Source organism: Arthrobacter globiformis NBRC 12137 (assembly GCF_000238915.1).
Classification (GTDB): Bacteria; Actinomycetota; Actinomycetes; order Actinomycetales; family Micrococcaceae; genus Arthrobacter; species Arthrobacter globiformis.
Map to the genome: position 1 here is coordinate 57,672 of NZ_BAEG01000037.1, position 201,206 is coordinate 258,877.

A 201,206-nucleotide genomic window follows, 5' to 3' on the forward strand; every position below is an offset into this window, starting at 1 on the left:
GTCCACGTGGGCGGCGTCGGCGCAGGCCACTACGCCAAGATGGTGCACAACGGCATCGAGTACGGCCTGATGCAGGCTTATGCGGAAGGCTACGAACTCCTCGCCGCCAAGGAAATCGTTACGGACCTCCCGGGAACCTTCCGGGCCTGGCAGAAGGGAACCGTCGTCCGGTCCTGGCTGCTGGACCTCATGGTGAAGGCCCTGGACGAGGATCCCGGACTGGCCTCGATCGACGACTACGTCGAGGACTCCGGTGAAGGCCGCTGGACCGTGGAAGAGGCCATCGCCAATGCCGTGCCGGCCCCCGCCATTACCGCAGCACTCTTTGCCCGTTTCGCCTCCCGCGAGGACAACTCGCCGGCGATGAAAATGGTGTCCGCGCTGCGCCACCAGTTCGGCGGACATGCCACCCGTCCGGCCAAGTAAGTCTGTGTCCGGGTTCCGGCCGTCTTCCGGACCGGCGGTTCCCAAGAATTCGAAGATCGCGTGTACCTAGAACACCTGTCCCTGACCGACTTCCGCAGTTACGCCCAGGTTGATCTCCGGTTTGACCCGGGCGTCACGGTTCTGGTCGGCTCCAACGGAATCGGCAAGACCAACCTGATGGAAGCCATCGGCTACCTGGCAACCCTCAGCTCACACCGGGTCAGTGCCGACGGCCCGTTGCTCCGCTTCGGAACCGACCGCGCCCTGATCCGGGCAAAGCTGGTCCGGGGCGAACAGTCCACCATCCTGGAGCTGGAGATCAACGGCGGCCGGGCAAACCGGGGCCGCATCAACCGCAGCAACCCCGTCCGGGCGCGCGATCTGCTGGGCATCTGCCACACGGTCCTGTTCGCTCCGGAGGACCTGGCGCTGGTCAAAGGCGATCCCTCGAACCGCCGCCGCTTCCTGGACGAGCTCCTGGTGAGCCTGGTTCCCCGGCACGCCGCCACCCGCAGCGACTATGACCGCGTGCTTAAACAGCGGAACGCACTGCTGAAGTCCGCACGGGCCGGAAAGTTCACCGCCGGCCACGAAGCCACCCTCGATGTCTGGGACCAGCACATGGCTCGCGCCGGAGCGGAGCTGCTCCATGCCAGGCTGGAACTCGTAGAGCGCCTGCGGCCGCACCTCAACAGTGCCTATGCCCAACTCACCGATGGCTCCAAGGCCGCGGATGCGGTCTACCGCTCAACTCTGCAGAACATGATGGACGACGACGGCGAGCCGGCCGGCGCTTCGACCGCACCGTCAGAGCCGGGACAGCAGGCGGAGGATCTCCGCCTGCTGTCCGTGGATGACCTTGCCGAACGCTACGTGCAGGCCTTCGCGGCGTCCCGCCGCAAGGAACTCGAACGCGGCATCTCGCTGGTGGGTCCGCACCGGGACGAGCTGGAACTGGTGCTGGGGCAGGCCCCGGCCAAGGGCTACGCCTCGCACGGTGAAACGTGGTCCATGTGCCTGTCCCTGCGGCTGGCGTCCTACTACGTCATGCTCGACGACGCCCGCACCGGAGGATCGGCGCCGATCCTCATCCTGGACGACGTTTTCGCCGAACTTGATGTCCAGCGGCGGCGTAAACTGGCCGCAATAGTTGCCGGCGCCGAGCAGGTGCTGGTGACCGCCGCCGTCGACGCCGATATTCCGGACGAGCTTGCGGGCCGGCGGGTGAAGGTAATCCCGGGAGGAATCGATGAACAGGGATAAGGACGGCGGCCTGCAGCCAGGCCGCGATCCCGATGAAATCGATGCCGCCCAGGCTGCGCTGAACAGGATGCGTGAAGCAGCGGCCGCCCGTGGAGAGGTCCGTCGCAAGGCGCCGCGGGCAGGCGCCAGCCAAAAACCGCGCACCGCAGCCCAGGGAACGCGGGGCTTCAGCCAGTTCCACTCCACCGGACGCGACCCCCTGGGACTGGGTAAAGTCGTGGGCCGGCTGGTCGCCGAGCGAGGCTGGACCTCCCCGGTGGCCGTCGGATCGGTCATGGCCGAGTGGCCGGCGCTCGTGGGCCCTGAAATCGCAGCCCACTGCACGCCGGAAAGCTTCACCGACACCACCCTTCATGTCCGGTGCGACTCCACGGCCTGGGCCACGCAGCTGCGGCTGCTCAGCATAAGCCTGCTCGAAAAGTTCCGCACCGAACTCGGTGACGGCGTGGTCACCAGCATCCAGGTGCTGGGCCCGTCAGCACCCAGCTGGCGCAAGGGCGGACGCACCGTCAACGGCCGCGGGCCCAGGGACACCTACGGATAGCGGCCACAACCAGGGACTGCCGGGAGTGAATCCGCCGGGTGCGGCTCCTTCCGATTCTGGCTTCCGGGAACAAAGCCCAAACGGCGTGCAGGGCGCTCAAACCGCCGTCGGCCGTATAGGAGTCCAAAAAGGGGACTGCTGGAGCCTTGCAGGCGGGGCCAATGGCCAGCGAGAGGCACATTGAGCCGCCTCAGCGCCCCGCCAATGCAGGGATCGACCGTGTTTCACGATAGAATTCCTCTAGATAACTGGGCGCCGGTGAAACGTTGACTGAGTCCGTTTTCCCGCGCTTTTTCCGTGCGGGGAAACGGTTCTGCGCGTCAACTCAGCAGCTGGCGCTGGCAGTGACGTGCCTTTTGGCGGACGCCCTTTTTCCCGGCGGACGGCGGAGGCCGGCCATCATCGAACATAGAGGAGTCGAAAGCGCCTGTGGCTAACGACAATGCAGATATCGAGGCAGTGGAGCCTATAACGGAGGATGCCCGGACGTCCGGCGCCCCGGCTGAGGCTGCCACACCGCGGGAGTACGGCGCCAGCGACATCACCGTTCTTGAAGGACTCGAGGCCGTACGGAAACGGCCCGGCATGTACATCGGCTCCACCGGTCTGCGCGGCCTGCACCACCTGGTGTACGAAGTGGTGGACAACTCCGTGGATGAGGCCCTCGCAGGCTACTGTACGCACATCGAAGTTGTTCTGCAGGCAGACGGTGGTGTCAAGGTATCCGACGACGGCCGCGGGATTCCGGTGGACATCCACCCCACCGAGGGCAAGCCCACGGTTGAGGTGGTCATGACCATCCTGCACGCCGGCGGCAAGTTCGGCGGCGGCGGCTACGCCGTGTCCGGTGGCCTCCACGGCGTGGGCATTTCCGTGGTCAACGCCCTCTCCACCCGCGTGAACACGGAAGTCCGCAGGCAGGGCCACGTCTGGCGCATGTCCTTTGCCGACGGGGGCAAGCCGCAGGGTGCCCTGGTCCAGGGCGAGGAAACGGCCGAGACCGGAACCACCCAGACCTTCTACCCGGATCCGAGCATCTTCGAATCCACCGAGTTCGACTTCGAGACGCTCCGCGCGCGTTTCCAGCAGATGGCCTTCCTCAACAAGGGGCTGAAAATCACCCTGACGGACGAGCGCCAAACGGCTGCCGGCACGGACGACGCCGGCGACCTGGACCTTGACGGCGTGCTCACCGAGGGCGAGGTCCTCGCCGAGCACCGCACCGTGGTGTACCAGTACAACGACGGCCTCCTCGACTACGTAAAGCACCTGAACTCCAGCAAGAAGGTGGATGTTGTCCACGAGGACGTCATCGCCTTCGAGACTGAGGACACCGAGCGGCATATCGCCGTCGAAATGGCGATGCAGTGGACCACGGCGTACTCCGAAAGCGTCCACACGTACGCCAACACGATCAACACCCACGAAGGCGGCACCCACGAAGAGGGGTTCCGCGCCGCGATGACGTCGCTCATCAACCGCTATGCGCGCGAGAAGGCCATCATCAAGGAAAAAGATGAGAACCTTACCGGTGACGACATCCGCGAGGGCCTGACGGCAGTCATCTCCGTGAAGCTGTCCGAACCGCAGTTCGAGGGCCAGACCAAAACCAAGCTGGGCAACTCCGAGGTCAAGGGCTTTGTGCAGCGCGTGGTCACCGACCAGCTCGGCGACTGGCTGGAGCGCAACCCCGGCCCCGCCAAGGACGTCATCCGCAAAGCCATTTCGGCGGCCCAGGCCCGCATGGCCGCGCGCAAGGCCCGCGACAACGCGCGCCGGAAGAGCCCGCTGGAGTCCTTCGGCATGCCTGGCAAGCTCTCGGACTGCTCCTCTAAGGATCCCTCCAAGTGCGAGGTCTACCTGGTGGAGGGTGACTCGGCAGGCGGCTCGGCCAAGCGCGGGCGCAACCCCGAAACGCAGGCCATCCTTCCGCTCCGCGGCAAGATCCTGAACGTGGAGCGTGCCCGCCTGGACAAGGCCCTGGGCAACAACGAGGTGCAGTCCATGATCACAGCATTCGGGACCGGCATTGGCGAGGACTTCGACCTCAGCAAGCTGCGCTACCACAAGATCGTGCTGATGGCCGATGCCGACGTCGACGGCCAGCACATCACCACGCTGCTGATGACGCTGCTGTTCCGCTACATGCGCCCCCTGATTGAGAACGGCTACGTCTACCTCGCGCAGCCGCCGCTGTACCGGATCAAGTGGTCCAACGCACCGCATGACTACGTCTTCAGCGACCGTGAGCGCGACGCCGTCCTGGTTTCCGGTCAGGCAGCAGGCCGCCGCATTCCGAAGGAAAACGGCATCCAGCGCTACAAGGGTCTGGGCGAGATGGACTACACAGAGCTCTGGGACACCACCATGGACCCGGACCGGCGCACCCTCCTGCAGGTGACCATGGAGGACGCAGCCGCCGCAGACCAGATTTTCGCCGTGCTGATGGGCGAGGACGTCGAGTCGCGCCGAAACTTCATCCAGCAGAACGCCAAGGACGTCAGGTTCCTAGATATCTAGCGGTTTCCGCACTTGATATTCCCGAACTGACATATACCTGAAACGGAAAATACAGACTATGAGTGACGAAACACCCGAGGTCCCGGCCGAGTCTCCGGACGGCACGGAGCCGGTGCTGGAGGGCGACGTGCTGGTCGACCGCGTGGAGCAGGTGGACCTGCAGACGGAGATGCAGCGCTCCTACCTCGACTATGCGATGGCCGTTATCGTCGGCCGTGCGCTGCCGGACGTACGGGACGGGCTGAAGCCCGTCCACCGCCGCGTGCTGTATGCGATGTTCGACGGCGGCTACCGCCCGGACCGCGCCTTCAACAAGTGTGCTCGTGTGGTCGGCGAGGTCATGGGCCAGTACCACCCGCACGGTGACACGGCCATCTACGATGCGCTGGTACGCCTGATCCAGGACTGGACCATGCGGTACCCGCTGGCGCTCGGCCAGGGCAACTTCGGCTCACCCGGCAACGACGGCGCTGCGGCTCCGCGGTACACGGAAACCAAGATGGCACCGCTGGCCATGGAAATGGTCCGGGACATCGACGAGGAGACCGTCGACTTCCAGGACAACTATGACGGCAAGAACCAGGAACCCACGATCCTCCCGGCGCGGTTCCCCAACCTGCTGGTCAACGGGTCCTCAGGCATCGCCGTCGGCATGGCCACCAACATCCCGCCGCACAACCTCCGCGAAGTGGCCGACGGCGTCCAGTGGTACCTGGCCAACCCGACCGCCAGCCGCGAGCAGCTCCTCGAAGAACTGCTCAAGCGCATCAAGGGACCCGATTTCCCCACCGGCGCCACCATCCTGGGCCACAAGGGCATCGAGGACGCCTACCGCACCGGCCGCGGTTCCATCACCATGCGCGCCGTGGTCAATGTCGAGGAGCTGCAGGGACGGACCTGCCTCGTCGTCACCGAGCTGCCCTACCAGGCGAACCCGGACAACCTGGCCATCAAGATCGCCGAACTGGTCAAGGACGGCAAGGTCCAGGGCATCGCCGACCTCCGCGACGAGACGTCCGGCCGCACCGGCCAGCGCCTCGTCATCGTCCTGAAGCGCGACGCCGTCGCCAAGGTGGTGCTGAACAACCTCTACAAGCACACCCAGCTGCAGGAGAACTTCGGCGCGAACATGCTGGCGATCGTGGACGGAGTGCCGCGCACTCTCAGCCTTGACGCCTTCATCCGGCACTGGGTCACCCACCAGCTGGATGTCATCGCCCGGCGCACCCGCTACCGCCTGCGGAAGGCCGAGGAAGAAGCGCACATCCTGCGTGCGCTTCTTAAAGCCCTGGACATGCTGGACGAGGTCATCGCCCTGATCCGGGCCTCGAGCACCACTGAGGCAGCCCGGGATGGCCTCATGCAGTTGCTGGACATCGACGAGATCCAGGCCCGCGCCATCCTCGACATGCAGCTGCGCCGGCTCGCTGCCCTGGAACGCCAGAAGATCCAGGACCGCCACGCCGAACTCGAAGCGATGATCGCCGAATACAACGCGATCCTGGCTTCGGAGGAACGCCAGCGCTCGATCATCAGCGAGGAACTCGCCGAGATCGTGGCCAAGCACGGGGACGACCGCCGCACCCAGATCCTGATGGGCTACGACGGCGACATGTCCATGGAAGACCTCATTCCCGAAGAGGAAGTGGTGGTCACCATCACCCGCGGCGGCTACGTCAAGCGGACGCGGAGTGACAACTACCGTTCGCAGCAGCGCGGCGGCAAGGGCATCAAGGGTGCCCAGCTGCGCGGCGATGACGTGGTGGAGCACTTCTTCGTCACCACCACCCACCACTGGCTGCTGTTCTTCACCAACTTCGGCCGCGTGTACCGGGCCAAGGCCTACGAACTTGCCGAGGGCGGGCGCGACACCAAGGGCCAGCATGTGGCCAACCTGCTGGCCTTCCAGCCGGACGAGCACATCGCCCAGGTGCTGGACCTGAAGGACTACCAACACGCGCCCTACTTGGTGCTGGCCACCAAGCGGGGCCTGGTCAAGAAGACCCGGCTGGAGGACTACGACACCAACCGGTCCGCCGGCGTCATCGCCATCAACCTCCGGGACGAGGACGAACTGGTCTCCGCGCAGCTGGTTTCCGAGACGGATGACCTCATGCTGGTGTCCCGCAAGGGCCAGTCGATCCGGTTCACGGCCACCGATGACGCGCTGCGCCCCATGGGCCGCGCCACGTCCGGCGTGACAGGCATGAAGTTCCGCGAGGACGACGAACTGCTCGCCATGAACGTGGTGGCCGAGGGCTCCTACGTGTTCGTCGTGACCGAAGGCGGCTACGCCAAGCGCACCGCCGTCGAGGAATACCGGCTGCAGGGCCGCGGCGGCCTGGGCATCAAGGTAGCCAAGCTCGCCGAGGAACGCGGGGATCTTGTGGGTGCCCTGGTGGTCCAGGAGGAAGACGAGGTCCTGGTGGTCATGGGCGGCGGCAAGGTGGTCCGGTCATCCGTGGCCGGCGTCCCTGCCAAGGGCCGGGACACCATGGGCGTCATCTTCGCGAAGCCGGACAAGAACGACCGCATCATCGAGGTTGCCCGCAATACCGAACGCGGCCTGGAAGAGGAAGTTGAAGCCAGCGCCGAGCGCGAGTCAGAGGCCGACCACACCGATGAACCCAGTGCGTCAGAAATCTTGGCTATCGCCGCTGATGACGTAACGTTGGCTGAAGATGCCGGACCAGACGAGGAATCCGCCGAGGAGGCTTCAGGACTGGCCGATGAAGCAGAAGGAACGTCCGGCGATGCTGAGGCGAACGAAGACAACACCGGAGGTAACGAGTGAGCAATTCCGACTCATTTCCCAAGCCGAGCAGTAATGGTCCCGGCGGGATGCGTCAGCCGGCATCCGCTCCCCGGGTGAATGCCCCGGTGCGTCCCCAGCAGAGCCCGGCCACGCCGTCGGGCGTTCCGGGACAGCGTCCTGCAGCTGCGGGACAGCGCCCGGCGCCCGCAGGGCAGCGCCCGCAGGGACAGAGGCCGGCCGCGCCGGCACAGCGCCCGGCAGTCCCCGGACAGCGGCCCCAGGCCGCACAGGGTGCGCCCGGACTGGTCAAGCCGGCTCCCAAGGCCAAGGTGCGCCGCGCCCGGCTCTTGGTCAGCAAGGTTGACCCCTGGTCCGTCCTGAAAATGGCGTTCCTGCTGTCCGTCGCGCTTGGCATCGTCACGGTGGTGGCCGCCATTGTGCTGTGGACCGTGCTGGACCTGACCGGCATCTTCGACCAGGTGGACAGCCTGCTGGGAACGCTCGCCGGTTCTGAGGGCGGCGGCTTCGAACTGAAGAAGGTCGCGTCGCTCGGCCAGGTGGCATCGTTCGCTACGATCATCGCCGTCGTGAATGTTGTGCTGCTGACGGCCCTGTCCATGCTGTCAGCCGTGCTGTACAACATTTCGGCAACCCTTGTTGGCGGCATCGGCGTGACCCTGACGGACGATTAAAACCCTGTCTTTCCGCGGAAAACCCCGCAGGAATGCCTCGATTTGAGATCGGGCCGGGATGTGCTGTAGAGTCTTGTCTCGGCCCGATGAGGCATCGGGGCGTATAGCTCAGGCGGTTAGAGCGCTTCGCTGATAACGAAGAGGTCCCAGGTTCAAGTCCTGGTACGCCCACGGAACCTGCACAGGTTCAAGTAGAGGTTTAGGCTGGATTCCACGGGAATCAAGCCGGAACGGGGTGCGTGTGAAGAAGTTGCTGGTTATTGCAGCTGCGGTCGCAGGCGTCCTCTTCTACAAGAAGAAGGTGCAGGAATCCGAAGCCCGGAAAACTGTCTGGAGCGAATCAACCGACAAGGTTGAATAGCCCGGTTCCCGGTACGGAGGCTGGTCAGCCAGGATCCGGAACTAGGGTATGATGGACGGGTTGCTTCTTATGGGGGCATGGCGCAATTGGTAGCGCACCTGCTTTGCAAGCAGGGGGTTCGGGGTTCGAGTCCCCGTGCCTCCACCATAAGAAAAGGTCCCGGTCGGAAACGGCCGGGACCTTTCGCGTTGCCGGAACATATCGCGTTGCCGGAACATAGTTCGGACCCTGGTTTCGACAGGCTCAACCAGCGGGGCACGGTCTGCACATTACTGTGGGAGCGTGAATCTCTTCCTTGCAGCCCTGGGCGTCCTGGGCGTGGCTTCGTCAGGACCGCTCATCGCCGCCACCCTCGGCGCCACCACTGTCACGGCCCTCGCCATCGCTTTCTGGCGCAATGCCATCGCGGCGGCCGTCATGGCCACCCCCACCCTGATCCGGGAGCCGCGCCTCTTCGGCCGCATCGGGCGCTATGAGTTCCGCTGGTCGCTCGTTGCGGCCGTAGCCCTGGCCCTGCACTTCGCCTGCTTCATCACGTCCCTGCAGCTGACCTCCGTGGCTGCCGCCACGGCACTCGTCTGCCTGCAGTCCGCCTGGATCGCCATCATCCAGCTGTTCCGCGGTGTGCGGCACCGCTGGCAGGTCCTGGTTGGCCTTGGCGTCTCCTTCGGCGGCGTAGTGGCCATCACAGGTTTCGACATGGGCACCTCCCCGGAAGCACTGCTGGGTGACGTCCTGGCCATGGCTGGCGGACTCCTTGCGGGAATCTACACTCTGGCCGGAGGCCGGGCCCGGCAGAGCATGACCACCGGGACCTACACGGCCCTCTGCTACAGCATGTGTGCTGTCCTGGTAGCGGTGCTGGCAGCCTTCACCAACCAGCCCCTGACCGGGTTCGACGCCGGTGGCTGGCTGGGAATTCTGGCCATCACCGTGTGCGCCCAGCTCGTGGGACATACGGCATTCAACCACCTGCTGGCCACGATGAGCCCGCTGCTGGTGTCCATGATCATCCTGCTTGAAATACCGGGTGCGGCCCTGCTGGCCGCCGTGTTCCTGAACGAGACACTGCCGGCAGGCACCTATGCCGGACTGTCGCTCATTCTCGTGGGCCTCGCCGTCGTGGTGGCCGGACAGCGGAACGGCAAGGGCAGGCGGGACAAACCGGCCGGGGAACGCCCGGTGGCGGAGCTGGGGGCTGACTGACGACGGCGGCCGCCAGCCGGGGTCACTGCCCGCCGCGGCGGACCGGCTGGCTGGTGTTGACGGTGTGGATGGCGCGCAGCAGCTTGGCTGGGAAATATACCGAGAAGAACACCACCATGGGTGCCTTAAGGGCCATCTTCTTCACGTTGTGGGCCTTGTAGGTACGGTCGAAGCGTGTCACGTAATACCGGTAGTCACGGGGTGAGTCCTCGAGCCGGCGGGCCGACATCCCGGAGACCATCTGCGGCCAGTACTGGACCTTGAGGTCGTGGTCCGCGAGATGCAGGGACAGGTCGATGTCCTCGTGCATCTCGTCCCTTTCGTCCCGGCAGGTTTCGCTGCGGATGGTCTCCCACGCAGAGCGGCGGAGGGCCATGTTGGAGCCGAACAGGAAGTGGTATTGGTGCTTGGCCAGCTTGAGCATCAGCTGGCGCATCTTGTCATCTGCCTTGAGGCCGAAGCGCCGCATCGGCATGTCGTAGTAGACCACGGGCCCGGTGGCCGCCGAAGTGGACAGGTCCTCGAAGGCCTTCTGCACCTGCTCCACCCAGTCAGGTTCAACCACGGAGTCGGCGTCGATCCGGCCAAGGATGTCCCCGGTGGCGTTGTCCAGGCCGAAATTGCGGGTAGGGATGAGGCCCTGTTCCCTGTCCTGGCGGAGCAGGATGATGGGGCTCTCCGGGTACTCCTGCTGCATCTGCGTCACAATTGACGCTGTGCGGTCCTTGGACATGTTGTCCACCACGATGATCTCGTGCGCCGGAACCGACTGGTACACCGCCGCGATCAGGCACTGCCGGATGACACTTTCCTCGTTGTAGGCCGGAATAACAATCGATACGCGCGGCTCAGTGTCAGTCAAGGCATCCTCGTCGGATCTATCGGGTGACATCACCTCAAACTTAGCATCGATGCTTTCCATCCCGGCGGCACCGTGCCTGTCAGGCGGAGAGGCGTCCTGATAATCGGGCAGAGACGGCAGGAGGGGCTCCGCCGAAGCGGAACCCCTCCTGTAACCAGCCCTGACGGGGCCTTACTTAAGCCTTCTTGTCGGCACCGTTCTCGATGTTGGACGCGATGTTCTTCACCGCGGTCTTTGCATCGGTGGAGACTTCGCCGGCATCGGTATCGGTGTCCTCGGCAACGTGCTTAGCCTTGTCAGAACCTTCGGCGTTGTCCTCTTCCAGAGAAGCCAGCTCTTCCAGGGAAGTCGACGTGGTTGCCGCCGGAACCGGAGCCGGCGTCGCGGCGGCCGATCCAACACCGGTGCCGGACGCTGCCGGCGTGGTTGCGGCCGGCGTCGACGGGGCGGGGGTCACGGGTGCGGGGGTCTTCCAGGGATCCTCGACCGGCTTTGATGCCTTCCACGCGGCAACGCCGGCGGCCACGGCCGCGGCGATCACACCGACAATGAGGAGCCCGCGCTTCTTTGGCTTCTGGGGCTCCACCACCAGCGCCTTGCCCGTCACTGCCCGGCTGGCCTCGTTGGCGGCTGACTTCAGGTGGCCGCCGGCCACATGAGCCTGTTCCTGGATGGTGTGGATGATGCCGACGTCGCCGAGTCTCTGGGCCACGGCGTCAACACGGGCCGGGGTGCTCTCGAGCGTCCTGTGGACAGCCTCGGAGGCGGTCCCGATCTGGTCCGAGAGCCGGGGCAGGTACTCAACCACTACGCGGTCGCGGGCCTGGGCAATGACGGGAGTTGCCTTGTCCAGGGCCTCGTGCAGCCGCGGCGGGGCGCCCTCCACGACGTCGTGGATTTTGGGGGCAAGCTGCGCCAGGCCGTCCTGGAGGCGCGGCGTGACCGTGGCGACGCCGTCGGCAAGGTTGTGTGCCGCCACCTTGAGCCCCTCCTGGATCTTGGGGGAAGCGGTATCAATGCCGTGCTGCAGGCGCGGAACTGCCCAGTCCACTGCTGCTTCCACGCGGTCTTTTGCGTTCTCGACTGCAGAACTGACCGACAACTCCAGTTCGCGGGCAATACGATCCGATTTCTTCACAACTACCTCCCGATTAATGTGACGGTTCTGTTGTTAGCCTACGTGTACGAACAGCCGGGCTGCTATCGTTCCGGCGGATTCACGGTGGATTTCACCGAGCGCGGAACTGTCTTTTCCGCTCGGGTTCGCGTTGACCCGCCGTGAAAGAATGACCCTATGACTGCCTCAGCAACTGCAAAAGCAACCATCCACACCAGCCTCGGCGACATCGTTGTGAACCTCTTCGGCAACCACGCGCCCAAGACTGTCAAGAACTTCATCGGACTGGCCACGGGCGAACAGGCCTGGACCCACCCGGAGACCGGCGAGGACAAGACCGGCACGCCGCTGTACAACGGCACCATCTTCCACCGCATCATCAAAGACTTCATGATCCAGGCCGGCGACCCGCTGGGCCGCGGCACCGGCGGACCGGGCTACCGCTTCGACGACGAGATCCACCCCGAGCTGAGCTTCAGCGCTCCGTACAAGCTGGCCATGGCCAACGCCGGCATCCAGATGGGCAAGGGAACCAACGGTTCACAGTTCTTCATCACCACCATCCCCACCGACTGGCTGCAGGGCAAGCACAGCATCTTCGGTGAGGTTGCCGACGACGAGTCCAAGAAGGTTGTGGACGCCATTGAAGGTGTCCGCACCGGAATGGGCGACCGCCCGGTTGAAGATGTGACCATCAACAGCATCGATATCGAGCAGCTCTAGCCGCATGAGCTACGGAACTCCGGCGGCGGAGCCGTCAGCGCAGGTACCGGTGTGCCTCCGGCACCCGGACCGGCCCTCGTATGTCAGCTGCCAGCGTTGTGGGCGGCCGGCATGCCCCGAGTGCCAGCGCGCGGCCGCCGTCGGGTTCCAGTGCGTTGACTGCGTCAACGAAGCAAGGCGTACGACGCCGACAGCACGGACCGTTTACGGCGGTGCCGTTGCGTCCGGCAAGCCTGTGGTGACGTACGCAATCATCGCCGCGTGCGCCCTGCTGTTTGTTTTGCAGTGGGTTCTTCCCGGAAACGCGGTGTTCCGGACCCTCGCCTACGCGTCGGTTTACGCCACGCCCGAGTACGGGGTGTTCCAGCCTTGGCGCATGCTCACCTCGGCTTTTCTGCACTCCCAGGGTTTCCTGCTCCACATCGTCCTGAACATGTACACGCTGTGGATTTTTGGCCAGGCGCTCGAACCGCTGCTGGGCCGGATCCGTTTCCTTGCCGTGTACCTGCTGTCCGCCATCGGCGGGTCGGTGGGCTACCTGCTGTTGACACCGATCCTGCCCGAGGGCGGCCCCGTGGGCCTGGTTGGTGCTTCCGGCGCTATTTTCGGGCTGTTCGGCGCCATGCTCGTGGTGCAGCGCCACCGTGGCGGGGAGACGAGGCAGCTCTGGGTGCTGATAGCAATCAACGGCGTGATCGGCTTCATGGTGCCGCAGATTGCCTGGCAGGCCCATCTGGGCGGTTTCATCACGGGCGCCCTGTGCGCGGCCGCCATTGCCTACGTCCCGCGCGGCCCGCGACGCACCACCCTGCAGGCCGGAGGGCTGGCGCTCGTTCTGGCCCTCCTGGCGGTTGCTTCCTGGTACCGGGTGCTCGCGGCTGCCTGACGCTGGTGTCCGGCAACTAGCCGGCGGTCCCCTCCCCCGTAGCCCCCGCTTTCCGAAGCGGGGGCATTTTTGTGCCCCCGCGGAGTTCCATCACGAGGTTGACGGGATCGCAGCCAGCCGTTGGGTTTTCCACAGCGGTTATCCACACTGTTAATAACTTACACAGCTGTAACTCACTGGCCGGACCCCGGGATACCGGGCCGCTGGGCCACTCGCGATCAATATGCACGCTTCCGTCCACACCTGTGGATAACTATCGGACCTGCCGCTGTGGTTAAGTGGACAACTTCACCCAAATTTCACCCCGATCGGGCGTTCTGGGCATAAACGGACACTTGAGGGAGCGTGCGGGGGTTTTGAGGGTGCCGTTTCAACAGGGTTATTCACACTGTTAATAACTCACAGAGGTGTCATTCCACCGTGCGGATGCCTCACAAGGCCTAGATCATGCCGTTCAGGCCGCCGATGCCCACAAGTTTTCCCCACCTGTGGATAAGTTGTGGGCAGTCGCCTGTTGCTAAGTGGATAACCCCCACCCTGTCCACAGCGTCCCCGTGTAGTCTCTGACTGACAGCCGCGAGGTGAGCCCGTCCGGACCCCCAAAGGAGCAATGACGTGAGTACCCACAGCCATATCTTCCTCGACAAGCACCACCCAGCAGCCTGGCGGGCGCTGAACGGGCTGGGGCTAAAGGCCAAGGAAGCGGTGATTGAGGCCGGCCTGGATGAGAAGCTCATCGAACTGCTCAACGTCCGGATATCGCAGATCAACGGCTGCGCCTATTGCCTCGACATGCACGTCACGGACGCGGTCAAGGGTGGTGAATCCACACAGCGACTGGCTGTCCTGCCAGCCTGGCGGGACACTGCGGTGTTCGAGGACCACGAGCGGGCCGCGCTGGCCCTGGCCGAGAGCATCACGGTTCTTCCCGAAGCCCGCACGCGGGATCTGGAAGACGCTTACGCGCGGGAGCACCTTACGGACGAGCAGTACTCGGCGGTGAGCTGGCTGGCCATCGCAATGAACGCCTTCAACCGCGTTTCCATCACCAGCCAGCATCCCGTCCGGGCTGAACACGGGTAGACATGGCTGAATGACAGGGGTTTTCCACAGTCATTTCCACAACTGTTAATAACTTCGAAAATGCAAGTTTCTGGCATCCGGGGGCGCCAACCGGGCATGCAGGGCCTTTTCCGCGGCCCGCAACCAGCAAAGTTATCAACACTGTGGATATCTTTACCAACACGTGTGGACCAGTGCGTGCGGGACGGCAGAGTGCCCGGCAGCTGTCAGGACCAGACGCCTGAGGTTCCCCGGCGGTGGCTGTCCACAAGATGAGTGTCCACCATGCCGATGGCTTCCATCAGCGCGAACATGGTGGTCGGCCCCACGAAGGCGAAGCCCTTCTTCCTGAGCGCCCTGGAAAGGGCGATGGACTCAGGGGACGTGGTGGGCACGTCGGCGTACGTGGCGGGGGCAGGGGTGGAGGTTGGCTGGAACTTCCAGACAAAGTCAACGAGCCCGCCCTCGTCCCGCAGCGCGATGGTGGCGTTGGCATTGGTGATGGCGGCCCGGATCTTGAGGCGGTTGCGCACGATGCCGGGGTCCTGAAGGAGGCGCTCGACGTCGGCCTCGGTAAAGGCGGCCACGGTTTCGGGATGGAAGTTGTCGAAGGCCGCACGGAACGCGGGGCGCTTGCGCAGGATCGTTGCCCACGACAGGCCCGCCTGGAACGCCTCGAGGCTGATCCGTTCGTAGAGGCCCTGCTCGTCCCTGACGGGCAGGCCCCACTCGGTGTCGTAATACTCGCGCAGAAGGGGATCCGAGGAAGCCCACAGCGGACGGGCCAGGCCATCCTCGCCGATGACGATGCCTTCTGCGGTCATGGGCGTCGGCTCAGGAGCGCCAGCGCGTGGTCATCAGGAAGCCGACGATCGCAATGCCAAACCCGGCCAGGATGTTCCACGACTCCCACGCCTGAACAGGCAGCTGGCCCTCACTGATGTAGAACGTGATAATCCAGAGCAGGCCGATGATCATCAGGCCGAACATGACGGGCTTGAACCAGACGGGGTTCGGCTTGTAGGCCTGAGTGGAAACGGGCTCGGCCGGGCGGGCAGGCTTCTTACGTGGCTTTGACTCGGGCACATGTCCTCCTTGGCGGCTGAATCAAGAGGAGGGACCGGGGCTTGATATCCTGCTGTGAGGGGATTGCCGGCGGTCTGCACGCTCTTGGTCAGGTCTGAAGTCTTACTAGCAGCCAATTCTAGCTGTAGTTCAGTCCGCGCCGGTGCCCCGCAACCGCCTTGAAGGAGATCGCGTGGTAGTGCAGGAGAAGGTGACGGCCACCGCCAAGCCGGCGACCGGCGTCGTAATCCTGCGGAAAGCCGTGCAGATCTTCGGCGAGCTGCTCATCACCGCCGGCATAGTGCTGCTCCTGTTTGTCGCGTGGCAGCTCTGGTGGACCAACGTGGAATCCGATGCCAAGCAAACCGCCGCGGTCAAGGACTTTGCCCGGGATCTGGGCGGACCCGTGACCCCCGGACCCACGCCCACTGCGACTGGCGGCACGGCCGCTGCCGTCCCGAAGGACTACGGAGCGCCTGTTGTTGGAGAGGCTCCCGGGCACGGCGGCACCATCGGGATCATCTACATCCCCCGGTTCGGCGAGAACTACACCCGGCCCATCGTCGAAGGCACCAGCGCGGATGTCCTGGACACCCTGGGCCTCGGCCACTACGGCAACACCGCCATGCCCGGGGCCGTGGGCAACTTCGCCGTGGCAGGCCACCGGCAGACGCACGGCGCGGTGCTGGACAATATCCACACGCTGGTCCCCGGGGACAAGATCTACGTCCAGACGCGGGACGGCTACTACGTCTACGTCTTCCGCAACAACCGCATCGTTCTGCCGACCGAAGCCGATGTCCTCCTGCCGGTGCCCAACCAGCCCGGAGTGCGCCCCACCGAAAGACTTCTCACCATGACCAGCTGCAATCCCCGCTTCGGCTCCGAGGAACGGATTATCGCGTACTCGGTGCTGGACCACTGGCAGCCGGCCTCGGCGGGGCCACCCGACGAGATCGCAGCCCAGGTGGCACGCGCACGAGGGGAAGGCTAGGCATGTACGGCTGGATATTCCGCCATCTCCCCGGTCCGCTCTGGCTGCGCGTCCTCACGTCACTGGTGCTGGTTGCCGGTGCCTTGTTCCTGATGGTCGAGTTCCTTTTCCCCTGGATGTCCCAGTTCACCCAATTCACCGACTCAACGATTGGTGCGCCAAAAAACCCATGAGCACAGCAAAGATTCTCGTCGTGGACAACTACGACAGCTTCGTCTACACCCTGGTGGGCTACCTTCAGGAGCTGGGCGCCGAGACAACAGTGGTCCGCAACGATGATGTGACCCTCGCCGAAGCGATCGAAATGGCGGAAACGCGCGACGGCGTACTCATCTCGCCCGGCCCGGGTTCGCCGTCCGAAGCGGGGGTCTGCATCGAGCTGATCCGCTGGTGCGGCGAGAAGACGAAGCCGATGTTCGGCGTCTGCCTTGGTCACCAGGCCCTGGCTGAGGCGTACGGCGGAACGGTGACCCACGCCCCGGAGCTCATGCACGGGAAGACCTCCCTGGTCCAGCATGACGGGACCAGCGTTTTTGCCGGTCTGCCCTCCCCCGTGACGGCCACGCGCTACCACTCTCTGGCCGCTGTCCGCGACACGATTCCGGAAATCCTCGAGGTCACGGCGGAAACCGCCAGCGGCGTCATCATGGGGCTGCAGCACCGCACCGCACCGCTGTGCGGCGTCCAGTTCCACCCCGAATCCGTACTGACCGAGGGCGGCTACCAGATGCTGGGCAACTGGCTCGAGTCGCTGGGCATGAAGGGTGCGGCCGAACGGGCAGCCAAGCTCAGCCCCCTCATCCAGCACTAGCCCGGGTCCGGCACTGGCCCGGACCGGCGGGCTCTATTTGCCCTTGGTGGCGCTCGGCGTCGGCGTCGGGGTTGGTGTGGGCTCCGGCGGGGGCGCCGGGGCCGTGGCCACCGTCACCGTGATGGCCTTGCCCTGTTCCACCAGCGAATTCAGCGGATCGCTCTGGCCGGTCACCTTGCCGGGCTGGACCTGGGAGTTCTCGATCTCACGGATGACGGCAACCAGGCCGAGTTCCTTGAGCGCCGCCTCGGCTTCGGCACGGGTCATGCCGCGAAGCTCCGGCATGGACAGCTTGCCCGTGGACACCAGGATCTCGACGGTGCTGCCCACCGCCACCTGCTGGCCTGGCGCCGGCTTGGTGGTGATGACCAGGCCCGCCGGAACAGTGGAACTGTTGGCCATGGTGGTAGACGGCGCGCCCACCAGGCCCGCTTGCCGCAGGATGTCGCGGGCTGCCGCCTCCGTCCGTCCCGGCAGCGTCTCCGGGATTTTGACGGCGCTGGGGCCCGAAGAGATGTTCAGGACCACTTCCGAGTTTGGTTCCAGCGAGGATCCCGCGGGCGGCGCGGTGCCAATGGCAGTGCCTTTGGCGATCGAATCGTGCTGGACCCGCTTGATCTGTGGACGCAGCTTGGCGTCGTAGAGCGTCTGCAGCGCCTCTGATTCGGACAGCTTCTCCACCGAGGGGATGGCGACGCGCGCCGGTTCGGCCGGCGGCTGGTTAAGGAAGTTGTAGAACCACAGGCCGCCGCCGGCCAGCACCAGGAGGGTAAAGATCACAAAGGTCGTGATCCAGGCCCGACGGCGGGACTTCTGAAGGCCCGACCGCTCCCGTTCGCGGGGAAGCCCCAGCGGAAGTTCATCGTGCTCGGCCGTCTCGTAGACCGCCGCGGCTTCGGCCGGCAGCACGGATTCATCATCGTCAGTGCCCCAACTGCGGCGCAGGCGGCCGGCGGGAGCGTCGTCGAGGAAGCTGGCCCCGGTCATGGAAAATGCTTCCGTGGGCGGCGTGCGGTGCGGCTCAGGAATGTCATTCGGGTCCGTCGGCGCTTCGCTGGGCGACAGCGCCGGAACAGCGATCCCGTTCTTTGCCGCCCGCAGCGCACGGCGGAAAGCCGCGGCGTCCTGGAAACGGTCCGCGCGGTTCTTCTGCAGCGCCTTTTCCAGCACGCTGTCCAGCGCCTCGGAGATGTCCGGATTGTAACTGCTAGGCGGTTCGGGCTTCTCGCGCACGTGCTGGTACGCCACGGATACGGGGCTTTCACCCACGAATGGCGGGCGGCCGGTCAGCGTTTCGTACAGCAGGCAGCCTGCCGAATACAGGTCGCTGCGGGCATCCACGGCCTCGCCGCGCGCCTGCTCCGGCGAAAGGTACTGGGCGGTGCCCACCACGGCCTGGGTCTGGGTCATCGTCGCGGAGGAATCGGCAACCGCGCGGGCGATGCCGAAGTCCATGACCTTGACCATGTCCGAGTTCTCGCAGTACATCACGTTCGCCGGCTTGATGTCCCGGTGCACGATTCCGGCCTTGTGGCTGTATTCCAGTGCAGACAGGACACCCAGCGTGTACTCCACCGCCTGGTCAATGGTGATGTCACTGGCCCTGATCAGGTCCCGGAGGGTCTTGCCGGCCACGAACTCCATGACGATGTAGGGAACACGGACCTGGTCGTGCGCGTCGCCTGGCACAGCGTGCTCGCCCGTGTCGTAAATGGCTACGATCGAGGGATGGTTCAGGGCTGCGACAGCCTGCGCCTCGCGCTTGAACCTGGCCTGCAGTTGGGGGTCCCGGGCCAGGTCGGGGCGGAGCAGCTTGATCGCGACCGTCCGGCCCAGGCGGGTATCCAGCCCACGGTGCACGTCGGCCATGCCGCCGCGGCCGATGACTTCGCCAAGTTCGTAGCGTCCGCTGAGGACGCGCTGACTTGTCACCGGGATGTTGTCTTCCCGGTGTGACGGAGTTCGTGGCGTGGTCACGGCTTATGGTCCGGTCGGTGAGCCGCTTGGCGTTGGCGTGGCTGACGGCGTGTCCGATGGTGTGGGGATCAGCGCCTGGGACAGGTGATAGGTCACCACCGACCCGGCGGCGACCTCCTGGCCGCTTTCGGGCTCGGAGCGGACAAACGTTCCGGCGTCCTGACCGGGTTCGCCGGCCTCGTCGGCGCCCTTTTGCCAGCGCAGACCGGCCTTCTCGATTGCTGACTGGACTTCGGCCTCGCTGCTGCCTGTGCTGATGTCCGGGACTCTGATCTGTTTCGGTCCCTTGGAATAGGTGACCGTGATGGTGCGACCCGCCTGCACCGGGCCTGTCGGATTCAGGTCCGTAACCGTGCCGGGAGTGGCAGGGTCGAACACTTCCTTGCCGTCCACCTGGAGGCCAAGCGCGATCAGCTCGGCGCGGACCTCGCTGTACTGCCTGCCGAGGTATGCGTCCGGAATCAGGTTGATGGCCGCGGCCGTGGTGGGAGTCGGTGTGGGGGTCGGCGTCGGCGTCTCCGAGGTCTGGGTCGGTGAGGGCGTGGAACTGGTGCTTACGCTGCGGCTCGGTGTGCTCGAGGTGGTGGCCGCAGGGCCCTGGCCCGGGAACAGGAAGCCCGCCTGGCTCAGCAGGATGCCAACGACGGCGAACAGTACCAGCAGGACCAGGGCGATCAGCGGCCACGTCCACGGGCTGCGTTTCCGCCGCTCGGGCTCATCCTCGGGTTCGTCGTCGTACTGTTCCGGTTCCTGGTCCCAACTGCGCTCGGCCGCCAAGGCGTCGGCACGCGACAGCGTGCTCCCCGCCCGTGTGGGGGCGGCATCCGGGTCTCCGGCGGCTGCAGCCGCCGCTCCGCCGGCAGCAGCACCCGCGGCCGCCGCGCCCAGCACAGGCAGGGCGGAGGTTGCCGACGTCGAGCTCTTCTCCGAACCGATCACGCCGGTGGGTGCCGTGGCGATATTCACCGGGGCCGTCATGGCGCCCGTGCCGCCTTCGTACAGGAGCATGCCCGGGACAGCGGCGTGGGCTGCTGAGATGTCACCGTTACGGATCGCCTCTGCGGCCTCGGACAGCTTGATGGCGTTGGCGGGGCGGTTCTTCGGGTCCTTGGCCAGCATGGACATCAGGAGCGCACGGACCGGCTTGGGCAGCGTCTCCGGCAGGGGCGGCGGCGCGTCGTTGACCTGGGCCAGGGCGATGGCGATCTGGGATTCGCCGGAGAACGGCCGGTGCCCGGTGAGGCACTCGTAGCCGATCACGCCGAGCGAGTAGATGTCCGAGGCGCCTGTGGCGGTCTGGCCGGTGGCCTGTTCGGGGGCGAGGTACTGGGCGGTACCCATGACCTGGCCGGTCTGGGTCAGCGGCACCTGGTCCGCCAGGCGCGCGATGCCGAAGTCGGTGACCTTGACCCGCCCGTCCGGCATGATCAGAAGGTTTCCGGGCTTGATGTCACGGTGCACCAGGCCCTGGGCGTGGGCCACGGACAGGGCCCGCGCCGTTTGCGCCATGATGGACAGCGTGCGGTCCGGTGAGAGGACCTGCTCGTGCTCGATGATGCTGCTCAGCGGTTGGCCGGGGACCAGCTCCATGACCAGGTAGGCGGAGCCCTCCTCCTCGCCGTAATCGAAGACGTTGGCGATGCCCACGTGGTTGAGGAGGGCGGTGTGGCGGGCTTCGGCGCGGAACCGCTGGAGGAAGCCGGGGTCGCCCGTGTACTCCTCTTTGAGTACCTTGATGGCCACGATCCGGCCCAGGATTTGGTCCTTGGCCTTCCAGACTTCACCCATGCCGCCGATCGCAATACGCGTGGTCAACTGGAATCTGCCGCCGAGGGTGATTCCCGATGTAGGCCTCACTTATTCAACACCGCCTCAAAAATCTTCTTTGCGTTCGGACTGGTTAGCTGTGCTCCGGTGGTGATGTCCACGCCCTGCATGACAACGGTGACGGACACTTGCGGATCGTTGGCCGGGGCGAACCCCGTAAACCAGGAGTTGTTCAGGCCGTCCCCGAGCTCGGCGGTGCCGGTCTTGCCGGCGACCTGGACACCGGGTACGGCGGCGCCGGAGCCGATGCCCTCGCTGACCACACTGGTCATCCAGTCGGTGATCTGTCCGGCGATCTCCGGCGTCGTCGAGGTCCGCAAAGCCACCGGCTTCGGTTCCTCGATGACCCTCAGGTCCGGGGAACGGACTGCCTTGATGAGGTTCGGAGCCATCTGCACTCCGCCGTTGGCAATGGCCGAGGTCATCAGTGCGATCTGGAGCGGCGTCGCACGGACGTCGCGCTGGCCGATGGCGGACTGCGCCAGTCCGGCCGCGTCGAGATCCGACGGGAAAACGCTCTTGGCGTAGTCCAGCTTGAGCTGGTCGCCGAGCTCCTGGCCGAAGCCGAACTTGCTGGCCTGCTGGGCTATCGCATTTTCCCCGAGGTCGCGGGCAATACTGGCGAAGGGCGTGTTGCAGGACTGCTGCAACGCGAACGCGAAGCTGGCCGTGGTCCGGGTGTAGCAGTTGCCGCCGGCGTAGTTGGGCAGCTGGTACTGGATGCCCGGGAAGCTCATCTGCGCCGGGTTGGGCAGCACGCTGTCGGCGTTGTACTTGCCGGAGTTCAGGGCTGCTGCCGTGTCCACCAGCTTGAACACCGAGCCTGGCGCCAGCAGGGCGCCCGTGGGGCCGCTGACCGAGGGATTCAGGTTGACGCCCGGGATCTTGATGGCCTCGTTGTAGGCAGCCTGTTCCTTGGCGATGTCCTGGGTAGCGATGGAGTTGGGATCATAGGACGGCTTGCTGACCATGGCCAGGATGTTGCCCGTCTTGGGATCGGTCACCACGATTGACCCCCGCTGGCCGTCCGGGATGAGGTCGTACGCCAGTTTCTGGATCGTGGGGTCAATGGTCAGCTCGACGGACGCGCCCTTGGGCTGGTTGCCCAGGAAGAGCTGCCCGATCCGGTCGAAGAACAGCTGGTCCGAACTTCCGGCCAGCTGGGCATCCATGGCGCCTTCGAGGCCGGTGACCCCATAGCTCCGGGAGAAGTATCCGGTCAGTCCGGCATACAGCTCGGGCTGGTTGTACTTGCGCTGGAACTTGCAGGATTCATTGCCCGGCACGGACTCGGCGATGGCAGCGCCGCCCACGAGGATCGCACCGCGGTCATTGCAGTAGTTCTGCAGGATGGCCCGCCTGTTCCACGCGTTGGCCTTGAGCTCGTCCGCGCCCACCACCTGGACGTAGCTGATCGCACCGAAAATCAGGGCGAACATGGCGACCGCGGCGATCCATGAATGTCGAATGGCCTGGTTCACAGGTGTTTCACCGCCTCGGTGGGAGCGTCTGGGAGGGTCTGGGTGGCGTTCCGGTCCTGCCGGCCTCCTGCGGGGGCCGCCGGCTTCTGGGCCTCCGGCGTCCGGCCGGGCTGCATCGGTGACGTGTCCACCGGGCCGCGGGCCGTGTGGGAGATCATCAGCAGCAGGCCCACGATGATCCAGTTGGCCAGCAGGGAGGAGCCACCCGCGGCCAGGAACGGCGTGGTGAGGCCGGTCAGCGGGATCAGCCGAGTGACGCCGCCGATCACCACGAAGCACTGCAGCGCCACCGCGAAGGACAGGCCGCAGGCCAGGAGTTTGCCGAAGGCGTCGCGGGTGCCGAGGGCCGCGCGGAAACCGCGGGTGAAGAGCAGCAGGTACATCATCACGATGGCGAAGAGGCCGATCAGGCCCAGCTCCTCGCCGAAGGAGGCGATGATCATGTCGCTGTTGGCGAACGGGACCAGGTTGGGCCGGCCCTGTCCGAGGCCGGTGCCCACGAGTCCGCCGCTGGCCATGCCGAACAGGCCTTCCACGATCTGGCCGCTGCCGCCGGGTGACCGCCCGAAGACTTCCTCCGTGAAGGCATTGAGCCAGCTGTCGACGCGCAGCGCAACGTGCGAGAAGACCTTGGACGCCACGAAGCCGCCGCCGAGGATCAGGGTGAGGCCGATGACCACCCAGCTGATGCGGCTGGTGGCCACGTAGATCATCACGATGAACAGGCCGAAGAACAGCACGGACGAGCCGAGGTCGCGCTGGAAGATGAGCACGCCGATGCTCACGAGCCAGGCGGTGATCATCGGTCCCATGTCCTTGAAGCGCGGGAACTGCATAGGCCCGATCTTGCGTCCGGCCAGCATGATCAGGTCACGGTTCGAGGACAGATACCCGGCAAAGAATATGGCGAGGGTGATCTTGGCGACCTCGCCAGGCTGGAACGTCATTGGACCGAGCCGGATCCAGACCCGGGCGCCGAGGATTTCGCCGGCGGAGATGCCGGGGACCAGCGGGAGGATCAGGAGCAGGGCGCTGACGGCCAGGGAAATGTACGTGAAGCGGCGCAGCACGCGGTGGTCCTTGAGGAACCAGATCACGGCGATGGCCACGGCCATGGCAATGACCGTCCAGCGAAGCTGGTTGTTGCCGGTGTCGTCGCCCGGGGCGTCGAGGCGGTGGATCATCGCCAAGCCCAGGCCGTTGAGGGCAACCACCAGCGGAAGTATTACCGGATCGGCATATTTGGCGCGGAGCCGGAGAACCACGTGGAACACGAGGGATGCCACGGCGAGCAGGCTGGACTGGAACCAGAAGTCGGTGTCCAGTGACGTCTGTTCGTCGATGCTGGTCAGTGCGTTGGCGCCGATGCTGACCGACAGGGCGAGCACGAGCAACAGCAGTTCCACGTTGCGCCGGGGTTTGGGCATGGTGTCGGCGTGGCTCATTGGCCCCCCTCACAGGTTGCGGTTGGGGTGGGTACGGCCGAGGCTCCGGCTGTTGCGGTCGGTGATGCCGTCGGTTTGGTGGTTGAGGTCGCCTTGGGGGACGCCGTGGCCGTTGGCTTCGGGGTGGCAGAGGCCTTGGCCGTGGCTGTCGCCTTTGTTGTGGCCGAAGCCGTTGCTGTCGGCGACGGAGTCAGGCACTCATCCGAAGGCGCCGTGCTTCCCGTGCGCTCGAGGTTCTTCACGATCCGCTGGGCGTCATAGAGATCCCGCGCGGGGACCGTCTGGCGGACCCGCTGCTGCGAGAACTGGGGCAGCGAGTCCATCTTGATGTCGGTGACCGCTTCCAGGGTGGACAGCTGGATGGGCCCGAGGCGCTGGGATACCCCGTTGAAGATGGCCACCCGCTGGTCGAACTCGCCGATGTAGTAGCGCGTCTGGGTCCAGGCGTAACCGAGCCAGAGACCGACGGCGAGGACCAGGAGTGCCGCACCCGCGATTCCCAGGGTGAGCCAGCGGCGTGGACGCCCCGCCGTCGTGAATTCCTCAGCTTCCTCGCGGGCCTGGTCCGACTTGTGGGTCAGGACCGTGGCCGCGCGGCGCGCGACGGTGCGGCCGGCAATGGTGGGGATGGAACCGGTTTCGGCCGCAGCAACGGCTGCGCCGACGAGGATGTGCGGCCGGGAGGAAAGCTCCTCGCGCAGCACCTCCGCGGAAAGATGTTCGCCCAGATGGGGATCGGTGCTGGTCGCCGGCTCGTTGTCCGGCTTGCCGGCACCCTCTCCTGCCGCCTCGGTCCCGGCTGTCCGGTCGGGCGGGGAGCCGGCGGACGCGGGTGCCGCGGCCGGCGGGGTGGGAGGAGGCGCGGAGCCGGGCACCGAATCTGCCGGTCCCGAAGCTGCTGGCGGGGCGCCAGGCACAGCACCCGGGGCCCCGGCGGCGGGCTCGCCGGCAGGAGCGCCGGAAGCGACAGCCGGGGCCGCAGCCTTCGTTCCGGTGATTGCTTCCGGTTGTCCGGCGTCAGGGACGATGTCGACGGCGGCGGTACTGACGTCGTCGGGCGTTTCCTCCACGATTTCCGCCATGACAACGGTGACGTTGTCCGGCGCGCCTGCCTCCAGGGTGAGGTCAACGAGTGTTTCGACGCATTCGCGGAGATCCGGCGTTTCCCGCACGGTGCGCTCCACGACGTGGCCGGCCACGTAGTTCAGACCGTCGGAGCAGAGCAGCCAGCGTTCCCCGGGCTGCACCTCGATCGTGGCGAGGTCCAGCTCGGGGCTGGCATCGACGTCACCGAGGACGCGCATCAGGACGTTCTTGTGCGGATGGGTTTCCGCTTCTTCGGGGCGCAGCCGTCCCTCGTCGATGAGGCGCTGAACGAACGTGTGGTCAATGCTGATCTGTTCGAACTCGCCGTCGCGCAGGCGGTAGGCGCGGGAATCGCCGATGTGGGCGAAATGCAGCTTGCCCCCGGCCAGCAGCAGGGCGGTCACGGTGGTGCCCATGCCCGCCAGCTTGGGATTGATGTGGACGAGCTCCGAGAGCAGCGAGTTTGCGGTCTGGATTTCGTCGGCCAGGACGGTGCCGGCATCGTCGTCGTAGTCGTCGGTGTCCAGGTGGATCATGTCCAGGACAGTGGCGGCGGAAGCAACATCGCCGCCGGCATGGCCACCCATGCCGTCCGCCACGACGGCCAGGTGCCGGCCCACGTAGGCGGAGTCGTCGTTCTTCGCACGGATGCGGCCAACGTCGGAGCGCGCCGCATAGCGCAGGATGAGGGGCCGGGGCGAGGCTGGAACCTCGCCCGCGGGCATGTCCGGAGCGGCCATGGCTACGGCCTCAATTCAATGACCGTCTTGCCGATTCTCACGGGTACACCAAGGTCCACGGGCAGGGCCCTGGTGAGCTGCTGGTCGGCCAGATAGGTGCCGTTAGTGGAGCCGAGGTCCTCGATGAACCAGCGGCTGCCCTGTGGAAAGAGCCGGGCGTGCCTGCCGGAAGCGTAGTCATCTTCGAGTACCAGCGTGGCCTCCTGTGCGCGCCCCAGCAGGATGGGACTGGCAGCCAGGGGGACAGTGCGGCCTTTGAGCGGGCCTTCGGTGACCACCAGTTGGCGGGCCTGCTGCTTGGCCGGCGCGGGAGCCGGTTCGGCGAGTTCGGGATTCTTCCGCACCTGCCGTGCCGTGGGGGCTCCCGTGGCGGCCTTGCGGCCGATCATGAGGTCACGCCGCATGGCCGAGACGATGCTGAAGATGAGGACCCAGAGTAGAAGCAGGAAACCGAAGCGCAGGGCCGTGATGGTCAGTTCGCTCATGGGCGGCCGCCATTGTTGGCGGGCAGGAGGCGGAAAATGATTTTGGTCCGTCCCATCGTGATGGTGGAGCCGTCGGTGAGCTCCATGCTGCCGGCCACTTTGTGTCCGTTGACGTAGCTGCCGTTGGTGGATCCCAGGTCGACGGCGGTGGTGGTTCCGCCGTGGGTCTGGATTTCCAGATGCCGGCGGGAGACTCCGGTGTCGTCCACCAGGATGTCAGCCTCTGATGAACGGCCCAGGACGACTGAGGGCGCATTGAGTGAATACCGTTGTCCGTCGATGTCCAGGACAGGCTGCAGCCGGACTGGCTGGCGGCTTGGCGCTGCCGGCACGTTTGCCCGCGGGGCGGCCGGCGCCTGATCGGAGGACTTTTCGGTCTTTGAGGTGATCTCAAAGTCGCCGGCCCGGTGGGATTCGTCCCGGCGGAATGAAATGCGGACAGGTCCCTGGAGGATGTACCCCTGGCTGCGGACGTGGTTGATCACGACGTCGCAGAGTTCCTCGGCAAGCGGCGTTCCCCATTCCTGGGCGCGCTGGAAATCCTCGTCGCTCAGGAGAACATCGAAGACGTTGGGCACCAGGGTGCGGCCGGCCGCGATGGTGATGGCCTTGTGGTCCACTTCGCGGCGGAGGCGGCTCGCGATTTCCACGGGCTCAACCTGGGCTTTGGAGCCGGTGGAGAAGACGCCGCGGACGGCCTTTTCAATGCCGCGCTCGACCTTGTCCAGCAAACCCATGGTCTTCTCCTTTCCTTGCTGCTGAGGGACAGCACGTCCCGTGGAAGTCATTCTGGCAACGCAGTCACAACAAAACACCGTGCCCGCCGGAAGCGGGCCCCTATGTATCCGATACTACTTGCCACGTCTGCGAAAGACCTTAATCCACAACGCGCCGGGAACCCGATTCGTTCACGTTCCGCTGGCTATTGTGGGCGCAGTCACAAGCTGGGATCGCCCCTCGGCCGCGGCCTCGGGGATCCTGTCATCCGTGTCGGCGCCGGGGAAAACCGTGCCGCTATGTGGCCGCGATGCGCCGATTAGGAATTTGCGGCGAGTGTCCGTTATGCTTGATCTCGCTGCTTTTACAAGGTCGCAAACCGGATTCCGGTGGGGCCAAGTGGGAGAAGTTGCGCGCGAGTGGCGGAACGGCAGACGCGCTGGCTTCAGGTGCCAGTGTCCGAAAGGGCGTGGGGGTTCAAATCCCCCCTCGCGCACGCATGTGGTGAGTCGAGACATCCTTTACGGATGAGTCGGGTCATCGTTGACACCCCGGTCTTCGGACCGGGGTGTTTTTCTTTGCCCGGATGTTCGGGACTGGTAGTCCCGGGTGGGGTCGATGGTGAGTTCGCGGATGATCTCTCCGGTGGTTGTGTCGCTGATGGTGACGTCGGCGTCGTGGATGAGCATCAGGACGTGTTTGCTGGCGTGGGCCCGGCCGATCCCGATGTGGTGGAGCCGGCCGGCGTGGCGGAGGGTGAGTTTCCCGAACTGGTCGACACGGTCGATGCGCCGGCGCCAGTGGTCTCCCTGTTTGGCGCCTGCGGGTGCTGCCTTGGGGGTTGCGGTGTAGGCGGTGGCCGGTGTGCGGCGGCCCAGGGCCCGGTGCGGGCGTTCGTGGTTGTAGATGTGCCGGAACTTTTCCAGCTGTTCGTTGAGGTCATCGAGCGTGTGGGCGGGCGGCTGCCCGGTCAGCCATTTCTTCAGGGTTTGGTGGAACCGCTCTATCTTGCCCTGGGTCTGGGGGTGGTTCGGGGAGCCGTTTTTCTGGGTGATGCCCAGGGCGTGGAGTTGGTGTTCGAAGGCGTTCCGTCCGCCTCGGCCACCGGCCAGGCGGGTGGTGTAGACCATGCCGTTGTCGGTCAGGGTCGAGGCCGGGAGCCCGTATTCGGCGGCCGCTGTGAGGAACGTGGTCACCACGGCGGTGACGGTTACGGGCCGGTAGGCGGTGCAGGCGAGCAGGTAGCGGGAGTGGTCATCGAGGAAGTTCAGGATCTCGATGTCGGTTCCGTCGGCCAGGGACCAGTGGGTGAAGTCGGACTGCCAGGTCTCGTTGGGCTGGTGGGCCTCGAAGCGGTGCAGGGAGGCTTTGGGCCGTTTCTTCGGTTCGCGGGTGATCATGCCTGAGGTGTGCAGGATGCGGCGGATCGTGGAGGTCGAGGGCGGCTGCAGTCCTTCTCGTTCCAGGTGCCAGGCGATGGTGACCGGGCCGGCGTCCAGGCCGGCGTCGGTGAGGCTGGCGCGCAGGGCCAGGATCCGGGCAGTAATGTCGGCGCCGGTGCTGCGGGGATTGCTGTTCGGCCGCCGTGAGCGGGCTTCGACCGCGTCCAGACCGCCGGTGCGGTACCGGGTGAGCAGCTCGTGGACCCACTGCCTGCTCACCCCGTATCTGCGGGCTGCTTCGGCCTTGCTCAGGCCTTGGACGGTGACGGCGAGAACGATGACTTTCTGCTTCGACATGAGTCATCCAAGCAACCCCGAAGTGTCACCTATGTCCCGACTCACCGGTCATGCGACACCTGTCAACAATGTCCCGACTCATGTGTCAACTATGTCGTGAAACTAGACACCCCCTCGCGCACGCATCAGAACCCCGGGAAATCAATGATTTCCCGGGGTTCTTTCTTGTTTCAGCGGCTGTCGCCCGGGTTATTGCACAAAATCCTGCTCTCCGATGGGGAGATCTGGGTTTGCAGGGCACTTACCGACTTGTCAGCCTCCACCGCGACGTCGACCGGCTTCAATGCACTCATGATTTTCTGCCCCTTCAATTCGAGTGGATCCCCGTTCCCTGTGCCGGCTGACCCGCGGGTTTCGCTGGCCTGTCCCGGAAGCCCGGCAAACGGCAGAGACTTTCAGCAACGCCGCGGGGCGGGTGCCGGAATTTCGGCACCCGCCCCGCTCCGTCCGATTAATCCCGTCCCAATACGGCGGGACGATCAGATCACTGTCGATGGCTTACTTCGCCGTTGACGGCTCCAACCGTGTTGTGCCCGCGGCCGGTGACTGCTCCGCGACGTCGGGGGCCGGCTTCCGTTCCTTGAGGAAGTACACGAGGATGGCTGCCACCGTGGATGCCGCAGCCAGTGCGAACAGGCCGGGCACCACGCTTCCGGTCTGCTCCTTGATGATGCCAAAACCGAAGGGTGCCACAAAGCCGCCGAGGTTGCCCAGGGAGTTGATGATGGCGATGGCGGGAGCGAGGACCAGCGGGTGCAGGGCCGACTGCGGGATGGTCCAGAACAGCGGTGATGCGCTCTTGAAGCCCATGGCCGCAACGGCCAGGAACGCCAGGGCAAGGACCGGGGTGGCGACAGCCGCGGCGAGGGTGCCGACGGCGGCCACGAGGAGTGCTGCGACCAGCAGCGGGCGCTTGGACTTAGCCTTGTCCTGCCATTTGGCCGCGAAGTACATGGCGAAGACGGCGCACACCCAGGGGATGGAGGAAAGGAAGCCGACGCTCAGGTCCGTGGTGCCGGGGATCTGCTTGACGATGGTCGGCAGCCAGAACGTGTTCGCGTAGATGGAGAGCTGCACCGAGAAGTAGATGCCGCACAGCAGGAGAATCTGTGGGTTCAGGAGCATCTTCCAGCGGTTGGCCTTGCCGCCGTCGGCCTTGGTGTGCTGGGCGTCCTCCTGGTCGATTGTTGCGGTGAGAGCCGCCTTCTCGCCGGCTGTGAGCCACTTGGCGTCCTGGATCTTTGCGTCGAGGAAGAAGAACACGGTGATGCCGACGGCAACGGAGAGCGCGCCTTCGAAGCCGAACAGCCACTGCCAGCCGCGCAGGCCCAGGACGTCGTGCAGGCTCAGGAGCAGGCCGGCGATGGGGCCGGACAGGGCGGCTGCCACCGATGATCCGGCGATGAAGACAGCGGTCGCCTTGCCGCGCTGCCCGGCGGGCACCCAGCGGGCGAAGTAGAAGATGACGGCGGGGAAGAAACCGGCTTCGGCGGCACCCAGCAGGAACCGCAGAACGTAGAACATCATCTCGTTCTGAACGAACGCCATGAGGAAGGACACGATGCCCCAGCTGACCATGATCCGGGTCAGCCAGATCTTGGCGCCGTACTTTTCCATCATGACGTTGCTCGGAAGCTCGAAAATGGCGTAGGCGATGAAGAACAGCCCGGCGCCGAAGCCGTAAGCCGCGGCGCCGATGCCGACGTCAGCCTGCAGGTGGTCCTGGGCGTAACCAATGTTGGACCGGTTCAGCTGGTTGCACACGAGCATGACCAGCATGATGGGCAGCACGCGCCGGAAAAACTTCTTCGTGGCCGAAGCCAGATCCGTGACAGCGGTGTCTACAGACTGCATGGGGGGAATCCTCTTTGATAGAGCAGCAAGATCGCGCTGTGGGGACTACGGGGCAGGCCGTTGTGGTCCTCGCCACAGCACGTATTAACTGTAAGCAGTCGGATTCATGCCCGTCCAACACGCATATTGCATGGCGTGATACCCGCAGGGAACTATTGAGCAGCTCATGCCTGCGCCGCTGTCAGGACGGAACCGGTGGTGACATAGGAGCGCAGGTTGGCGAGGGTCAGTTCGGCCATGGCGGCCCTCGTTTCGTGGGTCCCGCTTCCGAGGTGGGGCAAAAGGACCACGTTGTCGAGGCTGAGGAGGTCCTCCGGGACCTTCGGCTCCTCCACGAAAACGTCCAGTCCTGCGCCAGCCAGGCGCCCGGCCAGCAGGGCAGCCACGAGGGCTTCCTCATCCACTACGGAGCCCCTGGCGATGTTGACCAGGTAGCCATTGGGTCCCAGCGCATTGATGACCTCGGCGCCTACCAGTCCGGCCGAGCCTGGCCCGCCGGCGGCCGCCACGATCAGCACGTCGCAGCCGGCGGCGAGTTCGACGGGGGAGGCGGCATACCAGTACCCGACGTCGGCCACCGGATTGCGGCTGTGGTAGCTGACGTCGCAGTCGAAGCCTTCCAGCCGGCGCGCGATGACCCGTCCGATCCGGCCGAGGCCAAGGATGCCCACCTTCTTGCCGCTGGCCTTGGTGGCCAGCGGGAAGTTGCCCTTGCTGAGCCAGTCTCCCCGCCGGACGTAGCGGTCCGCCACGCTGGTTTTGCGCAGCACGTCCAGGTAAAGGGCGATAGCGGTATCCGCCACACACTCATTGAGGACGTCGGGCGTGTTGCTGACGGTGATGCCGCGCCCGGCAGCCTGGGCAACATCCGTGGTGTCGTAGCCGACGCCGAAGTTGATGACCGCGCGCAGGTTGGGCAAGGCGCGCATGAGCTCGGTACCCACGCCGAACCGCCCCGACGTCACGGCGACCGCAAAGGACGGGCCATGCGTCCGCAGGAACTCCTCCTGCTCGAGGGCGCCATCAGGGAGCCGCACGGCGCCATAGTCCTTTCGAATGGATTCTTGGACGGTTGGCATGAGTGGTCCGACCTGCAGGACGGCGATGTTCTCCATAGCTGCACCCTAGGGATTCCGATCCATACGGGTCCAACATGTAAATGGCATTGATCGATGCCCGGACTGTATCGGTATCCCTCCTCCCGCGGAACGGCGCGGTTTTCCGGGGGACGTGGCGGCCGTCACAGGGGCCCGGTGCCCGCCTGGCCGTCCCTGCGGCCCCGGCGGCGCCCCGCAATATCCTTGTGGACCCCCTGGACCTCAATTAGCTTGAGTCCAGCGCGGCCCCAAGCACCTGATCCTGATGCCTTGTTCCACTCGTGCAGGACCAGACGCTGCCGCAATCACCCGATCCGGAGGAAATACAATGACGTCTTCTTCAAAGCTCCCCTTTCCCGCCGCCGTGCTGAAGTGGCCGGCCCTGGCATCGGTCGCGGTGCTGGGTCTGAGCGGCTGCTCGGTGGCCAATTCCGACGCCGCAGCCCTCTCCTCGAACACAGTCCGCGTTGTCCTGGGACAGGAACCGCCCACCCTGGAAGCCTGTGAGTCGAACCTGACCTCCACCGGGGTTGTGGTCCGCTCGAACGTCACCGAGCCGCTGATTGAACGGAACCCCAAGACCGGCGAACTCGAACCGAAGCTCGCCACAGAATGGAAGGCCACCAGCGATACGGAATGGACGCTGAAGCTGCGTGAAGGCGTGAAGTTCCAGGACGGCACGCCCTTCAACGCCGAAGCGGCCGCCTTCACCATCGACAGGGCGGTCAACTCCAAGCTCGGCTGCAACGTGGAGGGCTACGTCTTTGGCGACGCGGACCTCAAAGTCAAGGCCGTGGATGCCAGCACCCTGACCGTCACGACTCCCGAACCCGATCCCATCCTTCCGCTGCGCCTTTCATTCCTTGAGGTGGTTCCGACGTCGACCAGCACCACGGCGAAGGTCCGTGAGCCGATCGGCACCGGCCCCTACAAGATCGAGCAGTGGGACTCCGGGCAGAAGATCACGCTCTCCACCTGGGACGGCTACTGGGGGGACAAGCCCGCCTACGCCAAGGCCGAGTACCAGTGGCGTTCCGAAAGCTCGGTTCGGGCGGCCATGGTCACCAGCGGTGAGGCCGACGTCGCCATGGGCTTGAGCCCGGACGACAACATCGGCGACCTCGGCGTTGACTACCCCAACAACGAAACAGTCGCCCTGCGTCTGGACGCCAACGCCGCGCCGCTCAATGACATCCGCGTCCGCCAGGCCGTCAATTACGCCATCGACAAGGAGGGAATCGTCAACTCCCTCTACCAGGGCAAGCACAAGGTGGCTGCACAACTGGTTCCCGAGGGCGTCGTGGGCCACAACTCCGCACTGACGGGCTGGCCGTTCGACCTCGACAAGGCCAAGTCCCTCGTTGCCGAAGCAAAGGCCGACGGCGTGGACACATCCAAGCAGATCTCGCTGGTGGTCCGCAGCGCCCAGTTCCCCAAAATCACCGAGCTGGGGCAGGTCCTCCAGGAGCAGCTCGGCCAGGCCGGCCTGAACGTCAAGCTCAAGATGCTCGAAACCAGCCAGCACCTGACCTACCAGGTCCGTCCGTTCCCGAAGGACGAGGGTGCCGTGGCCCTGATGACCCAGCACGGCAACCAGGCCGGTGATGCAGCCTTCACCGTGGACCAGTACATGCTGTCCACTGGGGCGCAGAGCTACTTCGGCACCCCGGAGTTTGACGCCATGATCAAGAAGGCCGATGCCGCGTCCGGCGACGAGCGGAAGAAGGACTTTGAGGAGATCTTCGCGTACCAGAACGACAAGGTTGTGCAGTTCGCCCACATCTCGCACCAGACCGGCATCATCGGCAAGGCCAAGTCCGTGAACTACACGCCCAACTCGTCCAGCGGCGATGAGCTGCGTGTCGCGGAAATGACCCCGGCAAGCTAGCCCGGACTTCCGGGAGAGAAGGACAGCCATGCTGATCTACTTGAGGAAGCGGATTGTCTCCAGCGCACTGCCGCTGGTGGTGGTGATCGTCGGGGTGTTCGCCCTGGCCAGGATGACGGGAAATCCGGCCAGCCTGTACCTGCCCCTGAACGCCACGCAGCAGATGCGCGACGATTTCACGGCACGCAACGGCCTGGACCAGCCGTTGCTGGTGCAGATGGCCGACTACTTCGGCGGAGTATTCCGGCTCGATTTCGGACAGTCCCTGCGCACCGGGCAGGATGCGGCCGCCATGGCGCTGCGTGCTTTCCCTGCCACCCTGCAGCTCGCGGCCACCACCATGGTGCTGGCCGTGCTGCTGGCACTCGTGGTGGGGTGCTGGGCCGCGCTGAAGCCGAACGGCATTGCGGACCGGATCTCAAGTTTCGTCTCCATGGCTGCGGCTTCAATCCCGGATTTCTGGCTGGCAATCGTGGGCATCTGGGTATTCGCCATCACCCTGGGCTGGCTGCCGACATCAGGTGTGTCGGGGGCCAGCGCCTGGGTGCTGCCCATCGCCACCCTGCTGCTGCGGCCGTTCGGGGTGCTGGTCCAGATTGTCCGCGGTTCCATGGTGTCGGCGCTGTCGGAACCCTACATCAAGCTGGCCCGCAGCCGCGGTGCCGGCGAGCTACGGGTGGTCACGCACCACGCGCTGCGCAACGCCGCGGCCCCGGCCCTGACAGTGGCCGGTGACCTGACCGTGGGACTGGTCAATGGCGCCGTAGTGGTGGAGACCATCTTCGGCTGGCCGGGAATTGGCAAGCTCATGATCGATTCGATCCTGCAGCGCGACTTTGCGGTCCTGCAGGCAGCCGTCCTGCTGACCGCTGTCGCAATCTTCGCACTGAACATCCTCATCGACATGGGGTACGCGCTGCTGGACGCGCGCGTCCGTCCCGTCACGGTAAAGGCCTAGGAGTAACCATGCAGAGTTCACTCACAGAGCCGCCGGCAGCAGAGCAGCTGCCGGCGGACTCCCGCCAGCCCCGGGAGCACACCAAGGAAAGCAAACAGGACGGCAAGCTGGGCCTGTTCCGACTCCTGCTCAAGGACCGTTTCGCCACTGCGTCGGCGCTGATCCTGGTCGTCGTCGGCCTGACGGCCCTCATCGGTCCCGCCCTGATGGGGGACCTGGCCACAAAACAGAACCTGCTGTTCGCCAACAAGGCACCGTTCACTGTGGCGCACGGCTGGGAGTACTTCCTGGGCAGTGATTCGCTGGGCCGGAGCATGCTGGCCCGGCTGGTGGTGGCCAGCCGGACCACCCTGTCCGTCGCCGTGCCCGCCGTCGCGGTTGCCCTGGTCATCGGTTCGTTGTGGGGCGTCTGGGCCGGTTACCACCGCGGCTGGCGGGAGAACGTGTCCATGCGCATCGCCGACGTGATCATGAGCTTCCCGTCCCTGCTGCTCGCCGTCGTCGTCCTTTACGTCTTCAGCCCCTCCGCCGCGAATATCGTCCTGATCCTTGCCCTGACCCGCATTCCGATCTACCTGCGCACCGCCCGGGCCGAGTCGGCGGAGCTGCAAAGCCGGACGTTCGTGGATGCTGCCCGCACGTTCGGGGCCAAGCCCAGCGCGATCATCGTCCGGCACGTCATCCCCGTGGTGCTTCCGACCCTGCTCACGCTGGCCACCCTCGAGTTCTGCTATGTGATGCTCGCCGAGTCTTCGCTGAGCTTCCTGGGCATCGGCATCCAGCCGCCGGACGTCAGCTGGGGCCTCATGGTTTCCCAAGGCCGGCAGTACCTGCAGACCGCGTGGTGGCTGTCTATTTTCCCCGGCGTCGCCATCGTCGTCACCACCATCGCCGCCAACGTACTCGCCGCGTGGCTGCGGATCGCCACCGACCCGGCCCAGCGCTGGCGGCTGGCACTTCCGCGCAAGCGCCTGATCGCCCGCATTCCAGTGAAGGAGACCCAGCCGTGAAAACAGCTGCCGAACAGGCTCCCGTGAAACGCTCCCGTGCCGCAGAAGCACCTGCCGCCAGCAGCGAGGCAAAAGCCCACGACGTCGTCCTGCAGGTCCGCGACCTCGCGGTGGACATCCGGACCCACCGCGGCACCGTGCGCGCGGTGAACAGTGTGGGATTCGAGGCCCGTGCCGGGGAAACCCTGGCGCTGCTCGGCGAATCCGGCTGCGGAAAGTCCATGACCGCGAAGGCACTGGCCGGGATCATGGATCCGGTCTGCGACCTGGCCGACGGCCAGATCGTCCTGAACGGGACCGACCTCGCAGCGCTCAGCGCCAAGGAGCGGCTCAAGTTCGCCGGTCCGGGCCTGGGCATTGTCTTCCAGGATGCCCTGACCGCGCTTAACCCGGTATATACAGTAGGGACCCAGCTCGGCGAGGCGTTCCGCATCCACCGCGGCCTGAACGCCAGGCAGGCGCGGGCTGAAGCGATAGACCTGATGAAGCGCGTGGGCATTCCCGAGCCGGAGTCGCGGGTCAACTCCTACCCGCACCAGTTCTCCGGCGGCATGCGCCAGCGGATCCTCATCGCGATGGCCGTGGCCCTTAATCCGCGCCTGCTCATTGCTGATGAACCCACCACCGCCCTGGATGTCACCGTCCAGGCCCAGATCATGCAGCTGCTGCGGACCCTCCGCGAAGAGGGCCAGATGGCCGTCATCCTCATCACCCACGACCTCGCAGTCGTCGCGGAGGAAGCGGACTCCGTGGCCGTGATGTACGCCGGGAACGTCGTGGAAAGCGGACCGGTGTCGGAGGTCTTCGCGGACCCCCGGCATCCCTATACGAAGGGGCTGCTGGAGTCGGTGCCCGTCCATCTGGAGCGCGGCGCCCAGCTGAAGTCCATTCCGGGCAGCCCGCCCGAGCTCCACGACATCCCTGCCGGCTGCGTCTACCAGTCGCGATGCCCGCTGGTGCAGGACATCTGCCGGGCAGAGCGGCCCGCCCTCCGGCCGGTCACCAGCCCGGTCAACGACGCCGACGCCGGCACCGCCACTGCGAATGTCCCTTCCGGCGGCCCGTCGCGGCCCGCCCGCACCGCCGCCTGCCACTTCAGCGAGGAGATCACCAATGCCTGAGCCGCTTCTGGCCATTGACGGCCTGACCAAGACGTTCCACGTGGCCAAGAGCGCCAGCGGCAACACCCGGCTCAAGGCCCTGGACGGCATCAGCCTGACAGTCGGCCGCGGGGAAACCCTTGGCCTGGTCGGTGAGTCAGGCTGCGGCAAGTCAACCCTGGCGCGGACCCTGATGATGCTGGAAACGCCGGATAAAGGGACCGTGACGTTCGAGGGGACCAACCCGTTCGGGCTCCGCGGAAAGGAACTACTCAACTGGCGACGGCGGGTGCAGATGGTGTTCCAGGACCCGTTCGCCTCCCTGAATGCCCGCATGAACGCCGGCGACATCATTGCCGAACCGTGGGCCACGCATCGCAGCCTGTACCCGACGTCCAAGGAACGCGAGGCCCGGGTCCGCGAACTGCTCCACATGGTGGGTCTGCGCCCTTCCGATGCCCGCAAGTCGCCGCAGGAGTTCTCCGGGGGACAGCGCCAGCGCATCGGGATCGCCCGCGCGTTGGCGCTGAACCCGGACGTCATCATCCTCGACGAGCCCGTGTCCGCGCTGGACCTGTCCGTCCAGGCCCAGGTCCTGAACCTGCTCAACGAGCTGCAGAAGGAACTCGGAGTTTCGTACATTTTCATCTCGCACGATCTGACGGTGGTCCGGCACGTGGCGGACCGGGTGGCCGTGATGTACCTCGGGCGCATCATCGAAACGGGTGCCACCGACGAGGTCTTTGACCATCCCAGGCACCCGTACACGGCGGCCCTGATGTCGGCGTCCCCGAAGCTGGATGTCAGCGGAACGCAGCGGGACAGGATCGTCCTTCGCGGTGAGCTGCCGTCGCCGCTGGATCCGCCGTCGGGCTGCCGCTTCCGGACGAGGTGCTGGAAGGCGCAGGACATCTGTGCCGAAGTGTCACCGGAACCGCAGGTGCTGGCGGCCCCCGACGGCACGCGTCACCTCGCGGAGTGTCATTTCCCGCTCGATTCCATCAAAGGACTCACCGGCGTAACCGCCGCCGTCGCTTCTGCAAGCTGACCGGGCTGGTGCTGGCGGGCCGGGGCTGGGCGCCCCGGCCCGTCCGGGCCAACCTGACTGACGCGACGTGCCCGAAGGCCCTGGCGATCGGCGCGTCAGCGCAAGGAAGTGTCCTGCTTATTGTGCAGCTCGTTTTGACTGCTATTTAGCCGGAACGGGACGCGCCACCAGGTTCACCAGGTCCTCGCCGCGGGCGAGCCGGCCGATATTGGCGGCAATGTCGGCCGCCCTGCGTTCAAACGTGATGCGCGCATGGCCGGAATGGTGCGGTGTGAGCACCGTGTTTTCCAGTTCCGCGAAGGGCAGCTCCGCCGGCGGGACCACGCCGTCCGCCGGCAGCCCCCACCACACGTCCAGGCCAGCTCCGGCGATGCACCGGTCTATCAGCGCCGCATACAGCGCCGCCTGGTCAACCACAGGGCCGCGGGCCACGTTGATGAGGAAAGCCGACGGTTTCATGGCGGACAGTTCAGCCGCCCCGATCATCCCCTTGGTCCCGGCATCCAGCGGCACCGTGACCACGACGACGTCGGACGCGGCCAGCAGCTCATGGAGCTCTCCGTTCCCGCCCACCCAGTCGAGCCCGACGCCGTCGGGAAGAGGGGCTGACGGGTTCCGCCGGACAGCCCGGACCTTCATTCCCAGCGATCCGGCAACACGGGCCACCTCGGCACCGATGGACCCGAGGCCCACCAGCCCCAGCGTCAGGTCAGCAAGGACGGGCTGAAAGGGCACGCCGGCGTCGGTGGCGATGGTCCGCCACTCTCCCCGGCGGAGTGCGCGTTCGGCAGCGGCAACATTGCGCGACAGCATCAGCGTGACCATGAGGACATGCTCGGCAATAGGCCGTGCGTGGTGGAAGGTGTTGGCCACCAGCGCCTGCGGCGCCAGCTGCGGGAACGAGATCTTGTCGTAGCCGGCGCCAGTGACGTGGACCAGGCGCACCGCGGAGGCCGTCTCGGCCTCCGCGGGGCTGAGGGAGGAACAGACGACGACGTCGGCCCCCGCCAGCGCGGCTATCCGGCGGTCCGCGGTCCAAGCCGCCGCCATGTCCCAGTGGTGAGTGCCGCCGTCGGCCTTTAACTGGTCAGCGAACCGGCTGATGATGGGGTCGGTGACCACGATCTTCAGGGATTCCAGTCCGTCCGGCTGGCCGGGCCCGGCCTTCACCACCGGGGGCTCTGAAGCTCGTAGGAGGGGTGGAGCCGCTTCATGTAGCCGGTGTCATCCCGGCTCCTGAGTCCGCAGTCCAGGTACTGGCGGTGCAGGCGTTCCAGGGCGTCACGGTCGATTTCCACTCCGAGCCCGGGACCGGTGGGGACCTGCACGGCGCCGCCCGTGAATGTGAACACGCCGTCGGCGATGACATCTTCGGACGGGTCCTTCCACGGCCAGTGCGTGTCGCAGGCGTAGTCGAGCTTGGGGGTGGCCGCCGCGAGGTGGACCATGGCGGCAAGGCTGATGCCCAAATGGGAATTGGAGTGCATGGACAGTCCCAGACCGAACGTCTCGGTGATGCCGGCCAGGAACTGGCTCCGGCGCAGGCCGCCCCAGAAGTGGTGGTCGGACAGGATGACGTCCACGGCTCCGGCCGCCACGGCGGGGGCAACATCGGCGAAGCTGACCACGCACATGTTGGTCGCCAGCGGCATGCCCACCTCGCGGCGGACGGCGGCCATGCCGTCAATGCCGGGAGTGGGGTCCTCAAGGTATTCCAGGACGCCGTGCAGTTCCTTGCCCACGCGGATGGAGGTTTCCACGGTCCAGGCGCCGTTGGGGTCAATGCGGAGCGGCAGGTCCGGGAATTCAGCCCGGAGTGCATGCATGGCCGCGATCTCCTCCTCGGGCGGGAAAACGCCGGCCTTCAGCTTCAGCGCGCTGAAGCCGTAGGCGTCCACCATGGTCCGGGCCTGCCTGACAATGCCCTCGGGGTCCAGGGCGGCGCCCCAGCTGTCCTCGGCCTGGCCCGGGTGGCCTGCCCACTTGTAGAACAGGTAGCCGCTGAACTGCACCGACCCGCGGACGGCGCCGCCGAGGAGGTCGCTGACGGGCCTGCCCAGCAGCTTGCCCTGGATGTCCAGGGCGGCGACGTCGAACGGGGACAGCACCCGGTCCGCGGTGCTCGAACCCGTGACCATGCCGCTCATGCCGTGGCCGCCCTGGCTGGTGTCCTGCTCCAGTGCCTGGGCGATTCGGCTGCGCAGCGCGTTGATGTTGAACACGTCCGTCCCGGGCAGCGCAGCGGCTGCCAGCTGGAGCCGTGCGAGGTGGCCGGCGTCGCCGTACGTTTCACCGAAGCCCGAGACGCCGGCGTCCGTGTGGACCTCGACGATGGCCCGCAGGGCGAACGGTTCATGGACGCCCACGGTGTTGAGGAGGGGCGGGTCCTTGAAGGCCACCGGCGTTATGGAGACGCCAGTGATCCGGGCCTGGTTGAGGTGCTGGGCGGGGTCGTATGCCTGGTTCACTGCGCTGTGCTCCTTGGATTGCCTGTGCTGTTTGGCCCTTTAGGGGTTGATAAAAGCTGCTTTGTTCACGACCATAAGGTGAGCTATCAATTCAAGTCCAAGCCAATTTATGCACTCGACAATTCAGTAAGGGTATGGATGTTTTCGCTGCCTCAGTTAGAAGCGTTTGTGGCCGTTGCTGAAGAACTGCATTTCGGTGCTGCGGCGGAGCGGCTCAACATGACCCAGCCACCGCTGAGCCGCCAGATCCAGATGCTCGAAAAGAAACTGGGCGCCCAGCTTTTCGGCCGGACCAGCCGGAAGGTGGAGCTCACCGCAGCCGGTGCCACGCTGCTGCCGCGGGCACGGCAGATCCTGGACATGTGCATCAAGACGGATCTGGACGTCCGGCGGGTCTCGTCCGGGCAGGCAGGCACCATCACCGTCGGGTACACGGCGATAGCGGGTCACAGTGCGCTGCCGCTGATGCTGCGCCGCGCAGCGGAGAATATGCCGCGGGTGTCCTTCGTGCTCCGGGAGCTGGTCTCCACGGACCAGATGGACGGGCTGGTGAAGGGGAACGTGGACATCGGCCTGCTGCGACCCATCGTGGCCCGGCCGGGGGTGGTGTCCCGGCCGCTGATGCAGGACCGCCTGGTGGTGGCGCTGCCCGAAGGCAGTTCGCTGCTGGGCACGATGGCACCGCGCAACGGCGAGCCGCTGCCGCTTGGATTTTTGGACAGGCTTCCGCTGCTCATGTACTCCACCAAGGAGGCCCGCTACTTCCACGACCTGGTGCTGCGTTTGTTCGCCAGCGCCGGCGCACATGCCAACATCACCCAGTACGCCAGCCAGGTACCGGCGCTGTTGGCGTTCGTCCAGGCAGGGCTGGGAGTGACTCTGGTTCCCGCCTCTGCCATGGCGTTCGCCCCGGCGGGCGTGGAATTCCACGAGATCGACGGGCGGAACGGCGTGCAGGAGCTGAACCGGGTGGAACTGGAGCTTGCGTGGAACGAGGAGACGGCCAACCCTGCTGTTTTGCGGCTTCTGGAGCTGATCAAGCCGCCTGCAGGTGACGGAATCGAGTCGCCTGGCGGGGCGTGATTCGAGGCTCCTATTCGCGACCGGCCCGGAGCCTGCGCCGCGAGTTGGCCAGGTGGTTGCGCATCGCCGCGGACGCTGCGGCTCCGTCACCGTCCGCGATGGCGGCAAAAATGGACCCGTGTTCGTGGACCACCTGTTCGAAGTGGTCCCGGGCGTAATGCTCGACGCCGGTCATCAGCCGGGTGCGCGGCATGGCGATCATCGTCTGGCCCAGCGAGGAGAGGCAGTCCGTGTAGAAGGGGTTTCCCGAGGCAGCGGCAATGGCTTTGTGGAACTCAAAATCCGCCTTCATCGCGTGCGCAGGGTGCTCGCCGCTGTCCGTGAATTCCGCCAGTGCCTGCCGCATGGCGTTCAGCTGCCGCTCCGTCCGGTTTCCGGCGGCAAGCGCTGCCGCTTCGGTTTCGACGCCGATCCGGAATTCCAGCAGATGCAGGCGGTCCTCGGCGGTGACCACAGCCCTGGTGGGCTGGCCCCACGTCGGACTTCCCGGGGGAGGGGTCAGCGCAAAGCTGCCCCTCCCGCGTTCGGTTTCCACGAGTCCTTCGGCCTGGAGCCGGGTGAGCGCGGACCGGACGACCGTCCGGCTGACGCCGAACTCGCCAATGAGGGTGTTTTCGCTCGGAAGCTTTTCGCCGGGCTGGATGACGCCGTCGACAATGCGGGTGCGAAGATCGGCGGCGAGGTCCGCGGTCAGGTTCCGGCTCATGGATTCAAGGTTACGCGCCGAATTCCGCCGTCTCGGTGGTCCACGCGCGGGCCTGGTCGCTGAGGCTGACGCCGAGGCCCGGGCGGTCCGGAACGATCATGCGGCCGTCCTTGGTTTCGAGGCGTTCGTTGAACAGCGGGTCCAGCCAGTCGAAGTGCTCCACCCACGGTTCGCGCGGGTAGGCGGCGGCCAGGTGCAGGTGGATTTCCATCGCGAAGTGCGGGGCCAGGCCCAGGCCGCGTTCGTCGGCGAGGGCTGCCAGGCGGAGGAACTGGGTGATGCCGCCGACGCGCGGGGCGTCCGGCTGGATGATGTCGCAGCCGTTGGCGGCGATGAGGCCCTTGTGCTCGGCTACGGAGGCGAGCATTTCGCCGGTGGCGATTGGGGTGTCCAAGACCTGCGCGAGGTGGGCGTGGCCCTCGAAGTCGTAGGCGTCCAGCGGCTCTTCGATCCAGATGAGGTTGAATTCTTCGAGCTGGCGGCCCATGCGCAGTGCGGTGGCGCGGTCCCACTGCTGGTTGGCGTCCACCATGAGCGGCACATCCCAGCCGATGTGTTCGCGGATGCCGGCCACGCGGCGCAGGTCCTCCTTGGTGTCCGGGAGTCCGACCTTGATTTTGATGCCGCCGATGCCCTCTTCGACGGACTGCGTGGCGCGGGCCTTCACCTCGTCGAGGGTGGCGTTGAGGAAGCCGCCGGAGGTGTTGTAGGTCTGGACGGAGTCGCGGTAAGAGCCCAGGAGCTTGGCCAGGGGGAGCCCGGCGCGCTTGGCCTTGAGGTCGTACAGGGCGATGTCGATGGCGGCAAGGGCCTGGGTGGCGACGCCGGAGCGTCCCACGGAGGCACCGGCCCAGAGCAGCTTGGTGTAGAGCTTGCCGATGTCGTTGGGGTCCTCGCCGATGATGCCTTCGGCAACTTCCTTGGCGTGCGCGTACTGCGCGGGGCCGCCGGCGCGCTTGGAGTAGCTGAAGCCGAGGCCGGTGTGGCCCTGTTCGGTGGTGATCTCGGCGAAGAGGAAGACAACTTCCGTCATGGGCTTCTGGCGGCCGGTGAACACCTTGGCATCGCTGATCGGCACAGCCAGCGGAAGGCGGGCGGTTGACAGTTTGACGTGCCGGATGAGGTCGACGGTACTCATGGTTCTCCTTGGGGATCAGGGGCAACATCGCCCGCTCACCTAGGATACAAGTTAGCTACTTGTAGTACAAGCGGCTCCGCGGTCCGCCTTCTCTAGGGTCAGCTTTGGCTCTTAGACCTCGACCAACTTGTGGCAGGGAATTGGAATTCGGACCCTATCCTGACGCCTTTTGGGCTTTGTTCTGACGTCAGGTTGGGGTGTGCCCCAACCCGACGAATAGAAACTTCAGATGGTCACATCCGCCGGCAGCGTCATCCACCTCCTTCCCCCGCTGGTCTAGAACAAGACCTCCTCCAAGACGGCCTTCACCTTCCAGCGGGTTCCGGATGCCCGGCTTGGGGCGCTGGATGAAGGATCGAGACTGTCGCCCAATGCCCGATTTCAGTTGGATATTGTCCGTGGAGCGGTATCGTAATCCTAAAAATTTTCGAAAAATGGACTAGCGGGTTGTGTATTTTTCGGTTTATGGTGTGACTTGACACACACGACTGGACGACGATGCGTTCAGTAAGCAATGTCGCCAGCTTGGGGTCTGACTCCGGCAGGCGACCTGGATCAAATGTGAGACCCCATGACCACCACACCCACACTGAAGAAGGCATTCACTTTCCAAAGTGCCTTCATGTTCTCTTTCGTCTTCGTATCGCCGATTGTGGCGCTGTACGGAGTATTCGCGCTTGTGCTCGGCGCTGCCGGCCCATCAGGCTGGTGGTCTTTCCTGATTGTGTTCGCCGGTCAGATCATCGTCGCGTTCGTGTTCGCAGAGTTGGCCTCCCGCTGGCCCATCGAAGGGTCCTTGTACCAGTGGGCTCGCCGTCTCGTGGGTAACCACTATGGCTGGTTTACCGGCTGGATCTACATGTGGACACTGGCCATTGCCTGCGCCGGTGGTTCGTTTATTACTTCACAATTCCTGCCTCTGGTCCTAGGTCTCGAGCCTTTCGACCTGTTCACACAGATATTGGTCGCGCTGGGCACTTTGGCGGTAATCATGGTGCTCAACCTGATCGGTCCAAAGGCAATCAAAGCGGTCGTCTTCCTGGCCATTATGGCGGAGGTCGTCGGAAGTGTTGCCTTAGCAATTACGCTCTTTCTGTTCTTCCAGGAGCAGCCCTTCAGTGTCCTCCTCCAAGGCGCCGACGTCACCGTGCCGGGGGTAACTTTCGCAGGCATCGCTGCCGCCGCGGCATTCGTCGGCTGGGGCTTCGTTGGCTTCGAAAGCGCTGGTGACATCGCCGAAGAGGTAGAGGATCCGCGCCGCAATGTACCGAAGGCGATCATTGCCGCGATTCTGAGCGTTGGCACCGTTGTGGTCGTCTCAGCCCTCGCCCTCATTATCGCGATCCCGGACCTCGGGCGCGTGCTCAGTGGCGAGGAGATCGACCCGGCCGCCTATATCGTGGGGTCGGCACTCGGGGAACAAGCGGTCGTGCTGCTGTTCCTGCTGATTATCGTCGGCTTCGTCGCCTGCATGCTTGCCACCCAGATGGCTTCTTCTCGGGTCATGTGGGCTTTCGCCCGAGATAACGCCTTTCCAGCGTCCAGGTGGATCAAGCGCCTGTCACCACGCACGTCGAACCCTAATAGCGCCATCGTAGTCACTGCCATCCTGACCATGCTCATCCTCGTGGCCGCAACCACCGGACCCGTGTATGCGACCCTTGTGAGCTTCTCGACCGCGGGCTTCTTCATCTCCTTCGCCCTGCCAGTCGTGGCGCACGCTCTGACGCGGCACAAGAGTTCATGGACTCCGGGGCCATTCTCACTGGGGAAGGCCGGCAAGGTGCTCGTGCCGTTGGCCGCTGTTTGGGTAGTTTTGGAGCTGATCAACATTGCGTGGCCGCGCACGCCGGAACTGGATTGGTGGCAGAACTACTCGGTCGTCATAGGGCTGGCTGGCGTGCTCTCACTCGGCCTCATCGTCTGGTTCCCTAGGCGCTCGACGATTGCGAATCTGCCGATCATTGAGCCGGGAAGCGAAGACGATCACGCGGCCGAAACGGCTGAGAGTGCAGCAACTAGTAACATCTTCTGATCCTTGCCCGTCCCTGCACCAGACGGCGCCATACATGCTTCGTCGCTGCGGGAAAGTAGAGAGTGGAAGCCAAGCCCTGCCGAATAGCGTGGGTTCGATATCCCAGACCCGCTGGCTCGGCGAGCACTACAGAGATGCCCCGTGGCACCAGTCTCTAAAAAGTGAGTGAAAAACTAACTTTCACGCGGAGTTGCCATGATATGCTCATACTGTAATACGGTATGAGCATATCAACCTGTAGTTTTGCAGTGCGCAGACGATAGGCACGTTCAATTCGGTCAACTTGCTCACCAGTGAAAAGACCACCCTTCATTCCGGCTCACACCATCAGGGCCCGGATACAGCCGGCGGCGCCAATAGTGACACTGACGCGGCACTCGGCGCTTTCCATGGCAGAAACCACCCCAGTCCGGGGACCCGGCGCCAAATCCCGAAAACTCAAATGGGACCTTTCCGATCCCACTATCAGCGGCGCCTAATTTCGCCCTTTCCATTCCCACTCTTAGGAAGGTCAATGATGACCCCCCTGAAACGCAACGCGCTCATACTCATGACGCTCGCTTCTCTGGCCCTGCCGCTGGCTGGCTGTGCAGGAACTGCCCCGGAACAAACTGAATCTGGCCCCCAGGGACTGATTCAGCCGGGCTTCCTAACTACCTGCACCTACCCCGAGTACCACCCCATGGAGTACTTCGAAGGAGGAACCGGCGGCGAGATCGTCGGCTTCGACGTCGATCTTGCGCGAGCCGTTGGTGACAGCTGGGGAGTTCAAACCAAAGTTGTGAACACCGCCTTTGATGGACTCATTCCGGGGCTGGATGCGCAAAGATGTGATTTGGTCATCTCCGGTCTGTCCGTCAGCGACGCACGCCGGGAAGTAGCGGATGCTGTGCCGTATATGCTGACTGGCTACGATTTCGGCGTTCAAAGCGGAGAAAAGAGCCTGGAAAATCCCGAGGACTACTCGGGCCGCACGGTGGCGGTGCTGGCCGGAAGCAGGATGGTAGCGAAGCTTAAAACCGTCAACGAGCAGCTAGCTTCCGAAGGTAAGCCACTCATCAAGATCGACGAATACCCTGGAACCCCTCTTGCAGCGGGAGCTGTAATCTCGGGCAAGGCGGACGCAGTCATCGACACGGACATAGCCATCGCGTCACTGGTAAGTAAGAGCAATGGCACCTTGGAGGCGGTTACCAGCGCCTTTAAGCCCGATGAGGTCTTCGGCGCATACCTCCGCAAAGACGGGACTCTAACTGGCGCCTTCAAGGACGCACTCAAGGAACTGCAGGAGAAGGGCACCCTCGCAGCTCTCGCGGATCGGTACGGACTTGATCCCAACAAGATCGACCTTTCAAGCAACCTGTCAAGCAAGCAGTAATGACAGGTTGTGATGACATGATGACCGTGTCCGCACGAGAAGGGCAATACCTCTCATGAACTTCGACTTTTCCATCTTTTGGAATGCTCTTACGTCGCTAAATTATGTCAATGGCGCGGTCCTTGCGATTCTTCTGGCGGTTCTCGCCATGGCGCTTGGCATCGTGCTCGGTTTTCTTATCGCCTTGGCTCGTATCTCTGGAAAACGCTGGCTGGTAACACTGTCCAGTGTCTACGTCGGCGTCTTTCGCGGCCTGCCCACTCTGCTAATTCTGCTACTAGCATGGAATGCTGCGCCGCAGCTGATTCCGGCCCTCCGCTCGGATGCCTACAGCCCGTTCGTCGCTGCACTAATCTCACTCACCCTAGTTCAAGCGGCCTACATGGCAGAAATTATCCGCTCTGCTCTGCTCAGCGTGGACGCGGGTCAGCCTCTGGCTGCGAGAGCGCTAGGGCTCACACCTGTCCAAACCATGATTCGCGTGGTGATCCCGCAAGCAATTCGCATAGCGATCCCTCCGACCGGCAGCGAACTAATCAACACTATTAAATACACGAGCCTGGCGAGCGTGATCTCGCTGCGTGAGTTGCTGACCACAGCCCAAAGTGGTGTATCCACAACGTTCCGCTACGCGGAGTTTTACGCTGCCGCTGCCATCTACTACCTCGCTATCGTGACTATCGTGACGGTCGTACAGGCGCAGCTGGAGCGAAAACTCCTATGGACGTCGAAGGATGTGCCGTCAGCGCCGCGGCCCGAACCTGGGACCGTTACCCTCGACTTGAAAGGAACGAAGGCGTGATCCCCTCGACAATCGAGCCACTGCTCAGCGTTTCAGATCTAGCTAAGAGCTATGGTGCGAACGAAATTCTCAAGGGGGTTAACTTCTCGATCAAGGCAGGCGAGGTGAAGGCCATCCTCGGTGCCTCCGGGTCTGGAAAGAGCACTATGCTCCGCCTGATCGCTCTACTCGAACGCGCCGACCGTGGGGAGATCGTATTAGCTGGCCGCCGCCTCGGAGTCGACGATCGTAGGGGAAAGGAAACAGCCGCATCAGAGCGGCAGCTTGCCTATCAACGTCGCGATGTGGGCATGGTCTTCCAGCAATTCAATCTCTTTCCACATATGGACGCGCTGCACAACGTCGCCCTCGCACTGACCGTCGTGCAGAACGTGCGGAGACGCGAGGCGCTGGAAGCCGCCGCAGAGATGCTCAACCGAGTTGGTCTGGGGAACCGGAGCCATAAATATCCTCGTGAACTTTCGGGTGGACAACAACAGCGAGTAGCCATTGCACGCGCCCTGGTGCTGAACCCGTCGGTGTTGCTGTTTGACGAACCAACTTCAGCGCTAGATGTGGAGCTGGTCGGCGAGGTACTCAAAGTGATGGAAAGTCTCGCAGCAGAGGGAATGACAATGATCGTCGTTACTCACGAGATCGGTTTCGCCAAGCGGGTGGCGGACGAAGTTTTGATGTTCGACCGCGGCAGCATCATCGAACAGGCCGATCCCGAGACCTTCTTTGGCTCCCCCGCTCACGAGCGGACCCGGAGCTTCCTCAGCCACGTCCGATAAAACTGTTTCTGTGCAGGTCAGCGGCGTCTCCGCAGTGATGGAAGGCTTGAGCGAGGGCTTTCCAGCCGATTTTGCGGAGGCGGCCGTTGAGGCCGGCGGCGGCGTTGTCGAGGTCCTCGCGGGTGACGGTGGTCAGCTCCATTCCTTTGGGGAAGTACTGGCGCAGGAGCCCGTTGGTGTTCTAGTTTGTGCCGCGTTGCCAGGGCGAGTGAGGGTCGCAAAGTACACGTCTGCTCCCGAGGCGATTTTGACCCGGTCATGGATGCCGACCATCTCCGCGCCTTGGTTCCAAGTCAGGGACCGTCGCAGTGGTCGGGCAGCGCGGGTAGGGTTTCCTGGATGGCGGCCAGCACCTGCTCGCTTGTCTGGCCGTTGGGCAGGTGCAGGAGCATCACGAAGCGGCTGGTACGTTCCACGAGCGTTCCGATCGCCCCGGTTCCAGGGGTGCCAATCACCAGGTCGCCCTCCTTACGTTTCTGTTGTGGGTGATTCCGGGGCTGTCGGAGTGTTTCGATCACCCTCGGGTGGCGGGTATGGCACAAGTCTCCTAGCCGCTTGGACGGCTCACTGGGAATGGCCGCCCGCTGCCCGCCGATGATTCGACCGCTGATCGAGACTTATGACATTGATCGTTGGGTACGGACGTGCCGGCGCAGTTATGGACAGGGCCAACCGAAAATTGGAGCTGATCAAGGGGGACCGAATATGCCGCTATTCTGGGCAGGAACCGACTCGGGCAAGAGCTCATCATTGCGTCCTGACCGATCAGTCCGGGACGGTACTGCTCTCGAAACGAGTCAAGAACGACGAAACGCACTCCCCGACCTCATAGCCACGATGGCGGAGATCGCGCCCGGTGGCGAGGTCTGTTGGGCGACGGACCTGAACGCCGGCGGCGCCGCACTGTTAGTAGCGCCGCACTGATAATAGAGCTGTTGGCCGCGCACGGCCAGAAGCTGCTTTATATCGCCGGACGGATCGTGCATCACGCCGCAGCGACCTACCGCGGCGATGGCAAGACCGACGCGAAAGTCGCCAGGATCATCGCCGACCAGGCGCGGATGCGCACTGATCCTTCTCGGTCGCTGCCAGACCCCCGAAAGTATCCGGCGGACAGGTCTAACCCGGCTCAGCAGCTGGCTGAAGAAACACGGCCGCCGGAAAGTGCCAAAATGGCCGAGAAGGCCCTAATAGCCCCAAACTCCCAGCACACAGTCCTGCCAACGCAGACCACAGGCTCATTGATGCCCAGATCACCGCCCTGTTTCGGCCGCACGAAAGCGCCGATGTTCTGCACACCATGCCTGGGTTCGGCCCCGTCCTCGCGGCAACTTTCCTCGCTAACATCGGTGGCAACCTGGACGCATTCGGCTCAGTCGACCGGCTCGCCAGCGTCGCGGGCTTGGCGCCAGTCCTACGCGACTCCGGACGAATCAGCGGGAATCTGCATCGACCACGCCCGTTTCAACCGCAGACTCCTGCGAACCTGTTACCTCGTCGCAGCACTCTCCAGCCTGAAGAACAGCCCGGCCTCAAGAACCTTTTACGATCGGAAGCGCGGAGAAGGGAAGTCACATAAGCAGGCACTCATAGCCTGCCCGGCGCCGCATCAACGTCCTCTGGGCCATGCTCCGAGACCACACCATCTACCAGGAACCAATGCCAGCGATCAGCGTTCAAACTGCTTAACGGAAGCATTGAGATTCCCAATTTCCGGGAACGGCCCGGTCATCGGCCTCCGCCGGGCGTTCGCTGATCAGCAGCTCCTTGGGCACCCGGGGCTTCCGCATCCCGGCCCACCGGTTTGGCTGGCCCACCGCACGGCCGCGGAGAGCTCGGCCCTCAGCCCTCCGCGTCCCTGGGTATAAACGCATTGATAGACGGACCGCGCTGGAAGCGGAACTGGCCGAGCACCTCGGGCTCGAGCATGGCCAGACACCGATCGCGGCCAACATGCGCAACGGCACCAGGCCGAAGACCGTGCTGACCGAGATCGGGCCTCGAGATTGGCGTGCCCGGGATCGGGACGGCTCATTCGGGCCATGATCGTGCCCAAGCGGAAACGTCGGCTGGACGGGATCGACCAGGTCGTGCTCTCGTTCTCTGCCCGGGGGCTGACCACTGGGGAAATCGCCGCGCATTTCGAGGAGGTCTACGGGGCCAAGGTCTCCAAAGACACCATCAGCCGCATCACGGAAAAAGTTGCCGGGGAACTGGCCGAATGGTCTGCCCGCCCCGGGGATCCGGTCTATCCGGTGCTGTTCGTTGACGCGGTCGTGGTCAAGGTCCCGTGACGGGCATGTGCGCAACACCCCGTTCTATGTCGTAATGGGCGTCATCGTGAACGGGGAGCGGGAGATCCTGGGCAAGAAAGCAGCGGGACCTAATCCTATTGGGGTTTGAGGACAACGCCTTCGCGTATGTCGAAGGCTTTGCGCTGGTACCAGCGCTCCGAGATGACCCAAATGACGCTGTGGTCTTCGGTGATGGTGTCCACGGTGGCCGGATAAGTCTCGCCGGTCGGCTCATGGACGACGACTTTCTGCGCTGGCTGGAGCGTGTGCCAACCTTGAACGGTCTGGGCTTCGGGCGGTGTGGGTGGCTTCATCAGTAGTGCCGCTAGGGGGCTTCGTTTGGGGCGGTAGGGGTGACGTAGGTTGAGACGGACCGGGACTCCAGTTCAGGAATGATATGGACCGCACCTATGGTGAGGAAGTGCTGGGTTTGTTTGTGGAGGTCGAAGTCGTGGGCGGTGTGGTAGCTCTCAAGGATGATGATCTTCCTGTCGTCTTCTACTCCGTGGAAGTATTCGTATGAGATGTTCCCGGGTTCTTCGCGCGTGTGGGCCGCCATTTTTTCCAGGTATTTGAGTATCTCTTCGGTGGTACCTGGTTTCGTTCGGTAGCGGGCTACGACGTTGAAGGTGCAGCTCATGGTGTCTCCTTGGTGGTTGTTGGTGCGTCGCCGATGGCTATTCCCGCTCCTGCGGGGAGTTCGGTGCAGGTGCTGAAGCGTGTGAGGACGTCTGCGTCGTGCCGCGAAAGGATGGTCACATCGCGGTTACGTATCTCCTCGCGGATAAACGCGAAGGCGTCGTACATGGCTGGCAGGTCGCTGGCAGCGGTGAAGGGCATGATGCGGTCCTGCTCTTCGTAGAAATGAACCGCGTCGGAGGCCAGTAGCACTTCGCCCTCGGAGGTGGGGACGTAGGGATTGCCTGCCCGGGCGCGTGCCCACCTACTTCCACCAGGCGCAGATTGGGCAGGGGGCTGTTTCACCCGAGAACAGCTTGAGCCTGCCCTCGGGTGAAACAGCGCAACTGGTCGATCTCGGTTCTCCCGGAGTAGAAGGAAAACTGCCAATGCCGGGTGGTAGCTGAGGTCAGAACCTGTATTCGGTCTCCGACATGTGGATCCTCGCATTGGGGAACAGGTTGAAGTTGCCGATTTGGTCGTAGTGGCCGTGCGTGACAATGACGTCGGCGACTGCGGCCGGATCAATGCCGAACTGGGCCAGTACTTCTGCGGTGCAGCTGTAGGGTTCGGGCACGTTTGCGGGCGTCATCTTCGCTGAAACCGGTGTCGACGACGGCTGTCCCGTCGGGACCTTGCAGGACCCAGAAGAAGTAGTCCACGGTGGCTGGTCCGTCATCTTCGCCGTATAGGCGGCAATTGAGGTGCGTTAGGCGGGCCGGGTGCCCACCCGCACGGCGACCACCCGGTACCCGCTGCCTTGTTTAGCTGGCGCCATTGCCGCCCTCGTGGACCTCCACGGTAGGTTCGATCCCGTCGGCGCCGACCACCTCGCGCCATGCGTCGAAGCCGGCCTGGAAGGCCACCACACCCGCTTCGGGGAGGGCGATCTCAATCGCTTCGAGGATTTCGGTCGGCGTGACGCCCAGATCCAGGGCCACCCGGATATGGCTTTGGATGTGGCCTTTGGAGGCGCGCATGACGGTCAGGCTGACGATGAAGATCAGTTCCTTGGTCTTGCGGTCCAGGGTGCGCTGGTCCAGGTAGGCGGCCGACACGACGTGGTTCGCGGCTTGCAGCACGGGAAAATCGTGCTTGGCCATGACCTTGTGATATTCGAGGACGTAGCCGCGTTTGCGGGCCATGTCGTCGATGTAGTCCTGGGCCTCGGCGGCGGTTTGGCTGTTAAGGTCAATGGTCATTGGGATGTCCTTCCGGGATTGTAAGGCGTTCGTTGATGCGTAGCGATGTGCCGTTGAGCGTTTCGTAGTAGCGGGCAAATTCGGTGTGGTCGGGGGCGGGGCTTTCTAGCAGCTCCCGGGCCTTTCGGCAGTTTGTTGTGCCGTGAGGACGACGGGTGCTTTGGTGTCGCAGACGAACAGTTCCCGTCCGGGGGAGTGGTTGATGGCCATGGGGCGGCCCATGTTGCCCAGTCCCACGAACAAGGAGGCGTGGGTGTCCGGCATCACCATGTTGAGGTTCCGCCGTCGATAGTGAGCACGGAGCCGGTCGCGAAGCTGGACTCCTTTGCGGCGAGCCATACAATGGCTTCGGCGATCTCTTCGGGCCGGCCCATGCGGTGCATGGGGGAGCGGCTGTTCAGTTCGTCGAGGAGCCTTTGCGGGTCCGGGGATTCGCTGATCATCTTGTCGAAGTACGGCGAGTTGATGGTTCCGGGGGCCACGGCGTTGACGCGAATGCCCTGGTCGACGTGATCAAGGGCCATCGCCCTGGTCAAGGCTGACACTCCGCCCTTTGAGGCCACATAGGCTGCGCGGCTGCGGATCCCGACGGCGGCTGTGTACGAGGAGGTGTTGACGATTCTGCCGTCACCGGTCTTGGCGAGTTCTGGGATCACGTACTTGCAACACAGATATACGCCTTTGAGGTTGACCGACATTAGACGGTCCCAGTCGTCTTCATCAATCTCGAGCACACTGCCGGGAATACCGAATCCGGCGTTGTTGCAGAGAACGTCGATGCCCCCAAAGTTGTCGACGACGCTTTGTACCATCGCACGGACGCTTGCGGAGTCGCTGACGTCGACGGTTACGGCCAAGGCCTTCGCGCCCGCCTCGTCGGCTACTTCCCGGGCGGCGGTTTCGTTCTTGTCGGCGATGGCGACGTTCGCGCCGAGTTCAGCAAATCGAAGAGCGGTGGCCCTGCCGATACCGCTTCCGGCGCCGGTAACGATGACGGTCTGGTCAGTGAAGTTCACGAAGCGCTTCCTTTGAATTCGACGATCTGACGGGTGACTTTGGCTTCAAGCACGAGGCTTAGGGGAGAGAGCTCGATCCGCACGTCCGGGCGGGGCAATCCTACGGTCACAGTTTGGCCTGCCTCTGGCTCGCGAGAGATCCGAGTTGCAAACCCCCGCCGCTTCCCTCCGGACGAGCAGTTCGCCGGGGCCGGGGCATCCAGAGTCAGTTCGGCCACGTTGATCGAGGTGGTGTCGTCCCACGGCCTCGGCGCTCCCCCCGTCTCCAGACCCGCTCCTTTGAACTTCATCGTCCTACTCCAGTCCCCGCCAGCCTGGCGGATCGATTCAAGGTTGTTTATAGCCAGTGCTAATCCAGTATTACAGTAATACCAGCAAGGATGTCTAGTCCCACATTCGACCTTTTCGCGTATGATGGTGAAACCCGCACGAAGGAAGACCCATGACAATCGACGCCGTCCGCAGAACCGCAGCCCCACTCCGAACGGAAGTGGTTAACGCCCTCCGCCGCGCCATAGTTGCCCAGGAGTTCGTGGCCGGGGAACGCCTTGTTGAAACCGTCCTTTGCGAGAAGTATTCGGTTAGCAGGACGGTTGTCCGTGAGGCGCTAAGGCAGCTCGAATCCGAGGGCCTGGTGTCGATGGTTGCCAACCGTGGCCCCGAAGTCGCTACCCTGAGTATTCACGATGCGGAAAGCCTCTACGAGGTCCGTCGGGCCCTCGAGTCACTGGCCGGAAGCTTGTTCGCCGAACGCGCGAACGATGAGCAGTGCACCGAACTAGTTGCACGGCTCGGCGAAGTCAAAGCCGCGGTGGCGTCAGGCGATCCCGAAAAACGCCTTGAGGCAAAAGACAGATACTACGACGTCCTCCTGGATGGTACAGGAAACGCCGAAATCGCCCGGATGCTCAGGAGTGTCAACGCGCGGACCCAGATGCTTCGGACGCTTTCACTGTCGGTTCGTGGCAGGGAGGCCCACACCATCGCGGAGATCACCCGCATCACCGCTGCCGCGGCCGTAAACCGGGACCCTGAAGAGGCGCGCGTCGCATGCGAAGACCATGTCAGGAACGCAGCCGAAGCGGCGTTGGCGGAGATGCGCCGACTCCAGGCGGGGTAACTGGTACCTATTGCCGAGCCCGGCCGGCCACCCTTGTGTGGCCGGCCGGGCTTTCTTCTTAAGCCGGGTTGACGTGGGCCAAGGCGGCCCTTACGCTCATAACATCGTAATACGGTCTTATAGAAGCCCAGCCAATATTTATTTGCGGCCGTCCTAGGCTTCAGTGCCATTGCCACCACAAGAAGACCACTCACGGCGCACGCATCGACGAACTGACCATCTGAACCAGCTCGCTGGTGGCGCAAGGACAACCCACGGACCTCCACCGAGGCCCTTGCGCCGCCAGAAACTGAAACCGTTCCCGGACACAGAAAGTTGTTCATGACTCCAACACACACCACACCAACGGCCATTTCCGAAGAGTGGTTTACCGCCTTAGCCGAGGCTGTGCACAGCGACCGTGAGACCCAGGTCATCGGCAGGTACAGCGATTTCTGGATCGGCGCCGTCTCGCCCGGGAACTGGCAGGTTGCCCTTAGCTTCCGAATCTCAGAACTTGTCCCTGCGCCCTGGGAAGACCTGCCCCGGGAGCACATCCTCATCTCCGCCACGCAAGCCGGCTGGGAGCAGATCTTCGATCCCCAACCCAAACCCCTCCACCACGACCTGCTCGCACTGGCCAAAAACAGCCCCGACGTCACCGTGAGCGGATCCGACGTCGAACTTGTCCGCAACCTGAGGGTCATCGCACGACTAATCGACCTCGGAAAGGCACTCCATGCCCAGCACTGAGACCCCTGCATCCAGCATCGAAAACGTCGTCGGCCGCTACATCAACCTCCGATCCTCCGGACGCGACCAGCGGATCTATTTTGAAGAGGCCGGCAGCGGACCTGTCATTCTCTGCCTCCACACGGCCGGCGCCGACTCCCGACAGTTCAGGCACCTGCTCAACGATCCGGACATCACCAGCCGCTTCCGCGTGGTAGCGTTCGACCTTCCCTGGCACGGCCGGTCACTTCCCCCGGAAGGCTGGTGGGAAGAGGAATACCTGCTCACGACCGACGCGTACGTGGCGATTGTCCGCGATTTCGCTGCGGCCCTGAATTTGAAGCAACCGGTTGTGATCGGCTGCTCCATGGCCGGCTCACTCGTTCTGGAATTGGCCCGCCGCCACGCTGACGACACCGGTGCCGTCATCGGCCTCTCCGGAGCGCTGAAGGTCAACGGACGGTTCCAGGACTGGTCGCTGCGCCCCGACGTCAACGCCCAGCAGTCAGTGCCCACCTGGACCTCCAGCCTCATGGCACCACAGAGCCCCGAGGTCTCCCGCCGCGAAGTGTGGTGGATCTACAGCCAAGGTGGCCCCGGCATCTACCGCGGCGACACCTACTTCTACTCCCAGGACCTCGACCTCCGGGGGAGAGGACAGGAAATCGACACCGAAGCGTGCCCCGTCTACCTCCTGACCGGCGAGTACGACCACGCTTGCACACCAGCAGACACCGCGGACGCCATCGCCGAGATCCCGGGAGCCAAAGGCGGTCCCATGAAGGACATCGGACACTTCCCCATGGCCGAAAACTACCCACTGTTCAAAACCTACCTGCTGCCCATCCTCGACGAACTCCACCCCGCCGAGGGCTCCCAGGACCTCAACCGACCTGCCCTCGAAGGAACCCACCATGTCTGAGACGTCCACCACCGGCCCTTCGCATTTAGGCATGGTTCGTTTGTTTGATCCGGTAGGGGCGGTGGCCGCCGGCGGCGAGTAGGCATCGGAGTCTGTAGTTGGTGAAGTTGCGGAAGCCGCGAGCGATTCTGCGGGTGGTTTCGATAACTTCGTCGATGGCTTCGGTGGGGCCGTTGGAGGCGTCGAAGGTGTCGACATGGGCCAGGATCGCGGTCTTCCATTGCTTGAGGGTTGCAGCCCAGGCGCGAGATCTCGGGGATCGGGCAGGCCGGGATTGAGGCGATCACCTCGTGGATGAGTTCTCTGCCTCTGGCAGGGGTGGCCTGGTAGATGTGGCGGAGTTTCTGGTGCCACTGCCAGGCCAGGGAGACTTCGTGGTGCGGTCGCCGAGGGTGAGCTTGGCGTCGAGCCGGGCGGCTTGTTTGTCGGTGAGGTGTTCGGCAAACGATCTGCAAGGTCCGGCGGGTGCCGAAGAGCGGATCGCCCTTGCGACCGCGGTGCTCGAGGGTGTCTTGCTGGACGCGGCGGCGGACCTCATCGACCATGGCTGATCCGAGTTTTACTACATGGAACGCGTCCAGGACGGTGATGGCTTCGGGGAGTTCATCGCGGATCGCTTTCGCGTAGCCGCGGAACGGATCCAAGCCGCCGTCTTGATGCCGGCAGTGAATTCCTCGCCGCGGTCTTTGAGCCAGTCGGCGTATGCCGTCCCGGACGGACCCGGAACAAGGTCCAGCAACCTGGCGTGCACCACACCGTGGGCGTCGCGGGTGTGGTCCACGATCCCGGTGACCATGTCGGATCCTGGCGGGCCGGTGTGGGACCAGACATGCTCGTCGACGCCGAGCGCGTCCACTCCTGTCAGCCGGCCAGCCGTTGCGATGCGCCGGGCGGCCTCTGCCTTGATAGTGTGCCAGGAGACGACGAGCTGGTGCACCAGGGCGGAGCCCGAGGTGTCGAACCGCTGCAGGCTGTCGGTCGCCCCGCCGCGGCCCTGGCAGTGAGTTTTGCCCGGTGCCCGGCCAACTCGTGCTCTTCGGTGAATGTGGTTCTCGGGCAGCCAGGGTCCGGGCAGCGCCAGACCCGCGTGGCCCACAGCAGCCGCACCGGACGGCCGAAACACGGGGTGTCGTGAAGCCGGACCTGCCGGCGGCCGTGCCCGACCGCGACGACGCCGCAGTCCGGGCAGCCGCTCAAGGTTTCGGCTGTCTCGACGTGCAGAACCAGGCCCGTCCCGGCCGCCGTGACAGAGCAGACGTGGATACCGTCGACACCAAGATCACCGGAAGAGGAACCAGCGCCCAGCCAAGTGATCCAACAGGGCACACCGCGCTGACCAAAACGGACAACAACCACCGAACGCCCTGTCCGCGAGAACCGCAACCATCACAGACCCTCATGAAAAATCGGGGCTAGGGAACGCAGACGAGCGTTTCCCGTGCGGAAGCCGGGAAGGCTTGCTCGAACGCTTCATCGGTCGGACTCGATACCCCTGCCAGCCAAGCCATGATCGTGAGGATCATGACGGGGCGATCGGGGTGCTTTTGGGCCGGCTGATTGTCATCGGGGTTATGGAAAGCGCGGTTCAGCATGTGGTCTCCTTTTTCTCGCCAGGGACTGCAGGCCTTGGTTTTTCCGTGAGGAGACTTCTGCGCTGGCTTCTGCTGTTCCCTGTCGCGACGGCGCTGATGTACGACGTCGATGTTCTTAATCTGGCTCACCTCACGTCGTGCCGGAGTGTTGCGGATAGCCGCGTCTGCCTGAAGTCAGCAGCGCGGCTATCCGGTGTCATGGCTTCAGCAACGTCAGGAGGTCGCTACCGACTCAGCGGAGTTGGTGTCTTCCTCGCCGGCGATTTGATGGTGCTCGTGCAGGTCTCTGTTGACGGCGCGGATCCGGTCGCGGACGGAGAGCCAAACCACCAAGCCGACCAGGGCGATTCCGGCAAGTCCGATGGGCACCGACCAGGACACATACCACGGCACCTCTTCTCCAGGGCTTCTGGGCCAGGCGAGGTTGATGACTTCGAAGACAATCCAGGCGGCTGCAGCGGCAACGACAGGCAGTGTGAAGACGCCCAGCGAAAACGGTCCTGCGTGCCATTTTTTGCTGACGATCCGTGCGAACAGGGCCACAACCACGAGTCCCATGGTTACGAAGAAGCCACCTGCTGCCGCGGCAACCAGGGTGGCGTACACCTGCTCCGAGAATGCGAGGAGCGTGATGACAATGGCGAGCACACCGACGACAATGATGGCCCGGTTGGGCGTGCGGTGCTTTTGGGAGAGCTTGGCCATGAAACGTGATGCCGGGAGGACGCCGTCCCGCGAGAAAGACCAGATGACGCGCGAGATGCTGGTCTGGGCCGTCAGCATTGATGCTGCGAAACCGATGATGACGAGGCCAAAGAACGGTTGTGCGATGCCGGGGCCGAGGGATTCGGTGATGTTGTTTGCGGCAGGGTCAACAATGGCGCCCGTAATGACGGCGCCGAAATCGGGCGTTGAGAGTACCAAAGCCAGCGACGAGTACAGGACAACGATTCCAATGGTGGCAAGCGCTCCGACAATAGCCTTGGGGAGGTTCTTTTCGGGCCGGTCGATTTCTTCGGCCATGCTGCAGACGGTTTCGAAGCCAGCGAATCCAAAGCCTACGAATCCCATGGCCAGGATGAAACCGCCCCACAGGTAGTCTCCGTCAGCTGCGCCGCCTGAGGTGAAGAGGATGCTAAGGGGCTGCTCCCGGTGCCAGATCAACAGCACGGTTGCCAGAACGATCGAGCCGACGACTTCAGCTGCGAGACTCAGGCGGGTGAGGATTTTCAGGACGACGGGCCCGATCAAGTTCAGGGCGGTTGTCGCGACGAGAATTACGAGAGCGACGGCAATGTGCTCTATCAGGCTGAAGTCAGGAATCCCCAGGAGCGGGGGAATGAAGCTTGCAATGGCGTACGCGTTGCTGGCTATGACGATGATGATCGTCCAGATGTAGGCCCAGCCCGCAGCCCAGCCGTAGCTTTCGCCTACCAGGCGGCGGGCCCACTGGTAGCTGCCGCCCTGGAATGGCCAGCGTGACACCAGGACGCCCAGGCTGAGGGCTATCAGGAGTTGAAGTACCAGCACTACTGCAAACGCCCACCAGCCTGCAGGCCCTGCGGCCTGCATGACGAGCCCGAATACGGCGTACAGGGCAACGATGGGGGAGATGAAGACGAAAGCAATGGTGAACGCATCGCGCATGCGGAACTGGCGCTTCAGCGTCATGCTTCCGCTCGAAGATTGGTGAGACATGGGGGGCCTTTCAGACTTGCTCTGCCGGGGCCACTGCCGCCAGCAGTCATCGTTGACTGCGTCCGGGGCGGGGTGACCGGGGAAGCGCAGAGGATCTTGCTTCAGCAACCGTACTCGCATATGACAGCAATCACAAGGTATTTTTTCAAAACTAGCAGAAACTGTTGGAGTTTTGATCATTTGCCCGGCTTAGAACGTGTGAATAGCCCTCGGCGTTCGCTCAGCGAAGCCTGGCGGCGGGAGGTTCGGGGCCTTTCGTAACGCTCCTTGAGAGCGTCCAGGTGCATCCATTCCTCCATGCGGCCGGACGTCGCCGTGGGACAGGATCTCGTCCAGGAGTCCGGCGAGTTGCGAAATGGACTCGGTGGAGACCGGTCGCAATGGCTTAAAAACCGGCCAATCGTCCGTGAAAGAAGCTCAACCGAGGACCTCTGCCTCAATTCGTCCGGGCTGCTCGGCCGCCTCCGCTGAAGTTGGGGCCAATTCCGCAGGCGACCTTGCGCGTCCTCCGGCTTGACTACACCCGTTTGGCGTACGCCGAGGTCCTTCCCGATGAGAAATGCCCTACTGCGCCGGGTTCCTCACCAGAGCCGCAGCAACCATGGCAACCCAGGGCGCACCCGTGAAGCGGGCCATGACTGACAATGCTTTTCGCCTACCGGCTCTCCCTCGTCTTCCAGGACGCCCTGGCCGGGTTGGGGGCTAAACACATCCTGATCAAACCCCGCCACCCTTGGCAGAACGGCAAAGCAGAACGCTTCAACCGCACCCTCCAGGAAGGCTGGGCGTACCGCCAGCCTTTTACCTCGAACCAAGCTGCAACCATGGCAAAACTTCTACAACAAACCACCGGCCCCACGGCAGCCTCGGAGGCAAACCATCCTTCAGCAGGTGCAACCAACTTACTGGCTGATTACTGCTAGGTCAGGCCGGACCAGGTGTACGGCAGCTTATGGATGTGGAGGTAGCCGTAGGTGCGGGTCGCGGTGACGGACTTGATGGCACGCAGGCGTGTGCCTACGAAGTCTGCAAAGTCGGCCTTGTCCCTGCACGTGACTTCCAGCATGAGGTCGTGGCGTCCGCTGGTGGTGATGATCATTCCGACCTCGGGCAGGTCGCTGATTTCCCGGGCTGCAGCGCGGATGTCACCGGCGACACTGATGCCGATGCCGGCCTGGACCTGGCCCTGGGACAGCAGGCGGTTGACCATGGTGTTGATGTGCAGCACCCCTGTTTCAAGCAGCCGGAGCACTCTTCTGCGGGCGCTGGGGTAAGTCAGGCCGGAAACCGCGGCGAGGTCGGTGTACGAGGCCCTGCCGTCCTCCCTGAGGGCCTGGATGATGGCCATGTCGGCGTGGTCAAGGGTCAGGGGGTCCTGCTGCGAAAGTCCGTTCTGCCGGCGGCTGCCGCCCAGCCCGCCGGACGTGTCGTAGCCATATTTCTCGAACGAGAGGTACAGGAACGTATGGCAGCCCTGCACGCCGGGGACCGCCCGGATGTCATCGAGGACCTGCAGGAGCTCGTCGTCATCCCTGCACACGACCTCTACCAGGACGTCGAAGTCCCCGGCTGTGGAGACCACAAAGTCGGTGGCCGGGAAAGTGGCCAGGTGCTCAGCCACTTCCCGGGCGGATTTGCTGACATTGATAGCGACACCGGCGAAAGTTCTGAAACCCAGAACTTCAGGGGACACGCTGCCAACGACTTTGATGACCCCGCCGCGTTCGAGTCGGTCGATGCGGTGCCGGATTGCCTCCCCTGAGAGGCTTACTTCGTTCCCCATGTCAGAGAAGGTTGCCCGGCCATCCTCGCGCAGCAGGTCGATAAGTGCGAGGTCGACAGGGTCGAGCGCTATGGTGGGCTGATCTGCCGCGACCGGTGTTGCTTCCGTCGTCACGCTGGTCTCCTCGTTTTGTCTGCCAGTGAGGCACTTGAAAATATATCAAGTTAAAAGGGGCTGGCGCAGAACATTTTTCTCATGTTCTGCGCCAGCCCCGACAAGGTGCCGAGCTTTTCCCGTTAACTGGCAGACAGATGAATCACTGAGGTCTTGGAGTGGGTGTAGTGCTCCACTGCCTGGGGACCGAGTTCCCGGCCGAAGCCGGAGGCCTTCATCCCGCCGAAGGGAAGGGTTGGATGAAACACCCCGTAGGTGTTGGCCCACACCGTTCCGGCCTCCAGCTTGCGAGTGAGACGGTGCACCCGGGAGACGTCCTTGGTCCAGAGCCCGGCGGCAAGACCGTACTCTGTGGAGTTCGCCTTTGTGATCGCGTCCTGTTCGTCCGAGAACGTGTCCACGGCCAGGACAGGGCCGAACACTTCATGGCTTGCCAGCGGGTGCCCGGTGGGAATGCCCGTAACGATGGTCGGAGCCAGGAAATAACCCGCTTGGGGGATCGCCGTGCTGCAGGTTTGAACGGTAGCTCCGGCTTCCTCCGCTTCCTGGAGGAAAGCCTTGATTTTTGTCAGCTGCCCTTCGGAGATCACGGGTCCGATGTCGGTGCCGGGGTTCATCGAGTGTCCAAGGGCGAGGTTGCCGGTGCGTTCAGTAAGGGCCGAGATGAACGCATCTTTGATGCTCTCCTGTACCAGCACCCGGCTTCCGGCGATGCAGATCTGCCCGGCGTTGGTCCAGATCCCGGCCGCCACGCCCTCGACCGCTGCTTCAAGGTCGGCATCGGCGAAAATGAGCTGTGCGCTCTTGCCGCCAAGTTCCACCGTGGCCGGGGTGAGTGTTTCCGCGGCTGCGCGGAGCACGGCCTTGCCCGTGGCGGTGGAACCGGTGAAGGCGATTTTGTCTACGTCCCGGGAACTGGTCAGCGCTTCCCCGGCGGTCCTGCCACCGGTGACCACGTTGAAAACACCTGCCGGGACGCCGGCTTCGTGGGCCAGGTGAGCCAGCAGCACGCTGGAGGCAGAGGCCAGTTCTGAGGGCTTGGCCACCACGGTGTTGCCGAAGGCCAGAGCCGGTGCCACCTTGTAGGTGAGGATCGGCAATGGATAGTTCCAGGGTGTGATGGCCACGCAGACGCCCAAAGGTTCACGGGTGGTGGTGGCGAAGTATTCACGGGGCGCGGGAACCACCGTGCCGGATGCTTTGGTGCACCAGCCTGCGAAGTAACGGAGCACTGCCGCCGCCTCGGCAATGTCCAGGCGGGCTTCTGCAAGGGGCTTTCCGGTGTCGCGCGCCTCGACTTCGCTGAGGATTTCCGAGTCCCGATCGACCAGGTCGGCGAGGCGGAAGAGGATCCGTTCGCGTTCCTCCGGGTCCTTCTCGGACCAGCGGCCGTCGCTGTAGGCTTCCTTGGCCGCTTGTACGGCGTCTTCGACATCCGCGGCGCTCGAGTCGGCCAGCGATCCGATCACCGCTCCGTTGCCGGGATCGATGATGTCGAGGTAAGCACCGCCTCCAGGGGCCTGGACGTGGCCGTTAATGAAGCTGTGGACCGGGTAGTCAAACACTGCCTGCCCGGTCGCGGAGGCTGAGGCCTTGGCGATGTTCGTGATGCTCATTATGCTGCTCCTGTCACGTTTGCTGCTGCCGTGGAGACGGCTTCGATGAGGACGTCCAGGCCTTCCTGGAAGAGGTCATGCCCGATCACAAGGGGGGGCAGGAGGCGGATCACGTTCCCGTAGGTGCCGGTGACGAGAACCAGAACGCCTTGTTCGTGGCACAGGCGTGCGGCCGCCCGGGCGATTTCAGGTGCGGGGGTCTTGGTGCCGGGTTCGACGAGTTCGATGGCGATCATTGCGCCACGGCCGCGGATGTCACCGATGGGGGAGCCGGGAAGTTCCTGGGCGGCCTTGAAACGGCTGATCGCGGTTTCGCCGATCTTCCGCGCTGCCTCGAGCAGGCCGTTCTCTTGGACTTCTTCAATGGCAGCCAGTGCGGCGGCGCAGGCGGCCGGGTTGCCTCCGTAGGTTCCGCCGAGGCCTCCGGGCTGCACGGCGTCCATCAGTTCGGCACGGCCGGTGACTGCCGACAGGGGAAGCCCTCCGCCGATGCCTTTGCCGATGGCCATCACATCAGGGACGATCTCTTCGTGTTCGGAGGCGAACCAGGCACCGGTGCGGCCCGACCCGCTCTGCACCTCATCGGCAATGAGCAGGATGCCGTTGGCGCGGGTGAAGGCCTGGAGCGCGGTGAGGTATCCGGGGGCGGGGACGATGAATCCGCCTTCGCCCTGGATGGGTTCAACGACGATGCCGGCCACTTCCGATGCGCCGATCTGGGCTTCGATGGTGCTGATGACACGGGCGGCGGCTTCTTCTCCGGTCAGGCCGTCCCGGTAGGGGTATGAGGCCGGGACGCGGTAGATTTCGCTGGCAAGCGGACCGAAGCCTGCCTTGAAGGGCGCTGCCTTGGCGGTCATCGCCAGCGTCAGGTTGGTCCGGCCGTGGTAGGCGTGTTCGAGGACGACGATGGCCTGCCGGCCGGTGGCTTTCCTGGCGACCTTGACCGCGTTTTCCACGGCTTCGGAGCCGGAGTTGAACAGGGCGGTCCGCTTGGGGTGGTCCCCAGGGGTGAGGGTATTCAGTTTCTCGCAGACCTCCACGTAGCCCTCGTACGGAGTGATGAAGAAGGCGGTGTGGGTGAAGGCGCTGATTTGCTGCGTCACCGCGTCGACGACCTTGGGGTTGGCGTTGCCCACGGTGGAGACCCCGACCCCGGAGGCGAGGTCGATCAGCTGGTTGCCGTCCGCGTCGACGATGATGCCTCCGCCGGCTGCCTTGACGTAGATGGGCAGGACCGAAGGGACCGCCGAGGTGACGGCCTCACTTCGGCGGGCGTGCAGGGTGCGGGACTTGGGTCCGGGAATCTCGGTGCGGACGATGCGCTGCTGGGTCATGGCGGGGCCGCCGGTGTTGGTTGTCACTGTGTTACTCCTGGAGATGTCTGTCACCACTGGACGGCGATGTATTTGGTTTCGAGGAATTCGTGGATGCCATGGTGGCCGCCTTCACGGCCGATGCCGCTTTGCTTGACCCCGCCAAAAGGTGCCGCGGGGTCGGAGAAGATGCCGGTGTTCACACCCACCATGCCGGCGTGGACACGCTCGGCGACGCGCAGCGCCCGGGCGAGGTCTGCGCTGAAAATGTAGGAGCCGAGGCCCATGTCGGTTGCGTTGGCCATGGCCACAACGTGGTCCTCATCGGTGAACCCGACGATGGGTGCGACCGGTCCGAACAGTTCGTGGTTCAGGATGTCTGCGTCCGGGGCCACATCGGTCAGCACGGTGGGGGCGAAGTAGTAGCCCGGACCGGCCGGAACGTCGGTTCCTGTGGCGCGCTTCGCCCCGGCCTGAAGGGCCGCATCGACGGCCTCCTGGAGGCCTTCGAGGGCGGCCTTGCTGGCCAGCGGGCCGACTTCGGTGCCGTCTTCGCTGCCCGGGCCCACACGGAGGGCTTCCATGGCCTGGACGAACTTGCCGGTGAATTCAGCCCGGATGTTGTCGTGGACGTAGAACCGGTTCGCTGCGGTGCAGGCCTCGGCGTTGTGGCGCATTTTGGCGGTCATGGCCGCTTCGACGGCTTTGTCCACGTCGGCGTCCTCGAACACGATGAACGGCGCGTTTCCACCCAACTCCATTCCGGTGTTCAGGATCCGGCCGCTGGCCTGGGACAGCAGCTGCCGGCCCACCTGTGTTGAACCGGTGAAGGACAGCATCTGCACGGGGCTGGAATCAATCAGGGCTGCGATGACTTCCCGGTCGCGGCGGGTCGGCACAATATTGACCGCTCCGCTGGGGACGCCGGCCTGGGTGAGCAGTTCCGCGATCCGCAGGGCGGTGAGCGGGGTCTGGTTGGACGGCTTGACCACGACGGTGCAACCGGCAGCGAGGGCGGGAGCGACCTTGCGGGTGATCATCGCGGCGGGAAGGTTCCACGGCGTGATGGCAAGGACGACGCCGACGGGCTGGGATATTTCCATGATCCTGCGGTTGCCGGTCGGGGACTCACGGAGGGAGCCTGGCAGCCGGACCGCCTCTTCACTGAACCACCGGAAGAACTCCGCTGCGTAATCGGCTTCAGCCAGGGCATCAACACGTGCCTTGCCGTTTTCGGCGACGATCAGGTCTGCGATTTCATCACGGTGTGCGGTCAGAAGCTCGAACGCTGCCCGGAGGACTTCTGCCCGTTCACGGGGTGTCCGGGTGCCCCAGGGTGCGAGGGCCTTCTGGGCCGCCTCGGCGGCTTCCAGTCCGTCGGCTACGGATGCGTTGGCGACGTCGACGATCGTCTTGCCGGTTGAAGGATCCTCGACCGGGAAGACGACGCCGTCGGACGCCGGACGGAAACTGCCGTCGATGAAGAGCCCGCTGGGGCCGGTGAAAGACTCAGTCATGGTGTGTTCCTCATTGCGCTGGTAGGTCTGCTGTTGCCGAAGTTGGGATGCTTAGGCGGGCTGGTGGTCTGAGGCCAGGTGGGGGGCCTTGTCCTGGATGGCAAGGAATGCCTCGGCGCCAAAATCGGCCACCAGGTCGGTGCCGTTGATCCAGTGCGATTCAGGTGTGGTCAGGAACCACGCGACGTTGGCGATTTCGGCCGGCGTGCCGGGGCGGCCGGACCGCTGGACGATGGGGTCCAGTTCCTCGGCGCCCATGGATTCGTAGAAGGAATCCAGCAGCGGGGTCTGGATGGGTCCGGGGCTGACCGAATTTATGCGGAAGCGGCCGAAGTACTTCTGCGCCGCCAGGATGGTCCAGGCAACGACGGCTTCCTTGGCCCGGTTGTAGGCGAGGTATCCGTCCGATTCGGACAGCTTCAGGGCTGCCAGGGCGGCATCGGCGTCGGGGGCCTGTATCAGGGAGGCCACGTCGTCCAGGTGATCCCGCCAGTACCAGCCGGAGGTCGAAGCGACGTTCACGACCGCACCCCCGGTGGTGATTTTGGGTGCTGCTTTTTCGGTCAGTTCCCGGATACCGAGGAAGTTGACGGACAATACTGTCCGGGCACCTGCGGTGCCGGCGACGCCGGCGACGTTGCACAGGATATCGATGTTGTCCGGCAGCGCGGTCACCGCGGCGGCAATGGACCCGGAGTCGGCCAGATCCACGGGGACCGTCTGGACGTCGAGGGGGGAGGGGTTGCGGTCCAGGACAATGACGGTGTCGTTGTTGTCCAAAAACTTTTGTGCCGTCGCGAGTCCGATGCCGGAGGAGCCGCCGGTGATTACTACGGTGCGTGCTGTCATGGGATTCTCCTGGGAGTTATGCCTGAGGGCGGTTGTTCAGTAGACGTGGATGTGTTGCTGGACGCGCCGGCCCAGTTCGCGGTTGCCGCGGATGGCCAGCAGGGTGGCCGTTTCGGTTGCCCCGACCCGGCCGGTACCCCAAAGGATGAAGGCATCGGCGTCGGAAATGATCGTGGCGGCTGCCGCCTCGTGCTTGTCGGTGGGCTCGGCCGTGACGGCTCCGCTAGGCGACTTGCGCAGGATCCAGGTGCCGCCGCCGTCGCCGCTAAGGAAGATGCGTACCGGTGCGGTCAGCTGTTCCGCCAGGGTCGGAGGGGACATCTGCGGCAGCCCCGCCAGCAGCCATGCGATGGATGGTTCGATGAATTCCTTGATGGGTGGCAGTTGGGGGAGGTCCAGTGGCCCGCGTGGTTCGACCAGGTCGTGCCGGAGATGGCAGTAGTGGTCGAACACCAGGGAGTCAGCCACCAGGTGGGCAGGATACTTTCCGGCGTTGTCGAAGTCGACGAGGAAGTCCCGTGTTGCCGGCGTCTGCATCTGGCGCAGGTTCGACAGCGCAACTGGCAACAGGCTCCGGTAGGTTTCAACGGTTTGTGCAGGTGTCTCGCTGCGGAAGTGCTCCACCTGCCTGTCGTTGGTTGCCTCGATGTCGCCGCTGACCGGGGACGGCAAGGAGCCAGGGTCCACGGTCTCGCGGAGGGTGGCGGTCAGGTGGATGAGCACGTCATGGACGGTCCATCCTTGGCAGGCGCTGGCGCGGTCCCAGTCGCTGTCCTGAAGCCGTGCGGCGAGATCCAGGACGAAGTCCCCCAGCCGTTCCAGCGCGTGGACCGCTTGAAGGCTCATGTCAGGGCGCCTCTCACCAGGGGCCGCAGCAGTTCTTCGTTGTGTTGGCCGAGATCAGGCACGGGGCCGGGACGTGCGGATTTGCCGTCGAAGACCAGCGGGGAGCGCGGGAGCAGCAGCGGTGCGCCGTCGTGGTGGGCGGCCCTGTGGTCTTGAAGGGGGGTGAAGAGGTTCCGGTGTGCCAGCTGGGGGCAGTTGCGGACGTCCTCGATGGTCTGGACAGCCCCTGCCGGCTGCCCGGTCTCGCGCAGCCGTGCTGTTGCTTCCTCGCGGGTGAGGTTCCCGGCGGCGGCCCATGCTTCCAGGGCGGGCACGATGAGGGTCTTCATGTTCTTGGCCCGTTTGAGCACGGTGTCCAGTTCCGGATCGTTGGCGAGCTCGGGTCGTTCCATGGCTGTGCAGCAGCGGATCCACATGTCGTCGGTGGGGATGACGATGGAGATCCAGCCGCCGTCAGCGGCGCGGAAGGCTCCGACGGGGCTGAATTCGTCGGCTCCACGGGTAGGTACGGCCCCGGTGAATTCGTGCAGGGTCAGGGGACGTTCGAGCAGGGCAGCTCCGACGTCGTACATGGCGGTGTCGACATGGCAGCCCTGCCCGGTGGTGGCGCGTCCGGTGAGTCCGGCGAGGATGCCCAGCGCACCCCAGATGCCGGCGAGCAGGTCCATGGTCGACATGGGTGCCAGTCCGGGAGGGGCGTCGGCGGAGGGGCCGATGAGACTGGACAGGCCGCTCATGGCCTGGATGACCGAGTCGAAAGCGGGCCACTTGGCGTACGGGCCGCCGGAGGCGCCGAAACCTGTGATCTCGCAGATCACCAGCCGCGGGTATTGTGCACGGAGTTCAGCGGTGCCGAAGCCCTGCCGGGCGAGGGCGCCGGGCCGCAGATTGGATACCAGGACGTCGGCCGTCTTGAGGAGCACGGAGAACTGCTCCTTGTCTTCAGGGTTCTCCAGATTCAGCGTGATCGACTTCTTGCTCCGGTTGTAGGAAGCGAAGCCGCCGCTGATGTAGTCATCGTCGGTGCCTTTGCGGGGCTCGTAGCTGCGGCGCGGATCCCCGGTGCCGGGGCGCTCGATCTTGATGACCTCGGCGCCGGCGTCGGCAAGGATGGAGGTGCAGTAGGGTCCTGCGATGTACTGCTCCAGGGACAGGACGCGGATGCCTTCGAGGAGGCGGGGGGTTTCGGTCATGGCTTTCCTTCAGACTTGGTTTCGGCGGCGGTCCACACAACGGGGACCCAGGAGAGCACGTCAACGGGCTCGGCGCCGGGCCGGTGGGCCGTGGCGGTGATGCGGTAAGCGGCGATGCTTCCGTCTTTGTGGGGCAGGCTGTCCTCAAGGACGGTGGTGAAGCTGAGCAGGTCTTCTTCGAAGACAGGTGCCAGGTGGTCGCAGGAGTGCCAGCCAAGGACGGTGGCGATCGAGGGGTCGATCCGGCTCAGGGCTGCCTGGGCGAGTCCCACGGTGTGGCCGCCGTATACCAGCCGTCGGCCCTGCTGGCCCCGGCCGGTATCCCGGTGCGCGGCGGCAAGGTTCTGGGTGATGCGGACCAGCGACTGGGCTTCGGTCACGGGTTCCCGCAAGGGGTCCTGCACCTCGGTCCCGGCCGGAGGAAGGACTGTTGTGGGGAGTCCGGCCAGGTTCCAGTCGGCGGGGGCGAGCTGAATGTACTCGCCCAGATCCAGGGTCTGTTCTGCGGCGCCCGTCTCGCCTGCTTCGGTCAGGGCCAGCCGGTGCCGGACAGGTATCAGGGCCAGGCGTTCGAAGTCGGCAATGATGTTGCCTGCTTCATCGCGTGTGGTCATCGAGAGCAGAACCTTCGCCCGGTCACCGGCGGCGTTCGGGCGGGCCAGTCTGGCTGCCTTGGGCGTGACCGTGGTCTCCAGGGTGGTTCCGACCGGCACCTGGCGTAGGATCCGGACGTGGCGGTAGAAGAGATTGGCGATGACGCGCCGGGTGGCGACGGTTGACTGACCGATGGCGACCTGGAGCACCAGGGCGGGGTTGGCCAGCACACCTGCCCCCGTGACCTGGTGCGACAGTGGCGCGCTGAGGGGCACGCGCAGCGCATCCCCGGTGATTGCCTGATACTGCGCGGCCAGGCCGTCGGTGAGCGTGATGGCCGGTGCCGCTGGCAGCGGGACGCCGAGAATGAGTTCCTCGGCGAACGGTTCGTGGATGCTCATAAGGCTGCTCCTGCCATGCGGACGGCGGCCCGGGCGCGTTCAATGACGGGGGCATCGATCATCTGGCCACGGAACCTGAAGGCGCCGTCGTGGTTCTGTCCGTTAATTTCTTCAAGGAGGTCCTGGGCCCAGTTCACGTACTCCGGTGCGGGGGCGAAGGTTTCGTTGACAGTGCTGATCTGGGACGGGTGAATGCACAGCTTTCCTGCGAACCCCAGGTCTGCTTCCCGCCTGGCCTGGGCGGAGAGTGCTGTCGGGTCGCTGAAGTCGGCGTTTGGTCCGGCGATGGCCCATTTTCCTGCAGCTGCTGCTGCGTTGATGATCCTGGACTTGGCCCACCCGGTGTCGCTCATGCGCGAGGCACCGACGGCGGCCATCGTGGCGAGGAAGTCATACTCGCCAAACATCAGACCTGCCACGCGCGGCAAGCGGGCGATCTCGGCGGCCTGCTCCAAGCCTTCTGCCGTTTCGATCATTGCGATGAGCGGGAAATCCTGGATCCTCTGCGCGGCGAGGGCTGCCGATGCCAGTGTCGCCATCGGCAGGACCAGGGGGACGTCGTGGCCGGGCCACTGCCCTACGGCGGAGGCGTCGGCGTCGAAATGCTCGGCGAAGCTGGCATTGACGCGCACCCAGACGTGCGGCCGGGCGGTGGCCGCGGATGTGATGTGAGCATGCGTCAGTTCCCGCGCTGCGGGTTTGTCCACGGGTGCGACGCCGTCCTCCCAGTCGACCATCACGGCATCGGCGCCGGAGTTGATCGATTTGTCCAGGAAGCGTTGGGATGACCCGGGCACGGACAGGACACTGCGGGCGAAAGTCATGTGCTTGTTCCTTTTCTTCTGGGTGGTTACCGGGTGCGGAAGGATGAAAGGTCCACGGCGGGGGCGATCGCCGAGAGGATCTCGTAGCCGACATGGGCGGCTGCGATGCCGGTGATGTCGGCGTGGTCGTAGGCAGGGGACACCTCGACGATGTCCCCGCCCACGATGTTGAGCGATTTCATGGACCGCAGCATGGTTAGCAGCTCCCTGCTGGTGAGTCCGCCTGATTCGGGGGTTCCCGTTCCCGGTGCGAACGCGGGGTCGAGGACGTCAATGTCGACGCTGACGTATACGGGCCGGTCGCCCACCCTGGCCTTGAGCTTTTCGATGGCCCCGGTGAGGCCTGTCAGTTCGATTTCTTCGCAGCGGACGGTGGCGAAGCCAAGGGCGCGGTCATCGTCCATGTCGCCGGGGGCGTACAGGCCGCCGCGCGTGCCGATGTGCATGCACGCCTCCTGGTCCAGCAGGCCTTCTTCCGATGCCCTGCGGAATGGTGTGCCGTGGAGTATCGGGGTGTTGAAGTAGGTGTCCCAGGTGTCCAGATGCGCGTCGAAGTGGACGACGGCGATGGGCCCGTGGACGGCGTGCAGGGCACGGAGCGTCGGGAGTGCGATGCTGTGGTCCCCGCCAAGGACCAGCAGCCGCCGGGATCGTTCCAGGACTCCCCTCATCGCCCATTCAATAGAGGTGATGGCCTCATCGATGTTGTAGGGGTTAACGCCCACATCGCCCAGATCAGCGATCTGCTGGCTCTGGAAGGGCCAGGCATCGGCCTCGGGATTGAACGGGCGAAGGAGCTTGGACGCGTTCCTGATGTGGGCCGGCCCGAACCGGGTTCCTGGCCTGTAACTGACCCCCGAATCGTACGGAACACCAACGATGGCCACGTCGAGGTCTGAGACCTCATCAGGAGCAGGCAGTGCCGCGAACGTCGCAGGGGCTGCATACCGCGGCAGGCGGGTGAAATCGGGCTGGCCGGTCACGGTGCCGGTGGTGATGCGCGGCACAACTAGGGGGGATTCGCTCATGCGGGATGCTCCGTTGCAGGGGATGGTTCTCAAACTCTTGTTATCGAATAGTAGGCAGATTCATTGGATATTTGTCAATAGTGACTTACATAGCTTGAGTTTTGATCAATCTATTGCAGTGTAGGCAGGTTTTTTGGCCTGCTGGCCGTTTCTCGTATTGGCGCGGGACTCAAGAAATGACCTGAGTCGGTGGGCTGCGTCCTCGATTTCTGTCAGCGAGGGCAGGATGGCGAACCGGAAGTAGTGGGTGCCGAACCAGTTGAAGGCGCTTCCGTGCGTGACCAGCAGCTTCTGGTCCTGGAGGAGTTCGTACGCGAAGTCCTCGTCGCTGGCAAAGGAGTACATCTGCGGATCGATCCGCACAAAGAGATAAAGGGCACCGCTGGCCCGGACGCACTCGAGTCCTGGAATGCCGTTCAGGAGTTGATGGGCCAAGTCCCGCTGAAGCCTCAGCCGTCCCTTTGGGCCGACCAGGTCGTCGATGCTCTGATATCCGCCCAGCGCCGTCTGAATCGCGTGCTGGGCCGGGACGTTCGCGCACAGGCGCAGTGAAGCAAGGAGTTCCAGCCCTTCGCGGTAGGACGAGCTGGCCGAACGCGGACCGGTGATCACCAACCAGCCGGCACGGTAGCCGGGCATGCGGTAGGCCTTTGAGAGTCCACTGAAGGTGATGCAGCAAAGATCGGGAGCGACGGCGGCAACATGAAAATGCCTACCCTCAAACAGGACTTTCTCGTAGATCTCGTCCGCGAAGATCACCAGGTCGTGCTTGCGGGCCAGATCTGCGATGCCCTTCAGGGTCTCTTCCGGGTACACCGCGCCCGTGGGGTTGTTCGGGTTGATGATGACGATCGCGCGTGTCCTGGGGGTGATTTTCCGCTCGATGTCTTCCAGACTTGGCAGCCAGTTATCGTCAGGGTCGCAGAGGTAATGCCGGGCGATGCCGTCGGCCAGGCCAACGGCGGCAGTCCACACGGGGAAGTCCGGAGTCGGGACGAGCACTTCGTCACCGTCTTCCAGCAAGGCCTGCAGGGCCATCGGAATAAGTTCACTGACGCCGTTGCCGATGAAAACGTCCTCCACCTGCACGTCCAGCAGCCCGCTGCTCTGATAGTGCTGCGCGATGGCTGTTCGGGCGGAGAACAGGCCTTTGGAGTCGCTGTAGCCCTGGGCGCGTCCAAGATTGTGGATGATGTCGTGAACGATGGGCTCAGGGACCGGGAACGCGAAAGGTGCAGGGTCGCCGAGGTTCATGTTCAGGATGCGGTGACCCAGAGCCTCCAGTTCTTTGGCCGCGCGCGGTACTCTGCCCCGCAGCTCGTAGCGGATCCCTGCAAGTTTGCTCGATTGAAGGACCTGTTTCACCCTTTCACGCCGCCTTCCTGCAGCTGCAGGGGCGCAATCCAGAGCTCGTCGCCCTCATCCTTGCTGATCAGCTGCCGGGGCTCCGGCCCTGGCTGGGCAATCCATGCGACGGACCCCCCGCCGCACACGACTTCGAGGATCCCGACCCGCACAACCCGTCCGGCCCGGGCAACAAACACCTCTCCACCCACGGCCGTGGACCACTCATCAACACGGACGAGTCGGGCCAGGAATGCGCCAGGCGGGGAAGGCGTCGTTGAAGGCATCTCGAGTACAACAGGGGACATGGAACAAAACCTCTCAATTCATGATTGTTGATCAAGAGTACCGCGCATTTCCTGAAAAATATACGTTCTTTTAGTATTTCACCTGATTTTCTTGCATGAGATTACCCGGGGTGGCTGGCAAGCCGCATGCTGCTGAGAACTTCCGCGAACCACGTGACGGCGGCTTCTCCTACGGGCTCCCAGGTGGACGCGTCGTGGCGTCCGAACTCGCCCACCCGGTGTGCGCCCAGTTCTTCGAGCTCGGCGCCGAGCTTGAGGGACCCGTGGCCGAAGGTTTCCGTGTAGAACGAGTCGCCGAGCCCAAAGATGGCGAATTTAACTCCGGTCAGGTCCGGCCGTGTTTCGCTGAGGGCGGTGTAGAACGGCAATGCCGTGTTGGGAAGTTCACCTTCTCCGTAGGTTGAGCAGATGAACACGAACAACGCCTCATCGGAAATTTTTTCCACGGTGACTTCCGCGAGATCTCGGACTTCCACGTCGTGGCCGTCGGCCAGGGAGAGGGCCAGGTCTTCTGCTGCCAGTTCACCGTTGCCGGACTCAGTGCCGAAGAGTATCGAAATTTTCACAGCTTGCTCCTTTGCTTAGGCGGCTCATCGGTCGCCGGGTTTGTCTATTTCTGAACCGTTTCGCGGGCTGTGGCGACCATCCATGCGTGGTCTGGCAGCTTCTTGCGGCTTCGGTTTCCGGGGGCGGCGGCGCGCTCAGCGGCGTCCACCCGAAGCCAGCCCGCATAATCAGTCGCGCGGTCGTGGACTGCATCCGGCAATCCCGCGTACCCGGGCTTTGCGGGCAAGGCTGCAGCGGCCAGGTATTCGAGTATTTCGGCCGCGACGGCCTTCGCGCAGTGGCGGTTTTCGGGGATGGTTCCCCGTGCGCCGCGTTTTGCCCAGCCCGTCCGGTAAAGCCCTTCGGCCAGGTAGCCGGTCTCCTGGCTGGCGCCGCGGTCTCCAATGAGGGGATCGGAGGGGTCGCAGTCAAAGCCCACCGCAGTGATTACCGATTGGGCCGGAATGGTTTGAAGCTGGCCGTCCGGGCGGCGTACTTCTACGCCTACGGCGTGGTCCATGCCGATGATCCGGGTTGTGGTGGCGTTGAAATGCAGCCGTACGCGAACCCGCGGCGTCCCGCCCGGTGTGGATGGAAGGAGGGCGGCGAGGGCGGCAGGATGTGCTTCTACCGATGTGGTTCCGTCCGCTGTGGAGTGGTCCAAGCTTGTGAATTGCACGCCAGGCGTCTTGCCCAGCTCGGCCACCATCGCGGGGTCAAAGGGGGCAGCTTCCGGTGAGGATCGGCATATCAGGTCGATGTGTGTGACAGGCGCCGCGGCGTACTCTTCAAGGGCCACGTCGTTGACGTCGCTGCCGGCGAATTCCCCGGGTGTCTTGATCAGGAACCTGACGACGTCCAGTGAAACGTTCCCGCCGCCAATGATGGCCACCGTCCTGCCAAGCGGCGGAAGCGTGGGCTTTTCCAGCGGGTGGGAGTTTGCGGTTCTGGTCAACTGACCGGCGCCGAAGACGCCCAAAAGGTTTTCTCCCGGTACCCCGACGCGTCGGTCGCGGGCCAGGCCTGTGGCGAGGACGACCACGTGGTGTGTGGCCCGCAGATCATCCAGGGTCACCACCGATCCAACGTCGATGTTTCCCGCGAAGCGCACGTTGTCCCGTTCAAAGAGGCGGGCGAATTGTGCCTGGATTGACTTGGTTCCTTGATGGTCCGGCGCGACGCCGTAGCGGACCAGGCCAAAGGGCGAGGCCAGCCGTTCAAAAATCGTGATTTCTGCGTCCGGAAGACTCCGCCGCAGTGTCTGCGCCAGATAACAGCCAGCGGGGCCGCTTCCAACGATTGCGAGGGTTGGGTTGGGCTGCATTAGGGGGTCGCCTCCTGGGGCTTCCGGTATTTGATCGTCGCCGGGGCCAGCAACCAGCCCGGCGGGTATTTGCCAAAGAACATCTCCGAACCGGCGGCGGTGAGCCGGAATCCAATGGGAGCGAGCCCGGGCGTGTGGTCCTCGATCCGGGCGGTGGCCAGCTCCAGGCGGGCACCCTGGAATACGCCATCACCCTCCACCGAGAGGCAGGCCTCACTGCCGTTGATTGTGATGCGCGGTCCCGCTATGCGCAGGGCCAGCACTCCCAGATACGCCTTGTACTCAACAGAGCCGGAAAAACACAGAGTGCCCGGCAGTGCATCTTCATTCGCGCTGAACGGAAAAAGGTACTGGCCGTCGGGATCGGCGCCGGCGCCCTCATTGAGAACGACTTCGCCGTCGCCTGCGAGGTGGCGGACGTAGTGGTCGAACCGGTCGTCTATGCGCCATCGCAAGGCTTCAATCATTGATTGAGCGAACTCCACTTTCATAGAAATACCGTATACCAAATACGGAACTCGGACAAGGCTTGAGTGTGTTCAGGAGTGGGCGGGGGACTTGAGGGCTTGCCGCAGGAGTGCACCTTCGGCTCCGCCGTCGACCACCACGTCCGTCCCGGAGATCCAGGAGGCTGCCGGCGAAATCAGAAAGGCGATTGCTGCAGCCACTTCCTCGGGCCTTCCGTGCCGGCCGGTGAATTCCTTGAGGGGATCCAGCTGGGCCGAGCCCATGCTCGCGTAGAACTCTCCCAGAAGGGGCGTCTCCACCGGCCCCGGACTTACCGACACCGTCCGTATGCCTGGGCCGAAGTGGTGGGAAACCGTCGCGCTCCACACGATTGCCGCAGCTTTGGAAACGTTGTAGGCCTCATACGCCTCGCGCCCCGCAGGGAGGAAGGGGGCGAGGGCGCGGCTTGCTTCCTCCACGGACCCCGAGCGAAGGAGGGCCTTGACGGCATCCAGCCTGGACCGCCATTCATAGCCTGCCGTTGACGCCACTGTCGCAACGCAGGCCTCCGGCCGAAGCCGGGGGGCCGCGGCTTCCGTGAACTGGCGGAGTCCGATGAAATTCACCGCCAAGGCCATTTCCGTCCCGCTTGCCCCCGAGACTCCGGCGGCGTTAACGAGGGCATCCATTTCAAATGGCAAACGCGCAACGGCGTCACGGATGGAGGCCGGCGAGGTGAGATCCATGCGCACAAAGGGCATGTCAACTGTTGGGGGATTGCGATCAAGAACGATGACCGTCGCTCCCTCGTCAAGCAATTGGTTAACAACGGCTGCGCCTATTCCCGAGGAGCCCCCGGTTATGGCGACGGTAGTGGAGTTCGCGGACATGGCGGACCTTTCTTGTAGCGAAGGTGCACGCTAATGCACCATGCGAGTATTAGGTATACGTAAATCCGGAAGACGGAAATGGCGGTAGGCTTCGTCTTGGAGGTAAGTCATGAAAAAAATCGAACTGGCCCGTGCCACGCTGGCGGACGCAGCTTATGCCCAGATTGCCGAGGGCGTTCTGACCGGGGATCTGGGGCCCGGTACGCGTTTGTTAATGGATGACTTGGCGGAGCGCCTTGGTATTAGCCGAACCCCGGTGCGGGAGGCGCTGCTGCGGCTGGAGATGGAACGAGTGATCGAACCACATGGCCGTCGCGGGTATGTGGTCCGTGAGCTCTCGGATGCTGAGCTGGACAAGCAGTACGCGGCGCGGACGGCCATCGAACCGTTTGCCCTGGCCGAAGTGGCTCGGGTTGGTGGGGAAGTCGCCCGGTATGTCCGCACTACGTTCGAAGACCTCTCCGTGGCTCCGCAGACGACGGCCATGGAAGTCTTTCTGGTCAACAAGGCGATCCATCGCGCCACGGTGGAAGCCTTGGAGAACGAGTACCTGCTGAGCATGTTCGACATGATCTGGCAGACGGGCATGGCTGCCAAGGTCTGGGGTGACATCCTCGAAAGCGGCGAGTCGCTCAATTTTGCCGAGAGCCACCGGAGCATCGTCGAAGCGGCGGAGTCGGGGGACCCGGAGTTGGCCTTCCGGGTTGCGAACGAGCACATCAGGGCCGGCCGGAGTCTGCACGCCGTTCATTTGCCAGCCTGACGGGCGATATCAAATTCCGGTTGCGGTCATGGCCGGGCGGCCACGCGTCGCGTGGGCCAGCCCGGCCATTTTTCCGGCAGGACCGTCGGTTCACACCGACAGATCGATCATCACTGCCTTTGAGCGGGTGTAAGACATCACGCTTTCGCGTCCCAGTTCCCGGCTGTTGCCTGATTTGCTGTAGCCGCCAAAGCTCTGGGCTGGGTCGAGACGCCCACTGGTGTTCACCCAAACCGTTCCGGCGTGGATCCGCCGGCTGAGCCGGAGTGCCCTGGATACGTCACGTGTCCATACCGCTGCCGAAAGATCATAGGCCGAGTCGTTGGCCATTCGCACAGCGTCTTCCTCGGACCTGAAGGGCAGGATGGAAAGTACCGGACCAAAAACTTCCTCGCGGGCGATGCGCATATCGTTGGTGACGTCGGCAAAGATGGTTGGTTCCACGAAGTAGCCGGCCCGTTCCGGCGTTCCCCCACCAGTGGTCAGTCTGGCGCCCTCCTGGCGGGCCGCCTCGATGTATTCCTTCACGGATGAATACTGACGGTCCGAAACGACGGGTCCGATATCGGTCGCTGGATCCAACGGATCACCGATCCGCAGCGCAGCGGTCTTCTGACCTATCAGCGTGACGACTTCGTCGTAGACATCCTCATGGACGAACATCCGTGTGGGCGCAACACAGACCTGCCCGGCGTTCTCCCACATTGCGTCCGCCGACCCTTTCACCGCAGCCTCAATGTCAGCATCCGGAAACACGATATTGGCGGTCTTGCCACCGAGCTCGACGCTGACTTTCTTCATGTGCCGGCTGCCGGCCTCCATGATTCCACGGCCCACCGGCGTCGAGCCTGTGAACGATATTTTGGCGACGTCTGGATGATCTACCAATGCCTGTCCCACTGACCTCCCGGGACCTGTGACGATGTTGAGGACGCCGGGGGGCAGGCCAACTGCGCGGGCAAGATCGGCCAGGTAGAGGGTGGAATAGCTGCTTACTTCCGCCGGTTTGACGACGATGGCATTGCCAGCGGCCAGTGCGGGCCCGATTTTGTGGGACGCCATGACAAGGGGGAAGTTCCAGGGAGTGATGGCTCCGCAGACACCCAGGGGTTCGAGTTGCGTAAGGCCGAGGTAGGGCTGTCGGACCGGATTTATGGATCCCTCGAGCTTGGTGGGCCACCCGCCGTAGTACCGGAAGACCGTGGCCACGGCCAGCACGTCGTCACGGGACTGGGAGATTGGTTTGCCCATGTCGAGCGTTTCCAGTTCTGCCAGCTGGTCGACATGGTCCTCGACGGCCTCGGCGAGGTCGAACAGGTACTTGGCCCTGGTGGCTGCGCTTGCGCTACCCCAGCCGGCGGAGTTTAGGGCAGCCGATGCGGCGGTGACGGCAGCGTCTACGTCCTTGCCGGAACCTGACGCTATTGTTCCCAGCACTGATTCCGTCGTGGGATCGATGGATTGGAATGTCTCGCCCTGATCGGCTTCACGGTCGGAACCGGACCCGATCCGCAGGCCTTGAGGTGTTTCAAGAAACTTCTGGGTGGCAGGTGAAATTTGACGCAGTGCCTGCGCCGGCGCTGTGGATGACATTTCTTGTTTCCTTGACGTTTGGGGTTGGATTCTCAGGCGTATGTCAGGCTGACGGGCAGTTCCTTGATCCCGTGTGTCAGGTTGGAGCGAAGCCGTCGAACGGGGCCATCGATCTCGATGGACTTCACACGCTTGGCAAGTTCGCGGAATACGATCTGCAGTTCAAGGCGGGCAAGGCTGTTGCCGAGGCAGATGTGCGGGCCACCGCCACCGAACGCGATGTGGGGGTTCGGTTTCCGGGCTATATCGAAGGTATACGGACGGTCGAAGACCGTTTCGTCACGGTTCGCCGAGACGTACCACATCAGCACCTTGTCCCCGGCCCTGATCTTCGTTCCGGCAATATCTGTGTCCACGAGGGCAGTTCTGCGGAAATGATGGATGGGGGTCGCCCAGCGCAGGACTTCCTCGACAGCGCTAGGCAGCAGGGAAGGGTCATCCCTGAGCAGGTTGAACTGCTCCGGGTGTTCGGCGAATGCGAGCAGGCCGTGGGACAGGGCCATCCGAGTCGTCTCATTGCCCGCGACGACCAGGAGCGAAAAGAAGTTATCCAGTTCGCGGGTACTGAGCTTCCGGTCGCCGAGAGTTCCTGTCATGAGCAGTGAAAAGACATCGTGACCCAGGTTATCTTTTCGGCGTTCCCGCAGGTCATCAGCATATTTCCACAGGTCCCGGCCGGCGGGGCTGGAAAATGGATAGGCGCTGTATTCCGCCGCGTTTTCCGGTGAATCGGCTGTGCGGGGGGCATGGTCCGGGTCGCTGCCCGCGATCATTTCATCGCCGAGCCCCATCAGGTATGTCCGATCCCCGGCAGGGACCCCGAGCAACTCGCCCAGTACGGCGATGGGGATGGTGGAGGCGACTTCGGCCACATAGTCGAAATTCGTTCGTTCGAATGCGCGGTCCAGCAGGATCATTACCGTGGTTTCGACGAACCCGAGCCAGTCCTTGTGCACGCTGCCGGGGGTGAAGCGTGGCGCCAGCAGGCGGCGCATCTGGGTATGAAGCGGCGGATCTGTGTCAATCAAAGTTTTCCGGGCGAGCAAGTCCTCCGGCGCTATGTCCTCACGGGTTGTGCCGCCGGCTTCCGATGAAAATTCCCTGAAGTTTCGTGTGACGGCCAGGACGTCCGCGTAGCGCGTTACTGACCAGTACCCGGGTCCCCCGCCCTCTTCCACCCAACGCACGGGGTCATCCCGGCGGGCTGCATCGAAGTATTCGTACGGAACGGCTTCTTCGAAGACAAGGTCGGATAGTGCATCGTGTGTGTAACCCATGGCCTGTTCCTAAATCACGCCGACGAAGCGGGCACGTTCGAAGTCGCTGACATGTCCTGCCAGCTGCCGGTATTCCCACCGGGCAGTGTCGACGAAGGTGTCGGTCAACAGCGGCGGGAAGGCCCGGTGGGCAAATTCGGAAGCCTGCAGCAACTCCGCTGCTTCGACCGCGCTTTGGGGCAGGAGTTCTGCCTGCGTGTCCGTGTAGGAGTTCCCCTCACATTTGGCCGGCGGCTCAATCCCTTTGGCGATCCCTTCCCGTCCGGCAGCGAGCTGGGCTGCCAGGACGAGATACGGGTTGGCAGAGGCAGCAGCGTCCCTCTGCTCAATTCGACAGGAATCGGCGGTGATCACCCGGATGGCGACGGTACGGTTGTCATCGCCCCAGGTTGCACGCGTCGGGCAGAATGAGCCTTCCTGGCGCCGTTTGAAATCGTTCAGGGACGGGGAGCCGAAGAGCGTGAGGTCACGAATGTGCTTCTGCAGTCCGCCGAGGTAGTGCCTGCCCAGGTCGCTGAGCTCGCGGGTCGTCCCGCCGGCGAAGGCATTGACTCCGTCGTTCCACAGGGACTGATGCACGTGCATTCCGCTTCCGGCCAGATGCCCAAACGGCTTTCCCATGAACGTGGCAACCACTCCATGTTTGAGGGCGATCTCCTTTACTGCGTTCTTGAGCAGAACCCCGTCCTCCGCGGCTTTCAGGGCGTCGTCATAGCGGACGTTGACCTCGAACTGGCCGGGCGCATACTCATAGTTCCAGGCCTCCACGGCTATGCCGTACTCCTCGACGAGAACCTGAATGTCCTCAAGGACAGGCCCGTATCCCTCAGGGTCCGCGATGCCATAACAGTTGACTTCGGTGCCCCGCGGCTGCGCCGTTTCGGGATCCAAAAGGTAGAACTCCATTTCGATCGCGGCTTTTACCTGGTAACCCAGGTCTGCGAAGGAGTGCACGACGCTAGCCAGCGCGTTGCGGGCACAAAGGGGGTGGGGGACTCCGTCCATGGTGTAGATATCGCATCCGACCTGAACCACGCCCGGCTTCCAAGGCACCTTGCGCAGGCTCTCTTCCCGGGGGATAAGTTTCATGTCGGGAAAGCCTTCGGCCATGCCTCCAGCCGGGGATTCGTCCCTTAGTTCACACCGGACTCCCCATATGAGTGCTGCGGAAGATGCTGCAACTCCCGTCTCCGCCACCTTTTCCCACTGGCTGGCAGGGATCCTTTTCCCGCGGAGAACGCCGAAGGCGTCCGCGAAAACGAGCTCAACGGTGTGCGTGCCGTCGGGAAGTTGTATTTTCGCCATTGGTAAATCCAATCCTTGTTGGTTGGTCCTCGTTGACCCGGCGTCGAGCTGCCCAAAAATGCTTGACCGCTTCACACCGTACGGATACCGTATACCGTATGTTATCGACGGAACATCCAGTGAGCAAGCCCACAATTGCATTCTCCACCTGGAAGCGAAAGGTAAGTATTGCCCCCTACGGAACCTTCGATCTGGAGAGTGTCGGCGCAGAATATGTTGCTGCTATCCAGGCCGAAGGTGCGAATACCATCCTTCTTCCGCATTCGGATCCCGATGACGCCTCGAGCCTGCTGCGCCTGGCAGACGGACTTGTTTTGGTGGGGGGGAGGACGTGGATCCTGCCGCCTACGGGGAACGGAACGAGGGGCTGAGCCGGAGGACGGACCCGGAGGCAGACGCCTTCGAGCTTGCGTTGGCTACTGCAGCCCGCTCTCTTGAAATTCCCACACTGGCGATTTGCCGGGGCATGCAAATCGTCAATGTCGCCCTGGGTGGCACGCTGCGTCAGGACATCCCGGCGACCGGGGTCGCACACCAGGACGCGGACCCCGGCGCCGCCGGACTGCCCGTGACTTATCACCGCGTGTCCATTCCCGACCCGTCGTGCCTGCTCTCCGGGCTTTATGGGCCCGAAGCCACTGTCAATTCAATCCATCATCAATCCCTGGCGCGGGTGGCAGAGGAGCTCACCGTTGTGGCCATGGCCGAGGACGGCGTTGTAGAGGGCGTGGAGTCCTCTGGCGGGGAATGGCCGTTGATCGGGGTGCAGTGGCATCCAGAGAAGGCTACGGACGGCGCCCCCCTCTTTCGCTGGCTCGTCGATAGCGCCACGCTTTTCCGGAAGCAGAACGCCGCCCTTCTGGAATCCTCCGCCCCATAGTCTGGCCACCAACTTCCCGGTGAGCCCTAACTGGGCGGCTGTCCGGCCGCCCATTCCCCAACACAGAATCAAGAAGGGTATGACCATGGTCGTTCACACCCCTGAACCGGCAGCTACCAAGCCGGAGTCACCGGATCGGCTTCGCGCAGGATCTGTTGGCGCTGCGGGAATCACGTTCTTCGTCGTAGCTGCCGCCGCCCCATTAACCTGCGTCATCGCAATCACCCCGCTGATCATCGGATTCGGCGCAGGCATCAGTGCCCCGCTGATCTACCTCCTCATCGGAGCGATCCTGCTCCTTTTCGCTGTGGGCTACGTCGCGATGTCCCGTCGCCTGCCAAATCCCGGCGCTCTCTACGCATACATAGCGAACGGTCTCGGGAGGACGGCGGGAGTCGGGGCTGCATTTGTGTCCATCCTTGCCTACATAGCCTCGTTGGTAACCCTGGCAGCCTTCTTTGGCTACGCGCTAAGCGGGCTGCTGGAGACGCTCACGGGAATCTCAATACCTTGGTACGGATGCTGCCTTCTGGCCATTGGTGCAGCGATGGCCCTTGGTCATCGGGAAATTTCCGTGGGCGCGAAGGTCCTGGGCGTCCTGCTCGTTGCTGAAGTCGCGGTGCTGCTGGTCCTTGCCGTGGTCGTGCTCGTGCAAGGCGGTGCGCGCGGTATCGACCTCGCTCCTTTCAATCCGCAGGGACTCGTCGTCGCAGGGGTCGGCGTCGGACTGGCTTTCGCCTACTCGTCGTATATAGGTTTTGAACAGACCGCGATCTACGCCGAAGAAGCAAAAGGACCCCACTCAGTTAAGAGGGCAACTTTTGCTGCCATCATCCTGACGTCGGTTTTCTATGCCGGAATCACGTGGGTCATCATTCTTGCCTTCGGGTCCGACGCCGTCGTGGAGGCCGCGGCCGGCTCTCCCGGAACGCTGGTCTTTGATTCCGCGAGCCACTATTTGGGGGCAGCGGCCTTAAGCGTCATGGAGGTTCTGGTGGTCACCAGCTCACTCGCCACCGTTCTGTCCTTCCACAACGCAACATCCCGCTACCTGTACGCCCTGGGTCGCGAACAGGTCCTGCCCTCCTGGCTTGGACGGGCCCACCACCGAACGCAGTCCCCATATCGGGCGAGCGTCCTGGTTGGGATCGTGTCAGCTGGGGCACTGGGCGTCTTCGCGCTCGGCGGCGTCGATCCTTACCTCGGGGTGTTCACGTGGGGCGCCGCTGGATCCGCTGTAGGGTTTATTTCTCTGCAGGCGGCCTGCTCACTTGCAGTGGTGGGCTATTTCAAGCGCCACAAACAACTCGAAAACGCCTGGACAGCGCTAGTGAGCCCTCTGCTGGCGTTCATCGGACTGGCTGGCATCCTCTCGCTCATTCTCATCAACTTCCCGCTGTTGCTGGGAGTTGATGTTGGAATGGTCGCTGTCCTCGTGCCATTGTCATTCGCGGTAGCCGCCGTACTTGGGGTCATTTATGGGGTAAGGCTCAAGCGTGCGCAGCCGGCGGTATGGGCGTCAGTTGGCGGAGGGGCTCAATCCAACGATTAGAACACCTCCCATTCCTCCACCCAGCCGCAGGGCCACAGCTCGGACATACCGGTGCTGTGGCCCTGCGGCGCGCGAACACCCAACGAGCACGAGCCGTGATCGCTAGACTTTGAGATTTCTTGATTTTTTTTCATTGCTGACCTGTGATTCATGGGTTATTGTTGAATAAGTCACCCGATTACGGGGTTTCCCTCCAAAAGGACTGAAGAGCAATGAACCTTCCCCAAAACCAGGAACACAAAGTCAGGGTCGCAGCCAAGACGGCGCTCGCAACGGGCGTCGTGGAACTGGAACTTGCTTCCGAGGACGGCAGCGATCTCCCTGTCTGGGAGCCAGGGGCACACGTGGACCTGATCCTGCCTTCGGGCACCGTCCGCCAGTACTCCTTGTGCGGGGACCCGGGCTACTTGTCGGCGTACAAAGTGGCGGTGCTCTTGGATGAAAAGGGCCGAGGCGGATCCCGCGAGGTCCACGAAGGCCTGGAAACCGGCACCGTCGTCACCATCCGTGGTCCCCGGAACCATTTCCCCCTCGGGGAGCACGAGTCGTACCTTTTCATTGCCGGCGGCATCGGAATTACCCCCATGCTTGCCATGGCCCGGAAAGTCGCGGCTGAGGGACGTAATTGGCGCCTGATCTATGGCGGACGAAGCCTGGACACCATGGCTTATCTGCCGGAGATCAAAGCCCTGAAAGGTGGGAAGGTCGAGCTGGTTCCAGCTGATACCAAGGGCATCCCTGACATCAAAGGCGCAATAGAGAACGCCACCGGCGCGCACGTTTACACCTGCGGGCCCGAACCCATGCTGCGCGTAGTGGAAGAAAACACCAAGGCCCTTCTCGGCGCGGACTTTTTCCACTTCGAACGCTTCGGCGCCGACCCTAACGCGGTCCCCGAAGACACCGACGGTGACACGGCCTTCGAAGTCGAACTGGCCACCACTGGCAAGACACTAACTGTGGCCGCCGACCAAAAACTGATTGACGTCGTACGCAAGGTCGTTCCCAGCGTCCCCTTCTCCTGCGAGCAAGGCTACTGCGGATCCTGCGAAACCGGGGTCCTCGCCGGGATCCCCCTCCACCGGGACCAGCTCCTCACCGAAGACGAGCGCGCGTGTAACGACACCATGATGATCTGTGTCGGCCGTTCCAGGTCACCCAAGCTCGTTCTCGACATCTAGCCACGAAAGACCAAGAACACCATGACAACGCCCCAGACCCCAGGCTTCACCCTCGCAGACCCCGACCTGTGGCTCAACGGACCGGCCCAACGCGAATTGAACTACCTGCGCGAACACCAGCCCCTCTCCTGGCACACCGAACCCTCCACAGACTGGTTCCCGGAAGGAGGCCGCGGATTCTGGTCCCTCGTCCGCCACGAGGACATCTCCGCAGCCAGCAAAGACCAGGACACCTTCTCCTCAGGGCAAGGCACCGAACTGATCGACATGCCAGCCGAAATGGTCCGCACTTACGGCGGCATGCTCAACATGACCGGCGAGGAACACGCCCGCCACCGGGCCATCGTCAGCCGCATCTTCACTCCGCGCACCCTTGGCCAGCTCGCTCCCCAAATCCAAGAACACGCCCGTAAATCCATCGCCCGCGTGAAGGAACTGGACACCTTCGATTTCATGGACGACCTCGTGGCGGACTTCCCGGCGCAGATCGTCTGCGATCTGATGGGCGTCCCGACAGAGGACAGGCCCGAGCTCATCCGGCTCACGGGCATCGCACTGGCCGGAAACGGCACCGCCGAGTCCTACAAGACCATGACCCAGATCGTTGACTACGCCCGAGGACTGGCAGCGAAAGCCGCAGCGGGCGACGTGACATCCGATCAGGCAAGCCTGCTGCGCAAACTGGTGGAAGCAGAAGTCAATGGCCAACGACTCACCAATGAAGAAGTCGGAATCTTCCTGGCACTGCTCCTCACCGCAGGCATCGAAACCACAGCCACAAGCATCGGCCAAGGCTTCTACGCAATGTCCCTGTACCCGGAACAACGCGAACAATGGGCCGCTGATTTCGACTCCATTGCACCCAAAGCCATCGAGGAAATCGTCCGCTGGGTCACCCCCGTCATGCATTTCCGCCGTACAGCAACCCGGGACGTCGAGATGCACGGACAGACAATCCGCAAAGGTGACAAGGTCCTTCTTTGGTACACCTCCGGCAACCAGGACGCCACCGTGTTCAAGGACGCCGAGAAGCTCGATTTCTTCCGGGAATCCGAGTACCCCCACGTCGCCTTCGGCGGCGGCGGTCCGCATTTCTGCCTGGGAGCCCAACTCGCCCGCCTCGAGATGAGCATCTTCTTCAAAGAACTGTTTCAAGCCCTCCCCAAAGCGCAGGTGACCGGGGACCCGGTTCGCCTGCACTCCAACTTCGTCAACGGACTGGCCCACCTGCCCTGCACCACCGGCCGCGCATAACCCCGACGCCATCAAAGGAGATGGACATGAAAAGCCTCAAAACCCTCAACTCCAGAGGACGCTCCAACAACCGCCCCGTAGCAACGGGCGTGCACTGCCCGCACTCAGGGTGGTGGAGCCCGGAACCAGCGCCGGGAAGCCGGCCCTCCTACATCGGGCAGGGATCCATCATGCCCGCAGTTGACGGCCATACAGTACTGTGGCGACTGATCAAAGCTGATCCAGCAGGAGCCTACGCACGTGACTTTTCGTTAATGTCCGTCCCGCGCCACGACTTGCCCCACATTGCTGCCGGAGCGTTCTGGCCCGACTGCCTGGACTGATACTCCGATGGTAAAGCACCGGCAGCAACCAGCCCCTGCCGCCACCCCCCAAGCAGCTCTCAGTTCACTCTTCTTCGATCCATTGGCCAGCAGCAGCACGCATCAGCAAACTCTAAGTCCGCCAAAGACAAAAAGCTGGAAGGCAAGGCAACCGCCGCGTCCACAACGTAAGGCCCTCCCAGAAACCCGCAGACAGCGCCTCGGGCTTGTTATGGAAGACCTCACCATGCTGGCCCGGCACTCGAATCCCTAGAGAGACCTCCGCAACGCCCACTCGCTGTGGAGGCCACCCTTTGGGGGACCGCCGCTCCCTGCTCATTCATCAGCCCACCGCCGGTCGTGATGCCCCGGCAAGATTCGGATTTTAGTCATACAGGATGATCTACCATTGAATTTTAGTCGATAACACGCCTTATCGCGTGGAAAACATGGAATATGCCGGGGCAGTAAGCGACGCTGCCTGGGCACCGTCAAACGGGATGCGCCTGCGTCCGGAAGGGACATGTGTGAGGAGTAGCGTGCTGTGGCGCTGGCTAATCGGTTATGGGACCTTTGGGGTCCCGCAGGCCGGCGCGCCGATTGCCTTCTCTCTCCTGGCGCTGTCCTTGACCGGAAGCGCTGAAGTCGGGGCTGGCCTGGTGTTCGTCATGACACTTGCCCAAATCCTTGGTGCCGTTCCCGTATCCCGACTGGGGAGCCGCTACAACGCAGTCACCTATCTCCGAATCTTGGTCGCCATCCGTACTGTGGCACTAGCTGGTGTGGCGGTTCTAGGAGCCTCCGGAGCTTCCTTCGCCGCCCTACTCGCTGCCGTGGCGGCGGCGGGCCTGGTCAATGGTGCCGCTTATGGCTTTCAGCGCTCCCTCCTGAATCACCTCGTGGAACCACGGCTGCTCAGTAGGGCTCTAGGGGTAGCGGCAACCTTGAACGAGGTTGCCTTCGCAGTTTCGCCTGTAATCGTGTCCCTCCTCGGAGCGGTTTCACCCGTAGGGGCCGTGGCCGCGATGGCGGTGCTCGGTGCCGGCCCACTTGTTCTGATCCCTTCAATACCCGCCGCGCATACCAGGACCGACCCCCACGTCCGGAAGGCTCACTTCCCGAAAGAGATCTATCACTGGCTGTTCTGCGCGGCCGCGCTTGGCGCCGTCGTCTCGGCAGTCGAAGTCGGGGCGGTGGCTCTGGCCATTTCCTTCAACCTCGGCCCTGCTTGGGCGTTTGCGTTTGCGCTTGCGCTGTGCGTCGGGTCCGTCGCAGGCGGCCTGTGGGTGAGCATCCGCAACCACCCACCCCAGCCACGCTCGCTGTGCGCATTTCTAGGAATTCTCACATTGGCGTGCGCCGTGATCGCCCTTGCCCCGAATATCGTCCTCACCCTAATCGCGGCAGCGTTCATCGGATTCTTTCTGCCGGCACTGAACACATCTTTCTCACTCGACCTAGATCATTTATCTCCCTCCCAGCGCCGAGCTGAAGTCTTCGCTCTGCTCAGGACGGCGAACGCGGTCGGGCTTGTAGCGATCAGTGGTGTTCTTGCGCTGGCTGGCCTCGCAGCCGCGTTCGTGAGCGCCTTGGTTCTTGCAGCAATCGCGTGCATCGGAACACTCGCGGTGCTGCGCGGACGCCGAAGGCGCCAGCTCGCGGAGCGGCCTGCAAGGCTCGAGGCCCCTTCAGAGGGCACGGCCGGTCAACCGTCATCGACGCCAGGATGATCGCAGGTGACCGGAGCATCACGGAAGCGATTCAACTGGCATGCCCGGGTATTCACGGGGCGGGAGTAACAAAGGCACATCTTTGGTTTGCCGGTGTGCAGTCAATCATCTGGGTCCTGTCAACGGCCATTAGGAATTGCCCATAGATGGCCAGCATTTCTTCCCCCTGGTCCATCTCCCGGGACGGCGTGCTACCCCGCCTCCCGGTTCACGGCGCTCCTCTCCGCCAAGCACGGCACACCCCGCCGTGCCGACCATCGTCGTTGGCCTGCCTGCCGTCGTCATTACCCTCCTGGCATTCTCCGAACAGGTGTACGCCACACTCATCGCCGCGGCTGCCGAAGGCTTCTTCGTCACCATGGGCTTCTGCGTCGTCGCACTGCTCGTGCGGATACTCAGCAAGAAGTGGCACCCAGGCCCGTTCACCCTCCCAGTCGTAGCAGGCGCTGCGCGGTGGATCATCTTCGAAGTCATGAACCTGGCGTGGCCGCGCGGCGCAGAGGAATTGCCCTGGACCGTCGGCTGGGCAGTGCCGATCGGCCTCGCCGGTATTGCACTTGCCGGCTTCCTGGTCCGACTCCCTGTCCGGGCGGATCAAAACGTCAACCAGGATCTGCACGCGCCCCATGAAATTGCCGAGGAAGAAGACGAAGCACAAACTACAAAGCCCGTCTTCACCTCATAACACCTGCGCCCAGGGCGGCGAGACAGAACTTTGCGTCTGTCGCGCGGCCCTTCCGCGTGCCTGTCGACCTGCAGAAACGACCTCATCACAATCAGGAGCAGTCCTGCCTATATGGATACTCCGTTCGCAGAATCCAGGAGACGGAGATGAGGAGACTGCATAAATCACAAACCAGCGACGGTATTAGGTGCCAAACCGTATCGCTTCGACTGGAGCAATCGGAACCCACGCGCATGCGCTGCAATGAGCGGCAAAATCTATGATTGGAAGCCAAAATGGCTAAAAGACCCCGTGCTCGCGATGCCGTCCTCGACGCTTTCGAAAGGCTTCTCATTGACGTTGGGGAGCGGGCGGCGACGCTGGATGCGGTTGCGAAGAGTTCGGGACTGTCCAAAGGAGGCCTCCTGTACCACTTCCCGAGCAAGGAGGCCCTAATCGCAGCCAGCTTGGAACGGCTGGATCACTTGGCGGCGTCGGACCTGGCCCAAATGGCGGCAGCGCCGGAAGGTGCCGCGTCATACTTCATCAAGGCTTCCCTCTGGTCAAACTCACCAATGGACCACTCCTTCCTGGCCGCTACCCGACTTTCCGCGGTTGGCCACCAAGAAGCGCGCCACCGATTATCAGCCATGCAAAAGCAATGGCTGATAGTCATCGGCGAAGACGTGGGTACAGCCATGGCCAAAGCCGTTCTGTGCATGGGTGACGGCTTGTATTACAACGCCATGTGGAGGAGCGGACCATCCGGAAAGGCCGAGCACAGACCAACGGAGCTGAACGCGCTGCTGGCGGTCGTCGGCCGCCTCAAATCGCGCGAGCACGGCCAGGAGGGGCACCCACCGCCGAGGCAGGATCAACGGGCGGAGGCTCCATGCTGATTCCAGACAGCCCGACCCGACCACCTGGCGAATAAATCTGACGAATGGATACTTCCCCTCGGGCGACGGCGGACCCCGCGACCAGTAGCGCCGGCGGAACGGGGAACGCGGGCTTTCCCTGCCAGGGAAAGCCCTAGAGATCCCCACCCGTTACCAGCGTCCTGATGGCCCATCAGGATTGGGCAGCAGTGAGGTCCTCCCTGCTCCGCGCGAAGAGCACAATCGCATGTAGCTCTTCGCTCCTGGTGCTCTTGAACCGTGGCCCCTGCAGCCTTGACGTCAGGGTTTCAAAGCCCCAGCTCCTGGCCGGCAGCAGCACACGTTCAGAGAAGAGCTATCCGTGCTTCCAGGCGATGGCTGCCCCTGCGGTCTACCCCCGTCGTGCTTGAGCAGAACGCAAACGAACCCAGAATCTCCAGGGAAGGCGGACGCGCACTCTGGTCATTTTACCGGTAGGTTAAGCAACTTTGAAGAAAAAACAGGGATTAACCTTTTTTGCTGGTTATAAAGCTGGTAGGCTTTTCGCAGCTTGTGGTGGCCATCACATTGCATGTCCGAATCATCAACAGCAAGTTTCAGGATCAGAGGATCAAACGACATGGAAATTACCGAGGCAGAAGTCGTCGACGCGGCAGCAAAAATGGTTGAAGCGTTTTCCAACAGCAGGACCGATGACTACTTCGCATGCTTTGCCGAAGATGCGACGTTCCTGTTCCATCCCGAAGACCGGCGTCTGGAATCGCGCTCCGCATACCGTGCCTTGTGGGAAACATGGATTGAAGGCGGCTGGAAGGTCACCGACTGCAAGAGCACCAACCGAAGGATTCAGCTCCACGGGCCCATTGCCCTGCTCACCCACGACGTCGAAACCCATACCGAAGAAAACGGCACCCGGGAAACCAGCTTTGAACGTGAGACCATCGTTTTCGCTAAGAACCCGGACGGCTCGGTCTCCTGCCTGCACGAACACCTCTCTGTGGATCCCTCATTGGCAAAGTGAACCAGCCAATGCCGACCCCCGCAGGCGCAAGCCCCCGCATCCTCAAAGTAGAACAGCACGGCGTCGAGCCCATTCCCGCCACTGAGCGCACAGCGACGGCCTTCGACCTGTTTCGTCTGATCTTCGGCGGCGCCAACACCTTCGTCACCGTCATCTTGGGATCCGTTCCCATCCTTTTCGGTCTCTCATTCATCGACGCCCTTTGGGTAACCATCACAGGAGTCATGCTCGGCGCCTTGGTCGTCGCGCCCATGGCACTCTTTGGACCCGTCACCGGCAGCAACAATGCCGTCTCGTCCTCCGGCCACTTCGGAGCCCATGGCCGCATCATCGGCTCCTGCCTGGCGCTGCTGGTCGCAGTAGCCTTCTACTCGATTTCCGTGTGGACATCCGGCGACGTCATCCTCGGGGCAGCCCATCAGTTCTTCGCTGTGCCGAGTAACCCGTGGACCCTCGGTGCCGCTTACGGCATTCTGGCTGTCCTTATGCTCGTCGTCTGTATCTACGGCTTCCGCTTCATGCTCTGGGTCAACAAGGTAGCCATCGTCGGCGCGACCATCATGTTTCTCGCCGGGATCCTTGCCTTCGCCGACAAGTTCGACTTCGGCTATGCCGGCGCCTTCGGTATCAATGGTCTGATGTCAACAGATCCGGCCTTCTGGGCAGCCGCCATCGGGGCCGGCCTCGTGGTCATGTCCAACCCAGTATCCTTTGCAACCTTCCTGGGCGACTGGACTCGCTACATACCGAAGGAAACGCCCCGCAAGAAGCTCATGAGCGCAGTCGTCCTCGCTAACATAGCCACCCTGCTTCCTTTCATTTTCGGTTTGGCTACGACCAGCATCATCGCTTCAGCCGCGCCTTCCTTCTTCGAAGCCGGGGACTACGTGGGCGGACTTCTGTCAGTTTCCCCCCTCTGGTACTGCGTCCCCATCAGCATCCTCGCTGTCATTGGCGGGATGTCCACGGGAACGGGACTTCTGTACGGCACGGGTCTGGACTTCGCCAGCATTGTTCCCCGCCTGTCCCGCGTGCAGTCGACCATCCTCATCGGCGCCGCATCGCTGGCCTTCATCCTCTTCGGAAAATTTGTCCTGAACGTGGTGCAGAGCATTTCCACCTTCGCCATCCTGATCGTCACCTGCACCGCGCCCTGGATGGTCATCATGATCGTCGGCTTCGTGAAGCGGAAAGGCTGGTACGACCAGGACGACCTTCAGGTCTTCAACCGGCGCGTCAAGGGCGGAATCTACTGGTTCAACGACGGCTGGAACTGGCGGGCAGTGGCCGTATGGGCCCTCGCCTCAGCAACCGGACTCGTGTTCGTCAACGTACCGGGACAATTCGTCGGCTGGCTGAGCCCGCTTGTGGCAGGGGTGGATATCAGCATTCCCGTCGCTGCCGGGCTGGCAGCGGTCCTTTATATGGCGGTGCTGGCCCGGTTCCCTGAGCCATCCTTTGTTTACGGCGCCGGCATCCCGCTGCCCGCCGCGGACCCGGTTCCGGCCCCGGCTTCGGTTCCCTCATCCCTACAGGCCCCGGGGACGCCCCCCGATTTCACGACTTCCAACACCCGTATTAAACAGAAAGCAGCACAATGACTCAGCACGGAATCCAGGCCATGAAGACGCTGCGCGAGGAGATTTTTAACCTCGAGCACGTTCTCACAGCAGAGGACTGGGCGCGTCCCAGTGCATGCCCGGGATGGAGCGTTCAGGACATCGTGATCCACCTGAACTGCACTTTGCGGGAGGTAGTGAATCCCGAGTCCTTGCCCTCCCCGGTGAGTGGAGACATCGAAGCGTCCAACGACGTTGGGGTCGCGGCCTTCCGTGGTCAGTCACCTGAACAGACATTGGCCGAGTACCGGGAAATGATCGACAGCGCGATCGAGGAACTTACGAAGCTTCAGGTTCCGCCGGCAAGCGAGTCAGAAGTGGACATGGACAACGCCGGCGTGTACCCGGCCCATATCCTCGTCGATTCGCTGGTTTTCGATCACTACTGCCATCTTAGGCATGACATTTTCGCCCCGCACGGCCCCATCGACGCGCCCACAGTGAAGCCGGAAGAGGACATCGTAAGGTCCTCCCTGGACTGGTTGATGGCCGGCCTTCCCCAGATGTCGCCTGAAACTCTTCGTACCGCAGTTACTGCCCCGGTGCGCCTGCGCCTTACAGGGGTTGGCGGTAGTGACTGGCTGATCTTCCCCGGAGCGGAGAAACCCTCTGTAGCGCTGGATGACCGAAGCGTGGAACCGGCAGCGGTGATCATCAGCGACGCGGACGACTTCATCCGCTGGGGAACCAAGCGGGCCTCGGCTGAGCGACGTGACCAGATGGTCCGCGTTGAGGGAGACCTGAACCTCGCCCGTCGTGTCCTGGATGCGATCCACGTTTTCTAGGCTCAAACCCGTTTGACGCTGCCCGGATCTGGAGGTCGGATCCGGGCAGCCTTGTTTTCACAGACCTGGGATCGCTCCCTTCTGAAAAAGAGATTCCTATCGCGGATCTGCTTCCGTTTCCTCTGCGGCTACCGCGATCCCCAGGAAAATGGAAGCTTCTGGATGTCTAGGTACAAATACGTTTCGCTGGAAACGATGCCGTCAATGGAGCTCAAGGTGGTGTCAACGAAGTCGAGCAGCGCCTGTTTGTCTTCGCAAGTCACCTCGATGATCAGATCGTGCGATCCAGCCGTGAACAGTACCATGCCCACTTCCGGGACCTGCTGCAAAGCATCGGCTACGTGCCGGGGGCTGCCAGTTGTTCGAAGACCGACACTTGCCTGGACGTAGCGGTGGGGCGCAGCGCTACCCAGCAGTGTGTTGATGTGCAAAACTCCAGATTCCATCAGTTGCAACACCTTGCGTCTGGTGCTGGAATAGGGCACACCCGCCTTTTTTGCAAGGGTTGCATAAGGTGCACGGCCATCCTCACGAAGGGCGTCAATAATCGCGTAGTCCACTTCGTCCAGCTCGACCGGCTCCAAAGGCTGCGGGCTGCCAGTCGTTTGCGGCTGAAAGACGCTTTGCCGGTACGCATACTTCGCGACAGCCAGGTGCATGAAGCTTTCGCAACGGACAACGCCTGGAATGCCCCGGATCTCATCCAAAACATCTAGAAGTTCCGGGTCGCTGCGGCAATCGATTTCCGCCAGAAGATCAAACCTTCCGCCGGTGCATACAACGAAACTCGAAGCTGACACCTCCGCCAGCCTTTGCGCAACGGCACGCGCGGCAATACTGACGTTCACCCCCACCAGGGCCGAGCTGCTGTAGCCCAACAGCTGAGGTGCTACGCTCGCGACCACGCGCACAACACCGGTCTTCTCCAGGCGGGTAACACGGGTCCGGGTACTCTCGCCGGATAATCCGACTGCTTCACTAAGCTCCTGAAAGGTAGCCCTCCCATTAACCTGAAGGAGCCGGACAAGTTCACGGTCGGTCGCATCCATGCTCACAACAGGTCCCTCCTTCCAGGGAACGGAAGCTGCCGCGCTTCGCGAAGCGGTGGATCGCGTCATGGAGGGTCCTCAAATAACTAAAATCAGGGCCACGTCATCGATCCCGGCCGCCGACAGATATGATCCAGCGTATCGGACGGGAAGGGCCCAGCCTGGAGGTGACATCAAGATTAGGTGCAGCACCGCTTGCGAACGGCGGACGAGGATTGGGGACCCACGGGTTCCGCAGGACGGGCCGGCAAAATTAGAGCCCTGAACCGTCCGGCAACCGTGGCGGCATCAATCGTGGGGTCTAGAATTGCCGTCCCCAGTTCAAGGCACTCCCGGAGCTCTTGGTCTTCTAGTGCCGTGATCAGAAGTTCTTCTTTCGCGGAGAAATGAAAAGCGCAACGTCCCCGTCAGCTGCCTGCCCCGGCGCCGCTGCGACGTTGTCCAATCCATGCCCCTGAGCGGCAATCTCTACGAGGAGAAACCCGCTCAAGCCGCTTGACGAAAAACATAGGGACACCGTCTTTTGCGGAACGCTTCATGCACTTTTCGGCCAGCCGCCATGGCCTGGCTCGATTTAGCATTATTCATAGAAAACGCTGAAGCCTTGAATTTCAGTCGGGAGCGCCAGCTTATGCGTGAAAATAAACATAGAAGCAGTCAAGGCGGTAAACGACGCTGCCTAGGCGCCGTCAAACGGGATGCACCTGCGCCCGGAAGGTACATGTGTGAGGAGTAGCGTGCTGTGGCGCTGGCTAATCGGTTATGGGACCTTTGGGGTCCCGCAGGCCGGCGCGCCGATTGCCTTCTCTCTCCTGGCGCTGTCCTTGACCGGAAGCGCTGAAGTCGGAGCTGGCCTGGGGTTCGTCATGACACTTGCTCAAATCCTTGGTGCCGTTCCCGTATCCCGTCTGGGGATCCGCTACAACGCAGTCACCTATCTCCGAATCATGTCCGTCCGTGGGGTGGGCGGCCGGCACCTGCCCGGCCCACCTCGGTGACTTGATCAGAAGATTGTCCGCCCCGCCCAGGGCGTGGCTCCCATGTGGCGTAGCCTCATCGCACAACCAGAACCGCCACATATTGACGAGGCAACGAGATCTCCTTCCTTCGCGGAGGGTACTTACGAGTCAACGCGGGGCCTAGCTTAGGCTCGGAAGCAAGCGTAGCGTCGTCCTCGGAAGCGACCGTGGCAGGCAGCCTGGAGTGAGGGCGCCGCACTGTTTGTAGTTTCTCAAGGGAGCGATGATGGCTGGGTGGAATGCTGACACGGCAGCCGGCCCGTTGGGAGCCGGTACGGTCACTCTGGTCGAGGGGTCCTCGTTCTGCATTTCATTGCCCAATGGAGACATCAGCGCCGATCATCCGCACGGTCTTTTCGTGCAGGATGCCCGTATCCTTTCGGGCTGGAGCCTCACCATCAATGGGCAGCCGCTGGAGCCGCTGGCGGCGCAGACGACCGAGCCGTATCGGGCGCTGTTTGTCGGTCGGGTTCCCCGGGCTGACGGGTATGCTGACAGTCCCCTGATCGTGGAGCGACTGCGTGAATTAGGAGCCGGCATCCAGGAGCAAGTCGCTGTCCGCAACTACTCCGTGCTACCCGCCGAATGCGAAGTCGCTCTGCGGGTGGGGGCGGATTTCGCGGACCTTTTCGAGGTGAAGGAGGCGCGGATCCAACGGCGCTGGGCCGAGATTCGCCAAGTCGAACGCGATGCGCTCACCATCCGGGCACACTGGCGGGACCTCCGGAAGGGCATGGTTGTCCAGGCCCTCGGTGCGGACATTTCGGCAGACAGCCTAATTTACCGGGTGACCGTCCCGCCGCAGGGCTATTGGAGCACGGTCTTGACCGTGCTCCCCAGCTTCGCTGAAGACGGTTCCGGGGCGGCATTTTTCCATGCTGATGGGGACGGATTGTCGCCCCGGGACCGGCGCCGACGGGAATGGGTGGCGAGAATACCGGTGCTGCAGATTGGCAATCGGTCAATCGAGCGGACCCTGCGCCGCAGTTACGATGACCTGGGCGCCTTGCGGATTGAGGATCCTGAACATCCGCAACGCGTCGTAGTCGCCGCGGGCGCGCCCTGGTTTATGACCCTGTTCGGCCGGGACTCTTTGTGGGCATCGCAAATGGCGCTGCCGGTAGACCCGTCCCTGGCGCTGGGTACGCTGCAGACGCTGGCTGACCGCCAAGGGACGGTAGTGGACCCGACCAGTGAGGAGGAACCAGGCAAGATCCTCCACGAGGTCCGGCTTGACGTTTCCAGCGGGCTATCCTTGGGAGGCAAGTCAACCTATTACGGGAGCGTCGACGCAACGCCGCTGTTCGTCGACATCCTCGGATCAGTTAGTCGATGGGGATTCGCCAGGGACACCATCACTGCATTGCTGCCCCATGCCGATCGTGCTCTCGATTGGATCCGGGACTATGGGGACAAGGATGGCGACGGCTTCGTCGAGTACGAGCGGCTAAACCCCAACGGGCTGATCAACCAGGGCTGGAAAGACTCCTGGGACGGCATTAATTTCGCAGACGGAACCCTGGCTCAACCACCGATCGCCCTCTGCGAGGTCCAGGGCTATGTCTACGGTGCGTATACAGCCCGCGCATGGATGGCTTATGACGCCGGTGATACGGCCCTCGGGGACGAACTCTCTGACCGGGCGGCGCTTTTGAAAAAACGGTTCAACGAGGAATTCTGGATCCCTGAACTGGGCTACTACGCCATCGCTCTCGACGGCAAGAAACGACAGGTTGACGCCTGTGCCTCCAATATGGGGCATTGCCTTGTATACGGTCTCATCGACGAGGACAAGGCGTCCCTGGTGGCCGAACGGCTGTTGTCGGATCAAATGTTCAGCGGCTGGGGCGTGCGCACTCTGGCCACTAACATGGGCGCCTATAATCCCGCGAGCTACCACAACGGCTCCGTCTGGCCGCACGACAACGCAATCATCGTGGAGGGCCTGCTGCGCTATGGCTTCGTGTCCCACGCGCAGCGAATATGTACAGGCATTCTGGAGGCCGCCGAGCATTCCGACGGCCGCCTCCCTGAGTTATTCTGCGGCTTCAGCCGGGAGCAGTTTCCCGCGCCCGTCCCCTACCCGACGGCCTGCTCGCCGCAGGCATGGGCGGCTACCACGCCCATCCAGCTGGTGACCAGCCTCATGCGGTACGACACCCACGTTTCCCGTGGCGGAGTATGGATGAACCCGGTTCTTCCCGAAGCGTTCGGGGACCTGCACATCACGAACGCTCCCTTAGGCGGTGGTCGCATCACCATCGACATTGCCGATTCCATACCATCAGTCCAGGGACTGCCAGAAGGTATCACCTTCCATCGGGGGTACCGTCCATGGATGACAGAACTGATTGAGCAAGCCGACCTCCGCCGAACACAAGCGCCAGGGCAAGGGCAATAGCCTCACTTGCCTCACGCTTTCTACAGACGGTGGGATCGACTGGCAGCGAGACCGGTTGAAGTGAAATACGCTGCGGTCCTCAGCATAGATGTGCGTGCGGTCCTGGATGGGTTGACTGGTTTGGGGAGCCTGGAGGTATTCATAAGCGACTTACCCACTAAGGAGACCATTGCCGCCTTGCTGCGGCACGCGGACCGGGCGATCGAGTGGATCGAAAAATACGGGGACAAGGATGGGGAGGGCTTCGTCGAGTATGAACGTCTAAACGAACAGGGACTCATCAACCAGGGCTGGAAGGACTCCTGGGACGGGATCAACCTCGCCGACGGACATATCGCGGAACCGCCCATCGCCCTAAACAGTCCCTGTCCGCTGCAGTCGCGAACCGGCTTGGTGAACTCGGGGTAGGAGGTGAAAACGTCTTCATCGGTATGTCGAAAACACACCGGTCGACTGGCCATTCGGTTTTGGCCGTGCTCAAACTGGAGAATTGGACGTCCCAAAGAAATAAAAGATCGGCGACGGTCGGTAACCGACTCCAACCCGTTGAGGCAGACTTGCGTAATCTCGTTATCGACGCTTCAGAACCCGCGAGCACGAGGGAGCGCAGCTTGCTACGCGGTTGCGGGAAAAGCGTCTTCCTCTTCCTACCTTTCGTTTCGTTACGGCTTATGGGTGTTGTACCCATCACATGTATTTGCTTCCGGGGAGTCGTGCCCCGCACTCTAGCCTCACCCTATTTTGCAGCGCTTGTCAGAGCGTGCCCAACGAAGGACACCATTTATGACTGACGTTCTCTGGTTTTCGGACCTTGGCCTGACCGACCTTGACCAGGTTGGCGGCAAAAATGCTTCCCTTGGGGAAATGATTCATAGCCTCGCCTCCGCAGGAGTGAAAGTTCCGGACGGTTTCGCGACCACGGCCGATGCCTATCGGCGGTTCCTCAGCGAATCAGGCCTGGATGCCCGGGTCGAAAATATCCTGGATGGCCTCGATAGCGGCGATGTGGCCGCTTTGGCCACGGTCGGCCAGCAGATCCGGGATCTGATCCGTGACACTGCGTTCCCGGCCGGTTTCGAGGAAGAGATCCGTGCCGCCTACTCCCGTCTCACGGAAGAACACGGCAGGGATGTGTCGTGGGCCGTGCGTTCGAGCGCCACGGCAGAGGACTTGCCGGACGCTTCCTTCGCCGGGCAGCAGGAGACGTTCCTGAACATCCGGGGCATCGACAACATCCTCCTGGCGATCAAGGACGTCTTCGCCTCGCTCTACAACGACCGGGCCATCGCCTACCGCGTACACCATGGATTCACACATTCCGAGGTCGCGCTTTCGGCTGGTGTTCAGCGCATGGTCCGCTCCGACGTCGGCGCGTCCGGTGTCATGTTCACCATGGATACCGAGACCGGATTCAATGACGCCGTCTTCATCACCTCCTCCTATGGGCTTGGCGAAGCAGTGGTGCAAGGGGCTGTGAACCCGGACGAGTTCTACGTACACAAACCCGCGCTGGCCGCAGGCCGACCTGCAGTCCTGAAACGGGGGCTGGGGGAGAAGGCCGTGCAAATGGTCTACACCGACTCCCGTGAGGTCGGCAGGACCGTGGACTTCGTCCCTGTCCCGCAGGATCTGAGGAGCCGTTTCAGCCTGACCGATGCGGAGGTTGAGCAGCTCGCCCGGCACGCCCTGGCGATCGAAGCACACTACGGCCGTCCCATGGATATTGAATGGGGCAAGGACGGCGTGGACGGGGAACTGTACATTCTGCAGGCCCGCCCCGAAACGGTCGAGTCCCGCAAAGCCACCGGCAGCGTTTCCCGTTACACCCTGACAGAGCGTTCCACGGTGCTGGTGGAGGGCCGGGCCATTGGCCAGCGCATCGGTGCCGGCCAGGTGCGGGTGCTGTCCTCGATTGACCAGATGGCCTCCTTCCAGGAAGGCGACGTCCTGGTGGCGAACATGACCGACCCCGACTGGGAACCGATCATGAAGAAGGCCGCCGCGATCGTGACCGACCGTGGCGGACGCACCTGCCACGCTGCGATCATCGCCCGGGAACTCGGCATCCCCGCCGTCGTCGGGACAGGTTACGCTTCCCAGATCCTCAAGGACGGGACCCCGGTCACAGTGTCCTGTGCCGAAGGTGAGGCTGGGCTCGTGTATGAGGGGTTGTTGGACTACACGCTGCAGGAAACCAGCCTGGAGACCATGCCCGAAGCGCCGGTGAAGATCATGATGAACGTCGGCACCCCGGAACAGGCGTTCAGCTTCGCCCGGCTCCCGCACCACGGCGTCGGCCTGGCACGCCTGGAATTCATCATCAACCGACAGATCGGCATCCACCCCAACGCCCTGCTGGCGGTCGCCGGTGAGATTGAGCGCCCCGCGGCGCTCGATGACTACACCGTCCGGCAGATCCGGGAAAAAACTGCAGCCTACGACGGTCCCCGGGACTACTACATCCGGCGCCTGGCCGAGGGCATCTCGACCATCGCCGCGGCCTTCGCACCGGAACCGGTGATCATCCGGCTCTCGGACTTCAAGTCCAACGAGTACGCCAACCTCCTGGGCGGCCCGGCCTTCGAACCGGAAGAGGAGAACCCGATGATCGGCTACCGGGGCGCCTCCCGCTACCTCTCCTCATCCTTCCGGCAGGCCTTTGAGCTGGAATGTGAAGCCCTGAAGTACGTGCGAAACGAGATGGGCCTGACCAACATCAAGCTCATGGTCCCGTTCGTGCGCACCCTCGACGAGGCCAAGGGCGTCACCGAACTGCTCGCCGCGAACGGGCTACGCCGCGGCGAAAACGGGCTGGAAATCGTGATGATGTGCGAACTGCCCGCCAACGCCCTCCTGGCCGATGAGTTCCTGGAGTACTTCGACGGGTTCTCCATCGGTTCCAACGACCTGACCCAGCTCACCCTCGGACTGGACCGCGACTCCGCCCTGGTCGCCGACGGGTTCGATGAACGCAACCCCGCCGTGACCAAGCTGCTGGAGATGGCCATCACCGCATGCCGGGCCAAGGGCCGGTACGTCGGCATCTGCGGCCAAGGACCCAGCGACCACCCCGACTTCGCCGAATGGCTCCTGGAACAGGGCATCAGCTCCATCTCGCTAAACCCTGACGCCGTAACCGAGACCTGGCTGCGGCTCGCACGCACGGGCAGCCGCATGACCGTCTAAATGGCCAACCAGCCCACTGTGGGGGCGGGCGGCACTCCCACCCCCACAGTGTTTTTCCTCTCCGACAGCACCGGCATCACCGCTGAAACCCTCGGCAACACCCTGCTCACGCAGTTCCCCGCCCAACGGCTGGAGCGGCGGACCATCCCGTTCATCACCACCGTCGAGCAGGCACGCGACGTCGTGGCCACCATCGACCGGGTGGCTGCGTCCGGGCCCCGTCCGCTCGTTTTTTCAACGACCGTCAGCCCGGACGTCCGTGCTGTCCTGGCCCAAAGCGCCGGGCACTTCTTCGACCTGTTCGGCGCCCACGTGAGCCAGCTCGAACAAGCACTCGGTTCCTCCGCCAACGGCCTGCCCGGTCAGGCGCATGGCGTGGGTGACGCTGTGCGGTACCAGTCCCGCATGGCGGCGGTCGAATACGCCATTGAGCACGATGACGGCCAATCCCTCCGCGCCTTGGAACGGGCCGAACTGATCCTCATCGCCCCGTCCCGCTGCGGCAAAACACCGACAACAATGTACCTGGCCCTCCAGCACGGCATCCTGGCCGCCAACTTCCCCCTCGTGGAGGAAGACTTCGACACCATGGCCCTACCCAAACCCCTACGGCCGTTTGCGGAAAAATGCTTCGGCCTCACTTCCCAGCCCATCAGGCTCAGCCAGATCCGCCAGGAACGCCGCCCCAACAGCAATTACGCATCACTCGCCCAATGCACCTACGAACTCCGAAACGCCGAGGACATGTACCGGGCCAACAACATCCCCTACGTCAACTCCGCAACCATGTCAGTCGAAGAAATCTCCGCCACCGTTCTCCAGCGCATGCAACTTCACCACTGAAAACCTCACGCCTCAAAGCTCAACGCACGATTTGATTCGTGATTCTCCCGGCGAACGTCAACCGGGACAACCGGGCATGCACGGGTATTCACAACGCGGGCGTTGCTCACCGCTGCTTGGCGCGGCGCGTCGCCCGAACTATACAGCGAAACCCAGCAATCGTAATGCAACAAGATCCAGGACGGCCATGATTCAAACGACTCACACCATCCGCGTTACCCCCGCAGACGCCAGCAAGGTGGACGATCTACTGAATTCTGCAGTCGGAGAACTCATTCCTCGCGCAATCGCACTGAACCACGGCATCAGAGTGACTCGGATGGGGACTGGAGATTACACTGCCGAAACCGCTGCCGATGTTCCATGCGGCTACACCGTTTACGAGCACCGGTAGGACGACAGGCAAAGACTGCCGATTTCACAAGGATGATCTCTCACCTGTTTCTATCCGAACACGTTGACCACGCAGACCGAGAGGTTAGAAACGCAGTTCTGGCAGCTACTTCTACCCCCGTGCTTTTGAACGCCGATAATTGTGATTCCGTAAAGCTGCTCCGTGGGCTTTGACTACCTTTATGGTTCGGTCGGTGGTGAGGCCCGTCTGACTAGGTGCTCCATGGAGGTCTGCCATCGAAGGATTTCGCGTGGTCGCTGGTTGAGTTCGGTGGCGACAACACTGAGGTGTTCGCGCTATGAACGCCGAGGTCTGTTCCTTTAGGAAAGTACTGGCGGAGCATGCCATTGGTGTTCTCGTTTGATCCGCGTTGCCACGGGCTTGCGGGGTCGCAGAAGTACACGAAGGTCCCACGCGTGACTTCGCGGTACACCAGCCCTGCATCCTCCTGCACGTTAAGGGCGCGCCGCGCTCTCATGCGGCCAATGCCGAATTCCAGGCAAAGCTCACGTTCCGGCGGCAGCGGGGACTGAGGCATGAGATCACCGGAACTGATGTAGATTCGCCAACACCCAAGACCGCCCGGCTTCGGTGTTGAGTCCGGTCTTAACCAGTCCAAAAGGCCGCTTTGGATGCGTCGGATCAGAACGGGACCTGACCGAAGAACAGCGCTTTTTGACAACAAGCGCTCGGCGCCAGGCCGCCTGGACACATGTCGGGGAAGCTGTGATCGATTCCCCGATCGTCCGCGCTCCGTGGTGCGGTATAGCCGGTAAGATGTACCGCATCAATGCCAGCGGCGACTCCCCAGGACCGTCACAGCGGCGGTGATGGCGATGCCGAGGCCGATCGGGACGCTGAGATGGATCTGGAGCAGGAGTACTCCGATGGCGGCCCCGGCGAACATAGCGAGGACAGCGCCCAGCCGTCGGTTGAGTAACCGCGGCCGTTGCTTGCCCACAAGTGACTCTCCGGCGAGGGAAGTCATGGTGGAAGTAATGACCACTGTGGTCATGTCTCGTACGCCCAAATGCCGCGCAATCAGGGCCTGGGAGCCCATGTGCATGGCGATAACGGCGGCAACAATGACACCAATGGACTGCCGGCCGACGTTTTCCACGATGAGAGAGATGGCGGCGGTTCCCGTCAACGCGATACAACCCGCTGTGAGAAGGAGCGTGACCCTGCGGTTCCAGCCTTTCGGGCTCGACTGGAGCGTAAATCCGGCGACCGCCGCGCCGAGGAGAAAGGCGCCAAGTGCTACCAGTGGGCCCAAAGTTGGCAGGTTCGCCGCCCCAGCCAACGCCATCGCAAGAATCACCACGTTGCCGGTCATGTTTCCGGTGAAGACGTGATCAAGTCCAAGGTAGCCGACCGTGTCAACCACACCCGTAACGAGCGTGAGGGCCGTCATGAGCATCAGTCGAAACTTTTCCGGAGACGCATTTTCTTGCGGGGTAGAGGCGGTTTTGGTACCTGAGCTGGCTACGGCAGATGTCATGGTTTAAGGGATCTTTCATCGTGAGGAGTGGTCTCTATGACCACCCCTCGGACATGCTTGTGGGTGGTTTAGATGGACTGGCACGCAACTACGGCGATGCCGTCGCTCCGGGGATCTGCGCCGGCGGCTAGGGCGCCATCGTAGCGTCGACGTGCACTCATGGAATGGCCGACAAGGGTGTCATCGTCAATCAGGCCCTCGGCAAGGATGTAGTCGTTGGCCTCTGTGCGTCCATGCCGCCAACCACGAAGCGCGGACGGCGGGAGTTATGCTTCCGCCGTCGTGAGCCGTTCGGCTTCTTGCCTCGCATTGTTGGGGCGGCGCTCAGACTTCAATCTTGGAATGCTCGCCCAGTCGGTGCCATGAACGGTTGTGGTAGACCAGAGCGTCGCCGGGTTCGCCCGCTTGGACGTCACGCATCACGCGGGACTCCAGGGCGTGAACGGCGATGATTGTGGAGGTCCCCACCTCCATGCGATCGATGACGGCGCAGCGCACCCAGGCGCGGACATCGTCATACACCGCTTCGCCGGTTGCAAGGGGCGACCAAAGGTGCGTCTGGTCAAAGCGGTCGGCCCCGGGGGTCGCTCCAAACTTCGCCAAGTCGACGTCGTGCGCGTCCAGCAGGTGCACGACGACGGTTTGGGCGCGGGAAAGCACCTCGGACGCAGAAGACAGTGCCGAGACCGAGAAAATCAGCAAGGGAGGTTCCGCACTCACTGACACGACCGACGATACCGTCAGTGCCACCGGTCCTTCGCCGGCATTCGCCGTGATGACGGCGACACCTCCCGGGTGGCCACGGAACAGTGCTTTGAATTCGTCGGCCGAGAGGGAGGACGGGAAGCTTTTCTTCGGAGCCTCGAGCCAGGTGTCTGCGGGGTAGGCGTGAAACATCGTTATGACACCCTGGGGCCGGAGCGGGCGAGTTCCTCGCGAATGATGCTCGTCCCTGCACTAAGAGCACTCAGCTTGGCCAGTGCGACATCCCGGGGGAACGGTGCCATGCCGCAGTTGGAGCTGGGGATGAGCTTGTCCGCATCGACGAACTGCAGGGCCTTGCGGAGGGTGTTGGCGACGTCCTCCGGGGTCTCGATGGTCTCGCTTGCGACGTCGATTGCCCCAAGCATGACTTTCTTGCCGCGGAGGAGCTCGATGAGGTCCATGGGCACATGGGAGTTCTGGCATTCCAGCGAGATGATGTCGATGCTGGAGCTCTGCAGCAGCGGGAACGATTCCTCGTACTGCCGCCACTGTGAGCCGAGCGTCGCCTTCCAGTCAGTATTCGCCTTGATCCCGTAGCCGTAGCAGATATGCACGGCGGTCTCCGCATGCAGTCCTTCTGCCGCTCTCTCAAGCGCAGCCACGCCCCAGTCCTTGACCTCATCGAGGAAGACATTGAACGCGGGCTCGTCGAACTGGATGATGTCCACGCCGGCGGCCTCCAGTTCTTTGGCCTCCTGGTTCAGGATCGTGGCGAACTCCCAGGCCAGCTTCTCGCGGCTCTTGTAGTGGTCATCGAAGAGCGTGTCCACCATCGTCATTGGACCGGGAAGAGTCCATTTGATCGGTCGGTCGGTGGCTGCGCGGAGGAACTTTGCGTCTTCGACGAACACGGGCCGCTCGCGGCGCACCGCTCCGACGACGGTCGGCACGCTGGCGTCGTAGCGATCGCGGATGCGCACGGTCTTGCGCTGTTCAAAGTCGACCCCGCTGAGATGCTCGATGAAGGTCGTGACGAAGTGTTGGCGGGTTTGCTCGCCGTCGCTGACGATGTCGATGCCGCGTCGGCTCTGCTCGTGGATGGCGATGCGCAGCGCATCCTGCTTGCCCTCGAGCAGGGCGTCTCCCTCCAGCTTCCACGGGGACCAGAGAGTCTCCGGCTGTGCGAGCCACGATGGTTTCGGCAGGCTTCCGACAACGGTGGTGGGCAAAAGTGTGTTCATGATTGACGATTCTCCGTGGGTCAGTTGACGAGAGCGGGGTAGTTGGTGGTCCACTGGTCCAATAGATCCTTGTGGGGCGTGATGAAGTGTTCCTCCGTGTACTTCGCCTGCGTGATCGCGAGCTGACTGCGCTCGACGCGGTCGTAAGCGATCTGGGTCCGCGAGTAATCCTGCTCGCCCAGGCTCGGCTGGTAGACGGCGGCGGCGGCGGAGTTCGCGTTGTAGACCTCCGGGCGGTAGATCTTTTGGAACGTCTCCATGGTGCTGATCGTGCCGATGAGCTGCAGGTTGGTGTAGTCGTTGAGCAGGTCGCCGCGGAAATAGAAGGCGAGGGGAGCCACGCTGCCGCGCGGCATGAAGTAGCGGACCTGCAGCCCCATTTTCGCGAAGTACGCGTCCGTCAGGGAGTAATCGTCCTGCTGGTACTCGACGCCCAGGACCGGGTGACGGTTCCCGGTTTGCCGGTATGTCTTGCTCGTGGAGACGCTGATGCAGACCACCGGCGGTTGCGGAAAGTGTTCCTGGCCTACCGGGGAATCGAGGAAGTGCTGGAACAGCTTGCCGTGAAGATCGCCGAAGTCCTCGGGAACGGTGGGCTTGCCGGAGTCTCCTGCCGCCGCCGGCAGTACGACGCTGAAGTCGAAGTCACGGACGTAGGAGGAGAAGTTGTTCCCGACGATTCCTTGGTGGCGGACCCCGTTCAGCAGATCGACGATCTGGATGTCGAGAACCTCGAACAGGGGGAACTGCTGATCCGCGCCTTCCGCAGTGAACTCAATCTGCGCGGAGACGATATTAAGCTCGAGCGTGTAGCGGTCCCGGTCCGGGTTGTCCCAGTCTGCGAGATCGTTAAAGCGGCGGCGGATCATGGTCAAGGCGTTGCGCAGGTTCTCCTGGCGGTGCTCGCCCCGTGCGAGGTTGGCGAAGTTCGTCGTGATCCGGGAGCCTTCGGACGGGGAGTAGTCCTCGTCGAAGCGGGTGGTGGTGATGCTGAACGTAAAGTCGTCTGCCATGTGCTGCCAATCCGTTGTCGATGGGCCGGAGACGGCCTTCCAAAAGGGGTTGAGTCCATCGTGCAACCTTTCGGCGGGTATCGGGTAACTAGGCGCTACTATGCAGTCATATAGACTTTTCCTATGGCCCAGATTTCGAGCGGACTGACCCTGCAGCAGCTCCGCTACTTCATAGAAGTTGCAGCCGAGGGATCGATCTCCGCGGCTGCCGATCTTCTCTACGTGGCGCAGCCGACAATGTCCGCAGCGATGAAAGACCTTGAGGCGCGGGTGGGCCGTGCGCTCCTGGTTCGCTCCGCCCGCGGGGTCACCCTCACCGCCGACGGGGCAGAGTTCCTCGGCTACGCGAGGCAGGTGGTCGAGCAGTTCGCCCTCCTCGAGCAGCGCTACCTTGGCAGGCCACCGACGCGACGTCTGCTCGGGGTGTCAACGCAGCACTACTCGTTCGCGGTGGACGCCTTCGTCCGGATGGTCAAGGCCAGTGAGGTGGCCGAATACGAGTTCTCACTCCGTGAGTCCCGCACCTGGGACATCATCGAGGACGTCAGGACGCTCCGCAGCGAGATAGGCATCCTCTACCGGAACGATTTCAACCGGAAAGTCATCGACAAGCTGCTCCGGGAATCCGGACTCGCGTTCACTCCGCTTTTCCTCGCCGATCCGCACATTTTCATTTCCCGGAACAACCCGCTCGCCTCAAAAGAGCGTGCGACTCTCGCCGATCTCGCCGGCTTGCCGCGGCTAACCTTCGATCAAGGTGCGAACAACTCTTTTTACTTCGCCGAGGAGATTCTCTCCACCATGTCCAGTAAGCAGGAGATCCGGGTCTCTGACCGTGCGACGATCTTCAACCTCATGATCGGGCTCCACGGCTACACGATCTCGACGGGCATCATCAGCGGGCAGCTCGACCCGGAGATCGTCGCCATCCCGCTCGACGTTGACGAACGCATCGAGATCGGCTGGATCGGTCACGCCGCGATTCCGCTTACCCACCAAGCGCAGCGCTACCTCGGGGAATTGCGGGCCGTCGTCGCTGAGTTCGGCCTAGCGCTACTCGACTGACTGCAGTTGAGCGGGCGGGTCTTTACCCTTTCGGTGATTGGACGTGTTTGTTGCAGCCGAGCGGGTTGCTGGTGCCGTATATGCCCGTCGCCGTCGTTGGCATGCCCGGGGCAGACGCCAGCGAGGAAACCGGCCTGTTCCAGGTAGTGGCGATCCAGCCAGGGACATCCAGGCCGGGTTTGTAAGGCCGCGGTGTGCCGTCCTGGCCGCCACCTGTGGAGGCCATTGAGCCGCAAACCGATGTTGGCGACGTACCGGCTCGCGGGCGGGATAAGGTTAAGAGGCTCACCGCATTTGGGGGTGTAGCCAGGGCCTGACTCCGCCGGCTTCGAGTAGTGACGGGCCATGTAGTTGGCAAGCTTCTGGAAGCCGAGGGCAGAGCCGCGGAGGAGTTCGAGCCTGGGCGCTCGAAGCCAGCATAAGAATGGCCGCAGCCATTGTTCCCAAACGTTTGGCCGAAGAAGCTCAGGAACACGCCATTGAGAGGCCATGACCTTGCGGATGGCCCAAACCTGGCAGAGTTCGGTCCCGGATTTGCAGCATGGCTTAGCTAATCCCAGGGTTGCCCAGTGTGCCGCGAATCCGCAGCGCTCCGGGTATCCGGCTGAGTGTATCCGTTGGTTCGTGGCCGTTGATGAGGTCGAGCAGAATTTCTGCTGCTTTGGCGCCCATTTGGGCGAGTGGTGGGGCGAACGTGGTGATGCCGGGTCCCCAGATTTCGAACCAGTCCGGGTCGCCGTAGCCGGCGAGGGAGAGGTCGTCGGGGACTCGGATTCCTGCTTCGCGTGTGGTTTTGAGTACGCCCATGACGAGTCGGCTGCTGAGTGGCAGGAGGGCTTGGGGCGGGTCGGGCAGAAGGGTTTGCATGGCGCTGGCGCCGCCTTCTGCGGAGAAGTCGGAGAAGACGATGCGGAGGCGTTTACCGGTGGCCGCGTTTTCGCTGAAGCCGGCCTGTTCTGTGGCGGCTTTGAATCCTGCGAGCCGGTCCCGGCTGGTGCTGTAGGTGTCCGGGCCGACGATGGCGGCGATGTCCGTGTATCCGGCGGCGATAACCAGTTCAGTGAGTTCTTTCACGCCGGCGTAGTCGTCGCTCACGACGGCGGGGACGTTCCTCCCGCTGTAGCGGTTGAGTTCGACGACCGGGACCGGGGATGTGGCCGCGGTGCTTGGTCCGGAGGGTACGTGGACGATGCCGTCGACGCGGCGTGCCGCCATCTCCTGCAGGGCTTCCTGATCGCGTCCGGGGTGGTTGCCGGTGGTTGCGACGAAGAGGTGGTGGCCGGCTGCGCGGAGTACTTCCTGGAGGACTTCGGCGCTGGCGGTGTAGAACTCGTTGGTCATGTCGGGAACGATGAGCCCGACGCTTCGGGTGCGGCGTTCCCGCAGTGCCCGGGCCGTGGCGTCGGCGGTGTAGCCGAGTTCCCGTGCCGCTTCCAGGACGCGGGCCCGGGCGTCACCGCCCACGGGTCCTTTCCCGCTGAGGGCGCGGGATGCTGTGCCGTACCCGACCCCGGCGGCACGGGCGACGTCCGTGAGTTTGACCATGGGGTCCATCCTATTGGCGGGGTCGGGTACGGGCAGGCTAGGGCAGGGAAAGGCCGATGGCGCTGCCGATGCCGATGACGGTGAGGAGGATCAGTGGAATGGTGACGAGGTCGGCCACGACGCCGGTCTTGATCATGCGCAGCATCGGCACGTAGCCGGAGCCGTAGACGATGGCGTTCGGGGGAGTGGAGACGGGGAGCATGGCGCCGGCGTTCCCGCCGAAGATCGCTGCCATCGCGGGAATCAGCGGATCGACGCCGATCGCCAGGGCAATGGGGATGATAATCGGGACCACGATCCCGACGCTGGCAGTGTTGCTGGTGGTTTCCGAGATCACCATGCCGAGGATCACTGCGACGAGGCAGAGCAGCAGGACGCTGTTGACGCCAGTGACATCGGCGACGGCGGTGCCGATGGTTTCGGCGAGGCCGGTGGCTTTCATCATCGCCCCGACCGTGAGCCCGACGCCGACGAGGATGACGGTGCCCCAGTCAATCTTGGCCGCTTCGCTCCATTCGAGCGTGGGTGTCTTCTTTTCGGTAGGAATCAGGAACAGCAGCCCGGCCAGCAGGACCACGACCGATCCCTCGTTCAGGTGCGAGGCGATCACGTCCAGGACGGGGTTGGTTATGTTGAAGGTCGTGACGACGGCGGGGAAGGTCCACAGCGCGACGGTCAGAGCGAAGACGAGCGCCACGATCTTTTCCCCGCGCGTCATGGGGCCAAGCTCGGCATACTGCCGCCGGAACGACGCCGTCCCGTTGGGGATGTGATGGGTTTCCGGCTTGTTCATGAGCACCAGGGCGATGAACATGAGCGTGCCGAGGCCCAGGACGTAGGGTCCGGAGATGGAGACCCAGTCGAACAGGGGGATCTGGTACCCGGTCATCTGCTCCACGGTGCCGCGGCCAATGACGTTGGCGATTCCGGTGACCGGGGTGAGGACGGAGCCGACGCCCGAACCGTAGGCGATGGCCAGCATTAGCATGCAGGAGAAGCGGGTCTGGTAGCTTTTGCGGCCGCTGGCGGGGTCGTGGATAAGGTCGCCAACGGTACGGACGACGCCGATGCCAATGGGCAGCAGCATGGCTGCGGTTGCGGAGGCGGAGACCAGCATGGCGAGCAGGGTCGCCACGATCATGAAGGCAAATGCGGTCAGGTGGGTACTGTCACCGACCCTAGGCAGGGACAGGACGCGGAGCGCGAACCTGCGGTCCAGGCCGTGCACTGTCATGGCCCGGGCGAGGATGAAGGCGCCGATGACCAGGAACACGGTGGGGGACCCGAAAGCGGAGTACACCTCCGAAGGTGAGCCGACGCCGAGGATCACCAGCAGCGCTATGCCGATCAGGGCGGTGGCGGGAATGGGAATGGTCTCGGTGATCCAGAACAGGACGATGAAACTCAGGACCCCGAGCATCGCGCGCTGCTCCCACGGCAGGTCCTGGGGCAGGAAGAGGGCGAGGGCCATCAGCGGCAGTGCGGCGAAGAGCCCGGCGCGTGCGCGGAGGTAATCGAAGCGGCTGGCCTCTCCGACGTCGTTGTGGGTAGTGACTTCTGTTGCGCTCATGCGGGGACTCCTTCGGCTCCGCTGGGGGCTGGTGCCAGTTCATTGATAGGAGGGCAGGCAGCCTGGAGAGGGGTACGTGAGTGCCAGATGCTGACTGCAGTCTTGCAGATGGATTCCGCCTCGCCCAGGTAGTAGGCAGCCTGCACGAGCGATTCGGGCAGCAGGTCCGCCATGCCCTGCTCGGCAGCGACGGCGCGCAGGGCATCGGCGAGCACGGTGCCCGTTTCGCGGGCACGGGTGGATGCGGCGTACAGGAGGTCGTGGGCTTCTTCGCGTCCCACCTTGTCCGCGAGCTGGATCATCTGGGCTTCGGCCAGGACGAGCCCGCCGTCCAGTTCCATGTTCCGGTGCATCCGTTCGGCATCGACGCGCATACCGTCAACGATGACCAAGGTCTCCCGCAGGGCGCTGCCGGCCAGGGAGGCGAGCTGCGGGATGACCTGCCACTCGATCTGCCATTCACCGGCGCTGCGTTCGTGGCCTGCCTCCTGGATCCGGGCGAGCGACGAGGCCAGTGCCCCCGCCGTGCCGGACAGCCCGATGATCAGTTCCGAGGAGATTGGATTGACCTTCTGGGGCATCGTCGATGACGCGCCCCGGTGCGGGGAATACGGCTCGAAGACTTCACCGATTTCTGTGCGGGACAGGTCCACGATGTTGCGGGCAAACTTCGCGCAGGACGCAGTAATGGTCACGCACAACCAGCCGAATTCGGCCAGGCTGTCGCGTTCAACATGCCACGGAACGTCGGTGCCCTCAAGGCCAAGAAGCTCTGCGACCCGGGCGCGCAGGACTGCTGACTGGGACCCGTAGGCGGCTGAGGTACCGCCGGCGCCGAACATGGAAATGCCAGCGATGCGGGGGAGTGCCTGGGCAATGCGCTCCCGCTGCCGCGTGAACTGGCTCAGCATGGTCGCCAGCGTGGCGCCGAAGGTTGTTGGTACAGCCTGCTGGGCATGGGTGCGGCCTGCCATGATGGTGTCGCTGTGGGCCAGGACCTGCTCGGCAAGGCGGTCGCCCAGCCGCTCGAGGTCCTCATCCAGGAACTTCAGGGACCGCTGCAACTGAAGGGCGAGGCCGGTGTCCATGATGTCCTGCGTGGTTGCCCCGTAGTGCACCCGGCCGTTGGCACCTTCCGGAAGCGCTGCCGCGATCTCACGGACCACCCCCAGGATCGGGTACCCCACATTCCGCGCCGAGGACCAGAGCCGGTCCAGGTCAATGTTTGCCGGGACCGCAGCCTTGGCGATCGCCTGGGCATCCTCACGGGAAATGATGCCCAGTTCCGCCTGAGCCAGAGCAAGCGCCCGTTCCGCCGCCAGCCAAGACTCGACAGCCTCAGTCGGAGAGAACAGCTCTGCCTGTCGGTCATCACCGACAAGATGCATGAGGAGGGAGAAAGGAGTGGAGGTCAACGTTGGCCTGCCTTCGGTTGAGTCGTCGCATTGGTGGATTCGAATCCACTCAGAAGCGGCTTCAAGTAGCTGGGTAAAAAGTGGATTCGAATCCATTTCAACAGACGACACCAATGTTGTCAAGGTCACATTTCGAGCCATGGTCGAGTCCGCGCCTCTATCGCCCCTGCCACCAGTCGGCGGGATGCCACATTGCCGCGCAACGGCGTGGCGCTACTTCGGAGCGCGACGCCCTGAAAAGTTGCTAGCATTCGCAGGCCGGAAAAGCATGTAATCGTCGAGATCAGCATGCCCCGGGAACCGCCGACTAAGCTTTTGGTGAGGGCTTCTCTCGCCTAACGACGACCCGGGCGAAACGCCGAAACTTGCGATTCTGTCGACCTTGCTAGGCACGGACAGACTCTCAGCGAAAAGTGAAACAATGGCGATGCTGCTTGCAGGCGGGAGTGTCTAACGAGAGGGCGTGCTGCGAGCAACGATGAACGGCGGGGCCGCGGACTGACCCCGGATCGGCCAGCGCGCTGGGACGACCTTTTCCCGGCTGGTCCGTAACCGCGGGCCAGGACGGATTTCGGAACGCCGCCTGCGGCCCTTTGCTTCAACTCGGCTGCCCGTTCCGGCGTGAGAGTCTTCTTCCGCACTTTGTAGGCGCCGAGCTGCTTGGCCAGGGCGATGCCTTCGCGCTGTCGCTCCCTGATGAGGGCCCGTTCGAATTCAGCGAATGCCCCTGACCGAGAGCATTAGGTTCGCCATAGGGGAGTCCTCGGCAGTAAAGAGCAGGTGCTCCTTGACGAACTACACCCGCACGCCCTTGCGGGTGAGACGTTGAACCAGGGCGCGCAGGTCATCGAGGTTCCGCGCGAGCCGGTCCATGCCGTGCACCACGACCGTATCGTCGTCGCGGGCGAACCGTAGCAATTCGGTCAGTTGCGGTCTGTCGGTGTCCCTGCCGGACGCCTTGTCCGTGAAGCCCCGATCCAGAACCAGCCCGTCGAGCTGGCGCTGCCCCTTCTGGTCCAGCGTACTCACCCGCACATATCCAATCCGCTGACCAGCCACCGCTGCCGCCAACCCTCTTACATGTGAAGTTGAGTTTTAGGGCCTTCCTAGACGAACGTCAAGAGGCACAAGGTCTGGGGCGTCAGGTTGGGGTGCAGTTCCAGCTGACGTGCGACAAGTTCCGGCGGCCCATAGGTGAAGGTTCTTGCGGTCAGCGGGGCAGGAGCAGGCGGATCTGGGTCCTGATGTCCTGCACAAGGTCCTCGATGCGAAGAGCGGGATTCGCACTCGCTGCCATGCTGAGGAACATGACGGCTGAGACGATGCGTGCGGTTGTTGCTGCATCATCGGGACTGAGAAGTTCATCGCGGCCCAGGACGGCAGCGATGGCTCCCTCGGTCTGCGCGACGATGGAAAGGGCTTCGCTGTGGTGTTGCTCCGTCGGGTCCCCGAAGACCATCTCCCGCAGGTAGGTGCGCCCATTCTCGACCTGGACTCGGTTGCACTCCACGATCGGCCGCACGATGGCCATCAGCGCTTCGAGTGCATCCGGGATAGTTTCAGCATTGGCCCGGCCCCGCTCGAGCGCTTCGGCGTAGTGCGCGTTCTGCACGAGCAGGAGGAGTTCTCCCTTGGTCCTTGCGTAAAGGAATAGGGTTCCGGTGCCGATGTCGGCCTTATCAGCGATTTGCTGGGTTGTGACCTCCTCGATTCCGTGTTCCGCGAACAGCTCACTGGCGGCGGCAGTGATGCGCTCAAGCTTCTGCTGCTTGTTCCGCTCGCGTCGTCCGAGCGGCTGAGATGCGACGGGCATGGAGGTTCCTTTGAACGTAACCTGACTGGACTCAGTTATGAGTGTAACGACCACGGAGTGCCGGGGACGAGTTGCTTTGTGACGAACCTGCGGAAGGGAGTGCGGGCCTTTTTAGTGGTCCATACGGTTTTGGCGCGAGGGGTCGGTGCGCATCTGCAGCAGGATGGAGGAAGTGGGTGTTTTTCGCATCCGGTTGCGAGGGTGACGTGAGGCGCCCATTGTGCCTCGTGGTCTCGAGCGGTGATGCTCAGTTGGCGAGGAATTCGACGGCGGTGGGGGCGAATGTGGCGTGGTATTGGAAGATGGCGCCGTGGCCGGAGTCTGGGTAGATGATCAGTTCGGATCCCTTGATGCGTCGGTGCAGATCTTCGGAGAGGACGGATGGCACCATGCGGTCGTTGTCGCCGTTGGCGATGAGGGTGGGGTGTGTGAGCGTGGACAGGTTTGACGGGGCGGAGCGGCCGAACGCCTGGATTGCCTTCAGCTGAGTTTGGAATGCACGTGTGCGAATCGGCTGGTCGCGGTTGACGGTGCGTTCCTGGAGGCGTTTGATGAACGCTTTCGCGGCTGGCTTGCCGGTGGTGTTGCGGTTGAAGAACAGGAATTCCTTGGGATCGGACCCTGTCAGGGTTGCCCGGAGGATGTCCCGGTAGGTGGTTCCGACCACCTTGTCCATATCCTTTCCTCCCCTCGGGCCGGTCCCGGTGAGCACGAGCTTGCGGACAAGGTCGGGATGCTTGAGGGTCAGGTCCTGGGCGATCATGCCGCCCAGGGAGAAGGAGAAGACGTCGATCCTGTCGATCCCGAGGGCCTTGATGAAGGTGTAGGCGTCGTCGGCCATTGCCTCGATGGTGTCGGGAACCTGTCCGGTGGAAGCGCCGACCCCCGGCTGGTCGAAGGTGATGACGTGGCGGCTCTTCGCCATGGGGTCGATGATGCCGGGATCCCAGTTATCCAATGTGGCGGCGAGGTGCACGAAGAACATGACGGGGATGCCGCCCTTGGGCCCCAACTCGCGGTATGCGTAGGTGACACCTTCGACGGTGATAGTGCTGGTGGGTGCCTTCGCGTAGGAGGTGACGACGGAATGGAGCGGCGTGCCGGTGTTGTCCATGACGGTTAGTTCTCCTGGGTAGTCTGCGAGGTGGAAAGGCTGGGAGCGGGTTACTCGGTGAGGCTGAGCACTGCTTTGCCGCGGATGCCGCCCGCGGCAACGGACTCCAGCGCCTCTGGGGTCTGGTCGAAGCTGAAGACCCTGCCCACGACTGGGTGCAGCACACCGTCGTCGACCAGAGCGCTGATCTGGCGCAGCTGGTCCCCGCTGGCGCGCATGAAGAGGAACTCATAGCTGACGCCGAGCTTCCTGGCCTGCCGCCGAATCTTGCTGCTGAGGGCGGAGATCGCCAGGCGCAGCACAGGACTCAGGCCGGCTTTGCGAGCGAAGACCGGATCCGGCGGGCCGGAGATCCCGATAGCCTTGCCCCCGGGCTTTAGAACGCGCAGTGACTTCTCGAGGTTCTCCCCGCCGAGGCTGTCGAGCACCAGGTCGTAGCCGCTGAGGAGTAACTCAAAGTCCTGGGTTCGATAGTCGATCACGATGTCCGCCCCGAGGTCGCGCACCAAGCCGGCATTGGCGCTGCTCGCCGTGGTCGCAACAGTCGCGCCGAGGTGCTTAGCGAGCTGGATGGCAATTGAGCCGACTCCGCCGGCGCCGGCGTGAATGAGAACCTTGTGCCCGGGTCGGACGTGGCCCTGCTCGACGAGGGCCTGCCATGCCGTCAGCGCCACCAGCGGCAGCGAGCCCGCCTCCTCCATGCTGGCCGATGCGGGCTTCAGCGCAAGGTCTTCCTCCGCGACGGCGATGCGCTCGGCGAAAGTGCCGATGCGGTCCTTGTCGGGGCGGCCGTAGACCTCATCGCCGGGCTTGAACCCATGCACCTTTGCCCCGACCTGCAGGACGGTGCCGGCAACGTCGTTGCCGAGGATCAGCTGCAGTTTGTAGGGGAGGATCTGCTTGAACTCGCCCAGCCGGATCTTCTCGTCCAGCTGGTTCAGGCCCGCTGCCTGCACCTGCACGAGGACATCGCGGTCCCCGACGATCGGCTCGGGGACGTCCGCCTCGCGCAGCGGCTCCCTGTACTTGGTGACTACGAACGCTCGCATGCCGTGATGCTCCTTCTGGGGGTGGTGGTTGGTGGGTGCCGCCATGGGTGCAGCGAGATGCCGGGGCACCATCCTGCCGCGCCGGGCACGTGTGTCAGTACGGGCAGCGCTTAGACTGGCGGGCCCAATGATGATCATAATCAATTATGACTGAACTCAGATATTTGTCAAAAGGGAGCCTGATTGCTGGGGTAGGGAGAGCCGCGGACCGCTCGTACTGCGTATGAGACGGAATGTTCGTGGTCCTTCGTTGTTCACAGTCGCCCATGCCGGTTTGAATGATCCGGGCTTGGGAAGCGCCGTGGGCAGGTGAGTGGTTTCTTGTGACCATGGCGCCAAGCGTTTCTAAGCGGTCTTGGCGGCCGGCTGGGGGTGCAGAGCCTCGATGGGGGCGCTGAGTCCGGCCTTGAGCTGCGCAGATGTCTCGTCGGCCAGGACCTCGTACTCGCCGGCTTCGACGGCATCCAGCACTGTGCGTACGAGATCGGCCGGGTCCATCTTGGGATTGGTGGCATTCTCAGCCATCGCCGTGTCGACGTACCCCACGTGGACGCCCACCACATGGACGCCTTCGGGGGCGACTTCCAGGCGCAGTGAGTTGGTCGCCGACCAGAGGGCGGCCTTGGTGGCGCTGTAAATGCCGCCGACGCCTTTCACGTTCGAAGTGTCAGAGCATCACAAACAGCTGCCGGGGCGATCGTCCAAGCCGCCCTCTCCCTTAAGGATCAGACAGCACCGTCCCACTTCTCCCTACTGAGCTTGTCATCCGGCGGTCTTGCGGCTGCTGACGTTATACGCGGGGATCACGTTCCCGCCGGGAAGGCACCTCACCCAAATTTGACCTGGCGCAGTTACGCGGAGGTCGGGCCGTGCCCCGCCTGGTGACCTGCCCGCGAAGACCCGGCTAAGCACTTGGGCCCTCGAACTGGCGTTTCCCGTTCTCTTCCCACGTACTCACCCGCACGTACCCGATCCGCCGTCCACCACCGGCACCCCCAACCCTCATCCTGTCAGGTTGCCCTCTAAGCCCGTCCAAGAGAAGGTCAAGATCATCGGCCACACCCGTCAGCCTGGGGTGTAGCCCAAATCAACTTCCCGCCCTTGCGCCCTAGTTTTTGGTCAGCACTGCGATTGCGCGGCGTCCCAGGCTGCCCACGACGTGTCTCTGCATGATTTCCCGGGCACGAACCGCGTCACCGCTTATAACTGCCTCGGCAATCTGGGTGTGTTCTTCCTGGACGCGGATCCGGTCTTTTTCTGAGTCCTTTTGGCCCTGAAGCCCTATCTGCCTGTAGCGGTCTGCCTTGTCCCAGAGTCCCTCGAGGATGCCGATAAGGAGAGGGTTGTGGGAGGCCGTGTAGATTGCCCGGTGGAATTCCCGGTGGGCTGTCATGGCCGCGAGGTCGGCGGCGTCCTGCAAGGGTGTCAGTTGCTTGAGTGCCTGCTCGATGTCGGCGATGTCTTCCGGTGTCCGGCTTTCCGCGGCGAGACCGGCTGCCAGCGGGTCCAGATTTTCGCGGATCACGTAGAGATCCTTGGCTTCCTCTGGGGTGAGGGAAGCTACCCGGGCGTCGCTGTGCGATTTGAGCTCCACCATACCCTCGGCTGCCAAGCGGCGCAGTGCCTCACGCAACGGGGTGGTGCTGACGCCGATTTCCTGCGCCAGCTTCGACTGGCTCAGCACTGAACCCTGCTCGATGTCCCCGCTCAAGATGCGCCGTCGCAACTCCTCGTACGCGTATGCGTTCTTGGTGAGTATGGGGGAAGCCTGTGCCACCGGTTGCTCCTTCATGCTGGGGGTCGTCCCCGTTTTTGGTACCAAAATCCCTGCGATGTTACGGGCTATAACGCTGAGCCTAATTCTGTCACCTCGCCATGTCGGCTCTGCTCGGGAATTTCGCGCATTTTGCCCTCCTCTCTTGCAAGCTATAGGTTATAGGCTACAGTGGGTGAGGCGGATCACATGAATGCTCTTGCCCGTCCCCCATTCCGTTGCATTGCTCAAAGGAGAGACAACCATGACGGTGTCCACCCCCCGTTCCAGTTCCCAGCCCAAACTTCGGATGTTCGCCAGGTACGCCACCGTCGGCGTTGCCTCAGCCCTCGCACTTACTCTCGCCGCCTGCGGAGGCTCAGCGCCTGCAGGTAGCCCCGCTCCCGAAAATTCGATTGCAGCCGGGCAGTACCCCAAGTACTACCCGGCCGACTACAAAGAGCTCGTGGCAGCGGCAGAGAAGGAAGGCGGCGAGCTCACGATCTACTCGAACACCGACCAGGAAAACTGGGCGCCGGTGTTCCGGGACTTCAAGAAGAAGTACCCCTTCATCAAGGACATTTCTGCGAACAACCTTGGCTCCGATGAAGTGTTCCAGCGCGTGCTGAGCGAAAACGCCACGGGCAGCTCGCCGGCGGACATCCTGGTCACCAACGCGGCCGGTGCCTGGGCAGATTTCGCCGCCAGGGGCGATGTCCTGACCCAGTACTCCTCGCCGGAGCTGACCAAGGTTCCGGAGTTCGCGAACCTGCTTCCCGGCGTCACGGCGATGTCAGCTGACGCCATGACCATCACCTACAACACTGCCCTGATGACTGAGGCCCCTACAGGCCTGGCATCACTGGCGGATCAGGTTAAGGCAAACCCCTCACAGTTCCAGGACAAGATTGGGATCCGCGACATAAAGAGCGCCTTCGGATTCACGATCTTCCATGCCCTGACCAAGGACAAGCCCGCAGCGTGGGACTCTCTGGCGACCATCCTTCCCCTTTCACGCCCCGAGAGCTCCTCTGCCACTGAAAAGGTCCTGGCCGGCGAGTATGCCGCCAGTGCCCTGGTCAGCGCCGCCCCTGCCTTCCCTGTGGTGAAGGATTCCGGCGGCCTGTTCAAGATCGCCCTGCCCGATGACGGCACCGTGGTTTTGCCCCGCGGCCTCGGCATTGCGGCGAAGGCTCCGCATGCTGCCACGGCGAAGCTCTTCATGGACTTTACACTGTCGGCCGAAGGCCAGCAGGCGGTTCAGGAAGGCGGGCTGTCGTCCTTCCGCGAAGGCGTCAAGCCGGTTGAGTTCACCTACACGTACGCCGACATCGTCAAGGAGGTCGGGGAGGAGGACATCATCTCCGTTCCCTACGAGAAGGTCTCCGAGGCAGAAACGGCTGCCTTTACCGAGCGCTGGAACAGCCTCAAAAAGTAAGCACCCCCGACTGACCACGCAAGGACCGGAAGACATCTCATGACAACAATCCCCGAAACCAAGCCGCCGGCCCAGGCGGTCGCGCCACGGCCGGAATATCCGGCTCCGAAGTATCGCAGGATCCTTGGTGCTGACCGCAGCCAACTGCTTTTCTGGGCAACCATTATCATCCTGGCCCTCCTGGTCCTTGCCCCCGTGGTCCCCACCCTGTACCAGTCGGTGATGGACCGCCCTCTGTACGAGGAGGGCGGTCTGTTCACCGCAGAGAACTACGCACGGCTCTTCACCGAAGCCGACTTCGGCTCGGTGGCGTGGAATACGATCCTGTTCGCCGTCATGACAACGGTCATGACGCTGCTGATCGCCGTCCCGATGGCCATCGTGGTCATCCGGACGAACATTCCGGGCCGGAAGTTCTTCGGCGCGGCCATGCAGTGGCCGTTCTTCATCTCCTCCCTGATCCTGGGCTTCGGCTGGATCACCATGTACGGCCCGGCCGGCTTCGCCAGCGTAGAGGTCCGCCGCGTCCTGGGCTTCCTGCCCTGGGACCTGTACACCCTTCCGGGCATGGCACTGACCGAGGCGGTTGCCCTGGCCCCCATCGCCTACCTCTTTTGCGCCAATGCCCTGCGGAACTCTGATGCCTCCCTTGAAGGTGCCGCCCAGACCGTGGGCGCGGGACCGTTCCGGATCCTGTGGTCGGTCATCATCCCGATGCTCCGCCCTCCGATTGTTTACAGCTCGGTGCTGGTTTTCAGCATGTCCATCGAAACCCTCTCCATCCCGTTGCTGTACGGCCAGCCCGTGGACATCACTGTGTTCGCAACCTTCCTGTACAAAAACGGGCTGCAGTCCATCGATCCCGACTACGGGATCCTGGGTGCCGCGTCGACCATCATCCTGCTGGTCACCGTCCTGCTGGTCGCCATCCAGGCCAAAATGCTCAAGGACGCCAAGCGCTTCGTCTCGGTCCGCGGCAAGGCAACCCGCCCCGCCTGCTGGACCTGGGCTGGATCAAATGGCTGGCCGTCGCGTTCATCACCATCTACGTTGTCATCGGCGCGCTGGTGCCGATCCTGGGCCTGGTGATGCGGTCCTTCACCAGGATCTTCACCCCCCTGCAGAACCCGTTCCTGTCCATGACCATGGGCAACTACCAGCGCATCTTTGAATTCCCGGCTTACGTCGGCTCGATCCGCAACAGCCTCATCGTCGCCGGTGTCGGCGCCATCCTGGTCAGCGTCCTGGCCGTGGTCGCCGTCGTCGTCTCCAAGCGGTCCACGTTCCGCTACCGCAAGGTCATCGAATACCTGGCCCTGGCCCCGCAGGCCATGCCAGGCCTGATCATCGGCATCGGCCTGTTCTGGGCCTTCGCGTTCATGCCGTTCAACACCGGCACCCTGCTCCAGGGCACCCTCTGGGCCATCATCATCGGCTTCGGGCTCCGTGCCTTGCCCAGCGCCTTCGGCTCCATCTCCCCGGCGGTTATGCAGATCGGCGAGGAACTGGACAACGCCGCCCGCGTCAACGGCGCAGACTGGCTGAAGATGTTCCTCCGCATCCTGGTCAAACTCCTCACTCCCGCCTTCGTCGCCGCGATGGTCCTCACCTTTGTCGTGATGATGAAGGAATACTCCCCGGCGATCTTCCTCGGCTCGGCCGATACCGCCGTCATCGGCACCACCATGCTCGAGCTCTGGGTCCAGGGCAACACCGGATCGGTGGCCGCCCTGGCCACTATCCAGATCGTTATCACCGCAGTCTTCGTCGGCGTCGCCGGCCTGCTTATGAAAGGTAAGAAAGATGCCTGATGTCGCCGTCAAGAACCTCCGCAAAGACTTCGGAGGAGTCACCGTCCTCCACGAGGTCAGCTTTACCATCAGGGACGGGGAGTTCTTCACCCTCCTGGGCCCCTCGGGCTGCGGAAAATCCACGACTCTGTCCTGCCTCGCCGGCTTGGAGCAGCCCACCTCAGGCTCCATCGCCGTCGGAGATACCGTCCTGGTCGATGACTCCTCCAACAAGTTTGTTCCGCCGGAAGAGCGCAACCTCGGAATGGTGTTCCAGTCCTACGCCCTCTGGCCTCACATGACCCTGGCGGAGAACCTGGCGATGCCGCTGAACATCCGCAAGGTCTCCAAGGCTGAGCAGAAAACCCTGATCCACGACGCGCTGGAGAAGGTGGGACTGGCCCACCTTGCACACCGCTACCCGCACCAGCTCTCCGGCGGACAGCAGCAGCGCGTCGCCCTCGCCCGCGCCCTGGTCTACTCGCCCAAGGTCCTGCTCCTGGACGAACCGCTCTCCAACCTGGACGCCAAGCTCCGCGAACAGGCCCGGATCTGGCTCAAGCGCCTCCAGTCCGAGCTCGGCATCACCACCGTCTACGTCACCCACGACCAGGAAGAAGCCCTGGCCATGAGCGACCGCATCGCCGTCATGTCCAACGGACACATGCTCCAGGTCGCCCCGCCCCACGAAATCTACGAACGCCCCGCCACCGCGGAAGTCGCCGCCTTCATCGGCCGCTCCAACTTCATCGACGGCACCGTTCTCGCCGCCCACGGCGGCGCAGCAACCGTCCGCCTCGAAGAAAGCGGAGAAACCATCAACGTCGCCGTCAGCGAGCAGGCAACCACCGGGGACCTCGTCACCGTGGCCTTCCGGCCCGAGAAGGTCTTCCTGACCAACAGAGGCGCCGAGCTGCCCGCCGCCGCCATCGTCCTCAACGCCGACATCATCACCACCTCCTATGTCGGGTCCCGCTACGAATACGACCTCAAATACGGCAGCAAAACCCTCCTGGTCGACAGCACCACGGGCGGGTTGACCGGAGCGGTCCGCCTGGTGGTCCCGGCTGAGGCCGTGCGCCTCTATCCCCGCGCGAACGTGGTATCCAAGGATGTCGCCGAACTGATGGCTGTCACCCACTAGTCAGCCCCAGGAATCCGGCGGGGAAGCCAGCCCTGAGCAACTTCCCCGCCGGGCGCCGAAAAACTTCCACGGCAATACCCCTCCAGCAGCGGGTTATAGCCCATACCTAACACAGGCCCAATCCTGTTCGAGAAAGTGTCCTCATGAGCATCGCCACCGCCGCCGGTTCCCACCCCTCCGTAACCCGCCTCGAAGTCAACGGCGAGGTGCTCCGCGCGGTGGACATCGAAGGCGCTTTCGGCCCGGACTATCCCCGCCTCCCCATCGTCCTTCGGCTCCTGGCGGAGAACGTCCAGCGGAACATGACAGGCCATGAGCGTGACCAGGCCATGGACGCCCTGCGCGGCTGGCTTGACTCCGGGACGAGCACCGCCGAAATCGAGTTCCTTCCGACCAGGGTGCTGATGCACGACACCACCAGCACGCCCGCCCTGGTGGACATCGCCGCCATGCGTGACACCCTGGCCGAGTGCGGTGAGGACCCCATGGCATTGAACCCGCTGCTGCGCGTGGACGTTTCCATTGACCATTCACTTGCGGTGGAGGAATACGGGCGCCCCGACGCGGCCGCCCGGAACATCAAGCACGAGATCCGGCGGAACCGTGAACGCTACCAGTTCCTGAAATGGGCGTCGAAGGCGATGAACGACGTTCACATCAACCCGCCGGGCACCGGCATCATGCACACCATCAACCTCGAACAGCTCGCCACCGTCGTCACCACCATCGAAAAGGACGGGGACCGGTGGGCTGTCCCGGACATGATGGTGGGCACCGACAGCCACACTCCGATGATTAACGGTCTCGGTGTTCTCGGCTGGGGCGTCGGCGGCCTGGAAGCCCAGACCGTCATGTTTGGCATGCCCGCCACTCTCCGGATCCCCGAAGTCGTGGGGGTCAGGCTCACCGGGGAGCTGCGCACCGGTACCCTCGCCACCGATCTGGCACTGACCATCACCCACCGGCTGCGCGAAGTCGGCGTCACCGGTGAGTTTGTTGAGTTCTTCGGCCCCGGCGTCTCAACGCTGACGGTGGGGGAGCGGGCTGTCGTGGCGAACATGGCACCCGAATACGGTGCCACTACCGGGTACTTCCCGATCGACGCAATGGCCCTGGACTACCTTGCCGGCACCGGCCGCACCCCGGAACAAACCCGCCTCGTCGAGGCTTACGCCAGGCAGGCAGGGATCTGGTTCGATTCCGAAGCAAGTCCCGCCTACACCAAAGTCATCGACATCGACCTGTCCACCATCGCCATGCACGCCGCCGGGCCCCGCCGCCCCCAGGACCTCCTGCCCTTCGGCGGCATCCGAAACGCCCTGGAACAGGAGACCGGACCGAAGCGCCGCGGTACCGGGCCGCTACCGGAGTTCCCCGTGGCCCTGGCCGCGATCACCAGCTGCACCAACACCTCCGACCCGCGTCTGCTGATCGCTGCCGGACTGCTGGCCCGGAACGCCAGAAAGCGGGGCATGAAAGTCCCCGAATGGGTTAAGACCTCCCTCGCTCCCGGTTCTCCCGCGGCCGCCAGTTACCTCAAGCGCGCCGACCTGACCGAGGACCTTGCCTCCGTGGGTTTCGACATTGTCGGTTTCGGCTGCACAACCTGCATCGGCAACCCAGGACCCCTGACACCGGTGGTTGCCAAGGCCCAGGACGACGGCGGGAGCGAGCCGGTGGCCATCCTGTCCGGAAACCGCAACTTCCCGGGACGGGTGCACCCCGACGTCGAACTCAGCTTCATCATGTCACCGCCACTTGTCGTCGCCTTCGCCCTGGCCGGTGACGCCAAACGCGACCTCAGCGCCGAACCCCTCCAATATTTGGAGGACGGCACCCCCGTCTACCTCACAGACCTGTGGCCGGCGCGCGAAGAGATCGACGCGCTGGTACTGAAAGCCAACGACCCCGCAGATTTCCGCCGCGACTTCGCCATCGCCAGCCGGGACCCGCAGTGGCGCCGCGTGGAAGCCCCGGACGGCGCACAGTACCCCTGGGATCCGGCATCAACAATCCTCCGCAGGCCTCCCTTCGCGGCAATGACCGAAGGAAGCCTCCTGGGCCAATATGCCGCCCATCCGCTGCTGGTCCTCGGCGATGACATCACCACCGACCACATCTCCCCGGCCAGCGCCATCCCGCCTACCAGCAATGTGGCGGACTTCCTCGTGGCCAGGGGAGAGGACCGTGCCGACCTGAACGTCTTTGCGTCCCGCCGCGGCAACTGGGAAGTCATGGTCCGCGGCGCCTTCCACGCCAAATCGGTCACAAACCTCCTCCACCCTGAAGCCCCTGTCGCCCAGACGATCCACACCCCTTCGGGCGAAACGATGCCCATCTGGGACGCCGCCCAGCGATACCGCGAAGAAGGCGAATCCGTCGTCATGGTAGCGGGGGAGCGCTATGGCATGGGTTCCTCCCGCGACTGGGCGGCCAAAGCCCAGCGACTGCTCGGCGCCCGGGCAGTCATCGCCGCCAGCTTCGAACGGATTCACCGTTCCAACCTCATCGGGATGGGAATCCTCCCGCTCGTCATGCCAGCCGATATGAGGGAAAAGCTCCTGAGCCTTGCACCCGGCGACCGGATCAGGCTCGACGCCCGCGAAGAGCTTATCCATCCCCGAGCCGACATCGCAGCGGCCATTGTCCGCAGCGACGGAACAGAAGAGCCCTTCACAACCACAGCTGCCGTGGAAACCGGGCTGGAATGCGAACTCCTCGCCGTGGGCGGGGTCATTCCCATGATCCTCCGCCGGACCCTGAACCACACGTGCAGCTGATGGCGGCACCTGCGCCCATCAGAACAAGGAGCAATCATGCGAATCCATCACCGTCAAGCATGGTCTTCAGGCACAAGCGCGCAGGCCAGAGACCAAAATCCTCAACACCCGGAAGCCCCACCAACAGCAAGGACAATTATGAGTGCGTTCGAGAAAATTGATGTCGTGGGTTCTGTGGTGGAGCTCGACGGCGACGAAATGACCCACGTCCTGTGGCAGTTCATCAAGGACCGCCTCATCACTCCCTACTTGAACATCAAGCTGGAGAGTTTTGACCTCTCCCTGGAGAACCGGGACGCGACCGATGACCAGGTGACCTTGAATGCCGCGCATGCCATCCGTGAACACAAGGTAGGCGTCAAGTGCGCCACCATCACACCCGATGAGGCACGGGTGCAGGAGTTCAAGCTCAAGAAGATGTGGCCCTCGCCCAACGGAACAGTCCGCAATGTCCTGGGCGGAGTCCTGTTCCGCGAACCGATCATCATCTCCAACATCCCCCGGCTGGTTCCCGGCTGGAACAAACCCATCATCATTGGCCGGCACGCCTTTGGCGACCAATACCGCGCCACCAACTTCAAAGTCCCCGGGCCGGGGACGCTCACCTTGACCTTTACACCCTCCGATGGCAGGGAGGAGATCAGGCAGGAAGTGGCCACCTATCCGGAGGGAGGCGGCGTGGCAATGGGCATGTACAACTTCAACGATTCCATCCGCGACTTCGCCCGCGCATCCTTCTCCTACGGGCTGCAGCGAAACTACCCCGTCTACCTGTCCACGAAGAACACCATCCTCAAGGCCTACGACGGGCAGTTCAAAGACCTGTTCCAGGAGGTGTTCGACGCCGAGTTCAAAGACAAGTTCGACGCCGCCGGGCTGGGTTACGAACACCGGCTGATCGATGACATGGTTGCCTCAGCCATGAAATGGCAAGGCGGCTACGTTTGGGCCTGCAAAAACTACGACGGCGATGTCCAGTCAGACATCGTCGCCCAGGGGTTCGGCTCGCTCGGACTAATGACATCCGTGCTCATGACCCCGGATGGCAGCACCGTTGTGGCGGAGGCCGCCCACGGCACCATCACGCGCCACTACAGCCAACACCAGCAGGGCAAGCCCACCTCCACGAACCCCATCGCCTGCATCTTTGCCTGGACCGGGGCCCTGCGGCACCGCGGCAAGCTCGACCAGACACCGGACGTGATCCGCTTCGCCGAAACCCTTGAAGAGGTAGTAATCGAGACGGTCGAATCCGGAAAGATGACCAAAGACCTGGCACTTCTCATCGGGCCCGAACAGCCCTGGCTCACAACAGAGGAGTTCCTTGCAGCCGTTGATGCCCGCCTTGCAGCCTCGCACCTGCCGGTCACCGCTTAGATTGCGACCGGGCAGACACGAAAAGGAGGAGAAGGAAGCCCCGTGACTGAATCCAAGCAGTACCAGCTGGCCGTCCTGAACGGCGATGGCATCGGCCCGGAGATCGTGCCCGCATCCGTGAAGATCCTCGACGCGGCCATGGCCGCAGCGGGTGCCCCCGCGATCGCCTGGACCGAACTGCCTTTGGGCCGGAGTGCGATCGACACCCACGGCACCGCCGTCCCCGCCGAAACCCTCGAAGCGCTGAACAATGTCGACGGCTGGCTCCTGGGCCCGCACGATTCCGCCTCCTACCCGGAACCGCACAAGTCCGCGCTGAACCCCTCAGGCACGATCCGCAAGCACTTCGGCCTGTTCGCCAACATCCGCCCCTCCAAGGCGTTCCCCGGCGGGAACGCCATCGTCGAAGGCACCGACCTGGTCATCGTGCGCGAAAACACCGAAGGCTTCTACGCTGACCGGAACACCTTCGCCGGGACCGGCGAATTCATGCCCACTCCGGACGTGGCCATCATGCACGGCATCATCACCCGCGCCGCGACCGAACGCATCGCCCATTCGGCGTTCCAGCTGGCCCGGTCCCGGTCCAAGCAGCTGACCATCGTGCACAAGGCCAACGTGCTGAAGATGACCACCGGCCTGTTCCGCGATGTCTGCAAAGAGGTCGCCGCCCAGTACCCGGACGTGTCCGTGAACGACTTCCACATCGACGCGATGACCGTGCACCTGGTCCGCCGCGCGAACAAGTTCGACGTGATCGTCACCGAGAACATGTTCGGGGACATCCTCTCGGACCTCGCCGGTGAAGTCGCCGGATCCCTGGGCATCGCCCCGTCGATCAACTCCTCGGACACCCACGCCATGGCCCAGGCCTCGCACGGCTCGGCCCCGGACATCGCCGGAAAGAACATCGCCAACCCCATCGCGATGATCCTCTCCTCCGCGATGCTGCTGCGCTGGCTCGGCGCGAAGTTCGGCGACGAGAAGGTCCTTGCGGCTGCCGAGCTCGTCGAAAAGGCCATCGAGGCCACGGTCTTGGACGGCACCGCGACCAAGGACATGGGCGGAACTTCTGGCACCAGCGAATTCGCCGACGCCGTCGCCGCCCACATCACCATCCGGGGCGTTTGACCCTGCCTTCCTAAACATCTCCACTGCGGCCCGGGCGCCGGCTTGCGAGTTCTGATCCAGGAGCTTGATGTTCGCCCTCCAGGAAGCCGCACTGCCCATAGCAGGCGATGAGCCGATGGCGGAGGCGGCCGGTCCCATCATGGAACGCCTCGCGACCGGCGAATACCCCCACCTGGTCGAGATCGCCACCCAAGTCGTCATGCAGCCCGGCTACGACTACGCCAACGAATTCGCCTACGGGCTGGAATTGATCCTCGACGCGTTGGAGCCGGCACCGGCTGGCTAGCTGCTGTTACTCCGACCCGCCGCGCGGAAGACCAACTGACCTACCCCACAGCCCACGCCACAACCACCAGCGTTCCCACGCACAGGATGGTGGTGCAGAGGATCACGTCTCGGGCCACGCTCATGCCCCGGCCGTAGGGGGAGGCGAAGAGGAAGACGTTCTGGGCGGTAGGGAGGGCCGCCATGATCACGCTGGCCAGCAGGTGCTGCCCCTCCAGTCCGAAGACAAACCGGCCCAGCAGCCACACAATGAGTGGCATGCCGGCGATCTTCAGGAACGTTGCCACCAGGGTCTCGGTCCGGCCGTCGTCTTTCTGCAGCGGTGCGCGGCCGGCCAGCGACAGACCAAAGGCGAGAAGCACCATGGGGACGGCCCCGCCGGCCAGCATGTCGATGGGCTTCTGCAGCAGGTCCGGAGCGTTCCAGCCGGTCACGGCCACGGCTACGCCGAGCGCGGAGGCGATGATCATCGGGTTGGACAGCGGCTGGAGCAGCACTTTCTTCCACGAAATCCGGGCACCGGCGAAAATCCCCAGCAGCGTGAGGTAGAACGGCGCCATGACCAGGAGCTGCACCAGGAGCACCGGCGCCACGTGCTGGGCGGTGCCGACGGCGTACAGCGAGACCGGAATGCCGATGTTGTTGGCGTTGGCGTAGCTGCTGGCCATCGCGCCGACCGCGGTCTCCGCAGCAGGCCGCCGGAAGAACAGGAAGCTCAGCAGCCAATAAAGAAGCCCCACCGCCGCTGCCGAAAGCAGCGCCAGCGGGGCATCGGTTCCGAGTGCCGCCCGGATATCCGAGCCGGCCACCACGGTATACAGCAGGGCGGGGTTGGTGACGTAGAAGGCTGTGCGGGTCAGCGCACCCTGCACCTCGGGCCCCAGAATGCGGAACCTGGCAGCGAGGTAACCGACGGCGATGACTGCCGAAACGATGAGAATTCCGGAGACAACGCCGCCCACTCTTGACCCTTCTATTCATGCGTATTCCGCACGGCCGGCCCCCGTCGCGCGAGGTTGCGCCAGGAGTCCCGGCCGTGCGGAAGATCTGTAACTCCAGTACTACCGGACCAGGCAGGGCCGCTTCGGATCGAAGGACCAGCCGTCGATGTAGTACTGCATGCCGATGCTGTCGTCACGGGCATCCAGCCCGTGCTCCAGGTACAGCCGGTGCGCCTTGTCCAAGGCGTCACGGTCCAGCTCAATACCGAGACCGGGCGCAGCAGGAACCTCGATGGCGCCGCCCTTGATCTGCAGCGGGTTCTTGGTGAGGCCCTGCCCGTCCTGCCAGATCCAGTGCGTGTCCAGCGCGGTGATCTCGCCGGGGGCTGCTGCGCCGGTGTGCGTGAACATGGCCAGCGAGATGTCGAAGTGGTTGTTCGAGTGCGAGCCCCAGGTCAGGCCGAACTCGTTGCACAGCTGCGCCACCCGGACCGAGCCGTGCATGGTCCAGAAGTGCGGGTCCGCCAGCGGAATATCGACGGCGTTGCTGCGGATGGCGTGCGCCATTTCGCGCCAGTCCGTGGCGATCATGTTGGTGGCCGTCTTCAGGCCGGTGGCCCGGCGGAACTCGGCCATGACCTCGCGTCCGGAGAAGCGGCCTTCCGCGCCACAGGGGTCCTCGGCGTAAGCCACAACGCCCTGCATCCGCTTGCCGAGGCGGATGGCCTCCTCGAGCAGCCAGCCGCCGTTCGGGTCCAGCGTGACGCGGGCGTCCGGGAAGCGCCTGGCCAGCGCAGTGACCACGTCCACCTCGTCGTCGCCGGACAGCACGCCGCCCTTGAGCTTGAAGTCGCTGAAGCCGTAGCGCTCCTGCGCCGCTTCGGCCAGCGCCACCACGGCCTCGGGGGTCATGGCCTCCTGGCGGCGCAGCTCTTCCCAGCGGTCCGACGGCGCGTCCTCCACGAGGTACGGCAGTTCCGTCCGCTTGTGGTCACCGATGAAGAACAGGTATCCGAGCATGGGCACGGACGTGCGCTGCTGCCCGTCGCCCAGCAGCTCGGCCACCGGGACGCCCAGGAACTGGCCGTGCAGGTCCAGCAGTGCGGATTCGACGGCGGTGACAGCGTGGACGGTGGTGCGCAGGTCGAAGGTCTGCAGGCCGCGGCCGCCGGCGTCGCGGTCGGCGAACTCAGCGGCGATCTCGCGCAACAGGGAGCGGTAGCGGGCCACCGGCTTGCCGGCGATCAGCGCGCCTGCTTCCTCGATGGTGGTTCGGATCTTCTCGCCGCCCGGGACCTCGCCGAGGCCGGTCCTGCCCTCGGAGTCGGTCACGATGACCACGTTCCGGGTGAAGAACGGCCCGTGGGCGCCGCTGAGGTTCATCAGCATGCTGTCGTAGCCCGCAACCGGGACCACTTCCACGTGGGCAATTGTCGGCTGGGCGGTCATGCGTTGACCTCCTCTTTCTCTGCGGCGATGACGGTGCCGTCGATCCGGCGGTTGAGGTGCCAGGGGTTGGTGTCCTTCAGCGGTGCGGGCAGGAGTTCCTGGGGCAGGTTCTGGTAGGCGACGGGCCGGAGGAACCGGTTGATGGCCAGCGTACCCACGGAGGTGGTGCGGGTGTCGGAGGTGGCGGGGAACGGGCCGCCGTGGACCATGGCGTGGCCGACTTCGACGCCGGTGGGCCAGCCGTTGACGATGATGCGTCCCACCTTCTGCTCCAGGGCGGGGATCAGTTGTGCCGCCGTCGGGTAGTCCTCTTCGGTGAGCTGCAGGGAAGCGGTGAGCTGCCCCTCGATCCGGTTCGTGGCCTCGATGAGTTCCTCGGCGGAGGAATAGCGGATCACCAGGGACGCCGCGCCGAAGATTTCCGCGTGCAGCACCTCGTTGCTGATGAAGTTGCTGATGTCCGTGCCGTAGATGGCCGGCGCCGGGGCGTTCTCGGTGGGGCCCGGGGTTCCGGTGCCGACGATGGTCACGTTCCCGGCGGCGCCGAGCGCCTCGGTCCCGGAGTTCCAGGAGCCGGCGATGCCCGCGGTGAGCATGGTCTGTCCGGCGCAGGCGGAAACAGCGCGGCCGACGGCGGCAGCCAGTTTGTCGCCTGCCTCACCGGCGGGGGCGAACAGCAGGCCGGGGGAGGTGCAGAGCTGGCCGGAGCTGCCGGTGACGGCGGTGATGTACTGCTGTGCCAGGGCGTCAATCTGTTCGGCGGAGCCGTTCAGGGCGCCGGGGAAGACGAACACCGGGTTCAGGGAGGACATCTCGGCGTACACGGGGATGGGTTCCGGGCGTGCGGCGGCGGTGCGCATCAGGGCGATGCCGGCGCTCTGGGAGCCGGTGAAGCCGACGGCCTTGATGGCAGGGTCGGCGACGAGGGCCTGGCCGATGCTGCTGCCGGGGCCGTAGATCAGGGAGAAGACGCCCGGGTGCAGGCCGAAGCCAGCAACTGCCTTGGCGATGGCCTGGCCCACCAGCTCGCTGGTGCCAGGGTGGGCGTTGTGGGCCTTGAAAACGACGGGGCAGCCGGCGGCGAGGGCCGAGGCGGTGTCGCCGCCCGCCGTCGAGAAGGCCAGCGGGAAGTTGCTGGCACCAAAGACGGCGACAGGACCCAGCGGGATCTGGCGCTGGCGGATGTCGGCGCGCGGCAGGGGCGTCCGCTCCGGCAGTGCCGGATCGATGCGCACGCCACGGAAGTCGCCCTGGCGGACGACGTTGGCGAAGAGCCGCAGCTGCCCGGTGGTGCGGGCCCGTTCGCCCTGCAGGCGGGCGGCCGGCAGGCCGGTCTCCTGGCCGGCGCGGACGATCAGTTCGTCGCCGATGGCTTCGATGTTGTCCGCGATGGCGTCCAGGAATGCTGCGTGGGTTTCGGGGTCCAGCGTGCCGAAGGATGCGAAGGCCTCCTTCGCAGCGGCGGTGGCGGCCTTGAGCTGCTCCTCGGTGAGCAGCGTGTAGGCCGGTTCGAGCTGTTCGTTGGTGGCCGGGTTGAAGGCGAAGGTGGTCTTGCCTTCGCCGGCGACGGTTTGTCCGGCGATCAGGGAGTGTCCGGTGAGGGTCACGGTGGTTCCTCCTGGGTATAGGTGGTTTGGCTAAGCGGCCGGCAACTAGGAGACCTTGGCGATGAGCGCCTTGAGGTCGGCCAGGTCCTGCGGTGCCAGGTTCTGCAGCGGGGGGCGGACGCCGCCGGCGGAGCGGCCGATCGCGTCGAGGCCACCCTTGACGATGGAGACAGCGTAGCCCTTCACGCGGTCACGGATGTCCAGGTACGGAATGACGAAGTCGTTGAGCTTCTGGTTCACGGCCACGCGGTCGTTGTTGCGGACGTCCTGGTAGAAGTCGAGCGCGAACTGCGGAACGAAGTTGTACATGGCGCTGGAGTAGGTGCTCATGCCCAGCTGCAGGAGCGGCAGGGCGAAGGTCTCTGCCGTGGGGAGGCCGCCGAGGTAGAAGAGTCGGTCGCCGAGTTTGGCGTAGACGCGGGCATCGTGCTCGAGGTCGCCCACGCCGTCCTTGAAGCCGATCAGGTTCTCGTGCCGGTCGGCCAGGGTGGCCACCGTGGTGTCCTTGTAGATGGCGTTGGCGCGGTTGTAGATGATGACACCCAGCGACGTGGCGCTGCAGATGGCGCTGACGTGCTCGATCAGGCCGCCCTGGTCGGCTTCGGTCAGGTACGGCGGAAGGAGCAGGATGCCCTCGGCACCGGCGGCCTCGGCGGCCTTGGCGTTTTCGACGGCCTGGGCGGTGGAGCCGCCGGCGGAGGCCAGGACGGGAACGGTGCTGCCGACTTCCTCGACGGCGGCGCGGACCACGCGGGCCGACTCGGCCGGGGTGAGGGAGAAGCCCTCACCCGTGCCGCCGGCGGCGAAGAGCCCGGCAACGGGGTAGCTGGCCTGCCACGCCAGGTGCTTGCGGTAGTTCTCCTCGTCGAACTGCAGCTCTGCATCGAAGGAGGTCACGGGGAAGGAGAGCAGGCCTTCCTTGAGGATGCTTGCGAGTTCCTGGGGTGAGTACTTTGCCACGGAATGTCCTTGGAGTTGGCGCCGCGGGCGGCGGGGGCTGGGGTGGTGTGGTTCCTTTTCAGACTAGGGAGGCCCGTCCATGCCTGTCCAAGTGCATTTTTGTATCCATTGATACCCTCGGTGCATTGAGTCCGCACAGCCAAAGGCATTCAGTTTGCCGCGAACTCCAGGTCGCGCAACAGGCGTGCCAGCGCAGGGTTTTTGGCATCCCGGTTCCAGATGGCGTGCAGTTCCACCGGTTCTTCTTCCCTGCTGGCCAGCGGCAGGAATGAAACGCCGCGGATCCCCAGCGCGGTGGCCGAATGCGGTACGAAGGCCACACCGCGCTTGGCAGCCACGAGCGAGACCATGGTGAGGATCTGGCTCACGGTGTGCACCACGTTCTCGTGCCGGACCGCGTGCAGGCGGACCACGAGGTCGTAGAAGTACCTGGCCTGCGTGGGGGAGTGCATGATGAGCGGCTCGTCCTTGAGGTCCTCGTTCTCGATGTCCCGTTTGAGGCCGGTGAGGGGATGCGATGCGGGAACGGCCAGCACCATTGACTCGCGGTAGAGCAGGTGGGAGTCGAATACCTCCGTATCAAAAGGCGGCCGGGCCAGGCCGAGGTCCAGTTCGCCGGTGAGCAGGCCTTGGATCTGCTCGCCGGTGACCAACTCCTGGAGGTCGATGTCCACATCGGGCACGATCGCGCCAATCTCCTCCAGCAGGGGTCCGAGGATGCTGAAGCCGCTCGCGGCGGTGAAGCCGATGCGGAGATGGCCCTGCCGGCCGGAGGCGATGCGCCGTGCGGTCACAGGGGCCCTGTTGGCCAGCGCCATAAGCCGGCGGGCCTCGTCAAGGAAAGCGCGTCCTGCTGCGGTCAGCTCGACCCGGCGGTTGTCCCGCTCGAGGAGTTCAGCCCCCACAGACTTCTCCAGTTTCTGGATCTGGCGGCTGAGTGGAGGCTGGGTCATGTTGAGCCGTTCGGCGGCCCGGCCAAAGTGGAGTTCCTCGGCCACGGCGATGAACCCGGTCAGCTGGTCCAAAGTAAACATGATGCTCTCCCGGTATTACTTGATGCATATTTGGGCTTAGACAGGCATCATAGCGCGTCCCTACACTCGATCTAGCGAGCCGGGCAGTGACCCGGTTCACACCATCTACGGGCTGAGGCAGCCCGCAGTGCTAACGAGGAGTTTCAATGATGCACTTCCCCAACCGCCGCGCCATTCTTGGTGCGGCATCGGCCATCACCCTGTTGGCCCTGACCGCGTGCGGCAACGTTTCCGGCGGCGGCAGCGATTCATCCAAGTACCCCAATGGCCCGGTCAACCTCACCGTCGGCCAGGCACCGGGCGGCAGCACCGACCTCATCGCCCGTGCCATCTCCGAAGGCGCAGCCAAGACCCTCGGCGCCCCGATGCCCGTAGTCAACAAGCCGGGAGCAAACGGCGCACTGGCCAGCAAGGAGGTGGCAGGAAAGCCGGCGGACGGTCAGAACCTGCTGCTCATCAACGCTTCCCTGATCACCATCACGCCGCTGGCCGTGACGCAGGACGAGGCCGTCAACATTGATGACTTTGACATCATCACCGGCCTGTCCCAGGACGACTACGTGCTGGTTGCCAGCGAAAAGTCCGGCTTCAAGTCCATCAAGGACGTGACCTCGGCCGGCCGCAACGTCACCTACGGCACCACCGGCGTCGGAACCGGCAGCCAGCTTGCCCAGACCGTTCTCTTCAAGCAGGCCAACGTGAAGGGCACCGACGTTCCCTTCGACAGCGGCAAGCCCGCACTGACCGCCGTCCTGGGCAACCAGGTGGAACTGGCCACCATCCAGCTTGGCGAGGCCATGCCGCAGATCGAGGCCGGCAAGGTGTCCCCGCTGCTCGTCTTCTCGGAGGAGCGCAACTCCTTCCTGCCGGACACGCCCACCGCCAAGGAATCCGGCTACGACGTTCCGGTGGCCCAGTACCGCGCCGTCGCCGCTCCCAAGGGAACCCCGCAGGAAGTCAAGGACAAACTCCTGGCCGCTATCCAGGACACCCTGAAGTCGGACGCGTACAAGGAGTTCAACAAGAAGAACATGCTGACCCCGAAGGAAATCTCCGGTGCGGAAGTAGTCACCCAGTGGAAGGACTACGCAGCCAAGTACAAGGCCCTGGTGGAGAAGTACAGCATCAGCCTTGCCGGGAACAAGTGATTCCAGTGCAGGCAGCATCACCGGTATCCGGCGGCGGGAACAGCTCCAACGCTGTTTCCTCCGCCGGGAACGGCACCACTGATCTTCCCGACGCCGAGCCCGACGATCTGACTCCCGAGCAGCTGGCGGCCCAGTGGGAGGAAGAAAAGCCGCCTGCCGCGGGCGCGCTGGCCAACGTGGGGTCCTCCCTGGTGGTCATCGGCGTCGGCGTGGGGGCCGTGGTCCTGTCGGTTGCGATGGGCCTGGGCACACCGTCCGCCCCGCAGCCTGGCCTGTGGCCTTTCATGATCAGCTGCGTGATGGTGGTCCTCGGGCTGTTCCAGCTGATCATGGGCCGGCGCAACCGGGACGCGGAGAAGTTCACCCGCATGTCCGTGGCCCCGCTGACCGGGCTGGTCACCCTGGCCGCCATGGTGGCCCTCATGCCGATTGCCGGCTTCGAACTCCCGGCCCTGGTGCTGTGCATCATCTGGATGCGCTACCTCGGCGGCGAAACCTGGCGCTCCACGCTCGTGGTCAGCGCCGTCGTCGTGGCAGCTTTCTACGGCATCTTCGTGACGGCGCTCAACACTTCCATCCCCCACCTCTTCTAGGAGACCACCGTGGATTTCCTGAATCCCGTGATCAACGGATTTGCAGTCGTCCTGGAGCCAATGAACCTCCTGTACTGCCTGATCGGCGTCGTTATCGGCATGCTGATCGGTGTATTGCCCGGTCTGGGGCCCGCGGCAACCATCGCCATCCTGCTCCCGCTCACCTACAACGTTGAGCCCGTCACCGCCATCATCATGCTGGCCGGCATCTTCTACGGCGCCCAGTACGGCGGCACTATCACTTCGGTGCTGCTGCGGCTGCCCGGCGAGGCCTCCTCCGTGGTGACCGTGTTCGACGGCTACCAGATGGCCAAGCAGGGGCGGGCCGGCACGGCCCTCGGACTGGCATCCATCGGCTCGTTCGTCGGCGGAACCGCGGCCATCATCGGCCTGACCTTCCTGGCCCCGATCGTGGCAAGCTTCGCCCTGGACTTCGGGCCTGCCGAGTACACCGCGCTGGCGCTGCTGGGCATCCTGCTGGTGGCCACCATCAGCAGCGGCTCAAAGACCAAGGCCCTCATCGCGGCAGCCCTCGGCCTGCTGCTGGCAACGGTTGGCCGGGACATCTTCACCGGTGAAAACCGGTTCACCTTCGGCAGCCTGGAGCTTGCCGACGGCATCGACTTCGTGCCGATCGCCATGGGCATCTTCGGCCTCGGCGAGATCCTCTACAACCTCGAGGAGCGCCACCGCGCCGCCAAGGCGCCCTCCGCCGTCGCAAATGTCTGGCCCTCGCGGGGTGATCTGAAGCAGGCATCCGGCGCCATCGGCCGCGGCTCCGTCCTCGGATTCTTCCTGGGCATCCTGCCCGGCGGCGGTGCCACCATCGCCTCGATGGCCTCCTATGCCATGGAGAAGAAGCGGGCCAAGCAGCCGGAGCGCTTCGGCAAGGGTGCGCCGGAAGGCGTGGCCGGGCCGGAAACGGCCAACAACGCCGCGGCGACGTCCTCGTTCATTCCGCTGCTGACCCTCGGCATCCCGGCCAACGCCACCATGGCGCTGATGTTCGGCGCACTGCTGATCCAGGGCGTCACCCCCGGCCCGCAACTCGTGGAGCAGGACCCGGGACTGTTCTGGGGCGTGGTGAACTCCATGTACATCGGCAACATCCTGCTGCTGATCATGAGCCTGCCGCTGGTGGGGATCTTCGTGAAGATCCTCCGCGTGCGGGCCGCCATCCTGGCGCCGATCACGGCGCTGATCACCCTGCTCGGCGCCTACACGATCAACAACAGCATGTTCGACGTGACGCTCGTGGTGGTCTTCGGGATCGTGGGCTACCTGATGAAGAAATTCGGCTTCGAGCCAGGTCCGCTGGTACTGGCATTCGTGCTGGGCTCCCTGCTGGAGAGCTCCCTCCGCCGCGCCCTGCTGGTCTTTGGCGGCGACCCGCTGGGCTTCTTCAGCCGGCCTATCTCCGCCACGCTCCTCATCGTGTTCGTTCTTGTGGCCGCGCTCCCGGGCATCCGCTCCGGGCTGGCCAAGCGCAAGGCCACCATCCCCGCGGACACCGCCGCCACAGAAATCAAGGAGAAGGTATGAGCATCATCGTCGGATTCGTCCCCACCCCGGCGGGGGAGGCCGCCCTCGCGGCGGGCATCGCGGAGGCCCGCCTCCGCAACCAGGATCTGGTGATCGTCAACTCCGCCCGTGAAGGCGCCCTGGTGGACAAGTCCGTGGCACCGGACGACGTCCTGGCCAACGCTTCCCGGCAGGCAGCGGACGCCGGCGTGACGGCCAGGGTGATTCAACCGCCGTACCAGCATGACCTGGCCGATGAGTTCCTCGACGTCGCGCGGGAGGAAAACGCCTCCCTGATCGTCATCGGGCTGCGGCACCGCACGCAGGTGGGCAAGTTCATCCTCGGCAGCCACGCCCAGCGCATCCTCATGCAGGCGGACCGTCCCGTTCTGGCCGTGAAGGCCGACGGCGGCCAGTTTTAGTTCCCGTAGCACCGCTTGGTAAGAGGCGGGCCGGCACCCGAACGGGATTCCGGCCCGCCTCAGCCATATCCCGCACTTTTTCTGGATCAACCAGAAGGACGGCAAGGGCCGCACCATGATCCACCAGAAGGACGGGCTCACAGTCTTCCGGAAGGCGTCCCCGGGCGGAGGACGCCGTCGCTCGCAGGCCGTGACGTCGGACTCTTAACCTGCTTCACAGGAATAGCGGGCACCGCAGGGACCTTGTGCTAAACGGGCTGCCGACCACCGGCTGTCTCGTGAAAGGACATTTTTGCCTACTGCCTTCATCCCGTTCACCATGTGCGCCACGGTCCGCGACGACCACCGGCGCTCCTTCCGCACCGACCTGGAACGCCTCACGTCCGCCCACCGTGGCTGGGCGCCGTTGGATGTGCTCAAGTCCACCAACACCAAGGCTCTCCTCCGCGGAGCGATCCCGCAGGGCGTTCACACCGCCACAGACGCGGGTCTCGCCCGCTACCTCCAGGACCGCCTTGCCGCCGACACGGACATCCACCTGGATCTCACCGTCAGCATCGAGCGGTAACAGAATCCTGCGCAGCCCCGGACCTTTTGGGTCCGGGGTTTTTCGTGCGGCCCATATGCACTGAGTGTCAGTTTTGCGTCCGCTGCCGGTACTGACGAGGCGTTTCGCCGGTGTCGTTGAGGAAATGCCGGTTGAAATTGGACAGGTTGGAAAAGCCGACTTCATAGCAGATGTCGGAGATGGCGCTGTCGCCGTGCTCCAGCAGGCGCCGCGCGTGGGCGAGACGGAGTTTGCGGACCAGGTCGCTGAAGTTCTGGCCCGTGGAGCGTTTGAAGTATTTCGAGAATGTCGGTTCGCTCATGCCGACCAACGCTGCCGCTTCGGACATCTTGATGTTGCCGGCATGGTTGCTGAAGACATACTCCAGGACGATATCGACGACGGCCGCCGCCTGGCCGTCCAGTTGCGGCCGGAACCATTCCTCGGCCAGGTAACGCCGTTCCTCCTGCGGCGCCCGCACCAGAATCGTGAAAAGTTCCAGGAGGTGGTGCAGCCGTTCCAGCCCTTCGGTTTCGCCCATGGCTTCGATGGATGCGGCGGCGGCCCGGGCCGAGCGGCCCAGGAACTCGATCCCGCGCGCGGACTGATCCAGCAGGGGCTTGACCTCCTCCATCTCAGGAACGGTCACAGCGGCCTGTTGAATCCACTTCCCGTCGAACTGGATCACGGCGTCGCGCCGTTCGAGCACCTCTCCGGGCTCCAGGTCGCTGACCCAGTCGTGCGGCAACCCCGACCCGACCAGCGAGACGTGGCCCGCCTCAAAGGTGCCGATGTGGTCGCCGACGATGAACTTTCCCGTGCCTTTGCGGATCAGGTGGATCTCATATTCGGGGTGGTAGTTCCAGCGCGCCAACGGACTGGGGTAGTCGTGCTCGTGCCACCGGACCGAGTGGCTGGGGTCCGGCGGGATGACCTCCCGGTTGGCACGCATGCCCAGCAGCCGCTCTGCGAGCCTGGCCGTTGCACCGTCGGTAGGGGCAGTCATTGCGGTTCTCCGTGTCGTGGGATGTTTATGAAATATGGACACCGCAGATCAGTGCCTTCGCCTAGATTACCGCCAACGCAGGACGTTGCCACGGAAAATTTGTATCAGAATTCAGCAACCAGGGCGCTAGTTGTGCCGTATCCCACAGACCTAAAGTTGAGGAACACCAGCGCGGCACATCGGATCCCCCGATCAAATGCCGCTCCAGTCCGGTACTTCGACACAGCAGTCGGGGTGCAGTGGCTGCGCACCCCCCTTGAAGAACAAAGGAGTCCTCAATGCGCTCAAAAATGCGCGCTGCCTCACTGGCCGCCGGCGCCCTGTGCCTCGCACTTTCTGCCTCGGCCTGCTCTGGGGCCGGCGGCGGAACGGCCGCCGGTGACCAGAACAGCATCAATGTCCTGATGGTGAACAATCCGCAGATGGAAGACCTGCAAAGGCTGACCGCGGATAACTTCACCAAGGAAACCGGCATCAAGGTCAACTACACGATCCTGCCGGAGAATGACGTCCGGGCGAAGATCAGCCAGGAATTCTCCAGCCAGGCCGGCCAGTACGATGTCGCTTCCCTCTCGAACTACGAGATTCCGTTCTACTCCGAGAACAAGTGGCTCGCGCCCCTGGACAATGTAGCCAAGGACGCCGAATTCAACCAGGCAGACATTCTGCCCGCTTACACGGCTTCCCTGACTGGCAAGGACGGGAAGCTGTACGGCGAGCCGTTCTACGGTGAGTCCTCCTTCCTGATGTACCGCAAGGACATTTTCGAGGCCAAAGGCCTGACCATGCCGGAGAAGCCCACCTGGGACCAGGTCGCTGATTTGGCCGCAAAGGCCGACGGAGCGGCTGCGGGCATGAAGGGCATCTGCCTCCGCGGCCAGCCGGGCTGGGGCCAGGTTTTCGCGCCGCTGACCACCGTGGTCAACACCTTCGGCGGCACCTGGTTCGACAAGGACTGGAACGCGAAGGTCAACGCTCCCGAGTTCACCGCGGCGACCGAGTTCTACACCAAGCTGGTGCGCGAGCACGGTGAAGCGGGTGCCGCGCAGGCCGGGTTCACCGAGTGCCTGAACAACATGAGCCAGAGCAAAGTGGCCATGTGGTACGACGCCACGTCCGCTGCCGGCGCACTGGAGGCCGCGAACTCGCCGGTGAAGGGCAAGATCGGCTACGCCCAGGCCCCGGTGAAGAACACGAAGTCGTCGGGCTGGCTGTGGACCTGGTCCTGGGGCGTCCAGGCAGCCTCGAAGAAGCAGGAAGCTGCCGGCAAGTTCATCGCCTGGGCCAGCTCGAAGAAGTATGAGGAACTCGTCGCGTCCAAGCTCGGCTGGGCGAAGGTTCCGTCCGGCAAGCGCATCTCCACCTACGAGAACGCGGACTTCCAAAAGGCGGCGCCGTTCTTCAAGGCGGAGCGCTCCGCCATCGAAAACGCGGATCCGAAGAATCCAGGCGTGCAGGAGCGTCCGGTGGTCGGCATCCAGTTCGTCGGGATCCCCGAATTCGCTGACCTTGGCACCACGGTCTCCCAGGGTGTCAGTTCCGCCATCGCAGGGCAGGGATCGGTAACCGAGGCGCTGGCCAAGGGCCAGGAAGCCGCTCAGAAAATCGGCGACAAGTACAAGAAGTAACCCACCCACCAACCGGCTCCGTGGCCGCCCCCGGGCGGCCACGGAACCGCAGGAGACCATCATGACAACAGCAACAGCGCGCATTTCCCGCACCGGGCACAGCGCAACGAAACCTTCCAAGAACGCCAGATCCCGTGAACGCGCCCTGGCCTGGGCACGGCGTGCGCCGCTGCTGCCGGCCCTCATCTTCCTGATCATCGTCACCCAGTTGCCGTTCGTGGTGACCCTGATCATCTCGTTCCTGAACTGGAACAGCCTCCGCCCGGACCAGACCGGATTCGCCGGCCTGAGCAACTACATCGAAGTCCTCACCAACGCCGACCTGCGCCAGGCCATCTTCACCACCGTCATCCTCACCGTGTCCGTGGTCCTGGCCAGCCTGGTCATCGGCCTCGGACTCGCACTGCTGCTGGACAAGAAGTTCATCGGCCGGGGACTGGCGCGCACCCTCCTGATCGCACCGTTCCTCGTGGTGCCCGTGGCCGCCGCCCTCATCTGGAAGCACGCCCTGCTAAACCCGACGTACGGGCTGATCAACGGGATCCTGACCTGGGTCTGGTCCCTGTTCGGCAGCGACACCCCGCCGCAGCCGGACCTGCTGTCCCAGGCGCCGCTGATGGCCGTCATCGTCTCCCTGGTCTGGCAGTGGACTCCCTTCATGATGCTCATCCTGCTGGCCGGCCTGCAGTCGCGTCCCATGGACACCGTTGAGGCAGCACAGATGGACGGCGCCAGCCCGTGGGACATCTTCCGCCACCTCACCCTGCCGCACCTGCGCCAGTACCTGGAACTCGGCGGCCTGCTCGGAGCGATCTACATCGTGCAGAACTTCGATGCCGTCTTCACCCTCACCTCCGGCGGCCTGGGCACCGCCAACCTTCCCTACGCCATCTACCAGACGTTCTACTTCGCCAACGAATACGGCCTGGCCTCGGCCGCCGGCGTTGTGGTGGTCATCGGCACCATCATCGTGGCGACCTTCGCCCTCCGCACCGTTTTCTCGCTCTTCAAGAAGGAGGCAGCACGATGAGCACCCTCACCCCCGCCGCACCCCGAAACACACCCCCCGGCCCGACCGCCCTGAACGCCGGGTCGCGCCGCCGCATATTCGGTAGGTTCGGCGGCAAGTCCCGCATGGATCCCACCCGTAACAACACCGCCGCCGGCGTCGCGGCCTGGCTGCTGGCCCTGCTGTTCGCCGCCCCGGTCCTGTGGATGATCCTGACGTCCTTCCACTCGGAAACGGACGCCGCCACAAACCCGCCCTCCGTCGCGGCGAACCTCACCCTGGACGCCTACAAGGAGTTCTTCGGCGCCAGCTCCGGCGTCAGCCCCTGGCCGCCGCTGATCAACTCCGCCACCGCCTCGATCCTGTCCACCGTGCTGGTGCTGGTCCTGGCCATCCCTGCGGCCTATGCGCTGTCCATCCGGCCGGTGAAGAAGTGGACCGACGTGATGTTCTTCTTCCTCTCCACGAAGATGATGCCGGTGGTGGCCGCGATCCTGCCCCTTTACCTGTTCGCCAAGACCACCGGCGCACTGGACAACATCTGGTTCCTGATCCTGATGTACACCTCCATGAACCTGCCCATCGCCGTCTGGATGATGCGCTCCTTCCTTGCCGAAGTACCGGTGGAAATGCTGGAGGCTTCACAGATCGACGGCGCCAGCCTGCTCCTCACCCTTCGGAAGATCATCGCTCCCGTGGCCATGCCCGGCATCGCCGCCACCGCCCTGATCTGCTTCATCTTCAGCTGGAACGAACTGCTCCTGGCCCGGGTCCTCACCGGCGTCATGGCCGGGACAGCACCGGTGTTCCTCACCGGCTTCGTCTCCAGCCAGGGCCTGTTCCTCGCCAAGGTCTGCGCGGCCGCCGTCGTCATTTCACTTCCGGTGCTGTTCGCAGGCTTCGCCGCCCAGGACAAACTCGTCCAGGGCCTCTCGCTGGGCGCCGTGAAATAACAGGGCCGCGACATAACAGCGCCGCCAAGTAGCCGGTCCCGCCACTTCGATTCCCAGAGGATTACTTCGATGACAACACCCACCGCACAGTCCCGTATCCGCACGGACGCCGAACTGCCGGCCTCCATGCGCGCCTCCATCCTGAAGCGCCAGGGCGACATGGCACTGGAAACCCTTCCCGTCCCCGGCCTGGAGCCCGACCAGGTCCTGGTGCAGGTCGCCGCCGTCGGCGTCTGCGGCAGCGACGTCCACTACTACGAACACGGGCGGATCGGGGACTACGTGGTGGACCACCCGCTGATTCTTGGCCACGAGCTCTCCGGCCGGATCGCCGCCGTCGGAAGCGCCGTCGATCCTGACCGCATCGGCAAGCGCGTCGCCGTCGAACCCCAGCGCCCCTGCCGCACGTGCAAGCAGTGCAAGGCCGGACGCTACAACCTGTGCCCCGACATCGAGTTCTACGCCACCCCGCCGATTGACGGCGCCTTCGCGGAATACGTCACCATCCAGAGCGACTTCGCCTACGACATCCCGGACAGCGTCAGCGACGAGGCCGCCGCCCTGATCGAGCCGCTGTCGGTGGGGCTGTGGGCCTGCGAACGTGCCGAAATCCGGCCCGGAAGCCGCGTCCTGATCGCGGGGGCCGGCCCCATCGGCATCATCGCCGCCCAGGCCGCCCGCGCCTTCGGTGCCACGGAAATCTACATCAGCGACGTCGCCGAAGACCGCCTGGCCTTCGCCTTGGAACACGGCGCCACCCACGCGCTGAACGCGAAGACGGACACTGTGGAAGGGCTCGACGTCGATGCCTTCATTGACGCTTCCGGCGCACCGCAGGCGGTCCGTTCCGGGATCAAGGCCGTGGGACCGGCCGGGAGGGTCATCCTCGTCGGGCTGGGGGCGGACGACGTCGAACTCCCCGTCTCGTACCTCCAGAACCGTGAGATCTGGCTCTCCGGAGTCTTCCGCTACACCAACACCTGGCCCCTGGCGATCCAGCTCATCGCCGACGGCAAAGTCGACCTGGATGTCCTGGTCACCGGCAAGTTCTCCCTCGCCGAGTCCGAGGAAGCACTCAAAGCCGGCAAACAGCCGGGCCAGCTCAAGGCCGTCGTCTACCCGGGCCGCTGACCATGATCACCGTCATCGGCGAATCGCTGGTTGACATCATCGATGACCAGCGGCGGGGTAACGGCGATCCCGAGATGCACCCGGGCGGCAGCCCGCTCAACGTTGCCGTCGGCTGCGCCCGCCTGGACCTCCGCACCAAACTCGTCACGCACTTCGCCGAGGACCGTTACGGGCGCATGATTGCTGACCATCTGGACAGCAACGGCGTCCGGAGCATCGTCGGCGGCTCCGAACCGACCTCAACCGCCCTGGCCTCCCTGGACGCCGTCGGTGCGGCGCAATATACGTTCTCCATAGGCTGGGACATCAACGGAGCATCCATACCTGCCCTGGCAGCCGCGGAGAGCTCGCTCCACGTCCACACCGGGTCCATTGCCACGGCACTGCCCCCGGGCAACAAGTCGGTACGGGGACTGGTCGACGCGGCACGCCCGCACGCCACCATCAGCTTTGACCCCAACTGCCGTCCGGCCATCAGCCCGGACGTGGCCGCGGCACGGGAACAGGCCGAGGACTTTGTGGCCGCCAGTGACATCGTCAAAGCCAGTGACGAGGACCTGCTGTGGCTTTACCCGCACAGGACGCTGGAGGAGTCGATGGCGGCGTGGCTGGACCTGGGCCCGTCGCTGCTGGCGTTGACCCGCGGCGCCAACGGCCCGGTGCTCATGACAGGGCAGGGACGCGTGGAGATGCCCGGGGAGCCCATCACGGTGGCTGACACCGTTGGGGCAGGAGACTCCTTCATGGCCGGACTGATCTCCGGACTCGCCCAGATGGACATGCTGGGGGCGGCCGGCAGGCCACACCTGCATAACCTGTCCCCGGATGACCTGCACGCCCTGGCCGCCTATGCGAACCGGGCCGCGGCGATCACCTGTTCCCGCCAAGGGGCCAACCCGCCGACGTCGGCAGAGCTGGGTCCCCTGACCGGCTCCATTTCCGCCCAGAAGGCGTGATTATGCAAACACTGAGCAACAGTTCCCTGCCCGGGATGCCTGCACCGGTGGCCGTACCGTCCTACGACCGGACGAAGCTCACCGCCGGCATCGTCCACTTCGGCGTCGGCGGGTTCCATCGCGCCCATCAGGCCATGTACCTGGACCGGCTGATGAATGCCGGACTGGCTCACGACTGGGCCATCTGCGGGGTCGGGGTCCTGCCCGGGGACGCCCGCATGAAGCAGGTCATGGACAGCCAGGACTGCCTTTACACCCTGGTGGTGAAAAATCCTGACGGAAGCCGGGAGGCACGGGTCATCGGCTCGATCATCGAGTACCTCTTCGCCCCGAACGACCCCGAGCCGGTCATCGAAAAAATGGCATCGGAACAGATCCGCATCGTCTCGCTCACCGTCACTGAAGGCGGCTACAACTTCCACCATGTCACCGGTGACTTCAACGCGGAAAACCCCGACGTGATCCACGACCTCCAGCCGGGAGCCACGCCGAAGACGACATTCGGCCTCGTCACGGAAGCACTCGCGAGGCGGCGGGAACGCGGGCTGGCTCCCTTCACCGTGATGTCCTGCGACAACATCCAGGGCAACGGCGACGTCGCCCGCAGGATGTTCACGGCGTTTGCAAACCTCAAAGACCCGGGGTTGGGCGCCTGGATCGCGGAAAGCGTCCCCTTTCCCAACAGCATGGTGGACCGGATCACCCCGGTCACCACCGATGACGACCGGGCCGCCATTGCCGGGGAATTCGGCGTCGGGGACGCGTGGCCGGTGGTGTGCGAGCCGTTCGAGCAGTGGGTCCTCGAAGACCACTTCAGCCTCGGCCGCCCTCCGTTCGACGACGCCGGTGTCCAGCTGGTGGACGACGTCGAACCGTACGAACTGATGAAGCTGCGGCTGCTGAATGCCAGCCATCAGGGCATGTGCTATTTCGGCTACCTCGCCGGCTACCGTTACGCCCACGAAGCCGCCCAGGACCCGCTGTTCGCCCGGTTCCTGCTTGACTACATGGACAGGGAAGCCACGCCCACGCTCCAGCCCGTGCCCGGCATCGATCTCGGATCTTACAAGCGAACCCTGATTGAGCGGTTCTCCAACCAGCACGTCAGGGACACTCTCGCCCGGCTGTGCGCCGAAAGCTCCGACCGGATCCCCAAATGGCTGCTGCCGGTCATCCGTCTCAACCTGGACAACGGCGGAGAGATCCACCGCTCCGCGGCAATCGTCGCCAGCTGGGCCCGCTACGCCGAAGGCACGGACGAGCAAGGAAACCCCGTCGACGTCGTCGACCGGCTCAAAGAACCCCTGATGGCCGCCGCCGCACGGCAGCGCGAGGAACCGCTGGCGTTCATCGCCAACCGGGAGGTCTTCGGCGACCTTGCCGATAACGGGCGCTTCGTGGACGCGTACACGCGGGTTCTCGGCGAGCTCCATTCCGACGGGGCCGCGGCAGCCCTGCAGTCCCTCGTGGCCCGCTCCTAGAAGACCGAATGTCCAGACCGAAAATGCCTGGCACCGCCGGCCCGGCCCGTTCAGGGCCATCGCGTCCCACCATGCGCCATGTCGCCGCACTGGCCGGCGTGGAACCAAGACGGTGTCCCGCGTTGTGAACGGGGAACCGAACGTCTCCGCGGCGACCATTGAACGCGTCCGTCAGGCGATAGAGCGGTTGCGCTACCAGCCCAATCCGGACGCCGCGAACCTCAAACGGGCAAACGGCAGGACACTGACGCTCGGGTTTCTGGTGGAAAACTTGGCCGATCCGTTCTCGGCTGCGGTTCTCCGGGCAATAGAGGAAGAGGCATGGGACCGGAAGACTGCCGTCATTTCGGCCAGCCATGGTTGCGACCCCGAAAGGGAGCTGCAAATCATCAACAACTTCCTGGGCCGCCGTGTCGACGGGATCATCCTGGGACCAGCCAAGGGAAGGCACTCATTCCGCGCCCTGGAGGCGGCCCAGGGCACGTCGCTCGTCTTCTTGGGCGCACTGCCCATGGGAGTGCCTGCAGACGCGGTGACCACGGACAACGCTGCCGGCGCTGGGCAGGCCGCGGACCATCTCCTCGGACTCGGCCACCGCCGGATCGCGTACTGCGGCGCCGTCCCCGCAAGCGCAGGTGATGTCGCCGCCGGGGAACGGTACCGCGGATTCATGGCGAAACTCGGCCAAGCGGGCATCACATCCAGCGACATACCCGTTCTCCAGAACCTGCGGGACGCTGAAAGTGCTCGACACGAGATTGCCCGGCTCATCCGGAGCGGTCCCCGGCCCACAGCGATCTTCACCGCCGGTTCGGCAGGAACCGCCGGGGCGATCAAAGCGTTACGCGAGAACGGCATGAACAACTCAATCGCCGTCGTCGGGTTTGACGACTTTCCTCATGCTGACCTGGCTGACCCTGGAATTACAGTCATCGCCCAGGACGCGGAAGGAATCGGGCGGATCGCGGCAGAAAGGTTGTTTGCACGGATGGACGGCTTCTCCGGGGAACCCGCAACGCACCTCATTCCGGCAACGCTGAAAGAGCGTGGCAGCGGGGAAATCCGTCCGCGGTCTGCAAGCAGGCGACCATCCGTTTCGGCAGGCATAAGCTAGTACCAGAAGGTTGCTTCCAGCACCGGAGAGTTCATCGTGGACACTGAAACCGCCAATGTGATCGGTCATGACGTCACCACCATCTCCTGCGTGTGCGGCAACACCGTCAGCCAGGCCGTATTGATACAGGCCAATTCACAAGGCGTCCCCGTTTACGCCGGAGGAAGCACCTCCGTTCCCGCGGAGCTGGCGGAATGGCCTGCGGATGAGGACCTCTACACCCTCTGTCCCTCATGCGGCCGCGTGTACCGTGACTTGATAGTCGAAGAGACCGGGACCGCACCCGTTGCTTTCCGGGTGGACGTCACCTCCGGCCCAATCGCCGAGGCTATCCGGGCCCACTGGGACCTCAGCACGTAGGCCGGGCGGGGACTGCTCGCCCTGCCGCCTTTTGAGAGTTGGGTTCCGTACGGTTCCTTCACTGCTGAAAGAACCGCTGACGCAAATAGTCGATATTCCGGCGGCCGTCGACATACGGTGGGCTAAGCGGACAAATGTGAATACTCTCAAGGCGCCGGGGTACGGGAAGACTGAAGAACACCCCGGGAGGTGCCACGCAGGAACCACCGATAAAGGAGCAATCTGTGCGGGAAGCAAGCTTCAACAAGAGCGTTTCAGTAGCCGACGATTTGGCCGCCGAGCCTGACGGGCTCGATGCGGCCCCGGCTCATACGGCGGCCGCGGAAGCGGCCGAAGCGCCGGAAGCAGCGGAAGCCTCGGCAGCCGAAGTGCCCCCGGCTGACTCAGTGACCGAAGCACCGGAAGCGCCCGAAGCAACCGAAGCGGCTGACATCACCTATGACGAGCAGTTCTATCCGGCCCGTCCCAAGGCGCTCAGGCCGATCGCCCGCCGTCGCCAGTTCTTTGCCGACCGGCCCTCGCTCGAGTTCGACGGGCGCAACGCCGCTTATGTCGAGTGGCTGCGGAACCAGGCGATGCTTGGGGACGCGAACGTGATGGCGCGGCAGCTCTCCGGTCAGGCCAGCATGTGGCAGAACTCCTATGCCCATCCGAACCCCCGGGCCGCCGTGGAACGCGCGCCCGTCTGGTTCACCGCCTACCCGCTGTCCTTCATCACCCGCCCGGGCCAGTCCTTCCTCTCCGCCCTGGGTGATCCTGAACTGTGGGACGCCTTCCGGGAGATCGGGATCCGGGGCCTGCACACCGGTCCCGTCAAGCTCGCCGGCGGCATTCGGGGGTGGTCCCAGACGCCGAGCGTGGACGGGCACTTCGACCGCATCAGCATGGCGATCGACCCGGTGTTTGGCACCGAGGACGAATTCCGCAAGATGTGCGAGGTCGCCGCCGACCATGACGGCACCGTGATCGATGACATCGTTCCCGGCCACACGGGCAAGGGTGCCGACTTCCGTCTGGCCGAGATGAACTTCCGGGACTACCCCGGCATCTATCACATGATCGACATCCCGGAAGAGGACTGGCACCTGCTGCCGGACGTTCCTGACGGCGAAGATTCGGTAAACATCAGCCCCGACGCCGAACAGGCACTGCAGAAGGCCGGGTACATCATCGGCAGGCTGCAGCGGGTGATCTTTTACGAGCCTGGCGTGAAGGAGACGAACTGGAGCGCCACGCGGCCCATCGTGGACACGGCCGGGAAAACCCGGCGCTGGGTCTATCTGCACTACTTCAAGGCCGGACAGCCGTCCATCAACTGGCTGGACCCCACCTTTGCCGGGATGCGACTGGTGGTCGGGGACGCCCTGCACTCACTGCTCGACCTCGGCACCGGCGCCCTGCGGCTGGACGCGAACGGGTTCCTGGGTGTTGAGAAAAGCGCCGAGGAGCAGCCGGGCTGGTCGGAGGGGCATCCGCTGTCCGAGGCCGCAAACCAGCTGATCGGATCCATGATCCGCAAGGTGGGCGGGTTCTCGTTCCAGGAACTCAACCTGACCATCGACGACATCAAGGCCACCTCGGAGGCCGGTCCGGATCTTTCCTACGACTTCGTGACCAGGCCGGCATACCATTACGCCCTGGTGACGGCCGACACCGAATTCCTGCGCCTGACACTGCGGCTCGCCATGGAAATCGGCGTCGACCAGGCATCACTGGTCCACGCCCTCCAGAACCACGACGAACTGACCTACGAGCTGGTCCATTTCGCCGCCGGCCACAAGGATGACGTGTTCGAACTCAACGGCCAGGAACTTACCGGGGCCGAAGTCGCCGAGCACGTCCAGCAGACCCTGCGGGAACGGCTGACGGGGCCGGACACTCCGTACAACGCCCTGTTCACCACCAACGGCATCGCCTGCACCACGGCCAGCTTCATCATGGCCGCCCTGGGCATCCAGGACCCGGAGAACCTCTCCGACGAACAGCAGGCCCAGGTCCTGGACGTCCACATCCTGCTGTCCATGTACAACGCCCTGCAGCCGGGTGTCTTTGCCCTGTCCGGCTGGGACCTCACCGGCGTCGCCGCCCTGGACCGCCACAAGGTGCGGGAACTCACCGCGCAGGGAGATACCCGCTGGATCAACCGCGGCGCCCACGACATCATGGGCACCAGCCCCGAGGCGGAGGCCTCCTCCGCCGGCATGCCCCGTGCCCGCAGCCTCTACGGCCCGTTGCCAGACCAGCTCAAGGACCCGTCATCCTACGCCCGGCGCCTGCAGAAGATCCTTGCCGTGCGGGAACAGAGCGGTATCGCCACCAGCACCCTGCTGGACGTGCCGGACGTTTCCCACCGCGGGCTGCTGGTCATGGTCAACAGGCTGGGCAGCGGGGACCTGCAGGCGACTGTGCTCAACTTCTCCGGCCAGGACATCGCGGGCAGCATCCAGTCCACGCACCTGGTTCCCGGCAGCAGCGTCCATGACCTCTTCAGCGGCGAGGCCGTTGGGCAGGTCGACGACCTGCACAGCTTCTTCCTGGAACTGGGTGCCTACCAGGGCACGGCGCTGCTCCTGAAGGAGGGCGCGAAGGAGGACGACGGCGACGCCGAGTGAGCGGGCCCGGCACCTACGGTGCCGGCACCGCCACGGGCACCGGGCCCACCGAGCCGCGCCGCACCAGCGCGGCCTGGAACTCCGGTGCCGGCGCCACCGGCGGGCGGCCCTCGATCTGCCTGATCAGGGCGCTCGCCGCCGCCGCGCCCATTTCGTAGACGGGCTGCGCCACCACCGTCAGGGGTGGCGTGGTCAGGCGGGTCCAGGCGAAGTCGTCGTACATCAGGAACGACACGTCGTCGGGAATTCGGAGTCTCATCTCCTGGATGGCTTCCACCACGCTGAGGGCAATCAGGCCGTCGGAAGCCACGACGGCGGTGGCCGGGTCAGCGCCCAGCAGCACCTCCCGCGTGAGGCTCCGGATAGAGCCGGCATCGCCGGCGTTGAGCCGCACAAGGTCCTCAGGGAACTCGCACCCCGCGTCTGCAAAGGCCCGGCGCATCCCCTCAATGCGGTCCGAGATCTGCGACGAATCCAGCCGCATCTCCACGGAATACCCGGCGTCGGTCCGCAGTGTCGAGATGAAGGCGACCCTGCGGTGCCCGGCGTCCAGGAGGTACCGGGTCGATTCGTAAGAGATGGCGGCCATGTCGACGGCGACGGTCTCCACCGCGAGGCGGTCGGCCGAGCGGTCCAGCAGCACCAGCGGCCGGCCCGATTCGTGGACCCGCCGCAAATGTTCCGTCTCCACCGATGAGGCCGGCGCGACGATCAGGCCGTCGACCCGCTTGTCGAGCAGTACGCGGACGGCGTCCATTTCGGCAGCGGTGTTCTCGTCCGTGTTGATCAGGATGACGTTGAACCCGCTCTTCTTGGCCGTGTCCGTGATCCCCCTGGTGGCCAGCCCGAAATGCGGGTTTTCGATGTCGCCCACCACAACGCCGATGGTGTGCGATTTCCCCGTGTTCATGCTGCGCGCCAGCTCGTTGGGCCGGTACTCCAGCTCTTCCGCCGCGGCGAGAACCCGCTCGCGGACGTCGTCGCTGACGGCCCCGTAGTTGCCCAAGGCGCGTGCCGCCTGGGCCTTGGACACCTGGGCAGCTTTTGCGACGTCGGCAACTGTAACGTCCCGGCGCCTTGCTCCGTCACTGCTCATGTTCACCTTTCCGAGGGGGCTGTTGACGCGGCCTGTGAGTTCCGCTACATTTCTAGCAATCGATGTGAGTCCGGTCTCAATCGTAGGGACTGAGACCGGACTCAGCAAGAGCTTCATCGACCAAATCCTTCGGCGGCCCTGACAGCACCGCTTTCCCTCCCACGATTGGACAACGCTGTGATCAAACTGAACTTCCGCCCGGCAGCAGTGGCTGCGGCAGCCCTGGCGGCCATCCTCGCCCTGTCCGGCTGCGGCGGGTCATCCTCCGCCACCTCCAGCCCGGCCGAGAACCCGTACGGACTGATCGAACCGGGCACCATCCGGGTGGCCAGCCTGGGCGACTCAAAGCCGTACACCTTCACGGACGCGCAGGGTAACTTCACCGGCTTCGACGTCGAACTGTTCAAGGACGTGGCCCACCGCGCCGGCGTAGACAAAGTAGTCTTCACCGGTCAGGACTTCTCCGGGCTGCTCGCCGCCGTGGCCAACGGCCAGTTCGACGTCGGTGTGGCCGCCATCGGCATCACCGACAAGCGCAAGGAAACCGTCGACTTCTCCAACGGCTACCTTGCCGGCTACCTGACGGTCATCACCACCAACGCCTCGGGCATCAAGGACGTGGACGGCCTCAACGGAAAGCGGCTGGGCGTGGTCCAGGGAACGCTCCAGGAGGCCTACGCGGTCAAGAACTTCACCTCCGCCAGCCTGGTGCGCTTCCCGGACAACAACACCGCGATCGCCGCCGTCAACAGCGGCTCCGTGGACGCCCACTTCCTTGACTACGAAGCTGCCAAGGCGTACCAGGAGCAGTACGGCCTGATCAGTGCGGCTGACATCCCCTCCTTTGACGCCCCTGCGGGCTTCGCCATCGCCAAGGACAAGCCCGCCTTCAAGGAAGCCCTGAACAAGGGTCTGGCCGAGGCGATGGAAGACGGCACGTGGAAGAAGCTCTACCAGAAGTGGTTCCCGGGCTCCCCGATGCCTGAGCAGTACCTGCCCAAGGCCGAGCAGACCGCCACCCCGGCCCCGACCGCAAACAAGTAAGCGGCAGCCGGACGGCCCAGTGCCGTTCCCGCCGGGCGGCCCGCACGCCGGCCGCCCGGCACAGGGACACCCGTCCGGCACTCGAATAAAAAACAACTAACGTCTGAGAGCAATCAATGGACTGGCTCAACATCATCGGCCGCACCTTCTTCGACTTCGAAGCAATGCTTGAGGTGCTGCCCCAACTTCTCGGGGTTGGCCTTCTCAACACACTGATCATCTCCGTCGCCGCCACCATCCTTGGCGTGGTGCTGGGCATGGTGGTGGCGGTCATGGGCATCTCGCGGTCCCGGTGGCTGCGCATCCCGGCCCGGATCTACACAGACCTCTTCCGCGGCCTGCCGGCCATCCTCACGATCCTCCTGATCGGCCAGGGCTTCGCGCGCTTCAGCCAGTCAGTCTTCGGGCCCTCACCGTACCCGCTGGGAATTATCGCGCTGAGCCTCATCGCCAGCGCCTACATCGGCGAAATCTTCCGCGCCGGCATCCTCAGCGTGGACAAGGGCCAGGGCGAAGCGTGCCGCGCCCTGGGCATGAGCTACGCGAAATCCATGGCCCTGGTGGTGGTCCCGCAGGGCGTCCGCCGCGTCCTGCCGGCCCTGGTGAACCAGTTCATTGCCATCGTCAAGGACTCCTCGCTGGTTTACTTCCTGGGCCTGCTGGTCAGCGAACGCGAACTCTTCCGGGTGGGTCAGGATGCCGCCGTGCTGTCCGGAAACCTCTCGCCCCTGGTGATGGCCGGCATCTTCTACCTGGTGATCACGGTGCCTCTGACGCACCTGGTCAATTACTTCGACAACAGGTTCCGCACTGGACGCCGCCGGCCCACTCCGCCCACGAGCGGCCTGAAGGAAGTCACGGAACTCGACGCGGCCTCGCCACTCACCACCGGGAGCAACACATGAACCTCACTAGCGCCAGCGCCAGCAAAACGACCCCAAACAAGATGCCCGCCCACAAAGCCCAGGACATCGAGACGTTCCACGGCTCCAGCCTGGAACTGCGGAACCTGACCATGGCCTACGGGGACATCGAGGTCCTTCGGAACGTCAGCCTCACGGTAGCCCCGGGCACCACCACCTGCATCATCGGGCCCTCGGGCTCGGGCAAGTCCACGCTGCTGCGGGGCGTCAACCGGCTGCACGAACCCAAGAGCGGCGACGTGCTGCTGGCCGGTGAAAGCGCCCTGCAGGTCAAGCCGGACACCCTGCGCCGCCGGATCGGCATGGTGTTCCAGCACTTCAACCTCTTCCCTGACCACACCGCACTCGAGAACGTGGCACTTGCCCTCTGGAGCGTCAAGGGCATGCCCAAGGCCGAGGCCATGGACCGTGCGCGCCGCCGGCTGGCGGAAGTGGGCCTGGCCGAGCGGGCCGACCACCGCCCCCGAGACCTCTCCGGGGGCCAGCAGCAGCGCGTGGCGATCGCCCGGGCGCTGGCCATGGAACCGGAGGTGATGCTGTTCGACGAAGCCACCAGCGCCCTGGACCCGGAACTGGTCAAAGGCGTCCTGAACCTGATGGCAGGACTCGGCCGGCGCGGCATGACCATGCTGGTGGTCACGCACGAGATGGGCTTCGCCCGCAAGGTCGCGGACCAGGTGGTCTTCATGGACGAGGGCGAAGTGGTGGAGGTTGGCACACCGGCCGAACTCTTCGACAACCCGCGCAGCGAACGGCTGCAGCGCTTCCTCTCGGAGGTGCTGTGATGCGCACCCTGACAGAGGCGCCCATCCGGACCGCCGTCGTCGGCTTTGGGATCTCCGGCAAGGTCTTCCACGCGCCGCTGGTCGCAGCGGATCCGCACTATTCGCTGGACGTGATCGTGACGGCGGACCCGGCGCGGGCCGCGGAAGCGGCCAGGCTCTACCCGCAGGCACGCATCGTTTCCACGCCGGAAGCGATGTTCGCAGAGGCCGCGAACCTGGACCTCGTCATCCTGGGCACGCCGCCGCACACGCACTTCGACCTGGCGGCCGCAGCCATTGCGCACGGCCTGCACGTGGTGGTGGACAAGCCCTTCGTGCCGACGTCAGCCCAGGGGGAGGAGCTGATCGCCTTGGCGTCCGACGCCGGGGTGCAGCTCACGGTGTTCCAGAACCGCCGGTGGGACGCCGACTTCCTGACGTTGCAGAAGCTGCTTCGGGAGTCCGCCCTGGGCGAGGTGCGCACGTTCGAATCCCGGTTCGAATGGTGGCGGCCGGAGGGCTTCGGGAACTGGCGCGACACCGTTTCCCTTGCCCAGGGCGGCGGGATCCTCCACGATCTCGGCGCGCACCTGATCGACCAGGCCGTCCGGCTGTTCGGGCCGGTCGAGAAGAGCTACGGGGAGACGGCCAACCGGGGATCGGATCCGGAGGCCGCAGACACTGAGGCGTTCGTCTCTCTGCTTCACAGGTCCGGGGTCCGCAGCAGGCTATGGATGAACGGCATGGCAGCCCAGGTGGGTCCGCGCTTCCACGTCCTGGGCTCCGAATCGGGCTACACCAAGTGGGGCCTGGACGGCCAGGAACCCGCGCTCGCGGCCGGCATGACACCGTCGGATCCCGCCTATGGCGTTGATCTCCAGGAGTCTTGGGGGCTTCTTGGGGTGGATGGAGCCGCCATTCCCGTTGGCGCAGAGCGCGGCGCCTATCCCCAGTTCTATGTGCAGCTAGCCACGGCCCTGCGTGGGGAAGGCCCGCTGCCCGTCGATCCGGCCGGGCCGCTCGAAGTCCTCAAGGTCATCGAAAGCATCCACGCGCTGGCCTGACGCCCGGTCCCCACTCTTGCGGCAACCCGCCGCCCTACCTTCCCGGACGCAGCGAATCCAAAGCCGCGTCCCCATCAACCGTGTCCAAAATCCGCAGAAAGGGAGAACTCATGTCCTCCACCGCCACCAAGCACGTCGCCATCATCGGCGGCGGCATCCTGGGCGTCTCCACCGCTGTCCACCTGCTCCGCGAAGGCGCATCCGTGACGCTGCTGACCGAACGGGGCCTGGCCAGCGAAGCCACCGGACGTTCGCTCTCCTGGCTCAACTCCGCAGGCGAAAGGTCCACTCCCTACCACCAGCTCCGGCTCGCCGGTGTGGACCGGTACCGCACGCTCTTCGCCGCCGACCCCGGCCGGGAGTGGCTGCAGTTCGGCGGCGGGCTCATGTGGAACGCCGAAGGGCAGCGGGAGACCACCGAGGCGCGCCACGCCTTCGAGAAGTCCGTCGGCTATGACTCGAAGCTGCTGGCCCCGGAGCGCATTGCCGCGTTCACGCCCGGCATCGATGCGGGGGCCGTTCCCGAAAACGCCATCTTCAACCCCGGTGAGGGCTGGGTCAGCCTGCCGGACCTGGTGGACTTCCTGATGGAGGAATTCCACGAGCGCGGCGGCAGGCTGGTGCTGAACGCCGGCAAGTCCGCCGTGGTGGTCGACGGCGGCCGGGCGGTGGGCGTCGAGACGGCGGCGGGGGAGACGTACGACGCCGACGCGGTGCTGGTGGCGTGCGGGGCGGCGACACCCGCCGTCGTCGCTCCGTTGGGCGTGGACATCCCCAACGGTTCCCCGGTGTCCATGCTGGTGCTGACCAAGCCGGTGGAGCACAGCGTCAGGGCCGTGATGAACACGCCGCGGGCCGCCGTGCGCCCCAATCCGGGCAGCACGTTCGCCCTGGACCACGACTGGTACGAGGAACACATCACGGAGCATGCGGACGGTTCGTTCAGCATCCCCGAGGATGTGGTGCAGGAACTCGCCGACGAAGCCAGCAAGCTCATTGCCGGCAACCCTGAGCTCAAGCCCGGCAGCTGGAAGATCGGCTACAAGCCGATCCCCGGCGACGGCGAGCCGGTGCTGGGCGAGCTGGGCCAGGTGCCCGGCTGCTTCGTGGCCTTCACCCACTCCGGTGCCACGCTCGGGCTGGTGGTCGGCGAACTCCTCGCCGGCGAGATCCTGACGGGAGACAGCCACCCCATGCTGGCCACGTTCCGTCCCGGCCGGTTCTCCTAACCTGAAGAGACGGAAGCCCCGCACCGCCGCTGAACACGGGCGGTGCGGGGCTTCTTTCATGAGATGGCTATCGGATCGGCCCGGCATGTGACGTACGATACGAGTCACATGCGGTTGCCGTGTACCCCTCGGGTTGACGGCAACGCTGAATACTTCAGTCACGCCTCCGGCGGCCCCGAATTGATCCAGGGGGGCAAAGGAGTTGCTGGCGCATCTGATGCTGGGGGGCGGATGGAAACAGGCGTGATTCGAAGAGCGTTGCGGTCTGGCGGGCGGACGGGGCCGCGGCCCTGGCTCCGGTGGCTCATGTGGGTGCTCCTTGGCCTGTACCTGGCGGGGCTGATGGTGCACGGCGAGGGGTTCAATCCGCTCGTGGACCTTTGGCTGGGGATGCCGGCATCGTGGGCGCCCGCTGCCGTGGCCTGGCTGGCGGCCTATCGCGCCAAGAACCGCCGGGCACTCGCCCTCGTGGCGATGGCCTTGAGTGCGTTTGCGGCGGGGAGCACCATCTACGTCTCCTCGCTGGCAGGGGCCAGTTCGCTGCCCTTCCCGTCGCCCGCGGATATTGGCTACCTGCTGTTCTATCCGCTGGTTCTCAGCGGGTTGTTCGTCTATCTGCTCGCGCTGCGGCAGCGGCTGGCACGTTCAGTGCTGCTGGACGCCGTCGTCGGCTCATTCGGTGCGGCCTCTGTCCTGGTGGTCCTGCTCAGCCCGCTGCTGTCGGCTGCCGGCGGGTTTCCCTCGTTCGCCACGTCCGTTGCGGTCGCCTACCCCCTGCTGGATCTCGTGGTCCTGGCCGTGACCGCCGGAATGGCAGCCGTGCCGGGTCTCGCCACCGGCCGCAGCGGGGTGATCCTGATGCTGGGGCTTATGGTGTTCGCCGCGGCCGATGTTGCGTACGCCTTCCGGCTGGCGAACGACACATACTATCTGGGCACACCCCTGGATGCCGGCTGGACAGCGGGCATGTGCCTCATCGCCGCCTGGGCGGATGACTTTACCCGGCAGGGGGCAGCCGCCGAGGGCGCCAGCGAAGGTGCGTGGACGCCGGCGGTTCCGATGGTTGCCACCGCCGCCGGCCTGGGCGTCCTGATCGTGGGCACCGGAACCCCGGTGCCGGAACTCGCCGTCGGGCTGGCCGCAGCCACCCTGATCTCAGCCGGCATCCGCACCCAGATGGCCTTCCGCCAGCTGGTCACGCTCGCCGAGGTGCGCCGGCAGTCGAGGACCGATGAACTGACGGGGCTGCCGAACCGGCGGGCGCTCTACGCCGACGCTCCCGGGGTGCTCGAGGCGCAGCAGGATGCACCGTGCGCCTTCCTGCTCCTGGATGCGGACAGGTTCAAGGAAATCAACGACAGCCTGGGCCATGACGTGGGGGACCGGCTGCTGATCCAGATCAGCGAACGGCTCCGCCGGTGCCTGGGGCCCGGTGACCTGATAGCCCGGCTGGGCGGGGACGAGTTCGCCATTATCCTTCTTGATGCCGGCGAGCACGAGGCACTCCGGCTCGCGGACCGGCTGCGGGCCGCCTTGAGTGAGCCCCTGACCCTGAGGGGGATCGCCCTTCAGGTCGGTGTCAGCGTCGGCATCGCCCTGTTCCCGGAGCAGGGGACGGACCTGAAGACGCTGCTCCGCAAGGCGGACACGGCCATGTACCGTGCCAAAAACTCGCGCAGCGGCCGGCACGTGTACGCCAGTGAGGACCACAGCCCCGGGGAGGAGCGGCTGAGGATGCTCCAGGAACTTCGCGCAGCCCTGGCCGAGGATGAGCTCCTGCTGCATTACCAGCCCAAGGTGGACGTGATCACGGGTGAGGCGAAGGGCGTGGAGGCCCTGGTCCGCTGGAACCATCCCCGGCACGGGCTGCTGGCCCCCGGCTCGTTTCTTCTCCTGGCCGAGGAGGGCGGGCTCATGAACGCCCTGAACGACCGGGTGCTTACCCTGGCGCTGGACCAGGCGGTCATCTGGCATTCGCAGGGCAGGTCGATGACCGTGGCTGCCAATCTCTCTGCCAGCTCACTCATCGATGCAGAGCTGCCGGACCGGATTGCAGCCATGATCCAGGAGCGGGGCCTGGCGGAGTCGGCGCTGATGGTCGAGATCACTGAGGATTTCATGATGCCGGACCGTGTCCGTGCCAGGGACATCCTGTCCGGGCTGCAGGCCAGGGGCATCCGGGTAGCGATCGATGATTTCGGCACGGGCTACAGTTCGCTGGCCTACCTTCGGGACCTGCCCATCAACGAGCTGAAGCTTGACCGCTCCTTCATCGTTTCTATGATCGGGGACCCGCGGGGCGCGGCCTTGGTGTCCTCGACCATCAACCTTGCGCACAGCCTTGGCCTGACGGTTGTGGCCGAAGGGGTAGAGGACGGAGATGCCCTGGACCAGCTGGGCCGTTACGGCTGCGACCAGGCACAGGGATTCCACATCCTTCGGCCTGTACCGGCCGCCGAGCTGAACGACTGGTTCACCGCGTCCCGCCTGGACAGCGGGCTGCCCTCGGCGTGACGCGCTTAGCCGCCGGCTGGTGTGGGAGTGGCTGTCGGGGCGGTGGTCGGGGCTGGAGCCGCGGCGGTTGGGGCGGACGACGGCGGTGGGTCCAGCGTGACGGTCACGGTTCCGTCCGCGGCGATGGCGATCCGACCGTGCTGGTACTCCTGGAGGGAGCCCGCGGCGTCCCCGGTCGGGAAGCCCAATGGGCCGGTTCCGCCGCCGGCGGCGATCCATGCCGCACGCAGTGCCGGCGTGGAGATGTGCGCGCCCGTGGCGCTGTGCCAGATGATGTAGCCCGTCCGGAAGCCCTGGTAGCGTCCGCCGACCCCGGTGGACAATTCATTGGTGATGGCATGCCCAAGCGTGCGGGCGGCCTTGAACTTCGCGCCGATGGCCCCGGCAACAATCCGCGCCCCCGACTGGGCAGTCCACGTGATGGTTCCGCCCTGGAAGTCCTGCGCCGCGCCGCCACTGAAAGCGTACTCATTGCCTGTGGGGTAGCCGAGGGTGCCGTGTTCCGAACCGGCCCCGGCCCAGGCTGTGCGGATGGCACCGCGGGTGATGCGGGCGCCTGTGGCGGGGGACCAGTGGATGATCCCGCCCTGGAACGTCTGGTAGCTGCCGCCGTCTTTCAGGCCGCCGGTCTCATCGGACGTGGGGTAGCCGAGCACGCCGCGTTCGTAGCCTGATGCGGCCCAAGCGGCGAGGATTCCGCCACGGGTGATGTGCGCCCCCGTCGCCGGCGACCAGTGGATCCGGCCGCCCAGGAAGCTCTGGTAGGCACCGCCGTTCGTAAGGCCGCGTCCCTCATCCGACGCGGGGTAGCCAAGCCTGCCGTTCTGCGCGCCGGCGGCAGCCCATTTGCTGCGGATCGCGCCGCCGACCGTACGCGCACCGCCCGCCGCCGACCAATAGATCGACCCGCCCCGGAACGCCTGGTACGCCCCGCCGCTCCGCAGCCCTGTCACCTCGCGGGAGGCGGGGTTGCCCAGCCAGCTGGCGGGTCCCCCGGTGCGGGCGTACTTGGCGGTGATGGCACCGAACGGGTTGCTCGAGTACGGCGTGAACACGTCATCCACCGACCCCATAATGATGCGGTCTCCTGGCCGGCTGGTCCGGAGCAGACGGGTGACCGTGGCCAGGCTCGTGGAGACGCAGCCGGCACTGGGGGCGCGGCCGGCATGGAAGAAAATGGCGTACGAGGCGCCAAGGACGGTCTTTGAGTCCGGCGGCCGGTTGTAGTTGATGACGGCGGCCTGCTCGTAATAGCCCTGGTTCATGAAGTTCCAGAGGTTCTCATCGGCTTCGCCGCCGGCGCCTTCAAAGTACTGGTTGTAGTTCCGGTTCCATTCACCGCCCCAGCGGGACCGGCCGTTGATCTTGTAGTACTTCAGGGCCGTGCCGGGATTGCTGCGCCCCAGGGCCTCCGTGAAACTGAACGAGCCAGTGGGGGACCGGTAAGTGTCCTCCCATTCCCGGTTCTGCGCGGCAAACCCGTACTGCCCGCCGTAGCCCCAGTCCTGCCACTCCTGGATATAGCGGTTTCCCGAACGGACGCAGCCCGTGATGGTGAGCAGGCTGGTGTTGCGGGTGGTGGCCGTGGCGAACGTGACCCTGTTCGCTCCGAAGCCGGAAAACTTGGTCTGCCCGGCGCTGAGCCGCGCGCAGGGGTTGTAAACCTGCGCCGACGCGCTGGCGGGCGGGGCCGTGGCCACCGCTGCGGCCGGAAGGGCCAGCGCGAGAAGGGCAGCGATCAGGACTTTCAGAACAGACACGGCGGAGACCTTTGCCTATGGCGACGCCCGCATCCCCCCGCGGCCGCCATCCGGACACGAGCATATAGTGCGCCGCCGCCTGCGTGGTGTCAGGCCAGGATGTTCTTGTGGAAGAACACCAGGTAGTCGCCGGTGGCGTCCTCAAACCCGAAGTCCTTCCAGTAGGCCCGCAACGCCGATTTGGCCTCCTCATGCTCTGCTGAGTCCGCCGGCGGGACCCCCGCGCCGTCCGCCGGCACGGCGTGGACCACCACCAGGTTCACAGACCGGCCCACGGTTTCCACGATGGCGTTGAGCACCGAGTAGCCCGTCCTGCCGCCACGGTACTCGGGGAAGATCTCGAACGAGGAGACGATCATCAGGTCTCCGCCGTCCTGCAGGTACTCCCTGATGAGGTCCGGGCGGTCCGTGGTGAGCATTTCAACGGCTTTGGCCATTTCCGGGTCGGCCGTGCTGGTGGTGAGGAAGAGGTTGATCATGCCGGCTTTGGGAACAACCTGGACGACGGCGCTGCCAAGTTGCCGTTCCTCGTCGCCGCCGGGGGCGGGAAATGGGCAACTCACCGCAACTTCCCAGCGCAGCGGATAGTCCGCAGGGTCATGCTCAAGCCCCGGCGTGCCGCGGTACCGGAGCCTGTACTCAAAGATCAGCGATTCCGGATCGATTACGGTCATGGCGCCGTCCTTGGGCTCGCAGCTTGCGTGTTTGGGAATCTTAGTCGCCTTGGGCGGCGGGAGGAATGGGATCAGCCCCGCAGGCCGCCCAGCCCGCTGATCAGTGCTTCCAGGCCAAGGCTGAAGGCGACATCGGCGGGCCGCTCGTGGCCCTGCTCGGCCAGGCTGCGGACCGCGCCCGTGAAGCTGGGCGTCGCCTCCGCCATGGTTCCGGGATCGAAGATGTCCGCCGGCGCCGTGACGTCGTAGGCCGAGCCGAAGATGAAGGACTCCAGCGCGACGATGGAAGAGACGATCCGCTCCTCCGGAAACCCGGCGTCGCGAAAGCCGGAGCTGACCGTTTCATACATGGCCAGGGTCTGTGGCGCATCGGTCACGGGCAGCACGGCAATGACCGGTATCAGCGGGGTGTGGCGGGAGAAGACGTCACGGTAGCTCCAGGCCCATTTCCGCACGGCGTCCTCCCACGGGCCGGCACCGAAGGCCGAAACATCCACAAGTGATGCCAGGTGGTCCTCCACCAGCAGGAGCACGTCCCGCTTGGATTTCACGTGGTTGTAAAGGGCCGACGGCGCCACGTTCAGTGAGCGGGCCAGTGCGGCCATGGTCAGGCCGTCGTAGCCCTTCTTCTCGATGAGCCCCAGCGCGCCTTCTGTGATGCCGCCCTTGTCCAGCACGCCTCCCACGGGGCGCCCGGCGCGGCGCCGGGTGCCCTGCCCAGCTGTCGCTGAACCGGCGGTTGCTACGGCTGGTGATGCCGGCATGGCTGACCTTTCTGCGGGTGAACGTCCTTTCGCATTATTCCATCAGCCTCTTCCGCTCCTCTGCCAAAGGCCCTATAGTTCTTATAAATGAATGGTATTCATTTAGTGGTTCGCATCACTCACGCGGCCACAGAGAAAGGACATCATGCTGAATCTTGACCGCGACGTAGTGATCGTAGGCGCCGGCCCCTCCGGCCTTACCGCTGCCCGCCAACTGAAAAAGGCGGGCCTGACCGTCGCCGTGCTGGAAGCCCGTGACCGCGTGGGCGGCCGGACGTGGACCGACACCGTTGACGGTGCCATGCTCGAGATCGGCGGCCAGTGGGTATCGCCGGACCAGACCGCGCTGCTGGCCCTGCTGGACGAACTCGGACTGGAAACGTACTCCCGCTACCGCGAAGGGGAGTCCGTCTACATCGGGGCCGACGGCGCCCCGGTCCGCTACACCGGCGACATGTTCCCGGTCGGCGCCACCACGGCCGCCGAAATGGACAAGCTCATCGCGCTGCTGGACGAACTGGCGGCCGAGGTCGGACCCACCGAGCCCTGGGCGCATCCCAAGGCAAGGGAACTGGACACCATCTCCTTCCACCACTGGCTGCGCCAGAACTCCCCGGACGAGGAGGCCTGTAACAACATCGGTCTCTTCATCGCCGGCGGCATGCTTACCAAGCCGGCGCACGCCTTCTCCGCCCTGCAGGCCGTCCTGATGGCCGCCTCCGCCGGTTCCTTCACCCACCTGACGGATGAGGACTTCATCCTGGACAAGCGGGTTATCGGCGGGATGCAGCAGGTTTCCCTGCTGCAGGCAGCGGAACTGGGTGCCGACGTCGTCCTTAACAGCCCGGTGCGGACCATCCATTGGGAGGCTGACGGTGATGTTGGCCACCGGGTTACCGCCGTCTCGGACCGGGCCACGGTGAACGCGCGCTTCGTGATCATGGCCGTGCCGCCCAACCTGTACTCCCGCGTCTCCTTCAACCCGCCCCTGCCGCGCCGCCAGCACCAGATGCACCAGCACCAGTCGCTGGGCCTGGTCATCAAGGTGCACGCCGTCTACAGCACGCCGTTCTGGCGCGAGGACGGGCTCTCCGGTACCGGATTCGGTGCGGGCTCGCTGGTCCAGGAGGTCTACGACAACACCAACCACGGCGACACCCGTGGAACACTCGTGGGCTTCGTCTCGGATGAAAAGGCCGACGCCGTCTTCGAGCTGAGTGCCGACGACCGCCGCCGGGCCATCCTGGAATCGATCGCCGGCTTCCTGGGCGACAAGGCCCTCGAGCCGGAGGTGTACTACGAATCCGACTGGGGTTCCGAGGAGTGGACGCGCGGGGCTTACGCCGCCAGCTACGACCTTGGCGGGCTGCACCGGTACGGCAAGGACCAGCACGCTGCCGTCGGTCCCATCTACTGGTGCTCCTCCGACCTCGCCGCCGAAGGGTACCAGCACGTCGACGGGGCCGTCCGCATGGGCCAGGCCACCGCGGCCCGCATTGCGGAGGCCGCCGCAGCGACTGGCCAGCCTGAACTGGCGGACGCAGCGGCTGCCGTCGGCTGACCTGGCCGGCTGGAAAGTAAGCACGCTTACCAATAAGGTGGTTGTCAGGGCATTGACCCGGTTCAGCTGAACGCATCGAAGAGAACGCAATCGAGCAGAACGAGGTGACAGCATGGCAGGCACGGAAAGCATCAGCAAGGTCACGGACATCATCAACGACTCCCACATCGGAATGTTCACCACCATCAACGAGGAAGGCGCCCTGGTCAGCCGCCCACTGGCGGTCCAGGACGTTAAGGACGACGGCGACATGTGGTTCTTCACCGGGGAGGGAACCTCCCAGGTGGCCCACATCGCGGCGGACCCCCGGGTCAACGTGTCCTTCGGCAAGCGCACCGAGTGGGTGTCCGTGGCCGGGACCGCCGAGGTGGTGCGGGACCGTGCCAAGATCCACGAGCTCTGGAACCAGGCGGTTGAGGCCTGGTTCCCGGACGGGCCGGACACCCCCGGGGTGGTCCTGCTGCGCGTGGACTCCGACTCCGCCGAGTACTGGACCAGCCCGGGCGGCACCGCGGCGACTGTCCTGCAATGGGTCAAGTCGAAGGTCACGCACAGCCGCATGAGCGTGGGCGAGAGCGGGACCGTCGAACTGTAACGGCACACAGCAGCGCGGGGTCACTTCGACCCCGCGCTGCTGTGTGTTTACTGCTGTGTCCAGGCTTCCTTGACCTTCAGGGGTTCGATCTTGCCCATGATGAACAGGTAGTTGGCGGCACCGACCAGCGACACTGCGCCGATTACCGCGAGCGGCGCAACGAACGATCCCGTCTGGTCCACCAGCACGCCAATCAGGATCGGGGTAAAGATGCCGGCCAGGTTTGAGGCGAAGTTCTGCAGGCCGCCGATGGAACCCACGTGGCGGGAGCTGGGGGCGACGTCGGCCGGCAGCGACCAGATGCCGGTGGCGGCAACCGTCAGGCTGGAGTAGGCCACGGACAGGAGGGCGAGGGCCATCCAGGCTTCGGGCACCAGCGCGGCGAACATGATGACCGAGCCGCCGGCCAGGCCGCCGGCGATGGCGGTCTTGCGGACCTTGGTCACGGATGCCCCCGCCCGGACGGCGCGGTCGGCCAGGTAGCCGCCGAGCCAGCCGAACAGCACGGCACAGATGCCCGGAATGGCGCCAAAGAAGCCAAGCTTCAGGAGGTCGAAGCCGCGTTCCTTCACGAGGTAGCTGGGGAAGAACGTGATGAAGAAGTAGATGGCGCTGTTCAGGCAGAAGAAGCCGAACATCATGCTGAGCACCGTGCGGTACTTGAAGAGTGAGCGCCACGGGAGCTTGGCGGCGCCGGCATCATCGCTGGCTTCGCCGCGGGCGCCGCCTTCGCGGATGTAGTCCACCTCGGCGGTGTTGGCGCCCTGGTGCTCTTCGGGGCTGCGGTAGTACTTCCACCAGACGGCCGCCCAGATGATGCCGGCCACGCCGATGATGATGAACACCGCGTGCCAGGAGGTAAGGGCAACGATCAGGGTGACGATGGGCAGTGCGGTGACGGCGCCGACCCGCGAACCGGAGTCCCAGATGCTGGTGGCGAAGGCGCGCTCACGGACCGGGAACCAGGTGGCCACCACCTTGGCGGCCGTGCTGGGTGCCGGGCTCTCGCCGACGCCCAGCAGGAACCTGGCCGCGAACAGCGACCAAAAGCTGGACGCGGCGGCCGTGACCATGGTGAAGGCGGACCACCAGACCGCCGCCAGGGAGAACGACCGGCGGGGGCCCACCTTGTCCACGTACCAGCCGGCGGCGAGCTGGCAGAAGTCGTAGGCCCAGAAGAAGGCGGCGAAGATGAGCCCCTGCTGGGTGGCGGTGAGCTCAAAGTCCTTGCCCATGAACGGCAGGGCCACGCTGAGGCTCGAGCGGTCGAGGTAGTTGATGCTGAGGCCGATAAAGGCGAGCCAGATGATGACCCAGCGCTTTCGGGTCATCAGGCGGGGTGGCGTGGCGGATGGTGTGGCGGCGGTCTTGCTTCCGAGCGCAGTCATGCGGTCTCCTTCGACGTGAACATGGCTTCGGGTGCTGTGGGCACCGGCGGTAGGGGAAGACGCCGAAGGGATCGACGCTAAAATCATATAGGAATCTGGTTAATCATATAGATCAGGCAGCGCGGATCAAGGGGCAGTCGAAAAAAGTTTGCCCGGAGGCGTCGGGGCGCGTGGCTTATGATTCCCCCAGCGACTCCCGTCAGACCAGAATCAAGAGGTAACCGCGTGCCACCACGTCAATCGTCCGATACTTCCCGCGGAAAGGCTGCCGTCAGCGACGTGTACGCGTCCATGCGTGCGGCCATTCTCGAGGGTGAGATGGCCCCGGGCGCGCGCATCAACATCGACGCGGTCTCGCGCAGCCTCGGCGTGTCCCAGACGCCCGTGCGCGAGGTGCTCCAGCGCCTGGAGGGCGACAACCTGGTGGTCTACAGCCCCGGCCGCGGGTACAGTACCACGCCGCTGCTGGGCCTGGCTGAGCTGCGCTCGCTGTTTGAGTTCCGGCTGCTCGTGGAGCCCTGGGCTGCCCGGGTCGCCGCGGTCGACCGGCTGGCCAACCCGGCGGCCGCCCTGGGGAAGGAGCTCGCCGGTTTCAGGAGGACCATGAAGGTCACCAAGGACCTGCGCCAGGACCTCGTGGCGCACGACACCCGCTTCCACGACACCATCCTGGCCGCCTCGGGGAATCCCGTGGTCCGGCATGCGTTCGCGCAGACCCACTGCCACCTCCACACCTTCCGGCTCTATCCGGCCGACGTGGATGGCGCCATTACCGTCGCGGAGCATACTGCCGTCACGGATGCCATTGAGGCATGTGATCCGGAGGGGGCGGAGGCGGCCATGACCCGGCACATCCGCAACTCCTTCGACAGATTCGCCCAGGCCTTCGAGGGCGAGCTGGCCCCGCTGGAAGAGGTTGGCCCGCCCGGGAAGCGGATCATCAAATAGTCGGACCGGAACCGCTTCGACGGGCAAGCCCCGGCCACTGCGGCCGGGGTTTTTTCGTGCCCGGACCAGGGCAAGCTCGGGATCCCGGCGCCGGAAGGGCTTGATCTGGATCACGATTCCTATATGATTATCGAAATTCATATAGGAATCGCCCAGTCCGCCCCGACCTGAAAGAAGCATCCATGCCTTCCATCACCTCCGTCAGCACGCAGGACGTCCGGTTCCCCACGTCCCTGGAGCTTGACGGCTCCGACGCGGTCAACGTTGACCCCGATTACTCCGCTGCCTACGTCGTCATCCGCACCGACGCAGGCGACGAAGGCCACGGCTTCGTCTTCAGCTGCGGCCGCGGCAACGACATCCTCACCGCCGCCATCGACGCCTACGCCCGCCTCCTCGTCGGCCGGGACATCGACGGACTGATCTATGACCTCGGCGGTGCGTCCAAGCGCCTGGTCCACGACTCCCAGCTGCGCTGGCTGGGCCCCGAGAAGGGCGTGACGCAGATGGCCTGCGGTGCCCTGGTCAGTGCCCTCTGGGACATCCGGGCCCGGCGCGAGAACAAGCCCTTGTGGCTCCTGCTCAGCGAAATGAGCCCGGAAGAGCTGGTGAGCGTCGTCGACTTCACCCATATCCGCGACGCCCTCAGCCCCGAGGAAGCGCTGGAGATCCTGCGTGCCGGCCAGGACGGCAAGTCCGCCCGGATTGCTGCACTCAAGGCGGACGGGTTCCCGGCCTACACCACCTCGCCCGGCTGGCTCGGCTACAGCGACGAGAAGCTGGTGCGGCTGAGCAAGGAGGCCGCCGCCGAGGGCTTCTCGATGATCAAGCTCAAAGTGGGCGGCGACCTCAAGGACGACCGCCGCCGCATGGCCCTTGCCCGCGAGGCTGTGGGCGACCTGCCCATCGCGATTGATGCCAACCAGCGCTGGGAGGTTTCCGAGGCAATCGACTGGGTAAACGAGCTCGCTGAATTCAACCCCTACTGGATCGAAGAGCCCACCAGCACTGATGACATCCTGGGCCACGCCGACATTCGAAAGGGCGTTGCGCCCGTCCGGGTGGCCACCGGTGAGGCCGTGGCCAGCCGCATCGTGTTCAAGCAGCTTTTGCAGGCGGGGGCGATCGATGTCCTGCAGCTCGACTCCACCCGCGTGGGCGGCGTCAACGAGAACATCGCCAACCTCCTGCTCGCGGCCAAGTTCGGCGTCCCGGTCTGCCCGCACGCGGGCGGTGTGGGCCTGTGCGAACTGGTCCAGCACTTCTCCTTCTTCGACTATGCAGTGGTCAGCGGCAGCCAGGAGGGCCGCATGATCGAGTACGTCGACCACTTGCACGAGCATTTCGCCGAGCCGGTCCGGATCATCGGCGGGCGCTATGCCGCGCCGGTTCTTCCCGGGACGGGCGCCGAGATGCTGAGCGCGTCCCGCTCCCGCTGGGAGTTCCCCGCAGGCTCCGGCTGGCAGGAAGTGGGCAGCCGCGCTGCCGTGACAGGCGCAATCCTCGCTCCCGCCGGGGCCGCCCGATGACCGGCGCCGGCGCTGCCGTCATCGCTGCAGGAGCCACCACTGCCGAGGAGCTGAACACGGCCGTCGAGGCCGCGCAGTCGGCCTTTGAAAACGGCAGGACCGCGGATCCCACCACCCGTGCCGGCTGGCTGGAGGCCGTGGCCGGCGGGCTGGAGCAGGCCGCCGGAACGCTGGTGGAGATTGCCGCCCGCGAAACCCACCTGGGCGTTCCCCGGCTCGAGGCGGAGCTCAAGCGCACGGTCTTCCAGCTCCGGCTCTTCGCGGCCGAGATCCTGCAGGGCGAGCACTTCGACGCCACGATCGACCACGCCGACCCGCACTGGGGCATGGGTCCACGTCCGGATCTGCGGCGCTACAACGTTCCGCTCGGCGTCGTGGGCGTCTTCGGTGCATCCAACTTCCCCTTCGCGTTCAGCGTGATGGGCGGCGACAGCGCGTCGGCGCTCGCCGCCGGCTGCAGCGTGGTGCACAAGGCCCACGACGGCCACCGCGAACTTGCGGTCCGTACCGCCGAAACGGTGACCTCCGCACTGGAGGCTGCCGGGGCGCCGTCGGGCCTGTTCTCCCTGGTTTCCGGACGGCGGGCAGCGGAGGCACTCGTGGACCATCCGCTGGTGAAAGCCGTCGGCTTCACAGGTTCGACGGCGGGCGGCCGGGCGCTGCTGGACCGCGCCGCCGCGCGGCGCGAACCCATCCCGTTCTTCGGGGAGCTCGGTGGCATCAACGCCGTCTTTGTCACGCCGAACGCCTGGGCGGCCCGCCGCGAGGAGATCCTCACCGGCTATGCGGGCTCCTTCACGCTCGGCATGGGCCAGTTCTGCACCAAGCCGGGGCTGCTGTTCGTTCCGGCTGGCGGGTCTCCCGCAGGGACCGGGGCGGCCGGCCGTGTCCTGGCAGGTGCCCTTGCGGATTTCACGCCGGCGCAGTTGCTGAGCGAACGGCTGCATGGCGGCTACGCTGACGCGGTCCGCCGGCTCAGCGGCAGCCACGGAGTGGACGTGCTGCTCGAGGGGGACTTCGCGGCAGCACCGGCACCCACTGTCCTGCGCACCACGGCCGATGCGGTGCGCGCAGATCCCGGCATCTTGCGGCAGGAGATGTTCGGCCCGGCCAGCCTGGTGGTCGAATACACGGACCAGGCCGAGCTTCCGGGCCTCGCCGAACTGCTCGAGGGGCAGCTCACCACGACGCTGCAGGCGGAAGAGGACGACGACGTCGCCGGGCTCGCCGCCCGGCTCGCCGACATCAGCGGCCGGGTGTTGTGGAACGGCTGGCCCACCGGGGTCACCGTCAGTTACGCGCAGAACCACGGCGGCCCGTATCCGGCCGCTACGTCGGCCACCACCTCCGTGGGGACGGCCGCGATCCGGCGCTTCCTGCGGCCGGTGGCGTACCAGGCGTTCCCCGCCGCCCGCCTGCCGGAGCCGCTGCGGGACAGCAACCCGTGGCGAGTGCCGCAGCGCGTGGACGGAGTCTGGCGCAGGCCATCCGATGCCGGTTCCGGGGCGACGGTCGGGGGCAGGCCGTGACCGCGCCGCCGATTCCCGGGAGTTCCGTTCCTCCGGTAACCTCTGTCCTTCCGGATGACGCTGGCCAGGCGCTGCTGGTTGGCCGGATCTGGGACCCCGCCACCGGCGGTCCCCGGGTGGTGGCTCTCAGCGGGGACTCCGCCGTCGACCTGACGCGCCTGGCCGGAACCGTCTCGGAACTGCTCGAACTGCCTGATCCAGCCGCGGCAGTCCGTGCGGCGCTCCTTGACCCGGCACTGGGGGTACAGCGGTGGGCGACGGCCGACGTCGTCGCCGCCTCGCTGGCCGGTGACGCAGCACGCCCGCACCTGCTCGCACCGGTTGACCTGCAGGTCATCAAGGCCTGCGGCGTGACGTTTGTGGACAGCATGATCGAACGGGTGATCGAGGAAAGGTGCGCCGGCGACGCCGCTCGGGCGGCCGAGATGCGCGAGCTTGTCGGGAAGGCGCTCGGCGGAAGCATCGCCACGGTCCGGCCGGGGTCCCCGGAGGCGGCCGAGGCCAAGCGCGTCCTGATTGCCGAGGGGCTCTGGTCGCAGTATCTCGAGGTGGGCATCGGGCCGGACCCGGAGGTGTTCACGAAGGCGCCGGTGCTGTCCTCGGTGGGCCTGGGCGCGGGCATCGGGATTCCGCGGTTCTCCTCCTGGAACAACCCGGAGCCGGAACTGGTGCTGATCGTGACGTCCCGCGGCGAGGTGGTGGGCGCCACTCTGGGCAACGACGTCAACCTGCGCGACGTTGAGGGCCGCAGCGCCCTGCTGCTGGGCAAGGCCAAGGACAACAACGCGTCCAGTGCCCTCGGACCACTGATCAGGCTCTTCGACGGCAGCTTCACGGTGGACACCCTCCGTGAGGAGGAGATCCTGCTGCGTGTCGAAGGCCTGGACGGCTACCTGCTGGAGGGGCGGAACACGCTGGCGAGGATCAGCAGGCCCTTCGAGGAGCTCGTGGCGGCCACCCGCGGCAGGCACCACCAGTATCCGGACGGCTTCGCACTGTTCACCGGCACGCTTTTCGCACCGACCCAGGACCGCGACGAGCCGGGGCAGGGGTTCACGCACAAGCACGGGGATGTTGTGACCATCCGGAGCCGCCACCTCGGTGCCCTCATCAACCGGGTGGGCACGGCAGAGGAGCTCCCGGAGTGGACCTTCGGCCTGCGGCAGCTGTTCGGCTACCTCGCGGAGCAGCGGCAGGCGGAGCTAGCTCAGATGCAGGAGTAGTCGTAGTCGTAGCCGCCGGAGACGTACTGGGTGAGTGAGACACTGCCGCCGCCGGTCAGAGCGGCATTGGAGCAGTTGCGGGTGGCCGCGGCCAGGGTCCGTGCCCCGGCCAGCCAGCTGGGAAGCGTGAACAGCGGGCTGGCTGCGGGCACGGTGCCGGCGATCTGGGACCACTGCGTGGCGGTGGAGTAGATGCCGGTCTTCGCGTTGATGCTGCTGAAGAAGGCGACCATGCCCTCCAGGTCTGCCCGGTTGGCCACCTTGTCGCCGGACCAGGAGTTTCCGGTTTCCACGTCCAGCCACCAGGTGTAGGCGGAAGGGTTGCTGATGCCGCGGATGTACGCATCGTCGTAGGCCTTGGCCCAGCCGTACATGTAGGAGCAGGCCGGACCGACGTCGTTCGCCTTACAGTCGCCGTAGGGGTTGAAGACCTTGGTGCCGGCATACGTGTTGCTGGTGGGCCACCAGCTGCCGGCAAGACCGGGGTTGGCGGTGTTGACGTACAGCTGCACCTTGGGCTGGGCCGTGGTGCCCGACGAGGACGCCGCCCATGTCAGCTGGGTGGCCAGGCACGGGTTCGTCGTGTTCGCGAGGCCGTTGTTGACGCCCACGATCCCGAAAGCCGGACCTTTCGGCAGCGCCCTGCCGCACTGGGGCCAGGAAACATCATTGCCGACTCCCGCGGCGGCGGCCTCGGCCGGGACGGCCTGAAGCATCAGCACAATGGTGACGGCCAGCGCCGGAAGCCACCGGACCCTGGACAGAACTGATCGAGTAGCGGACATCATCGGCCTTCCTCGGGGCGGTCAACAAAGAAGGAACCAGCATCCGTTCGAATCCCTGCCCGGTCAAGGGGTTGTCCAGCTGACGGGCAGCTCCTTGACCCCGTAAACGATGGTGCTGTCCATCCGTTCCAGGTGGGCTCCCGGCGAGAGGGCCAGTCCGGGGAACCGGTCCAGAACGGCCTGCAGCGCGATCCTGGCTTCGAGCCTGGCCAGCGGGGCACCGAGGCAGAAGTGGATGCCGTGACCGAAGGCGAGGTGCCGGTTTGGCGTCCGGCCGATGTCGAATTGTCCAGGATCGCGGAATTGGCGCTCATCCCGGTTGGCCGAACCGATCCAGGCCACCAGCGGGGCGCCGGCCGGGATCCGGACGTCGCCCACTGCGGTGTCAGCAGCTGTCACGCGGTACATCGACTGGACGGGGGAGCGGTAGCGCAGCACCTCTTCGATGGCCTGGGGGAGCAGGGCCGGCTCGGCGCGGAGCCGCTCCATCGTTCCCGGCGCTTCGGTGAAACTGAGGACGGCGTTGCCGATCAGGTTGGTGGTGGTTTCATTTCCTGCCACGAGGAGCAGGCTGCAGAAGCCCAGGAGCTCGGCCACGCTCAGCCTCTGGCCTTCGATCTCGGCCATCAGCAGGTTGCTGATCAGATCGTTTCCGGGCTGGCGCCGGCGGTGTTCGATGAGGGCCAGGAAGTACTCGGTCATCTCCCGGTTGGTGGAGCTGTGGTCGGCGGTCCGGGGGCCTGCCTGCGTCTGGCTCACGATCACATCGGACCAGTGCTTGAACCGGTCGCGGTCCGCGGCAGGGACTCCCATGAGCTCCGCGATCACGATCACCGGCAGCGGGTAGGCCAGCTCGTCGATGAGGTCGGCCGATCCTTTGGAGGCAATCCCGTCCAGCAGCTCGTCCGTCAGCGCCGAGATACGGGGCGCAAGGGCCTCCACTGCCTTTGGCGTAAAGGCCTGCGTCACCAGGGAGCGCAATTGCCGGTGCCGCGGCGGATCGGCGGTGATCAGGCTTGCCGCGAACAGCTGGCCGGTCTCGGACGGATCGTCTCCTCCCATCTTCGAAGAGAACGTCCCGTGTTCAGAAAGTACCCGCTGGACGTCGTCGTACCGGAAGACATGCCAGCTTCCGGATTGCTCGTCGTGGAACACCGGAGCGGATTCCCGCATCCTGTCGTAATGCGGGAACGGGTCCAGCGAAGCCCCGTCGCTGCGCACGAAGTCCATGGCCGGCCTCTCTGCTCGGCCCGGCGCCCTTCCGGCATTAACCGGGGGCGTCCAGGCGGTGGGGCCAACAGGCCCGTAGGAGCCGAGTTTATTCCGGGAAGGCGCCCGCCGTCAGTAGCGTGGCAGGACTCAGCCAAACATCCAGGCCGCGCCCAGAAGCAGCGGGACTGCCAGGGCCGATGTAATGACCGCCGTGGATTGCGCCAGGTTCTGGCCCACGCCGTACCGGACGGCATAGAGGACCACGTTCTGGCCGGTGGGAAGTATGGCGCAGGCCGTGACAACGAAGGTGCTGAAGGTATCGAGGCGGAACACAAACACGGCAAGCAGCCAGGCGAGTGCCGGCTGGACGGCCGATTTAAGGATGACGGCGAACAGGGTGGGGACGCGGTCCGCCGTGCTTTGGCGGGGTGACAGGCCGTGCAGCGACATGCCGAAGATGATCAGCATCAGCGGAACCGTCAGCTGGGCGACCAGCTTCAGGGGATCCAGCACCAGGGCCGGAAGTTCAATTCCGGCCGCGCTGACGATGACGCCGAGAACTGCCGCCACCGTGACGGGGTTGCGCAGGGGAGTGGACAGAATGCTCCACACAGAGGCCCTTTTCCCCTCAGGATCGGTCAGGTCCAGGATGGTCAGCGCCACCGGGGTCACGAGCGCCAGCTGGAACAGCATGATGGGGGTGACGAACGTGGCGCTGCCGAGAATGTACAGGGACAGCGGAACGCCGAGGTTGGTGGAATTGACGATTCCCGTGGCCAGCGCGCCGATGGTGGTGCGCCGGACGCCCCACCGGCCGATGGCCCCGCTCAACGCGAACAGCGCCATGACGCACAGCGCCGTGACGACGGAGATGAGGCCAGTCTGGCTGAGGACTTCGGAAATATGCCGGGACGCGATGGTGGAGAACATCAGGCTTGGCAGCCCGACCATGAACGTCAGGGTGGACAGCACCTTCGTCCCGTGCGGTCCAAGCGCGTTTGTCCTGGCCAAAATGTAGCCGACGAGCAGGACCATGCCCACCACAAAGAATCCCTTTAAGACTCCATCCAAGGCGCTGTCCTCAATCGTCTGTTTCCCGCCCTTGCGACGCTGGACGGTCGGGGCTTATCTAAGACTACAGTGTTATTTAGTGCCTGGATCGTGTTCGGAAAGGCTTCGCGGCCCGGGGCCGCGGGTCAGTCTTCGGTGCTCCGCAGTCCCTGAAGGGCGCTCCAGTAGAGGCGGCTGCACCGCTGCACGAGTTGCTCGTCAGGCATGCTTGCCACCGCGCGGAAGTCCATGATCTCCCTGGAATTGAACAAGGCGTTGAACAGGGAAAGCGCGTAGGGAAGCTGGTCCGGGTCAACGCCGGCTTCATCGAGCAGCTGCCGGACAGGTGGCGCCCAGACCCGTTCCAGGGCGCGGGCGTGGGGTTCGCCCGCCTGCAGCCTTGTCAGGAACCCTTCGCGGGAGCGGACAAGAACCATGGCCGGACCGTATTCGGCCACCACCTTGAGCCATTGCGCCATGGTGTCGTTGAAGAGTGCCATGCCATTGCTTTTCAGGCCCTTCGTTGACTCGTAAAGCTCGTCGATGACGCTCAGCATGAACTTGCGGTGAAGCTCATCGAGCGTAGGAAAGTACCGGTAGGCCGTGGCCAGGGAGAGGCCCGCGCGTTCAGCCACGGCCGGCATGGTCGCCGAGCCCGGATCTTCACGGAGAAGTTCGCCGACAGCCACCACGAGTTCCTGCTGGTTGCGGATCGAATCCTGCCGAAGGCGACGCTGCCGCGGTGCGGCTGCTGGCTTCATTCGTCCTGCCCCTCCATGGGTTTGATGGCCGTACGTCGGTCAGTGCACTGTCTAGACGATAATCCAGCGTCCGCGCACACAGAAAAGACGGGCTCCCCATGGGGAACCCGTCCTTTCGGTAACCTTGGCGCCGCTAAAGCCCGAGGCCTCCGAGCTTGTCGCCCAAACCGCCCGGCAGCTTGCCCAGCAGGTCCGCCGGGTTGATCCCGAACTGGGAGAGCAGCCCGGCGTGCTGGTCGGTGTCCACCTGGTCCGGCAGCTGCGTCTCGGCCTGTGCGGCCTTGTCGTTGTCGCCTTGGGACCTGAGGAATTCGAGGATCTGGGCCTTGTCGATTTGCATGGTGGTACTTCCTTTGCGATGGCCGGAACTGCTAAGGGTGCTTATTACTTTTCCGGAAAACGGCTCACCGAACAAGTGCTGCCAGAAACCCGCGACAGAAGAAGGGGATCAGGCCTTGCCGCTCCCGACGACGGACGCCAGCGACGTCAGGCCCTTCTCGAAGTCGCCGCCCACCATCTTGTCCATGTTCATGAACAGTGCAAAGACCTTGCCGATGCCCTTGTGCTCGCCGGTCATGGTCCACGTGACGCGCGTGCCGCCGCCCTCCGGAACGAACGTGAAGGTAGTGGGGTTCACAGCGGCGAACGGCTTGGTGAACTCCAGCCGGATCCGAATGACATCAGGTTCCTGCGACTCGACGATCTCCATGTTGCCGGCGCCGGCTTTGCGGTTGCCGCTCCATGCGTACCTGGCGCCGACGCCGAATTCAGTGCCGGAGTAGGTCCGCTGCATGTCCGGGTCCACGGTCTCCCATGGCGACCATTTGGGCCACTCGCGGAAGCTGTTGACCAGCGGAAACACGTCCTTGGCGGGGGCAGGAATGACTGTGCTGCGCGTGACTGAGTAGGTTGACATGGCCCCATCCTATGGCCGGCCTCAGTGAGCCAGACAGAGCCTGATCAGGCGTTTTGTCCCGCCCGCCGCACGCCCGCCGGAACTCCGGCGGCGGTTTCGGCGCGGTCGAGCGCTTGGCCGAGGCGAGCCACGGCATGCGGATACCCGGGGTCCCATGCGGTCTTCAGCGTCTCGGCCTCCCGCAGGGCCTTCACAAAATCAGCGGTTTCAGGCCGCCGGACGTCCGCCAGGTCCGGGTAGCTGATGGCCAGCGCGGGGTCGAGTTCGTAGCGCGCCCAGCGTCCGACGATCTCTTCATGCACGACGGCGGCCGCACGGCACAGCGGGCCGTCCACCCGCCTGCGGCGCCGGGTTTCATACCAGGACAGCACTGCAGGGCTGCCGCGGTAGGCGGCAATGCCGCTCACCCCTGCTACGGCGGCCAGGGCCAGGCCCGCCGGCGGCGAGGCAACCGCGGGGATGAGCAGTGCCGGGGCAATCACCACCGCGCCGCCGAAAAGGTCCCAGAACAGCAGGTCGGAACTGTCGCCGTCGGACGTCCTTAAGTGGTGGCGCACGATGAAAACCGTGCAGGCGACTGCGACCGCCAGCACTGCGCTCCAGAGGACCAGTTGCAGCAGCCCCAAGGGGGCGGCTTCGGAAACTGCGGGCACCACTGCACCTCCCAAGGACGGGCGCGCCCGGCAAATCGGGCCGCACTTAAATTGCAGCCCCTGCGCAAGCCCGGGTCAATGGGTACCGGCCGGGCGGTTTGCAGCGGCGGCCGTGCGGCGTAGCGTAGGCGCCATGCGACTCAAAATGTGCAGCATCCACGTCCAGGACCCTGCCGCGGCGCACTCCTTCTACACGGAGACCCTCGGCTTCGACACGCTCATGGCCATGCCCGAGCACAACCTCTTTATCGTTAAGGACCCCGGAGCGGGCGGCACCGTGGGACTGCTGCTGGAGCCCAGCGACAACCCCATCGCCTCCACCTACAGCAAGGGACTGTACGACGCCGGGATCCCCGCCATCGTCTTTGGCACACCGGACGTCAAGGCGGAGTATGAGCGCCTGTCCGCCGCCGGCGTCCAGTTCCGGGGCGAGCCCGCCGAGGATCCGTCGGGGATCTCCGCGGTGTTCGACGACGGCTGCGGCAACTATATTCAGCTGCACCAGGACTAGTACTGCATGGACGCCGCTGACGCCCTCAACGAGATTGCCTTCTGGCTCGAGCGCTCCGCCGCGCCGACATTCAAGGTCCAGGCATTCCGGAAGGCGGCCGGCGTCATCAGCGCACTGACACCGCACGAGGTGGCGGAGCGCGCCCGAGACGGCAGGCTCAAGCGGACGAAGGGGATCGGGGACACCACCTTCAACGTCATCCGGCAGGCTGTGGACGGCGACGTGCCCGATTATCTGGAGAAGCTGCGCCAGGGCGGCGCCAAGCCGCTGGCGGCGGGGGGAGACGGGCTGCGCCCGCTGCTCCGCGGCGACCTGCACAGCCACAGTGACTGGTCCGACGGCGGTTCCCCGCCGGTGCTGATGGCCGACGCCGCCCGGCACCTGGGCCGGGAATACCTGGCCCTGACGGACCACTCACCAAACCTCAAGATCGCCAACGGGCTGACTGCCGAGCGGCTCAGCGAGCAGCTGGACGTGGTGGCCGGGCTGAACAGTGACGCCGACGGGAGCTTCCGGCTGCTGTCCGGCATCGAGGTGGACATCCTGGAAAACGGCGAGCTGGACCAGACGCCGGAGATGCTGGACCGGCTTGACGTGGTGGTGGCCAGCGTCCACTCCAAGCTCCGCTCGGACCGGCGCACCATGACGGAGCGGATGCTCGGCGGCATCCGGGATCCTCACACCAATGTCCTGGGCCACTGCACCGGCCGCCTGCTGCAGGGGTCACGCGGGACCCGTCCCGAGTCCGAATTCGATGCCGAGCGGGTCTTTGCGGCGTGCGCGGAAGCCAATGTCGCCGTCGAAATCAACTCTCGGCCCGAACGGCAGGACCCGCCAGACAACCTGATGCAGCTGGCACTCGAGGCCGGCTGCCTGTTCAGCATCGACAGCGACGCCCACGCCCCGGGCCAGCTCGACTTCCTGCAGTACGGCGCCGAGCGGGCCGAACGCAACGGTGTCCCGGCCGAGCGGATCATCACCACGTGGCCGCTGGACCGGCTCCGGGAATGGCTGAACAGCAGGACCTAGCTGGCGCGGAACGCTGCTCAAGAATTCAGTAAGCATAATGACTATGCATGGACGGAGTGGTACACCTTAATTGTTCCGTCGCGGAACCCGGGCGGATCCGTCTCTCCTTGCGAGGTGCACCATGACCGCTATGAATCCGGCGAACCACCTGGACGAACTGGGCCAACGGACCCTTAGAAAGGTGCGCGGCCGCCTCATGCCGCTCATTGTGCTGCTTTACTTCGTGGCATACCTGGACCGGAACAACGTCGGCTTCGCCAAGCTGACCATGAGTGAGGACATCGGCCTCAGTGCCGCGGCCTACGGACTCGGCGCGGGCATGTTCTTCATCGGGTATGCCCTTCTGGAAATCCCCAGCAACGCCGGCATGTACCGGTTCGGCGCCCGCAAGTGGATCGCCCGCATCCTGATCTCGTGGGGCATCTTCGCCACGGCCATGGCGCTGGTGAACGGGGAGACCACCTTCTACGTCATCCGATTCCTGCTCGGCGCGGCGGAGGCTGGCTTCTTCCCAGCGATCCTCTTCTACCTGACCCTGTGGTTCCCCGCCCCGCAGCGGGTGCTGGTGCTGGGCATCTTCATCCTCGCCCAGCCCGTCTCCAACGCGCTCGGTGCCCCGGTGTCCGGCCTCCTGCTCCAGATGGAAGGCATCGCCGGCCTGCACGGGTGGCAGTGGCTGTACATCATCGAAGGTGTCCCGGCCATCCTCCTCGGCCTGCTCACGCCGGTCCTCATGACGGACCGGCCAAGCCACGCGCACTGGCTCGCCGCGGACGAACGGGAATGGCTCACCCGGACCATGGACGAGGAACTCGCCCACAAGCAAAAGGGCCAGCCGCACCACTTCCTCGCCGGCCTGAAGGATTCCCGGACCGTCGCCTACTCGGCGCTGTATTTCGGCCTGGTCTGCGGCATCTACGGCCTGGGCCTGTGGATGCCCACCATCGTCGCCGCCCTCGGCAAGTTCAACACCACCGAGGTGGGCTTCATCGTCGCCATCCCGTACACGATCGCCGCGGTGTTCGTTTACTTCTGGGGCAGGCGGTCCGACCGTACCGGCAACCGCGTGCTGCACGCCAGCATCAGCATGGTGATGGCCGCCGTCGGCCTGGTGGCCGCCGGCAGCCTGGTGCAGGTCAACGCGATCCTGGCCCTGATCGCCCTGACCCTCGCGGCCATGGGCATCTACTCCGCCATCGCCCCGTTCCTGGCAATGCCGTCCACCGCGCTGGTGGGAGCCGCCGCCGCGGCCGGCCTCGCGATGGTCAATTCGCTCGGCAACCTCGGCGGCTTCGTGGCGCCGTACATCGTGGGCCTGCTCAATGACGCCACCGGCGACAACCGGTCCGGCCTGATGTTCCTGTCTGCCTGCCTCGCGGTCACCGCCGTCGCCACCTACCTGTACGCCCGCAAGCGTCCCGAGGGGCACGTGAAGCCGGGCACACACGCGGCTGTGGGCGAAGAAGCGGTGGCGGCCGACGAGTTCGACGACACCAAACACTAGACGACACCGACTACTACTGGACGACATCAGGCAAGGGGATCACCGACATGGCGCACCACGACACGTTCCCGGCTGAACGCACCGCGGTGCTGACCGGGGCCGCTTCCGCACGGGGCATTGGCCGGGCGACGGCGGAAATGCTCGCCAGCGAGGGCTGGTCCGTGGCCATCCTGGATATCGACGGCGACGCGGCACGGCGCGCAGCGGAGGACATCTCCTCCGTGTACGGCGTCCTGGCCAGGGGCGTGGGAGCCGACGTCTCCGACCAGGCCACCGTGAACGCCGCCATCGACGAGGTGGAGGCCAACATGCCGCCCATCGTGGGGCTGGCGAACCTCGCCGGCATCAGCTCGCCCACCGAGTTCATGGACGAGACGCTCGAGGCCTGGGAGCGGGTATTCCGGATCAACATGACCGGCACGTTCCTGGTCACCCAGCGCGTGCTCCGCGGCATGATCGAGCGCAGGCTCGGCCGGGTGGTCAGCGTCTCCTCCATCTCCGCGCAGCGCGGCGGCGGCACTTACTCCAAGGTGGCGTACAGCGCCTCCAAGGCAGCCATCATCGGCTTCACCCGGGCGCTCGCGCGCGAAATGGGCCAGCACAACATCACCGTCAACTGCATCGCCCCCGGCCCCGTGGACACGGACATCATGGGCGGCACCCTGACCGACGAACGCAAGGCGGACATGTCCAGGGACATCCTTGTGGGCCGGGTGGGCACGGTCCGCGACATCGCCGCCCTCATGGTGTTCCTGATGGGGGAGGACGCGGGCTACATCACCGCCGCGACGTACGACATCAACGGCGGCCTGCAGATTTCCTGACTGGCTGCCTGGCTTGCCGCGGGCGCTGTTCAGGCTGCCGCGGGGCTGGGCGACATCTCCGCCGCCTGGCGCAGCGCCTCGATCATGCTGCGGACGTCCACGATGCCCTTGCCCGCGATGTCGAAGGCCGTGCCGTGGTCCACGGAGGTGCGGATGACGGGCAGGCCAACGGTGATGTTGACGCCGGCTTCGATGCCGAGGACCTTGACCGGCCCGTGGCCCTGGTCGTGGTACATCGCCACGATGAGGTCGTAATCCCCGCGGCCGGCCAGGAAGAACGCCGTGTCTGCCGGGAGCGGACCGACAGCGTCGATGCCGTCCGCCTGCAGCTTTTCAATGGCGGGCGTGATCTTCTCCGCTTCCTCACCGTAACCGAAGAGGCCGTTTTCGCCGGCGTGCGGGTTGATGGCGCACACTCCGATCTTCGGGTTGGCGATGCCGGCGCGCTGCATGGCGCTGTGGCCGCGGCGCACGGTCCGCTCCACCAGGCCGGGCTCGATTTTGTTGATGGCGTCGATGAGGCCGATGTGCGTGGTGACGTGGATGACCTTCACCTTGGGCGTGGACAGCATCATGGACACTTCCTCGACGCCCATGAAGTGCGCCAGCAATTCGGTGTGGCCGGGGTAGATGTGCCCGGCCTTGTGCAGCGCGGCCTTGTTCAGGGGCGCCGTGCAGATGCCCTGGACCTGGCCGCCCATGCCCAGCTCGCAGGCGATCCGGATGTAGTGGTAGGCGGCGTTGCCGGCCTCGGCGGACTCCTGGCCCCACGGCAGGTCGGCAGAAAGCAGCTTCGGGTCGATCACGTTGATCCGGCCGGCCTCGAAGACTGCCTCACCCACCGTCTCCACCTCGACGATGTTGGCTTCGACGCCCAGCGCCTTGGCGCCCAGCTGCAGCCGGTGGACGTCGCCGACGACCACGGGGCGGCAGTCGCGGTAGGCGTTCCCGTCGAGAAGGGCACCCACGGTCACCTCGGGGCCCACGCCGGCGCCGTCGCCCATGGTCACGGCGATGAAAGGCCGGGTGTCCTGCTGTTCGGTTGCGTTCACTGCTGATGTCATTGGAGCTCCAGGTGTGAGGGAGGGGTGGGAGGTGCTGTTGGAAGACCGGAGGTCTTTGATGGCGGAGTAGAGCTGGACGAGGGCGTTATCGTCGCCGAAGCTGCCGGGCTTGGTGCCCACCAGCCGCCCGTCGTCGGAAAGGCTGACCACGGCGCCGTGCTGTACGGACGCCAGCGGGGTCAGCGAGCGGACGCCGAGGGCGTCGAGTACCTCGCGGGCCGTTTCCCCGCCGGTGAGGATCAGGTCTGCAGCTGTCGCAGGACCAGCCGCCGCGCTGGCAGCCAGCCGCGCCAGGTTCTGTACGATCCTGCCGGACTCGTCGGGATTGACGACGCCGGCGGTGACAGTCAGGGCTGCCGGCTCGCCCGCCGCCAGGAGCTGCCGGGCTTCCGCGAGCCTCGGGCCGGAATCCTCCGGCCGCTGCAGTTCGCCGGAAGCGAGCCGCAGGGTGGTGAAGCCGCCGGCCTCCAGATTCCGCAGCTGCGCCGCCGCCTTCTCCGAGGCGGAGCCGACGGCGGCCAGCACCGTCCGGGGTCCGCCCGCCGTCGTCAGGCCGGGCGACACCTGCTGTTGCGCGTTTCGCGCAGAGCTGCTGCCCAGCTTCGCCGCCAGCAGCAGGGCCATTCCGCCGGTTCCGGCCAACACGATGCGCCGCCCGCCGGCCCTGAACTCCAGGTCCAGCAGCGCATCCGCGACGGCCTCCAAGTCGGCCGGAGTCTCGCCGTCGACAATCACGGTGGCGGGAGCGGCACTGGAGACAGACAGTGCCTCGCCAAGGACGGCGGCGAGGCCGCCCGACCGCACCGCGGACAGCCCCGCAAGCTGAACTGCAGAGCCAGGACCCAGCAGCTCCGCGATCTCCGCGGGCGGGGCGGCTGCCTCTGCCCGCCACAGTTCAGTGCGGTCCAGCCGGACGCCGTCGGCAAAGGGCCGGCCGCCCACGACTGTCCGGTTCAGCTGGGGGAGGGCTCCGGCCACCACAATGTGATGGCCCAGGGCCGAAAGTGCCGCGAGCTCTGGGCCAACATTGCCCCGCCACAGCGAGTCGATCTTCTTGAACAGGACACCTGCGCCGTCTGCGGCGGGGCTGCCGAAAACGGCCGCCGCAGCCGCGGCTGCCGACTCCGGGGACACTGCGCGTGAGTGGGTGTCGACAACCACAACGTCCGGACGGCCGCCGGCGTCTGCGGCTGTGGCTGCGCCTTCGGCAGTCGTGTCTGCCGCCGGAGCGGACAGGAGGAGCCGTGTGTCCAGCCCTTGGGCTGCAAAGCATTGCCCCACTTCTGCTGCGCCGGAAAAGTCATCGGCCTGGATGAGGACTACAGTCACGTCGTCCTCCCTTCTTCTATGGATCGGTAGCACCATGATGGCATGTCTGCGCGAATTGCGCTAGAGCGGTTGCGCATTCCGCGCAGAGGTGGCAGGGTGATGCATGTAACACGGCGCAGGCCATCCGGCCGCCAGCCGTCCCATTCAACCGAGAGGTCAACGATGACCGTTCTTCCTCAAGGAAGTGAGATCTCACGGCGCCGCCTCCTGCAGTTTGGCGCGGCCGCCGGATTTCTCCTGGGCACAGGCTCCATGGCCGGGTGTGCCGGCCCCACGGGCCTGCCGGGACCCAGCACCCTGACGCTGGCCCTCAACAGGTCCCTCGTCAGCCTGGACAACAAGCTCAACCAGTTCGACGCCGCCGTCACCGTGCAGCGTGCCGTGCGGCAGGGACTGACCGCAATCGGCCCCGAAACCAAGCCGATCCTGGTCCTGGCGGACCGCTTTGAGATGACCTCGCCCACCGTGTGGACGGTGCGTCTGCGCGACGGCGTCCGGTATTCGGACGGCACCCCGGTGGCCATCGAGGACATCGCCACGGCGCTGAAGATGTACCAGCAGGTGCAGGGCTCCTTCGTCGCCGGGTTCTTCCCGGAATTCCCCACAGTGGTACCGGTGGATGACAGGACGTTCCGGATGGAGTCCAAGAACCCCATCCCCATCCTCGATTCCCTGATGAGCATGATCCTGATCAGCCCGGCAGCCAAGAACAAACCGGAGGAGCTGCAGGAAGGCGTGGGCACCGGCCCGTACGTGGTGACCAAGTTCAACCGCGGCGCCGGCACCTACAGCCTCAGGCGCAACGAGAACTACTGGGGTCCCGCCCCCAAGGTGGACAACGTCGAGGTCCGGTTCCTGCCGGAGGAATCCAGCCGCGTCATCGCGCTGCGCAGCGGCGAGGTGGACGTCATCGACTCCATCACGCCTGACTCGCGCGAACAGCTGGCCGGACTTCCCGGCGTCGTCCTGGCCGAGGCGTCCAGCCTCCGGCTGAACCAGATCTTTTACAACTTCCGCAAGCCGTCCAGCCACCCGCTCTCCGACGTCCGCGTCCGCCAGGCCCTCAGCTGGGCGGTCGACGGCGAGGCGCTGGTCAAGGACGTCCTGGTCGACTCTGTCAGCGAGGCTGAAGGCGTGGTCCCGTCCAGCCTCACCGGCTTCGCCAAGACCGGCAACTACACCTACGACCCCGAGAAGGCAAAGGCCACGCTGAAGAGCCTCGGCGTCACGGACCTCAACCTGAAGATCATCTGGGAAACCGGCGAGTTTGCCTCCGACACCTCCGTGATGGAGGCGCTGGTGGAGATGTTCGGCAACATCGGCGTGAAGACCCAGCTGCAGCAGTTCGAGCCCGGCGGCAACATCCTGGCCTGGCGCCAGGGCAAGCAGGGCGATTGGGATCTGCTGGGCAACGGCTTCAGCAGCCCCACCGGACTGGCCATCACCATGATGCAGGGCATGTACGCCGGAACCGCCGAGAAGGAAAAGACCCGCGACACCTACCAGGGCTACGTGGTTCCGGACGTGCAGGCAAAGATCCAGGCCGCGTCCTCCGAAGTGGATCCGGTACGCCGGGAGCAGCTGCTCGCCACCGCGCAGAAGGCCATCTGGGACACCTGGCCGTGCGCCTGGGCATTCGTTCCCAAGTCGGTGCTGGCCCACCAGAAGCGCGTGTCGGGCCTGGCCCTGGCGCCCACGAACTCCTACCCCCTTGTTGACGTCCGGCTGGAGGCCTGAGTCATGACCAACTACATCCTCAAGCGGCTGGGCCAAGGCCTGCTGACCGTGTTCCTGACGGTCTCCACGGTCTTCATCCTGATCCGCCTCGCTCCGGGTGATCCGGCCGTGTCCTACGCCGGACCGCTGGCCACCACCGAGCAGCTGGCCAGGGTCCGCGAACAATTCGGCCTGGACCGTCCCGTGCTGGAGCAGTACTGGATCTTCCTGCAGCAGCTGTTCACCGGGAACCTCGGCACGTCCTACTCGTTCCAGGCGCCGGCCATGCAGGTGGTGTCCGAGCGGATGCCCTACACGCTCACCCTCGCCACCGCGGCCATCCTCCTCACCGCCGTGGTCGCCATCCCGCTGGGGGTGTGGATGGCCCGCCGCCCGGACACCAACCGGGAACTCGGCGTCAACGTCCTCACCATCGCCGGGCAGTCCATGCCGGACTTCTGGACCGGCATCATGCTCCTGACCGGTTTCGCCGTCCTGATCCCGCTGTTCCCGGCCTCGGGCTTCGCCACCTGGGGCGGACTGGTCCTCCCCACGGTCACCATCGCCATCCTGCAGATCGCGCTGATCTCACGGATGGTGCGGCGTGAGATGACCGCCAACTTCGCGGCCCCTTACCTGACCGTCGCGCGGTCCAGGGGAGTGGGCGGTCCGGCGCTGACCTGGCGCTATGCCATGGGCAACTCCGCCATTCCGGTCTTCACCGCCCTGGGCACGCGCTTCGCGGCCATGCTGAACGGCGTGGTGGTGGTGGAAGTCGTGTTCGCCTGGCCCGGCGTCGGCTCCCTCATTGTCCGGGCCCTCGAAACCCGCGACTATCCCCTCATCCAGGCGACCGTCCTGCTGACGTCCCTGCTGGCCGTAGCCGTCCAGCTCGTCATCGACCTCGCTTACCCGCTTCTCGATCCCCGTGTTCGTCTTGGAAAGGCGGCAGCAGCATGAGCATCAGCGACACCGCAACGCCGGCGGCTTCGGCCGCGCAACCATCCCGCGCGCCGTCCCCGAGCGCCGTCACCAAGGCACTCGTCGCGAAGGCGGGGGCCACCCGGCGCCGCAACGCCGCCAAGTGGAAACTGCGCATCGGCGCCGTCTGCACGCTGGTCGTCATCATTCCCATCCTGCTGGCCCAGGTGCTTCCGCTGCCGGACGCCAACCACCAGGACCTCTCCGCCCGGCGGCTCGCTCCGCTCATGGACGGCCATCTGTTCGGCACCGACCAGTTGGGCCGCGACCTGCTCTCCCGCGTCCTGCACGGCGGCCAGGTCTCCCTGACCATCGGCATCCTGGCCGTGGTGGTCTCCGGCGCCATCGGCATCATCCTTGGTGCCGCCGCCGGCTACTTCGGCGGCTGGGTGGATACGGTGGTTTCCCGCGTCCTCGAAGCCCAGATGTCCCTGCCGCTCCTCATGATGCTGCTCCTGGTGGTGGCGCTGTTCGGCCCCTCGATCCCGGTCATCACCTTCGTGATCGCCATAGCCCAATGGCCCGAAGTGGCCCGGCTGACGCGGTCCATGGTGCTCGTGGAACGCGAAAAGCCCTACGTCTCGGCGGCCCGGATCCTGGGCCTGCACCGCATCCAGATCCTCATCCAGCACATCATCCCGAACGTCATCAAGCAGGCCACCCTTGTTGTGCTGCTGCTCCTGGCCCAGGCTGTCCTCCTGGAAAGCGCCTTGAGCTTCCTCGGCGCCGGCCCCCAGCGTCCGTTCGCCACCTGGGGACGCATCATTTCGGACGGCCAGGACTACATCACCACCTCCTGGTGGATGGTCACCCTGCCCGGTCTGGTAATCGTGCTGATGGTGGTGGGCGTGAACCTGCTGGGCGACGGCCTCCGCGACCGTCCCCGCCGCAAGAAGAAGGGTGCCTGACATGAACGCACAACCCGCCGCCACGCAGGACTACAAGGAGCCGGCCCTGCTCGAGGTCCGCGACTTCCAGGTGGAGCTGATCACCGACGCCGGCATCATCCGGGCCGTGGATTCCGTGAACTTCAGCATCCACCGCGGTGAGACAGTCACCATCATCGGTGAGTCCGGTTCGGGCAAATCGACGACGGCGATGGGCATCCTGCGCCTGCTCCCGGACGATCTGGCGGTGCTTTCCGGCACCGTGCTCATCGACGGCGTGGACGTGGTAGCCGAGCCCAAGGCCATCGACAAGGTCCGCGGCCGCACCCTCGCGCTCATCCCGCAGGACCCGATGACCGCACTGAGCCCCGTGCATTCCATCGGCAGCCAGCTCTCCGAGGCCATCCGGATCGCCGGTGCCGCCTCCAAGGACAAGGACGCCGTCCGGGCCCGCGCCATCCGGCTGCTGGAACAGGTGCACATTCCCACCCCGGAAGTGCAGCTGAAGAAGTACCCGCACCAGCTCTCCGGCGGCATGCTCCAGCGCGTGCTGATCGCGATCGCCCTGGCCAGCGAACCCCAGCTCCTGGTGGCCGACGAACCCACCTCGGCGCTGGACGTCACGGTCCAGGCCGGCATCCTCGACCTTCTGCTGGAACTGCAGGAGCAGCGCGGCATCGGCATCCTGATGATCACGCACGACCTCGGCGTGGCCCGGCTCATCTCGGACCGCATCCATGTGATGAAGGACGGCTCCTTCGTGGAGTCCGGCGATGTCCAGCAGGTCGTGGAGCATCCGGCCACCGAGTACACGCGCAACCTGCTGGCCGCCGTGCCGGTCCTGGGGCCGTGGGACGAAACCCCTGCCGGCAACACGCAACCCGACGCAGCGGCAGCGGCCGCCCTGACCAACACCGGAGCCAGCCATGACTAAGCCGTTTCTCTCCGTCGAGAACCTCGTGGTGGACTACCACGTGCCGGGCGGAACGTTCCGCGCCGTGGATGACGTCTCCTTCTCGGTGGACAAAGGCAAGACGATCGCCGTCGTCGGTGAATCCGGCTGCGGAAAGTCGACCATTGCCAAGGCGCTGATGCGGCTGGTGACGCCGGCCAGCGGCCGGATCGAACTGGACGGAACGGACATCGCAGCCATGAGCGAAGCCAAGCTGCGGCCGCTCCGGTCGAAGTTCCAGATGGTGTTCCAGGATCCGTACGGCTCCCTGGACCCGCACCTCACCGCGCAGGAGATCGTGGCCGAACCGCTGAAGCTGCAGGGCGTCCGGTCCAAGGCCGAACGGCACAAGGAAGCCGCGAAGCTGATCGACCAGGTGGGCTTGCCGGCCAAGTCCCTGGACCGCCACCCGGCGGAGTTCTCCGGCGGCCAGCGGCAGCGCATTGGCATTGCCAGGGCGCTCGCCTCCAAGCCGGAACTGCTGGTCTGCGACGAAGCCACGAGCGCGCTGGATGTGTCCGTCCAGGCCCAGGTGCTGCGGCTGCTGAAGTCCATCCAGGACGAAACCGGCATCACCTACGTGTTCATCTCGCACAACCTTGGCGTGGTGCAGGAGATCAGCGATAGCGTCATGGTCATGCAGCGGGGCAAGCTCGTGGAGCACGGAACGACGGCGCAGGTGCTGACCGCGCCCAGGGAGGACTACACCCGCAAGCTCCGCCGGGCCGCCCTGGACCCGTCCACCATGCGTGGCCTCAAGCCCCGTCACGTGGTCCGGTCGCTGGCGCTGAAAGGCGCCTGAACCGGCTGCCCGAACCCTCTGGAACCTGAACCCCTGACCACGACCGATACTGCAACCCACGGAGAATCAACGCATGAGCAAGCAGCCAGAAGGAACCCCGGTGGAAGGACTGAAGCTTCCCATCTCACGGCTGGTCCTGGGCACCATGACGTTCGGCGACACCGCCGATGAAGCCACCGCCGGACGCATGGTGGAGGAGGCGCTCGGCGCCGGCATCACCACCATCGACACCGCCAACGCGTATGTGGGCGGCGTGACGGAGGAGATGCTCGCCCGCCTCCTCAAGGGGCGCCGCGACGAGGTCATCCTCGCCTCCAAGGCCGGAATGCCGCACGCGGACCACGGCCAGCACTCACCGCTGTCCCCGCAAGGGCTGCGCAACAGCGTGGAGGGCAGCCTGCGCCGGCTCGGCGTGGACAGCATCGACCTGTTCTACCTGCACCAGCCGGACCGTGCCACCCCGCTGCAGGACACCCTGCGCACCGTGGCGGACCTGGCGGCAGAGGGGAAGATCGGGGCGCTGGGTGTCTCCAACTTCGCGGCCTGGCAGATCGCCGACGTGATCCACGTTGCCCGCGAGGTGGGTGCGCCCGCCCCCGTGGTGGCGCAGCAGCTCTACAACCTGGTGGCCCGGCGGGTGGAGGAGGAATACCTCGAGTTCGCCGCCACCCACAACGTCCACACCATGGTCTACAACCCGCTGGGCGGCGGCCTGCTCACCGGCAAGCACAGCTTCGAGGCCAAGCCCTCGGAGGGCCGCTTCGGTGATTCCAAGCTGGCCGCCATGTACACCCAGCGCTACTGGGACAAGCAGCTGTTCGACGCCGTCAGCGCCCTGGCCGGCATCGCCGAAGGGGCAGGCATCACCCTCGCCGAGCTGTCCCTGCGCTGGCTCGCCTACCGGACCGGCGTCGGCTCGATGCTGCTGGGCGGTTCCAAGGTGGAGCAGCTGCGTTCCAACATCGCCGCCGTGGCCAAGGGCCCGCTGCCCGAGGACGTCAGCGCCGCGTGCGACGCCGTCGGCTCCGGGCTCCGCGGGCCCATGCCGGCCTACAACCGCTGATTACCCGCTGATTTTCCGAACTGAAGGCAGAAGACACCACATGACATCTGAACTCGCTACCGAATTCGCCCGCAAGGTCCGCGCCCGTGAGCAGGCCGTCGGCTACTGGGCAGTGCTGGACGCGCCCGTGGCAACGGAACGCATCGGCCGGCTCGGCTACGACTACGTGGCCCTGGACGCTCAGCACGGGCTGCTCGGCTACTCCGGCATGCTGAACGGCCTGATGGCCATCGACGCCGGGCACACCGCCGTCGGCTTGGTGCGGGTGGAGGCCAACGACTTCACCGCGATCGGCAAGGCGCTCGACGCCGGCGCCGTCGGCGTGATCGTCCCGCTCGTCAACAATGCCGCGGACGCTGCGGCCGCCGTCGCCGCCGCGAAGTACCCGCCGCTGGGCGGGCGGTCCTACGGGCCCATGCGCTCGGCCCTGCGGATCGGCCCGGTGCCCGCTGAAGCCAACGCCGCCACCCTGGTCTTTGCCATGATCGAGACGCCCGAGGGGCTGGCCAACGTGAAGGAGATCTGCGCGACGCCCGGCCTGGACGGCATCTACGTGGGGCCCTCGGACCTGGCCATCGCCGTCGGCGGCGCCTTCCCGGGCGATCCCGCCATCGAGGCCGAGTTCAACGCGGCACTGGATACCATCGCCGACGCGGCCGCCTCGGCAGGCATCGCTGCCGGAATCCACACCGCCGCCGGGGAGATCGCCGCCCAGCGGCTGCGCCAGGGCTACACGTTTACCACCGTCGCGTCGGACCTGACTCACTTGGAGCTGGCCGCCAAGGCGCACCTGGCCGCTGCCAAGTCGGAGGGCTGAGGAATGCGGACAACCAACGCCGGCTACAACACCATTAGCCCCGACGGCGCCGTGAAGCGGGCGGACGGCGCAGACTTCGCGTACCTGCCGGCGCCCACCGTGCAGAGCCACGCCGCCAACCTGCTGACCCTGCCGGACGGCCGCCTCGGCTGCGTATGGTTCGGCGGCACCCAGGAAGGCGTGCCGGACATCTCCATCTGGTTCTCCACCCTGGAGCCGGGCAGCGACCAATGGTCACCGGCGCAGCAGCTGTCGGACGACCCCACCCGGTCGGAGCAAAACCCGATCCTGTTCGCGGCGCCGAATGGGGCGCTCTGGCTCCTGTACACCGCGCAGAAGGCGGGCAACCAGGACACGGCGGAGGTCCGCCGTCGTACTTCAACGGACAGCGGCCGCACCTGGGGGCCGGTGGAAACGCTGTTCCCCGCCAACGAAACGGGCGGCGTTTTTGTCCGGCAGCTGCCGGTGCTGCTGCCGTCCGGCCGCCTGATCATCCCGATTTTCCGCTGCATCACCACGCCGGGGGAGAAGTGGGTGGGCAACAGCGACGACAGCGCCGTGATGATTTCCGACGACGGCGGGGCTACCTGGAGCGAGCACATCCTGCCGGGCAGCCTGGGCTGCGTCCACATGAACATCCAGCCTGTGGCCGACGGCTCGCTGCTGGCACTGTTCCGCAGCCGCTGGGCCGACTCGATCTACGAATCCCGCTCCACCGATGACGGCACCACGTGGAGCGAGCCCGTTCCCACCGAGCTGCCCAACAACAACTCCTCCATCCAGTTCGCGGCGCTCGCCGACGGCCGCCTGGCGCTGGTCTACAACCACAGCCGCGCGGAGGAGAACACCGAGCGGCGGCTCTCGCTGTACGACGAAATTGACGACGACGGCCTGGCCGCCGAACAGGGCCAGCTCACCGAACCGGATCCGGCTGCCGGCGCCGGGACGGACGACGGCGGGCGGCGCGCCTTCTGGGGGACGCCGCGCTCGCCCATGACGCTGGCCATCTCGGAGGATTCGGGCCGCAGCTGGCCCATCCGGCGCAACCTCGACGTGGGGGACGGCTACTGCCTTTCCAACAACTCCCGCGACGGCCTGAACCGGGAGTACTCCTACCCGTCGGTCCACCAGGGCCCGGACGGTGCGCTGAACATCGCGTACACCTACTTCCGGCAGGCCATCAAGTACGTCCGCGTGGACCCGCAGTGGGCGTACGAGGGCAGCACGACACCGGGCGGCGACGAGCGGTGACCGGCACCCGCCACGCGATTGTCACGGGCTGCAGCTCCGGGATCGGCAAGGCGATCGCCGAACGGCTGCTGGCCGACGGCTGGGCCGTCACCGGGCTGAGCCGCAGCGAGGCCTCCCTGGGGCCGGGGTTCCGGTGGCTGCACGCTGACCTGTCCGACCCGGCGTCGGTGGCGGAGACCGCGGCGAGGATTGACCCTGCGGACGCGCTGGTGCACGCCGCCGGATACCAGCGCACCGCGCTGCTGGGCGAGCTGGACCCGGAGGCGCTCGCCGGCATGTTCGCCGTGCACGTCGGGGCTGCCAGTGCGCTGGCCAACGAGGTAGTGCCGCGGATGCCCGACGGCGGCCGGGTGCTGCTGATCGGCAGCCGGACCTCCACGGGCGCGGCCGGCAAGAGCCAGTACGCTGCCACGAAGGCGGCGCTGATGGGCATGGGCAGGACGTGGGCGCAGGAACTTGCCCCGCGCGGCATCACGGTCAATGTGCTGTCGCCGGGGCCCACGGACACGCCCATGCTGGCTGACCCCGGGCGGGCTGCCACACCGCCGAAGCTTCCGGCCCTCGGCCGGCTCGTGGATCCGGAGGACGTTGCGGCGCTCGCCGGTTTCCTGCTGGGGCCGCACGGAAAGTCCATCACGGGTCAGAACTACGTGATCTGCGGCGGCGCCTCGCTGTGAGGTGCCGCGCTGTAAGCCGCCCAGCCGCCCGACCCCTACGATGGTGACAGCAAAGGAGAGCCACAGATGACCACCGCCAAAGCCAGGCGCGAAGAGATCTACCACCTCGCCGTTACCACTGGGCTGGCGTCTGTGGAGGAACTGTCGCGGCATTTCCGGGTGACCGCTTCCACCATCCGGCGCGACCTGGCCCACCTGAACGAGGAGGGGAAGCTGACGCGGACCTACGGCGGGGCCGTAGCGCTGGGTGCGCACCCTGAACCGTCCCTGCGGCAGCGGACCGGCGAGGCGTACGAGCAAAAGCACGCCATCGCGGCCTGGGCTGCCGCGGAGGTGAAGGACGGCGAGAACATCCTGCTCGACGGCGGCTCCACCGTCGGTGCACTGGCGCACGCACTGCGCGGGAGGGAAAACCTGTCCGTCACGACGCCCGGAATCAACACGCTGCAGGAGCTCGCTGACTCGCCGGGGATTCAGGTGGACTGCCTCGGCGGCCGGCTGCGCGGCGTGAGCCAGACGTTCGTGGGTCCCCTTGCCGAGACGGCCCTGGAACGCATGAGCTTTGACCGCGTGTTTCTGGGCGCCGACGCCGTCACTGCCGACGATGGGCTCTGCGAGGCGGACCACGCGCAGACCAGGCTGAAGGAACTCATGGCCCGGCGCGGCGACGCGGTCTATGTCCTGGCCGACTCCGGGAAGCTGGGAAAACGCCCGTTCCATGCCTGGGCGAAGCTCGCCCTGCCATGGACCCTGGTGACGGACTCCGGCGCTGACCCGGGCCAGGTGGCGCTGTTCAGCGAGGCCGGCGTGCAGGTGCAGCTGGTTCAGGTACCGGCCGGGCAGCAGGCTTCTGCCTAGGACCGCACCCGGGGAGCGTCTAGCATTGTGGAATGACTGAAGCGAACGAAGATTCGGCCGTTCTGCAGCTGCAGGACATCCTGATCGGGGCCGACAATGTTGACGGTTTCCTTGAGGGTTTGGCCGGATTTGCTGCGTCCACCCTCACCGGTATGGCGGGAACGGCCGTTGAATGCGCCATCACCTTGAAGCGGCGCAGGCAAACTTCAACCGTTGCGGGCAGCAGCCCACGCGCAGTAGAGCTGGACCACATCGAGCAGCGCGTCGGCGACGGGCCGTGCATCCGGGCGCTTTTCACCATGGCGCCCGAATTGCTCAACGATGTCCGAACGGATGACCGCTGGCCGGAATACCAGAAGCAGCTCGCCGAGCACGGTGTCTACAGCAGCCTCGGTGTGCCGTTGGACATTGGGGACGGCGCCAGTGCGGCGCTGAATTTTTTCGGTCCCACACCCGGCCTGTTCACGTCCGAGCTCTTCGACAGGGCGGTCGAGTTCGGCGACCTGGCCAGCCGGACGCTGCACCTGTCGGTTCGGATCGGGGCCGCCCAGGCCCGGGCGCAGAACCTTGAGGCCGCCATGCAGAGCCGGACCGCGATAGACGTTGCCTGCGGCGTCATCATGGCGCAGAACAGGTGCTCGCAAAAGGAAGCCATGGAGATCCTGACCAAAGTTTCGAGCAACCGGAACCAGAAGCTGCGCGACGTCGCCATGGAACTCCTGGGCAGGCTTACGGGATCAGCTGTCGAGACACATTTCGAGTAGCCTTCGGCCACCGCCGGGCTACTTTGCCCCTTTGCCGATCATGGAGGCCGGGGGTTTGGGGAACGGCTTGGCCGGATACATCTTGGCTACCTTCAGCATGTAGTTGGCCCACTGCGGCCCGGCGATCATGTAGCCGTCAATCCGGTCGTAGTGATTGCCGTTGATGGTGATGTTCCTGCCGGGCCGTTTCTGGCCGTTCAGGGCGTCCCCGAAGAAGGAAGCCGTGGCGATGCCGCTGGTGTAGCCCAGTACCCAGGTGGCGCCGTTGCTGTTGTTGGTGCCGGTCTTGGCCGCCACGGGGACCTTGCCCTGGACTTTGGGGTTGATGTAGACCCCTGAACCCTTCTTGAGCACGTCCTGCAGCACCGAGTTCACACCGCGGGCGATGTTCGGTTCCACGGCGGTCCGGCACGCCGGCTGCTGGCTGGCCAGCACCCGTCCGGTGAAGTCGGTGATGCGCTGGATGGCGATCGGTGCGCAGTAGCGGCCGTCGGCGGCGAAGGTGGCGAAGGCGGTGGCCAGGTTGAGCGGTGACACGGCGGTTCCGCCGAGTATGTTGCCCAGCTGGTGCATGTTGATCCCGGACCCGTCCAGACCGCTGTGCAGGCCCAGGGTGTCCACCATCTTTTGGATGCCGCAGATGTCCAGCTGTGCGACCTCGGCGAAGGTGGCCGTGTTGATGGAGTTGTACAGCCCGTAGTTCGCGGGCATCCTGCGGTAGTAGCCCGCCGACGCGTTCTGCAGGTCATCCGCAGCTTCGAGGCCGGCGGCGCGCTGCTTGCTGCTGTAGCCGCCAACCACCTTGGCGCATGAATCCCGCCAGCGGAAACCCAGCGGGTACTCCCGCCGTGAGGCGTCCACCTCCTCGGTGATCTTCCGTCCCTGGTGCAGCCACTCGGCGAACGTGAATGGCTTCATGGTGGATCCGGGCTGGAACCCGCCCGCACCGTTGAGGTCGTTGCCGTTGGCGTCCTTGGCATCCACATTGAAGTTCAGCTGGGTATCGAACTTACCCGGCTGCGGGAGGAACACCGTGTTCTGCGCCATCGAGAGGATCCTGCCGGTGCCCGGCTGGAGCGTCAGCAGCGAAGCGCCCCACTTGCCCGGATTGGCCCCGGCCGTGGAGTTCACCTGGGCTTGGGCGGCCGCCTGCAGACGGCTGTCCAGGGTAGTGGTAATGGTGAGCCCGCCCCGGAACAGCTTCTGCTCCCGGGCTTCCGTGTCCGCGCCGTAGGCCCGGTTGTTGAGGATCAGATGGGACACGTAGTCGCAAAAATAGGGGGCGATGGTGGCTGCGGCGCAGCCCTGCCTCGAGTTACGGATTTTCAGGCCAACACCGGTGGCGGCGGCCGTGTCGTGCTGTTTCTTGGTGATCTTGCCTTGCGCCAGCATGGCGTCCAGGACCAGGTTGCGCCGCTTGAGCGAGTTCTCCGGGTTCGTCACGGGGTCGTAGAGGCTGGGGCTGTTGACGAGCCCCGCCAGCATTGCGGCCTGCGGGAGGGACAGCTTGCTCGCCGGGACGCTGTAGAAACGCTGCGCGGCAGCCTCGATGCCGTAGGCGCTGCGACTGAAGAACACGATGTTGAGGTAGCCCTCGAGGATCTGGTCCTTGGTGAATTTCTTCTCCAGCTCAATGGCGAGCTTCATTTCACGGACTTTGTCGCCAAAGGTCTTCTCCCCGCTGAGGACCACCTCATCCTCGCGGCCGGAGGTAATTTTGGCTTCATTGGCCACGTTGGTGACGTACTGCTGGGTTAGTGTCGACGCACCTTGCCGGTCCCCGCCGGAGACGTTGCTCACCAGCGCCCTGAGGACGCCCACCGGGTCGACGCCGCTGTGCTCATAGAACCGGCTGTCCTCGATAGCTACCACGGCGTCCTTGATGTACGGCGACATCTGCTTCAGCGGAACCCGGACCCGGTTTTCCTCGTAGAACGAGGCGATCAGCTTTCCGTCCGAAGTCAGGATCCTTGTGGTTTGCGCCGGGGGCCGCACCGTCAGGTCGGACGGGAGCCCGTTATAGAAGTTGAGCGAGCCGCTCATCGCGGCGCCGGCAGCGGCAATCTGCGGAACGAAGTAGGCAGCAACCAGGGCTCCACAGACGCAACTAAGCACCACGAACCCGAGCAGCCTTGCGAAGGCCGAATGCGATCGCGATGCCAAGCTTTTGCGTACCATCACTGCGGTTCACACCCCAATAAAAGCGTGTCTTCAGAATACGCTTCACGTGACGGCCGGGCCAGACGACGGCGACCCCCGCTCTAATTAATAAGTATGCTTGCCAACAGCATGCTAAGCATGCTTATTGTATTCGGGTGCGGCGTCCTGCAGGGAGGCGTTGCTAACCCCAAAACATCTGAGATCCAAGGAGACGCCATGCTCACCACGGAAAACATCGATGATCTGCTACAGCGCAACGGAAACGTCCTTTCCGAGGACGGGAACAAGATCGGGTCCATCGGCCAGGTCTACGCCGACGACAACGATGGCCAGCCGACCTGGGTGACGGTCAAGACCGGCCTATTCGGGACGTCCGAATCCTTTGTCCCGCTGCAGGGCGCCCGAGTTCAGGGCGACGACATCGTGGTTCCCTACACCAAGGACCAGGTCAAAGACGCGCCCAGGGTAGAAACGGACGGCCACCTCGAACCCTCGGAAGAGGACCGCCTCTTCGGTCACTACGGCCTGGATGGGAACCAGAAGTACACGGGAACGGGCACCCGCGCAGGTGCAGGACACGCCGATACAGGCAATGCCGCGTACAGCGACACCCGGACCGGAACAGCCGACGCCCCCGGAACGGTTGGACGCGACACGTCCGGTCCCACCACCGATGACGCGATGACCCGGTCCGAGGAGCGGCTGAACGTCGGCACCGAAAGGCATGCAGCCGGGCGGGCCAGGCTTCGCAAGTACGTCACCACCGAGAACGTCACCAAGACTGTCCCGGTGCAGCGCGAAGAGGTCCGGATCGAGCGCGAGCCCATCACGGACGCGAACCGGGGTGCGGCTTTGTCCGGGCCTGACATCAGCGAAGAGGAACACGAGGTGACCCTCCATGAGGAGCGTCCCGTCGTCGAGAAGGAAACCGTCCCGGTTGAGCGGGTCCGTCTCGATAAGGAAACGGTGACGGACGAGGTGACCGTGGATGAAGAAGTCCGGAAGGAACGCATCGACACTGACGGCATCGACGAAACACGCCGGTAGCAGGAACTGGTGAAGGCCGGGGCCGCGTTCCGGCCCTGGCCTTCACGCGCCCCTTCACCCTCCGCCGGGGCTGGTCCCGGGGGCGGCCCATGCCTGCCTACGGCAGGTCGATGTTCGTGAGTTCTACGCGTTTGCCGCCGGCTTCCTCAACCAGAACCATCGAGCGTACCTGCGGGCAGTAGTACTTGTGCTCGCGCGAGTTGAACTCCAGCGGTGTCCAGTCGTCCACCTTGACGCAGTCCCTGTAGGTGCCCATCTTCGTCGTGACGGTCTGGCCGGTGGCGATGGTGTCCCGCATGTCCTCGGCATGGCCCAGGTAGTACTCCTGCCGATAGGTGTCGCCCACGCGCTGTTCGGCCTTCATCCAGATGCCGGCCTTCGCCCCGTCCTGGCCGTGGATAAAGCTGCCGGAGTGATCCTGCAGCTTCCCGTCCTTGAAGTTGTTCACGTCCTCGCCGAAGTACCAGACATCGCCGTTCTTGTGCTGTGCCAGGTAGTCCCTGGTTTCCTCGACGAGCTGCCCGTTCTTGAATTCCTTGTCCAGGTAGATGACGGTTTCGACGCCCTCGATGACCAGCGTCTCCTTGAGGATCTCGATTTCGATCCTGTTGCCGCCGGCCCCGTAGGTCATCTTCTTGCCGACGGGAAGCGCGAAGTACTTATTGGTTATCTTCGTCGTGAAATCAGCCGGCGTGATCTGCGGATTGTAGTCAGCAGCCCTGGTTCTCGAATTATTGAAGTAAAAAAATGCCCCGCCGGCCACCAGCAACACGACGATGATCCCCAAGATTATGGTTCGTGCCTTCATGTCCCGTCCCACTCCTCGTTGAGTAGAAACCCTGATCCGGCCCGGCGCACCTGTTGCTTGCCCGGCCCTTAGGAAAAAGGTAGACCTGTCGGGCCGCCGGGGACAGAGGCAGCGGCGACATCCGTCAGCTGTGGGCGGCCTCCACGACCCGTTCGCCGTTGAAGTATTCGAGCTGCCAGCCGTCGACGGCGTGGTGGTGGGCCAGGTTCAGCACGGCATTGTCGATGCTCTCCAGGGTGCTGCCGATGGCACGGCTGAGGGTCAGGCGGAGGAGCGTTCCATGCGCGACAACCAAAACGCGGCGGCCGCTGAACTCCTCGGCCAGTGCCTCCAAGGCGGCCAGGCCCCGGCAGGCCGCTTCGTCGTCGCTTTCGGCGCCACGGAAGCCGCCGGGAATGCGCAGTGCTTCCAGTTCCGGGCCGGCCTGCAGGCCCTCGGCGGGTCCGAAGCTGCGCTCCGTAAGCTCCGGCACGTGCCGGGCCACTGTGAGCCCCAGGCCGGCGGCGATCAGGTCAGCGGTTTCGGCCGCGCGGCTCAGCGGCGAGGATACGATCGCGTCCCAGCCCTGTCCGGACAGCACGCCGACGGCGTCACGCGCCTGGCCGCGGCCGACGTCGTTCAGCGGAATGTCGCTGGATCCCTGCAGCCGGCGCTGCGCGTTCCAGTCTGTCTGGCCATGGCGGATGAGGGCGAAAGTCGTAAGGGTCATGCCTTCCATTGTGCCCGAGAGCGTCATTCCCCTTATTCGCGGAGTGCTTGGGCGATGACCTGGACGAGGACCGAGTACTGGTGGCAGTGCGGCTAGCAGCGCCTTGAACTTTTCCATGGCCCGGAGGTCTTCCGGGCTGTACATGGTCTTCAGCAGTTCCGACCGCGCACGGCCGTCACCGGCCATGAGCGCTTCCACGCCGCGCAGATATCCGCCCAGTTTTTCGGGCGGGACGGCGGAGTCATGGAGCTTCTGGGACGCATGGGGCTGGCAGACAAGGCAAAGCAATACCCGTCCCGGTGCCCCGGCAGTTCAGCCGAACAGGACCGCAGCTTCGTCGTATCGCTTCTGCGGAACCGTCTTCAGCCGGCCCAGAGCATCCTGGAAGACCACGTGTTCAATGTCCGTTCCCCTCTGGGCCACCATGGTGCCCCAGAGGCCCTCCGCCACCAAGTGGATGGCCTCCATGCCCAGCCGCGTGGCAAGGACGCGGTCAAAGGCTGACGGCACGCCCCCGCGCTGGATATGGCCCAGGATGGTGGCGCGGGTTTCAATGCCGGTCCGGGCTTCCAGTTCCGGTGCCAGCTGGTCAGCGATGCCGCCCAGCCGCGGACGGCCAAAGGTGTCAAGGCCGCGCTCGGAGTGCGGGCTCTCCATGTGCTCCGGCACAAAGCCTTCGGCCACGACCACGAGCGGTGCGCGCCCGCGGGCATGGGCTTCCTTCACCCACTGGGCGATCTGCTCGATGCTGACCTTCTGTTCCGGGATGAGGATGGCGTGGGCGCCAGCAGCCATGCCGGAGTGCAGCGCGATCCACCCGACGTGCCGGCCCATCACTTCGGCGATCATGCACCGGCGATGGGACTCGCCGGTGGTCCGCAGCCGGTCGATGGCCTCCGTGGCGATCTGGACCGCGGTATCGAACCCAAAGGTGTAATCGGTGGCGTCGAGGTCGTTGTCCACGGTCTTGGGAACACCCACGATCTTCAGCCCTGCATCCGTCAGGCGCTTGGCTGCCGCGAGGGTTCCTTCACCGCCAATGGCGATGATGGCGTCGATGCCCAGCCGGTCCATGTGGGCTTTGATGACGTCGGGTCCGCCGCCGTTCTCAAACGGGTTGGTCCGGGACGTGCCCAGGATGGTGCCGCCCTGCTTGGCGATACCCCGGACCATGGTTCGGGGGAGCTCGATGACGTCGCCCTCCACCACTCCGCGCCAGCCGTCGCGGAACCCCACGAACTCGTGGCCGTGGACGGCGATGCCCTTGAGGACGGCGCCGCGGATAACCGCATTCAGGCCGGGGCAGTCGCCACCGCTGGTGAGTATTCCAATTTTCATGGTCGGCTCAAATCGTGGGGGAAGCCGATTCCATGGCGGCAAGCACCGACATGGCCTCCTCAACGACATCCGCCGCGGGGAACGATGGCCGGTTCACGCCGGCCATTTCCTCCATGACGCGGACCACCTGGCAGCTGTAGCCGAACTCGTTGTCGTACCAGACATAGAGCACAAGGTTCTTGTCGTTGGAGATGGTGGCGAGGCCATCCACGATGCCGGCGTGGCGGGAACCGACGAAGTCGGTCGAGACCACCTCGGGGGAGTCGATGTAGTCGATCTGTTGGTGCAAGTCCGAGTGCAGCGCCATCTCACGCAGGTAGTTGTTGACCTCGTCCTTGGTGGTGCCGCGTTCCAGGCTCAGGTTCAGGATGGCCATGGACACATCCGGGGTAGGGACCCGGATGGAGCTGCCGGTGAGCTTCCCCTGCAGCTCCGGGAGAGCTTTGGCCACGGCCTTGGCGGCGCCGGTTTCGGTGATCACCATGTTCAGGGCGGCGGAGCGGCCGCGGCGGTCGCCCTTGTGGAAGTTGTCGATCAGGTTCTGGTCGTTGGTGAACGAGTGGACGGTCTCCACATGGCCGTGGACCACGCCGTACTTGTCGTTCAGGGCCTGCAGGACCGGGGTGATGGCATTGGTGGTGCAGGAAGCCGCCGTCACGATCCGGTCCGCGTCCGTGATGTCGCGGTGGTTGATGCCGTGCACGATGTTCTTCAGGTCACCCTTGCCCGGCGCGGTCAGGAGCACACGGGCCGCACCCTTGCTCAGCAGGTGCTGGGACAGGCCCTCGGCGTCGCGCCAGCGGCCGGTGTTGTCCACCACCAGGGCATTATTGATGCCATAGGCGGTGTAGTCGATGGTGGCCGGATTGTCCGAGTAGATGACCTGGATCCGGACACCGTTAGCCGTGATGGTGTTGGCATCCGTGTCCACGCGGATGGTTCCTTCGAAGGAGCCGTGAACAGAGTCGCGGCGCAGCAGGCTTGCCCGCTTGGCCAGGTCGTTGTCGGAGCCGCGCCGGACCACGATGGCGCGCAGGCGCAGGCCGTGGCCGCCGCCCGCCTTTTCGATGAGCAGGCGGGCCACCAAGCGGCCGATGCGGCCGAAGCCGTAGAGTACGACGTCGGTGCTGGCGCGGCTGTCCGCGCCGCGCTTGCCCACTACCTCAGCCAGTTCGGCACGGAGGAATTCCTCCAAACTCCGGTGGCCGCCGTCGGACTTGAACTTCTGGTTCAGGCGGGCGATGTCGATGGCAGCGGCACCCAGCTCCAGCTGCGCCAGCGTGTTGAGCAGCGGCGCCGTCTCCTCAAGGGGCAGCTCGTCCTTGCTGATCCGGCGCGCGAAGCGGTGCGCCTTCAGGATGCTCATGGTGGACTTATTGACCAGGGACCGGCCATGGATGCTGGTCACCACGTTGTTTTCCCGGTACAGCCGGCCGATCACCGGAATCATAGCCTCGGCGAGGGCCTCCCGGCCCATCCAAGTAGCAAGACTCGAATCTGGGGTTTCTAGCATCGGACTGCCTTTCCAAGAGGGTGGGGTCTGGTTTAGCTCTAGCTCCTGAGGTGGTCCAGAGAGGGGCTTGACATCTATCGTCCTGCCATTTTCGGGTAGGGGATACGCTAATTCGGGATGGTTTTAACGACCCTTTTGGGTAGGTCTCCGGGTGTTATGCGGTCATGGTGGCGAACATGAGGGCCATGGTGGTGGCGCTGAGGGCTTCGAGGGCGTGTTCGGTGCGGGTGGAGTGTTTGGTGGTGTGGTGGTGGGTGGTTGTGGTGCGGCGGGTGAGGAGGGTGAGGAAGGTCAGGGCTGCGGTGGTGAAGAGCAGTGTGAGCAGGATGCCGGGTGGGTGGTCCAGTGGTGTTGGCGCTGTTGTGGTGGTGTGGGGTGTGGTGGTCATGGCGTGGTGGGCGGCGGGCGTGGGGGTGTGGTTTGCCGGG

The 201,206-nt window shown here is 64.6% G+C and carries 175 protein-coding genes, 3 tRNA genes and 12 pseudogenes (1 of these 190 only partly in view); 99 read left to right on the forward strand and 91 right to left on the reverse strand.

What is annotated here, in order from left to right; translation table 11 throughout:
* From gnd to ARGLB_RS06265, 10 genes and pseudogenes are all read left to right on the forward strand, one after another.
* Positions 1-426: pseudogene (gnd, locus tag ARGLB_RS06225) on the forward strand (phosphogluconate dehydrogenase (NAD(+)-dependent, decarboxylating)); its annotated part reaches 486 nt to the left of the window's first position; the annotation flags it as partial.
* A gap of 60 nt (positions 427-486) precedes the next feature.
* Complete coding sequence (recF, locus tag ARGLB_RS06230) at positions 487-1,689, forward strand: DNA replication/repair protein RecF (protein WP_003800222.1); 1,203 nt, start codon at positions 487-489, stop codon at positions 1,687-1,689.
* Positions 1,676-2,233: a DciA family protein gene (locus ARGLB_RS06235; RefSeq protein ID WP_003800224.1), complete on the forward strand. Its 558-nt coding sequence runs from the start codon at positions 1,676-1,678 to the stop codon at positions 2,231-2,233. Before recF ends, ARGLB_RS06235 begins: the two co-directional genes overlap by 14 nt.
* Before the next feature lie 429 nt (positions 2,234-2,662).
* Positions 2,663-4,753, forward strand: coding sequence for a DNA topoisomerase (ATP-hydrolyzing) subunit B (gyrB, locus tag ARGLB_RS06240; RefSeq protein ID WP_003800226.1), 2,091 nt, complete (start codon positions 2,663-2,665; stop codon positions 4,751-4,753).
* 58 nt (positions 4,754-4,811) lie between these two features.
* Positions 4,812-7,547, forward strand: coding sequence for a DNA gyrase subunit A (gene gyrA / locus ARGLB_RS06245; RefSeq protein WP_003800228.1), 2,736 nt, complete (start codon positions 4,812-4,814; stop codon positions 7,545-7,547).
* Positions 7,544-8,200: a DUF3566 domain-containing protein gene (locus ARGLB_RS06250; RefSeq protein ID WP_003800229.1), complete on the forward strand. Its 657-nt coding sequence runs from the start codon at positions 7,544-7,546 to the stop codon at positions 8,198-8,200. The genes gyrA and ARGLB_RS06250 overlap by 4 nt, the downstream gene beginning before the upstream one ends.
* A gap of 97 nt (positions 8,201-8,297) precedes the next feature.
* A tRNA-Ile gene (locus tag ARGLB_RS06255) sits at positions 8,298-8,371 on the forward strand.
* 70 nt (positions 8,372-8,441) lie between these two features.
* Positions 8,442-8,561: a DLW-39 family protein gene (locus ARGLB_RS23830; protein ID WP_217491532.1), complete on the forward strand. Its 120-nt coding sequence runs from the start codon at positions 8,442-8,444 to the stop codon at positions 8,559-8,561.
* 71 nt (positions 8,562-8,632) lie between these two features.
* A tRNA-Ala gene (locus ARGLB_RS06260) sits at positions 8,633-8,708 on the forward strand.
* Positions 8,709-8,843: 135 nt separating this feature from the next.
* Positions 8,844-9,767, forward strand: a complete 924-nt coding sequence (locus ARGLB_RS06265) for a DMT family transporter (protein WP_003800231.1) — start codon at positions 8,844-8,846, stop codon at positions 9,765-9,767.
* A 22-nt stretch (positions 9,768-9,789) separates the two neighbouring features.
* Here ARGLB_RS06265 and ARGLB_RS06270 read toward each other — a convergent pair whose 3' ends face one another.
* Positions 9,790-10,659 carry a glycosyltransferase family 2 protein gene (locus ARGLB_RS06270; RefSeq protein WP_043418238.1) on the reverse strand — a complete coding sequence of 290 codons (870 nt, stop codon included), beginning with the start codon at positions 10,657-10,659 and terminating at the stop codon, positions 9,790-9,792.
* Positions 10,660-10,804: 145 nt separating this feature from the next.
* The gene (locus ARGLB_RS06275) at positions 10,805-11,767 is read right to left on the reverse strand and encodes a hypothetical protein (protein ID WP_003800236.1); all 963 of its coding nucleotides are present in this window, start codon (positions 11,765-11,767) and stop codon (positions 10,805-10,807) included.
* Between the two features lie 156 nt (positions 11,768-11,923).
* Here ARGLB_RS06275 and ARGLB_RS06280 point away from each other — a divergent pair, with 156 nt between their 5' ends.
* The 3 genes from ARGLB_RS06280 to ARGLB_RS06290 all read left to right on the forward strand — a co-directional run bounded on the left by ARGLB_RS06280 (position 11,924) and on the right by ARGLB_RS06290 (position 14,438).
* On the forward strand, positions 11,924-12,469 hold the full coding sequence (locus ARGLB_RS06280; RefSeq protein ID WP_003800238.1) for a peptidylprolyl isomerase: 546 nt from the start codon (positions 11,924-11,926) through the stop codon (positions 12,467-12,469).
* 4 nt (positions 12,470-12,473) lie between these two features.
* Entirely contained in the window at positions 12,474-13,355 is an 882-nt protein-coding gene (locus ARGLB_RS06285) for a rhomboid family intramembrane serine protease (protein WP_003800240.1), read from the forward strand.
* A gap of 615 nt (positions 13,356-13,970) precedes the next feature.
* Positions 13,971-14,438 carry a carboxymuconolactone decarboxylase family protein gene (locus ARGLB_RS06290; RefSeq protein ID WP_003800244.1) on the forward strand — a complete coding sequence of 156 codons (468 nt, stop codon included), beginning with the start codon at positions 13,971-13,973 and terminating at the stop codon, positions 14,436-14,438.
* Positions 14,439-14,644: 206 nt separating this feature from the next.
* Here ARGLB_RS06290 and ARGLB_RS06295 read toward each other — a convergent pair whose 3' ends face one another.
* Together ARGLB_RS06295 and ARGLB_RS06300 are read right to left on the reverse strand one after the other, a co-directional pair.
* Positions 14,645-15,241: a DNA-3-methyladenine glycosylase I gene (locus ARGLB_RS06295; protein ID WP_003800245.1), complete on the reverse strand. Its 597-nt coding sequence runs from the start codon at positions 15,239-15,241 to the stop codon at positions 14,645-14,647.
* 10 nt (positions 15,242-15,251) lie between these two features.
* Positions 15,252-15,503 carry a cell division protein CrgA gene (locus tag ARGLB_RS06300; protein ID WP_003800246.1) on the reverse strand — a complete coding sequence of 84 codons (252 nt, stop codon included), beginning with the start codon at positions 15,501-15,503 and terminating at the stop codon, positions 15,252-15,254.
* A gap of 172 nt (positions 15,504-15,675) precedes the next feature.
* On the opposite strand from ARGLB_RS06300, the gene ARGLB_RS06305 reads away from it, so the two are divergent.
* Genes ARGLB_RS06305 through ARGLB_RS06315 form a run of 3 tightly spaced genes read left to right on the forward strand, consistent with a single transcriptional unit; the run spans position 15,676 to position 17,287 of the window.
* Positions 15,676-16,476, forward strand: a complete 801-nt coding sequence (locus ARGLB_RS06305; protein WP_003800248.1) for a class E sortase — start codon at positions 15,676-15,678, stop codon at positions 16,474-16,476.
* Between the two features lie 2 nt (positions 16,477-16,478).
* Positions 16,479-16,649 carry a hypothetical protein gene (locus tag ARGLB_RS23540; protein ID WP_043418205.1) on the forward strand — a complete coding sequence of 57 codons (171 nt, stop codon included), beginning with the start codon at positions 16,479-16,481 and terminating at the stop codon, positions 16,647-16,649.
* A complete protein-coding gene (locus tag ARGLB_RS06315) occupies positions 16,646-17,287 on the forward strand; it encodes an aminodeoxychorismate/anthranilate synthase component II (protein ID WP_003800250.1) in 642 nt (213 codons plus the stop codon). The genes ARGLB_RS23540 and ARGLB_RS06315 overlap by 4 nt, the downstream gene beginning before the upstream one ends.
* A gap of 33 nt (positions 17,288-17,320) precedes the next feature.
* Here the strand turns inward: ARGLB_RS06315 and pknB are convergent, their stop codons facing one another.
* From pknB to ARGLB_RS06350, 7 genes are read right to left on the reverse strand one after another with little or no spacing between them, the layout of a single operon-like run.
* A complete protein-coding gene (pknB, locus tag ARGLB_RS06320; RefSeq protein ID WP_175304965.1) occupies positions 17,321-19,219 on the reverse strand; it encodes a Stk1 family PASTA domain-containing Ser/Thr kinase in 1,899 nt (632 codons plus the stop codon).
* A 48-nt stretch (positions 19,220-19,267) separates the two neighbouring features.
* Positions 19,268-21,121, reverse strand: a complete 1,854-nt coding sequence (locus ARGLB_RS06325; protein ID WP_043418208.1) for a protein kinase domain-containing protein — start codon at positions 21,119-21,121, stop codon at positions 19,268-19,270.
* Complete coding sequence (locus ARGLB_RS06330) at positions 21,118-22,572, reverse strand: peptidoglycan D,D-transpeptidase FtsI family protein (protein ID WP_003800257.1); 1,455 nt, start codon at positions 22,570-22,572, stop codon at positions 21,118-21,120. The genes ARGLB_RS06325 and ARGLB_RS06330 overlap by 4 nt, the downstream gene beginning before the upstream one ends.
* Positions 22,569-24,017 (reverse strand): FtsW/RodA/SpoVE family cell cycle protein, encoded by a 1,449-nt coding sequence (locus tag ARGLB_RS06335; RefSeq protein WP_003800259.1) that lies wholly within the window; start codon positions 24,015-24,017, stop codon positions 22,569-22,571. Before ARGLB_RS06335 ends, ARGLB_RS06330 begins: the two co-directional genes overlap by 4 nt.
* Positions 24,014-25,843, reverse strand: coding sequence for a PP2C family protein-serine/threonine phosphatase (locus ARGLB_RS06340; protein WP_003800261.1), 1,830 nt, complete (start codon positions 25,841-25,843; stop codon positions 24,014-24,016). Before ARGLB_RS06340 ends, ARGLB_RS06335 begins: the two co-directional genes overlap by 4 nt.
* Before the next feature lie 2 nt (positions 25,844-25,845).
* Entirely contained in the window at positions 25,846-26,328 is a 483-nt protein-coding gene (locus tag ARGLB_RS06345; protein ID WP_003800263.1) for an FHA domain-containing protein FhaB/FipA, read from the reverse strand.
* Positions 26,325-27,065 (reverse strand): FHA domain-containing protein, encoded by a 741-nt coding sequence (locus ARGLB_RS06350; RefSeq protein ID WP_003800266.1) that lies wholly within the window; start codon positions 27,063-27,065, stop codon positions 26,325-26,327. The genes ARGLB_RS06345 and ARGLB_RS06350 overlap by 4 nt, the downstream gene beginning before the upstream one ends.
* A 393-nt stretch (positions 27,066-27,458) precedes the next feature.
* On the opposite strand from ARGLB_RS06350, the gene ARGLB_RS06355 reads away from it, so the two are divergent.
* A tRNA-Leu gene (locus ARGLB_RS06355) sits at positions 27,459-27,541 on the forward strand.
* A 25-nt stretch (positions 27,542-27,566) separates the two neighbouring features.
* Here the strand turns inward: ARGLB_RS06355 and ARGLB_RS06360 are convergent.
* The 3 genes from ARGLB_RS06360 to ARGLB_RS06370 form a co-directional block, all read right to left on the reverse strand.
* Positions 27,567-28,784, reverse strand: a complete 1,218-nt coding sequence (locus ARGLB_RS06360) for an IS481 family transposase (RefSeq protein WP_003800267.1) — start codon at positions 28,782-28,784, stop codon at positions 27,567-27,569.
* Positions 28,785-29,282: 498 nt separating this feature from the next.
* On the reverse strand, positions 29,283-30,638 hold the full coding sequence (locus tag ARGLB_RS06365) for an MFS transporter (RefSeq protein ID WP_003800269.1): 1,356 nt from the start codon (positions 30,636-30,638) through the stop codon (positions 29,283-29,285).
* Between the two features lie 164 nt (positions 30,639-30,802).
* Positions 30,803-31,753 (reverse strand): 2-hydroxyacid dehydrogenase, encoded by a 951-nt coding sequence (locus ARGLB_RS06370; RefSeq protein WP_003800271.1) that lies wholly within the window; start codon positions 31,751-31,753, stop codon positions 30,803-30,805.
* A gap of 310 nt (positions 31,754-32,063) precedes the next feature.
* On the opposite strand from ARGLB_RS06370, the gene ARGLB_RS06375 reads away from it, so the two are divergent.
* Genes ARGLB_RS06375 through ARGLB_RS06395 form a run of 5 tightly spaced genes read left to right on the forward strand, consistent with a single transcriptional unit; the run spans position 32,064 to position 37,739 of the window.
* Entirely contained in the window at positions 32,064-33,623 is a 1,560-nt protein-coding gene (locus ARGLB_RS06375) for an ABC transporter substrate-binding protein (protein WP_003800276.1), read from the forward strand.
* A gap of 28 nt (positions 33,624-33,651) precedes the next feature.
* A complete protein-coding gene (locus tag ARGLB_RS06380) occupies positions 33,652-34,581 on the forward strand; it encodes an ABC transporter permease (protein WP_003800279.1) in 930 nt (309 codons plus the stop codon).
* 8 nt (positions 34,582-34,589) lie between these two features.
* Positions 34,590-35,591 (forward strand): ABC transporter permease, encoded by a 1,002-nt coding sequence (locus ARGLB_RS06385; protein ID WP_003800282.1) that lies wholly within the window; start codon positions 34,590-34,592, stop codon positions 35,589-35,591.
* Entirely contained in the window at positions 35,588-36,712 is a 1,125-nt protein-coding gene (locus ARGLB_RS06390; protein ID WP_003800284.1) for an ABC transporter ATP-binding protein, read from the forward strand. The genes ARGLB_RS06385 and ARGLB_RS06390 overlap by 4 nt, the downstream gene beginning before the upstream one ends.
* Entirely contained in the window at positions 36,705-37,739 is a 1,035-nt protein-coding gene (locus tag ARGLB_RS06395; protein ID WP_003800286.1) for an ABC transporter ATP-binding protein, read from the forward strand. The genes ARGLB_RS06390 and ARGLB_RS06395 overlap by 8 nt, the downstream gene beginning before the upstream one ends.
* 141 nt (positions 37,740-37,880) lie before the next feature.
* Here ARGLB_RS06395 and ARGLB_RS06400 read toward each other — a convergent pair whose 3' ends face one another.
* Together ARGLB_RS06400 and ARGLB_RS06405 are read right to left on the reverse strand one after the other, a co-directional pair.
* Entirely contained in the window at positions 37,881-38,909 is a 1,029-nt protein-coding gene (locus ARGLB_RS06400) for a 2-hydroxyacid dehydrogenase (RefSeq protein WP_217491533.1), read from the reverse strand.
* Positions 38,906-40,207 carry a glucarate dehydratase family protein gene (locus tag ARGLB_RS06405; protein ID WP_003800290.1) on the reverse strand — a complete coding sequence of 434 codons (1,302 nt, stop codon included), beginning with the start codon at positions 40,205-40,207 and terminating at the stop codon, positions 38,906-38,908. Before ARGLB_RS06405 ends, ARGLB_RS06400 begins: the two co-directional genes overlap by 4 nt.
* A 138-nt stretch (positions 40,208-40,345) precedes the next feature.
* Between ARGLB_RS06405 and ARGLB_RS06410 the strand changes: the two genes are divergently transcribed.
* Complete coding sequence (locus ARGLB_RS06410) at positions 40,346-41,290, forward strand: LysR family transcriptional regulator (protein ID WP_003800292.1); 945 nt, start codon at positions 40,346-40,348, stop codon at positions 41,288-41,290.
* A gap of 10 nt (positions 41,291-41,300) precedes the next feature.
* Here ARGLB_RS06410 and ARGLB_RS06415 read toward each other — a convergent pair whose 3' ends face one another.
* Both ARGLB_RS06415 and ARGLB_RS06420 read right to left on the reverse strand, forming a co-directional pair.
* Positions 41,301-41,996: a FadR/GntR family transcriptional regulator gene (locus tag ARGLB_RS06415; protein ID WP_003800294.1), complete on the reverse strand. Its 696-nt coding sequence runs from the start codon at positions 41,994-41,996 to the stop codon at positions 41,301-41,303.
* A 10-nt stretch (positions 41,997-42,006) separates the two neighbouring features.
* Positions 42,007-43,134, reverse strand: a complete 1,128-nt coding sequence (locus ARGLB_RS06420; RefSeq protein ID WP_003800296.1) for an L-talarate/galactarate dehydratase — start codon at positions 43,132-43,134, stop codon at positions 42,007-42,009.
* Positions 43,135-43,705: 571 nt separating this feature from the next.
* On the opposite strand from ARGLB_RS06420, the gene ARGLB_RS06425 reads away from it, so the two are divergent.
* The 4 genes from ARGLB_RS06425 (at position 43,706) to ARGLB_RS06440 (ending at position 48,122) form a co-directional block, all read left to right on the forward strand.
* Positions 43,706-45,169, forward strand: coding sequence for an APC family permease (locus ARGLB_RS06425; protein WP_003800297.1), 1,464 nt, complete (start codon positions 43,706-43,708; stop codon positions 45,167-45,169).
* A 514-nt stretch (positions 45,170-45,683) separates the two neighbouring features.
* Positions 45,684-46,547, forward strand: coding sequence for a transporter substrate-binding domain-containing protein (locus ARGLB_RS06430; protein ID WP_003800299.1), 864 nt, complete (start codon positions 45,684-45,686; stop codon positions 46,545-46,547).
* Positions 46,548-46,602: 55 nt separating this feature from the next.
* Positions 46,603-47,349 carry an amino acid ABC transporter permease gene (locus tag ARGLB_RS06435; protein WP_003800302.1) on the forward strand — a complete coding sequence of 249 codons (747 nt, stop codon included), beginning with the start codon at positions 46,603-46,605 and terminating at the stop codon, positions 47,347-47,349.
* A complete protein-coding gene (locus ARGLB_RS06440; RefSeq protein ID WP_003800303.1) occupies positions 47,346-48,122 on the forward strand; it encodes an amino acid ABC transporter ATP-binding protein in 777 nt (258 codons plus the stop codon). Before ARGLB_RS06435 ends, ARGLB_RS06440 begins: the two co-directional genes overlap by 4 nt.
* On the opposite strand, the pseudogene ARGLB_RS24500 reads toward ARGLB_RS06440, so the two are convergent.
* A pseudogene (locus tag ARGLB_RS24500) lies at positions 48,106-48,589 on the reverse strand (IS30 family transposase); the annotation flags it as partial. The gene ARGLB_RS06440 and the pseudogene ARGLB_RS24500 overlap by 17 nt on opposite strands.
* A 346-nt stretch (positions 48,590-48,935) precedes the next feature.
* Between ARGLB_RS24500 and ARGLB_RS24405 the strand changes: the two are divergent.
* Together ARGLB_RS24405 and ARGLB_RS24505 are read left to right on the forward strand one after the other, a co-directional pair.
* Positions 48,936-49,811: pseudogene (locus ARGLB_RS24405) on the forward strand (transposase); the annotation flags it as partial.
* A 195-nt stretch (positions 49,812-50,006) separates the two neighbouring features.
* Positions 50,007-50,489 (forward strand): annotated as a pseudogene (locus tag ARGLB_RS24505) (transposase); the annotation flags it as partial.
* A 22-nt stretch (positions 50,490-50,511) separates the two neighbouring features.
* On the opposite strand, the gene ARGLB_RS06455 reads toward ARGLB_RS24505, so the two are convergent.
* The 7 genes from ARGLB_RS06455 to ARGLB_RS06475 all read right to left on the reverse strand — a co-directional run bounded on the left by ARGLB_RS06455 (position 50,512) and on the right by ARGLB_RS06475 (position 53,312).
* Positions 50,512-50,730 (reverse strand): hypothetical protein, encoded by a 219-nt coding sequence (locus ARGLB_RS06455; RefSeq protein WP_003800314.1) that lies wholly within the window; start codon positions 50,728-50,730, stop codon positions 50,512-50,514.
* Positions 50,731-50,741: 11 nt separating this feature from the next.
* The gene (locus ARGLB_RS06460; RefSeq protein ID WP_003800316.1) at positions 50,742-51,056 is read right to left on the reverse strand and encodes a putative quinol monooxygenase; all 315 of its coding nucleotides are present in this window, start codon (positions 51,054-51,056) and stop codon (positions 50,742-50,744) included.
* Complete coding sequence (locus tag ARGLB_RS22370) at positions 51,053-51,256, reverse strand: hypothetical protein (RefSeq protein WP_139023274.1); 204 nt, start codon at positions 51,254-51,256, stop codon at positions 51,053-51,055. Before ARGLB_RS22370 ends, ARGLB_RS06460 begins: the two co-directional genes overlap by 4 nt.
* 247 nt (positions 51,257-51,503) lie before the next feature.
* Positions 51,504-51,686, reverse strand: coding sequence for an MBL fold metallo-hydrolase (locus ARGLB_RS22375; protein ID WP_050934291.1), 183 nt, complete (start codon positions 51,684-51,686; stop codon positions 51,504-51,506).
* Positions 51,687-51,858: 172 nt separating this feature from the next.
* Entirely contained in the window at positions 51,859-52,296 is a 438-nt protein-coding gene (locus ARGLB_RS06470; protein ID WP_003800323.1) for a carboxymuconolactone decarboxylase family protein, read from the reverse strand.
* 105 nt (positions 52,297-52,401) lie between these two features.
* Positions 52,402-52,566 carry a hypothetical protein gene (locus tag ARGLB_RS23550; RefSeq protein ID WP_003800324.1) on the reverse strand — a complete coding sequence of 55 codons (165 nt, stop codon included), beginning with the start codon at positions 52,564-52,566 and terminating at the stop codon, positions 52,402-52,404.
* Positions 52,560-53,312, reverse strand: a complete 753-nt coding sequence (locus tag ARGLB_RS06475; RefSeq protein WP_003800326.1) for an SDR family oxidoreductase — start codon at positions 53,310-53,312, stop codon at positions 52,560-52,562. The genes ARGLB_RS23550 and ARGLB_RS06475 overlap by 7 nt, the downstream gene beginning before the upstream one ends.
* A gap of 442 nt (positions 53,313-53,754) precedes the next feature.
* On the opposite strand from ARGLB_RS06475, the gene ARGLB_RS06485 reads away from it, so the two are divergent.
* The 3 genes from ARGLB_RS06485 (at position 53,755) to ARGLB_RS06495 (ending at position 56,065) form a co-directional block, all read left to right on the forward strand.
* Positions 53,755-54,432, forward strand: a complete 678-nt coding sequence (locus tag ARGLB_RS06485) for a GntR family transcriptional regulator (protein WP_003800331.1) — start codon at positions 53,755-53,757, stop codon at positions 54,430-54,432.
* Between the two features lie 321 nt (positions 54,433-54,753).
* Positions 54,754-55,164, forward strand: a complete 411-nt coding sequence (locus ARGLB_RS06490; RefSeq protein WP_003800333.1) for a hypothetical protein — start codon at positions 54,754-54,756, stop codon at positions 55,162-55,164.
* The gene (locus tag ARGLB_RS06495) at positions 55,151-56,065 is read left to right on the forward strand and encodes an alpha/beta fold hydrolase (protein ID WP_003800335.1); all 915 of its coding nucleotides are present in this window, start codon (positions 55,151-55,153) and stop codon (positions 56,063-56,065) included. The genes ARGLB_RS06490 and ARGLB_RS06495 overlap by 14 nt, the downstream gene beginning before the upstream one ends.
* A gap of 25 nt (positions 56,066-56,090) precedes the next feature.
* On the opposite strand, the gene ARGLB_RS24010 is transcribed toward ARGLB_RS06495, so the two are convergent.
* From ARGLB_RS24010 to ARGLB_RS06510, 6 genes and pseudogenes are all read right to left on the reverse strand, one after another.
* A complete protein-coding gene (locus ARGLB_RS24010; RefSeq protein WP_306302342.1) occupies positions 56,091-56,273 on the reverse strand; it encodes a transposase in 183 nt (60 codons plus the stop codon).
* 88 nt (positions 56,274-56,361) lie between these two features.
* Positions 56,362-56,709 (reverse strand): annotated as a pseudogene (locus ARGLB_RS24015) (transposase); the annotation flags it as partial.
* The gene (locus ARGLB_RS24020) at positions 56,628-57,188 is read right to left on the reverse strand and encodes a transposase (RefSeq protein ID WP_003800336.1); all 561 of its coding nucleotides are present in this window, start codon (positions 57,186-57,188) and stop codon (positions 56,628-56,630) included. The pseudogene ARGLB_RS24015 and the gene ARGLB_RS24020, both read right to left, overlap by 82 nt.
* A gap of 2 nt (positions 57,189-57,190) precedes the next feature.
* Positions 57,191-57,421 (reverse strand): annotated as a pseudogene (locus ARGLB_RS24025) (hypothetical protein); the annotation flags it as partial.
* 56 nt (positions 57,422-57,477) lie between these two features.
* A complete protein-coding gene (locus ARGLB_RS06505; RefSeq protein ID WP_003800339.1) occupies positions 57,478-57,657 on the reverse strand; it encodes a hypothetical protein in 180 nt (59 codons plus the stop codon).
* 213 nt (positions 57,658-57,870) lie between these two features.
* Positions 57,871-59,355, reverse strand: coding sequence for an APC family permease (locus tag ARGLB_RS06510; RefSeq protein WP_139023276.1), 1,485 nt, complete (start codon positions 59,353-59,355; stop codon positions 57,871-57,873).
* Between the two features lie 515 nt (positions 59,356-59,870).
* On the opposite strand from ARGLB_RS06510, the pseudogene ARGLB_RS24030 reads away from it, so the two are divergent.
* A pseudogene (locus ARGLB_RS24030) lies at positions 59,871-60,268 on the forward strand (integrase core domain-containing protein); the annotation flags it as partial.
* Between the two features lie 6 nt (positions 60,269-60,274).
* On the opposite strand, the gene ARGLB_RS06520 reads toward ARGLB_RS24030, so the two are convergent.
* From ARGLB_RS06520 to ARGLB_RS06595, 16 genes are all read right to left on the reverse strand, one after another.
* Positions 60,275-61,252, reverse strand: coding sequence for an Lrp/AsnC family transcriptional regulator (locus tag ARGLB_RS06520; RefSeq protein ID WP_003800344.1), 978 nt, complete (start codon positions 61,250-61,252; stop codon positions 60,275-60,277).
* 122 nt (positions 61,253-61,374) lie between these two features.
* Positions 61,375-62,868 (reverse strand): aldehyde dehydrogenase family protein, encoded by a 1,494-nt coding sequence (locus tag ARGLB_RS06525; protein ID WP_003800346.1) that lies wholly within the window; start codon positions 62,866-62,868, stop codon positions 61,375-61,377.
* Positions 62,868-64,232, reverse strand: coding sequence for a 4-aminobutyrate--2-oxoglutarate transaminase (gene gabT / locus ARGLB_RS06530; RefSeq protein ID WP_003800347.1), 1,365 nt, complete (start codon positions 64,230-64,232; stop codon positions 62,868-62,870). Before gabT ends, ARGLB_RS06525 begins: the two co-directional genes overlap by 1 nt.
* A gap of 23 nt (positions 64,233-64,255) precedes the next feature.
* Positions 64,256-65,701 carry an NAD-dependent succinate-semialdehyde dehydrogenase gene (locus ARGLB_RS06535; RefSeq protein ID WP_003800348.1) on the reverse strand — a complete coding sequence of 482 codons (1,446 nt, stop codon included), beginning with the start codon at positions 65,699-65,701 and terminating at the stop codon, positions 64,256-64,258.
* A 51-nt stretch (positions 65,702-65,752) separates the two neighbouring features.
* Complete coding sequence (locus tag ARGLB_RS06540; protein ID WP_003800350.1) at positions 65,753-66,550, reverse strand: SDR family oxidoreductase; 798 nt, start codon at positions 66,548-66,550, stop codon at positions 65,753-65,755.
* Positions 66,551-66,586: 36 nt separating this feature from the next.
* Positions 66,587-67,396 (reverse strand): maleylpyruvate isomerase family mycothiol-dependent enzyme, encoded by an 810-nt coding sequence (locus tag ARGLB_RS06545; RefSeq protein ID WP_003800352.1) that lies wholly within the window; start codon positions 67,394-67,396, stop codon positions 66,587-66,589.
* Complete coding sequence (locus tag ARGLB_RS06550; protein WP_003800354.1) at positions 67,393-68,589, reverse strand: CaiB/BaiF CoA transferase family protein; 1,197 nt, start codon at positions 68,587-68,589, stop codon at positions 67,393-67,395. Before ARGLB_RS06550 ends, ARGLB_RS06545 begins: the two co-directional genes overlap by 4 nt.
* On the reverse strand, positions 68,586-69,584 hold the full coding sequence (locus tag ARGLB_RS06555; RefSeq protein WP_003800355.1) for a hotdog family protein: 999 nt from the start codon (positions 69,582-69,584) through the stop codon (positions 68,586-68,588). Before ARGLB_RS06555 ends, ARGLB_RS06550 begins: the two co-directional genes overlap by 4 nt.
* Positions 69,581-70,408 (reverse strand): HpcH/HpaI aldolase/citrate lyase family protein, encoded by an 828-nt coding sequence (locus ARGLB_RS06560; protein ID WP_003800358.1) that lies wholly within the window; start codon positions 70,406-70,408, stop codon positions 69,581-69,583. Before ARGLB_RS06560 ends, ARGLB_RS06555 begins: the two co-directional genes overlap by 4 nt.
* A gap of 26 nt (positions 70,409-70,434) precedes the next feature.
* Positions 70,435-71,436: an agmatinase gene (speB, locus tag ARGLB_RS06565; RefSeq protein WP_003800360.1), complete on the reverse strand. Its 1,002-nt coding sequence runs from the start codon at positions 71,434-71,436 to the stop codon at positions 70,435-70,437.
* Positions 71,437-71,541: 105 nt separating this feature from the next.
* Entirely contained in the window at positions 71,542-72,801 is a 1,260-nt protein-coding gene (locus ARGLB_RS06570) for a pyridoxal phosphate-dependent aminotransferase (RefSeq protein WP_003800362.1), read from the reverse strand.
* On the reverse strand, positions 72,798-73,088 hold the full coding sequence (locus tag ARGLB_RS23170) for a hypothetical protein (protein WP_003800364.1): 291 nt from the start codon (positions 73,086-73,088) through the stop codon (positions 72,798-72,800). Before ARGLB_RS23170 ends, ARGLB_RS06570 begins: the two co-directional genes overlap by 4 nt.
* Positions 73,089-73,189: 101 nt before the next feature.
* Positions 73,190-73,654, reverse strand: a complete 465-nt coding sequence (locus tag ARGLB_RS06580; RefSeq protein WP_003800366.1) for a flavodoxin domain-containing protein — start codon at positions 73,652-73,654, stop codon at positions 73,190-73,192.
* A 44-nt stretch (positions 73,655-73,698) separates the two neighbouring features.
* Positions 73,699-74,958, reverse strand: coding sequence for an FAD-dependent oxidoreductase (locus ARGLB_RS06585; RefSeq protein WP_003800369.1), 1,260 nt, complete (start codon positions 74,956-74,958; stop codon positions 73,699-73,701).
* Positions 74,958-75,425, reverse strand: coding sequence for an HtaA domain-containing protein (locus tag ARGLB_RS06590; protein ID WP_003800371.1), 468 nt, complete (start codon positions 75,423-75,425; stop codon positions 74,958-74,960). Before ARGLB_RS06590 ends, ARGLB_RS06585 begins: the two co-directional genes overlap by 1 nt.
* Before the next feature lie 72 nt (positions 75,426-75,497).
* Entirely contained in the window at positions 75,498-76,295 is a 798-nt protein-coding gene (locus tag ARGLB_RS06595; RefSeq protein WP_003800373.1) for an SDR family oxidoreductase, read from the reverse strand.
* A gap of 109 nt (positions 76,296-76,404) precedes the next feature.
* Here ARGLB_RS06595 and ARGLB_RS22380 point away from each other — a divergent pair, with 109 nt between their 5' ends.
* Positions 76,405-77,058 (forward strand): GntR family transcriptional regulator, encoded by a 654-nt coding sequence (locus ARGLB_RS22380; RefSeq protein ID WP_003800376.1) that lies wholly within the window; start codon positions 76,405-76,407, stop codon positions 77,056-77,058.
* A 90-nt stretch (positions 77,059-77,148) separates the two neighbouring features.
* On the opposite strand, the gene ARGLB_RS06605 is transcribed toward ARGLB_RS22380, so the two are convergent.
* From ARGLB_RS06605 to ARGLB_RS06615, 3 genes are read right to left on the reverse strand one after another with little or no spacing between them, the layout of a single operon-like run.
* A complete protein-coding gene (locus tag ARGLB_RS06605; RefSeq protein ID WP_003800378.1) occupies positions 77,149-78,651 on the reverse strand; it encodes an aldehyde dehydrogenase family protein in 1,503 nt (500 codons plus the stop codon).
* Between the two features lie 32 nt (positions 78,652-78,683).
* Positions 78,684-79,928, reverse strand: a complete 1,245-nt coding sequence (locus ARGLB_RS06610; RefSeq protein ID WP_003800379.1) for a cytochrome P450 — start codon at positions 79,926-79,928, stop codon at positions 78,684-78,686.
* Between the two features lie 9 nt (positions 79,929-79,937).
* Positions 79,938-81,017, reverse strand: coding sequence for a glutamine synthetase family protein (locus ARGLB_RS06615; RefSeq protein ID WP_175304966.1), 1,080 nt, complete (start codon positions 81,015-81,017; stop codon positions 79,938-79,940).
* A 314-nt stretch (positions 81,018-81,331) separates the two neighbouring features.
* On the opposite strand from ARGLB_RS06615, the pseudogene ARGLB_RS06620 reads away from it, so the two are divergent.
* The 10 genes and pseudogenes from ARGLB_RS06620 to ARGLB_RS06665 all read left to right on the forward strand — a co-directional run bounded on the left by ARGLB_RS06620 (position 81,332) and on the right by ARGLB_RS06665 (position 93,099).
* Positions 81,332-82,113, forward strand: a pseudogene (locus ARGLB_RS06620) (gamma-glutamyl-gamma-aminobutyrate hydrolase family protein).
* Between the two features lie 85 nt (positions 82,114-82,198).
* Positions 82,199-83,665: an APC family permease gene (locus ARGLB_RS06625; RefSeq protein WP_175304967.1), complete on the forward strand. Its 1,467-nt coding sequence runs from the start codon at positions 82,199-82,201 to the stop codon at positions 83,663-83,665.
* Positions 83,666-83,877: 212 nt separating this feature from the next.
* Positions 83,878-84,846, forward strand: a complete 969-nt coding sequence (locus ARGLB_RS06630) for a PDR/VanB family oxidoreductase (RefSeq protein ID WP_003800388.1) — start codon at positions 83,878-83,880, stop codon at positions 84,844-84,846.
* Positions 84,847-84,867: 21 nt separating this feature from the next.
* Positions 84,868-86,100, forward strand: coding sequence for a cytochrome P450 (locus tag ARGLB_RS06635; RefSeq protein WP_003800391.1), 1,233 nt, complete (start codon positions 84,868-84,870; stop codon positions 86,098-86,100).
* A 751-nt stretch (positions 86,101-86,851) separates the two neighbouring features.
* A complete protein-coding gene (locus ARGLB_RS06640; protein ID WP_245531493.1) occupies positions 86,852-88,132 on the forward strand; it encodes an MFS transporter in 1,281 nt (426 codons plus the stop codon).
* Positions 88,133-88,379: 247 nt separating this feature from the next.
* Positions 88,380-88,817 carry a hypothetical protein gene (locus tag ARGLB_RS06645; protein ID WP_003800397.1) on the forward strand — a complete coding sequence of 146 codons (438 nt, stop codon included), beginning with the start codon at positions 88,380-88,382 and terminating at the stop codon, positions 88,815-88,817.
* 275 nt (positions 88,818-89,092) lie between these two features.
* Positions 89,093-89,695, forward strand: coding sequence for a TetR/AcrR family transcriptional regulator (locus tag ARGLB_RS06650; RefSeq protein WP_003800399.1), 603 nt, complete (start codon positions 89,093-89,095; stop codon positions 89,693-89,695).
* A 598-nt stretch (positions 89,696-90,293) separates the two neighbouring features.
* A complete protein-coding gene (locus ARGLB_RS06655; protein ID WP_003800401.1) occupies positions 90,294-90,695 on the forward strand; it encodes a YybH family protein in 402 nt (133 codons plus the stop codon).
* 8 nt (positions 90,696-90,703) lie between these two features.
* Positions 90,704-92,296: a purine-cytosine permease family protein gene (locus ARGLB_RS06660; protein WP_003800404.1), complete on the forward strand. Its 1,593-nt coding sequence runs from the start codon at positions 90,704-90,706 to the stop codon at positions 92,294-92,296.
* A complete protein-coding gene (locus ARGLB_RS06665; RefSeq protein ID WP_003800406.1) occupies positions 92,293-93,099 on the forward strand; it encodes a maleylpyruvate isomerase family mycothiol-dependent enzyme in 807 nt (268 codons plus the stop codon). Before ARGLB_RS06660 ends, ARGLB_RS06665 begins: the two co-directional genes overlap by 4 nt.
* A gap of 128 nt (positions 93,100-93,227) precedes the next feature.
* Here ARGLB_RS06665 and ARGLB_RS06670 read toward each other — a convergent pair whose 3' ends face one another.
* Entirely contained in the window at positions 93,228-94,148 is a 921-nt protein-coding gene (locus ARGLB_RS06670) for an Lrp/AsnC family transcriptional regulator (protein ID WP_245531494.1), read from the reverse strand.
* A gap of 1,245 nt (positions 94,149-95,393) precedes the next feature.
* Here ARGLB_RS06670 and ARGLB_RS06680 point away from each other — a divergent pair.
* The 4 genes and pseudogenes from ARGLB_RS06680 to ARGLB_RS06695 all read left to right on the forward strand — a co-directional run bounded on the left by ARGLB_RS06680 (position 95,394) and on the right by ARGLB_RS06695 (position 101,597).
* Complete coding sequence (locus tag ARGLB_RS06680; RefSeq protein WP_003800413.1) at positions 95,394-97,568, forward strand: amylo-alpha-1,6-glucosidase; 2,175 nt, start codon at positions 95,394-95,396, stop codon at positions 97,566-97,568.
* Between the two features lie 159 nt (positions 97,569-97,727).
* Positions 97,728-97,949, forward strand: a pseudogene (locus ARGLB_RS24410) (hypothetical protein); the annotation flags it as partial.
* Positions 97,950-98,351: 402 nt separating this feature from the next.
* Positions 98,352-100,754 carry a phosphoenolpyruvate synthase gene (gene ppsA, locus ARGLB_RS06690; RefSeq protein ID WP_003800417.1) on the forward strand — a complete coding sequence of 801 codons (2,403 nt, stop codon included), beginning with the start codon at positions 98,352-98,354 and terminating at the stop codon, positions 100,752-100,754.
* Positions 100,755-101,597, forward strand: a complete 843-nt coding sequence (locus tag ARGLB_RS06695; RefSeq protein WP_003800418.1) for a pyruvate, water dikinase regulatory protein — start codon at positions 100,755-100,757, stop codon at positions 101,595-101,597.
* 573 nt (positions 101,598-102,170) lie between these two features.
* On the opposite strand, the pseudogene ARGLB_RS24510 reads toward ARGLB_RS06695, so the two are convergent.
* The 5 genes and pseudogenes from ARGLB_RS24510 to ARGLB_RS06715 all read right to left on the reverse strand — a co-directional run bounded on the left by ARGLB_RS24510 (position 102,171) and on the right by ARGLB_RS06715 (position 106,451).
* Positions 102,171-102,529: pseudogene (locus ARGLB_RS24510) on the reverse strand (IS30 family transposase).
* A 249-nt stretch (positions 102,530-102,778) separates the two neighbouring features.
* Positions 102,779-103,405: a YoaK family protein gene (locus tag ARGLB_RS06700; RefSeq protein ID WP_217491535.1), complete on the reverse strand. Its 627-nt coding sequence runs from the start codon at positions 103,403-103,405 to the stop codon at positions 102,779-102,781.
* 411 nt (positions 103,406-103,816) lie between these two features.
* Positions 103,817-104,389: a flavin reductase family protein gene (locus tag ARGLB_RS06705; RefSeq protein WP_003800425.1), complete on the reverse strand. Its 573-nt coding sequence runs from the start codon at positions 104,387-104,389 to the stop codon at positions 103,817-103,819.
* 2 nt (positions 104,390-104,391) lie between these two features.
* On the reverse strand, positions 104,392-105,438 hold the full coding sequence (locus tag ARGLB_RS06710; protein ID WP_003800428.1) for a methionine synthase: 1,047 nt from the start codon (positions 105,436-105,438) through the stop codon (positions 104,392-104,394).
* A gap of 20 nt (positions 105,439-105,458) precedes the next feature.
* Positions 105,459-106,451, reverse strand: coding sequence for a DUF1852 domain-containing protein (locus ARGLB_RS06715; protein ID WP_003800430.1), 993 nt, complete (start codon positions 106,449-106,451; stop codon positions 105,459-105,461).
* Between the two features lie 123 nt (positions 106,452-106,574).
* Here ARGLB_RS06715 and ARGLB_RS06720 point away from each other — a divergent pair, with 123 nt between their 5' ends.
* Positions 106,575-107,516 carry a LysR family transcriptional regulator gene (locus ARGLB_RS06720; protein ID WP_003800432.1) on the forward strand — a complete coding sequence of 314 codons (942 nt, stop codon included), beginning with the start codon at positions 106,575-106,577 and terminating at the stop codon, positions 107,514-107,516.
* Between the two features lie 546 nt (positions 107,517-108,062).
* Here the strand turns inward: ARGLB_RS06720 and ARGLB_RS06725 are convergent.
* From ARGLB_RS06725 to ARGLB_RS06765, 9 genes and pseudogenes are all read right to left on the reverse strand, one after another.
* Positions 108,063-109,061, reverse strand: a complete 999-nt coding sequence (locus tag ARGLB_RS06725; protein ID WP_003800434.1) for a LacI family DNA-binding transcriptional regulator — start codon at positions 109,059-109,061, stop codon at positions 108,063-108,065.
* 37 nt (positions 109,062-109,098) lie between these two features.
* On the reverse strand, positions 109,099-110,631 hold the full coding sequence (locus tag ARGLB_RS06730; RefSeq protein ID WP_003800436.1) for an SLC13 family permease: 1,533 nt from the start codon (positions 110,629-110,631) through the stop codon (positions 109,099-109,101).
* Entirely contained in the window at positions 110,628-112,046 is a 1,419-nt protein-coding gene (locus ARGLB_RS06735; protein ID WP_003800438.1) for a lyase family protein, read from the reverse strand. Before ARGLB_RS06735 ends, ARGLB_RS06730 begins: the two co-directional genes overlap by 4 nt.
* A 545-nt stretch (positions 112,047-112,591) precedes the next feature.
* Positions 112,592-113,105: pseudogene (locus tag ARGLB_RS06740) on the reverse strand (recombinase family protein); the annotation flags it as partial.
* A 151-nt stretch (positions 113,106-113,256) separates the two neighbouring features.
* Positions 113,257-113,859 (reverse strand): TetR/AcrR family transcriptional regulator, encoded by a 603-nt coding sequence (locus ARGLB_RS06745; protein ID WP_003800444.1) that lies wholly within the window; start codon positions 113,857-113,859, stop codon positions 113,257-113,259.
* A gap of 247 nt (positions 113,860-114,106) precedes the next feature.
* A complete protein-coding gene (locus tag ARGLB_RS06750) occupies positions 114,107-114,973 on the reverse strand; it encodes an alpha/beta fold hydrolase (RefSeq protein ID WP_003800447.1) in 867 nt (288 codons plus the stop codon).
* A gap of 50 nt (positions 114,974-115,023) precedes the next feature.
* Positions 115,024-116,022: an NADP-dependent oxidoreductase gene (locus ARGLB_RS06755; RefSeq protein WP_003800449.1), complete on the reverse strand. Its 999-nt coding sequence runs from the start codon at positions 116,020-116,022 to the stop codon at positions 115,024-115,026.
* A 345-nt stretch (positions 116,023-116,367) separates the two neighbouring features.
* On the reverse strand, positions 116,368-116,679 hold the full coding sequence (locus ARGLB_RS06760; protein ID WP_003800451.1) for an SDR family NAD(P)-dependent oxidoreductase: 312 nt from the start codon (positions 116,677-116,679) through the stop codon (positions 116,368-116,370).
* A gap of 451 nt (positions 116,680-117,130) precedes the next feature.
* Positions 117,131-117,799, reverse strand: coding sequence for a GntR family transcriptional regulator (locus ARGLB_RS06765; protein ID WP_003800453.1), 669 nt, complete (start codon positions 117,797-117,799; stop codon positions 117,131-117,133).
* Between the two features lie 241 nt (positions 117,800-118,040).
* Here ARGLB_RS06765 and ARGLB_RS06770 point away from each other — a divergent pair, with 241 nt between their 5' ends.
* From ARGLB_RS06770 to ARGLB_RS23560, 8 genes are all read left to right on the forward strand, one after another.
* A complete protein-coding gene (locus ARGLB_RS06770; RefSeq protein WP_003800455.1) occupies positions 118,041-119,213 on the forward strand; it encodes an ABC transporter substrate-binding protein in 1,173 nt (390 codons plus the stop codon).
* Between the two features lie 39 nt (positions 119,214-119,252).
* Positions 119,253-120,302 (forward strand): ABC transporter permease, encoded by a 1,050-nt coding sequence (locus ARGLB_RS23835; RefSeq protein ID WP_003800457.1) that lies wholly within the window; start codon positions 119,253-119,255, stop codon positions 120,300-120,302.
* Positions 120,281-121,024 (forward strand): ABC transporter permease, encoded by a 744-nt coding sequence (locus ARGLB_RS23840; RefSeq protein WP_003800459.1) that lies wholly within the window; start codon positions 120,281-120,283, stop codon positions 121,022-121,024. Before ARGLB_RS23835 ends, ARGLB_RS23840 begins: the two co-directional genes overlap by 22 nt.
* On the forward strand, positions 121,017-122,147 hold the full coding sequence (locus ARGLB_RS06780; RefSeq protein ID WP_003800461.1) for an ABC transporter ATP-binding protein: 1,131 nt from the start codon (positions 121,017-121,019) through the stop codon (positions 122,145-122,147). Before ARGLB_RS23840 ends, ARGLB_RS06780 begins: the two co-directional genes overlap by 8 nt.
* A gap of 143 nt (positions 122,148-122,290) precedes the next feature.
* Positions 122,291-124,927: an aconitate hydratase AcnA gene (acnA, locus tag ARGLB_RS06785; protein ID WP_003800462.1), complete on the forward strand. Its 2,637-nt coding sequence runs from the start codon at positions 122,291-122,293 to the stop codon at positions 124,925-124,927.
* Positions 124,928-125,065: 138 nt separating this feature from the next.
* Complete coding sequence (locus ARGLB_RS06790) at positions 125,066-126,304, forward strand: NADP-dependent isocitrate dehydrogenase (RefSeq protein ID WP_003800465.1); 1,239 nt, start codon at positions 125,066-125,068, stop codon at positions 126,302-126,304.
* A 42-nt stretch (positions 126,305-126,346) separates the two neighbouring features.
* Positions 126,347-127,435 (forward strand): isocitrate/isopropylmalate dehydrogenase family protein, encoded by a 1,089-nt coding sequence (locus ARGLB_RS06795; protein WP_003800467.1) that lies wholly within the window; start codon positions 126,347-126,349, stop codon positions 127,433-127,435.
* Positions 127,436-127,502: 67 nt separating this feature from the next.
* Positions 127,503-127,721 (forward strand): hypothetical protein, encoded by a 219-nt coding sequence (locus ARGLB_RS23560; RefSeq protein ID WP_003800469.1) that lies wholly within the window; start codon positions 127,503-127,505, stop codon positions 127,719-127,721.
* Between the two features lie 40 nt (positions 127,722-127,761).
* On the opposite strand, the gene ARGLB_RS06805 is transcribed toward ARGLB_RS23560, so the two are convergent.
* The 5 genes from ARGLB_RS06805 to ARGLB_RS06825 all read right to left on the reverse strand — a co-directional run bounded on the left by ARGLB_RS06805 (position 127,762) and on the right by ARGLB_RS06825 (position 133,711).
* On the reverse strand, positions 127,762-128,682 hold the full coding sequence (locus ARGLB_RS06805; protein WP_003800471.1) for an AEC family transporter: 921 nt from the start codon (positions 128,680-128,682) through the stop codon (positions 127,762-127,764).
* A gap of 99 nt (positions 128,683-128,781) precedes the next feature.
* The gene (locus tag ARGLB_RS06810; RefSeq protein WP_003800473.1) at positions 128,782-130,110 is read right to left on the reverse strand and encodes an enolase C-terminal domain-like protein; all 1,329 of its coding nucleotides are present in this window, start codon (positions 130,108-130,110) and stop codon (positions 128,782-128,784) included.
* A complete protein-coding gene (locus ARGLB_RS06815; protein WP_003800475.1) occupies positions 130,107-131,717 on the reverse strand; it encodes an aldehyde dehydrogenase (NADP(+)) in 1,611 nt (536 codons plus the stop codon). Before ARGLB_RS06815 ends, ARGLB_RS06810 begins: the two co-directional genes overlap by 4 nt.
* A gap of 45 nt (positions 131,718-131,762) precedes the next feature.
* Complete coding sequence (gene kdgD, locus ARGLB_RS06820; protein WP_003800476.1) at positions 131,763-132,677, reverse strand: 5-dehydro-4-deoxyglucarate dehydratase; 915 nt, start codon at positions 132,675-132,677, stop codon at positions 131,763-131,765.
* A gap of 149 nt (positions 132,678-132,826) precedes the next feature.
* A complete protein-coding gene (locus ARGLB_RS06825) occupies positions 132,827-133,711 on the reverse strand; it encodes a LysR family transcriptional regulator (protein WP_003800477.1) in 885 nt (294 codons plus the stop codon).
* 146 nt (positions 133,712-133,857) lie between these two features.
* On the opposite strand from ARGLB_RS06825, the gene ARGLB_RS06830 reads away from it, so the two are divergent.
* From ARGLB_RS06830 to ARGLB_RS06850, 5 genes are all read left to right on the forward strand, one after another.
* Positions 133,858-134,859, forward strand: coding sequence for a Bug family tripartite tricarboxylate transporter substrate binding protein (locus tag ARGLB_RS06830; RefSeq protein WP_003800478.1), 1,002 nt, complete (start codon positions 133,858-133,860; stop codon positions 134,857-134,859).
* A gap of 5 nt (positions 134,860-134,864) precedes the next feature.
* Positions 134,865-135,452, forward strand: coding sequence for a tripartite tricarboxylate transporter TctB family protein (locus ARGLB_RS06835; protein WP_003800479.1), 588 nt, complete (start codon positions 134,865-134,867; stop codon positions 135,450-135,452).
* A 9-nt stretch (positions 135,453-135,461) separates the two neighbouring features.
* Positions 135,462-136,994 carry a tripartite tricarboxylate transporter permease gene (locus ARGLB_RS06840; RefSeq protein ID WP_003800480.1) on the forward strand — a complete coding sequence of 511 codons (1,533 nt, stop codon included), beginning with the start codon at positions 135,462-135,464 and terminating at the stop codon, positions 136,992-136,994.
* Entirely contained in the window at positions 136,991-137,395 is a 405-nt protein-coding gene (locus tag ARGLB_RS06845) for a universal stress protein (protein WP_003800481.1), read from the forward strand. The genes ARGLB_RS06840 and ARGLB_RS06845 overlap by 4 nt, the downstream gene beginning before the upstream one ends.
* Before the next feature lie 292 nt (positions 137,396-137,687).
* Entirely contained in the window at positions 137,688-137,963 is a 276-nt protein-coding gene (locus ARGLB_RS06850) for a hypothetical protein (protein ID WP_003800482.1), read from the forward strand.
* A 67-nt stretch (positions 137,964-138,030) separates the two neighbouring features.
* Here the strand turns inward: ARGLB_RS06850 and ARGLB_RS06855 are convergent, their stop codons facing one another.
* Positions 138,031-138,948 carry an AraC family transcriptional regulator gene (locus ARGLB_RS06855; RefSeq protein WP_003800483.1) on the reverse strand — a complete coding sequence of 306 codons (918 nt, stop codon included), beginning with the start codon at positions 138,946-138,948 and terminating at the stop codon, positions 138,031-138,033.
* 278 nt (positions 138,949-139,226) lie between these two features.
* On the opposite strand from ARGLB_RS06855, the gene ARGLB_RS06860 reads away from it, so the two are divergent.
* The 9 genes from ARGLB_RS06860 (at position 139,227) to treS (ending at position 150,192) form a co-directional block, all read left to right on the forward strand.
* The gene (locus ARGLB_RS06860; RefSeq protein ID WP_003800484.1) at positions 139,227-140,576 is read left to right on the forward strand and encodes an ABC transporter substrate-binding protein; all 1,350 of its coding nucleotides are present in this window, start codon (positions 139,227-139,229) and stop codon (positions 140,574-140,576) included.
* Between the two features lie 61 nt (positions 140,577-140,637).
* Positions 140,638-141,606 carry a carbohydrate ABC transporter permease gene (locus tag ARGLB_RS06865; protein ID WP_003800485.1) on the forward strand — a complete coding sequence of 323 codons (969 nt, stop codon included), beginning with the start codon at positions 140,638-140,640 and terminating at the stop codon, positions 141,604-141,606.
* The gene (locus ARGLB_RS06870) at positions 141,603-142,538 is read left to right on the forward strand and encodes a carbohydrate ABC transporter permease (protein WP_003800486.1); all 936 of its coding nucleotides are present in this window, start codon (positions 141,603-141,605) and stop codon (positions 142,536-142,538) included. The genes ARGLB_RS06865 and ARGLB_RS06870 overlap by 4 nt, the downstream gene beginning before the upstream one ends.
* A gap of 69 nt (positions 142,539-142,607) precedes the next feature.
* Positions 142,608-143,669, forward strand: coding sequence for an NAD(P)-dependent alcohol dehydrogenase (locus ARGLB_RS06875; RefSeq protein ID WP_003800487.1), 1,062 nt, complete (start codon positions 142,608-142,610; stop codon positions 143,667-143,669).
* Positions 143,670-143,671: 2 nt separating this feature from the next.
* Positions 143,672-144,625: a carbohydrate kinase family protein gene (locus ARGLB_RS06880; protein WP_003800488.1), complete on the forward strand. Its 954-nt coding sequence runs from the start codon at positions 143,672-143,674 to the stop codon at positions 144,623-144,625.
* Positions 144,626-144,627: 2 nt separating this feature from the next.
* Entirely contained in the window at positions 144,628-146,106 is a 1,479-nt protein-coding gene (locus ARGLB_RS06885) for a mannitol dehydrogenase family protein (protein WP_003800489.1), read from the forward strand.
* 124 nt (positions 146,107-146,230) lie between these two features.
* Entirely contained in the window at positions 146,231-147,220 is a 990-nt protein-coding gene (locus tag ARGLB_RS06890) for a LacI family DNA-binding transcriptional regulator (RefSeq protein WP_245531490.1), read from the forward strand.
* Between the two features lie 36 nt (positions 147,221-147,256).
* Positions 147,257-147,580: a hypothetical protein gene (locus ARGLB_RS06895; protein WP_003800491.1), complete on the forward strand. Its 324-nt coding sequence runs from the start codon at positions 147,257-147,259 to the stop codon at positions 147,578-147,580.
* Positions 147,581-147,966: 386 nt separating this feature from the next.
* Positions 147,967-150,192 carry a maltose alpha-D-glucosyltransferase gene (gene treS, locus ARGLB_RS06900; protein ID WP_373279094.1) on the forward strand — a complete coding sequence of 742 codons (2,226 nt, stop codon included), beginning with the start codon at positions 147,967-147,969 and terminating at the stop codon, positions 150,190-150,192.
* Positions 150,193-150,205: 13 nt separating this feature from the next.
* Here the strand turns inward: treS and ARGLB_RS06905 are convergent, their stop codons facing one another.
* Complete coding sequence (locus ARGLB_RS06905; protein ID WP_043418221.1) at positions 150,206-151,288, reverse strand: LacI family DNA-binding transcriptional regulator; 1,083 nt, start codon at positions 151,286-151,288, stop codon at positions 150,206-150,208.
* A 177-nt stretch (positions 151,289-151,465) separates the two neighbouring features.
* On the opposite strand from ARGLB_RS06905, the gene ARGLB_RS06910 reads away from it, so the two are divergent.
* From ARGLB_RS06910 to ARGLB_RS06935, 6 genes are all read left to right on the forward strand, one after another.
* A complete protein-coding gene (locus ARGLB_RS06910; protein ID WP_003800494.1) occupies positions 151,466-152,332 on the forward strand; it encodes an ABC transporter substrate-binding protein in 867 nt (288 codons plus the stop codon).
* Positions 152,333-152,448: 116 nt separating this feature from the next.
* On the forward strand, positions 152,449-153,237 hold the full coding sequence (locus ARGLB_RS06915; RefSeq protein ID WP_003800495.1) for an amino acid ABC transporter permease: 789 nt from the start codon (positions 152,449-152,451) through the stop codon (positions 153,235-153,237).
* Complete coding sequence (locus ARGLB_RS06920; RefSeq protein ID WP_003800496.1) at positions 153,234-154,040, forward strand: amino acid ABC transporter ATP-binding protein; 807 nt, start codon at positions 153,234-153,236, stop codon at positions 154,038-154,040. The genes ARGLB_RS06915 and ARGLB_RS06920 overlap by 4 nt, the downstream gene beginning before the upstream one ends.
* Positions 154,040-155,083, forward strand: coding sequence for a Gfo/Idh/MocA family protein (locus ARGLB_RS06925; protein ID WP_003800497.1), 1,044 nt, complete (start codon positions 154,040-154,042; stop codon positions 155,081-155,083). Before ARGLB_RS06920 ends, ARGLB_RS06925 begins: the two co-directional genes overlap by 1 nt.
* 110 nt (positions 155,084-155,193) lie before the next feature.
* Complete coding sequence (locus ARGLB_RS06930) at positions 155,194-156,312, forward strand: NAD(P)/FAD-dependent oxidoreductase (RefSeq protein ID WP_003800498.1); 1,119 nt, start codon at positions 155,194-155,196, stop codon at positions 156,310-156,312.
* A 306-nt stretch (positions 156,313-156,618) separates the two neighbouring features.
* Positions 156,619-158,826: a putative bifunctional diguanylate cyclase/phosphodiesterase gene (locus ARGLB_RS06935; protein WP_003800499.1), complete on the forward strand. Its 2,208-nt coding sequence runs from the start codon at positions 156,619-156,621 to the stop codon at positions 158,824-158,826.
* Between the two features lie 5 nt (positions 158,827-158,831).
* On the opposite strand, the gene ARGLB_RS06940 is transcribed toward ARGLB_RS06935, so the two are convergent.
* The 3 genes from ARGLB_RS06940 to ARGLB_RS06950 all read right to left on the reverse strand — a co-directional run bounded on the left by ARGLB_RS06940 (position 158,832) and on the right by ARGLB_RS06950 (position 162,024).
* Positions 158,832-160,586, reverse strand: a complete 1,755-nt coding sequence (locus ARGLB_RS06940; protein ID WP_003800500.1) for a hypothetical protein — start codon at positions 160,584-160,586, stop codon at positions 158,832-158,834.
* An 89-nt stretch (positions 160,587-160,675) separates the two neighbouring features.
* On the reverse strand, positions 160,676-161,260 hold the full coding sequence (locus ARGLB_RS06945) for a hypothetical protein (protein WP_003800501.1): 585 nt from the start codon (positions 161,258-161,260) through the stop codon (positions 160,676-160,678).
* Between the two features lie 71 nt (positions 161,261-161,331).
* Entirely contained in the window at positions 161,332-162,024 is a 693-nt protein-coding gene (locus ARGLB_RS06950; protein WP_043418223.1) for a TetR/AcrR family transcriptional regulator C-terminal domain-containing protein, read from the reverse strand.
* 133 nt (positions 162,025-162,157) lie between these two features.
* Here ARGLB_RS06950 and ARGLB_RS06955 point away from each other — a divergent pair.
* Together ARGLB_RS06955 and ARGLB_RS06960 are read left to right on the forward strand one after the other, a co-directional pair.
* A pseudogene (locus tag ARGLB_RS06955) lies at positions 162,158-163,585 on the forward strand (flavin monoamine oxidase family protein); the annotation flags it as partial.
* A 112-nt stretch (positions 163,586-163,697) separates the two neighbouring features.
* On the forward strand, positions 163,698-164,180 hold the full coding sequence (locus ARGLB_RS06960) for a pyridoxamine 5'-phosphate oxidase family protein (protein ID WP_003800504.1): 483 nt from the start codon (positions 163,698-163,700) through the stop codon (positions 164,178-164,180).
* Between the two features lie 47 nt (positions 164,181-164,227).
* On the opposite strand, the gene ARGLB_RS06965 is transcribed toward ARGLB_RS06960, so the two are convergent.
* The gene (locus tag ARGLB_RS06965; protein WP_003800505.1) at positions 164,228-165,568 is read right to left on the reverse strand and encodes an MFS transporter; all 1,341 of its coding nucleotides are present in this window, start codon (positions 165,566-165,568) and stop codon (positions 164,228-164,230) included.
* A 225-nt stretch (positions 165,569-165,793) separates the two neighbouring features.
* Here ARGLB_RS06965 and ARGLB_RS06970 point away from each other — a divergent pair, with 225 nt between their 5' ends.
* The 4 genes from ARGLB_RS06970 to ARGLB_RS06985 all read left to right on the forward strand — a co-directional run bounded on the left by ARGLB_RS06970 (position 165,794) and on the right by ARGLB_RS06985 (position 170,797).
* A complete protein-coding gene (locus ARGLB_RS06970) occupies positions 165,794-166,516 on the forward strand; it encodes a GntR family transcriptional regulator (protein WP_003800506.1) in 723 nt (240 codons plus the stop codon).
* Between the two features lie 182 nt (positions 166,517-166,698).
* Positions 166,699-168,045 (forward strand): L-fuconate dehydratase, encoded by a 1,347-nt coding sequence (locus ARGLB_RS06975; protein ID WP_003800507.1) that lies wholly within the window; start codon positions 166,699-166,701, stop codon positions 168,043-168,045.
* Positions 168,042-169,574, forward strand: coding sequence for an aldehyde dehydrogenase (NADP(+)) (locus tag ARGLB_RS06980; protein ID WP_003800508.1), 1,533 nt, complete (start codon positions 168,042-168,044; stop codon positions 169,572-169,574). Before ARGLB_RS06975 ends, ARGLB_RS06980 begins: the two co-directional genes overlap by 4 nt.
* Positions 169,571-170,797: a fumarylacetoacetate hydrolase family protein gene (locus ARGLB_RS06985; protein WP_003800510.1), complete on the forward strand. Its 1,227-nt coding sequence runs from the start codon at positions 169,571-169,573 to the stop codon at positions 170,795-170,797. Before ARGLB_RS06980 ends, ARGLB_RS06985 begins: the two co-directional genes overlap by 4 nt.
* On the opposite strand, the gene ARGLB_RS06990 is transcribed toward ARGLB_RS06985, so the two are convergent.
* From ARGLB_RS06990 to ARGLB_RS07020, 7 genes are all read right to left on the reverse strand, one after another.
* Positions 170,782-171,585, reverse strand: a complete 804-nt coding sequence (locus tag ARGLB_RS06990) for a glycoside hydrolase family 25 domain-containing protein (RefSeq protein WP_003800512.1) — start codon at positions 171,583-171,585, stop codon at positions 170,782-170,784. The genes ARGLB_RS06985 and ARGLB_RS06990 overlap by 16 nt on opposite strands.
* A gap of 60 nt (positions 171,586-171,645) precedes the next feature.
* Positions 171,646-172,812, reverse strand: a complete 1,167-nt coding sequence (locus ARGLB_RS06995) for a cytochrome P450 (RefSeq protein ID WP_003800513.1) — start codon at positions 172,810-172,812, stop codon at positions 171,646-171,648.
* 129 nt (positions 172,813-172,941) lie between these two features.
* On the reverse strand, positions 172,942-173,865 hold the full coding sequence (locus tag ARGLB_RS07000; protein WP_003800515.1) for an AEC family transporter: 924 nt from the start codon (positions 173,863-173,865) through the stop codon (positions 172,942-172,944).
* Between the two features lie 125 nt (positions 173,866-173,990).
* Positions 173,991-174,605, reverse strand: coding sequence for a TetR/AcrR family transcriptional regulator (locus tag ARGLB_RS07005; protein WP_043418225.1), 615 nt, complete (start codon positions 174,603-174,605; stop codon positions 173,991-173,993).
* Between the two features lie 133 nt (positions 174,606-174,738).
* Entirely contained in the window at positions 174,739-174,945 is a 207-nt protein-coding gene (locus tag ARGLB_RS07010) for a hypothetical protein (protein WP_003800520.1), read from the reverse strand.
* Positions 174,946-175,053: 108 nt separating this feature from the next.
* Positions 175,054-175,521, reverse strand: a complete 468-nt coding sequence (locus ARGLB_RS07015; RefSeq protein WP_003800522.1) for an SRPBCC family protein — start codon at positions 175,519-175,521, stop codon at positions 175,054-175,056.
* Between the two features lie 44 nt (positions 175,522-175,565).
* Positions 175,566-176,174, reverse strand: a complete 609-nt coding sequence (locus ARGLB_RS07020) for a hypothetical protein (RefSeq protein WP_083839614.1) — start codon at positions 176,172-176,174, stop codon at positions 175,566-175,568.
* A 133-nt stretch (positions 176,175-176,307) separates the two neighbouring features.
* Between ARGLB_RS07020 and ARGLB_RS07025 the strand changes: the two genes are divergently transcribed.
* The 4 genes from ARGLB_RS07025 (at position 176,308) to ARGLB_RS07040 (ending at position 180,042) form a co-directional block, all read left to right on the forward strand.
* Entirely contained in the window at positions 176,308-176,685 is a 378-nt protein-coding gene (locus ARGLB_RS07025) for a VOC family protein (RefSeq protein ID WP_003800526.1), read from the forward strand.
* Between the two features lie 6 nt (positions 176,686-176,691).
* On the forward strand, positions 176,692-177,714 hold the full coding sequence (locus ARGLB_RS07030; protein ID WP_003800529.1) for a PHP domain-containing protein: 1,023 nt from the start codon (positions 176,692-176,694) through the stop codon (positions 177,712-177,714).
* Positions 177,715-177,835: 121 nt separating this feature from the next.
* Positions 177,836-179,218 (forward strand): MFS transporter, encoded by a 1,383-nt coding sequence (locus tag ARGLB_RS07035; RefSeq protein WP_003800532.1) that lies wholly within the window; start codon positions 177,836-177,838, stop codon positions 179,216-179,218.
* Positions 179,219-179,265: 47 nt separating this feature from the next.
* The gene (locus tag ARGLB_RS07040; RefSeq protein WP_003800533.1) at positions 179,266-180,042 is read left to right on the forward strand and encodes an SDR family NAD(P)-dependent oxidoreductase; all 777 of its coding nucleotides are present in this window, start codon (positions 179,266-179,268) and stop codon (positions 180,040-180,042) included.
* 29 nt (positions 180,043-180,071) lie between these two features.
* Here ARGLB_RS07040 and pdxA read toward each other — a convergent pair whose 3' ends face one another.
* Positions 180,072-182,435, reverse strand: coding sequence for a 4-hydroxythreonine-4-phosphate dehydrogenase PdxA (pdxA, locus tag ARGLB_RS07045; protein WP_003800535.1), 2,364 nt, complete (start codon positions 182,433-182,435; stop codon positions 180,072-180,074).
* A 162-nt stretch (positions 182,436-182,597) separates the two neighbouring features.
* Here pdxA and ARGLB_RS07050 point away from each other — a divergent pair, with 162 nt between their 5' ends.
* From ARGLB_RS07050 to ARGLB_RS07100, 11 genes are all read left to right on the forward strand, one after another.
* Complete coding sequence (locus tag ARGLB_RS07050; protein ID WP_003800537.1) at positions 182,598-184,172, forward strand: ABC transporter substrate-binding protein; 1,575 nt, start codon at positions 182,598-182,600, stop codon at positions 184,170-184,172.
* Between the two features lie 3 nt (positions 184,173-184,175).
* Positions 184,176-185,111: an ABC transporter permease gene (locus ARGLB_RS07055; protein WP_003800539.1), complete on the forward strand. Its 936-nt coding sequence runs from the start codon at positions 184,176-184,178 to the stop codon at positions 185,109-185,111.
* On the forward strand, positions 185,108-186,040 hold the full coding sequence (locus tag ARGLB_RS07060; protein WP_003800540.1) for an ABC transporter permease: 933 nt from the start codon (positions 185,108-185,110) through the stop codon (positions 186,038-186,040). The genes ARGLB_RS07055 and ARGLB_RS07060 overlap by 4 nt, the downstream gene beginning before the upstream one ends.
* Position 186,041: 1 nt before the next feature.
* Positions 186,042-186,953 (forward strand): ABC transporter ATP-binding protein, encoded by a 912-nt coding sequence (locus ARGLB_RS07065; protein WP_003800542.1) that lies wholly within the window; start codon positions 186,042-186,044, stop codon positions 186,951-186,953.
* Positions 186,946-187,773: an ATP-binding cassette domain-containing protein gene (locus ARGLB_RS07070; RefSeq protein WP_003800545.1), complete on the forward strand. Its 828-nt coding sequence runs from the start codon at positions 186,946-186,948 to the stop codon at positions 187,771-187,773. Before ARGLB_RS07065 ends, ARGLB_RS07070 begins: the two co-directional genes overlap by 8 nt.
* A 73-nt stretch (positions 187,774-187,846) precedes the next feature.
* A complete protein-coding gene (locus ARGLB_RS07075; protein WP_003800547.1) occupies positions 187,847-188,836 on the forward strand; it encodes an aldo/keto reductase in 990 nt (329 codons plus the stop codon).
* A gap of 40 nt (positions 188,837-188,876) precedes the next feature.
* The gene (locus ARGLB_RS07080; RefSeq protein ID WP_003800550.1) at positions 188,877-189,653 is read left to right on the forward strand and encodes an HpcH/HpaI aldolase family protein; all 777 of its coding nucleotides are present in this window, start codon (positions 188,877-188,879) and stop codon (positions 189,651-189,653) included.
* A 3-nt stretch (positions 189,654-189,656) separates the two neighbouring features.
* Entirely contained in the window at positions 189,657-190,904 is a 1,248-nt protein-coding gene (locus ARGLB_RS07085; RefSeq protein ID WP_003800552.1) for a sialidase family protein, read from the forward strand.
* Positions 190,901-191,581: an SDR family NAD(P)-dependent oxidoreductase gene (locus ARGLB_RS07090; protein ID WP_003800554.1), complete on the forward strand. Its 681-nt coding sequence runs from the start codon at positions 190,901-190,903 to the stop codon at positions 191,579-191,581. The genes ARGLB_RS07085 and ARGLB_RS07090 overlap by 4 nt, the downstream gene beginning before the upstream one ends.
* Positions 191,582-191,647: 66 nt before the next feature.
* Entirely contained in the window at positions 191,648-192,439 is a 792-nt protein-coding gene (locus tag ARGLB_RS07095) for a DeoR/GlpR family DNA-binding transcription regulator (protein WP_003800555.1), read from the forward strand.
* A 32-nt stretch (positions 192,440-192,471) separates the two neighbouring features.
* On the forward strand, positions 192,472-193,203 hold the full coding sequence (locus ARGLB_RS07100; protein WP_003800557.1) for a GAF and ANTAR domain-containing protein: 732 nt from the start codon (positions 192,472-192,474) through the stop codon (positions 193,201-193,203).
* Positions 193,204-193,221: 18 nt separating this feature from the next.
* Here ARGLB_RS07100 and ARGLB_RS07105 read toward each other — a convergent pair whose 3' ends face one another.
* Positions 193,222-195,381, reverse strand: coding sequence for a transglycosylase domain-containing protein (locus tag ARGLB_RS07105; protein WP_043418226.1), 2,160 nt, complete (start codon positions 195,379-195,381; stop codon positions 193,222-193,224).
* A gap of 198 nt (positions 195,382-195,579) precedes the next feature.
* On the opposite strand from ARGLB_RS07105, the gene ARGLB_RS07110 reads away from it, so the two are divergent.
* Positions 195,580-196,410: a DUF2382 domain-containing protein gene (locus ARGLB_RS07110; protein WP_003800562.1), complete on the forward strand. Its 831-nt coding sequence runs from the start codon at positions 195,580-195,582 to the stop codon at positions 196,408-196,410.
* 97 nt (positions 196,411-196,507) lie between these two features.
* Here the strand turns inward: ARGLB_RS07110 and ARGLB_RS07115 are convergent, their stop codons facing one another.
* The 5 genes from ARGLB_RS07115 to ARGLB_RS23565 form a co-directional block, all read right to left on the reverse strand.
* Entirely contained in the window at positions 196,508-197,218 is a 711-nt protein-coding gene (locus ARGLB_RS07115; RefSeq protein ID WP_003800564.1) for a hypothetical protein, read from the reverse strand.
* Positions 197,219-197,342: 124 nt separating this feature from the next.
* Positions 197,343-197,936, reverse strand: coding sequence for a histidine phosphatase family protein (locus ARGLB_RS07120; protein ID WP_083839615.1), 594 nt, complete (start codon positions 197,934-197,936; stop codon positions 197,343-197,345).
* A gap of 303 nt (positions 197,937-198,239) precedes the next feature.
* Positions 198,240-199,265: a 6-phosphofructokinase gene (locus ARGLB_RS07125; RefSeq protein WP_003800567.1), complete on the reverse strand. Its 1,026-nt coding sequence runs from the start codon at positions 199,263-199,265 to the stop codon at positions 198,240-198,242.
* A gap of 7 nt (positions 199,266-199,272) precedes the next feature.
* Complete coding sequence (locus ARGLB_RS07130; RefSeq protein ID WP_003800569.1) at positions 199,273-200,778, reverse strand: glyceraldehyde-3-phosphate dehydrogenase; 1,506 nt, start codon at positions 200,776-200,778, stop codon at positions 199,273-199,275.
* 154 nt (positions 200,779-200,932) lie between these two features.
* Positions 200,933-201,206, reverse strand: a 274-nt coding sequence (locus ARGLB_RS23565; RefSeq protein ID WP_175304969.1) for a hypothetical protein, incomplete at its 5' end; no start/stop codon positions are given.

Excerpts from the sequence above, each read along its gene's own strand:
- ARGLB_RS06235 (WP_003800224.1), top strand. The coding sequence starts at position 1,676 with ATGAACAGGGATAAGGACGGCGGCCTGCAGCCAGGCCGCGATCCCGAT.
- gyrA (WP_003800228.1), top strand. The coding sequence starts at position 4,812 with ATGAGTGACGAAACACCCGAGGTCCCGGCCGAGTCTCCGGACGGCACG.
- ARGLB_RS06270 (WP_043418238.1), bottom strand. The coding sequence starts at position 10,659 with ATGTCACCCGATAGATCCGACGAGGATGCCTTGACTGACACTGAGCCG.
- ARGLB_RS06280 (WP_003800238.1), top strand. The coding sequence starts at position 11,924 with ATGACTGCCTCAGCAACTGCAAAAGCAACCATCCACACCAGCCTCGGC.
- ARGLB_RS06285 (WP_003800240.1), top strand. The coding sequence starts at position 12,474 with ATGAGCTACGGAACTCCGGCGGCGGAGCCGTCAGCGCAGGTACCGGTG.
- ARGLB_RS06295 (WP_003800245.1), bottom strand. The coding sequence starts at position 15,241 with ATGACCGCAGAAGGCATCGTCATCGGCGAGGATGGCCTGGCCCGTCCG.
- ARGLB_RS23540 (WP_043418205.1), top strand. The coding sequence starts at position 16,479 with ATGTACGGCTGGATATTCCGCCATCTCCCCGGTCCGCTCTGGCTGCGC.
- ARGLB_RS06315 (WP_003800250.1), top strand. The coding sequence starts at position 16,646 with ATGAGCACAGCAAAGATTCTCGTCGTGGACAACTACGACAGCTTCGTC.
- ARGLB_RS06335 (WP_003800259.1), bottom strand. The coding sequence starts at position 24,017 with ATGAGCCACGCCGACACCATGCCCAAACCCCGGCGCAACGTGGAACTG.
- ARGLB_RS06340 (WP_003800261.1), bottom strand. The coding sequence starts at position 25,843 with ATGGCCGCTCCGGACATGCCCGCGGGCGAGGTTCCAGCCTCGCCCCGG.
- ARGLB_RS06345 (WP_003800263.1), bottom strand. The coding sequence starts at position 26,328 with ATGAGCGAACTGACCATCACGGCCCTGCGCTTCGGTTTCCTGCTTCTA.
- ARGLB_RS06350 (WP_003800266.1), bottom strand. The coding sequence starts at position 27,065 with ATGGGTTTGCTGGACAAGGTCGAGCGCGGCATTGAAAAGGCCGTCCGC.
- ARGLB_RS06360 (WP_003800267.1), bottom strand. The coding sequence starts at position 28,784 with ATGTCGAAGCAGAAAGTCATCGTTCTCGCCGTCACCGTCCAAGGCCTG.
- ARGLB_RS06365 (WP_003800269.1), bottom strand. The coding sequence starts at position 30,638 with ATGCAGTCTGTAGACACCGCTGTCACGGATCTGGCTTCGGCCACGAAG.
- ARGLB_RS06370 (WP_003800271.1), bottom strand. The coding sequence starts at position 31,753 with ATGGAGAACATCGCCGTCCTGCAGGTCGGACCACTCATGCCAACCGTC.
- ARGLB_RS06375 (WP_003800276.1), top strand. The coding sequence starts at position 32,064 with ATGACGTCTTCTTCAAAGCTCCCCTTTCCCGCCGCCGTGCTGAAGTGG.
- ARGLB_RS06380 (WP_003800279.1), top strand. The coding sequence starts at position 33,652 with ATGCTGATCTACTTGAGGAAGCGGATTGTCTCCAGCGCACTGCCGCTG.
- ARGLB_RS06385 (WP_003800282.1), top strand. The coding sequence starts at position 34,590 with ATGCAGAGTTCACTCACAGAGCCGCCGGCAGCAGAGCAGCTGCCGGCG.
- ARGLB_RS06395 (WP_003800286.1), top strand. The coding sequence starts at position 36,705 with ATGCCTGAGCCGCTTCTGGCCATTGACGGCCTGACCAAGACGTTCCAC.
- ARGLB_RS06410 (WP_003800292.1), top strand. The coding sequence starts at position 40,346 with ATGTTTTCGCTGCCTCAGTTAGAAGCGTTTGTGGCCGTTGCTGAAGAA.
- ARGLB_RS06415 (WP_003800294.1), bottom strand. The coding sequence starts at position 41,996 with ATGAGCCGGAACCTGACCGCGGACCTCGCCGCCGATCTTCGCACCCGC.
- ARGLB_RS06420 (WP_003800296.1), bottom strand. The coding sequence starts at position 43,134 with ATGAGTACCGTCGACCTCATCCGGCACGTCAAACTGTCAACCGCCCGC.
- ARGLB_RS06425 (WP_003800297.1), top strand. The coding sequence starts at position 43,706 with ATGACCACCACACCCACACTGAAGAAGGCATTCACTTTCCAAAGTGCC.
- ARGLB_RS06430 (WP_003800299.1), top strand. The coding sequence starts at position 45,684 with ATGATGACCCCCCTGAAACGCAACGCGCTCATACTCATGACGCTCGCT.
- ARGLB_RS06435 (WP_003800302.1), top strand. The coding sequence starts at position 46,603 with ATGAACTTCGACTTTTCCATCTTTTGGAATGCTCTTACGTCGCTAAAT.
- ARGLB_RS06455 (WP_003800314.1), bottom strand. The coding sequence starts at position 50,730 with ATGAAGCCACCCACACCGCCCGAAGCCCAGACCGTTCAAGGTTGGCAC.
- ARGLB_RS06460 (WP_003800316.1), bottom strand. The coding sequence starts at position 51,056 with ATGAGCTGCACCTTCAACGTCGTAGCCCGCTACCGAACGAAACCAGGT.
- ARGLB_RS22370 (WP_139023274.1), bottom strand. The coding sequence starts at position 51,256 with ATGCCCTTCACCGCTGCCAGCGACCTGCCAGCCATGTACGACGCCTTC.
- ARGLB_RS22375 (WP_050934291.1), bottom strand. The coding sequence starts at position 51,686 with ATGACGCCCGCAAACGTGCCCGAACCCTACAGCTGCACCGCAGAAGTA.
- ARGLB_RS06470 (WP_003800323.1), bottom strand. The coding sequence starts at position 52,296 with ATGACCATTGACCTTAACAGCCAAACCGCCGCCGAGGCCCAGGACTAC.
- ARGLB_RS23550 (WP_003800324.1), bottom strand. The coding sequence starts at position 52,566 with ATGGTGATGCCGGACACCCACGCCTCCTTGTTCGTGGGACTGGGCAAC.
- ARGLB_RS06485 (WP_003800331.1), top strand. The coding sequence starts at position 53,755 with ATGACAATCGACGCCGTCCGCAGAACCGCAGCCCCACTCCGAACGGAA.
- ARGLB_RS06490 (WP_003800333.1), top strand. The coding sequence starts at position 54,754 with ATGACTCCAACACACACCACACCAACGGCCATTTCCGAAGAGTGGTTT.
- ARGLB_RS06495 (WP_003800335.1), top strand. The coding sequence starts at position 55,151 with ATGCCCAGCACTGAGACCCCTGCATCCAGCATCGAAAACGTCGTCGGC.
- ARGLB_RS06505 (WP_003800339.1), bottom strand. The coding sequence starts at position 57,657 with ATGCTGAACCGCGCTTTCCATAACCCCGATGACAATCAGCCGGCCCAA.
- ARGLB_RS06510 (WP_139023276.1), bottom strand. The coding sequence starts at position 59,355 with ATGTCTCACCAATCTTCGAGCGGAAGCATGACGCTGAAGCGCCAGTTC.
- ARGLB_RS06525 (WP_003800346.1), bottom strand. The coding sequence starts at position 62,868 with ATGAGCATCACGAACATCGCCAAGGCCTCAGCCTCCGCGACCGGGCAG.
- ARGLB_RS06535 (WP_003800348.1), bottom strand. The coding sequence starts at position 65,701 with ATGACTGAGTCTTTCACCGGCCCCAGCGGGCTCTTCATCGACGGCAGT.
- ARGLB_RS06540 (WP_003800350.1), bottom strand. The coding sequence starts at position 66,550 with ATGACAGCACGCACCGTAGTAATCACCGGCGGCTCCTCCGGCATCGGA.
- ARGLB_RS06545 (WP_003800352.1), bottom strand. The coding sequence starts at position 67,396 with ATGAGCCTTCAAGCGGTCCACGCGCTGGAACGGCTGGGGGACTTCGTC.
- ARGLB_RS06550 (WP_003800354.1), bottom strand. The coding sequence starts at position 68,589 with ATGACCGAAACCCCCCGCCTCCTCGAAGGCATCCGCGTCCTGTCCCTG.
- ARGLB_RS06555 (WP_003800355.1), bottom strand. The coding sequence starts at position 69,584 with ATGAGCATCCACGAACCGTTCGCCGAGGAACTCATTCTCGGCGTCCCG.
- ARGLB_RS06560 (WP_003800358.1), bottom strand. The coding sequence starts at position 70,408 with ATGACTTTCGCCCGCAGTGTCCTGTCCGTGCCCGGGTCATCCCAACGC.
- speB (WP_003800360.1), bottom strand. The coding sequence starts at position 71,436 with ATGAGCGAATCCCCCCTAGTTGTGCCGCGCATCACCACCGGCACCGTG.
- ARGLB_RS23170 (WP_003800364.1), bottom strand. The coding sequence starts at position 73,088 with ATGTCCCCTGTTGTACTCGAGATGCCTTCAACGACGCCTTCCCCGCCT.
- ARGLB_RS06585 (WP_003800369.1), bottom strand. The coding sequence starts at position 74,958 with ATGCAGCCCAACCCAACCCTCGCAATCGTTGGAAGCGGCCCCGCTGGC.
- ARGLB_RS06590 (WP_003800371.1), bottom strand. The coding sequence starts at position 75,425 with ATGATTGAAGCCTTGCGATGGCGCATAGACGACCGGTTCGACCACTAC.
- ARGLB_RS06595 (WP_003800373.1), bottom strand. The coding sequence starts at position 76,295 with ATGTCCGCGAACTCCACTACCGTCGCCATAACCGGGGGCTCCTCGGGA.
- ARGLB_RS22380 (WP_003800376.1), top strand. The coding sequence starts at position 76,405 with ATGAAAAAAATCGAACTGGCCCGTGCCACGCTGGCGGACGCAGCTTAT.
- ARGLB_RS06605 (WP_003800378.1), bottom strand. The coding sequence starts at position 78,651 with ATGTCATCCACAGCGCCGGCGCAGGCACTGCGTCAAATTTCACCTGCC.
- ARGLB_RS06610 (WP_003800379.1), bottom strand. The coding sequence starts at position 79,928 with ATGGGTTACACACACGATGCACTATCCGACCTTGTCTTCGAAGAAGCC.
- ARGLB_RS06615 (WP_175304966.1), bottom strand. The coding sequence starts at position 81,017 with ATGAAACTTATCCCCCGGGAAGAGAGCCTGCGCAAGGTGCCTTGGAAG.
- ARGLB_RS06625 (WP_175304967.1), top strand. The coding sequence starts at position 82,199 with ATGGTCGTTCACACCCCTGAACCGGCAGCTACCAAGCCGGAGTCACCG.
- ARGLB_RS06630 (WP_003800388.1), top strand. The coding sequence starts at position 83,878 with ATGAACCTTCCCCAAAACCAGGAACACAAAGTCAGGGTCGCAGCCAAG.
- ARGLB_RS06635 (WP_003800391.1), top strand. The coding sequence starts at position 84,868 with ATGACAACGCCCCAGACCCCAGGCTTCACCCTCGCAGACCCCGACCTG.
- ARGLB_RS06640 (WP_245531493.1), top strand. The coding sequence starts at position 86,852 with ATGGAATATGCCGGGGCAGTAAGCGACGCTGCCTGGGCACCGTCAAAC.
- ARGLB_RS06650 (WP_003800399.1), top strand. The coding sequence starts at position 89,093 with ATGGCTAAAAGACCCCGTGCTCGCGATGCCGTCCTCGACGCTTTCGAA.
- ARGLB_RS06655 (WP_003800401.1), top strand. The coding sequence starts at position 90,294 with ATGGAAATTACCGAGGCAGAAGTCGTCGACGCGGCAGCAAAAATGGTT.
- ARGLB_RS06660 (WP_003800404.1), top strand. The coding sequence starts at position 90,704 with ATGCCGACCCCCGCAGGCGCAAGCCCCCGCATCCTCAAAGTAGAACAG.
- ARGLB_RS06665 (WP_003800406.1), top strand. The coding sequence starts at position 92,293 with ATGACTCAGCACGGAATCCAGGCCATGAAGACGCTGCGCGAGGAGATT.
- ARGLB_RS06670 (WP_245531494.1), bottom strand. The coding sequence starts at position 94,148 with ATGGATGCGACCGACCGTGAACTTGTCCGGCTCCTTCAGGTTAATGGG.
- ARGLB_RS06680 (WP_003800413.1), top strand. The coding sequence starts at position 95,394 with ATGGCTGGGTGGAATGCTGACACGGCAGCCGGCCCGTTGGGAGCCGGT.
- ppsA (WP_003800417.1), top strand. The coding sequence starts at position 98,352 with ATGACTGACGTTCTCTGGTTTTCGGACCTTGGCCTGACCGACCTTGAC.
- ARGLB_RS06695 (WP_003800418.1), top strand. The coding sequence starts at position 100,755 with ATGGCCAACCAGCCCACTGTGGGGGCGGGCGGCACTCCCACCCCCACA.
- ARGLB_RS06700 (WP_217491535.1), bottom strand. The coding sequence starts at position 103,405 with ATGACGGCCCTCACGCTCGTTACGGGTGTGGTTGACACGGTCGGCTAC.
- ARGLB_RS06705 (WP_003800425.1), bottom strand. The coding sequence starts at position 104,389 with ATGTTTCACGCCTACCCCGCAGACACCTGGCTCGAGGCTCCGAAGAAA.
- ARGLB_RS06710 (WP_003800428.1), bottom strand. The coding sequence starts at position 105,438 with ATGAACACACTTTTGCCCACCACCGTTGTCGGAAGCCTGCCGAAACCA.
- ARGLB_RS06715 (WP_003800430.1), bottom strand. The coding sequence starts at position 106,451 with ATGGCAGACGACTTTACGTTCAGCATCACCACCACCCGCTTCGACGAG.
- ARGLB_RS06720 (WP_003800432.1), top strand. The coding sequence starts at position 106,575 with ATGGCCCAGATTTCGAGCGGACTGACCCTGCAGCAGCTCCGCTACTTC.
- ARGLB_RS06725 (WP_003800434.1), bottom strand. The coding sequence starts at position 109,061 with ATGGTCAAACTCACGGACGTCGCCCGTGCCGCCGGGGTCGGGTACGGC.
- ARGLB_RS06730 (WP_003800436.1), bottom strand. The coding sequence starts at position 110,631 with ATGAGCGCAACAGAAGTCACTACCCACAACGACGTCGGAGAGGCCAGC.
- ARGLB_RS06745 (WP_003800444.1), bottom strand. The coding sequence starts at position 113,859 with ATGCCCGTCGCATCTCAGCCGCTCGGACGACGCGAGCGGAACAAGCAG.
- ARGLB_RS06750 (WP_003800447.1), bottom strand. The coding sequence starts at position 114,973 with ATGGACAACACCGGCACGCCGCTCCATTCCGTCGTCACCTCCTACGCG.
- ARGLB_RS06755 (WP_003800449.1), bottom strand. The coding sequence starts at position 116,022 with ATGCGAGCGTTCGTAGTCACCAAGTACAGGGAGCCGCTGCGCGAGGCG.
- ARGLB_RS06770 (WP_003800455.1), top strand. The coding sequence starts at position 118,041 with ATGACGGTGTCCACCCCCCGTTCCAGTTCCCAGCCCAAACTTCGGATG.
- ARGLB_RS23835 (WP_003800457.1), top strand. The coding sequence starts at position 119,253 with ATGACAACAATCCCCGAAACCAAGCCGCCGGCCCAGGCGGTCGCGCCA.
- ARGLB_RS06780 (WP_003800461.1), top strand. The coding sequence starts at position 121,017 with ATGCCTGATGTCGCCGTCAAGAACCTCCGCAAAGACTTCGGAGGAGTC.
- acnA (WP_003800462.1), top strand. The coding sequence starts at position 122,291 with ATGAGCATCGCCACCGCCGCCGGTTCCCACCCCTCCGTAACCCGCCTC.
- ARGLB_RS06790 (WP_003800465.1), top strand. The coding sequence starts at position 125,066 with ATGAGTGCGTTCGAGAAAATTGATGTCGTGGGTTCTGTGGTGGAGCTC.
- ARGLB_RS23560 (WP_003800469.1), top strand. The coding sequence starts at position 127,503 with ATGTTCGCCCTCCAGGAAGCCGCACTGCCCATAGCAGGCGATGAGCCG.
- ARGLB_RS06810 (WP_003800473.1), bottom strand. The coding sequence starts at position 130,110 with ATGACCGCCCAGCCGACAATTGCCCACGTGGAAGTGGTCCCGGTTGCG.
- ARGLB_RS06825 (WP_003800477.1), bottom strand. The coding sequence starts at position 133,711 with ATGTTTACTTTGGACCAGCTGACCGGGTTCATCGCCGTGGCCGAGGAA.
- ARGLB_RS06830 (WP_003800478.1), top strand. The coding sequence starts at position 133,858 with ATGATGCACTTCCCCAACCGCCGCGCCATTCTTGGTGCGGCATCGGCC.
- ARGLB_RS06845 (WP_003800481.1), top strand. The coding sequence starts at position 136,991 with ATGAGCATCATCGTCGGATTCGTCCCCACCCCGGCGGGGGAGGCCGCC.
- ARGLB_RS06855 (WP_003800483.1), bottom strand. The coding sequence starts at position 138,948 with ATGACTGCCCCTACCGACGGTGCAACGGCCAGGCTCGCAGAGCGGCTG.
- ARGLB_RS06860 (WP_003800484.1), top strand. The coding sequence starts at position 139,227 with ATGCGCTCAAAAATGCGCGCTGCCTCACTGGCCGCCGGCGCCCTGTGC.
- ARGLB_RS06865 (WP_003800485.1), top strand. The coding sequence starts at position 140,638 with ATGACAACAGCAACAGCGCGCATTTCCCGCACCGGGCACAGCGCAACG.
- ARGLB_RS06870 (WP_003800486.1), top strand. The coding sequence starts at position 141,603 with ATGAGCACCCTCACCCCCGCCGCACCCCGAAACACACCCCCCGGCCCG.
- ARGLB_RS06875 (WP_003800487.1), top strand. The coding sequence starts at position 142,608 with ATGACAACACCCACCGCACAGTCCCGTATCCGCACGGACGCCGAACTG.
- ARGLB_RS06880 (WP_003800488.1), top strand. The coding sequence starts at position 143,672 with ATGATCACCGTCATCGGCGAATCGCTGGTTGACATCATCGATGACCAG.
- ARGLB_RS06885 (WP_003800489.1), top strand. The coding sequence starts at position 144,628 with ATGCAAACACTGAGCAACAGTTCCCTGCCCGGGATGCCTGCACCGGTG.
- ARGLB_RS06905 (WP_043418221.1), bottom strand. The coding sequence starts at position 151,288 with ATGAGCAGTGACGGAGCAAGGCGCCGGGACGTTACAGTTGCCGACGTC.
- ARGLB_RS06915 (WP_003800495.1), top strand. The coding sequence starts at position 152,449 with ATGGACTGGCTCAACATCATCGGCCGCACCTTCTTCGACTTCGAAGCA.
- ARGLB_RS06920 (WP_003800496.1), top strand. The coding sequence starts at position 153,234 with ATGAACCTCACTAGCGCCAGCGCCAGCAAAACGACCCCAAACAAGATG.
- ARGLB_RS06925 (WP_003800497.1), top strand. The coding sequence starts at position 154,040 with ATGCGCACCCTGACAGAGGCGCCCATCCGGACCGCCGTCGTCGGCTTT.
- ARGLB_RS06930 (WP_003800498.1), top strand. The coding sequence starts at position 155,194 with ATGTCCTCCACCGCCACCAAGCACGTCGCCATCATCGGCGGCGGCATC.
- ARGLB_RS06935 (WP_003800499.1), top strand. The coding sequence starts at position 156,619 with ATGTGGGTGCTCCTTGGCCTGTACCTGGCGGGGCTGATGGTGCACGGC.
- ARGLB_RS06945 (WP_003800501.1), bottom strand. The coding sequence starts at position 161,260 with ATGACCGTAATCGATCCGGAATCGCTGATCTTTGAGTACAGGCTCCGG.
- ARGLB_RS06950 (WP_043418223.1), bottom strand. The coding sequence starts at position 162,024 with ATGCCGGCATCACCAGCCGTAGCAACCGCCGGTTCAGCGACAGCTGGG.
- ARGLB_RS06960 (WP_003800504.1), top strand. The coding sequence starts at position 163,698 with ATGGCAGGCACGGAAAGCATCAGCAAGGTCACGGACATCATCAACGAC.
- ARGLB_RS06965 (WP_003800505.1), bottom strand. The coding sequence starts at position 165,568 with ATGACTGCGCTCGGAAGCAAGACCGCCGCCACACCATCCGCCACGCCA.
- ARGLB_RS06975 (WP_003800507.1), top strand. The coding sequence starts at position 166,699 with ATGCCTTCCATCACCTCCGTCAGCACGCAGGACGTCCGGTTCCCCACG.
- ARGLB_RS06980 (WP_003800508.1), top strand. The coding sequence starts at position 168,042 with ATGACCGGCGCCGGCGCTGCCGTCATCGCTGCAGGAGCCACCACTGCC.
- ARGLB_RS06990 (WP_003800512.1), bottom strand. The coding sequence starts at position 171,585 with ATGATGTCCGCTACTCGATCAGTTCTGTCCAGGGTCCGGTGGCTTCCG.
- ARGLB_RS06995 (WP_003800513.1), bottom strand. The coding sequence starts at position 172,812 with ATGGACTTCGTGCGCAGCGACGGGGCTTCGCTGGACCCGTTCCCGCAT.
- ARGLB_RS07005 (WP_043418225.1), bottom strand. The coding sequence starts at position 174,605 with ATGAAGCCAGCAGCCGCACCGCGGCAGCGTCGCCTTCGGCAGGATTCG.
- ARGLB_RS07010 (WP_003800520.1), bottom strand. The coding sequence starts at position 174,945 with ATGCAAATCGACAAGGCCCAGATCCTCGAATTCCTCAGGTCCCAAGGC.
- ARGLB_RS07015 (WP_003800522.1), bottom strand. The coding sequence starts at position 175,521 with ATGTCAACCTACTCAGTCACGCGCAGCACAGTCATTCCTGCCCCCGCC.
- ARGLB_RS07025 (WP_003800526.1), top strand. The coding sequence starts at position 176,308 with ATGCGACTCAAAATGTGCAGCATCCACGTCCAGGACCCTGCCGCGGCG.
- ARGLB_RS07030 (WP_003800529.1), top strand. The coding sequence starts at position 176,692 with ATGGACGCCGCTGACGCCCTCAACGAGATTGCCTTCTGGCTCGAGCGC.
- ARGLB_RS07035 (WP_003800532.1), top strand. The coding sequence starts at position 177,836 with ATGACCGCTATGAATCCGGCGAACCACCTGGACGAACTGGGCCAACGG.
- ARGLB_RS07040 (WP_003800533.1), top strand. The coding sequence starts at position 179,266 with ATGGCGCACCACGACACGTTCCCGGCTGAACGCACCGCGGTGCTGACC.
- ARGLB_RS07050 (WP_003800537.1), top strand. The coding sequence starts at position 182,598 with ATGACCGTTCTTCCTCAAGGAAGTGAGATCTCACGGCGCCGCCTCCTG.
- ARGLB_RS07055 (WP_003800539.1), top strand. The coding sequence starts at position 184,176 with ATGACCAACTACATCCTCAAGCGGCTGGGCCAAGGCCTGCTGACCGTG.
- ARGLB_RS07060 (WP_003800540.1), top strand. The coding sequence starts at position 185,108 with ATGAGCATCAGCGACACCGCAACGCCGGCGGCTTCGGCCGCGCAACCA.
- ARGLB_RS07065 (WP_003800542.1), top strand. The coding sequence starts at position 186,042 with ATGAACGCACAACCCGCCGCCACGCAGGACTACAAGGAGCCGGCCCTG.
- ARGLB_RS07070 (WP_003800545.1), top strand. The coding sequence starts at position 186,946 with ATGACTAAGCCGTTTCTCTCCGTCGAGAACCTCGTGGTGGACTACCAC.
- ARGLB_RS07075 (WP_003800547.1), top strand. The coding sequence starts at position 187,847 with ATGAGCAAGCAGCCAGAAGGAACCCCGGTGGAAGGACTGAAGCTTCCC.
- ARGLB_RS07080 (WP_003800550.1), top strand. The coding sequence starts at position 188,877 with ATGACATCTGAACTCGCTACCGAATTCGCCCGCAAGGTCCGCGCCCGT.
- ARGLB_RS07085 (WP_003800552.1), top strand. The coding sequence starts at position 189,657 with ATGCGGACAACCAACGCCGGCTACAACACCATTAGCCCCGACGGCGCC.
- ARGLB_RS07095 (WP_003800555.1), top strand. The coding sequence starts at position 191,648 with ATGACCACCGCCAAAGCCAGGCGCGAAGAGATCTACCACCTCGCCGTT.
- ARGLB_RS07100 (WP_003800557.1), top strand. The coding sequence starts at position 192,472 with ATGACTGAAGCGAACGAAGATTCGGCCGTTCTGCAGCTGCAGGACATC.
- ARGLB_RS07105 (WP_043418226.1), bottom strand. The coding sequence starts at position 195,381 with ATGGTACGCAAAAGCTTGGCATCGCGATCGCATTCGGCCTTCGCAAGG.
- ARGLB_RS07110 (WP_003800562.1), top strand. The coding sequence starts at position 195,580 with ATGCTCACCACGGAAAACATCGATGATCTGCTACAGCGCAACGGAAAC.
- ARGLB_RS07115 (WP_003800564.1), bottom strand. The coding sequence starts at position 197,218 with ATGAAGGCACGAACCATAATCTTGGGGATCATCGTCGTGTTGCTGGTG.
- ARGLB_RS07120 (WP_083839615.1), bottom strand. The coding sequence starts at position 197,936 with ATGGAAGGCATGACCCTTACGACTTTCGCCCTCATCCGCCATGGCCAG.
- ARGLB_RS07125 (WP_003800567.1), bottom strand. The coding sequence starts at position 199,265 with ATGAAAATTGGAATACTCACCAGCGGTGGCGACTGCCCCGGCCTGAAT.
- ARGLB_RS07130 (WP_003800569.1), bottom strand. The coding sequence starts at position 200,778 with ATGCTAGAAACCCCAGATTCGAGTCTTGCTACTTGGATGGGCCGGGAG.